We start from the raw sequence: 228944 nt of genomic DNA on the forward strand, positions 1-228944 counted from the left end.
CTCGGGCAGGCCGCTGTCACGGCAGGAACTCGCGGAGCTGATCAACCAGGAGCTGTCACGGCACGATCCACGGCACACCGTCCTGGACGCCACCTACATCGGCAGGCTGGAACGGGGCGAGATCCGCTGGCCGCAGGCACCGTACCGGGCCGCGTTCCGGACCGTCCTCGCAGCGCATACAGATCGAGACCTCGGATTCTTCGTTGTCCGCGGCACCGGGGTCACGACACAACGCCGCCGGTCTCACCGCACCCTGTCTGCCCAGTAGCCCGCGCCGGTCGGCAGACCGTCCGCATGCTGGGCGCATCGCAAAAGAAACCTGTCGCTGAGGGCTGTTCCGTCAGCCGATATAGGGCTTCGCTCGCCTGGCCAGCGCATGATCGATGCGTAGCCGCATTGACGGGTGGATGTCGAGGTCGTCCAATCTGGCGGGATCGATCCACTCCACACACGGTGACTCGTCGGAGGTCCGCACGGTGCCGCCGATGGGACGCGCGGTGAAAGCGATGCTGAATTGCTGGCGCACCTCACCGTCGTCATAGCCCATCACGTGATGGGGATTGGTATAAAGCCCGACTAGGTCGACGACCGCGACCTCGACACCGGTCTCCTCCTGAACCTCACGCGCCACTGTGTCGGCGATGAACTCGCCGATGTCGTGACCACCGCCGGGCAGAGCCCACAGCCCGTTGTCGCTGCGCTGGATCATCAGTAGCCACCCGCGCTCGTCAACAACCGCAGCGACAACAGACGGCACGACACTATTGACGGCAGGCGCTTCAGGATCATGAAAGTAGTCTCTTCGCGCCACCGCCAGCTCCCTTCTCCTGTGTGCTCCGGTACCACCGCGGCGCTACTCGAATCGCATCGCCAGATTCCCAGCCAGAACCTGTCGCAGCCTGACTTTCAATGCTCGCAAGTCGCCGGCGTCGCTATGTCTCCTATCAAGTCTCCCAGTATGTCGGTGTTCTCACCGATTAGGACAGTCCGGGAGGCTGGACATCAATCTGACCGGCGGGTTCGGGCGGCACTTTGCCACCTTAACGCCCCGCGCTCCTCGCGGGTCGCTCGTTGTGTCGATGACCGTCAAGGCGAAGGAGGACCGGCATGCGTTCCCGCCCACGCGTGACCAGCCACCGTCACAGCGACGACGCAGACCGGGTCGACGTCCCTTGCGTCGACATTCCCGGAATGGACAGCAGGCCAGCCCTGCGCCCCTTCCTGTCAGCGGCCTACCTCCACCGCTGACTCGGACAGGGAATCCATCCACCGGTGGGCGGACCGGATGTCGCCCCGCAGGCCAACCGGTCCGCCCACCACCGCCCATTCGATCGAGTTCGAAGGAGTGCCAGCGATGACGACCACCTACGGCTCTCAGGACACTGAACTGGTCGGCAGCCAGCTGGCCTATCTGCAGGCGTGCCTGGACGACAACACCCGCCACCAACTCGATAGCGCCGGGCTGCAGCCCGGCTGGCGTTGCTTGGAGATCGGGGCCGGCACTGGTTCGATCGCCGACCACCTTCACCGCACGGTCGGACTCAGCGGCTATGTGCTTGCCACCGATCTGCGCCCCGACCGGATACGCGCTGACTGCGACATCATTTGCCACGATGTGATCGGCGACCCGGTGCCGCATGCGGGAACCTGGAATCTGATCCACGCCCGGCTCGTGGAGATGCAACTGCCACCACGGCGCAAGATCGTCGCCAAGCTCGCTGATGCGCTGGCCCCGGGTGGCACGCTGCTGCTGGAAAGCCTCGACTGCCGCACCCCGCCGGCACTGCTGCAGGTGCCCGACGGCGCCGACGCCACGGTGTGGCCGCGGGTCATCGCCGCGATGCTGCTCCAGCAGGAGCGAGCAGGGACAGACCTTTCCTGGGCGCACAGCTGCCGGCAGGCGATGCGCGAGGCCGGGCTGTTCGACGTGGTCGCCGAGTGCTTCAACCGCACCTGGTCCGGAGGAACACCAGGAACGCTGCTGCACACCATCAACCTGCACCAACTGCAGGACGACCTCGACGGCGTGCCTGAGCATGACCGCAATCGGTTCCGCGTCATCGCCACGCACCCCGACACCGTCGCCTGGTTCTACCCGGTCATCAGCACCCGGGGGAACCGGGCGTGGACAAATCCATGATCGCCGACCTGGTGTCGTGCCTTGCCCCGCCGCGACCCTCCTGCAGGCAGGTCGCAAGGTCCCTCGCGCTGCGACCACGACACCTCCGCATGACCTGGTCGCCAACCTGGCCCACAGATCACATGCGCTGCTCCGACCACGCCAGCCTTAGCAACCTACCGAAGCCCTCACGACCACCCATCGAGAAAGACCCGACTTCGATGCCTTCAATCCCTATTCGCGCTGCGGTTGCCCCATCGGCCGCAAAGCTCGTCGTCGCCGGCGGCTTCGGAGCCGGCAAGACCACCTTCGTCCGAGCCGTCTCAGAGATTCAGGTCGTCGACACCGACGCGCCGATGACCGCTCCGTCGCAGCCGACCGACGACACGACGCTGATCCCGGCCAAGACCGTCACCACGGTGGCGATGGACTTCGGCCGCCTCACCCTGCAACGAGACCTGACGTTGTACCTGTTCGGTACCCCTGGCCAGGAGCGGTTCTGGTTCATGTGGGACAGCCTGATCCGGGGCGCTTTCGGCGCGATCATCCTCGTGGATGCCCGCCGTCTGGCTGACGCGTTCGGCGCGATCGACTTCTTCGAAGCGCGCGACATCCCGTTCACGGTGGTGGTCAACAAGTTCGACGGCGAACTGCTGTTCTCGGTCGACGAGATCACCGACGCGTTGAGCGTGGCTGCCGACGTGCCGGTGTTGACCTGTGACGCACGGGAGCGTGAGCAGGTCAAGCAGGTCCTGGTAGCGGTGGTTGAGCACAGCCTGAACCGCCGCCGACAGCAGGTTCTTCCGCCCGCCCTGGCCCTGTCCGCCAACGGGGGGCGGTGACCGTGGGGCGGCGTGTTTCAGGGTGGAGCCTGCGCATGCGGGACCTGCCGATCCGGGTCAAGACCGCGTTCATTCTGCTGCCCATGGCGGCCGCCGCGATGACGACCGGAGGCTGGTCACTCAACAACGCCGTGCAGTCGGCGCAGGCAGCCGATCGCACCCAGGCGCTGGTGCAGCTGTCGGGAGCAGCTGCGGACCTTGCGCACGAGCTGCAAACCGAAAGGGCCGGCTTGGCGGCACTGTTGCTGCCCGATGCCGGCCAGCAGGTCGCCGCCGCCTACGGCCAGCAGGTCGAACGGACCCGGCAGCGCACCGACGCGTGGCGCTCACAAGCCGGGAAGATTGTCGACCCGCCGGCGGCGATCACCGCGATCATCGGGCGGGTCGACGGCGGGCTGGCAGACCTCGATGCTCAGCGGTCGCGGCTGGCCGACGGCAAACCAGCCGCATTGTCTGGGGCGATGTTCGCCTACCGGATCATCGTCGCGGACCTGCTGGCCTACCAGGACGCCGCCGCTCAGGCGGGCGTCGACCCGGTCCTCGCGGATCAGATCCGGGCCGCGGCCGCCTTGGCGCGCGCCACCGAAGCCGTCGGCCAGCAGCAGGTGTCGGTGCTGCAGGCGCTCGCCCTCGGCCAGTTGACCCCGTCGCTGTCGCAGGACATCGCCTCCGCACGCAGCGCGTACGACGAGGGAATCAAGACGTTCACCACTCTGGGCACGGTCGGGTGGCGGGTCGAACTCGGGCGGCAGATGACCGGTGCGGCGGTCCTGGACGCAGTGCGCCTGGAGGGCGTGGTCAGCCGGACACCGGTCTACCAGCGGGTCGAGACCAGCGCGAAAGCGTGGACTGCGGCGATGGCCGCCCGCGCGGCCCGGCTGCGTCAGGTCGAGATCGCCGTCCACCAGGACATCACCACGACGGTCGCCGCGGCCCGCGACGCGCAGATCCGCATCGCCGTGACTCAGGGGTCGCTGACCCTCGCCGGCGTTGCGGCCGCGCTACTGATCGGTATCGCGGTCGCCCGAACGACAACGCGGCGTCTACGCGGCCTGGAGACTGAGGCAGGGCTGATCGGCACGGTGCGGCTGCCAGAGCTCAAAGACGCGTTGAGCACGGTCGCCACGCGCGACGGCGCCGCCGGGGTCATCCAGCGGCTCGCTGGACGGCGCGCAGTCACGGTGACCGGCCGTGATGAGATCGGTCGGGTCGCGGCGGCCCTCGGCGGGCTGCTCGGCGCGGCGGAGACGGCACTAGCCGGTGAGGCCGGTAACCGGGCCGCCGCAGGTGAGGCGACGGCCACGATCGCCCGCCGGGGTGCGGGGCTGGTCGAGGACATCATTCATCGCCTCGACGAGGTCGAACGTGACGCCGACAGTGAACTGCTCGCCAAGCTTTTCGCTGTCGATCACGGGATTACCCGGATGCGCCGGTTCCTGGACAATCTGCGGGTTCTCGCCGAACGAGGGCTCAGCAAGATCCACTCCGGTGATGAGGACACCCTGGAGGTGCTGACCGCAGCGGGTCAGGAGATCGAGCAATACCAGCGGATCCGGTTCGGGGCGGTCGCCCCGAGTCAGATCCGGACTGCTGCAGTCCCTGCCGTGCTGGTGGTGTTGCGCGAGTTGCTGGACAACGCCATCCAGTACAGCCCGGGTGACAGCCCCGTCGAGGTGTCCGCCCAGTGGGCCGACCGGGGTCTGCACATCACGGTCCGTGACACCGGGATCGGCCTCCCCGTGGACACGCTGACGCAGGTCAACCTGCTGCTGGCCGGCCAGGTGGCCTACCCCGAGCAACCAGGTCATCTCGGGCTGACCGTGTCCGGGATCGTGGCCGGCCAGTATGGGCTGCCCGTCTGGCTGGAAGCTGCCCAGCCGGGCATCGCCGCCAGCGTGCTGGTGCCCAACGGCTTCGTCGTACGCATGATCGCCGACCGGCGTCCATCGGTGATTCCCGGTCCACGGGCAGCGCTGGCCAGAACTGCCGACCACACGGCGACGCTGCCGACGGTCGGCCCACCGGCCTGGCCCACCCCTGCACCTCAGCATGCGAGATCGAGCTGGTTGGACACCGACGTGGCACTACCTGTCATCGAAGCCGAGGAGCCGTGGCAGGCAGCAGCCGAGTCACCAGCGGTCACGGGGACGACCAGGTCGGGCCTGCCGCGCCGTGATCCCGCCGAAGTTGCACGGCGTGTGCCGCCACCCGCGCCGCCGGCTAATCCCCGCGCGTTGCGGGTCGACCCCGAGCGGCAAAGCCACCAGGTCGCAGCCGTCGCCCGTGCCCTGTCCGCAGCGCACCACCGCCATTCGACACGAGGAGATACCTGATGAGTCCGCAAGATCCCGGCCGTCTGGCCATGTTCAGCGACGTGCTGACCCAGCTGACCGCCAAGGTGCCGAAGATCGCCCACGCCGTCGCGATGTCGTCCGACGGCCTGGTCTTGGCCCGCACACCCCGCCTGAGCCAGGACCGGGCCGAGACGCTGTGCGCGGCCGTGTCCGGGGAGGTGTCCCTCGCCAGGTCCACCGCCAAGTTCCTGGAGGCCGGGGACCACGTCTACTCGATGCTGGTCATGGACCTCGGGGTTCTGGTCGTACAACCGACCCCCGACGGCAGCGCACTGGCCGCGCTCGCTCCGGAACTGGCCGACGCCGCCGACCTCGCATATGCCCTGGCCGACCTCGCCCAGCGCATCGGCCAGCAGCTTTCACCTGGCCTGCGCGGCGCCGCCCGCTAGCCCCTTTCCGTGTTTCCCAGCCGCACTCAACCGGGTGCGGCAACCCCTCTCCACTCCTTGAGAAGAAAGGATTCTGATGTTTCGCAGACGCCTCCCGTGGGCGCTCGCGGCGGCGCTCGCCGTCGCCGTGTCCGGGTGCAGCGGTTCCGCGCTCAACCCGGACAACACCCAGACCTCGTCGGACACGGTGCGGGTCGGGCTGATCCTGCCCCAGTCGGGCCCGTACAAGACCGCCGGTGACGACATCAAAGCCGGTTGGCAGCTGTATCTGGATCAGCACGGCAGCAAACTCGGAGGGCACAAGGTGCAGGTCGTCGAGGCCGACGAAGGTGACGGCAAAGACGCCGTCCGCGCCGCTGGGAAGAAGCTGCTCGATCAGGACAAGGTCGATGTGATCGTCGGCAACGCCTCCGCTGAGACCGTGCTGTCGTTGGATCCGCTGTTGCGCCAGCACGGCGTGCCGATGATCGGCACCGGCGGCCGGCCGTCCACGATCACCGACCCCACCTACATCTGGCACACCTCCTGGCTGAGCCAGGAAACCGGCGCCGCGATCGCCGACTACCTGCGCACCACCGTCAACGGACCGGTGTATGCGATCGGCCCGGACTACATCGGCGGCCACGACCAGATCACCGGGTTCACCAAGGCCTTCACCGCCAAGGGCGGCAAACTCGCCAACCCCGGCGGCGAGCCGGAATGGACCCCGTGGGCGCCGACGCCCACGACCAACTTCGAACCCTACCTGGCAAAGATCAAATCCTCGGGCGCCAAAGCCGTCTACACGTTCTACGCCGGGTCCAGCGCGGTGGAGTTCGTCAAGCAATACCGCCAGTTCGGTGTCGACGTGCCGCTGTACGCCGCAGGGTTCTTAACCGACGGCGCGGTCCTCGCGGCCGAGGGTCAGGCCGCCGACGGCATCTCCACCGTCCTGAACTACGCAGCCAACATCGACACCGACGCCAACAGGCGGTTCGTCGCCGCGTTCACCGCCCAGCACGCCGGCGCGACCCCGAACATCTACCACGTGTGCGGCTGGGACGCAGCCATGGTCCTGGACATGGCTCTCACCCAGGCCACCGCCACCGGCTCCGCGGCCTCAACGACGACTCCGGCGGCCACCGGCAGCGCCACCGCGAACGGCACACCCACGACGGCCGCGGCCAGCCCCCCGCCGGGTCGCAGCACCATCACAACGGCGATCATGGCCGGCCTGCCGCACCTCGGCGAAGTGAACTCCCCGCGCGGCGGATGGCAATTCGGGCCGGTCAACCACACCCCCGTGCAGAAGTGGTACCTGCGCCGCGTCACCGCCGACGGCGGTGTCCTGGCCAACGTCAAGATCGCCGAACTGGCGACCCTGGGCTCATAAGGAGACACACGACCATGACCGACACCGACGTCGAGCAGCGATACGGCTTCGACAACACCAGTTCCGAGGGCGGCCACCAACTGCAGCACCTCGCCGAGATTCTCGACCCGCACAGCATCAGCGTCCTTTCCACGACCGGGATCAAACCGGGTATGCGCTGCCTGGACGTCGGTCCCGGTGCGGGCACGATCACCCGTTGGCTCGCCGAGCAGGTCGGCCCGGACGGGCAGGTCACCGCGATCGACATCGCACCCTCGCTACCCGGCGGCCCGAACATCGAAATCCTGGCCGAAGACATCCGCACCTCCGACTTCGACCCGGGCAGCTTCGACCTGATCCACGCCCGTCTGGTGCTCATGCACATCCCCGAACGCGTCAAGGTGCTGCAGCGGCTGGCCGACTGGCTGCGGCCGGGCGGGGCGATCGTGCTGTCCGAATGGGACTGCACCTACCTCAATCTGGTCCGGTACTGCCCCGGAGGCTTCGACGCGAGCCTGCACGACCTGTTCCAAACCACCCTGGTCGGGCTGCTCACCCCACGCGGCATGAGCACCACCTGGGCCACCGAAGCCCACGGGGCGATGCTGCACTCCGGGCTAACCAACGTCACGACCGTCGTCGACGCCCGCACCTACCACGGCGGCACCGGCATCTGCCAGCTGCACTACAGCAACAGCCACCAGCTCAACGACGCGCTGCTGGCCGCCGGCATGACCGAACAGCAGTTGTCCGATCTGCGGCGCATGTTGCAGGACCCGCGGCTGACGCTGTCGGGCTACCTGATGCACACCACGACCGGCCGCCGCGCGGCCGCAAACTAGCCGGAGCCGTGCCGTGGACGGGATATTCGCCTACGCGATCACCGGCCTTGACGGGCTCGCGTACGGGCTGCTGCTGTTCTGCGTGGCATCCGGCCTGACCCTGATCTGGGGTGTGGCCGACATACTGCAACTCGGCCACGGCACGCTCTACCTCGCCGGCGCCTACCTGGGCTGGTGGCTGGCCGACGGCGGCTGGGGCGGCCTGGCCGCCGCGACCGCCGTCGGCGCCCTCGCCGGCGCCGCCGTCGGCGGTCTGCTCGCGATCTGCCTGCGGCCCCTGACGGGCCGGCACCTCGACCAAGGCCTCGCCACCCTCGGCGGGGCGTTCGTGACCGCCGACCTGCTCACCACCGCCACCGGCGGACAGCCGCTGCGGGCCGAAGCTCCCCTGCCTGGCTCAGTGCCGTTGTTCGGACACCTGTATCCGACCTGGCGGTTGGTGTTCATCGGAGTCGCCGCCGGCCTCGCCACCATCCTGGTCCTGATCGTCGACCGGTCGACTGTCGGCGCCACGGTCCGGGCTGTGGTCGACGACGAGCAGATGGCCGCCGCCACCGGCATCCGCACCCGCCTCGTCCAAGCCGGCGTCCTGGCCGCTGGCTGCGCTCTGGCGGTCACGGTCGGAGTGATCGGTGCACCAGTGCTCGGCCCGGCCCCCGGAGTCGACACGACCGTGCTCACACTGTCGTTGATCATCGTGGTCGTCGGCGGCCTCGGATCCATCCGCGGCGCCCTGCTCGCCGCGGTCGGCGTCGGACTGCTGCAAACCCTCGGCGTCCTGCTCGCCCCCGCCGCGCTCGTGCCGTTCCTGCTCGCCGCCGCGATGCTGATCGTCCTGGTCGCCCGGCCCACCCTGCACGGCAGGCCCGCATGACAGCCTCCGGTCGTCTGCGTACGCTCACCCCAGCTGTCGGGCTGCTCGTCGCTGTACCGCTGCCGTGGCTCGCCAACGCCTACATCGTGTCCATCGCCACCACCGGCCTGATCATGGCCCTGCTCGCGATCAGCGCACAGATCGTCGGCACGACCGGGCAGGCCGCGCTCGGCCAGGCCGGCTACCTCGGCGTCGGCGCCTACACCGCAGCGCTACTCGCCGGCACGTCCGCCGGCTACGGCATGGTCCAGCTGGCCGCAGCCGCCCTCACTGGCGCGGCCGCGGCCGCGCTGACCGGCCTGGTTGCGGTCCGGGCGCGTGGCGTCACCTTTCTGATGATCACGTTCGCGTGCGGGGAGCTGATCCACGTCGCCGCGCTGGCAGCGGTGCCGGTCACCGGTGGCAGCGACGGCATCCTCGTACCCGCGCGCCCGCCGCTACCCGGCACGGCGACGCTGGCCGCCGACGGATGGGTCTTCCTATACGTCCTGGCCGTCACCGGCCTGGTGTGCGCCGCAATATGGGGCTGGCGTCGCAGCCGCTGGGACCTGCGGCTCCGGGCGATCGCCGACCACGAGCGGCGCCTGCGGGCTAGCGGCCATCCCACCGGCCGCTACCTGTGGACCGCCTACACCCTCGCCGGGGCGATAGCCGGGATCGCGGGCGCGTTGCTGGTCACCGCCACCCACCACGTCTCCCCCGCCGACCTCGGGTTCGCCGTGTCCGTCGTCGCCCTCGCGGCGGCGATCCTCGGGATCGGCACCATGCCCGGCGCGGTCCTAGCCGCTCTCGTTCTGGTCGCCGCCCGGGACTGGGTCGGCGGGTACACCGGCCACGGTGTCGCGATCCTCGGCGCCCTGCTCATCGTCGCCGCCGCCTTACCCCGTGACCGGCTGCTCTCGTGGAGGATCCGATGACCCTGCGCCTGGACGGTCTCGAACGCCGCTACGGCGGACTGCACGCCCTCAAACCCGTCAGTCTGACCATCGGCGACGGTGCGCGGCACGCGGTCATCGGCCCCAACGGGGCCGGGAAGACCACCCTTCTGCATCTGATCGCCGGCAGCCTCAAACCGACCAGCGGACGGCTGCTGCTCGATGGCACCGATATCACCGACCTTACGGTGCCCCGCCGGGTCACGGTCGGGATCAGCCGCACCCACCAGCATCCGGCCGTCTATCCGAAGCTGACCGTGGCCGAACACCTCACCCTGGCCATCCCACCGCGACGGGTACGCGGCGACCACGGCACTGTGGTCCTGGAGATGGTCGGTCTCGACCGCAGCGCTGCCACGCCGGCTGGCAAACTCTCGTACGGGCAGCAGCGGCTCCTCGAACTCGCCGTCGCTGTCGCCGCCGGGCCCCAGCTGCTGCTGCTCGACGAACCCTCGTCCGGCCTGTCCGACCACGACCTACGGCGGCTGTCGACTGTCCTTGCCGCATTGGGCAACGACGTGACCGTGTTGCTCGTTGACCACAACCTCGCCCTCGTTCGCGACGTCGCCGACCACGTCACCGTCCTGCACCACGGCCAGCACCTGACCACCGGCACCATCGACCAGGTCCGAGCCGACAGTGCTGTCCGTCAGGCGTACCTCGGCACCCCCACCGCCACCACGGCCAAGACCAGGTCGGCGACCGCAGCGACCCTGCTGACAGCGCGGTTGCCGCAGCTCGGCCACGGCATGGCAGCACCCGAGCTGACCGATGTCGACTTGACCCTCGCGGTCGGGCACGGCCAGGTCGTGGTCGGTCCGAACGGCGCCGGCAAGACGACACTCCTGCACGCCCTGGCCGGGCTGCATCCCGCGCCCGGCGCGCAGCGGCTCGTCGACGGCAAACCCCTCACCGTGCGGCATCCTGCCGACGCCCTACGCGCCGGCATCTCCCTCGTTCCGCAGGGCCGCCGACTATTCCACCGGCTCACCGTCGCCGAACACCTCGCCGTCGCCCGCGCCCACAGCCCCACCCGCGGCGCACCCACCAACATCCTCGACGCGATGCCAGAACTAGCCGCACGGCTACGCCACCGCGCCGACCGGCTGTCCGGCGGCGAACAGCAAATGCTCGCCCTCGCCCGCGCCCTGCTGGCTAACCCACGCCTAATGCTGCTCGACGAACCCGGCGAAGGCCTCGCCCCCATTGCCGTCGGCCGCCTCGGCCACCTACTCGCCGACCGGGTCGACAACGGCCTCGCCGCGCTCGTCGCCGAACCCCACCTGCTCCTCGGCCCGCTGATCGCCGACACCGTCCGCACCATCACCGACCGCACACTCACCCCCGCACGGCCCATCGACCACACCACACCGGCTCCCGCCGAAGACCCGTTCGCCGCACCCTCCCACAAGGCCACCACATGAACGGTTATCTGACCAGGTCCGCAACTACGCACGCGGCACCCAGGTCCGGTTCGGTCTCCACACGCCCCACGGAACACGACCCACGGAAGATGGTCGCCTGCCGGGTGTCTGCCAACGCCAGCCGCTGCACGGCCACGCTTCGCCGTTTGCGAGGTGACCGGGCGTGCTGACCCTCGACCAGGTGACCTTCGGCCACACCACCAAGCAGCTGCGGCAGGTGACCTTCACCCTGCCCGACGGCACGATGGCGTTGCTGAACGGCCCGGCCGGTGCCGGCAAATCGTTGCTGCTGTCCACGATCGCCGGCCACACCACCGTCGACGCGGGGACGATCACCATCGCCGGACGCGACGTCACCAGCTGGCAGACGGTGCGCCGAACCCAATTCGTCGCCTACGCACCGCAGCGACATCGGGTGTGGCCGACCATGACGGTCGCCGATCATCTGCATCTGGCCTGGCCGATGTCACGGGCTCGCCGCACGACCCGCGCCCACGTTCTAGATCTGTTCCCGCCGCTGGCCGATCGGCTACGACAGCCCGCCGAACTCCTGTCGACCACCGAGGCCCGAATGCTGACCCTGGCGGTCACCCTGCTACGCAACAAGCGTCTGCTGCTGCTCGACGAACCCTGCCACGGCCTCCCGCACGACATCGGCCAACGCCTCGCCGGGCACCTCCTGCGGCTGAAAGACCTCGGCACGACGATTCTGACCGTCGACTCCACCTGCACGCTGGACCGACCGACCGTCGTCCTCACCGCGGACAGCCAGACGATCACCATCGGCGAGCCTGCCACGGTCAGGGCCCGGCGATGACAAGCCCTCCGGCAGCTGAGCTGTCTGACGCGCAGGTGATCCGCCGGGCGGCCGACCTGATCCGCCACTGGCACATCGGACAAGCCCACGTGCTGCTCGCCGCGACCATCCGCGACTGCGGCCCGCAGCTGCGACCGCTGCACCGTGCCACGATCGTGCGCCTGTTCGCCGACACCTGCCGCGAACTCGGCGACCTCAAACTCGCCGTACCACTATTGCAGCAATGCCAGGGCCAGTTCGGCCCCAGCCATCCCGTAACCGTCCGGGCCGCCGTTACCGTCGCCGCCCTGCACTACGAGGTCGGCGACGACCATCACGCCGACCTCGCCCTCATACGCGTGCTGTCTGAGCCGGACGTCAGTCTGGTCGGGCCCCTCGCACGTGAAGCGATCCTCGCCGCCACCTACCGCACCCTGATCGGCATCCGCCGCGGTGCCGACACCGTCACCCAACTCCAGCAGCGCCTCGACGAGTGCCGCATCGTGCTTGGCCCCCAAGACCCGCTCACGATCCGGCTGACCATCCACCTTGCCCACCTGTACGCCACATCCGGCCGAGCCGACAACGGGGCACGGCTCCTGCAGGACGTCCGCACCGAGGTCGTCACAGGGCACGGCGACGACCATCCACTCGTCGTCCACCTCACACAGGCCATCGACTCCTGGACGCCACAGCCCGCCCCGGCGTCTGCCGCCGCCACACCTCGGGCGAGTCGGCGGCCAAGGAGTCCGATCATCGCTGCGGTACTCGCCGGCCTGCTTGCCCTGAGCGTGTGCGGCGTTGTGGCCGCCACCCACGGCACGCCCGGCACAGCGCCGGTCGCCACCTGGAACAGCCCCACACCGACGGTGCCACCTGCGGTCGTCCACGTCGCCGTGCACGACCGCACCGTCACGATCACCTTCACCTATCCCGCCAGCGAAGCAACCGCGACGTTGATCGTCACCGTCGGCGGGATCATCCGTCGCACCATCACACTCCCACCGACCGTCGACCGGCAGACCCTCACCGGCATCGGACCCGGACAGGTCTGCGCCGCCGTCACCTGGAACTGCGGCGACACCATGCTCGCAACCGCCGCGGCCTGCTCCCGAGAGGCATCATGACCAGCAATACCTCACCCTTCGACGATCTGGACAGCCGGCTGGCACGGCTGGCCGCCGAACGCGACATCGCCCTCGCCCGGCTCATCGAAGCTGCCTGCGACAACGGAATCGGCGCACTGCTACAGATTGGCTCGCTCGGCCGCGGCCACGGCGACGCCTTCTCCGACCTCGACCTCGTCGCCACACCTACCGCCGCCTACACCGGCCGTGACGTGTGCGCCGCCGCGTTCGGCGACCGGATCCTCACCACGATCACCGTCCCCCGAAACACGCCCATCGGCGGCGACTACCAAGCCGTCTGCCTCGAAACAGTCGACGGCGTCCTCTGGATCGACTTCTACACGTTTCCACCAGCAGCGATGTCGATCCCTGCGGATACGAGCGTGGTGTTCGACCACCTCGGCCTGCGGCACGCCGGGCGGACCTGGGAACAACTACTGGCCGCGCACTCCGACGCGACCCAGCCCGCCCATCCGACGGCCGGCACGACCACATTGCTGCGCGTCGCGGTCGCCGCCAAATACTTCGCCCGCGGCGACCACGCCCGGATGGCTGACAAGCTTCCGCCCGCCGGACCTGGGGCGGCAGGCCAGGCGCCCGCACGTCTATATGAGGCCCTCGCGTCAGTCGACGAACCACGGCTTGCGGCCGCGGTCACCGCGACCCGCCGGCTGGTAGACTCGCCGCGGCACACGCGTTGCGGAACACGCTCCCGCCGAGGAGCCAGCAATGACCCCGGCAAGCCGGCGCAGGCCGGCGATCGTCAGTGCACCATGGCACTACCGGCATATTCGGCGCACGATCGCCCGCCGCACCGCCGCATCGTTGGCACTGGGTGTACTGCTGTCCACGCTCGTCAGCGGCTCAGCCACACCGCATTCAGCCGACCGGCCGGAGACCTACGCCGTCCCCGCAACCGGGGCGGTTCAATATCCGAAGCCGACCGTGACGCACCTGCACTACCGGCACTGGCAACTCGATATGAAACACCCCCACGGCCTGGTCATGTCCGACGTGCAACTGTGGTGGAACATCGACGGCACCGCGCTCATCCAACGCTGCGACGTGGTCGAGGATCCCAAAAGCACCCGCATCAGCCAACCATTGACCGTTCGCGGCCCCTGCGCCGACACCTGGCACCTGACCGCCGGCATGTATCGGCCACGAATGCCGCATCCGCTACCGGATTCCATCGCCGCGCTGCGCACCTGGCTGACCGAGATCGGCGACGGCAACAGCGACCACGCGACAATCGCCGCGATCATGGCGATGCTCCGCGAGCACCACCTCAACCAGCAGCAACAAGCCGCGGTGCTGACCATCCTGGCCGACATGCCCGGCATCAAATACCGAGGCACCACCACTGACCGCGCCGGCCGCACCGGTATGGCGTTCAGCCTCGACAGCACCCTGACCGACGGCAGCACGATCACCGACCTGCTGATCGTCGACCCGGACGACGGCAGCATTCTCGGCTACGACAAGGTCCTGACCACCCCGGCTCCCGGCAGCCGGCTCGATCCGATCACCGTCATCGAAACCCTCGTCATCGTCGAATCAGCCATGACGTCCGTCATCCCCGGCCACCGAAGCGATGTCGTGCATCCAGCAGTCATGCACCGCCGCCAGCTCACCCTAGTCGGCCACAACCGCACAATCATCGACGCCAATCAGTGTTGACGTGTCCGCATGACCGACCTCGGACAGCACAGGAGGAACCCGGTGAATGATGCTATGAACATGGTCCGCGTCCAGGTCGGGCTGCTGTTCTTGTTTCTCGGCAGTATGCCGATCCTCATGCACGTCGTCCGGATCGCACAGGACGGCTTGCCTGCATCGCTTCCCACAACGATCTTCATCGCGGCCACCGTCCTTGGGGTGGCAGGGGCGGCCGTCACCGCGCTCGGCATGCTGCCGGCCGTCAGCGCGGCGGGTTGGCGGCGGGTCTGGCTCGGCGGCGGCATGCAGATCCTGGCCTGCATCGCCCTTCTAGTTCTATACGCAAACATCGCATGAGGGCAGGACGGACTTCCGTGTGCACACGTCGGCCCGGGAAAGTTCGGTAGGCGGCTCGACCGGAGGGCCAGCGATGCGCACACCTGCCGGAGCTACCTCGCCGCTTAGGTGCCGGAGGAGGCGGCAGATGGGACTTTGCGGCTGCCCATTCAGGTCACCCCATAGATCGCGTCTAGTACGTGTCGCACCACCTTTGCGATGCGCATCGGATGGGTCGGCGCCGGTACTGCTTGGTTCAACGCGGAGTTGATTCGTGCCCAGAAGGCATCGTCATCGAGGTCGGACGGGAGCCTCAGGAACCAGCGGTAGCCGCGTGGCCGCGGCGGCGCAACGGCATCGTGCAGATAGCTGTCGACGTCTTCATCGAGGGCGTCTTGCTCGGTCTGGCTTCGCCGCTCGCGCCATTGCGATTCATCTGTCGCGGCAACGGTCCGCACCTTAGTGTGGTGCTCTTGATTGTCGGGAAAGCGTAACACCTGGTCCGGTGGCGCCAGCCATGCGATCAGCGCTCCCCATCCTGATTCTGGAAGCTCGATGATGTGAGGCCGGCCGGTGGGGTCGGTGTCACACCGGCCGATCTGTTCCCAATGTGAGGACGGTTCGGAGGTCGCCATCGTGCGCTACTTCCATGAGACCGGCTGCGGCAGGTCCCCCGGCTACTGCCGGTGGCATAACGATGCAAAGAGGCCGGCTCCCCCACAGTGGAGCCGAGCCCTTTGCGTTTCAGGCCGGCTCTGTGCGAACCGGCATCGCGACCGTGGAGAAGATCTCTACGTCGTCTACCTCGATGCGGACGGTGAGTACGTCCGGCGACTCCGGCGGGTCCTGGAACTGGCCCACATAGATGCTGTCGGACTTTCCGCCGGACCGGGAACCGCTATGGAACTCCAGTGGCCGCCCCGCTGCGGGCGTGACGGTCATCGCCCACAGACCAGACGAGGCTTCGGCCAGGCCGCCAGGACCGGCAATGAGGACGTAGAGCCTGGCGCCACGCGGAACGCACACAAGCAGCTTGTACTGATCGGACGTATCCGCCTCGGCGATCCACATCATGCGTCAAACCATATCTGAGCAGCCAAGCGTCTTCACGGGTCCGTACGCGGGGTACGGAGGTAGCTCGCCGCCCAGGAGGACCGCCGTCGCCCAGACCTTCACGTACCACCGACCGGAGGTCTTCACCAGGCATTTTCCGCTTCCGGAGGCGATGAGATTCGTGGCTACACCGGAGTTGTACGCCTGGCCCTGGTATTCCTCGGTCTGGTGGTCGCCGACGCCGACGATGGTCCAGATCTCGATCCTGATCGACAGCGTATCGGTGTGGTTGCAGATGGTCTTGGCACCGTACTGGACCGAGTTGTTGCTCGCCGAGTACAGCGGGTCCGGAGCAGCCTCGCCCTCGCACCAGAGGCTTTCCGTAGATGCGCCGCCCTTGGCGGAAGTCGTCCCGTATTGCAACGGCGCCGTCGGGTCGGTCGGAGCCGAAGCGGCACTGGCGGGTGTGCCAATTGCGACCAGAGCCAGAGCTACCGCGATGATCGTGCTGCGTTTCATGGCAATCCTCATTGCCATCCTCCCCTGTGGTTTGGACACGGGGACAGTGCCGCCCTCCGTGGCATTGTCATGCGAGTTGAAACGAGAGAATTACATGTCTCGAACCCTCGCGACAAGGGGAACTCGTAAGTCTCCCAACAAGTCTCCTGGCAAGTCGCCGTTCCGGCTGCTCTGGATCGTCCCGCACTGTAGGCATCAAACGAATACGGGATCAGCGCCGCGCGTCGCCGGCGGCCGTGTGCCGATTCGGTGCCTGTCGACTCGGGGTGGTTCATGCGGCATGTTGAGTACGGCGGCCCGGCCGGTGTCCCGCGGATGGTGTACGTGCACGGCTTGGGCGGCAGCCACGCCGACTGGTCAGACCTGGCTCCGATCTTGCGGCCACTGGTGGGGGGACTCGCCGTCGATCTACCTGGGTTCGGTGGGACTCCCACTGACAGACGTGCTACCGGCGTCGCGGGCAACGCCGACGCCTTGACGCGATTCCTGCAGAACATCGTCGGCGAGCCGAGCATCCTCATCGGAACATCGATGGGCGCCCTGATCGCAGCCTCGACCGCGGCGCAGGCCCCCGACATGGTCATAGGCCTCGCACTCGTCAGCCCGCCGCTGCCCGCATCGGCACCGTGGCGCACCCACACAGACGTACGCAGGGCCGCTTTCGCCGGAGCCGTCCCCGGCATCGGCGAATACCTGCTGCGTCGCCGCCGCGCGAAGCTTTCGGCCCGACAGCGGGTCATGCAGATGCTGCAGCGTAGCTGCGCCGATCCCACACGTATCAACCCGACCACTCTCGCGGCGCTGATCTCGGCCGAGGAGAAGATGAGCCTTCGACCGGCGGCGGACTACCTCAGGGCCGCTCGATCGATCGCGCTCGCCGTCGCCTGCAAGCGCGCCTACTGGGCACGGATGCGCACACTCGCCATGCCGGTGCTGCTCGTCCACGGCATCCACGATCAGCTCGTGCCGATCGCCGACGCCCGATCTGCAGCCCGGCGCCTGCCGACCTGGCGCTATGAGGAACTCGACTGCAGGCACATCGCGCACCTGGAGTTACCGAACAAGCTCGCCGAAATCTTGACGGTCTGGACCACAGCGGTCACGAATCCTGGATCAGACCTGTACCGGGACCATCAAGCGGGCTGATCCGTTGCCGCCGCACCGCTCGAAGCGACTCCGGCAACGACGCCGCATCGGCCATCGAGACCCCGCGTCTCAGCTGGCGCCTCGTGTCAGCATGCGCGACGCCAGTGGCAGCTGCCGACCGTCACACGCTACGGGTGTGCCTGCCTCACCGATGACAGTCGGGCCGGGCGTTGGACCACCAGTACGGGCTCGCTGGAGCGTGAGGAGCCACGCACTCGCACTGGCAGACGTGTGCGCAGACCACATCAACGAACACGGCACTTTCAGACGGCACCGCCGTGACCAGCACAGCCGTCCGGCCTCCACAAGGCTCGACAAGTCTCCCGCTAAGTCGGCGTTCCGCCGTTGCTGGACAGTCCGGCACGGTGGGATGTCGCCGATATTCCCACTGATCGCGGATGTGGGATCTGGAGATCGCTCGACCTTAGTCACATCGGAGAGGAGCGCTGTGACTGCCACTGTGTCCCCGTCGTCCACCGCCAGCGCCTTCACCGTTGCGGAAAAGACGTCGACTCTGACGGGCCAACAGTCAGCCGATAACTGTCATGCCAAGCAGATCTTCGTCACCGACCCCCGTTGGCAGGTCGACCATGGCAGCCACGATCAGCTAACGGCCGCAGGCGACGAGAGGGTGGGCCGAGCCTCATGATCGCTCCTGCCGAACTCCACGCGCTGCTGACGGCGCGCGGGCTGACGGTGGTCCGTGTGCTGCGCGACACCAGCAACGGCCGAACTCTGGCTGTACAGGATTCCGACGGCCTCATCACGGTGCTCAAGGTCCGTTCGGGCGGTGACCCGCAGGCTGCCGCTCGGCACGCCATCGAACTGGTCGTCTACCGGGCGCTGCACACCGTCATCCCCACCGGCTGGCACGTCCCCACGCTCCTTGCCTCCGACGAGACCACGCTCACCGTGCAGTACCTGCCCGGCGCGCCGTTGGGTGAGGATCGCTATCCAGGGCCGATCAGCGACCATCGCATCGAGCAGGCCCTCGGCGCGCTGACCTCGATGCATCAGTGGCAGCCTCCCAGCAATTCGGTGCCGACCTGGCCGTGCACCCGCGTCTACGGACTGCATGCCGGCCCGAACCGCGCCGGTGTCCTCACCGAGACCGACGTGGCGTTGTTCCGGCCGTTGTGGCTGCGGGTGTGGGCTCGCATCGAACACGGTGATCCGCTGCCGGGCAACCTGCTGTGCGCCGACAGCAGTATCGCGGTGATCGACTTCGAGCACACCGGGTGGCAGCCCGCCGGAACCGATTGGGCGCTGATGGACTTGCTGTGGTCGCCTGGTAACCCGTGGCTGCGCCCCCACCTGGCTGGACTGGCTTTGGCCGAAGGCTGTGCGCCCGGGTACGCGCTGTCGCTGCTGCTGTACGCGGCGCATGAGATCCACCTGCACGACACGGTGTTCCCGCCCGCCGACGAGCAGCGGCGGACCGTGTTGGCGAGCAATCTCGCTTACGCCCGCGGCATGGCCACTGTCGCTGTTGGGGAGCTGTCGTGAAGCCGATCAACGCCAACCGGGTCTTGGCCACAGCCGCCGCTTCCGTCGTGCCCCGTCTGGAAGGTCGCTGGTTGTCGTGGTCGGCGTCTGCGCGTCGCGTCGTCGCCCATCGGTGGGTCGACTCGTCGGAGGCGCCCGCGGTGCTGCCGGTGCCCTGTCCCGCTGCGACCCCGCGTCCGGGGTGGGAGTGGCTGCCTGCGTCGGTCCAGGCGGAGATCGACGGGTGGTCGCATCAGCGGGTCGTCGCCGCGTCACCGGCATGTGGCGGCCTGTCGGCGGTGTTCGCTGCCACCGTGACTCACGCTGACGGCAGCAGTTCGTTCGTCAAGGCCGCCCCGTGCACGTCGCCGGCCGCTGCTGCGTATCTGCGGGAGGCGCAGATTGCCCGGCTGTTGCCGCTGGGTGTGCCGTCGGCGCGGCTGCGTTGGCACAGCGAACATGATGGCTGGGTCATTGTCGGGTTCGACGCCGTCGACGGGCGGATGCCTGAGCCCGGCTGGGTCCCTCGGGACGGGCAGAGGCTGGTTGCCGCCTGGCAGCAGACGGCCGCCGCGCTCACCGGCGCAAGTCCCGCTTTGCGGTCGGCGGCCGGTCGGCCGCAGCCGCTGCCGTCCGGGTGGGCCGACATTGTCGCGGGCCGTCGGCGCCTGCCTGCGCACGCCGCGCACCTGGCCACTTTCGCGCCGTCGATGCAGGATCTGGAGGCCGGGTTCCTGGCCACCTGCGACCAGGCAACGACGCTGGCGCATTTCGACCTGCGGCCGGACAACCTGCTTCTCGGCCCTGACCGGGTGTGGCTGGTCGACTGGGCGACCCTGCAGCCCGGCCCGGCCTGGATCGACCTGGTGACCCTCGCGGTCGCCGCCAGCGACGACGGTCACGACCCGCAGACCTTCCTCGACACCGCGATACCGGACCTCGACGGGGCGCGTCTGGATCAGGCGCTGGCGTGGATGGCCGGAGCATGGCTCACCTACGCCGCCGGCGCGCCCCGACCCGACGCCCCGCACCTTCGCGCCTTCCAGCTGCGCAACGGCCTGCTGACCTGGCGGTGGCTCGCCTCCCGCCGCGACCTCCCCGGTACTCCCACGCTGGCCCGCCGGGGTGGCCACAACCTGCGCGGGAAGGCATAGCCGATGCGAAAGCGCCATGGGGATCTGGCGAGCACCGACAGGGAGTCGACGTGGGCAGCTTTCGTGCGCGCGTGGCGGATGAGCACAGTGCGCGCCAACGGCAGGTTCCTGCTCAGCGACCCGCTGTGGACGGCATGGATGCGCACCTTCGCCCACATCGACACCACGGTCGCCGACCAGCCTGGGGTGCGCTGCCCGAGCTGCGGCAGCCTCGGGCTGCGGCTGGCATGGTCAGGTGTTGCCGGTCGTCCCAGGGTGGGATCGCTGTGGTGCCTGCGCTGCCGCACCGGTGTCGTCATGCGCCAGTCCGACGCACCACCTTGCATCGCGTCGCTACCGGGTCCAGCAGTCGACGGTGCCGATCCGTCCGTCGAGGACTTTCGGCTGGTGGTACGTCGTCATGACGAGCCGGTAGTCCGACGCTGGGCCAGGAACACAGCGGCCGGCTTGATGGCCGCGATGGGGTTGGTGCTGATCGCCGGGGTGGCAGCCTTCGTCACCGGCCACGCACAGGTGGCAGATGTGCTGCTCGGCTCGGTGCTGCGGATCGTGTTCGCCGGATACGCGGCCGCCAGTGTTCCTACCGTCGTCGGCTGGTTCCGCGGCCGCCGTGCCCAGCCATCCGACCTGCCAGCGTCGCCGGTTCGCGGCGAACCACCCGCCGCCTGAGCCGCCTTGTCACCGCTCGATCCACCTGCCGACCGTCAACCATCAGAGAGGTTCCCGTGGCCACCAAACTGAACAGACCGAACTTCAACACTGTGCTCACCCCAGCACAGCCCGACCGACGGCGGCTCGCCTTCATGCTGGCCGCCGTTGTCCTGATCGGCCCCATAGCTGCAGGGACGATCGCCTTTTATCTTGACAGCGGCAGTCTCTCAGCGGGTTCGGCGGGGATCATCCACAACGAAGACCTCATGACCGGCGATTACCTACTCGCCGCCGTCGCCGAACAGATCGGCGACGCTCCCGCCGACCACCGCACCGGCGCCTACACCGAACTCCGCACCATCGTCTGGGACCAGGCGATCCAAGGCCCGGTCGAGGCCGCCGAACAACGCAGCTGGCACACACCCGACGGCACCCAGTATCTTTCCCTGACCCGCAGCATCGACGACATCGGCGTACCGGCGAAAGACTTCGATCCCATCGTCGCCTACCGCAACACCCGCTTCGACACCATCACCCCGCATGCGGTCGACAGCCGCGAAGGCGGAAAGTTTCGGCCCGACCTGACACTGCCCGGCGGCAGCCCCGCCACGGAACTGACCTGGATGCTCGACACCATCCGCAACGCCGGCCAGTCGTCGTACTTCGTCGAACCGGGCACTCGGGTGCGCATCGACGAACTGGTCGACCTGTACTACCAGCAGGCGGTCCCGAGGAAGATGCGCCAGGCGATCCTGTACGCGTTGGCGAACCTGACCCAGGTCACGTTCACCCACACCCGGATGCGGGACGCCGCCGAACGTGAAGGCATCGGTTTCAGTGCCACCGCCGACCACACCGCCTTCACGATCATCATCGACCCGGCCACCGGGGAACTGCTGGCCGTGCAACAGGAAACCGCTGGCAAGTCTGCCTCCTACACACTGTTCTTCCCCGCGCGGTGGACCGACCAGTTCGGCCCCGCCCTGACGGCCACCCCCGTGTCCACGATCATCCCCACGCAGACCGCCTGGCCGACGATGCCGCCGGTGAACCGGTGAGCCCTCGCAGCAGCGACAACCACGCCCTGGACTGCGCACCGGTCGGGCCCGAACTACCGCCCGCGCTGTCGGGACGCCGGGCTCGTCGGGTTCGTCACCCGCCGACCTTTACACCTCGTTGCACCCACAAAGAACGACCAGCAACGAAGGAAGTGCTCATGACGAACGCGAACACCGGCAGCCCGCCAGTATTGGTGTCCGGGGAAGTCCCGCCGGGCCGAATGTGCGCGCCTGCCCAGGTCGTTGTCGGCATCCTGCGCGTCGACGACCGGCTCCTCCTGGTGCGTAGGCAACGTGATCGACCCAACGCGTGGACGCCGCCCGGCGGCGTCGTCCACGCTGGAGAGTTGGTCACAGAAGCTCTCACCCGCCAGATCCGGGAGAAGACCGGGCTGCGCCTAGCAGGCATGCCACAGTTGGCGTTCACCGTGAACACGGCGACCTCAACGGGCACGCCCACGTCGATGCTCGCCATGTACTTCGACTGCTACCCATGTGCGGGGGTCCTGAACCACGTGCACGATCCGGGCGGCGGCATCGCTGAAGCCCGACTGGCCACCACCAGTGAGGCCATCGGCCTGCTGGCTGGATCGTCCGCCGACCGGGCCGAAACCGAACCCGTACTGGCCTACCTGTCGGGCAACCTGCGTCCGCTGTGGTGTTACCGCAACGACGAACCCGCCACACCACCCGAACACGATCTCGCCGACGTCATCGCCACCCGGGGAGCAGACCAGTGAGCCGGCATCGCAGCATCGTCGACGTCCACATGATCCTGCGCCGCGACGACGGCAAGATCCTTCTAGCAAGACGATCCCAAACCAGCTACGGGGACGGGATGCTCGCGTTGCCGTCGGGGCATCTCGAAGCCGGCGAGACCACAGCTGAGGCGGTCCTGCGGGAAACGGCCGAGGAGACCGGGGTCGTCGTCGACCTTGCCGATCTGCGGCTGGTACACGTTCTGCACCGCGCCGGTGACGGCGGCGCCGACCGGATCGGTTTGTTCTATCTCGCCGACCGGTGGTCGGGCCGGCCGGTCAACGCCGAACCCGACCGGTGCAGCGAACTGGTCTGGGCCGACCCCGCCGATCTACCACCCGATGTGATCGCCTACCCGGCGCAAGGCATCCATGCCGGCCTGGCCGGACAAGCGTACGGCGAGTTCGGCTGGCTCCCTGGCGCCCGGATGGTTGGCCTGACCTACGGGACGGTGCAGGTCGTCGACCACGACGCGGCATGGTTCGCGCACGCCGCCGCCCACATCCGAAGCCTACGATCCGCCTTGCACAGCCACGCGGACGCCGTGGAGCACATCGGATCCACCGCGGTGCAAGACCTGCCCGCGAAACCGATCATCGACGTGGCGGTCCGGCTGCGGCCCGACGCCGACGTGCCCAAAGTCATCGCCGCGCTGCACGAGGAGAAGTACCTGTTCCGCGGCGACAAACACGAGCAAGGCGGTCTGCTGTTCGTCGCCGAACCCACGCTGGGCGTCCGGGTCGCTCACATCCACGTCCTGACCGCCGACGACCCGCAGTGGGACCGCTACCTGCGAGTGCGGGACCGGCTGCGCACCGACCCAGCGATATGCGCTGAATATGACCACCTCAAGCGGCGGCTCGCCGCGACGCACCACGGCGACCGGGCCGCCTACACCAAGGGCAAAGCCGAGTTCCTGCAGCAGCTCGCCGACGGCGATCAGCGCGTGGCCACGGTGCGGCGACAAGTCCAGCGGGTTCGCGCGCTGCTGATCACCCCCGACCATCGGATGCTCGTCATCCGGCGCGCCAAACCCGGCGAGCAGCCGTTCTGGATGCTGCCCGGCGGGGGCATCGAACCCCGCGACGCCAGCCTCGAAGACGCCTGCCTACGTGAAGTCGCCGAGGAAACCGGTGGCATCCCGGACCTGCACCGGCTGATCGAGATGTCCACGGTCGGCGGGCAAACCCATGCGATCTTCCTCGCCCGTATCCCCGCCTGGGACCCGAACCTACGTACGGGGCCGGAGCTGGCGGCAGACGGCGAGTTCGATCTAGAGGAACTCCCGCTCGACCCCGGCGTGCTCTCCACAGGCCGGGTCTGGCCAGTCCCGGCACTAGAGTCGATCGCGCAGCACCTGCGCGATGGCCGGGACCTGTTCACCCTGCCCGATCTGCGCGACGGCGGCCGTCAGCTGGAATGGTGCTCAGTGCGGCGGCCAGCGCCCTGGCGTGGGCAGATCGTCATGGTCACCGGCAGCACGGCCAAACACGCGATCGCCGCCGAGCTCATCACCCCGTACGGCATCGACCTCGCCCACGTAGACCTGGTCTTGCCGGAACTTCAGTCGACCGACGTGGAAGTAATCGCCGCTGGGAAGGCCAAACACGCCTACGCCGAACTCGGCCGGCCGGTGATCGTCGAAGCCTCCGGGTTCGGCCTCGACGACCTCAACGGCTACCCCGGTGCCCTGGTCAAACAACTCATCACCGCCGGCGGAGCCGCCGCGGTCGCACTCCTGGCCGATCTGACGACCACCCGGGCGTGCACGTCGACGGCCGCCCTCGCGTACGCCGACGCCTACGGGGTGATCACCTTCACCCAACAGCGCACGGGCCACGTCGCTCCGGCCCCGGTCGGGGAGTCGGATCGGCTGCCGCTATGGACCGTCTACATCCCCACCGGCGCCCAGCAGCCCCTCGCCGCGCTTCCCACATCCGAGCAGCGCGCCTTCCACCAGACGTGGATGAACACGAGTGTATTCGCGCAGTTCGCCCGCTGGTACAGCCGTCACCGCGGCGGATGGGGGCACGGCTGATGAGGTCGATCCTGCCGGACATCCGCCGAGCCCTGGAAACCTGCTACCAGCTGGAGGTCCTGTCCATCGACCGGGTGTGGTCGGGCACGACCGGTGTGCATGCCCGCGCGGACACCGCCCGTGGGCCGATGTTCGTCAAGACCCTTCCGCTGCGCGGCGACGACGGCTACGAACTGCTCAACATCACCGTCCAAGGCCAGTGGCGTAAGGCCGGCATTCCCACGATCGCACCCGTCCCAGCCCCGGACGGCACCTTGCTGTATCGCCGGTCGGGCCTGGCGATGTCGGTCTGGGAATGGAGCGACGCCGAACCCGTAGGTCCGCTCACCGTCGCCCACGCACCGGCCGTCGGGCAAGCCCTGGCCCGGCTGCACCGGTGCCTCGACCGGCTGCCGGTCGCCGGGCTGCCGTTCGACCCGGAAGCCACCAGAAACGCCGCCCGGCCCAGCCTCGTCGCCCGGTTCGAATCACTCGAACAACAGCTCGCCAACCAGCCTGTGCCCGGTGACACTGCCCTGCAATTGCAGATCCGGCAGCGGATCCGCCTACTCGAGCAAGTGCCCCAGCTACGCGCCGGTCTGCCCCGGCTCCGGCTCGACCGCGTCCACGGCGACCTGACCGCACCCAACCTCCTGTGGACCGGCACGAAACTCACCGCTGTCATCGACCCACGCATCCAGCTCGCCGATCGGGCCCGCGAACTCGGCCGCATCGCGTTCGACCCCGCCACCGTCGCCGCCACCCACCTGTGGCAAGACATCGGCCTGGCAGTCGTGGCCGAATACCGAACCGCCGACGGGCCCCTCGCACCCGCCGAACTCGTCTCCTGCGCCCGGCTGGCTCTGCTCCACAGCCTCACCAGCACCTACCCCCTGGGTGACCTGATCAGCCAGCAGCTGCCCGCCCGCGTCCACGAACAACGCCACACCTACTGGAACCAACGCCACATCAGCATCGACCGGATGATCGACGCCCTGCCCGACGTCGAAAACCAGCTACGGAAGCTGACGCGTGTGACCATCCCCGCAGGGTCGCGATGAGCAGTCTCCCCTTCGGCAACGATGCACGCCGGCCCGCCACCTTTGCCCGGCCTGTGTCCGGCCTGTGTCCGGCGCCGGTCAGCGGATTCGCTGGCCTGGCCATTGCGATCGTCGGGAACCGCGACGGCGACACACACGCCCTATCCCCCGCCCTTCTGGGAGTCTCGGTGATGAATCAACGCCAGCGGCAAGTCCTCTACACCGGCCTTCTCATACTCGCAGTCGTCACCACGGTCCTTCGCAGTGTTCAGCAGCTATGGGACAACGCCGTCATCGCCGCCGCGATCGCGGGCGGGCTGGCATGGTTCGAGCGGCGCTGGCTTCGGCCGGGCCTGCGGTCCTGGCTCAACGGCACCGGCTGGCACTGGATCGATGAGCCCACGCATAGCCGTGACAATCCCGCCGACCGCTGAACGGCAGCAAACCCACTCGTGCCAGAGAGGCAACATCATGACTTTCCCGACGGCATGCGGCATCGGCCGGATGGATCGCCCTCCAGCCACACAGTCCCACCCACCGCTTCGCCCCGCGTCACGAGCGCACCACCCCGCGCCGGCCGGCGACTACTTCAGCAGCAAGTGTGGTGGTTTCTGGTGACGCGGCCTGTACTCATCACGGGTGTGTCCGGCAGCGGCAAGTCCGCCCTGACCCGCGCGTTGATCGGCAGCGGCCAGCGAGCCATCAGCCTGGACGCCTACCCGGGCCTGGCCTACTGGGCCGACCACACCCACACCCCGGTCACCCGCCCGCACCATCCCGACATCCAGTGGCTCACCGCCCACCACTGGATCCTGGACCCGCAGGTACTCGACCAGCTCATCACTACCGATAAGCTCGCCGGCCAGACGCCGCCGCTGGTCCTGTGCGGCGTCGCGGCCAACCTCGCCGACCTGCGCGACCGATTCAGCACCGTGATCATGCTCGACATCGACCGGGCCACCCAGGCCGACCGGCTCACCAATGCCAGCCGCGGCAACGACTTCGGACGCGCCGGTGACAGCGCCCGCTGGCTCACCACCACGTTCGACACCGAACGCACCCGCCTCATGGCATTGGCCGACACCATCGTCGACGCCACCGGCGACCTGCACCACGTCACCGGGACGGTCATCGCCGTGATCGGAGCCGGCGATGCGTCACGCTGACCACCACGGCACCTGCCCATCGGCAGACCCGCCGCCTATGCACGGACAGGACCCGCAAACATGCATCTTCTGCCGCGTCATCGCCGGGGACATCGATCACGACGTCTGCGTTGCTGTCAGCGGCGGTTTCGTGGCGTTCCCGGCCAAACAACAACGGCCCCGCAACCACGGGCACATGCTGCTAGTCCCAGCCGTCCACGTGACCACCCTCCAGGATCTTCCCACCGACCTGGCCACCGGATGGCTCACCGCGACGACCGCGCTGAGCAACGCCGTCCGCTCCGCGTTCCACGCCACCGGCGTCACCATCCGCATGAACCTCGGCCCACCCGGTCAAGACATCGCCCACCTGCACACCCACGTGATTCCCCGCCATCCAGGCGACGAGTTGCCCACCACCCGATCCCAGAACGTCCCACTGGCCGACCGGATCGCCATCACCCATCGACTGCGCCCACACCTCGACGCCCACCGCGCCACCGGCGATCCCGGCGCGCTGCCATGACCGCGGACAACACGTCCACCAAACCCCAGCACGGCGCACCCAAGCCAGGTGGCCGCCACGGCCGGGCTACACGACCGGTGATCCCGGACCCATCGCCCGCCACTGCCCGAGAGGAGACCGCATGTATGACCCAGACCTCGCAGAAATCTACGACGACCTCTATCAACATGGCATGGGCAAGGACTACGGGGCCGAAGCCGGCGAACTGGCAGCGCTCCTGCGGGCGCATCACGCCCGCATCGGAGACGTGCTCGACGTCGGCTGCGGAACCGGCCTGCACCTCGCCGCGATCCGACACCAGTTCCCTCATGTCGAGGGCGTCGAACCAGCCGCGGCGATGCGCGCCGCAGCGCAGACACGGCTGCCCGACGTGCTGATCCACGACGGTGACATGACCAGCTTCGACCTCAGCCGGACGTTCTCCGCCGTGCTCTGCCTGTTCTCCACGATCGGATACGCCACGACCGAGGACCGGCTACACACCACCGTGGTCCGGCTCGCCGCGCACACCGAACCCGGCGGTGTAGTGGTCATCGAACCGTGGTTCACCCCAGAGCAATGGCGCGACAACCGTGTCAGCCACACGATCGCGGCCACCGATGCCCGCACGATCATCCGCATGACCCGCTCCACCCGCGACACGGAAGCCCTGTCCCGCATGGACATGCACTATCTGGTCGCCGACCACCGGACCGCCGATCCGATCCGCCACTTCCACGACACCCATGTCATGGGTCTGTCCACCGAGGAGCAGTACCAGCAGGCGATGACCGCGGCCGGGCTCACCCGCATCACCACCTTCGCCGGGTGGCAACCCGGCCGGCCTCGCCTGCTCGGCATCCGTCCGCAAGCCGAGTCCCGATGAAACCCCGGATCACCTCCCATGAGCAGTACCTGGCCACCCTGCCCGGCAAGCCGATGGCCGCCGCCGTGCTGTTCACCGACGACCACGATCGGCAACTACTCGTCGAGATCACCGACAAATCCCCTCACGCGTGGGAACTGCCCGGCGGGGCGGTCGAGAAAGGCGAGTCGCCCTACGACGCGGCCGTCCGCGAGGTCGCCGAGAAACTCGGCCTGACCGTCGTCCCCGGACGGATCCTGGTCATCGACTGGGTGCCGCCAGACACCCGCACCGACCGGCTAATGATCGTCTTCGACGGCGGACCGTTGACCAGCACACAGACCGCGGCGATCACCCTTGCCCCAGACGAGTTACGCGACTGGGCCTGGAGCACCCCAGAGCAGGAAGCCATCCGCCTGTCGCCGCTGCTCGCCCGCCGGGCTGCGGCGGCCCGCCACGCCCGCCATGACGGCGTCACCGCCTACCTCGAAGCCGGTGCCGGCAGGACCTGACCTGCGAAAGGCGACCTGCCGCAAACGGCCACCAGCGTTAAACGCACACGACCTGCAACCGTTGATGGAGTGAAAGATTCGGGGAGGCACCTGATGTACCACGGCGGAGACATCCAGCACGCCAGGCTTCACAGCGACAACGGCCAGGTTGCTGCCTATCGCAGGAGGGCATCAGGGTGCCGGCGCGTCCTCGGCTCGGCAGCCGGTGTCAGGTTCCCTCCCGCCGCCCCCGCAGCCGAGCACATCGAGTCTCCCCGACATTCACGGGTAACGGGGCCGGCAGGTCCTACGATGCGGACCCGTCGGCGGGTGATGGCATGACGGCCACCTCAACCTGTCCAACGCCCGATCCGGCGCCCAGCGGCGACGACGCGAAGCCGCGACCGGTTCCGGCGCAGCCTGGCAAGCCCGCACCGGAACTGGCGGCCAGCCCCTGGCACAAACACCTCGAGGATCTGGCCAAGACCGGGTTCTGGACGATCGCCCGCCGCATCCCGGCACTGGTCGGCTACGCATTGCGGCTAGGCTGGCAGGCATCACGCCGCGACACCGCGGCCGCGGTCGCCTTGACCCTGGCCGCCGGGCTAATGACCACCCTCGGCCTGCTCGCCGGCACCGCCGCCCTGCGTACCTTGTTCAACGCCGGGTTCAGCACCGACGCCGTACGCGCCGCCGGCCCGTCACTGATCATCGGCGGCCTCGCGGTCGCAGCCCGCGGCGGCCTCACCGTCGCGGCCGGCCACGCCCAGACCCGCCTCACCCCGCTGATCAACTACCGGGTGGAACTCGACCTGTTCCGCGCCACCACAGCCGTACCAATGTCCGCATTCGACCAGGCCGGATTCGCCGAGGACATGCACCGCGCCCGCGACCGCGGCACCTTCGAGGCAGCCGGGCTCGTCGACTCCACCGTCAACCTGGTGACCGGCATGGTCGGGGTCGCGGCCACAGCGGTCGCGGTGGCGATCATCGAACCCTTGCTGCTGCCGTGCCTGCTGCTGTCCGCGCTGCCCACAGCGATCACCGCGACACGCATGGCCCGCCGCGAGTACGCGGCGCTGCTCGCCCGTATCACCCGCCGGCGCCGGATGTGGACGCTGGGATTCCTGATGGCGTCCAAACACACCGCCGCGGAACTGCGCACCTATCAGATGCGCGACCAGTTGCTGACCCAGTATGAGCAGGCCATGTCGGACGAAACCAGCGCACACATGCGGCTGGCCCGCCAGCAGACCCTGTCCCGGCTGTCTGGCATGATCGCCGGCGGCACAGCAATGTTCGGCCTGTATATGGTGCTAGCGTGGATGCTGACCAGCGGCGACATCCCCCTCGCCGCCGCGGCCGCCACCTACGTCGCGGTCGTGCAGGCACGCACCAGCCTCAGCACCGCCGTGTTCGGCCTAAACCAGGTCTACGAACGCACCCTGTACGTGGGTGACATGCGCGATTTCGTCGACCGCTGCCACGCGGTCACCCCCACCGCCGACACGCAGCCCGTGCCCGCCGAGACACCAGCACAGATCGTGTTCGACGACGTATCGCTGTCCTACCCCGACACCGATCAGCCAGCGGTCGACTCGGTCAGCTTCACCATCGAAGCCGGCCAGGTCGTCGCCCTCGTCGGCGAAAACGGCTCAGGCAAAAGCTCCATCTCCAAACTCCTCGCCGGTCTCTACCAGCCCACCAGCGGCCGCATCCTATGGAACGGCACCGACACCGTCGCCCTCGACCCGAACAGCCGGGCCGCGCACACGGCGGTCATGAGCCAGGACTGGTGGAATTCCCGTTCACCGCCGGCGCCAACATCACCATCGGCCGACAGCAGGACACCCACGATCATCGCGAGGTCGAAGCCGCCGCCGTGGCAGCCGTCGCCCACGACATGATCACCGAACTCCCGGACGGCTACGACACCTGCTCGACCGCGAATACAAAGGCGGCCAGGAACTGTCCTCTGGACAGTGGCAGCGACTCATCGCAGCGAGGCTCATCTACCGCAACGGCAGCCTTCTCATCTGCGACGAGCCGTCGGCGTCCATGGACCCCCGCGCCGAATACGCCCTATTCCAGCAGCTCACCGCACGCCCCGGGCGTATCGTCGTACTCGTCACCCACTGGCTGGCCAACGTCCGCGACGCCGACCTGATCCTGGTCATGGTCAAAGGCCACCTCGTCGCGGCCGGCACCCACGACCAGCTCATGCGGCACACCGACAGCACCTACCGAACCCTATGGACCATGCAAGCATCCGGGTACATCGGCGCAACATAGCCACATGGATGCAGCATCGTGTGGCCGTCACGCCAGCACTGATCGCCCTTCGGTGCAGCAGACCCGTACGACCAGAGCGTCGGTCGGCGGCATCCCAGTCAACCGTCGGCGACCACCGAGGCACAGCGTCGTGCGCGCCACTGGGAGGGTTTGCAGCGCTGAACCTCTTTGTGGCGCCGAGACGCCATCGGAAAATCGCCACAACCCCGGCCGGCGGGGTACTTCCGCAGCGCCGGCCCTGTACACCCTTCACGGCTGGTTCATGGAAGGAACCATGGTGCTTCAGATCGACTCGGCCGACGACCCCCACTACCGCATCGTCACGATCACCTACCAGCAGCCAGCCGGCGAGCCCGACCCGCATGACGTGTTCCTACGGTTCGTGACCCTGGACGAGAACGCCCGCCGCGCACGCGACCTCACCCCGTATCTGATGAGCCCCGAACCTGGCGGCCTGTGGCGCTGGACAGCACGCCTACGCGCCGATTTTCGCGCCTCCTACCAGATATGCCCCTCCCCGACACCGTTGCCGACCGGGACGCTGGACGACCAGGCATGGACTGAATTGCTGGCCACCGGCGTCGCAGACGCGTCGAATCCGGCCACGTTCCCGACGATCTCCGGCAACCCCGGCCCCGCGTCGATCGTGGAACTGCCGCAGGCATCCGCACAGCCGTGGCGCCAACCGCGGCCAGGCACCGCCGCCGGCGCCCTGGTCTCCGGCGATATCGACAGTGACGTGCTGGCCAACACCCGACGGGTCTGGACCTACCTGCCACCCGGCGGCGTCCACGCTGACAGCCCAGCCGACGTGGTGGTCCTGCTCGACGGCGGCGACTGGATGCGCATCGACGTGACAACCACGCTGGACAACCTGATCGCAGACCAGGCGATCGGCCCCACCGTGGTGGTGATGGTCGACACCGAGCACACCCGATGGCAGGAACTACCGGACCATCCGCGGTTCCTCCGCTTTCTGGTCGAGGAGCTCATGCCGTGGATCACCAGCCAATGGCCGGTCACCGCCGACCCCACGCGGACGGTGATCGCCGGGCAAAGCCTCGGCGGACTGATGCCCGCTTACACCGGACTACACGCATCGCACCGGTTCGGGCTCGTACTGACCCAGTCCGGATCATTCCAATGGCCAAAGGGCAGCGAGTTCGACACCGCAGCCGGCGCGGTCATCCGCCAGTACGCCGCCGCGCCGCGCGTGCCCATCCGCATCTTTCAGGAAGCCGGCCTTGTCGAAGTCCTGCTCCTAGACAAGAACCGGCACATGCGCGACGTGCTGACTGCCAAGGGCTACCCGCTGACCTATCGGGAGTACTACGGCGGCCACGACTACGCCAGTTGGCGCGGTGGCCTGGCCGACGGACTCGCAGCGCTTCTGGGCGCCAGCCGCACCGCCGTGGGCGGCGATCCGGCCCCCACCCAGGGTCGCGACCAGGCGACCTGACACGTCCATCGAAGACGGCCGCCCTTCGAGGACCGTTGACACCTGAGGCGTCACCCACCAACCAGCGCCGCAGGCTCAGAAGTTCTGCGGCGTTCCACGAGATCGCGGGCGGTCGACCGGCGCGCAAATGCTGTCGCTGGGCCAACCACGTCGAAACAAAGAGGCGCGGCGATGCAGCCGTTCGCGGACATCCGATGCAGCACAGGCACCTCACGACCAGCCGACAATGGGCCGCCGGCGGCCGCCGCTCGTCAGCAACGCCCGCTCAGTGACGGTGTGCCTCGATGTCGAAGACTCTGGCCTTGGTCGTCTGGTCGACCAGAACCAGCCCAAACTCGCGTGGTGTTCGCGCACGCCGCGCAACCATGATCACCAGCAGAGCCACATCCGGCTCCTGGCGACTGCCCAGCCTTGCCGGGAAAACCCGGTCCGGCAAGGGCTGCTGCTCCTCGTCGTCGAAGAACAGCGTGTAGGTCAGATCACCGGCCGGCTCGCCCGCAGACCGCCGATCGGTAGAAGCTGGGGCCGGCGCTTCGCAGAAAATGTAGAACACATCCTGGCCCTCGCCTGCGCCCAGTAGTCGATAGCCGTCGGACGCGGACGCATGACGGGGCTGCCACAGATCGCTGCCCGGCAGCGGTCGGCTGTGACGACCGAACTCGGTCGCGAACAGCTTCCGCTTCTCGTCACGGACCTGGCCTTGCCCGGCGTCGCCGGTGCCGGACCCGATTACTTCGAGCGACAGTCGTTCGACCTCGTCGGGCGGAAGCGGGAAGAAGCCGCTGAACAGCGTCCGGTCGAAGCTTCGCCCGGCGATATTGGCCCGGCCGAGGCTGAACCGCCCGTGCGGCCGCCAACTCTCACCTTCGACGATCACATCGGGAAAATGCGGGCCGGACTGCTCGTCGGCCATGTCGGCCGTCAGCGGCGGCCCTTCGAGCGCGACATGAAGATAGGTGCTGCCCTGCGCGCACAGCAGCATGCGGTAATCGCCGCCCAGATGACCGACCGAGGCGACCCACGTCGAACCCATATTCGTACTTCCTCCCCAAGGACACCGTCGATGTTCCTCCACGCCTAGTCGTCGGCATAGGGCCCGTTCGGTGAACGACTAAACGATCGACAGCGGCACCGGAAACCCGAAATAGCGACAAACACCGCCTATCCGGAGTAGCCGACCATGTCCCATTCGGGGGACCCGGCGGTACCGAACGCCTCGATGCAGTGGACGGCCCTGCTGCGCTTCGACCTACTGCTCGCCTGGCAGTTCCGCATCCCACCCGACCCCGCTGACCAGCCCCGGCCTCCCCGCCAAGAAGGGGCGGATCTGCTGGCCGCAGGCATGCCGGATCCCACCAACCCGGTCACCTTCGACCTACAACGACAACCCGGACCCGGTTCTCTGCTAGATCTGCCGGGCGCGCTCCCCAGCCGGATCGCCGAGCTTCCCGTTGAACACGGAAATTCGTCAGCCCGGCTCGGCCAACACGCCGGCGTCAGCCGATCTGCGGGAGGCTGGTCCGCTGGCTCGGCAGCCTACGTACGATCGTCCGCGCAGAACGGGTATCCCCAACGCAGCGCCGCCTCTGCGATCACCCCGACGCAGGTCTTCGCTTGAGCGGCCAGATCGACCGACCAAGTCGGCCAGGCGGCGTTACTCCGCGGGGAAAATCGAGGCAAATACGTGTTGCAGGACCTGCTTGACGTCGCCGGGGTGAACCGGCGTCGGCTGGGCCTCGTCCATTGCGGAGTGGACCCGCGCCCAGAAGGCATTCCCGTCCAGGTCGGGGGGAAGCCGAAGGAACCAGCGATAGCCTCGCGGTCGCGGAGGCACGCTGGCATCTGCCAGGTAGCCGTCTACGTCGTGGTCCAGCGCGTCTTGCTCCGCCTGGCTTCGCCTCTCGTGGAACTGCGATGGTCCGGCGTTGGATTCGATCCGCACCCATGTCGTGTGGACTCGATCATCAAGCAATCGCGCGACTCGATCCCGTGGAGACAACCAAGCGATGATCGCTCCCCAGCCAGAGTCCGGCAGTTCGATCACGTCGGACTGGCCGATCGGTTCCGAGGCCAACTGGTTGAGGTTGTCCCAGCTCGAAAGCGGTGCAGCGGTTGCCATGCGGTGCCACTCCCACGGCATCGGACCAGCGGACACAATCCCTTCCAGTGCCTCTATTCAGTGTAGGCTGATGACGTCTCGCACACGCGCGTTGCCGGTGCCGCGGCAGCGGTGAAGCAAAGGAATCGCGGTACCTACGAGTGCGAGCAATGGACCGCACACGGGTCCGACCGGTCGAAGCGGCGCGCCGTAGTCCAGTCGGTCCCGTCATCCGCCAACCGATGAAAAGTGACGCAACCGTGGCGTCACAGACGGCGAATGACCACCGGCACCTTGCCCAGGGTCTCCTCTGGGGTGACGAGCGCTCCGGCGGAAGCGAGAAGTTCGTTGATGGCGGAGGTTGTGGCTACCCACTGCCCTGTCCACTCACGCAGGACGGCTGTTCCTGGATGCCCGGATCTGACGTACGTTCGCGATACGACGGCACGCACCGTCGTCGCCCGTTCAACGCCCGCGCCATCCTCCATACGCGCGGGCCTTCGGCTGGCTCGGACCGTGGCTACCTGCGCCGACAAAACACTATTGCTGGGTACGGCTAGCGACGATCAGCGCGTAGTCGGCGGACGCATACGTCTGTTCACCGATGGTGACGCTGGCCGGCCCTCGCCGGCCTGGTCCAACTCCTCCCCGCCGCTGACCACCCGCGCACCCGCGTTGGTCTTGGAGGAGCCAACGAAATACATCTCGCCGGCTCCATCGAGGTCGAGTTCGCCGCGGGCCTCAGCGAACGCACGGCCCTGGCTGATCCACGCGGACACGAGGATGTCGTAGCCGCCGTCCTGGCGGTCGCCGAACGCGGCGAAGACCGACAGCGTCTGGTCGGCTCCCGGGCCGGGTGAAGAGATGGACGCGGCGACCGGCTGGGCAGTGGCGGGCTGCGGGTCCAGTTGTGAAGCGGCACGACGGCCTCACCCAGCACGAGACACGCTGCGACCACCACACCTACGGCCGGCCATCGGCGACTGTGGGCAATGGTCACACCAGCACCGCGCACACTTGGTCGGTGTCCTTCTGGCTGGTGTAGGAGCTGTAATGGGCTTCGGCGTTGATGCACATGTACCGCGGAGCGGCGAGGTAGTACCACGGCCCAAGGTTGGCCGAGCCGCCGCCGAAGGAGCCGCTCTTGTGTGACAGCAGCCCACCGCCGCAGTAGTCGCGCACGTGTCCCTGCCTGGTGTCGGGATTCTCTTGGTCGACTCCGTAACGAGGCCACACACGTGCGCGTCGCCATCGCTTTCTGCCTGTAATCCAATCAGTTGACCTGTCACCCAGACGGCGTCAACGACAGACCCTCCAGTGACCCATCGAACCCCGGGTATTGGCACATGCGTGCTAACTTTACCCTCGGGGCCGCGGTCGTGCTGGAACGAACTTGTCAACTCCAGGGGCGACGGCGAGTGGTCGCGGGAGGGGAAGGAGTGATTGTGGCAGTGACAGGCACGCTGGTCGCCGAAAGCCTGGCACCTGGAATGCCGGTCGAATGCGGGCTGACGCTGCGCAAGGTGCAGCGGATCTCGGTGTCGAGCCCGGCGGACGATCAGCCAGCCGAGTGGACGCTGCTCGAATTCTCGTGCCCTGAGGATGTCGTCGGGCAGTTCGCGCAGCAGCTCGCGGACGCGATGCGCGCCGGCAGCTGGTATTGCGATTTCGCCTCGGCGCGAACGAAGTACGTCGTCTTCAGCGGCCGTGTATTCGCATTCGACCGGCACGATGCCGTCGCCAACGCCGAAGCCGTCGAGCACGCGCGCAGCGTCGGCGTCCCGGAGGCTCAACTCGACTGGCCGCTGTAGCGTCGCGTGTGCCACGCCTGCTGTCTGGGTCCATCCCCGGCCACAGCACTGGGCACATCTTGAGGGTCGTTAGAGCAGCGGCTGGTCGAGTGTGCGCTGCGGGCACCTGGCGACGATCATCGCGAGTTCGGGCGTCTCGGCGAACGCTTCCCAGTTGTCGAACACCACCCCGTGCGCGCGGGTGCACCGCATCAAGATCTGTTCCCGGTTGAATACCAGCACGGCGTCGCCCAGCCGCCACGCCGCAAGATCGATCGCTAGTTCCAGGACCTGTGCCCACGCGTGATCCGATTCCTCCAGGCTCGCCACGCCGCGTAGCTGGAAATAGACAGAGCTGCGAGTACGAAAGCCGAAGCTGGCGGCGGTTGACTGTTCGAGATATTCGCGCTCACGATTGCGGACACGTCGTGGCAGGGCTGCGCAGAAGACTCCCATTCCCGCTGTGTGCGCGTAGCGTGGGCTGCCGTCGCGTGGCTTGCGGATTTGCGCGCCCAGTCGGGATGCCACGAAAGTCAGCAGGCGTCGGTGCCTGATTACTTGATCTGTGAAGTAATGGAGTTCTGTCGGCATGACCGCTGCTCCGTTGATGTCAATAGTTACCCGCACCTCGGACGAGCGTCGTCGATACGCTGGCCCGGCGACGATTTCGGTAACGAGTTGTTCGCCCGACCGCCGGGTCACGCCTAGACTTCGGTGGGCGGGGGCGATGCCGCGTCCCATTCAAACGCTCCGTCTTCGACCGGCCGAGCATGGAGGGCGCGGCTCCCGCCTCGGCCAGTCCCGATCGTGGTGGCCTCACGCGGCGACGTCGACGGTCCACATGCGACCTGGGGATGCAAGTTCGCGGTCATCGCGGTCGAGAACGAGGGTTGTCTGGCCCGTGCGCAGTGTCCGCGGAGTCGCGAACTCGACCCCGAGGATGTGCAGCGCTTGACCGGTCGTCGCGTCGCGCATCGCCGGGACGCCGACCGGCTGCTCGCCCTGGAAAGTCCCTACCACCAGCAGCCCACCGCGACTGACGATGTCGAAGACTTCGTCGACACGGAACTGGTTCGCGCTCATGACAGGATCCTCCTCAACAGTTCTAATGCTGATGATTCCACCGCATAGGCCTCGTCCTCGAGTTCTTTGAGATTCCGCACCAGGTGTTCGCCGGCTTGCTGCTGCGCTACGTGTTGATATTCGTGGGCGATGGTCGCCGCGAGCGTCTCCTCGTCAACGAAGCTGGCCGGTCCGAACCGGACTTCGGTGCCGGCCAGTTCGCTTGGGGTGTAGGCGCACGCGTCCATGAAGTCGAGGTAGCGCAGTTCTTCAGGATCGTCGATGATCTTTATCTTGATATTGTCGAGGTCAACGCCGATCCGCTGCGCGATGGCTTTGATGTTGTCCAGCGTCATCGGCGTGCCCGGTCCCCGTGCGAGCACCTCGGCGTTGCTGAGAGCAGGCGCTTTGCTGAAGTAGTTTTCGCCGGCGCGAGCTGTCGGGGTATGGGTATGGAGCCGGCCAAGGATCTTCTTGAGCTCGGTGGTCAGTTCGGCGAGCCGGCCGACGATCGGGCCGAGGCGGCGCAGGCTGGCGATGAGGGCCTTGAGCCATCGGGCGATCTTGGCAGCCCACGACGCGACCAGGGTGGTGACCTGCTCGACGACGAGGGGCGTGGCGGCACCCCAGGAGGCGATCAGTTCGGCGGCGTACACGACCAGACGGGACACCGCGGTGGCGATCGCGTCACGAACCAGGATGCGCACGGCGGCGATGAGCGCGCCAGCCCCTTCGGTGATCGAGGCCATCGCGTCGGCGGATTTGGCGATGCCAAGGATCGCGTCGTGCTGCTGTCGTGCCCAGCCGCGGTAGGCGTCACCGGCGGGGCCACGCCAGGTTGCGACGGTCCTCGACGCCTCGGCCCGCAGGTCTTCGGCGTCACCTTGAAGGCTCTTGGCGATGTTGCGCCAGGTCTGGGCATGCCCGGCGATCTGGCCCGGATCCCCGGCCAGCCAATCAAGGGCCTCCGTCAGGGGTTTGACGTGTTCGATGAGCCAGGAGATGCCGTACTGCAGTAGCGCGCCGATCGGGTCGGACACAAGGGCGAGCCCGTCGAGGCCGACACCGACGACACCGAGGGTGCCGTCGATCCAGGAACCGTTCTTGACGCCCTGGGCGATCAGCTCGATGTCTTCGGCGATCCAAATTCCGGACCAAGCGCTGGTCGGCTGTTCCAGGGAGCCAGCGACGAGCGGGTTGATCGTCATCCGCTGGCGCCGATCCGGCGAACGTCCCGTTCACTGGTGCCATCAGTGGTGACATAGGCGTGTGCCGCTGCGCGCAGCCGGGCTGCGGTGTCGGTCAGCGACGTGTCGGCTGCCGTGATCGCGTCGAGCACCATGTCCTGCAAAAAATTGATCATCGGCGGGAGAAGTGTGCAGAGCCGGCCGTAGGCGGCGTTGTCGACACGTGCCGTTTCCCCCGCTCGCTTGGCCGTGGTCACTCCGGCGGCGATACCGTCGACGGCCCCGGCGTGCTGGACGATGGCCGCCGGCGTCGCGGTCACCTCACCGGGTTGCATCGCCGGGATCCGACGTCAGACGGCGGGTGTAGGAGGACACGATCGCGTCGGCCGTCGGATTGTTCGTGCCGATGGTGTCTGCGACGACGAGCGCGGCTTTGCGAGCGAGATCGGCTTGGGCGGCTTGGGCGGCTTGCAGGATCTGCTGTCGGGTCAGATCCGCCGACTGGCGCCGGATCTGCTCTGGCAGCTTGATATCCGCCAAGACGCCGGAGGGGGCGACGGTAACTTGGACGATCCTGTCAGGGTCTAAACCGATCCCGGTCACCGCGTCGAGGCGTTCGCGTACCTGCCGGGCCGCGTCGGCCCGCTCCTGCAACGATGCCTGCCAGCGGTCCACGACCTCCTCTGCGCCGTCCAGATCATCACCGAACACGAGCACCAACCTCCCCCTCGGTTAAGGCGCCATCACCCTAAGCCACTGAAGTGCCATTGAGAAAGGGAGAATCGTTGACCGCTCGGCTGAACCTCGCATGGAGGATCGGTGGAGTAAGGGCAGCGTAGGACCACAGAGCCTACGGCCTCCCCATCCCTTGCCCTTCCCGTTCGACTCACGAGTGGCGCTGATGCCGCCTGCGCCCCTAGATCAGACTCGTCGTCAGGTCGACGCTCAGGACGACAACCACGGTGCAGAGCAGCGCGAGCCGAGTGTTGGGGCGTCATAGTCCGGCGATCGCAACGGCCCCCGCGCATGGCAGCGACGGCGACAGCAGTGCGGCGCCTATCGCTGTCGCCGTGAACGTCACACCGTGGACAACGACCACACCGATGGGGCTGCCGACTGCGACGATTGCGGCCGGAAGCCACAGAGGCGAGCGCCTCTGGACCGCCCGCGCGGCAGGCCAGACAACCACCATGACGGCAGCGACAGCCACCGTCGCCGCGACGCCGGACGCAGCGGCAAGCGTGACCACGTCGGCCAGGCTGGACAGTTGACACCGGCCGCTCCGGCCACGTTGACCCAGTCCCTCACCCCCACCAATGACTCGCCGGCAATGAGCGCGGCCAGCAGACTACTGGCCGAGATCACCGCGACCGGCACCTGGCGAGGCACGATCAGCGCCACCGCCCACACGGTGAAGATGGCGAGGTACCGCCAACGGTCCAGTACACCAGCAGCGGAGTTCAACGTGCCGGGAACCTGCGCCGAATCCAGTCCCACCGCGCCACACAACAGCACGGCACCTGCGCACATCCGATGTCGGGCGGCAAGCGGCAATGACGTGTGGGCAACGGGTGGGTGGGGCGGCAGTTCGATCACAGGAACGGGCACGCGAGGTGCAACCGCCGGTCGACATCCCGGTGACGGCACACCAATCCACATCGGCCAGCGCCCTCGCACACACGCTCCGGAACCCGCTTGCGGGAGATCTCTGCGACCTCAACGCGTCGCTGGCGCGCACTCAAGCCGCTACTCACACCCAACCAATCACATAACGACATGCATCGACGTATCGTATGGTGACTGTGCGGTTACCCAGGGAGGGATGTCATGGGTCTGCCGGCACAGGTCTCCGTCGTCCCCGCTGAACTCGTCCAGCACGCGGGACGCCTGGACAATGCCTCGGACGAGATCGCGACTGGGAAAGCAGCCGGGGACACGGTCCGGTTGGGAACCGATGCCTACGGTCGGCTGTGCGTGATGGTGCCCGTGCTCGTCGACGGGCTGCAGCGGATGCTCGTGGACGCGCTGGCCGCCGGATCGGACTCGCTGCATGACACGGCCGAGCGGCTGCGGGCGGCGGCCGCCGGTTATCGGCAGGCCGATGAACGGCGTGGTCAGGCGATAGCGGCCGTCGGCGGCCGGCAATGACGATCAACCCCCTGATCGCCGCTCGTGTCGAGGGACCACGGGGCGCGTGGTCAGGCGTGTGGCTGGCCGAGGACATCCAGTTGATCAAGCAAGGGGTCGACGACAAGTCCTGGATCGACGGCACGCTCGGCGTGGTCGGCGCCGGTCTTGATGCGCTCGCGCTGGTGTCCGATCCGGCTGGGGTGCTACTGCAATACGGCATCGCCTGGCTCATCGAGCACGTCGCGCCGTTGACCGAGGCGCTCGATTGGCTCGCCGGCGACCCGGCGCAGATCGCCGCCCACGCTCAGACCTGGCGTAATGTCGCCAAGAACGTTAGGGGAACCGCGGCCGCGCTGCGGGATGCCACCGCCAGGGATGTTTCGTCGTGGCGAGGTCCTGCCGCTGACGCCTATCGCGGGTGGGCAAGCGAGCAGCACGGGGCTTTGACCGCACTGTCGGACGCGTCCGACACGATGGCGTCGATCACTGAAGGCGCCGGCATGCTCGTCGCCGCCGTGCGGCTGCTGGTGCGTGACGCGATCGCCGCCTGCGTGTCGCGGATCGTCGTCTACGCCGCGGAGGAACTGTTCAGCCTCGGCACCGCGACGGGTCTGGTGGTGGAGCAGGTCACCACGCTGGTCGCGTCCTGGGCGGGCAAGATCGCCCGCTGGGTGCGGGCACTGCTGGCGAGCCTGCGCCGCCTGGAACCGGTTATCCGCCGGTTGGGGTCGATCATCGAGGAACTCCGGCGGATCTTGCAGCGGCTGCGCGGGCGCGGCCCGGTCCTTGCCCGTGAGGGCGGCAGGGTGGTGCGCAACGGCAAGCGTCTGCTGATGACGAAGGACAACGTGCGCGAGATCGCCGCGAGGTACGGCATCGACCTGCGCGGCGTTGGTTTCATCCTCGACAAGGTGCGCTGCGGTCCTCCCGGCGAGCCGTTGTATGCCATCACCAGGGAGGACGGTAAGATCATCTTGACGCGTGACGCGTTTATCGACGAAGAGCAGCTGGCCAGGACTCTCGCACACGAGAAGTTCCACCTCGACGAACTCCGGCAGGGCCTGCCCTATCCGAAGACCAAACCCGAGGCCAAGCTCTGGGAGGACCGGGCGGAAGCGTTCGAGGCAGCCTGGTGGGAGACGCATAAGCATCTGTTGGGCGGGCTGGGGTGATGGCCATGGAAATGACACCGTCGCAGCAGCGGTGGGAGGCATGGATGACCGCGCTCACCGACGTGCTGGCCGCATTCCCCGCCGATGTCACGGTCACGTGCCCCAGCCACGCCGACGGCACGGTACAGGTCGCGTTCACCGGTGACCCGGCCTCGCGGATCGGCTACTACACCGCCTGGTGCGACACGTGCCACGAGGGCATCAGCAGCGGGCGCGCGGGCGCTCCGGAAGGCATGCCCATCATCGCACTGCGGGACTCGATCGAGGGCGACCCGGACATCATTCCCGACGACGTGCGGCTGTTGCCCCCGGATCCTTACCTGGGAGACGACGCCGAGGAGCACACGTTTTGACCTGTGCGGACAGTGCGGCAGGATGCGCGCGCCGCCGAGGAGCCCCTCGAGCCACCGGCAGCAGGGCTCGCAACCGCTGACAGCATGGCTCCCCCGGCACCCGACAGCTTCCGGCTCGGCAGCCACCGGCGCACCGACGAACACTGCGGCATCGTGTCTGCTGGCAGACATTTGCCCCTGCGCAAGCTGCAGGATGAACAGCGCCGTCGCCACGGCCTGGCCTGCGAAATGACCGCGCCCTCCGCCGACCTGGGTGTTTCGGTCCTGGTGGAAAGTCATGCCGGATGTCTGGCCGTGACCCCTACCGGACATCTACGATGTCCCGAAATGGTATTGCAATCTGATGAGTAGCGGGTTGAGTAACCGAGGCAAGGTCGGGTTTCGCAGTGGCAGACACATCTCGACGGCGTACCAACTACCGGAAGGTAAAACTCACCGCACTGAACCCGAGCGAGGCGGCCGGGGTGATCGTTCCGCCGTTGCCGGGTGGGCCGCTACCGGGTGAGGACGGCCCGCTGACGTTTGAGCCGGACCGCGTGTCGCCGACCGTGAGCGACGAGGAGGCCCTCGGAGTCCTGCGACGCCGGGACGCGATGCAGCTGGCAGCTTTGTACGCCGAGTCCGAACCGCGGGCCCTCGCAGATGCCGGGCTGCCACCGACTCTCGATGAGGCGCTGGCCACACGGCTGCCGACCACGTTGCCGAAGTGGGACTCGAAGGCAAAGCCGACCAGCTATCGGCTACCCGAGCGGCTGCTGGCGCACTTGGCGGCGCGCGCGGAACTCGAAGGCGTGAAGGTCAACGCGTTGATCGAGCTGCTGCTGTGGGAGCTGACGCAGCAGCCGGTGCGCGACCCAGCCGAGGTGGCGCAGCTGTATGAGCTGATGAAACGGCGGACCGTCGTGGCGGAGCGGGTGGGCTTGTTCGAATGAGTGGTCACCGTGGACTGCGGCGGGTTCGGGTGGTGGCCCGGACGTCGATCTCGGCGACCAGAGCTACGCCGGCGTCGAGCGACTGAAGGAATCGATCCGCGGGCGACGATCCCCGGGCGCGCTGGTCGATGTCGGGCAGCCGCGTGTCATCGCCCGGATGGTCCTGCCAGACCCGTAGCGCGGGTTCGCGCGGCGGCTGGGGCAGCACCGCCAGGATGGTGGTGTCGAGGTGCGCCCAGGATGACGGCAGCCGCACCGCGGCGACTGCCTGCTGACGCAGCACGAGAGTGCCGCGTCCGTCCCCGACGTGCAGGATCGCGTGTGGATGGTGGGGTATCACCAGCATGTCGGCGGTCAGGTCGCGAACGAATCCTGGACGCAGCCGGGGAATGGTCGATGAGCTGACGTCGAGCACCAGGAGCGGATCCCCAGTTCCTGGCCAGGCAGTAACTGTGAGCCGGGCAGGATGTATCGCGGGGCTGCGGCGGGCGGCAGGTGCGGTGCGGGTCTGGGCCGGCGGTCCTTGACGGAGCGCGGCCCCGCGTCGTGGTTGCGCTGTGTGTGCTGGCACCCCCGGTGGCCTCCTGTAGCGGTGTGCTGCGACTTCGGCGACCCGGTCTAGCCTGCACCGTGGGAGCGCGCTTCGCCACGAACTGCCAGTTCATGGCGAAGCGGTCATCGGCCGTGCCACCCTCTTTGCGCATCAATATGTGCGTGACGGGGAGGTCTGTTGTGGAACACGGTGAGAACATCGCCTTCATCACGGTCGCGGTCGTGACGTGGCTGGTGGTGGCACGGATGGCGATCTCCCAGATCAAGGACCCGACACCGCAGCGGGCGTTCATCATCGTCGCCGGCACGCTGCCCTCGTTCTCGTTTCTGGCTGCCGCACCGGCGGTGTACCACCGGCTCAACGACCTGGTCGGGATCCCGAATGTCGCGATCTTGATCGTGTACGGCGGGGTGCTGGCCTACCCGACGGCCATGGCCGCGTTCTTGATGATCGTCGTGCGGGGAGCGCGGTTCTTCTTCAGCCGCCGGGCCTGGATGTGGGCGACCGGCTATCTGAGCACCATCGTCGCGATGTGTGTTCTGTTCGCCCTGGCTGACGTCGGCGTCGACGCTGTCGACCCGACCGGGTTCGACAAGATGTACGCCACCGAACCGTATGCGAGCTGGATGCTGATCGTCTACCAGCTGTATCTGGCGGTCGGGCTGGCGGTGACCGCACCCTACTGGTGGCAGTTGAGCCGTCAGACGGCCGAGCCGTGGTTCCGCCGGGGAATGCCGTCCATCGCGATCGGCTCGTGGCTGCTGCTGGGCTACTGCATCCCGAAGATCGCCTACATGGCGCTACGTCAGGCCGATGTGGAGGTCGACGCCCTCAACACGTGGGCGCCGCTGGCGGCGGTGGCCGCGGCGGCGTTCAACACTGTCGGCTACTCGTTGTGCGCGCTGGCGCCGGTGTCGAACTATCTAGCCCGCTGGCAGGCCTATCAGCTCATCGCACCGCTGTGGCGGCTCGTCGTCACCCCGTTCCCGGAGGTCGTGCTCCACGGGTGGCAAGGCCCGGCCAACCCGCGGCTCGCGGTGCGCCCTGGCCGGCTGCCGACGCTGCTGTATCGGCGGGTCGTGGAGATCAACGACGCGCGGCTGCAACTGAAGCCCTATTACGACGCCGATGTCGCCGCCGCGGCACGGGCGCAGGCAGGTGCCCTTACGCTGGAAGGCATCGATGCCGACGCGACGGTGGAGGCGGCGATGCTGCATGCCGCGCTGGCCGCCCACGCCGCTGGCACGCTGCCGGTGCGGCCGGCCACCCGCGAGGACCTGAAGCTGGCCGAGGCGTGGGACGACCCGGACGGCAGCCAGGCCGCCGAGGTGCGCTGGTGGACAGCCGTCGCCCAGTTCTCCCAGTACCCTCCACCGGCTCGGCCTGTGCTCGGCCAGACAGCGGCGAGCACCTCGTGACGCCGAGCCAGGCGCATTCGATCTATCGCGATCTGGTGTTGTCGCGGCTGCCGGCTGATATGAGGGTCGGGTTCTTCCTGGCGTTCTGTCGCACCTTCGGGGTGGCGTCGATCGGCGGGCTACTGGCCTCGACCGGGCAGACGATCGAGCACGCCCGCCGGCGTGCCGCAGGCACCCGCGACACGATGTACGCCTTGTTCCGGCATGGCTTCGACGAACCGGAAGGAGCCGCCGCCGTGCAGCGGCTCAATCGGGTGCACAGCCGGTTCGCTATATCCAACGACGACCACCGGTATGTACTGGGTTGTCTGGCGGTTGTGCCGACCCGGTTCGCCGGCAGGTTCGGCCTGCGCGCGCTGACAGGTGAGGAGATCACCGCCACGCACGTGTTCTATCGGCATCTGGCCGGGTTGATGGGCATCGAGTCGGTCCCCGACACCTACGAGGGATTCGAAGCGTGGTTCGACGCGTATGACCGCGATCATCTGGTTGCTCACCCGGCGGCCGGGCCACTGGTGTCGGTCAGTCGTCGGCTTCTGGTGCATCGGGTGCCGTCCCCGCTGCGGCCGCTGGCGGTGCGTTTTATCGACGCGGTCCTCGGTGAACGTCTTCGTGCCGCCGCCAGCATCGACCGGCCCGGCTGGCCGGTCCGGGCATCGTTGCAGGGAATGGTCCGGCTGCGGCGGTTGCTGCCGCCCGCCACGACTGCCGCCGTGATCTCGCCCAGATAGCGCCGGCCTCCGATAAGACCGAGTCTCGCTGACGGCAGCGTCGCGCCGATGGCGTGCGCGGGGTGGGCTACCAGTGTTTGGGGCGGGCCTCGGCCAGGCCCTCAGCTAGCCGGGTCAACGACTGCGCCATGTCGGCCGGCACCTCGAAGGTTCCGCGCACGGATTCGGTGATGGCGCCGACCTTGCCGACGAACGTGGCGAAGTACTCGGCTTCCTGTTCCTGGTCGGCGGTGAACGCGCTGCGGCCCAGGACGCGTTGCAGCGCGCCTGGATCGAGGTTCGGCATCGCCGCGCGCAGGAACTCCTCCCCGAACGGGCCCACGCCCTGGTGGTCACAGAGCATGTGGCCGAGCTCGTGCAGGACGATGTGGTTGCGGTGCAGCCGTGAGGTGCCGCTTTCGTAGAACACGTAGTCGGTGTCGGTGGTGCCGATCCACAGCCCGCATGGGCTGCGGGACTCCGTTTCGACCGGCACCAGCAGGATGCGCCGACCGCGCTGCTCCTGCAGGCTGGCGCAGAAGGTGTCCATGTCGAACGGCTTGGGGACCTCGTAGCGGCGGACGAGGTCCTGGAATCGCTTGCGCATCGGCGACCGGCCGCGGCGGGAGCCGCTAACCGACGCCCACCATGGGCTTTGCCACGGCCACCAGGCGCGCAGGCACAGGTCCGCGCCGTCGAGCAGCACCCGTGCGTCTTGCGGCTGGCTGGTCATGTCGCGGTGTCCTGGTTGCCACGACGGTGCAGTTCGGCGGAGATGAAATCGGCGAACACCGACAGCTCCGCTGTGGACAAGTCCTTCATCCGGGCTGCCATGACGGTCACATTGGCCTCGCGCATCTTGCGCAGCAGTTCCAGCCGGTCCAGATCCGCTTCGACGCCAGCCACCACCGGCGACCAGTCGGGCTCGGTGAAGTAGCCGGCGGTCACCCCGAATGCCTTGGCGAGCTGGTCGGCGACCTTAAGGCTCGGCTGCCGCTGGCCGCTGGTCAGGTACTTGACGTGCGTCTCCGATATCCGTGTGCCGGTCACCTGCGCGACCAGGTCACACACCTCCTTGGCCGTCATCGCCGCGTCTCGCTGCAGCGGCCTGAACCGTTGCCGTAACCGGTTGAGCCGTTGCGCGAACCGGTCAGGATCAGCGGTCGGGATATCCATGAACATGAGCCTTCCTGACCGGTGTGGAACGTTCCGAGCAAGCTCTGAGCTTGGCAGATGTTGTTGCATTCGTAGGTGCGAGTCTATAGTGTTCCCCTTGTGGCGTCACTATTGTGACGCGTTCCACCTTCGATAGTCACCATCGTGATGGATGTGAGTGGCGCGGTTGTCGCGGTGTTGCGATCCTCGCGATTGCCCGCTCCTCCCGGTGTCCCGGCTGGTGGCCGTGGGTGCGGTTCAGAAGAACTGGCGGCGCCGGCGCCGCGGTGTGACCGTTGCCGGCACGGGGGTGAAGGAGATCGCGATGGCCGCTTCGCAGAGCGAGCTGGAACCGGACGTTGATCGACAGACACAAGTGCGCAAGTTGCTGCAGAAGTGGCGGCGCAGGCTGCTGCGCAGCGAGTTCCCGCAGCTGCCACCCATCGGCCGCGCGCGGCCGTATGAGCATGTCAGCCAGGAGGACATGGCGCTGCTCACCGGTGTTACCGCCCGCTACTACAGCGATCTGGAACGCGGTGAGCGACGCAACTTCAGCAGCGGCTTTCTCGAGCGGGTCGCGACGATTCTGCGGCTAGACCGCGGCGAGCGGGACACGATCTTCTGGCTGGTCAAGTCTCAAGACCCACCGCCGATCCCGGGCCGTCATCTGCACCGGCCGACCCAGCCTCCGCTGACGCCTGGCATCCGCGCGCTGGTCGTCAGCCAGCCGTGGCCGGCGTTCGTCGTCGACGCAGCGTGGGAGATCCTGCTGGCCAACGAGGCGACCGCGATGTGGTTCGACGGTCTGGCGATCGAGGGCAACTACATGCGGTGGATGTTCCTCAACCCCGCGGCGCAGTGGCAGATCGGCGAGTGGCAGGAGATCGCCCGGCTGATGCTGCGGCAGCTGACAGCGCAGCACGCCCGGCTGCCCCACCACGAATGTATCCAGAGCCTTATCCAGGAAATCCTGGACGGCTCGGAGGTCGCCCGCCGCTGGTGGAGGTCCGATCCCGGAGTGTGGCTGCACGAGGATGGCAACGAGCGGACCCTGTTCCTACCGACCGAGGTCGAGCCGGCGAAGCCGACCATCGCTGAGATCGTGTCGATGGAGCCATTGCGCGACAGCCAGCTGCGCGCGTTCTGGGTCGTGCCGCTGGACGGATATGTGCCCGCCGACTGCGCCGAACTTGTCGCGGTCGCCCGAGCCGACCGGTAAACCTCGGCCCACCTTTCGCCGGACATGGCCGAACCAGGCACACCCCGTCCCGCCGGTAGCTACGATCCGGCCCGAACAGGATCGCGGCGACTCAGCCGACCTGCTGCCCGCACACCGTCATGACCTGGTGCCGGTTCGATCGCAGCCGGCCGTGCCTGGCTGCGATCGAGCCTTGCCGCAGCGGATTGCGTCACATCTAACTGAGGTGCAGGCAGATAGCCGGTATGTGCGACGCCCATCGTAGGGTGGCATGCATCAGGATCACGGTGCTGCCGGTCAACCGTGATCGCCGCTGCCAGCGGCACGGAGCAGGTCGCGGACAGCAGTGCCAGCGATCGTGGTCACCGTAAGGTCGTGATGCGCGGCGAGCACGGCACGGATGGCACGAACGCTAAGCTGCAGCCCGTAGATGCTTACAGCCGAGCCGATAGCCGCGACGGCTGACGCCGCCACCGGATGGTCGAGTTGGCAGATGACTGCTGCGGCCCCGCAGCTGAGCACGCCGGCAAGCGCAAGCCGCAGGCCAGCTATACACAACCGGTACTGCGGCAAACGGCGGGCCTGGGCAACCATGCGGGACACCGTAGGTCGCTGCCGGTCAAGACCACAGTCACCGGACCGAGTGAACGACATGACCCGATGTCTATACCGGCCGCCGGCAACCAATCACCGGGCCGTCGCGGTCTTACGCGCGTTGCGGATCCAGGCGTAGGCGGTGTGCCGGGGCACACCGTAGTGGTCGCTGATGATGCCGGCGTTCTCCCCGGCTTGCCGCAGTACCTCGCCGAAGTCCTCGGGCATCCGCCGGTACGCCCTGCCCGCCGACGCGGTGGCGGCACCGCCCTTCCGCGCTGCGGACTGGGCGACCGATGTGGCTGCTGGCTTGGCAAGCGGCGCCCGGTCCGGTGTTGGAGACATCCGCGTGCCGGCCTGGTTCGTCGCCACCGCTGCGACGTTGGAGGACGTGGACTCGCGCCGATTCGCGCGACGACGGCTTTCCTCTGCCCGGCCGGACCGGCCGTCCGGCGGCGGCGTGCGTGCGATGCGGCTCGCGGGTTCTGGATTCGGCGCTATCGCCGCGGTCACCGCGGCGACGATCTGGTTCAGGTCGAGGACCGGCAGCCGGGTGGGGTTCAGGCCGCCCGTGTCTCCTGGTGTCAGCCGGAGCTCACGTACCGCCGCGACCTCACCATCGATGTCGAGCCGCATCGCTGTGGTGGGCAGATGCGGATCATCAGGGGTGAGGGTCACCGTGTACACCGTCATGAGCCTTGCCTTTCTCCGAGCGGCGGGTTTCGAAGCGCCCGCCGACGTGTGTCTCTGGTGCGGGGTGGAGGTTCTGTGCACGGCCGCTGGCGGCGGGGATAGTTAGCCGACGTTGAGCAGGAGGTGGGCCTCGTTGAGGTGTGCGGCGGCGAGCTGTCCCCGGTCCGCGGCGGCGATGAGCATGTCCGCTAGCAGTTCGGTGGTCGCCGCGGGCATGAGGCTGCTGGCGGGGTGTGCCCGGTGGCGGATGTGACGGGCGATGTGCTCGGCGCTTTGCACGATGTGTCCTTGGACGAGGTTGAGCCCGGTCAGCAACTCGCTCAACAGGTTCGGAGTGAGTGGGCAGTCCCCGGAGCTCAGCCTGGCGGTGAGGTGGTTCACGCAGGCGGCCGCCAGCCGAATCGCCGCCGTTGCCGCGTCTTCGCCGGCAACGGCTGCGGAGCCGAAAACGCTGTCTGCCAGGCCCTGCAGATCCTCGCCTGACGGGTTGTCGCCGGCGGCGGAGTCGGGCAGGTACCACGCCCGGCGCAAACCCAGCTCTGCGGGTGCGTGAATGGATGGTGGCTGGCCGGTCGCCGGATGTGCGGTGCTGCGGATGCGGGCCTTACGGGCATTCCTCATCGGCTGACCTCCTCGGGTTGTGTGAGGCCGGGTAGGTGGCGGGTGGCGTCGAGGTAGGCGACACCCTCGGTGGCGCCGGTTCCGGGGGTGGCCGGGCCGAGCGTGCGGCGGGCGAGCGCGATATGGGTGGTGCGCCACCGGTGGACCCCGTCAACGAAGCCCGCGAGGGCATGCCATAGCCGCTGCGCGTGTTGGGCGTCGCCGATGCCGGCGATGGCGTGTGGCAGGGTTCGCTGCCCGTTGTGGGTAGCCAGATGCCGTATCTGGGGCATGCCGTCGTAGGCAGCCGACGTGAGGCGGGCAGACGGCGGCGGGCCGCCGGCGAGGACTTCGACGAGTTTGAAGGCGGCTGATTGGATGGCGCTGGCGCCGTCGGTGTAGACGCGGAAACTCGCCGAACGCTTGCCGTTGCATGGTGGCGATCAGGGAAAACAGCGGGCGGGTCTCACCGAGGAGCGCGGTCGCCTCACCGATCGCGGCGATCGCCTGGTCGTTCCGTCCAGTGTTGATCTCGTCGACGGCATGGGCCAGCAGGACTGCGAGCTGCGCGAAGGTGACCTCGAAGGATTGCAGGACCCGGATGAAAAGCCACTCGTCGTGAGCGCGATAGACCGGCATCATGGTCAGCGGCCACCAATGCCGCTGGGCGGTCGTGGAGCGGTCTGTCACCGCCTGTGTGAGCAGTCCGGCGGCCGTGTGCGGATCGCCCGGCGGGTCCAGGCAGACGCCCAAGAGCCGTTGGGCCGGTGCCGCTACCGCTCGCAGGGCCAGATGTGCTCGTTTGGTGCGCAGCTCAGGGTTTGGCCGCAGCAACGGCAGCCGGCGGTCATCGGCGTCGTTGTCCAGGCGCAGTTCGAAGTCGAGGATGTCGGTCAGCAGCCAGCACACGAGCAGGTCGCGGTTGGCCGCGGCAGGACGCGGATCGACGCACCGGACGGCTGGATTAGGCAGGTCGAACACTGGTAGGGCGAGGTAGGTGTTGTAGTCGTAGCGGCCGTCGAACTTGTCCAGGGCGCTGTCGAGCCACCGTTGCCGTAGCTCGCCGTCGAGCCGACTGGAGGGCGGGTCGCCGCGTTGCCGGTCGAGGTGACGCAATAGCCCTGAGGGCAGGAAGTGCTTGCCGACGCGGTGGCAGATGGCCACCGTCGATTCGGCGGAGAACACGCCTGCCATGGGGTCGCCGCTCGTGATGGGTTCGCTGATGGTCATGCGACTCTCCCCACACCGGCGGCTGCTGCTGTGCGGGTGCTGCGGTGGGCTTCGATCGCGTCGCACAGGGTGTTGACGTCGTCGTGGTTGTTGAACGCGTGGAACGCGATGCGCAGGATCCCGGCCCGGGGTGCGGTGAGGATGTTGTGCCGTTCCAGCCAGTGGGCCAGGGTCTGCGGGCTCGCGTCGTGCAGGACCAAGTGCGCGCCGCGGTGTTCGGGGTTGGGCAGGGTGAGCCGTTCGCCGCGGGAGCGCAGGCGTTGCGCGGCGTGGTTGACCAGACCGGTGACGTGCTGGTGGACGGCTGAGAGGTCGAGGCGTCCGATCATCTGCAGGCCGGCGACGGCGCCATAGATCGCGGCGACGGCGGGGGTGCCGGTTTCCAGCCGGCGGGCCGACGGCGGCCAGTCGAGGGTGAGCGGGTCGAAGTCGAACGGCTGCTGGCGGGCCTGCCAGCCAGTCAGGGTGGGTTTGGGTCCGGCAGCTGGGCGCCGCACATACAGAAGCGCCAAGCCCGGCAGGCCGAGCAGGTATTTCGACGTTGCGGTGACCAGGTAGTCGCAGTCGAGGCTCGCGACGTCGACGGGCATGACACCGACGGCTTGGCTGGCGTCGACGAGGAGCTTGGCGCCGACGGCGTGGGCGTGGCGGGCGAGGTCGGCGATCGGCAGCCGCAGCCCGTCGCGGTAGGTGACCAGGGGGGCGCACACGATCGCGGTGCGTTCGTCGAGCACAGCCCGGTAGGCGTCAACGGGGTTCGTGCCGGGTGGGGTGTCGACGAACACCACTTCGCAGCCGCGGACCTGCTGCGCCAGCCACACGTGCGCGATGCCGGGGAAGTCGGACGCGCAGACGAGGACCCGGCGTCGGGCGCCGCGCCAGCGTTGGGTGGAGGCGACCTGGTAGGCGCCGATCGACACGTTCGGCACGAGGGCGATTTGCTCGGTGGCTGCACCCAGCAGGGTCGCGGCGTGTTCGCGGACGTAGTCGGCGGTGTTTTCGAACTCGGTCCAGGCCGGGCGTAGCAGGGCGGCGAGCACGGCGTGCATGGCGGCGGTCATCGGTGTCGACGGCGGTGCGATCGAGCAGGTCGCCAAGTGGACCCGGTATTGCAGGTTCGGGTGCAGTTCGCGCATTTGGTCGAGGGTGAGGTCGGGTTCGTTCACGGCCGCCCACCCCGCTGTGTGGCGCCGGCCGTGGTGCCGTTGTGGGTCATCAGGAGCCGGACTTGCCACAGCATCGCGAAGGCCCGCGTGCCGATCGCGGTGGCGAGTACGTCGACGGGCATGCCGCCGGTGCCGGTGCCTCCGGACCCGATGAGGCGGGCGGCGACCAGATGGTGGTGGAAGCGCCACAGGGCGATGCCGCTGTCGAGGTCGATCATGGTTTCAGCGAGGCGGTGCACCGGGTCTGGTTCGCCACTGCGGTAGACGTCGACTATGTCGACGTCGGCACGGACGAGGTAGGCGCCGAAGACTTCATCGAGGCGGGTCAACGCTCGCCGGATGTGCTGCCACGCCGGCGATGCCGCCGCTGTGCTGGTGCCTAGGTGTGGGCGCAGCACGTGGTAGTCGTGCAGGGTCAGGCGGCCGAGCAGCCGCAGCACGCCGGTGGTGGCGTCGACGGTGGCGACAGCGCGGGCCAGCAGCCGCTCGGCTGCTGACGGCTGGTCGCGGCCGAGGTGAGCGATGGCACGGGTGATGTCCTCGACGGCGACAGACAGCAGCAGTTCGTTGACCTGGTGCACGGTCTGGAACAGGCCTTCGTCGGGGTGCACGCGCTGATCCTGGGGTCGTCGCAGCGACAGCAGTTCCGGCAGCCGCATGTAGTCGGCATAGGCTGCGGAAGGTGGTACGGATGGCACGACCGTTCTCCTTTCTCGATGGTGATGCCCGGGTTGGGCGATGGCAGTGCTGCCGGGCGGTGGTGTCCGCCCGGCAGCCGGGCGGGTTTAGCCGTTGAGGGTGTGGCAGTAGGTGCTGATCGACAGGCCGTCGTTGTCGATCTCGCCCTTGAACCGCATGTTGGTGGCGGTCTGCGAGCCGTAGATGCCGTCGGCGGTGATGCCGTGGTAGCGCTGGACCTTGGTCAGGGCGGCTTTGGTCTTGGAGCCGTAGACGCCGTCGACGGTCAGCTGCGCGAAGCCGAGGTTGTGGCCGCCGACCCAGTGGATGCTGTAGGTGCTGTAGCAGGCGTTGAGGGCGCGTTGCAGTGCCTTGACGGGTTCACCGGTCGCTCCCGTGCTCATCAGGCATGACCAGCGCGGTGTCCCGTCGCTGTAGCGGGCAATCGGTGTGGTGATCCAGTAGTGGAACGGGGTCCAGGTCCGGATCCATGGGCTGTACGCGGCGGCCAAAGCGGCGTCGCCGTTGTAGTCGTACTTGGCCCACAGATAGGACGTGGTGCAGCGTGGTGTGCTCGCCGCGGCGGCCGGTGTCGCGGTGACGACGAGGGCTCCGGCGGCGGTGGCGAGCGCGAGGAGCAGGCCGGCGATGCGCCGGCGGCTGCGCCCGTGTGTTCGCCGTCCGTCGTCACCGTCGTGACCCGGTCGCGGCGGCCGCGGCGCATGTTGCATCGGCTGCGCCTGCGGGGTGAGCTGGGTTGTGCCGTGGTTCTGGTTCATGACGGGGCCTCCTTGGGACAGGGGGCTTTGCGGGCACGGCGGATCGCGGCCGTGCACCGCGCGGCCGAACAACGTGGGATCGAAATTGCGCCTAGCGCGCGGCTCCGGCGCGCTGGCGGGAGCGGCGACTGCGCGGGTTGTGCCGCAGGAACGCCGCTGCGGCGGGCAGGCCGAAGCCCAGCCGCGCCGCGTACCGCTTCCTGATCTGGCCCATCTGCGATCAGCTCCCCGGATTGAGGTGGCGAACACCGCCACCCTCCAGAATGTATAGCGCATCTAGAAGAGAAGCGCTATACAATCTTGGCTAGATTGCAATACAATCTTGCGCTTCCGGGTGTGTCCACACCGGAAAGCCCCACGCCTTCATCGGGCCGTGTCCGCACCGCCGTGCGCGATTCCACCGTGAACCCCTCGCCGCGCCGCGCCCTGCGACGCCAGTGGAAGGAACACCTCGCCATGACCGTGCTCGTGCTGTCCAACCAGACCGACACCCTCGAACGCGCCCTCAACCACGCCGGACACGACGTCCTCGTCTGCCTCACCGAGGCCAACGCCGCCCTGCGCGCCGCCATCGACCCGCCGTATCAGGTCGTCACGGTCGACCGGTGGACCGCCTACGACCAGATAGCCGACCTCGCCCGCACCCTGCGCGGCCATGTCGACCAGGTGGCCACCACATGGGAAGGCGCGATCGTCGCCGCCGGCCTCCTGCGGGATCTGCTGGACCTGCCGGGCCAGCGCACCGGCGACGCGGTCGCCGCCACCGACAAAGCCGTCATGAAAGCCCGGCTCGCCGACGCCGGCGTGCCGGTGGCCCGGCACCGCATCGTCACCACCATCGACGACATCGCCGTCGCCGCCCGCGACCTCGGCTGGCCCCTGGTGGTCAAACCCCTGGCCGGATTCGGCTCGACCAACACCCACGTCGTCTACACCCTGTCCGACCTGGACTCCATGCGCCCGGTCCTCGACAAGCCGGTCGCCGCGTCGGCGTTCTTCGCGACCGAACCGGCCTTCACCCCGCTGACCGAGCAACGCGGCATCCTCGTCGAGCAGTACGTCGACATCCACCGCGAATACCACGTCGACGCCTGCTGGACCGGCGGCGAACCCGTCTACCAGATCCCTGGCCGCTACAACGTGCCGCCACTGGCCGGCATGGGCGGCGCCCTCGGCTCGGTGCTGCTACCCGCCGACGGGCCTGAAGCCGGCCCGGTCGTGCGGCTGGCCGAACACGCCGCCCGGACCCTGGGCATCCGCGACGGATTCACCCACACCGAGATCTACCTCGACTACGCCGGACGCCACATCGTCGGCGAGGTCGCCGCCCGCCCCGGCGGCGGCGGCATCCAGCGCAGCCTGCACCACGCCTACGGCCTGGACATCGCAACCCTGCTCGCCCACAGCGCCGCCGGACAACCGATCAAAGCCGACCTACGCCCCCGGCCCGGCGTCTACGGCTGGGTGGGCCCCTACGTGCCCGACGGCACCATCACCACCATCGGCGCCCCCGAAGCCATCGAACGCCAGCCCGGCGTCATCGAAGCCACCGTCAAAGCCAAGACCGGCGGGGTCGGTGGCATGACCGGCACCGGCCTGTGGGCCGGCGCCGCAGGGTACGCGTTCCTGCGCGGCTCGACCGTCGAGCACGTGCTGCAACTGATGCCCCGCGCCGTCGAAGCGTTCGCCATCCGCGTCACACCCACTCGACCGGAGCTGCTGCGATGAGCACCACCACCGTCATCGCCCAGGTCGTGTCCACCCCCGACGCAGCCTTGGAAACCGCCGGCTGGTGGGCCCGCCGCTTCGGCGGACTACCCACCACGTTCTGGCGGCTGATGGCCGGAGTCGGCGCGGCCCGGCTCGGGTTCGTCGTCGTGCCGTTCCTGGCCTTCTGGCTCACCAGCGACCAGCACTACACGCCGGTCCAGGTCGGCTGGGTGATGACCGCGTTCGGCACCGGCTGGATGATCGCCATGCCTCTCGGCGGGTGGCTGGCCGACCAGATCGGCCGCCGAGCGACCATCACCACCACCGCGGCGTGCGCCGCGGGCAGCTACCTGCTCCTCGGCGGCGTGCACGGCCTACCGGCCACCATCGCCGCCGCGCTTCTGGTCGGAGTCGGTTTCGACGCCTACCGGCCCGCCGTCCAGTCCACCATCACCGACACCCTTCCCAACACAGATCGCGGCCGCGGGCTCGCTCTGCTGTATCTGGTGATGAACCTTTCCCGGCTGGCCGCTTGCGCTCTCGGCGGACTATTGGCCAGCGGCGCGGGGTTCCGGTGGCTGTTCACGGCCAACGCCGCCGCCAACCTTGGCCTGGCCGCCGTCGCCTGGCGGGTCGTCCCGGCCCGCGAACCCCGCCCCACCCGGCCGGTACGAGCACGATCGGCAGGCTACGGCTGCGTGTTCGTGGGGTTCACCGCGATCACACTCGTCTTCTACACCGTGCACATGCAGAGCATGGTCGCCCTGCCGGTGATGCTCGGCCACGCCGGGGCCACCCCAGCGCTCTACGGACTTCTGCTGGCCCTCGACCCGCTCGTGGTCGTGGTCGTGCAACTCGTCGCGCAGCAGTGGCTCACCCGCACACCCACGCTTCTGGTCAGCGGACTCGGCGTCGCCGTCGTCGGAACCGGACTCGCCCTCACCGGACTGAGCCCCAGCCTCGGCTGGGCTGCGGCCACCATCCCAATCTGGGTCGCCGGCGAGGTCGCGTTCCTCACCGCCGCACCCGCCGTCATCGCCACGCTCGCCCCAGCCGACCAACGGGGCCGCTACTTCGGCATCTGGGGCGCCACCCAAGGCACCGCAGCCGTCGCCGCACCCCTGCTCGCCGCCGCAGCCGCCGGATCAGACCTGCTCTGGATCGCCGGCGGCATCAGCGGACTCGCCGCGGCGATCGGCTGCCTCGCACTGCACCACGCAACCACCCACCGCGGCGCCGCACCGGCTTGCCTGGAAGGACCCACAGCATGACCAACTATCCCCGCCAGTCGATCTTGACTCTGCCGTACGCGGCAGCGGCCCAGATCCCGGCAAACCCGCTGTCGGTGCCGGACCCTCCGTCGACCGCAGACGCCGCCACAGATCCGGTCCGCCTCACCGACCACGGGTTAGCGCACGGCGCGGCCTGGCCAGCGGCCGGCACACGATCTGCGGCAGCGCGGCTGGCAGTCGACGTCGGCGCCGACAACACGACCGCGCTGCTGGAGATCGACCAGCGCCGCATCCCGCTGCTGTTCGATGGGCAGCTCGCCCTACCGACTCCGCGCGCGGACGTACTCGGACGCCTGATCGATGTCAAAGGCGCGCTGCGGCCGTCCGGCGACGCCCACCATCACAGCTCCGAGCAGGCCGTCTACCAAGCTCTGCTGCAACGAGTGGTCGCCGCGGCCGACACCCCAATCGCGCAACTGGTACTCACCGTGCCCCCGACCTGGGGACCACGACGCCGCGACCTGATCCGCCAACGCGCCGCCGACGCCGGACTGCCCACACCGGTCATCGTCAGCGAAGCCGCCGCCGCAGCACAGGCCACCATGCCGCACACCGCCGAAGCCGACACGGTCCTGGTGTGTGACCTCGGCACCACCGGACACCTCACACTGCTACGCCGAACCGACCGCGGCTGGAACCAGCTGGCCACCAACAGCTCCGACACCTACGGCGGCCGAGGCCTCGACCAGGCCATGGCCCACACACTGTCCCCCGACGACGCCGACGAACCCGCGCTGCTGACCCGCTGCGCATCCGCCCGGCTAGACCTGCAAACCCAGGCAGCAGTGCTGGACGATCCCGGGCCGACCGCGATCCGCATCCCCGGCCACGACCTGGCCGCCCTCTACCACCTCGACGACCTCGTCCAGGTCACCACCACCGCCTGCGAGCAGCTCGTCAACGCAGCCCGCGACACCCTGGCCGCCGCCGACACCACACCCAACGCCCTGTCCGGGATCGTCGTACGCGGCGGCGCCGCAGCCGCGATCATCCCCGGCGCCGAACTCCGCGCGGACCTCGGCGTCACCCCCGTCGAACCCATCGACCCGCACCTGCTGTGCCACGGCGCCCTCTCCCTCGCACCCGCCCCTACCGCGCAAGCCGTCACACAGCCTGCGGAGTCGGCGGGCCGGCGATGGCTCAAACCCGCGCACTTGGCCGCGATCGTGCTCCCCTCGATCCTCGGCGCGCACCTGGCCACCCAAGAGATCGACGAAACGTTCACCTACACCGACAAGCTGCGCTCCTACCGCGACATGTACGACTACGAAAAGATCCAAGTGCTGTTCGACCGGCCATCGTTCGCCGTCGCCGGCTGGTGCCTCATGCTGTCCGCGATCGCAGCCGGCACCCTGATGACCAGCCTGCTGCACCGCCACGACATCGAGGAAGGCATCCCCGGCCGGCATGCGCGCCTCGGCGGGCAGGTACAGATCTACTCGGTGGTGATCGGGCTGGCTATCGTGCTGATGCAAGGAGTGCTCGGCTACGCGATCATCGGCAGCCCGCCCTTGGACGTACCCCGCTTCCCGGTGATCGCCCTCACCGGAGCCGTCGTCCCCGCGGCGATCGTCTTACTCGTCGGGCTGCTCGCACCGCTGTCCAGACGGCTACGCATCCACGGCTGGGCCGAACGGCTGCACCATCCGATCAGCGGGCCACTGCTGGCCGCCTGTGGCTCGATCGCCGGCAACCTCTACTTCGACACTCCACGCGTGCTCGACTGGGTGTCGCTACCACCGGGCGGCGGGCAACGCATCAGAGCCGTCCTGATCGGCGTCGCGATCGTCATCACCCTGGTCAACCACCGCATCGCCCGCGCCATCCTCGCGATCGTCCTCGCCCTCGGCGCATTCCTGGCAACCGGCGACTACTACACCGTGTTCGCCGCCGGCGACCAGCTCACCACCGCCTACCTCGCCGTCGTCGCATTCTGGTGGATCCGTCAAACCGCCCACATCGCCCTCGACGCCCATCCCCACGGGTTACGCCGCATGTGGGACTCGATCAACCAGCAGCCCGGACCCGCATCGCCGCCCACCCACGAGGCGACCGCCGGCAGCACCCCAGCCCCTACCAATACCCCGACCTCGCCGACATCGGCCGCTTCCGGCCTTCTGGCATCCGGGCCGGCCGGGGCAGATCCCGCACCCGCCGGCCACGACACCAGCACCACGGTGTGACCCCGGCCGACTCCGTCCACACCCGCACAGGTCCCGGGAACGCCGACTATCCACTGTGGTTATCCACATCCCTGTGGATAACCACAGGGCGGGTCGGAACACCGCCCGCGACCAGCGGCACCGCACATCAGAGGATCTCTTCAGGGGTGATCGACAGTGGCAGCCAACACCTCGCCATGGACACGACTGGCCCGCGGTGTGCGCGCCGTGGTCAACACGATCTGCAGCCTGACGGTCATGGCCGGGTTCGCCTGGTTCCTGGTACGGCTGTCCGGCTGGCCGCTACCCGACCATTGGCCCACCCGCGCGGAGTGGATCGCGCTGCTCGACGATCCGCTGCAGGGCAGCTTTCTGCGCGATCTCGGGGCCTGCACAGGGTGGCTGCTGTTGCTGCTCATCGTCACCGCCCTCGCCGTCGAGATCATCGCCCGGCTGGCCCACCGCCGCTGGCCGCGGCTGCGGCTGCCCGCTCCGTTGCGGGCGTTGGCGGCCGGCATCGTCGGCGCCAGCATCATCGGCCTGATCACCGGCCCCGCCCACGCCAAAACCACCAGCGGACCAGCCCAGAAACCACCAGCAGCGACCGCCGTCGTGGCCACCCCGGCCACCATGCATCCGTCCATCGTCAAGACGACGAACACGACCGGCAAGGTCACATTCGTGGTCAAAGGCCAGCGATATCACGTCACCGTCCGCCGCGGCGACACCATGTCCACGATCGCCCGGCAGTGGCTCGGCAACGCCGACAGGTGGCCAGAAATCTGCCGGCTCAACAAGCATCGCCATTTCGCCGCAGGTGGAACCCTGCGCGACTGCGACCTCATCTATCCCCGCTGGGACCTCAAACTCCCCGCCGACGCCGTCCCGCCAACCGGCGCGATACCAGCACACAAGCCGACACCGAATCCACCCACGACCACACCACCGGCCACCGATCCGGAACTGCCGCCCCGCCAGCCACCCGTCACACCGACGATCCCGACGCCATCGCCGAGCATCACCACTCCCGCCACCGTCGACCCCGACGGCGTCGTCAACCTCGAAACCACTGCGCCATCGAATCAGGCCCCCACACCTGATCGCAGCGCCAGCAGCAAGGCCACTGCCGCCCGCTCCGCACACACCGCAGCCGACAGTTGGCTGACCTATACGCTCGCCGCCGCGCTGCTGGCTGCTGCGACTCTGGTCATCCGACGCCGAAGGCTGGCCCGCCAGAGCTCCCGCGACCGTGCTACCAGAACCGGCCAACCACGGCCGCTGCCCTACATCGCCACCCTCGCCCGGCACCTACTCCGGCTGCCAGACTCCTCCACCCGGGCAGCACACCGAAACCAGCCTGACGACGAGACCATCGCCCTGCCTGCCGAACTCGGCCCACCCGACACTCGGACATCGGAGCCGGCCGCAGTCGGCGCCGTCGGGATGGTCGGGCCCGAAGCAGTGGCCGCCACCCGCGCGGCCGTCATCGCCGCGCTGTCGCCCGACGGCGACAACCCGCCAGGGCACGTCATCACTACCACCGAAACCATGCAGGCACTGCTCGACGACCGTGCCGTCGACACGACCGGCTGGCCCCATCTGCACATCTGCGACTCGGTCGACGACGCTCTCGACGAGATGCACGCCCAACTCCTGGCTACCCGCCGCACCCTCGACGATCCAGTCTCCACCCACCCGACCGTCCACCGGACGCTGCTGGTCCTCGTCCCGCCGCTGGACCACCACCAAACCGATCGAATGCAATCGCTACTCGAGGCGGCCAGCACCTCGGCGGCTGTCCGCATCGTCGGCGACTGGCCCACATCACAATGGATCGCCGTCGACGGAACCACCGACGGCAACGGCCCAGGACAAGCGCAGCTCACCGCCGCGGACACCGTCGACGCCCTGCACCTGATCCGCGAAGCCACCGCTGGACCCGCCACCGCGCCACCACCCGACCTCAGCGCAGGCGTCACCCGGGGCGCTGGGGACGGGGAACCTATCAAGCTACCGCGCGAGAATGGCTACACAGCGGCCGCCGTCGGCGCTGTGCCTGGCCCCGACGGCGACGACAAGGCAACCCTGCAGGTCCTCGGACAGATCGCCTTCGGACCTGACCGACCTGGCACCCGCCCACACCTGCGCGGCAAAGCAAAGGAACTCGCCGTCTACCTCGCGTGCCGGCCCAACGGCGGCGACGTCAGCATCATCTGCGAGATCCTCTACCCCGACTCCACCGTCGCCAAGTCGCTGACCAGCGTCCAGCAAGCCGTCACCAGCCTGCGCAGAGTCCTCACCTACCACACCACCCTGCGCGGCAACCCGATCTTGCTGTCCGGCGACCGGTACCGGCTCAACCCCGACCTCGTCGACGTCGACCTATGGCAACTCCACCGACACACCAGAGCCGCAGCCGCAGCCACCGACCCACACCAGCGGCAAACACACCTCGAACACGCCACCAGCCTCGGCGCCACAACCCTGGCCCCCGAACTCGACGCCGACTGGATCGAGGCATACCGCGTCACCACCACCGTCACCATCGTCGAAGCCCACACCGCCCTCGCCGACCTCACCACCCCCCATGACCCCGAACGCGCCACGGAGCTACTGGCCACGGCCATCTGCGCCGACCCCGGCAACGAAGCGCTTTACCGCCGCCACATGCGCCTGCTGGCCAGCCTCGGCATGACCGACGCCGTCCACGCCACCATCCGCAACCTCACGCAGGTCCTGGCCGACCTCGACACCGCACCCGAGCAAGCGACGCTGGACCTGGCCCGCGAACTCCTCGACGCAAAGCCGAACCTCGCGGCCTTGGCTCCAACCGGCGCAGCATGAACACCCACATCGATCGGCACCACTCCCCCAGCAAGGACACGAGCGACTCGAAGGTGGTATGCGAAAGGGCACGGCCACTCCCACAGGGGGCCGGCTACTCGGCCCGGCGAGGTTCATGAACCGAAACCGCAGGCGGGGTGGTGGTGCGCTCGATCACAAGATCAGGTCGAACCTGGATTGATTAGGGCATTGCTGGCTAGCCCATGACGTGCTCTGCCCTCTGATCGCGCGAGGCGGATCGACCACGGTAGAAGCCGGTGCACCCTTGGCACGCTGCCTGCACCGAGTATGCACTCGGTGCAGGCAGGGCCGCTTTCCTACGGTGTCACCTGTAACGACGGTGGAGACGGCCGTGACGGCCCGGCTCGGGTCTATCAGCCGCTGGCGGGTAGGAGTTCGAACTCGTCGCCGATGGCCAGTCCGAGGGTGGATCCGTTGTCCCAGCGCATGTGCAGGGTGCCGAGGTCGTCGATGAAGGTGATAGTGCCGCACGTGCCGTTCGGGACGAGGTGATTGTCGTCGAGGCCGTCGCCGGTGGTGGCGAATCGGATCAGGCGGACCCGCATCCCGCGCCGGTATTCGGCTTTACGGTGGGCGGCGTGCTCATGTGCATGCTGGCTGTTCATGACGGTTCCGGCTGACTGATGGTGGGCTGTGCGGCGGGGTGCATGGTGTAGCCGGGTTCCCAGGGGAACCGGCCGTCCGGGTCGGGCCAAACACATTGCTGCAGCCGCACGGCACCAGGCCCGTACAGGTACAGGGCCGCCGATGGGCGCAGCAGTCCGTCGGCGGGTCCCTCGAGGATGAGCACGTCGAGGCCGGTGATCAGGTCGTCGAGGCGTTGCCCGTGCAGGAGCGGGCCGCTACTGTTGGCTCGGCGGGCCAGGTCGTTGAGCAGGCTGATCGCGGTGTCGTGCCGCACTCCGACGATGAGTAGTTCCGGCAGGTCGCGTTCGGTGAGCCCGACGGTGTAGGCGAAGGGTACATCGACGCTGACGGCCTGCAGGGCTGTGGTGATGACCGCCCAGCCGACGGTTTCGATGGTGTGCTGGAGCCACTGCTGCTGTTCTGGTGTCAGCGGGCCTGGAGCGGGTCGGTGGTGGTTCATGGGATCACCGGGTTGTCGACGAGACGCGGATCGATCCAGCCGGTGGGGCCGATGGCCATGCCCTCGGAGGGGTCGGCCAGTGGATCGTCGGCGACGTGAACGCCGAACAAGCGGGCCACCAGGTCGCGGGGGTTGACACCGGGTGGGGTCGTCCATTCCTCGGCCCACTGGCCGTCGCTGCCGATGGCGAACACCTCCGGTGCCAGCAGATGTGCGCGCAGCAGGATGGCGGTCACCGCCAGGTCGTACGGGCGGCGTGCTGTTTTGACGAACCGCCAGACGCGGCAGTCCGCCGGTGCGCCGGGAGTGTGGTGCGGGGCGGGCAGGTCGAAGCCGTCGAAGCTGAGCCCGGCCGCGTCGTCGCCGTTGAGCATGATGCCGTCGGACAGGTCGGCGATCGGGTCGCCGGTGCCCATCGGGCCGCATACGGCGATGCCGATTTCGGCGACCGCGGCGATGATCGTTTGGACGTCGCCGACGATGGCCGGCCAGGCCGCCGCGAACGGGTCGCTGCCGGGTTGATAGCCGTATGTGTGCACGTATCCCATGTCGAGGTCCTTCCGCTGTGGCGCGCATGGGGGCGCGGGTAGAGGGGAAGCGCGTGTGCCAGCGCCGAACCACCCTGAACGGGTGTCGGGACAGCCGAGGCGCGAAGTAGGTGTCGGATTCACCGCCGTCGGTGAGATCGACAATAGTCGGTGACGGTCCGCGCCGGTGGTACCAGCGCGGGCCGTCGTGACTGCGGCCCACGTCCAGGGTCCGGACGGGGTCGGGGCGGGTTAGCTGTCGGGCCACCGCACAGGTGGCGCGGGCGACGAGCCCGACGGTATTGGGCAGGTGGACCACCCGCGGTCATCGCTTGGTCGCCCAGGATCCGGGCGGTGGCCTGCCAGGGGCCGGATCCTGGGCGGTCGGTGGCGTGCCGGTGTCAGACGGCGTCTGATGCGTGATGCAAGGCGGCGGTCAGGCGCTGCACCGTGGGGGCAAGGTCGGCCAATAATGGCCAACTAGCTGCGGTGCTGTGATCAGGAAAGGGGCCGATTGCGCAGATCAGGGGCTGTTGCCGATAGACCAGGACGAGGATCGCGGTGGGTCCGTCGGCGTCTGCGGGATGAATGGTCTCCGCGATGTCGTCGGGCGTGTTCGTCCAGAGGTCGAGGGGCGGGATCTTGTCGGGGAGGTATAGAGGCAGTGCCCGGGTGGCGGCCACGTCGGGACGGGACAAGGCCGCGGTCGCCGCGTAGCTGTTGGCTGCGGTGTTGCCAGTGAATGGCCCGTATGCGGTGATGCCGCCGCTGAGGTCGATCGCCGCGAGGATGTGGGGTGCGGTGTCCTCATCGCTGTCCATCAAGCCGATGGTGAACATGTCGCCGCTGTGTAGGTCGGTCATCGTCACCATGACCGGTTGCTGGTCACTGTCGCGAAACCATTGTCCGACGTCGAAGTGTTCGCCGATGACGGTGAGGAATCGGCGGTAGGCCCGATTGTCGGGATTGAAGGGTGAGCTCACATCGTGCTCCTCGTGGGGGATTGTCCGCCCGCAATGCGGCCGGGGTTGTTGGGCTGGCATCGCATCGACCCGTGCTGTGTGCGATCGGTCAAGTCGCGTGGGCGATGCCTGGACTTGGCCGGCTTTTGCCGCACGGCTGCGCTGGGAACGGCCAGTCCAGGGCGGTGTCGATTCCCGGGGCGCTGCCAGGCCCGGCGCGGCCAGCGAGTCTTGGGGGGCAGCGGCGGGCGTCGCGTTGTGGTCTGTCCGGGTCAGTCGAGGTCGCCGTCGAGGATTCGGTCGACGCGGTGCCCGACCGGCACCGTCTTCAGCGGCGGTCCAGTAACGAGTTGCGGGTCGTATGCGGCCAGTTGCTGGCGGATGGCGGCTTCGGCGAGGATTCGGCTGTCGATGCCGCGGAGGCACACTAGGTAGGTGACGGTCTGCGGGGCGGACCACTGCCCTGGCGCGGTTTCGGTCGGCTCGTGGTGGGTGACCGGTCCGGTGGTGTAGGTGATGGGCAGCATGTATTGGGGCCGGGTCGGGTAGATGTCGGCGATGGCGCGGCTGGCAGCCGACGCGGCGTCGGCGGCGCTGGCGGCGTGCACGGTCACCGGGATTGTGGCGGTGATCTCGTATTGCCAGGAGCGCGGCAGGGGCTGCAGGCCCATGGCGGTCAGGATCTGGTCGGCGTAGTCGTATCCGAGGTCGCCGGTGGTGCCGAGGCCGTTGCCGATGTCGTCGATGACCTGTCTGCGCAATGCCCGGGTCAGCGTGTTCAGCGCCCCTGTGAGCTGCGTCAGGGTCATCGGATGGACCGGGCCGTCGGGCGCCGGCGGCACGGTGAGGTCGTCGCTGGGCGGGTCGAGGTCGGGGACGTCGAGGTCCCAGACGTCGAGGTCCTCGGGCAACTGGTAGTTTTCGCCGCCGGTCAGGGTCAGCGTGTCCTGGGCTGCCAGCATGGTGCGCACACGCTGTCGTGCGGCGGCGGGCGCGTCGTCGTGGCCGCATGCTTCGACGTCTATTTGCATGGTCGCGGTGACCGACACGGTGTAGCCGAGGTTGTCTGCGCCGGGTTGCTGTGGGTTGACCGCGTGGAAGGTCAGTTCGGCGACCGTGCCTTTCTCGTCGAGCATTCGGGTGAGGGTCGCTGGGATCTCGCGTTGTGCCTGTGTCAGGGCGGTGTCGGCGGTCAGGGCGGCGACGTGCCAGTCCAGCCGCAGATTCGCCTGTACGGGCCAGATTGTCGGCAGACCGTGCAGGCCGGCGTTGGTCAGTGCCTGGTGGGCGTGACTGTGCGGCCACCAGCCGGCCCGGACGGCGGCGATGGCGGCGGTGCGGGCACGGTGAATCAGCAGAGCGAACTGCAGGCGCGCGGCGTGGAGGGCGGCGCTGGTCTCGGCCGGGGCCAACGGCATGTCCAGCCCAGCCGGTGGCGGCCCGGGTGCAGCGGTCGGTGTAGTCATCGAATGCCTTTCAGCTGAGATGTTGATGCGCGGTCGGATAGTGCGAGGCTTGGCCGCTTGCCGGCGGCTGCCGCTGTATGGCATGAGGTGAGTGCGTGCCGCCATGGCGGGACGGGATGTGGGCGGCTGGCGGGCAGATCAGGCGCTGGGGTCCGGCGAGGGCTCGGCTGCGGGTAGGTGGGCCAGCCCGGCGGCGACGGCGGCGAAGATCTCCGGCGAACTGCCAGTCGGAAGCGTCAGCAACAACTGTTGGCGGGTGTCGTCGTAGGACTCCGCGGAGATGCGAGTCTCGGTGCGGGTGAGGATGACGGTGACGTCGTAGCGGGGCCCGAACCGGTGGGCGATCCAATGGTCGAGGCCGGGCGGGCCGTTGACGAAGCTGAACTGCCACTGGGCCAGGGCTCCCAGCACCGGGTGGTGCGGGGTGCGGGCGTGGGCGCTCAGCAGCTTCTTGGGGGTGCTCTGGCGGCGGCTGCGGGCGAGATACCAGGAGATCTGCCGGTCGTCGATGTCGGCGGCGAGCAGGGTCCATCCATCGGCGAGTCCAGCTTGGAGGGCGGTGTGTTGTTCGCCGTCGCCGGCCAATGGCAACAGTTCGTAGGTGAAGTGTGGGTGCAGGCGTGGGTCGGCGAGCGCCTCGCTGGCTGTCATGTGCGGCCAGCGGCTGGTCAGCCAGCGTTCGTCGAGCACCATGACCGGTGCGGCGTCGGGGTCGGCGGGGTGAGCGGACAGGGTGGGAAGCCCGATGAGCTGCCATGACAGTGCCGCATGGTTGTTGTCACGGTGCAGGGCGTCGGTGGCCAGGTCGATGGTGCTACGTAAGTCGAAGAAGGTCAGCATGGGCTACCTCGGGATTCGTGGTGTGGGATCACCGTGCTGGTCGTGCGGGATGGCTGTATGCCGGGCCGCGGCCCTGGTCACGTCCCGCCGCGCAACGGCGTGCGTGACCTTTGTGCTGTCTGTGACGGGCTTCGGGTTGGGCGCTGGTTCAGGAGGCGATCAGTTCGTTGATCGCGGCTGCGATGGCGTGGGTCAACTCGGCAACGAGGCGGGGCCGGCCGGTGGCATGGTCGGACAGCCATGTGGAGATCTCGGTCAATTCGCCGACGAGGTCGGCGAGGTTGCTGGGCTGAGGGCCGGTGATCGTTTCGGTGATGTCCTGGACTTCGACGCCGACGAGTTGCACCAGTTCGAGTGCGGGTTTGTCGAGTTCGTCTTGGTGGCCTTCGATCTCGGTGATGGCATCGGCGAGGCCCGTGAGGACCCGCTGGGCATGGTCGACGAAAGTCGGGGGTGGCGGCATGGCGGTATTTGTCCTTCGTGGATGGTGTGCAATCGCGGTGCGGGTCTTGCCGTAAAGGGGGTTCACGGCAGGTCCCGCACGGCGGAGCGTCAGCGGCTGTGCTGCGATGGGCCGTCTGGCGGGGTTGGGGTGTCGGGTCGCAGGTCGGTCCATGCCAGTCCCGGTGTGTCGGCGGGATGGGTGGGCTTGCCGGTACGGGCACACACGACGTGGATGTTGGGCAGCCCGTCGTCGTCGATCGCGATCAGCGCGCCGATGTCGAGCAGTTCGCCGGCAGCAGCGGCGCGGGCGGCGAGCACGATCGCGTCGGTGAGGGTTGGCGCGTTGAGGACGTACTCGTCGGGCGGGGCGGCGTCGTTGTGACGGCGGTCGGTGTAGATCGCGACGGTGTAGGTCTGCCAGTTCGGTGCTTCGGCGGTCAGTTGTTGATCGACGGTGACGACCCACGGCTCGGGCAGCGGCTCGTCTTTGCCGACGAGGGCTTGGTCGTCGTCGAGGATCGCCAGGGTGGTGACCCAGGACGCGGACAGCAGCGGGCAGGCCGGGCAGAGCACCGCGACCGGGTAGAAGCCGATGACGCCGGTGCGGACGCTGTGGCCGCAGGCCAAGCTGGCGTGGCAGGTCAGGACGCGGACGGTACGCACGCGGGTCATCGCCGCGGCCCTTGGCTGTGGCTGCGGCACCGGCGCTGGTTCGGCGTGTCGCCGTTTGATGATGTGCTCACGTGGGTGTTGCTCCTCGTCTCGTGACATGGCGATCAGGACGGCCGGCGGTCCGCGGACGTCCTGCTGGGTTCTGTATGGACCCGTGGATCGCGCTGTAGATCAAGTGGTCGAAGCCGCTGCCCCTGCTGCGGCAGCAACTTCGACCAGCGACTGGCGTACAGCGGACGGCTGGTCAGCGTTCACGTAGGGCGTCGACGGCGGCGCTGGTGATCAGGTCGGCGATGGTGGCGGTGTCGTCGGCCAGCACGATGCGCCCGCCGCGCAGGGGGAGGCTGTTTTCCGGTCCGATCCACAGCAGGCCGCAGCCTGCGCGGGCGAGCCGGTCCAGGCGGCCTTGGCACAACGCGAGCTCTTGCGAGTCGAGCCAACCATCGCTGACGATGACGAGCAGGCGAGCGCTGTGCCCGGCGGCCGACAGACCGAGTTGGTCGTCGAGTGCGTCGATGGCGGTGAGCAATCCTTCGGTGGCACCGTCCTGAGGCAGGATCGGCACACCGGCCAAGGGTTGCCCGGGGCGGGTGATGGCGCGCGTCTGGTCGCCGAAGATCACCGTTGCGGTGGCCGATCCGGGTAGCCGGCTGGTGGCGTTGGCCAGGAGCCAGGTGGTGACGGCGGCCGGGTCGAGGAAGCCTGCCATGCTGCCAGAGACATCGACGGCGATGCCGGCGCGCAGCGGTGGACGCGGGTTGGGTTGGCGGGTTTTGCGCCGCCACGGTTCACTCGTCGGGGTCTGGCCCATGCGGGTCTGGATCTGGTTGCTCATCGCGGCCCGCACGCGCAGCCGGCCGGGTGGAACCGGTGCGGCGCCGATGGTCACGGTCGGCTCGCGCAGTGCCGCGTCGCGCAGCGCGCGGGTCAGTTTCCCGCATGCGGCGCGTTCGGCGTCGGCCGGTGGCCGGGTCGCCACCGTGGCGGGCCGGCGGAACAGTTGCTCGGCGGCCCGTTTCGCCGCCGCACGAATGGCCTGTTCGGTGGCGTTCTGTGCGGCACGTTGGCGGCGGGCCAGTTCGTTGAGCGCGTCAATCGCGTCGGAGTGCACCTGGGCGGCGATGACCGCGACGACCGCCTCGATCGCCTGCCGGAGGCGGCCGGCGGCCTCGGGCGCCAACTGGTGTGCGACGTGGCCCAGGGCACGAACCCACTGGTCAGCCCATTCGATCATGGCCGAATGGTCGTCGTCGCGGGTCCGTAACGCCCGGCGCCAGATCTTCTCGAGTTTGGTGAGCAGTTTGCCGCCGAGGATGGCGCGGATGGCCTGCCGGGCGTCGGCGGCCACGTCGACGGTCAGGATGCCGGCGTCGACGCGGGCCAGCAGCAGCGCGGCAGCCGTGGCGGCGTCGGCTCGGCTGAACAGGGGCGGGATGTCGAGGAGGAGTTCGGTGGTGGCCGCGGTCAGCCATTGCCGGTCGCGGGGCCGCCGGGCAAGGTGGCGGTGTTCGCTGCGGGCTTCCTCCAGCAGCATGGCCGCGTCGAGGACACGCCGGTCGCAGGTGTCGTCGACGGCTTCGGGCCATCGGGTGTGGTCGGCGTGTGCGGCTTCGTGGACCAGCAGACCCCAGCCTGTGGCGTAAAGGGGCCGCATCGTCAGGTCCGTGGGATCCGCAACCGTGGGGTCGACGGTGACGTGGTCGGCGTTGACTTCAATGGTGGCGTCGGGGACGGTCATGCACGCCGGTGATCCTTGGCCGGCGCCGGGGGTGACGATGACCGTCAGATCCCGGCGCGGGCTGAGCCGTTGAACGAGCTGGGTCCAGGTGTCCGACCAGGGTTTCCAGTCGGCGGCGATCGGCGGATGTGTGATCGCCGCACCGGCTGGGGTGACATGTGAGGCCAACGAAGGTCTCCTGTCTAGTGGTGGTGTGGTTCAGATCTGGTTGCCGACCGACAGCGGCGACAGCGGCGGTTTACGGAACGCCTTCGTCAAGGTGGCGACGACTTCGTCGCGGTCTTCGGGCGGCGCGGCGCCGATCAGGTTGGCTACGGCGTGGTCGAGGCCGATCTGCGCGGCCAGGCGCTGGGCGCCGAGCAGTTCGCGCATCTGCGGCGCCCAGCCGGCCTCGCCTGTCTTGGTTTTGCCGGACAGGACCCGGGCGGCGGCGACGAGCCTTTTGTCGACGCCCAGTTGCTGTGCCAGGTCGTAGTCGGTGGACACTTCGATCTGCGCGGTGAACCGCGACGCGAGGGCTTCGGTGAGGATCGCCCCGTGGGCGCCGGGGTTGTGCCCGGCCACGACGTAGAATCCGGGGACAGCGTGGACGGTGCGTGCGCCGTGGGCTTTCACTGTGATCTCGCCGCGGCCGTCCATCGCCGGATACAGGGCGGCCAGTACTTTGGGGCTGATCAGGGTGGCGTCGTCGGCGAGCAGAACGGCGCCGGTGGTCATCGCGACGGTGAGTGGCCCGTCGACCCACCGGTAGCCGCCGGCCCCGTCTGGCACGTAGTCGCCGACCAGGTCCCCGACGGTGGTGTCCTCGTCACCGGCGAGGGTGATCAGGTCGGGGAACGCGGCTTCCAGCAGTGAGGTCTTGCCGGTGCCGGGCGGCCCGTAGAGCAGCGCCGGGATGCCCGCCGTCCGCAGCCGGCGCAGGACCTCGATGTCTGTGCCGTCGGCCAGGCGTCGGGGATAGTACTGCTGCCCGTTCGGGCGCAGGATCGACGTGGGCTTGCCCGCCACCACTGCCACCGGTGGGGCCGCGGATGCTGGGGGTGTCGCGGTGCCGGCGGCGAACTGGAAGGTGTTGCCGACGTTCACGGCCTGCCCGAGTTCGACCAGGCGCTTGGCGGCCAGGGGCACCGCACCGTTCGTGCGGCCGATCCCGGCGCAGATCTCGGCGATCGTGAAGGCCTTGTCGGGATGGGCGGCCAGGAAAGCAAGGACGTCCTTGCGCAGCTCGTTCGGGCCGAGTTTGACCGTGCCGGAGCGGTTGAGCTTGGGTGGGGTCGGCGTCGTCATCGCATCTGCCCACCATGTGGGGGGTGCGGTCGGTCTCGCACAGCGTTGCCTTCCTAGAAAAGTGGAAGGGGTCGCGCCGGGGCCGTTGCCCTGGCGCGACCCCTTGGGTATGTGGAACTGGGGTCGCTGCCTAGGGCCGGGGCCGGGCAGCAGTGCAGCAGTGCAGCAGTGCAGCAGTCGTATGGCGCGGTCACCAGTGAGGCAAGCGCACCGGTATCTGGTGGGTGCTCGGCACGGAAGGCCGATCGGGTGCCGCCGCCGCGCCCCTTGGTGTGTCGGGTGCCGGCGGGGGCAGCGCGCTGCGGGTATTGGCTGATCTGGATCGGATAGTCGTGGTGGGCAGTTGGTCAGGCGATCGGCACCATCCTGGCGGTGTTCTGGTCGGCAAGGTCGATCAGGATCATCGGGCCGCCGTCGGCCGGCATGGCCAGTGCATAGGTCGTGCCGCCGTGCAGCACCCGGATCGGGGCGTCATCGGCGCTGGCGCCGAGCGCATGGCGGAGATCGGCGACGGTGTGCAGGGGTGCCGCTTGCCGCGTCGGCTCGCGGTGGATCTGGCCGGCGGGAGAGACGGTGTTGTTGGCGTGGCCGTTGCCGGGATCCGCGGCGGTTGCGGGCGGGGTGGGTTGCATTGCATCGCCGGGCGCGCCTGGCTCTGATGCAACGTCTGGATGGTCGCCGGTGCTCGCCGGCTCTCCGGCTTGCTTGCCGCCGCGATCGGCGGGTGTGCTGTGGTGCGACACCGAGTCGGCGGAAGCGTCGTCGTGGTCGACGGTGGGTCGTTCACTGTCTGCGAGCGCCTGCATCGGGCGATCTTCGGCTACCACGTCGGCGTCGGTGTTCTCGCGGTGGTCGATGTGTTCGGTGCGTTCGGTGTGGTCGGCGGCCCATCCGGCGAACACCTCGTGCAGGTCGTGGATGGTGGACACGACGGCCGACAGGCGTTCGAGCACGGGTTCGGCGACCTCGGCCAGTTGCTGCGGGTCCAGGCTTGTCAGGTGTCGGATGAGGCTGGTCATGCGCTGGCCGATGACGTCGGCGGTCGCGACTGCTTTGGCCGCCTTGTCAGGGTTGTCGATGGCCGGGCTGTGGCTCTTGCGGGAGCGGTGTGTGCGGGTGGCCGATGTTGGGCTGGTCATGAGGATGTCCTTTCCGGTTCTGGGCATGGCGAAGCCGCCGTCGTGGCACGACGGAGGGTTGTGACTGTTGGATGCGGCGGGCCGCGCCGACGTGCCGCGATCGGGTCACGGCTGGCACCGCGCGTGGGCCGTGCGTGCCTGCGGCGGCGGGCGACGTCGCCGGTTTGCTGCCGCCGGTGGTCGGCGGCTGGTGTCGCTACGCGACGTCTGGACGTGTGCTGGGTCGTCCGGTGTCGGGTGCCGGTGGTGTGGGGATCTCGTCGAAGCCTCGGCTGGCGGCGATCTGCAGGGCCGGTGTGTCGTAGCTGTTGGCGAAGCCGCGGCAGATCGCCGCTGGCAGTTGCGGCTCGCTCATACCGGGCAGCGTCTGATGGCAGATGACGAACGAGCCACCGGCGCGGGCCTGCGCCAGGAACTCGCGCAGATAGTCCGGGCCGAGATGCATCAGATCTCCAGGCCTGAGAATGCAGGTGCTGCACAGGTCTCGCATGAGCCGCGCCCGGCCGCTGACCGGGTCGTGGACGTCGAGGTCAGCCTCGGAATCCTCCGCGGTGTCGGTCAGGTCGGCCAGGCTCTCGGCGGTGTGGGCCTCGGCGAGTTCTTCCAGATTCGCGTAGCAGGCTGGCCAGCCGGGTTGGGGCTTGAGCGCGGCGGCGGGGATCTTGCCGGTCGCGGCGAGGAACCGGACACCGAGGTGCTCGACCCCGTGGGCGGCCAGCCACCCCGCGCAAGGCCGCTGCTGCTCACCCATGACACAGGCGACCATCGGCGCGGACAGGCCGGCCTCGTCGCCGCGGGCGCCGCAGCTGTCGCGCAAGGCAAGGACTTGCCGACCGGTCAGGGTCGGACGATTGTCGCGCCGCCACGGGCAGGATGCGCACGGAACAGATTCAGGTTGCAACATCAGGATTCCTTTCTAGACATTCGGGCACCATCTGTCTGCTGCCCGCGGTCACGGGCAGAGATGTGCGATCAGCCTGGTGCCCGCGACGGGGTTGCCGAACGGCCCTGATCTGTGTGACCAGGGACGTTCCGCCTTGACGTGTGGTTCGCGATTACAGTTCGCCGGCGATGGTGGCCAGAGCCTCCGGGATGGTGGAGTGCTCGACAGCGACCGCCAGGCGGTGCAAGTCGGCGTCGTCGAGCCGGCGGCCGATGACCAGCTTCAAACACGCGCGGGGCAGCGCCAAACAGGTCTGTTGACGACTGAGCGCGTTGGCGACGTCGGTGAGAATCGACTTCGCCTCGACTTCCGCCTCCTCCAGGTCGCGGGCGTTGTTCTCGGCGATGGCTGCGGCGTATCGGGCGTACCAGCCGGTGAGATCGGCGGCGACGTCAGCGGCAAGGACATGCGCGACGACGACCAGGGATAAGGACATCGAGGTGCCTCCTTGAGCGTGAAAGCTCCCGGCTCCAGCCGGCATGCCACGGAAGAGGCAGCTGCGGTGGGAGTCGGTGCGCGGTTGAGTCGTGGGCGGCTGCGCCCCTACCCAGACCCACGTAACAGCGGTGGGCAGGCGTGCCACGGCGGCATGCGGCATGCCTGCCCACCGGTGGATGGGTGTTCGGCTCAGCTCGCGTGTGCGGTGGTGTCGTCTGGGTCGTAGACGAACATCGCCTTCGTGGTCTCGACGCGCTGGATCTTGGCCTCGTGGGCGAGTTTGTTGCAGGCGTTGATGACCGCGCCGTCGGCGGCGTCGATGGCCTTGCCGATCGTGTGCGGAGTGACCTGCTGCCCAGGGTGAGCGGTCAGGTAGGCCAGCACTTCGGCTTGCAGCTGGTGCTTCTTGCGGATTGGCTTACCTGAGCGGGTGTACGGTCGGCGAGGCTTGTCCGCTGGCGCGTCGGCGTCCGGCGGCCCGCCGCCATCCGGAGTAGCCGTGTCATCGACGCTGCTGTCACCGTCGGCCTCATCGGGACCGATGGGGCCAGTCCTCTCAGACTGTTCAGGCTCCTCATCCACTTCTGGCCGCTCCGGCTCCTCCGGTTGCTCGTCTTCCTCGCGCTGCGAGAGGGCCGCTGCCGTGGTCCGGTCATCCGGTTCGTGAGCGGCTGCTGCGGGATCGGAGGTCTCCGGCTGTGGTTCGGTGTCTTCGTCTGCCCGTTCGTCGGCAGGCGCGCTAGGGCTGGCTGGTTCGGTCGAGTCGGTGCCGTCGGCGATGGTAGCGGCGGCGGTAGCGGTGGCTGACGGGGTCGGTTCGGTCGACTCTGTGGGCTCGGCGGCGGTCCAGATGCTGGCGTCGTCGCGGTGCACGTGTCCGGCAGCGGCGATCTTTCGCAGGCTGGCTGTGACGGTGGAGTAGCCGAGGCCGGTGCGTTCGGCGATCACGGCGGGGGTTGCCGGGCCGTGCGTCTGCAGATCGGTCAGAATCGTTTGCTGTGCGGAGGTCATCGCAGCTCCTCAAAGGGAATTGATTGCCAGAGACGGCGTAGGTGTTAGTCGGCGGCTCGTCGCTGTCCCGAGCAGCGGCACTCTGGCCTGGTGCTGGCCCGGGAAGTCACGTGTTGCCGTTCGGTCGAGGTGTCGACGTTGATGGACGCTCCACGGCGGCTGATGTACAAGTCACAACAGGAGGGCCGTCGTCGTCGCCCGTGGGCGGGTGGCAGCCGGATAGCAGCGCGGGCTGGGGTGACAGGGGCTGGCAGAAGCGGCGGCTCGTGCCGACTCCAGCCAGGCGCCTGCGGATCGGGTGGCGGCCCCGCGAGGCAGTGAGCACAAGCCGGCCGCCTGGGAGTCGAGCTGTCGGTGGGTCAGGATGTTCGGTGCCACCGCCAGCCGTCGACGGGCACCTGGCGCAGCCCGAAACCGTCTGGCCGCAGGACTTCGGCAGCGGCGGGTCCGGTCCCGGGGGTGTGCAGGTGCACGACGTGGCCTTCGACGGTGAGCCGTGCGCGGGTCTGCTGCTGACCGGCGGTGTAGAGGGCGGTTGCGAGCTGTGTGATGCCGGAACTGGTCAGCATGGGGTTGACCGGCTGGCCGATGGGGCTTTCACGGGGCACGAACGCGTCGACCTCGATGCTGGTGCCGGCGAGGGTGACGGTGGCGACGGTCAGCGGTGGTTCGGCGGTCGGCTGGGCGGTCCACGCGATGCGGGTGCGGCCGGTGGGATACAGGCCGAGCCGGTTGGGTCGCAGGATCGCCACCGGTCCGGCGTTGCGCTGGTTGTGGTCGACGCGGAACAGCACGGCGTCGGGATCGGTGAACACGATCTGGTCCCCTCCCTCGCCGTCGTACTGCGCGTTGGTGTCGTGCAGGTCGTACGCGAGCTGGAGCAGGGTGTCTCGGGACAGCCAGGGCACCACCCTGCGGTACTCGGGCTGGATCAGCAACGCCGGGTATCCGTCGGCCAGATCAGGCCGCCGCACGAAGGCGCGGCGAAATGTCAGCCCGTGATAGTTCAGGCGGGTACGGATCGGCCTCACCGTTTCGGCCCAGCCGTGCGGTAGCCGGTAGAGGCCGTCGTCGTCACGGTCGAGCAGCAACTTGCTCGGGGTGCCTTCGGCGGTGCTGGTGATGACGATCGCGGTGCCGTCTTCGGCCAGCAGCAGCTGACCGCGACCCGCGGTGTTCAGGTCTTCGCCGATGCGCTGCAGTCCGCTGCGGCTGATCGCGGCCGGTGGCGTGCTGCCGGGCTCGTGGTAGCCGATGATCGTGGCCCGGTACGGTCCCATTCCTCCGCGCAGGGTCACGTCGACCAGGGTGTGGCGGGCCACAGGCGGCTGTGGCGCTGGGCAGGGTCCTTGGTGCGGCAGTAGCGGGCAGCCCGCTGACCGACGCGGGCAGAACAGGTCCACGCCGGCGTACGGTGCGGCATCGGTGTCGGCGTCGGCGTCGGCGTCGGCGTCGTACACCAGCTGGCCGGCCAGGATGCCGCGTCCGAGCGGGGCCAGGGCGTGCCGGACGACAGCGGCGACCACAGTCGGGTCGGCGGATCCGCGCAACTGCGCCTCGACGGGACCGTCCCCGGCGGGCGGGTAGGTGAACGTGAGTAGCTCGGTGCGGATGTCGGACAGTAGCCGGCCGACCGTCTGAGGTATCGGGCCGTCGGTGGTCAGGACAAGGGTGTAGTTACGAAAGTTCATGGCAGGTGCCTCTTCAGAAGGGTGGGGCCAGGCACACCGGTCCCACATGGGCCGGTGGTGTGCCTGGCCAGGCTGGAAAGGGGCTATCGGTGGCGGGGGCGGTCGCGGTCGCGTAGCGCCGGCCGGGCGGGGATGTGGTCGATGTCGTTGCCGCTGGGCCGGTGGGCGACGACTTTGGTGGTGTCGTCTTTGGCTTCGTACATGGCCCGGTCGGCGTGTTTAAACAGCAGCGGAGCGTTCAGCCCGACCCGATACGCGGCGACACCGATCGACACGCGGACGTCCAGGGTTGGGCAGCCGGGAAGCGTGAAGGGCCTGTGGCCGATGGCGTTGCGGATCGCGATGGCGGCGCTCATGCCCGTGTCGAGGTCGCCGGGGCCGCATCCCGCGAACTCGTCGCCATGCAGGTGGCCGATCTGCCAACCGTGGCGGGCGATCGTGCGCATCCTTCGGGCGACCTCGATGATCACCTGGTCGCCGGCGTCGTGGCCGTAGGTGTCGTTGACCTGTTTGAACTGGTCGAGGTCGGCCAGCCACACCCACACCGGCCGGTCCGCGGCCAGCAGCTGGTGCAGCTGTGCCAGGAGGCCTTCGCGGTTGAGCAGGCCGGTCAGCGGGTCGTGGGCGGCGGTGTGCTCCGCTCGGCGCAGCTGTGCGCGCAGGTCGGTGACCAGTCGCTGCCGGGTAAGCCCGGCGACGGTGGCGGCGGCCACGCCGACGCCGATGGTCACCAGAGTGGTTCGCGTGAACAATGGACAGTGCTCCTCCCTTGCAGGAGCACCGGGGGCGGCGAGGGTTCCAAGCTGCGCCGTCCCCGGGCTATGCGGAAATGGGTCGGGGCCGTGCCCTCCCGGTGCTATCCCCGGGGAGACAGCGGGTGAGCGGAGGCCCCTGGTGGAGATCCACGCCGCAGTGGCGCGGAAGATCAAGTCATCGGATCCCAGATCGGCGCAGCCCCTGTGGGCCGCTTTCGGGATCGGTGTCGTCAGCGGTTGGGGGCCATGCCGATCACGCACTGGTCGGAGTTCGGCAGGTCGAGGGTCAGCCACTGGTAGCCCAGTGCGGCGGTTTCGCGCAGAGCTTCGAGGAAGGTCTTGTCTGTGCTGAACGGCGCGTCGAGGGGAAAGTCTTCGATGAAGTCGTCGCGGCCGATCTCTTCGATGTGGCCGAGGTCTTGGCGGCTTCCAGGCCCGTAGCCGTCGGCGTAGACGACCACGTTTGACTCGGGATTGGCCGGGTCGTGCAGTGGTCCGGGGATGCCGCTGCTCATCATGTAGGTGCCGTCGTCTTTGACCCACATCAGCCGTGGCCGAGGCGGCTGAGCGGCCAAGTCGGGGTTGTACGAGGGCGCGTGCTCGGGTGCGGTGACGGCGTGTTCGGCCAGCTTGAGCACCTCGTAGAGCGGGAATCTGAGCGTGATCATCGTTGCCTCCGATGGGTTGTCGATATCGCCGTCGGCGGGTGCCGACGGCTGGAAGAAGCCACAACGCCCCGCTGGTGCCAGCCAAAAGGCAGGGACTGGCGGGGCGCAGCGAGATGCGTGGCGGGCTCAGGTGGTGACGGCCTGGACGAGGCCGTGGTGGCGCAGTTCGGCCAGGGTGTGGCGCAGGGCGGCGGTGCTGGTGCGGCAGCGGCGGGCGATCGCGGTGACGGTGGCCGACGGGAACCAGTAGAGGGTGTCGAGGACGTCGGCGAGCCGGGCTGGCATTTGTGCGGTGGGGGGCGTCTGGTGTCCTGGGCGGGTGATCGCCCAGCGGGTAGCCGGTGCGGCGGGCTGCCGGCCTCGCGCGAGGGCGGCGGCGCGTCGGGCGGTGGCAGCAGGGATGCAGGGCCACAGCTGTCCGTGGCAGTGCAGTTGGTCGCAGCGGCCGGTCGGGCCGGGCCGGTGCGTGGCCAGGACCTGCTGGGCGTCATTGAGCAGGAGAACATCAACACGGCTGCGGGTGAGCGTGGTCATCGAGAACCCCTTTCCATAGGATCACGTCGATCCAGCGATGGGGCGGGCGAAAGATCAAGTCACATCGCTGCAGGCAGCGGACAGGCTGCCGAGGCGGGGGTGCGCCTGCTCGCCTCGGCAGTCCGCCGGCGCTAGTCGCGGGTCAGGGACGGCAACGTCGCGGCGAGGGCGGCAGTTTTGCCGCTGGTGCGAAACATCGACACCGCGTTGCCGGGGAGGTCGGCCACACCGTCTTGGCGTTCCTGGTAGTTGAACGGCAACCGGGCGTGCGGGCCGACTCGGAATACGGGCTGGACGGGGTGTTTGCGGGCAACTCTGGTGCCGTCGTCGAGGGCGTATTCGTCGAACGCTTTGAGGTCGAGACCGTCGATGAGCGTTTCGGTGTTACCGACACACATGACGACCAGGTCATACATGCGCCCGTCGACGATGGCGCCGTCGGGGACCGCGATCGGGTTCGCCTGGCGGGCGATCACGGTCAGCCGTTGGCCGCCGCCGTTGCGCGGGCGCAGGAACTGGCCGATGGCCTGGTATCGGCCACGCATCTGGTTCTGCCACTGTTCACACGTGGTGGGCAGGTCGGCGGCGTACCAGTCGATGCGGGTCACGTGATCCAGAGCGGCCGCGGCCACGAACGGCTGTGGCCCCAGTTCGACAAGTGCTTCGACGGCGCATTTGCCGGAGTCGCCGCCGCCGATCACCGCCGCCCGGCGGATTCCTCGTAGCGGCCAGATCGTGGCCATGCGGGTCATGAACTGGTCGAAGGTGAGGATCGTGGTGCCGTTGGCGACGGTGGCGGCGATGGGGTCGCCGAGGCCTCGGGCGTCGATGACCCGCCGTGCCACCAGCGACAGGCCGCCGTCGGTCTCGACGAGGACCCCGTCGTCGTCACCGCCCACCGACGCGACGCGGGCGCTGGTCACGACGTCGGCGTACTGCGCGAGCGCGAGCCGGATCACCAGCGCCATGTCGGTGTTGGTCTGATACTCGCCGCCGCTGGGCAGGTGGTCGGTTTGGATCGGCGCGCCGGGCAGATAGTTCAGGTTCGCGTCGGCGTCGCCGGCAGGTCCGGAAAGGCCCGGCCGGGTGTGGGAGTTGAGGTAGAAGACGGGCCGTTCGGTCATGGCGAATGTGCCGCCGGCACGGCTGGACGCCTCGAGGACAACGGGTTTGGGATGGCCGGCCTGGACCCGCACGGCGGCGTAGACGGCGGCGTGGAAGCCGCCGCCGATGATGACTTCGCCGAAGTCGACACTGTCCAGGGTCCGTTGCTGGCGTCGCGGGTCGGACCACCAGGCGTCGATGGCCTGGTCGGCGACCGTGCGGGCGGCCGGGTCCTGGGCGAGGCCTGCCAGACGGGCCTGCGTGGGGCTGGCGAACTCGGCCACGCGGCGAGTGACCGCACGCATGCGGGCGGACTCCCCGCAGCGGCGGGCGACGTCGTCCAGCATCGAGTCGATCAACGGGGATGGCTCGAACATGATGCCCCTCCAATGGGGTTGTCCGAGCACCGCAGCGGGCACTCTGCCGCCCCAGCCCGGGGCGGCAAGACAAGGGTGTCTCGCTGCGGCGCCCGGGGATGGACGTGCAGGAATGGGTTTCGGTAATCGGTGCCTCGTACAGGGCGGGCCGGCACCGATGGGTGCGTGGTGTGCTGTAGGTGCCGCCGGTGGATGGCGGCGGCTGGGCAAAAGGGGTCAGCGGGCAGGCTGAGGAGGTTCGATCGCCAGGGCGGTGATGAACGCGGTCAGTCGTGTGGCGTCGGCTGTGGTCAACAGCGCGGGCAAGGTCAGCTCGGCCCGCTTTCCGTCACGCAACGGGAACGGATAGATGATCATCGACTGGGCGGCCGGTGATACTGGGGCGGCCGGTTGCTCAGGTGCCGGTGCGGGCCGTTGCCTGCCGGCGTTTGCCGATGTGGATGGTGAGGGCTTGCCGGTGGCGGGTTTCGCCCTGGCGGCGGGCTTGCCGGTGGCGGCCGGTCCGCGGCTGGCCGCCGTTGTGCGGCGACCGGTGGCTTGCTGTGCGGGTTTGCGCTGGCGGGCGGTCAGCGCCCACAGCGGATCGTCGGCTGCGCGGGCGGTGACCATGGCGATCGCCCGAGTGAGTTGACTGAGGTAGGTGCCACGGGTGGTCCGGGTCAGACCCGGACGGGCCTGCGAGTACAGGTCGAGCAGGTCCGGTACCGACAGGTCGGCCAGGACGTCGGTGTCGAGGACGCCGACATCGTCGAGCAGGCGGCGCACGTTGCCGGCCAATGCGCGGGCCCGCGGCGCGGGCATGATCTCCAGATCGGCGAATTCGTCGAGGAACGCCCGCAGATCCGCCACGTTCACACGCTGCAGGCTGGAAGGGTCTTGTGTCATCGTTTCCGCTCCCCCGGGTTACCGGGATGTCAGCTGATGGGGCGCCGACGTCTGCGGCGCGGCTAGGCATCGGACTGCGGACAGTGCCCGCCGCGCAGAGCGGCGCAGGCGATCACCGGCCACGGTGCTGTCACATGGGGCAGGTGCAGCCGATGCCGGGGTTGTGGTCGCCGACCGCGACCGCCACGAGCAGCACGTCACCGTCGAGCGTGTATAGGTACCCGCAGACCCGGTCGCGGTGGGCCATGACCTCGCGCAGCGTGACCGGCCGCTGGGGCCGGTCCAACGCTGTGGCGATGACCTGCCGGCCGGTGGTGATTAGCGCGTCGGGACACAGATGGGTGCCGACGATGTAGTCGACGTAGGTGGCGAGGCTTGCGGTGATGGCTTCCAGCCGCACTCCGCTGTAATGCAACGCCTGTTGCTGGTCCTGCTCGCGCATGGCGGCGATCAGGGGCTGTTCGGCCCACCGTCGGACGCCGCGGTGTTCGTCGATGCGGCTGAACTGCGGTGCGGTGAACGGCAGGAAGCAGCGGGCCGGCAGCGCGGGCGCTAGGTGGCCGTACTGCTGGTGCCACTGGGTGTAGTCGTTCGTGGCGGCCGTGGCCAGAGCGCGGATCATGGGGCCGGGCAGCCAGTAGCGCACGGGAAGCGCGCAGCAGGCTAGCGTCCGGTTGGGTAACGGGCGGGCGCCGTGGGTGACGGCGTGGTGCTCGGCGTTGGTGTACAGGTGCGGGATCGGGGTGAACCGGCTGCCTGTGATCAGCCCGTCGAGGTGAGCGGCGATCTGGTCGGCCAGTGGAAGGCTGCTGCCGGCGGGAATGCACAGCAGCAGTTCGGCGCGGTCTGGCAAGCGCATCACAGGCTCCTTTCTGATGTTGAGGGTCGACGGCACGAAACCCCTGCCGGGATGCCCGGCGCAGGAGTGTTCGCGACGGCGGTGGGTGTGCACAATTTCGGCGGGCACCTGGTGAGTGCCCGCCGGGTCGGTGACGCCTTGTGGGTGTCAGGGTTTGCGGCGCAGCCGATGGTTGGCGGCTACGCCTGCCAGTTCGAGTTCCTGCGCTTCGGTGCGCAGGTCGGGGGCTGACAGTTCGGCGTTGTCGCACATGAGGTTGCAGCGGGTGGCTGTGGCGATCATGGCGTCGACGGCGTCGGTGATGCTGGCGTGCCCACTGGTGGTCAGCAGCCCTTCGGAGCCGCCGGTGGGGTCACTGGTGTGGAAGTCACCGACCGCGACGAAGCCCGGTTCAGCGCCGGTCACGGTGATTCCGGTCAGGGTGGGCAGGCCTCGCGCGCTTATCGGGTGGGCGGCACACAGGTCCCGCAGATCCACCAGTTGCTGGGCTGCCACGCGCATCAGGTCGCGGATCGAGTCGGCGTTCTGCTCGGCGTGGCCAAGGTGATCGCCGCAGTACGGGCCGAGTTCAGCCAGGCAGTCGCCGACGGAGGTGACCAGGTCGGACAACCCTGGCAGCAGAATCCGCAGATCGGTTTCGGCGTCGAACAGCAAAGCGATCGGCACGTTACGTGCGGCGTCGACCGCCCTGATGACGGCGTGGTGGGCCACAGCAGGCTGGTCATCGGTCAGCCACGTCAGCGGGGCGCGGCAGGTGACGAACTTCTGAGCGAGCATCGCTTCGATCTGCGCGGTGCGGACCTGCCGGAACAGGGCGGTCCCGTGCTCGTTGGTTGCCACCGGGTCGGCGACGGTCAGCACGAATGCCGGGGTCACCAGGTAGGCGGTGTCGTTGTGGACGAGCAGCGGGGTGAGGGTCAGCTCGTCGACGACAGCGTCCAGGCAACCGTGGATGGTTTCCAGGGGATGGTGGGCCAGTTGCGGCACAGCGTCGGCGAAGCCGAGCGGGTCGAGGATCGTGAAGGGCGACGGTTGCACACGTGCCTCCTGACAGGTGGTCGGACGATCACGACCACACCGCCGAACCCACCACACATCAAGCCACATCGACCGAAGTTCGCTGGCGGCGAAGCCGCCTGAGCCGAACCGCCGGTGAAGCCGAGCTGATTCCGGCGAGCCCCGGACGAGCTCCGTGTACCCGCTGGTGTGCCGGTTAGGCCAGTCGCCTGGCCAGGCGCTGCATCTTCCGGTGACATCGCACCGTCTGCACGAGCGTGCTCGACGCGTCCGGCCAGACCAGCACCAAGTCGGTGCACAGTGCGGCAGCCGCGAACCTGACGTCTTCGGTGAGCCTGGGGGCAAGGATCGTGACGTCGGCTCGCGGATGGAGTTGGGCTGCGACGACCTCGGCGAGCGCGTCGTGGTGAATGAAGACGTGCGCCGCAGAGGCCCACACGCCGGTGGCCTGTGATGGGGTCATCACACGTAGCGCTGTCGCACCCGGCAGCTCGCCGAGCGTCTCGAGAACGCCTGCCGGGTCAGCGGTGATCAGGACAGAGTCGGCAAGACTGCCGCGGCCCGGCCGGCCCAGTGCCGTCCCGATGAGGCCACGCAATTCCGTGGCGACAGAAGCCCGCTCCCGCTCCGGGATCTGTACGGCTGATGCGCCAAGTGGGATCACGTGGCAGCTCATCGTCGCGTCGACGACCATCACCGTGTGGTAGTCCGGCAGCCAGACCCCGGCGGCGATCGTGTCGGGCTCCAGCCAGGTCCACCGGTAGGACAAGACCATCAGGCAGGTGGCCACACCGCGGTCCCATTCGCTGATGAACGGCGGCACACGCCAGCCGTTCGCGTCGTTACGTGCCCAGATCAGCGTCGGCTGCGGCCGAGCGGTGAGGCCGAGTTCCTCGAGTGCCGCCTGGATCAGGGCGGGATCAAGCATCACGTCTTCAGGCATGTCCATTGTCCTTTCACGAGCAGGTGGGGGTTGGAAGGTGGTGAGCGGCAACCGGTGCCAGGGCAGGGTGCACCCGCACGGGTGCGATGGCAGGCTGGTGAGCGATGTGCCGTGCCCGGGTGGTGGCGCCTCGGAATCCTCCAGGGGGCATCGTCGGCCGCCCAGGGCCGCTGCGGATGACGAGGCGGCATACGCGGGCGCGGGATCAGCACATTGAGACGGTGTCAGGGCGAGGATGGGGGTCATGACCGTCGACAGCCGCAGTCCGCACAACGATCCCCGCATGCCACGGCCGACGCGAGCCGACGAACGCACGACCATGACCGCGTTCCTGCGCTGGCATCGGCTGACGTTCGAGGTCAAATGTGCAGGCCTGTCAGCGGCCGAGTTAGCACGGCGCAGCGCCGGCCGGTCGACGCTGTCGCTGCTGGGCCTGATCCGTCATCACGCCGAAGGCGAACGTTTCTGGTTCCGGCAGGTCATGGCCGCAGAGAATCCTCCACCGTTGTTCGCGGGGGATGGTGATGTGGCGTTCGCTGTCACCGGCGATCCTCACCTGGTGGCGCAGGCGTGGCAGATGTGGCGCGAGGAGGTCGCGTTCGCCGAGCGGTTCGTCGCCACCGCATCCGACCTGGACGTCGTCGGTGACGAACCCGGCGCTGGACCGGTGAGCTTGCGCTGGGTGCTGTTGCACATGATCGAGGAATACGCACGCCACAACGGCCACGCCGATCTGCTGCGTGAGCATATCGACGGCCGGACAGGACTCTGACCGGCGCCCGGCTACGCGACGCAGCCGGTGTGGTTGCTGCGGCGGGTCATTGTGACCTCGGCTGCCGTCGTGGCATCGTTCGTCGCGTGACCGCCGAGCAGCACCTCGCCGACTCCCTCGCCGGGCTGGCCAAAGCCATGCGGACCTGGCCGGCGACACCTGCTACCGCAGGTTGGAAGTACCGGTCGTTTCCCGAACTCGTGCTGGCCGAAGGGCGGCTGTTCACCCCGTCGCCCACGCAGGCGGTCCCTGTCGAGTGGCGCGCCGCCCCGTCGACGTGCTACGTGTCGGCCACCCTGTGGGCAACCCAGTCCGAGATTGCCTACGTGGAAGGCTGGGCGTCAACGGATCTGCTGTACTTCGGCACCGAGCACGCCTGGTGCGCGAAGCCAGGCGAGTCTGCCGCACTCGATCCCACGTGGGACGAGCCTGGCCAGGCCTACCTCGGTGTCGCGTTCCACCCGACCTGGCGGCGCCGATATGCCGTGCCGAGCCTGTTCACCGTCGAACATGAAGTCGGCCGCAACCTGCTGCAGCACGGGCTGCCCGATGAGGCACGCATAGACGTCGGCCAGCCGTTACCGGACCACGGTTGACGGCCATGGACCTCACTGTCGAACCTGGCGCCGACCGCACAACTCATCTGATCGCCGAACGAGCCGCCTCGCGGGTGGTGCGTCACCTTCGGCATGCCGGCGATACCGCCGCGGCCGCCGGACGGCTGCGCGTGCGTCTTGAAGACGGCCCCGAGCACGAGCGTATCCTTGCCGCCCAGGCACCCGTCGATCTGGTCGTGCTCGACGGGCACGGATATCCCGATGACCGCCGGGTCGGCCGGATGAGACTGTCCTCGCTACGCTCCCACACCGGGGGCATCGAAGCCCCTGCTGTCATGCTGGGCTACTGCTGGGGCGCCGAACCTCCGCTGATCGACGCCCTGGCCGAGTGCCTGTGCGGCCCGACCGCGGTCCTGGCGTGCGCCGGCTCCGCACCGTATGAGCGCGGCGAAATCCTGCTGACCGAACTTCTCCTGCGCCTGGCCCGCTGTGACGGGCCGATCGTGGCCGACAGCATGTACACGATCATGAGCGCGACGGTCGACGCGGCACGGGCACAGCACGCGCGTCGGCATTGGCAGCGTTGGCGTGCGCTGCTCCTCCCAAGACATTTGTAGGTTCACGTCAGAAATATCGGAGGCGGTGCTGTTGACCTGGCGTTAGCTCAGGCTTTCTCGTCGATTCGTCGGCGGACTCTTCTCACCGATCTGTCGTTTTCTTGAGGATCTTGTTTTGGTGGGGCGAGTCCAGGGTCCGATTTGGCGAGGCGGGAGAAGTCGCATTTAGTGGCAAGCTGGCCGCGTGCGTTGCCTGGATCTTTGATTTGGCGGTCTTGTCGTAGCGGGCTCCTACGATGTACCGGTGACGCGATTCGTGCAGCAGCCTGACTACGAGGGTGCGGAGTTCATCGACCTGTCGATGGCCAGCGCGACCTTCCGCGAGGTGGATCTCAGCGGCGCCCGGATGCATGGCGTCCTGCTGCTCAACGCCGACATCGACGGGGCGATCGACGGGCTGCGCATTAATGGCGTGGAGATCATGCCGTTGATCGAAGCCGAGCTGGATCGCCTGCACCCCGAACGGCTGCGACTGCGACCGACCACACCCGAGACAATGCGCGACGCGGTGGATGTCATCGAGGAGCTGTGGCACGCGACGGTCCGACGCGCAAGCGCGCTGCCGGAGGAAGCCGTCTACAGATCAGTGAACGACGAATGGTCACTGGCCCAAACCCTGCGCCACACGATCTTCGTCGTGGACGCATGGTACGGCCACGCGGCGGCCCTTCGCCCGAACCCGTTCCATCCGATCGGCGTACCCGCATCGTTCACCACCAACGGCGCCGAGTTCGGCATCGACGAGTCAGCCGCGCCCACCCTCGGCGAAATCCTCGCCGTGCGCGCCGAGCGGATCGCCGATCTGCGCTCGTATCTGGCGGAGGTCACGCAGGAGGAGCTGGACCGGGTGCGGGGGCCGAATACCGCGATCGGCTGCCCGTCGCCCGCCGAACGTACGGCGGCCAAGTGCCTGCAAGTCATCTTCAGCGACGAGTGGGCGCACGTGCAGTTCGCCAACCGTGACCTGGCCACCTTGGAACAGGAGTATGCGTGATGCTCCGCGGGGTCCGAACCCACCCGACGGCCATGCGGGCATGCGAGACAGCGCCGTCTGCGATGAGACACGGCGACGAACGTCTCACCGATTTGTCGGAAGCGACAAGTACGCCGACAGATCGATGAGAAACCGAAAGATCTACTGAGAACCTACAATCATTCTGACGTGCCCAGTGGGACGCCGCGCGCTGCCATGAAGGGCACCGGATCCACGCCGCCGGCAAACGATCGGTCGCCACCTAGATGGGTTTCGAAATGCAGGTGCGGACCGGAGGAATGCCCAGATGTTCCGACCAGGCCGATGACCTGCCCGGCCTGTACCCGGTCACCGACGGCCGCGAAAGGCCGTTGGACCATGTGGCAGTAGCGGGTGATGATGCGGTCAGCATGCAGGATGTCGACGAACCAGCCGCAGCCGGGTGTGCTCGGTGACCCGTCGTGGTCGCAGTTGCCGACGTCGCATTTGCTGACGATGACCGTGCCGGCGGCTGCGGCGTGGATCTGGGTGTTGCGGGCGGCGCCGAGGTCGACACCGTTGTGGGTTGGGCGGCTGCTGGTGCGGAACCCGGACACGATCGGCGCATGGACCGGTTGGGTCCATCCCCCGGCACTGATCGGGTCGCAACCGTCGAGCGCGATGCCAAGTTGCGCTGACGCCACTGCCACCAGTGTCTGGGCTGCCGTCGTGTGTTTGGCGTAGGCGTCGGGGTAGGCCGAGCGTTGCACCGCCTGCGCTGCCTCGGTCAAAGCCATGGTGCGCCAGTTCGGGAGTTTCAGCAGCTTGGTGTAGAACAGTTTGGTTGCGATCGCCGGGTTCATCAGGTCGGCGGGTGTACCCCAGCCGGCCGATGGGCGTTGCTGGAACAGGCCGAGGCTGTCGTGGTCGGTGCCGATGCCGTCGTGCGGGATCGCCAGCGATGCGGGTACCGCCGGGTTGGCGAGGTTACGCAGCCCCGATTCCTGCAGCGCGACTGCGACTGCGATCGTCGCCCCGTACGAGCCGGCACCGGCCTCGTGTCCGGCCCGCACGATGACGCCCGCATACTCCAGCTGCGCTGGGGTGACCGAGGTGCCCGAGCCGGCGGTGGTGGCAGGCTGGGCACAGCCGCTCGCGGCCGACCCGAACCCGCCGAGTACGGTCACCGCGCCGAGCAGTACCACTGTGAGGACGCCGGCGACCAGGCTGGCGAGGAGCTTTCCGATTCCGAACATTGAGGTCCCCTCTCCGAGGCGGGCTGACGTTGCCGGTCCGCGGTGGACGTTGCGGGCTGGCGGTGGCGCTCTATCGGGCGCCTGGGATGGACGGCGGGACCGGCACACGTTCCAGCGGTCCGTCGAGCGTCCGATATAGATCTCTGCCGGGTGAGCAGGGATGTGGGCACGCCGGTGGCGGCGTACGCTCGATGGAGCGGCCCGGATCGGCGTTCCCCCGTGATGCCGAACCGGGCCTTCACCATGTCGACCGGCGGAGGTCGGTAGCCGTCACCGCAGGAACATCGCGGCGGGCAGATCACCCGAGGACGCCGTGGCCTATGTGTTGTTCAGGCCTGGCGTCGGCCGAGCCTGTCCCGCGCTATCGACAGTCGTCGAGGGTGAGGATGTGTGCGTCTTCCTCTTCTGGATGAAAGACGTCGCCGACACGCGACCAGTGCCGGTTGCAGGCGCCGCATCGCCACGCTTGACCGACACCCGGAGGTCCATATATCCCGTCGAATCGCAGCCTGGCGGACGCCAGACAGTCGTGATCGTTCTCGCCGGCCGGCCTGCGCCCCGGCGGCGGGGTCTGCGCCGGACTGGGTTGCTGGTAGCGCAGCAGGCCGGTCGAGGCCAGGGCGTCGCAGGTGGCGGCGAGCCGGGTGGCGGTAGTGGTGATGTAGCGGTCGTCGGCGCCAGGGCTGCTGATCAGACCTGCGTCGTAGAGCAGATCGGGGTGGCTGGGGGCGTTGTCGCGCAGGTCGTTGAGGGCGAGTGCGACGGCGTGCCGTGTTCCGGCGGTGATCCATGCTGCGACGTCGGCTGGGGCGACGGTGATGGCGTGGGCGAGCCGGTCGGTGTAGGTGGTGTAGCCGAGCCGTTCGGCGTGGCGGGCGACCAGGAACAGCATCGCGGCGGTTTGCTCGTCCCGGACCGGCGGTTGTAGGACGGGCCAGGCGGCGCTGGCCGGCGCGCTCATCGCAGGTCCAGGTAGTAGTCCAGCAGCGCGACGAGAGCCTGCTCGCGGCTGTCGTGGATGTTCAGGTTCGTCCGTTGGCCGCGGCGGTTGTCGGCCGGGTTCTGGTATGCGGCCGTCTCGACCCGGGTGCCCGCGACCCTCACATGGCCGAGGATCGTGCCGGTCCTTGTGTGCTGGCGCAGCCGGTTCGCCGTCACCGGCGGGCAGACGATCAGGTCGGTGGGGTCGCTGGCTTCGGGCACCGATACCGCCAGCAGGCTCGTCTGGCCGAGGAACGGGTGCTCGATCGTGATGGTGTGCCGGTGTACGGGCCGCGACCGGAAGCGGGCCTCGACCGCGGTGACGATAGCCGTTGACCCGGCGTTGTGTAGCGCGGCCCGCGCCGCCTGGTGGTAGGCGATGCGTTCGGCGTAGGTGTGCCAGACCCGTGGCAGGATCGGCAGTCCGAGCGGTTCGTCGGCGCCGGTCGGTGCGAGCAGTTGCCCGTCGACGGTGACCAGGGCGTCGCCGAACAGGGCGCTGTCGATCGTGTACGGCACGTAGACGGCTACGCCGGCTTGCAGAGCGGTCAGGCCGGGTCCGTAGTCGGCGCGCGGGAACTGGGCGTCGCCGTTGTGTTCGGCGACCCGCATGGCTCGGATCCTCGGCTGGGCGTGGAACCGGTCGATGCGCTCGGCGGCGTCGCCGCCATGGTTGGGGTCGACGTAGGCGCGCAGCGGTGCGGCTTCCTCGGTGCCGTAGATGGCGGTGAGCCATGCGTCGTATTGGGAGATGGCCGCGTCGGCGGCGGCTCCGCCGGCGGTCGTGGTGCCGAGCAGCCCGAGGGGTCCGGCGGTGTCGGCTTTGCCGGCGAACGGGTCGAACTCGGCGGCGTTGCCGGTGAACAGCCATTGATGGGCAAGGCACGCCCGCACGGTGTAGGGGGCGAGGGCGGCGATCAGCTGATGCCGCAACTGCGATCGGGAGTGGTCGGCGGCGGGCAGGCAGACGAGCACCTTGACCGACACCGAGTCGATGCCGAACAGAGAGAACATGTGGATGTGCTCCTTTTCGGAGGGTGGGCATGCGAAAATGGCCGCCCGGCAGGTGTCGGGCGGCCGCATCGGCTAGCAAATGGGGGAAGAGGAAAAGGTCCGTGTCACGCACGGACGGTCAGTGGTGGTGCCGCCGGCGGCGGCTACCTCACATCGAAGGGGCTACACGTATGGGTGCGCCGCCGGGCACCATGCTCCCGGCGGCGCGCACCCCAACAGGGATTGATGTTGGGGGTTTAGTGAAGACGCAGGGCGATCAGCCGCTGCCGGGTCGGCAGGGTGGACAGGATCTGCCACGCGTTCTTCAAATAGTCCAGGCGGGCGGTGACGCTGGTGTCCGCAGGCCGAACGACCTTGGCCCGGTCGGTGACCAGAGCGTCCCCGCACACCTCACGCAGAGCGCAGAACCGGCCATACGCCTCGGGTCCGGCCTGATACAGGCCGATCTCGAGGGGATCGAGGTCGATGGGCCCGCCGCACGCGTTATGCACCAGCATCGCGACGATGCGTGGCTGGCCGCGGAAGTCCTCCCACGCCTGTTTGCGGGAGTACTTCTCCGGCTTGGCCTCATGCGCGGCGAGGAAGCTAGCCCACTCCCGGGCAACCCGGGTGCCGTCCACTGCCTGCTGCCACGTCTGATGCCGCAGCATCGCCTGATACCAGGCGTCGTGCTTGGTCAGCGTCAGGTCGAGACGACCCAGACTGCCACCGGCAGCGGCCACGATCTGGCCATGCTGCTTGCGTACGCCGGTCAGCCCCCGACTGGTCCAGCTACGGATCCAGCTGATAAGGCCCTTGCGGGTGACAGCGAACCGTGTCACCGGCGTCGGCGTCGTGTGCCCGATCAAGCCTTCAACGGCGACCGGCAGCCAGCAGCCGCCGTCTGCGGGCAGGCACACGACCAGCGTGCGAGTGATGGTGGACCCGTCGGGGGTCGTCTCCTGGAACATAGCGCTGCTCCTGTCTCGCCCTTGCGGGCGTTGTCGGGGTGGGATCCCGGCCGCAGGGACGAGCGGAGGTGTCACGGGCGAAGGTCACCGAGTCGACCAACCCCGGAAGGGGCGGGTGGGCCTGGTGGGCGCCGCGTGTCTCCGAACATCCGGGGACGGGGTGGTGCCAGCTGTTCGTCGATACGAACGGCATGGACCGTAGCCACCACCGCTGACAGGCCCGAAGAGGCGAAACCGGTCTGACCTGCACTGTCAGCCACAGCGCGTGTAACAGCCGGCTGCTGTCAGCCGCTGTCAGCGAACATCGGGCGACGGCAGCGCAGGCAGATCGGACAGCCGCATCCGCACCCCCTGCCTGCCGATCTGGAGCAGCCCGGCTTCGGCGGGCTCGTCGGGGTGCAGGCCGGTCACCACGAGCAGGTCACCGATGTGCGGGGCCAGGGTCTGGTGCACGGCGTGTTCGTGGCTGGCAGTGGACACCCAGATCAGGATCGGCAGACAGGTGCCGGATTCTGTCGCCGACCGGTAGTCGTCCAAGCGGGCGATCAGCGCCGTAGGGTGCTGGCTGCCGGTCTCGAACTCGAGGAAGAACCCGACCCGCCGCCCACCTGCCGACCATTGGCCGTAGGCGTCGGGATGCACATCCGGATACCCGGCAGCGGTCTGCTGCTCCGACCACCATTCGGCCAGTTCGCAGCCGGCGTGGTGGCGGGCGTAGGCGTGCAGGCGGATGAAGAACTCGTTCACCCCGATCTGATGGCCCAGCCGGGGGCTGGCGGCGATCGCGGCGTTGCGTTGGGCCAGCACAGCCGATCGCGGCGACGCGAGTCCGAGGACCGCGTGGGTGTAGCGGGCACCGTTGAGCCCGAGGGTCCAGCCGACCCGGGCGGCCGGACCGCCGAGGTAGCGGGCGACCCGGGCCACGAACCCCAGGTCCCGCAGGGTCGACAGGCGCAGCTGCGCCGCGCGTTGGGAGCCGAACAGCGCGCGCAGTATCTGGTTTCCGGTCAGCAGCTGGTGATGGTGTAGCCACATCAGTAGCTGCTCATCGCGGGGGGTGAGCCGGTGGATGACGTTGACAAGGTCACGTACGGGTACAGCGGACATAGAGGTGTCTCCTATTGATGACGAGGTTCGCGGCCGAGGCCGCACAGGCGGCAGACCGACAGGGGGTGAGGTTGAGGAGGGTGAGGTGACGACGGGGCGTCGGCCCCATGAGAGGAATCCCGTAGGGAGTTCCAGTCGGCGGCAGTTCGGTTCGGGCAGGTCACAGCGGCTGTCAGCTTTCGCTGTGGGTTTCGCGTAGCTGACGGCACTTGTCGAAACCCGGTGCGCAGGAGTGTGCGAAACCCTTGCCGCATCAGGGTTGTGACGGCTATGACTGTGGCGGCGTTGGCGTGGTGGGCTGCTGGCGGGCGTCGCGGGCGGCCCGTTTGGCCTGGTCGGCTTTCATGGCCCGTTTGGCGCTCTTACGCAGCGCCGAGTCCGGCTGCGGCGGGTGGGCGGCTGCGACGTGTTGCCGGATCGCGAGGGTCTCCCCCACCACAGGTGGCATCGGCAGGGTGGTCATGGTGAACGCCCGGGTTTCCTGCCCGCTGATCAGCAGCCTTGCGGCGACGTGCCGGACGTCGAGGTGCGACAGGTCGTGCGCGTCCAGTTCAGGTTCGGTGTGCTCGGCCAGAACCTTCGCATCCCGTGGGGACACGGTGAAGAACAGTTTCGAACGGGCGTTCGCGGCGATCGCTGACAGCACGTCGGGTGGCAACTGGTCCAGGTGTTGATGGGCGAGGACCATCGACAGACGGTAGCCGCGGGCTTCGGCCAGCATGTCAGCGACCGAGTTGTTCAGGTTGAGGAAGTTTTGGGCCTCGTCGAGGTAGAGGGTCGCGTCGCGGCGGGTGTGTTCGGGATGGGCGGCGCGGGCAGTAGCGGCCTGCCACACCCGGCCCACCAGGAGGCTGCCCAGCACGCGGGTGGTGTCTTCGCCGAGTTGGCCCTTGGGTAGCCGGCATAGCAGCAGCCCGCCGTCGAGGATCTGGCCCATGTCGAAGGTGGATTTCGGGCTGCCAATGGTTTGCATCACGAACGGGCGCAACAGGAACTGGCGCAACCTTGACAAGACCGGGCCGATGACCTGCGCGCGGGCGGCGGGGTTCATGCCGTCGTACCAGGCCCAGAAGCCGTGCAGCCCGGCCGGGTCGTCGAGGTCGGCGGTGAACCGGGCCCGGAACGCGTCGCTGTTGAGCAGCGGCGGGACTTCCGACAGGGTGGCGTTGGCGTGCCCGCGCAGGGTCAAAAGCGACACCCGCAAGGTGTCGTCGATCCGTGGTCCCCAGAACTTGGAGAAGATCCGGGCGAACACGCTGGTGATGTTGTCGACGGCCAAATGTTCGTCGTCGCCCTCCAGGGGGTTCCAGGCGACGTGGCCGGGCTGATCGGGGTCGATGATGACCACCCGGTCCGCAGCCGAAGCGGGCAGCCGGTCGAGGATGTCGAGGATCAGGTCCCCGCGTGGGTCGATGACGACCGCGCCGCGGCGGGCTTTGACGTCGGCCAGGACCATGTTCGCCAGCAGTGTCGACTTGCCTGCGCCGGTCTTGCCGGCGATGTGCAGGTGCTGGCGGGCGTCGTCGACGGGCAGGGCGACCTTGTGGCCGCCGACCTGAGCCAGACCCAGCACGCGGGTGCCACGTCCGCCGGTCGGTACCGCGACCGGCACGGGGACGGCTTTGGCGCGGGCCCGGTCCAACCCTGGCACGGCCAGATCGTCGGGCAACTTCGCCAGGGCAGCCAGTTCCGGCAGGGAGGCCATGAACCCGCGGCGCAGCCGACGGGCGGAAAGGACCAGCGCCGGGTGGTGCAGGCGGCGCCGGCGCAGACTGTTGCGGCCAGTGTGCGCGGCGAACGCCGCCGCGATCTGATGCCCCCTACCTCGCAGCCGCGGTGTCACCTGCGCTGTGTCGGCGGATTCGTGGGCGGTGACGGTCACCGCGTAGCGGATCGCGACCTCGAACAGCGGGTCGGTGGCGGCCTTGTCGGTGACCGCGCGGATGTCGCGTTCGGTCAGCGGATCCCGCACTGGCGGCCGCCGCAGCCCCGCTGTGCTGGTGCGGGCGGGGGTGAATAGTTCGAGCAGCAGGGTGATGGGTAGCAGCGTCAGGGTGACGGCCAGCCGCAGCGCCCGATCGGCGGCAGAACCGGTGCCCGCGCCGCGCATGGCGCGGGGAACCTGGCGCAGGCGGCGGGCACGGCGGGCGGTGGCCGGGCGCGCGAGGATCTGCACGACGGTGCTTTCATCGCCGCGGGTCTGCGCCCCGGCCGACAGCAGCGGCCGTAGCGGATCGGTGTCGTAATCGAGGCGCATCGGCAACGCGTCCGGATAGCGGGGCGTCAGCTGCCCTCCGGCCACCTGAGCCTCGGCGGGAATCGGATCCGCGGCGTTCTGACGGGTGGTGACGGTGGCGCTGGGCCACGCGGCACGCACGGCGGCTTCGGCCGCGCCGGGCGGCACCGTGCCCGGCACCCACAGGGCGATGGTCAACTGCCGCCCCAGCCACGTGTATTCGAGGCCGATGTGGGCGGTGCCCCACAGGCGGCGGCGCCAGGTCGCAGGGATCAACAGTCCGGTCAGCGCCCGCCACAGATCAGCGGCACCGGCCGGGTCAACCTGTGGTGGTGGCGCGATGACGATCGTGCGCGCGCCGGTGGCATGGTGCTGGTGCCGCCATCGAGCGATCAGATTCGGGATCGTGATCCAGCCCGCGACCGCCATCACGACGGCGACGGCGATGAGAAATCTGTAGTAGATGACCTGTGCCCAGATCGTGGTCAGCTGATTGGAGAGGGGGTTGGCAGACATGGCATGAAGCCCTCCTGCGAAACACGCGCCGCAGGCCACCATCGACGGATGATGGCCTGCGGCGCGTATAACTGAAGGCACGTGCCGCGAGGGTTCGCGGCCGGACGAGTGGTCAGCGGGATAGGGCGCTCAGACCGGTGCGTGCAACGGAGTCCTCGGTGGTCGAGGCGACGACCTGGAACAAGGTCCGGCTGACGCCGCAGACCAGAAGCGCGGTTCCCCGGTCTGCCGTGAGTAGGGCGCGTGCTTCGCCGGCTGTCAGCGCGAACCGGTCAGCGACGATGTCGATGGCTTGGGCCGATTGCTGCAGCAGGATCTGGGTGGCGCTGTTGTTCACCACCGCCATGCCGAGCTCGGATGCGAGGAGGTCGGCGGTGTCCTGCGTGACCACGGTCAGGCCCGCGCCGCGTTTGCGGGCGGTCTTGGCCATCTTGAGCAGGAACTTGGCACCCTCGCCGTCGCGCATGAGCACCCATGCCTCGTCGACGATCACCAGCCGCCGGTGCAACATGCCGTCGCCGCTGGCAGTGTCGATGAGGGTGTCGATAGCGTCGAGGGCGAGGAGCATGCCGACCGGGCGGACCTCGTCGGCTAGATGGCGCAACGACCACACGGTCAACTGCCCGTCAGGGCGGGTGGTGGTGGGTCCGGCGAACAGGGCACTGTGGCTGCCGTGTGTCCAGGGGTGGAGCCGGTCAGCCAGACGCTTGCCGGTGTCGCTGCTGGCGCGCAGCACGTCGGCCAGGTCGGCCAGTAGAGGTGCCGACCGGTCCCAGGTGGCCGGGTCGGCGGTGATCCCCGCCTTGCGATAGCAGGCGATCGCCGCTTTGTCGACGACGGTGTGCTCGTCAGCGGTCAGCCCGGTGCCGGTGCGGCCGGCCAGCATCACGTCGAGAAGCGTGTGCAGGAATTCGATCCGCCGGTCGAGTTCGTCGGGGCGGCGGATCTTGGCTGGCAGGTCGAGGGGGTTGAACCGGACCTCGGGTGCGCCGAGGGCGATGGTGGTGCCGCCGACCTGGGCGGCGAGAGCGGCGTATTCGTCGTCGGGGTCGACGACCGATACGCCGATGTCCTGGGGCAGGGCGCGCAGGATCTCCAGTTTGGTCAGGTAGGACTTGCCGGCTCCGGATCGGGCGAGGACGACTTGGTTGTGGTTGGCGGCCGACCATCGGTCCCACCAGGTGATCCCGGTGCCGCCGGCGGTGAGCCCGTACAGCTGCCCGCCGATGGTGGGTGGGTCCCCGGGTAGCGGTGCGGGCAGGTCCGAGGCGGCGAGCGGGAATGCCGCAGCGAGGCTGTCAGTGTCAAAGACCCGCCGCATCCCGATCGGGTCCACACCGAGGGGCAGGGTGGCGGTCCAGCCCTGCAGCTGCCGCCAGGTCACCGGCCGCAGGTCAAGGAGCATGCTCGACGCGGTGGACAGCAGTTGGGTGGTGGCCTCGGCGAGCTGTGTTTCGGTGTGGGCGTGGACGGTGAGGTAGATGCCGGTCCGGGTCAGGCGGCTGGCGCCGCGGGCGACCCGGTCGGCCAGCCCGGCCGCATCGGCGGCGACCGCATCGACCTGCGGGTCGCCGAGTTTGCCGCTGTCGGCGTCCAGGCGGCGCGACGACTCGAGACGGGCGCGTTGCCGGCGCAGGAAGTCCGCGGCGACCGGTGCCGGGATCGGTTCGATGTGCACCGCGACGTCCAGCCACTGCGGCAGGGTGAACAGCGCCGCCAGCCACCCGGGGCCGACCTCGGGCGGATAGCCGGTGATCGCGAACGTCGCCGCATGGTCGTCGCCGATCATCACCGCCGACGGGCTGACTTTGACCGCCGACGGGCCGCACGCGATGGTCACCTCAGCGCCGTCCACCGCGGTGTCCGAGGTGTTCCGGCCGGGCCGGATGGTGCTGCCGATCGGCTGGCCGGCGACCGCCCGATGCGGGCCGGCCGGGGGCTGGTAGGGGTTACACGCGGCTGCCAGAACGCTGGTGACGGTGGGTCCGTCCAGGATGCGGGTCGTCGCGCCGAGCCCGCGCAGGCTCGCTGCGGTGCCCGACAGCGCCCGGGACACGGCGGCTGGGTCGCGGCCGGTGTGCACGATCAGGATCTGCCGGCGCAGCGGGTCGGCCTGCTCGGCGACGTCGTACAAGAACGCGGCATGATCGAGGGCCGTGTCCCGTAGCGGCCCGTCGGGCATCGCCGAGGCCCGGTCGACGATCGCGTCGGCTGCTGGGGACAGGTCCCAGCGGCGGGTGGAGACCACGATCTGCGTCGGGGTGGTCAGGGTGTTGAGCCAGCGGCCGAACCCGGCCAGCAGCGCCGCTTGTTCGGCGGGCACCCGCAGGTCCAGGTTGATCGTGGAGACGGCGACGACGCCGGCGACCTGGTTGCCGTGGCGGATCAACCCCGCGGGGTCGATCGCGTCGGCGGGCAGCCGTAGTGGTCCGAGCTTCGCAACCGTCGCGTCGGTGCGCACGGGCACGCGCTGGCCGCCCGCGCCTGGGGCCAGGAGTTTGCGTGCGCGCACGAATCTGGCAGCGTGGCCGAGCCAGCGGTCCAGGCCGAGTCCGTCCCGGCGGCCGACCGCGACCGCGAACAGCACCGCAGCGTACGGGATCGCTAAAGCCAGCCACACCGGCGGTGGCAGCGTGCCGCCCACCGTCCGGTAGGCGATCCAGGCGACACCGCCGCCGGTGGCGAGGATGGCAACCTGCCGGAAGGTCAAACCCCAGGCGACCTTGTCCGGGGTGTCCAGGTCGGCGGGCATCGGTGTGGACAGGTCCACAGGTTCATCGCTACGCATCACAGTGCTCCGTTTCAGAGGTCTCGTGGGGGTGGCGGCAGCAATGCCTTCTGCCGGGCGGTCACCCGGTCACGGCCGTTGCCTTCGGTGAAAGGCGGCCGGGCGCCACCGGCCGGTGTGCCGCTGCCGGTGTTGCGGGCGCCGCCGGTGATCGTGCCGGCGGCGGTGTCGGCGACCTTGTCCGTGCGGCGGCGCGTGCCGCCCACGCGGCGGGTGAAGCCTTTGGTCATCCGATGCAGCACCAGGACCTTCGCGACCTGGCTGAAGAAGCTGCCCTTCGGCGTGCCGCTGGAGGAGATGTATCGCGAGACCAGGGTGGGGATCTTCGCGGTGAACAGCATCACCGCCAGGACCGCGAACAAGGTGATCGGCCGGCTCGACGCGTCATCGGGTTTGATTCCGGCGGGCAGACCGGCGGCGGGGTCGAGCAGGATCCACATGCCGGTCGAGAAGGTGGTGGCCTGCGCGGCGGGGATCGCCATGCAGCCGATCACGGTTCGCCACCACAGCCTCGCTGCGCCCTCCAACTGCGGGAGGCTGTAGCAGGCCATCGCAAGGGGTGACAGGCCGACCAGGACGATCAGCAGCGCGTAGCGGATGATCCAGGTCAGCACCAGCCACGCGGCGAGGATCACCACCAGGACGGTGATGATCGTGCCGAGAAGGCCGACCTTGATCGGGTCGTCGAATTCGCCGGTCGGGTCGGCGCCGAGGCTGAGCGCGAGCAGCGACTTCAGCCGCTCGAACGAGGTGGCCTCGTCCGGCATCGGGGTGGTCAAGGCTTGGATGAACGCGTCGGCGAACCGCAGTAGCAGATCGCACATCGGGATCGACCAGTTCGCGCCGACCCAGCCCACCACGAGCCGCGGCAGCAGGTCTTTGACCTGGTACTGGATCTGGGCCGAGTTGTAGGTCATGCCGATCACGCCCGCGGCGACGATGATCAGCGGGAAGACGATGTTGACGATGGTGCGGGCTCGGCCGGCCAAGGCCTGGGTGGGCTGCAGGCCGGTGACGTTGGGGATGCTGAACGCATATTTGTCCAGGACGCCGCTGATCCACAGCAGGGTGTGCATCGCCGCGGAGGCGAGCCAACTGGTGAGGCCGTCGAGCATGGAAGTGACGAATCCGCCCATGATCGCCCGCCCTAGGGCAGCAGTCCGATGAGGATCTGCATCACGATCGGGGCGAGCGCGGCCAGGGCGTAGCCCTTGAGCGCGTTTTTGAACGCGTCCTTGGCCTTTTCCACCTCGGCTGGATCGCCGCCGGCGGTGACATGCCGCAGACCGGCGATGACCAGGAACAGGGTGGCGACGGCGGCGATGATGCCGACCACCCAGCCGCGGGCGTTTTCGATGATGGCTGACAGCGCTTTGGTTCCCGCGTCGGGATCCGCCGCGGACAGCAGAAGGTTGAGGGTGTGCACGGCCGGCTCCTTTCACCCCCGTGCGGGGGGTGATCAGGTCACGGCCGTGGCGGCGGGCTCGGCAACACCATGTGCCGGTGAGGGCGCTCTCCTTCGCTACGCGAAATGGATGAGGTGTCAGCGCATCCAAGAACTCCAGCTCTGCCGACACTGGCGGGCATCGGCTCGCCGCCACGGGCGCCAACGCCGGCCGGTTGCCGGTCCATGATGTTCGCGCACTCTCTAATGGCATCGTTGTCATCGGCAGCGAACGGTCTGTCAGCCTGACACTGGCCCTCTGTCAGCCTGACGCACAGCAGCGGACGCGATCTGAGCTCGGGTGGCCTGCGCAAACAGGTGTGGAAGATCGAGAACTCGCCCCAGGGCCGCGCACAGCCCAGCGATCCGGTGATGGGCCTGTGTCAGCGGGCTCGGGGCCGATCCGGGACCGCGACGCACGCACGACATCGAAGGCGTGCTGGCTGTGTCGCGATCGCCAACGGACCGTAGTCCTCTAACATCGCCAGCGCGGCGGCTCCTGGCACGAGCTCCTGTGCGGCCTGCGACAGGTGGCCTGACTCAAGATCGGGACGGGCATCCCGGCCCGCTGTCCACGCCCCCGGCTCGGTGCTGGGAGCGGGATCTGAATCGGACCGCGCCGGTGTCTGATGCCGGTACCTATTGGGGTTCCGGGGTCACCATCAGGTAGGCGATCGGGGTACAGCAGGCACCGCAGAAGTACATATATACCGGCCGCTGGCCGATTCCAAGGTCAGATATCGGTCGCGGTGGCCGGCATGCTGTTCCCGGTCGGCGAGCCGGTTCAGATGAGCGATCAGGACCTTCGTGCCGAACACGTCCTGGCCGGACTCATGAGCTCCCGCTCATGAGTCCGGCCAGGCGTGATCACATCGCCACCGTATCGCCGTCGCCCGGCAGGCTGGGCACCGCGCGCAGAGTGCGCCCGGTCGTGGCGCGTGGTGCCGGCGTGCGGCCGCTCCACCGCTCCCAGCGGTCCTGCGCACCCAGCGGCAGGGAGATGGTGCACCGGCGCGGACGCATCGCGCTACCCCGGCCACGCGCCACATAGTCCGCTTCCATCCACCGCAGCCGGCCATGACCCATCCCGAGACCGTGCCAGCGGGCCGTGGCGCGTTCGATCATCAGGTCGGCGCCGGGCCAGCCAGGTCCGAACGGCACGATCACCGCACCCCGCTGCCGTGCCCGTGCCGCCAGAGTGCGGGCTTGCGTGTCAGCGATCCCGCCCGCCGGTGTCGGCGCGACGACGATCTGCGTCCCATCGATCATGATCCCCATGACCTCGGCCCATTTCGCGCCCGGGTGGGGTACGAGGATGACTCTTTCCAGGACGATGCCCGCCTCATCGGCGGCGGCGATGCTCAGCTGAGGAAAACCGACGAAACTGATCCACGCCCCGTTCTTACTGGCCTCACCGAGAAGCGCCAGCAACGCCAGCGCCGAGCTGTGCACGGCGACCACCGCGCCGCGGCGCAGACCCGCCCACGGCAACAGGTCCCGCAGTTGGCCGGCGACCGGCAGCTCCGGCTCTGGCCGCAACTCGTCGAGCTGCCCGGCTCGGCCGAGACCCCGGGCCATCTGCGCGGTGTTCGCACGTTCACCGGCCTGCTCGCGCACGACCGACAACGCACGCGCGACATCGGCCGCGCTAATGATCCGCGCACCTTTCCCGGGTGCAGGCACCGCCGCCGATGACGTCATCGCCCGCTCCCTTCGCTCGCCGACCACCCACACGCTTCAAGCGTACGTATGTTCGAAGATAGCAAGGGCCGGGCTTGCGACGTCAAGCTTCGCCCGATCGTGACGGCCCGCGACAGTCGTCACTGCCGCGGCAGGTGTTCATACCGGACTCCGACGGGCGTTGTCGTGTCCAGCCATGCACGCCGACCAAGACGGGCACGGACCACGCCGGGACGTGCTCCGACGATCGTGCCCGGTGTCAGGCTGACACTCGGCGCGAGCGGGGGGCGGCAGATGTGCCTGGTACCTGTCAGCAAGCTGGCCGGCCCGGCCGAGTCCGGCTGACAGCCGCATATCGGCGCACGTCAGACACCCCCCAGTCATCGAGGGCCGTGTGCGTCAATGATTGTCAGCGCAGCCAGGTGCCATGGGGTTCGAACCGAAACCCTATGGAGGTCGATCATGAGTAGTGAGATCTGGCCGGCGTCGGCTCTCGAAGCTGCCGAGCGAACGTTCCGTGCCTTGGTGAGCCGCCCGTCGCCGCTGGCGTTGGATTGCCGCGGCCTGCATCCGCAGTTGCCGAGCCGGCACCTGCCGCTGGACGAACTACGCAAACGGTTGCTCGACCGTGCCGTCGCACCGCAGGCCCGGGACGCCGCGTGGTCGCTGCTCGTGGGCCATGCACAAACCGGGGGCCCGGCCTGGGTGATCGGAGCCGTCGCCATGGCCCGGCCCGCGCTGGTCGCCATCGCTCAAGGGCTGGCGCGAGGCTTCAGCGGCGACTCCGCTGACATCGACTCAGCCGTGCTGGAAGGATTTCTGACCGCGCTGCGCTGCGCCGATCCGGCGACCGATCGCCTGCCGATGCCGCTGCTGCGGGCAGCACGCCGAGCCGGTATCCGTGCCCGGCATTGGGAGGCGGAACATCAACGCATCAGCCGGCCCCTGGACGCGGGCGCGGTGATGCCGCCGCCACCCTACGGGCACGAGGATCTGATCCTCGGCCGGGCGGTGGCCACCGGAGTCCTGACCCGGGAGCAGGCTGAGCTGATCTCGGTCACCCGGCTGGACAAGGTGCCGTCACAGATCGCTGCCCGGCAGCGTGGCCTGAGCCTGGACATGTTGCGCATGCGCCGCCTGCGAGCCGAGACCAAGCTGGTGCGGGCGATCCAGGACGGTCGTCTGACCACACGGGCGTGAACGGCCGGGCCGACCACCGGCTGCTTCGGCATGCGACGTAGCGGGTGATGGTTTGTACCGCCGACGGAGTCAGGCCCGGCGGAGCCTGCGGGGGCGTTGGCTCGCGCTGGTGCCGCTGAACGCCGACGCGGGCATCGCGGACCGATCCCGCCACAGCCAGGCAGTGACGAGACAGGCGGCCACCGTGACCCATGTCCACCACGACCACAACGCGGCGTACAGGGTCCGGGCGGCGCCGGTGAACACGGTTACCGGCTGGTCGCAGCGCAACTCCCCGAAGAACTCGACCGTCCGGCCGGCCTCAGCGTTGTCGACCCGCCACGCCTGCGCGCTGTTGCGGCAGGTGGTGTCAGTGCCGCTGTGGATCAGAACGCGCTCGCCGTGGCCCTGGTATCCCGTGCCGGTAGCCAAGTCGACGCCGACGGCGCCTTGGACGACGATCATCGTTAGCCGCACGAGCGCGAACGTCAGGCCGAGCATCGCGAATCGCGTCCACCACCGGCGGCGCGTGATCGGATAGTGCGAACCGACGGCGCCGACAACCGCCCGCCAGGGCGCGTGCTCAGCCACGGGGATGTGACCTTTCCCTGAGTCCACATCGCAGGGTGCCCTGCGCGACCGACGCATTGTCCGCCTCGCCGGGCAGCCCGTGTGGGGCGGGTGCCGACAATCGCTCCGCGTGGCTGCGGCCATTGGATACCGCCTGGACAGCGTGCCGCTCCACGGCAGGCCGCCCAGGGTGCGCTGCCAGAGGTGGCGATGGTCCGCGCGAGCCGGCTTCCGGTGATCGCAGAGCCCGACGTTGCCGCAGGCGTGCCCGCTCATCGGCGCAGCGGCCGGGTCGCCTGTACTCGGTTGGAGACCGTTCGCAGCTACCCGCACCTCGGCCCGCAGGTCGTCGGTGATGCCACGAGACGCGCCGGTCAGGGCATTCGTGTGCTGGGTGTGCCAGGGCCGGTGATGCCTGGCCTCGGGTTGGCCGACGGATGCATGCTCGGGTCGAGGATCAGGCGAACTTCACGGGGGACTTCTTCCAGGCGATCGAGCAGGCCCTTGCGTTTCAGGAACTCCTCGGCGTCGTCGAAGTGGCGGAATTCGCGTTCGACGTAGCCGTGGTGCTGCACCCGCAGCAGCGACTCCGGGCGTGCTGGTGGCCGGTGGAGGATGATCGCCTCCACCTCCCACTGCTGACAGCATGTGCATCGCAGCATGCAGTCGTCCGGCACAGGACTATCTTGCCCACGTTTGCACTGCTCAGCAAGGGTGCGTGGGGTGAGAGACGACGATGCCGGTCACACCAGTTGCTCGATGGGTTCGATCAGCTGCGGCCCGTTGTTACGGGCGTTGTTGACGGCGGTGGGCACCTTGAAGATGTTGAGCGCGCCCTCGCCCGGCGGCGCCATCAGCGCCTGTGCGGTGTCGGCGTCGGTCATGGCCGGGTCGAGCCACGCCGACCAGTTCGACGGCCGGATGATCATCGGCATCCGGTCGTGGATGAGCCCGACGTCGTCGGTCGCTTCAGTGGTGATGATCGTGTACGTCATGATGTGCTCGTCGGGATTGCGGGGGTCCTTGGCCCAGCGCATCAGCCCTGCCAGCGCCAGAACCTCACCGTCCTTGGGCGTGAAATAGTACGGCTGTTTGTACGACTTACCGGACTCATCCTGTTCCTCCCACCATTCGAAGAACCCGTCCATCGGAACCAGGATCCGGCTCTCGCGCAGCGGTTTGGCGAAGCTGCGTTTCTCCGCCAGCCCCTCGACGCGGGCGTTGGCGAAACCGCGCTGCTCGGGCTTGAGGAACCCAGGCCGTAGCCCCCACAACGCCAGCCGGACCTGACGGATCGCATCCGCCGACCGATCCCCCGGCGGCGCGGCCGTCAGCACGATCGGCGCCCGCTTCTGCGGCGTGACGTTGTAGTCGGGCACATCCTTGACCTCGACGTACTCCTCGGCGACCTGAAAATCGAGAGCGATCTGCGTCTTGGTCCGGGCATTGGCGTAACGGCCACACATAGATCACAGCCTGCCACGCCGGCCGCCCGCCTGCACGGACCCGACCCGAGCCGCCACACAGGCGGGCGCGACCGTGCACACCGTGCCGCTCGCGTCGTAGCCCCGCAGGTTGATGCGGGGCTACGAGGAGTTCGGGACTGTCGGACCCGCCCCTAGGATCGGCGCGTGGCCGGACACTCCCCGACCGAATCCAGCCCCGATGACGGCCTGTGCTGCGGCGCGAACGCCGGCACGTCCTTCGGCCCCAACAGGGCGCACCCCGCAACCTGTGGTGCACCAAAGGCTGCCGGCACAGTCCGTTCTACTGGAACAAGGACAACGACGCGGAGCTTCGGCCGCTCGGCGAACGCTGACCATCGAAATCCATCGCTCACCGCAGTACACGCCAGTCCCACACAGGATCGAACTCACGTTCGAGTACCATGTGCGGTCGTGGGACGGCAGCCTTCTCGGCACGACGTGGCAGCGGCACGGCGGGCGTACACGGCGGCGGTCGGACGAGTGCAGCGCGCCATGACCGGTTACCACGCTGCTGGGATCCCGCTGAGCACCGATCTCGCACTGATGGCTATGCCGTGGTCGCGTGAGCAGATCGGCGCCGTCGTGGAGTTACGGGACGCGTGGATCGAGCTGACTCACCCCCGTCGAGGCTACGAGCGGATACTGCGCGAGGACGCCGGTTGAACACGATTCCTCATCTGGGTGTTCCTGCCTCGCTGGGGTGCCCCGCGGACGCGGGCTCCAGGCCGCCGGCGGTGTGCGCCGCGCCTTTGCCGGAGCGTGCGTGTTAGAGGATCTGCAGGTCGTGGGTGACGGCGTTGACGGGCAGTCCACCCGTCGTCGTGCAGATGACGATGTCTTCGATGCGGGCGCCGTGCCGGCCGGGTAGGTAGATGCCCGGTTCGATGGAAAACGCCATGCCAGGTTCGATGACGAGGTCAGACCCGGCCATGATGTACGGCGGCTCGTGCACGTCAAGGCCAATGCCGTGCCCGGTGCGGTGGACGAAGTTCGGGCCGTAGCCCGCGGCGGAGATGATGTCGCAGCCGACGGCGTCCAAGTCACCGGCGGTGATCCCCGGCCGGACCGCGTTCACCTGCGCGGTCTGTGCCGCGTGGAGAACCGCGAAGTAGGCGGCGTGATCGGCGGGTGGCTCACCGATGCTGTAGGTGCGGGTGCAGTCGGAGCGGTAGCCGTCGGGCATCGTGCCGCTGATGTCGACCACGATCGGCTCGCCTGCGCTGATGACCCGGTCTGATGCCTCGTGGTGCGGGCTGGCGCTGTTGGGGCCGGAGCCGATGATGACGAAATCGGCGCGGGTGTGACCGGCCGACGCGATGGCATCGGCGACATCGCGGGCGACCTCACGTTCGGTGCGCCCAGCACGCAGCCACAGACCCATCTGCCGGTGCACGGAGTCGATCGCCGCGCCCGCTGCCCGCAAAGCGTCAACTTCGCGGCTGGTCTTACGCATCCGCAGCTCGGTCATCACAGGCCCGGCGGCGATAAGGCGAACGTCGGCCAGTAGCCGGGCGAAGGTCAGCACCCGGTCAGCCCACATATGGTCGTCCACGGCGATCCGCGCCAGCCCGGACGGCAACCGGCGGCAGATGACGTCGAACGGATCGGCTGTCTCCTTCCAGACGACCAATTCGACATCCGGGGCGAGGGCAATACCGGCCCGCGCCGCCGGCTCCTCCAGCTCAGGCACGACCAGGAACGGCTCAGCCCCGACCGGGATGACCAAGCAGGTCAACCGCTCCAGCGGCAGGGCGTCGTAGCCGGTCAGATAGCGAAGATCAGCACCGGGCGAGATCAGCAACGCGTCGATCCCACGGTTGGCCGCAGCCGCCTGTGCTCGCAAAATCTGCTCCACCGTCATCGCCTCCATTGACGTCAGCGCGCCGATTCTCCTGACCGCCCGCACAAACTGCCATCGTCACAGCATCCGCGGTGTGCGGGCCGCACCGCGGCAACGCCTGACAGCGCCCGGTGGTTGGGTGAAAACCGCCCCATACCTCGGATCGGCGCCCGCGGACACTCGCCTCGTCGCGGCGCCACCGCCGTGGTGGAGCGCTTCGGCCGATGCAGCAAGTTCGCCACTCGCCGACAATGCGGCAAAGCGGGAAAGGCACAGGTCAACGGCCGTTCGATGTCGCCTCGCTGCCCGTGCTGACAACCCAGCAGAGTCGATTGTCAGCGGGAGTATCCGTTCGCTGGCGCTGACAGAAATGCCATTAGAGAACGTCAGCGCGTTCAAGGCCAGCCCGCGAGGGCCACACCATTATGACCACACCCTTGCCCCTCGGTGGCGACTTCGACGTCACCGCCGGCGATCCGCCCGTGCCCCTGGCCACATGGCGCACGCCCCGCGACCCCGCCGCGGGACCGCACCAGGTTCCCGCGGCCCTGGCCGCCCGCCTGTGCGCGGCCTACAGCCGCCCCGGCGAGCCGATCGTCGACGCGATCGGCGAACCGGCCGTAGCAGCCGCCGCGGCCGCCTACGGCCGCCACCACATCCCCGCCACCATCTACGACCTTGCCCACCTCCTCGCAGTCGCACAGCCGATCACCGCACTGGTGCTGCTGCGCTGGCCACCCGCCAACCCCACGCCCGCCACCGCGACCGTCGACCGGGTGACCAGCGGCGCGGCGCTGCTGCTGCGCCCCGGCGGCTGCCTCGCGGTGCTCGCCGACCCGCAAGCCGGCCCGGCCAACCTCGCCACGATCATCGGCGCCGCCACCGCCACCGGGGTGCGTTACCTGCAGCACGTCATCGCCATCGACGCCGACATCATCGGCGACCACCTCCAGACCGACACCGCTGAGGTCGTTGCACCGGCCCGTCACGCCCGCGCACACCGCGACGTGCTCGTGTTCGTCCGCGACGGCGACAGCCGGGGTATGCGATGAGCGTCCCCACCCCGCAACTGCCACTGTCGGTGTGGCTGACCGCCCAGAAGACATCACGCTGGCAGCGCCACGGCCGCTACCTGCCCGCCTCCGTACGCCACCCCGCCCGGATGCTGCCCGCCATCGCCGCCCATGCCATCGCCGCCTACACCCAGCCAGGCGAACTCGTCCTCGATCCGATGTGCGGCATCGGCACCACCCTCGTCGAAGCCACACACCTAGGCCGCGACGCCATCGGCGTCGAATACGAACCCGCCTGGGCCGAGCTAGCCACCCGCAACATCGCTCACGCCGCCGGCCAGGGAGCCACCGGCACAGCTGTCGTCCACACCGGCGACGCCACCACCCTCACCAGCCTCGTCCCCCCCGCCGCAGTCGGGAAGGTGGCGCTGGTGCTGACCTCCCCACCCTATGGGCCGGCCACCCACGGGCAGGTGCGGCCCGAACACGGACACGGCATCGCCAAAACCCATCACGCCTACGGCGACCCCCACGACCGGGTCAACCTCGCCCACGCCGGCCGTGACCTCATCGACGGGTTCACCCAGATCCTGTCCGAATGCGCCACGGTGCTGCGGCCCGGCGGGATCGTCGCGGTCACCGCCCGCCCGTTCCGCCGCAACGGCACCCTCATCGACCTTCCCTCCCAGGTCCTGCAAGCCGGCATCGCCGCCGGCCTGCAACCGGTGGAACGCTGCGTCGCGCTGCTGGCAGCCGTTCGTAGCGGCCGTCTGATCAGCCGGGCCAGCTTCTTCCAAACCCACCTCGTGCGCAAAGCCCGCGCAGCCGGCACCCCGATGCAGCTGCTGGTGCACGAAGACGTCATCGTCCTAAGTGCCTTGACCAGCAACAATGCGGCCGACAGCGCGGCGGTGCCGCAACTGCGGGGCCGCCGATGACCGCCCGACGTTCGCCGCGGACCGCGTACCGCGGTCGTGCTTCTGGCGACAGGCGGGGAGCGTGAATGCCGCAACCCCGCCACGCCATCGGCTCACCATCGGCAGCCTGTGCACCGGATACGGCGGTCTCGACCTCGCGGTCGAGCAGGTCCTCGACGCCCGGCTCGTCTGGTACGCCGACAACGACCCCGCCGCCAGCCGGGTCCTCACCCACCGATACCCCGACCTGCCCAACCTCGGCGACATCACCGGAGTCGACTGGACGAAGGTCACGCCGGTCGACGTCATCACCGCAGGATTTCCCTGCCAGGACATCTCCAACGCCGGACGCCGCGCCGGCATCACCGGCAGCCGCTCCAGCCTGTGGAACGCCGTCGCCCACGCCATTCGCACGCTACAACCGGCGCTCGCGTACGTGGAAAACGTGGCCGCGCTCCGCAGCCGCGGACTCGACACCGTCATCGGTGACCTGGCCACGATCGGGTACGACACACGCTGGCTATGCCTACGCGCATCCGACATCGGCGCGCCCCACCACCGCGACCGCCTGTTCCTGCTGGCCCACCTCCGACAGTGACCCAGCCACCCCACTCATACCCACCCCGTGTGCCCGCGACGGCAAAGGCGTCGGCCACCAGACCGCCAGCCTGCCCAACCTCGTGCACACCACACCCAACCTGGACCACCTCCCACCGGCACCCGGGGCCGGAGACAGCCCCGGCACCAGCCAGCACGACATCACCATCCCGATCGGGCCCCAGGGCCGATCCCAGCCGCTGTTGCCGACACCACGCGCCAGCGACACCGGCACCGGCGGCCGCGCCGCCGGACCCGGGTTCCGGCCGCCACTCTCCCAAGTCCTCATACCCCTAACTGCGCAAACCTTGCTACCCACACCCAAGGCCACCGACGGCACGAAAGGCTCACCGGCACAACGCGGCTCCGCCGGCGACCTGACCCTGCCCTCCGCAGCCGTGCAACTGCTGCCCACCCCGACCGCCGCCCGATACGGCCGCAACAAATCCACCTCAGCCGGCGCCGCCATCCGACCAGGGCTGGACTCGATCAGCCACCTCGTCCCCACCCCCACCGACAACCCCGAACACACAGACCCCACATCCGCTCTTGCGACCTGGGGCCTCTACAGCACGGCGATCCTGCGCTGGGAAACAATCCTCGACCAGCCCGCGCCCGCCCCAACCGAACCCGGGCGTTCCGGCTCACCAGTGCTCGCACCGCCGTTCGTGCAATGGCTCATGGGCCTGCCCGCAGGCTGGGTCACCGACCCCCAGATCGGCCTGGCCCGCACCGCCGCACTGCGGGTCCTCGGCAACGGCGTCGTACCACACCAAGCCGCCATGGCACTGCGGCTGCTGCTGTGCCTACACCGCTGGCCGGCCCGGCCATGACCAGCCTCGATACCTACCTCTGTCACCAGTGCGACCGGGTCACTCTGTACCTCGGCGACGCGCGGCAGGTCCTCGCGGCGATGCCTGCCGCCAGCGTCGACTGCATGGTCACCTCACCGCCCTACTGGGCGCTGCGCGACTACGGCACGGCACCTGGACCGGCGGTGACTCCACCTGTCCACACACCACCCCACCGGCCTGCACCCAATGCGCCGCCCGCTGGCACGACCCACAGCAGGGCCTCGAACCCACCCACGACACCTACCTCGTCCGGCTCCTGTCGGTGTTCGACGAGATCGCCCGCGTCCTCACACCGCAGGGAACGGTCTGGCTCAACCTCGCCGACGCCTATACCTCCCGCCGCCGGCAGCTACTCACCACCGCTACACCCGCCGGCAAACAGCCGCTCGGCGTGCCGTGGCGGGCAGCGCTGCGGCTGCAAGAACGCGGATGGATCCTGCGCAACGCCATCGTCTGGGCCAAACCCAACCCCATGCCCTCATCGGTCAAAGACCGGTTCACCACCACCTACGAACACCTCTTCCTGCTCACCCGGGCGGCAAAGTACTGGTTCGACCTCGACTCGATCCGCGTACCGCTCACCCGCCCAGAGGCTCTCGACGGCACCCGCGTCATCGGCGGCTCGCATAAGGGCCGCACGGGCGGCATCGACGCGACCACCCGTACCCGCGGCGCCAGTGTCTACGGCGCCAGCAAGCACGACCACCCGCACCTTCACGCGGCTGCGACCGCCGCCAACCTGCGTCCCACCGGAACCCGGCATAACGCCAGCCACCCACTCGGGCGCAACCCCGGCGACGTGTGGACCTTGCCAACCCGTCCCTACCACGGCGCACACGTCGCCCCGTTCCCCATCGACCTGCCGCTGCGGGCCATCGCCGCCGGCTGCCCACCAGCTGGAGTCGTCTGCGACCCCTACTCCGGCACCGCCACCACCGGCCTGGCCGCCGCGTAACTCGGCCGCACCTACATCGGCATCGACATCCACCCCGACCACCACCGCCAAGCCCTGCAACGGCTCGGCCTCCCACCCGGCAATCCCCCGAGGAGGACACCATGACAACACCATGGACACCTAGCGGTGAAGTCTCCGTGGATGCAACCGAACCGACGTTGGAACCTGTGCCTGGCCTTCCGTTGGATGCGCTGATGTCGTCGCCGACTGATGAATTGTCGCGGCCTCGGCTTAGCGAGATCACGGCAACGTTGCCGATTGCGGACGTAGCTCCGCGAGCTGACGACAACCCCATCTGGATGTCTACGGCGACGGTCGATAACGATGGCCGGATCGCTGTGCGTTCCGCGCTGCGAGTGCTCGGCTGGCCCATTGGCCCCGTCACTTTGACGGCAAATCCTCGAGCTGGATCCCTGCTTGTGACTGCTGGCGGCCGGCACGTCGTCACTGCAAAGGCGATGTTGCGGCTACCGGTGGCGATGCGGCGCGCCTGCGACCTTGCCGCGGGCGCGCACGTGCTCCTGATCGTCTCACCGGACTGCGATGGTCTTCTACTCTTCACGTCCTACGCGGTTCGCCGGCGGATATGCGGCGCCAATGTGCAAGATGACGGCGGCACCTGATGGCGAACAGCAGCGGAAGGGCGCCCTCTGATCTCGAAGCGATACAAGCCCTTCTAGAACGCCTGAATCTCCGCCCCGAGCAGCTTCTGTCGAAGCGGGCAACGCCCACAATGCCGACCTTCGCCGAGTACGTGGACCGTGTCTCTGCTGCCGTGCCGGCAAGCACCCTGCGGGTCTACGGAACATATTGGCGCAAGCTCAAGGCAGCATGGGGCCACAGGACTATCGACGAGCCATCTCCCACCGAAGTCAAGCAGTTCGTCCTCGACATCAAGGGTCAGGTCGTTGTGCGCCGCAACGCCCGGGGAGGACGGACGGCCATGGAACACATGGTCGCGGCCTTCCGGTGCCTATACAGCTTCGCCATCGAGGATGGCTACATCGTCATGGGCGACAACCCGGCGGCAACCGTCGAAAAGCCGCGGCGTCTGCCTAGCAACAGATATGCGCTCACGCCGGTTCAGCTCGGCGAGATCAATCGAACAGCGGCCCACTCGGGCGACGACCCACACTTGGACAGCCTCCTGCTCCGGCTGCACGAGGAGACCGCCTGCCGACGCGGTGGCGCCCTGGCGCTGCGTCCAGTCGATCTGAACCGGCAACTCTGCTTGATCAGATTGCGAGAGAAAGGCGAAACGGAACGGGATCAACCTGTGTCGCCCACGCTCATGGCGGCTCTTCTTCGCCATGTCGAACAGCGCGGAGACGGCGATGAACAGGGTCAGGTTCTGCGTACACGCAAGGGCACACCCATCACGCGCCGGCGATACGACTATCTCTGGAGCCGGCTCGGTAAGGAGGTCCCTTGGGTGCGGGCGCTGGGCGTCAGCTCCCACTGGTTGAGAACAACTACGTTGACCTGGGTCGAGCGCAACTTCGGCTACGCGGTGGCACGGGCGTACGCCGGACACAATGACCGTCGCAGCAACGCCGGTACCACCACCACCTATGTTCGTGCCGACATCTATGAAGTCGCCGCCGCGCTCTCGGCCATCACGAAGGAGCGTCATCCGCTCCTGGAGGCCAACGCGCCCGATCCATGGTTATGGCGATCGTCGAGACCCGAAACGACGTGATCGATCTACAGCCGATCGACGCTGGTTGACACGCACGTGCGGCGGCCGCGAGGCCGCCGCACGTCGCTCTACGCTGCTGCGGGGCGCTGATCCCCTCCCCGATGCCGATCAAGCAGCCGACGATCAGCCAGTGGATGATCTTCACCCGTGAGGACCGACAGGGCTACGGCGACCTCCTCCAGCGTCGCTTTCACGTACACGATTGTGCTGCCGACGCTCGATCGATCGCTGCTTGTGCGCCGATCGTGGCCCCCATACCGGCGGGCGATGGCGTAACCGAAGTTGCGCTCCACCCACTGCAGGATCGTATGGCGGATCCAGTGCGCGCTGACATTCTCGCGAAGCACCCAAGGAAGGTGCTTGCCGAGTCGCACGAACAAACCATCCCACCGGCGGTGAGTGATCGCCGTTCCGTCCTTGTACCGCAGTAAACGCCCGTTCATGGGCGCGTGCCGTGTTGCCGCATGATGCACCAGTCCGTCCATCAGCGACCTGGAGACCGGCTGCCATCGATCAGACTTGCCCTTCTCCCGCAACAGAACGAGACCCTGCTCGGCGTCCAGATCCATTGGCCGCAACGCAAGAGCGCCACCACGCCGGCATGCGGTCTCGCTGTGCAGTCGGATGATCAGGACGTCCAGTTCGGGGTCATCGCCGGTCGAGCCGGCGAACTCGCCCAATGCCGTGAGTCGCTCGTGCACCAACGGGCGCCGCAGAGACGCGGGGCGATCAGGCTTGCGAAGCGCCGATGAAGGGTCACGCCTCTCATCGATGTGACCCGCGGCGCGAGCGAGGCTGTACAGCCTGCGTACCGCTCCGACGAAATTCTCGACTGTCCCGTCTCCCCCGCGGTCGGTCCGCCGCACCGTGCGGTTGGCCTTAAGCCACTCGCCCAGCTGAATGAACTCCATGGTCGACGGCTCGTTCAGCCTTCGATTCGGCCACCTTTCCACCAGCCGTTTCCAATAGGTGTCGTACGCCTTGAGCGATCCCGCACTGGTCGCCGCCCTCGCCTCGGGGACGAACTCGGCGAAGGTAGGCACTGGCTTCAGATCGATTGAATCGGCCATGTGACCTGTCTGAAGGTCCTCCAGACTGACGTTCAGCCGCTCCAAAAGCAGGAGAGCCGCGGCGATGTCCGAAGCGCTAGGTGTAGTCACGAGACATCACCGGGCTTGGTCGTTCTGCAGGAGGTGATCATGGCATCGAGCGCGGTCGCGGAGTAGATGATTAGCTCGCCGGTGGTGGTGTCGGCGACGAGAAGGGCCGACGCTCCGACGGTCAGTCCGCTTCTCCGGCGTAGGGCGATCGGTAGTCGGAGCCGCATCCCGGCGCATAGTCTGAGGCGTCCCGTGAGGCTGGCCGCTACGACAATGCCAAGGTCGCGGGGCGATGCCAACAGTGGGGTTTCGGCTGGCCAGCCCAGCGCGGCGGCCGCTGTCCGGATTGCCAGGCGTCCGTCTCGGTCACAGTGCGCGAGGTCGTAGCGAGCCACGCTCGTTCGAGTGCGAATCAGCTGGACCATCGCAGGTGCTGTTCCCGCCACACGCTCGGGCTGTTCACAGCTCCGTGAGCTGGTCTCGCTGCGGGCATTGCCCAGCGGTAGACGCGGCGGCGCAAGCAAGGGAGTTGGACGGCTCATGGGAGCCATCCGATAGTGGCTTTCGCTCCGCAAATGCGGTGCCAGACACTGGTCTTGCGTGTCCGAGTACGCTCGGACACGCGGTTCTTAAAACCGGCGTGCATCCCGTTTGTTGGTGTCCGAGGGGGGACTTGAACCCCCACGCCCTATACGGGCACTAGCACCTCAAGCTAGCGCGTCTGCCATTCCGCCACCCGGACAGGTGGTCCGACTTCGCCCGCACCGTAGGCACCAGGCCCTTGGTGTCCGGCTTAGCCGCACGAGCCACAACTCTACACGGCCCTCCATGATCATGCACAGGGGGTATCCCTTGGCGCGTCGAGACTGCTCAGCGGCGCTCGTGGGGTTGAATCCTCGGGCTGTGGTGCCGGCGGAGGAAACCGGCTCATCGCCCTGGGCGAGACTCGATCGACGCACGAGTCTCCGCTCGACCTTCACGGAAGTCAGAAGTAAGTGTCCTCATCCGTTTTGCGATAGTCGTTGATCTCGCCGAGGCGTCCCGCCGCGGCCAGTGTGGCCCAAGCTGGGTTGCCGAGCAGGATGCGTCCGAGCGCGACGAGGTCGAACTCGCCAGCTTCATGGCGGGCGATCAGTTCGTTCTGGCGGCCGGAGTTGAGGAAGTCGCGGGTCAGTCCGATCGAGCCGACGGTGATCGCGGGCAGGCCCGTGAGGTGCTTGGCCCAGCCGGCAAGGTTGCGCGGTGAGCCGGGGAAGACGGGGTCGGCGAAGCGGCGCTGTGAGGCGTGCAGGACGTCTGCGCCGGCTGCTGTGAAGGCTTCGAGGATCATTCCCAGCTCGGCGGGCGACTCGGCGATCCGAGCCGTGTAGTCGCGTTCTTTGAACTGGGAGAACCGCACGATGAGTGGCATATGCGACGGGATAGCGGCGCGGACGGCGGCGACCACCGCGGCCGGGAATGCGGCGCGGGCGGCGGGTGATCCGCCGAAGCGGTCGGTGCGGCGGTTGGTGTGCGGCCAGAGGAACTCGTCCAGCAGGTAGCCGTGGGCGGCGTGGATCTCCACGGCGTCGAAGCCGGCTCGGACTGCCACCGTGGCCGCGTCGGCGTACGCGGAAAGCAGGCTGTCGATGTCCGAGAGGGTGATGGCGTGGCTGTCTGCAGGGACGCCCGACGGGGTCCACGCGGCGACGCCGTCTACGGGTTCGCGTGCGCTGCCGAGGTGCCACAGTTGCGCGGCGATCCGGCCTCCGACGGCGTGCACGGCGCCGGTGACCTGCCGCCAGCCGTGCTCTGCCGAGCCTGCGGTCATCCGAGGCACGGTCGTCTCGTGGCCGGCGCTGGGATGGTCGACAAGCACCCCTTCGGTGATGATCAAACCGATGCCGTTCTCAGCACGGCGCCGGTAATAGGCCGCGACCTCGGGGGTCGGCACGCCGTTGGGTGCGCGGAATCGGGTCATCGGCGCCATCGCCAGGCGGCTGCTCAGCGGGAGTCCGGCCAGTGTCGTCGGCTGAAGCAGGGGGCCCAGCAGATTCGTCATCGTCTCCATGGCCGGTACGCTAAAACCTGACATTGACGTCAGGGGCAAGTGTTGTGACGGGAGCGACAGGATGCGTATCGGCGACCTGGCCGCCGCGACCGGGGCGAGCGCCCGATCGTTGCGCTACTACGAGGAGCAGGGGTTGCTGTCCAGCGAACGTAGCCCGAGTGGGCAGCGGCATTATCCCGACCATGCGGTCGAGCGGGTGGCACTGATTCAGTCGTTGCTGGGGGCTGGGCTGTCCAGCGCCACAATTTATGACGTGCTGCCGTGCATCACGGAGCAGGCGATCAGGACGCCGTGGCTGGCCAAGCGGCTGCGTACCGAGCTGGACCGGGTCGACGGGCAGCTCAGCTCCCTGCAGCGCACTCGCGACATCCTGGCCGGCCTGGTCGACCGCTACGCCGTCTAGACGCGCGTTGACCCGCTACGCCGTCCGAGAAACGCACCAACCAAGTAAGTCGTCGTTGTAGGGACTGGCCAGAGCTGTACGAGAGATGAGAGTCACTGCCGCGCGCCGTCGCGATCAGTCGCGGGATGAGGCGGAACGGGGCCCGCACGCGATCTTCCGTCCGCGTGGAGCCCCGTTCCGGTCTCGTCGGGAGCCGGATCTGTGAGCCGTCAGCTCGCGGGGGCCACCGCGAAGCCGACCGAGTTGATTCCACCGTCTGCCTCGCTGGGGAACCACAGGGCCAGGCCGCTGTACTGGTCGGTTCCGGTCGGCGTCGCGGCCAGTGGGTCGTCGATCTGGGCCACGTAGCTGGTGTCGCCGTAGTCGCTGAGGTAGACGCTGAGCACGGAGGCTGGGACCTCCTGCTGCGGCCGCTGCGTGTCGCCGCCGACCGGCGTCGGGACCTCGGCCGCGCCCCAGTTGTGGCCGACCTGGTAGACGCGAGAGTTGTCAGCTGGTACGCGTACCGCTGCGAAGCCGGCGTCGCCGTAGTAGGTCGACAGCGCGTGGACCTCGGTGATCTGCGACGCCGCACCGGTGAAGGAGAGGATGTGGACCATGCCGTCGAAGGCGTAGTCGAGATCTCCGGAGACCTGGCAGTCAGTGACCGTCGAGGTGGCGTACGCGCTGAAGACGGCCGCGATGCCGGGATAGTCGTTGGCAGTGCCCACTTCGGTCCAGGTCAGGCCGCAGCCGGTCACGCCGGAGACGACCTGGGTTCCGTTGCCGCTGCTGGGACCGTCGGCGGAGAACATCGCGACGAGCAACTCGTTGGGCGACTGGGTGGAGAACTGATCGCTGGTCAGCACGTCGGCGGCGTCCTCGTGGATGGTGACGAGGTCGACGTCTACGACGGGCGCGGCAGTGGCCAACGCTGGTGCGGCGGGCAGGGCTGTCATGGCCGCGACGGCGACGCAGATGAGGGCCGCTCGGCGGGTGAAACGAAAACTCATTGAGATACTTAACAATATCTCCGCGTAGCGGTCAACCAACGCCCGCCGACATTCACGAAACGAGCAGTCCGCCGAACTGTTGATCATGGACTTTGCCCCTTCGACACGCCGTCGAGACAACGGTTAACTCCATGATCAACGGGGCGGGGTGAGGACAGGTGTTCGAGGAGGGTGAGCGACGCCACACCCCGAAAATGTGCCACGTTGGCGGGGAAATAGGAGGCCGAGAGTCCGCGCAGGTCACGGGCTGAGCCGCGAGTGACGACCAGGTAGCGGACAGTGGTACATGTCGGTGGTCCGGTTTAGAATGTGTGTACGAAACAGGGTCGCTGACCTGCTGCGCTGAGATGCGCCGAACACGAGGGAGCCGACATGCCCACCCCTTCCGCTACCCGTTCGCTGCCTTACGCCACGTTGCTCGCGTTCACCCGCTATGTCGATCAGACCGGCCCGACGAAGGCGGCGTACGTCGGTGGACTTCGCCGGCGCCGTGAGACGGGTGGCGGCTTCAATCCGCACGGCCAGTTTCTCAAGGCGCTCAAGGCCGACATCCAGTTTCGGACCGGCGGGTTGCACCTGGCCGACATCGCGCAGTCGGTCGCGCCCCGGTGGCGTCGGCTCTACACGGCGCTGACGACTGGTGCCGCGGAGTACCTGGAGACGCTCGGCGAGCCCGGCGAGTTCGGGCTGACGCCGACGCGGGAGGCGCTGGGCATGCTCGGCGATCTGCCGGTGAAGGTGAGCGCGCATTTCGGCCTGCGGTACGACGACGGCCGCAAGGAGGCTGTCCGGCTGCACTTCGACGAGCAGCCGCCGACGGCGGAGACGGTCACGGCGTCACTGCACCTCATGCGGCGCTACATGGATCAGATCCTGCCGAACGGCGTACCGGTGCTCGTCGACGTCCGGCGCGGGGTGCCGCATCGGCTCGACGAGGTCCAGGGCGCGTTCGACGACGTCGACAGCTGGCTGACCGGCGAGGCCGCAGGGTTCACCGCGATGTGGGGCCCGTTGCCCAAGGCCGCCTGACGCCCCGACTCCAGCGAACGGCCGGACCTGACGCCCGCACCTCAGCGCACGGGCCCAAGGCCGCCTGACGCGCCGACTCCCGCGAACGGGCCGGAGCCGCCTGACGCCCGCACCTCAGCGCACGGGCCCAAGGCCGCCTGACGCGCCGACTCCCGCGAACGGGCCGGAGCCGCCTGACGCCCGCACCTCAGCGCACGGGCCCAAGGCCGCCTGACGCCCGACTCCAGCGAACGGGCCGGAGCGCCTGGCCCAGCCGAACCGGCGGCTCGGGCGAACCAGGCGCCGGGAAGTTGATCAGGCCGCAAGGGACACGACACACCGCGCGACGACGACCATAAGTTCATGATCGCGCGGAAAAATCGCGCCGAAAGATCGCGCGGAAAAATCGCGCCGAAAGATCGTGCGGAGAAAGCGGTCGCGCGGGGAGGCACGAAAAGGGGGGCCGGACCGCCCTGACCTGCGGTCCGGCCCCCGTGTGTCGTCGTCACGAAACCGTGACGACGACCTCCTGGGTGATGCCGTTGACGGTGACCGCGAGGGTCGCCGTGCCCGCACGCAGCCCGGTCAGTTGCCCGGTCGCGGGGTCGAAGGCCGCGATGTCGCCGCGGTTCGCGGTGCGTCGCGGTCCGATGTGGAGTCCGTCGCCGCCCGTCCAGGCGAAGCTCACCGGGTACGCGACGGGCACGATCCGTCCACCCGGCTGCACCAGACTGGCCGCCACGTCGACCGTCGAGCCGACCGGAACGGCGGGCACGTTCACCGCAAGCGAGTCGACGTGCGGGTTCACCTGGGCGGTGAGCCAGTTACCCGGTCCGCAGGGGATCAGCGGCAGGCCGGTGTAGGGGCGCGGGTGGGTGACCTTGTCGACGCCCCACATCGTCCAGCCGGTGAATCCGCCGTCGGCGGCGGGGGTGGCCGGGTTCTTGCCGGAGTTGCCGTTGATGAAGTACGGCACTCCGTCCACTCGGGACGCGTGGAAGGTGCCGACGTGGCCGCCGAGGAAGGCCGCGCCCTTGCCGGTCTTGGTCTGGAAGTCGGCCAGCCACTTCTCGATCAGGCCGGCTTCCTTGCGGTCGTTGAGCTGGCTGCCCTTGCCCGGGGTCGGGTCCTGCGGCGGGACGTGCTCGACGAGGACCACCGAGCCGATGGCCGGGTCGGTCGCGGCGGTGTCCAATGCCGACCGGAGCATCGCGTACTGGTCGTAGCCGGAGCCGCGGATGGACAGGGCCGAGGTGTCGAGGGTGACGAACCGGGTGCCGTTGTGGTCGAACACTCGGTGGGTGTCGCCGAACACCGCCTGGAAGTTGGCGATCGGGCCGCCCATGACCTCGTGGTTGCCCGGGACGTAGTAGTAGGGCAGTTCGCCGCCGAGTTCTTCGTCCAGGATCTGCTTGGCGAACGCGATGTCGGCTGGGGACGCCTCGTCGACGAAGTCGCCGTCGATGATCAGGAAGTCCGGCTTGGCCGCCTTGATCTCCTGCAGCGTACGCCGGGCGTTGCGGACGATGTCGCTGTCGGGCGACCGGGCGACGAACTGGGAGTCGGACATGACGGCGAAGCGCCAGTCCTTGGAGTTCACCGCGCCGTAGGAGCCGACGATCGGGTCGACCACCTTGGGGACGGCGGGTGAGACGACGGTCGGGGGCACCTTCGCCACCAGGTCGTCGATGATCACTTCACCCTTGTACTGGGCGGCCGCCTTGGTCTCCACGACGTAGAAGCGCCGCAGCTTCAGCGGGTACGCGACGCCGACCGGGACCTTGAACTCGACGTACTTCCAGCCGGTCCACGTGATGTAGTCGCTGCGCAGGATCTGCGCCTGGCCGAGGCCGTCGTAGAACTCGAGGGCGGGCCACTCCCCCTTGCCGTTGCCGTAGATCCACAGCCCGAAGCCCTGTGGCTGGCCGTCGATCGTGAACTGCGTCGGCGGGTTCACGTACGCCGCCCGGGTGGCGGTCGACTGGGTGAAGTCGTAGCTGAGCTTGATGCCCTGCCCGGTGTGGCCGTCGGCCGTAGGCGCGATGGTGGCCGCCGCCCGGGCCGTGGATACCGTCCACTTAGCTGCGTCGTCGAACGTGGCGGCCGAGACGTCGGTGAGGCCGACGGTGATGGCGACGCTGGCCGTGTGGCCCTGCACCGTCGCGGTGATCAGGCCGGCGCCGGTCGCCACCAGCGGCTTGACGGTGAAGGTGCCGTTGGGGGTCGCGGTCACCTCGAACAGGTCGTGGTCGTAGTCGAGCTTGGCGTCGCCGGGCTCGATCGGCGCGGTGGCTCCGGCGTCGTCGTAGCCGACGAGGCCGAACGCTCCGGTGGAGCCGGACGACAGGCCGAGCCGTTCGACGGTGGGCCGGATGCGGTCGAGCGCGCCGAGCACGGTCAGCGTGGCCGAGCCGGTGGCCTTGCCACGGAACGCGGTCACCGTCGTCTGGCCGGGGAACCCGGCGTGGAAGACGTTGTCGGAGGTCACCCAGCCGACCGGCACCATGCTGGACCGCCACAGTGGCGTACCCGTGGCCGGGCCGTAGGTCTCGTCGTAGCCGTTGGCGGTCAGCTTGCGGGTCAGCCCCGGGAACACGCGGTCCGGCCGGGCCAGGGTGACCTGGTCGGAGCCGGGCGCGGCGGCCGGGTCGGCGGTCGGCGCGACCCAGTAGCCGGTGAGCTTGCCGCTGCCGACCGGGGCGTACAGGCCGAGGCCGTTGGCCACCGCTCGCTCGCTGCCGTCGGACGGGCTGTTCTCCAGGGTGAGGTCGGCCTCGCCGGGCTTGCGGGCGAGCAGCGTCGAGGAGCCGCCGCCGTCGATGTTGAGCGCGTTGTACGCCCCGAAGTCGGCGACGATCTGGGCCCACTTGCCCAGCGTGACGCCGGCACTGTTGGCCTGCTTGCCGTCGATGGTGAGCAGGTACATCTTGGTGCCCTCGCGGTTGAAGCCGACCGCGCTGCGGGCCGCCAGGGCGACGTCGTCGAAGTCCTGCGGTACGCCGTCCTTGACGAGCAGGTAGTTGCCGCCGACCGCGGCGTACAGGGGGCTGCCGTCGGACGTCTTGGGCTGGTACGCCACGGTCACGTGGGTTCCGACGGCCAGGTTGCGCAGCGCGACCGCGCCGGCTTCGCGGCCGAGCAGGATGGTCGTCCCGGCTGGGATGGTCCCGGTGCCGGCGGCTGAGCCGATGGCGGTGACGACGCCGTCGACGAGGGTGACCTCGGTGACGTCGGACGCCCCGTCGACCGCGCGCTGGCGGGTGTAGCTGCCCCACAGCGGCGTGATCAGGCCGATGCCGCCGTTCTGCACGCGGTTGTTGAACTGGGTCAGCGCGACTGACTGCGCTCCTGACGGCTCGCCGTCCCAGGTGGCGCTGCCGTCGAAGCCGACCTGCAGGATGCGGCCGATGCCTTCGGCGCTGAAGCCGACGGCGTTCGACCAGCCGGCGGTCGGCGACTGCACGAGCTGTCCGCCGTGGACACCGATGCCGAGGGCGGCGCCGGAGTTGTTGATGTCGAAGAAGTCGCCGTTGACCGCCGCGACCGGCCGGGTCGCCTTGCCGTCGTGAGTGGTCATCTGGCGTACGGTCTCGTCAGCGGCGACCGTCCCGGGGCTCAGGTAGTCGACGGTGATGCCGCCGCCGAGGTCGGTGGTCAGCGCGTCGGCTCGCAGCCAGCCGCCGGCGTCGACGGTGTCGAAGGAGGTCAAGGTCACACCGGGCGCCACGGGCCGGGTGGTCCGCGCGGTCTCGATCGCGGGCGTGGCCTGCGTCTCTGCAGCCTGGGCGACCGCCACGCCGCCGAACGCGAACGCGGTCGTCACCGCGAGCGAAAGGGCGAGAAGCCGTCTCGGGGGGAAACGTCGAGGGGGGAACATGCCATGCAGTAGAACCCCGGTTGGCAAATCTTTTCAAGACTTAACGTGTACTCGTTAAGAATTTTCTGGTCGGCGGTCGCCGGTATCCTGGTGAGCGTCATGAGCGAAACGATCTCCACACCCCACCGCATCCGCAGCTTCCACCCGCGCCGTGGCCGGGTCAGCCCGCAGCGCGAGGCCGACTTCCAGGACCTGTGGCCGGCTTTCGGCGTACAAGTCGAAGAGCGAAGCACGGATCCGGCGGCGATCTTCGGGCGCCGCGCACCCCTGGTCGTCGAGATCGGGTCCGGGATGGGTGAGGCGACCGCGATCATGGCCGCCGCGGACCCGGAGCGCGACTATCTCGCGGTCGAGGTGCATTACGCGGGCATCGCGCACCTGCTCGGCCTGATCGGCTCCGCGGGACTCGGCAACGTCCGCGTCGCCCGCGGCGACGCGATCACCCTGCTCACGCGCATGCTCGAACCGGGCAGCGTCGATGCGATCCACATCTTCTTCCCGGACCCGTGGCCCAAGGCCCGGCACCACAAGCGCCGCCTCATCCGCCCGGAGAACGTCGCGGTCCTGCGGGCCGCGCTGCGCGTCGGCGGCACCCTCCACTGTGCTACCGACTGGCCCGAATACGCGGAGGTCATGCTGGAGGTCCTGACCGCGGACCGCGGCCTGGTCAATACGACCCAGGGATACGCACAACGCCCCGACCGGCGTCCGGTGACCAAGTTCGAGCAGCGCGGGATCGACGCCGGCCGACCGATCGCGGACCTGGTGTTCCAGCGAGTCTGAGGGGCATCGCGGGGCGGTTCGATCGCGTATCGTGCCGCGCCATGTACAGCGGCACCGCATTGCATCGGCTCTCCGTCGTCGCGGCGACCGGCATCGTCGCCACGTGTCTGGTCAGCGCCTGGGCGACCATGCTGCCCGCCCTGGCCGAACTGCTCTGGCTGCGGCACATGCTGGGTCTCGCGGACGCCACCGCGCTCCACGACGCCGCAGGCCCGTCAACCGCCGCGTCGGCGGCGCTGCTCGTCAGCGGGGTGCTGTTCATGCTGTGGCTGGGACGGGCCCGGCGGCATCTGGCGGAGTTCGACGCCCGTCCCACCTACTCGCCGGGGTGGACGGTCGGGGCGTGGCTGATCCCGATCGCGAACCTCATCATGCCTGGACTGGTCGTGGCCGACGTCGCGCGCTGGAGCACCGCGGACGAGACCGTACGCAGGCAGCTGCGGCGGCTCGTCTGGGTGTGGTGGGCCTGTTACGGCACGCAGTCGTTGGGCAGCTCCCTCTTGTCGATCATGCGGAGGCAGGCGACCATCACGGTCGACCGGCTGGCCTGGGTCGTCCTCGGTCAGCTGCTGTGCTGGTGCCTGTTCATCGCGGCCGGTGCGCTGGCGATCCAGATGATGCGAGCGATCGGCCGCGCGCAGGCGATGCGGGCGGCCGCGCGCACGGCCGAACCCGATCCGAGCGACTTCCCCGCGTTCACGATGGACGACGTCCGGCCCACCTGACCTGGGGCCAGACGTCGGCTCATTCGTCCATTGTGATCAGTCGTAGTAGTGGGCGACCTGGACGTGCTCCAATACGCCGAGCGCGTCGGGGGTGAGGATCGCGGCGGAGTAGTACGCGCTCACCAGGTAGGACATCACGGCCTGTTCGTTGATGCCCATGAAGCGCACGTTGAGCCCGTCGGCGTACTGGTCCGGCAGCGCCGTGGGGCGTAGGCCGATCACGCCCTGCTCCTCCTCCCCCGTACGCATGGCGATGATGGCGGTGGTGTGGCTGTCGCTGACGGGGATCTTGCCGCAGGCGTAGATCGGCACGCCGCGCCAGGCGAGCACCTTGTGCCCGTCGACGATGGGGGTGTCGGGGTAGATGCCGCGGTGGGTGCACTCGCGGAAGAACGCGGAGATCGCCTTGGGGTGGGCGAAGATCAGGTTGGTGCCGCGCCGCATCGACAGCAGCTCGTCGAGGTCGTCCGGGGTCGGCGGGCCGGTGCGGGTGTGGATGCGCTGCTTGAGGTCGGCGTTGTGCAGCAGGCCGAAGTCCCGGTTGTTGACGAGTTCGAATTCCTGCCGCTCGCGCAGCGCTTCGACGGTGAGCCGGAGCTGCTGCTCGGTCTGGTTCATCGGCTCGTTGTAGAGGTCGGCCACGCGTGTGTGCACCCGGAGCACGGTCTGGGCGACGCTGAGCTGGTACTCGCGGGGGCTCAGCTCGTAGTCGACGTACGTGCCGGGCAGGGTCTGCTCGCCGATGTGCCCGGCGGCCAACGCGATCTCGGCCTCGCCGTACTTGTTCTGGGGTCGCCGGCCGGCGGTACGCGCCTGCTCGAGGTGGGCCCGCAGCGGCTCGGCCAGGTCGAGGAACCGGCCGAACTCCGCCGCGGACAGCGCGAGCACGGTCACGGGCGTGATCGCGCGGGCGGTGTGGTCCCAGATCCCGTCCGGTCCGGCGAGAGCCTGCTCGCCGAGGAACTGGCCGTCGGCGAGTACGCCGAGGCGTACCGCGGCGTCGTACGCCCCGACGCCGACCTTGTCGATCTTGCCGTGCGCCACGAGCAGCACCTCGTCGACGACGGAGCCGAACTCGGCGATCACCTCGCCCGCCCGGTATTCGCGCTGGACGAACCGGTCGGCCAGTGCGGTGAGGACCTCCTCGTCGCCGAAGCCGCGCAGGACCGGCAGCTCGGTCAGCTCGGCCGGGACGACCCGCATCGCCGCACCCACGTTGGTGAAGGTCAGCAGGCCGTCGCCGAGGGTGTAGCTGAGCCGCCGGTTCACCCGATAGGTGCCACCGTCGATGGACACCCAGGGGAGTCTGCGTAGCAGCCAGCGGGAGGAGATCTCCTGCATCTGCGGGACGGACTTCGTCGTCGTCGCGAGGTTGCGGGCCGCCGCGGTGCTCAGACTCAGCTGCGCCGGCGGGGAGTCGTCGGTCTGAGGCTCCACTGTGCTCGTCATCGCGCATCCACCTATCAGTGCCCTAAGCCTGCATTGCGCGCAACTATACCTAGATCTGGTGGAACTACTCAATAATGGACAAAGCACATGAGGTCCCTCATACTCGGCGATGACGGTTGACCGGATCCGTCGCCACCCCGACCTCCCCGACCTTCCCGACCTTCCCGGAGCGAGTCATGACGTATTGGTCACCGCCGAATCCGACCGGGCTGGGCACCTCCGCGTTCCGGGCGCTGCTCGCCGCCGAACCGCTCGCCGCTCCGATCACCGCACAGTCAGCATCACCGTCCCGGGCGACGGACCCGTTCCCGGGCCTGCACTGCCCCGAACCGGTACGCATCGACGAGCCGCTCGGCGAGCAGGTCAACAACAGGGTCCTCGGCTGGGCCGAGGCGCTCGGGTTCCCGCCGTCGGTGATGACGATGCTGCGGGTGGCCGACTTCGGCCGGTTCGCGATGCTCGCCCACCCCGACAGCGACGACGTCGACCGGTTGTTCGCCACCGCGTCGTGGACGGCGGCGCTGACCGTGATGGACGACTACTACTGCGACGACGAGGCGTTGGGCGCCGAACCGGCACTGCTGGGCTCCCGGCTCACCCTGGCCCTGGCCGCGATCGACCGCGGTCAGCTCGTCGGCGGCTATCAGGCCCAGCTCGACGCCGCCATCGCGGCCGACCCGATCCTGGCCGCGCTGCAGTCCAGTGTGGAGGAACTGAGCCGGTTCGGCACGCCGGCCCAGCTCGGCCGGGCGATCCTGGAGAACGACCACTTCTTCATCGGCACCACCGGCGAGATGAGCTGGCGTGTCACGGGCGAGATGCCGCCGGTGTGGCGATATCTGGCGGCCCGCCAGGTCAACAGCTTCCTGCCCTGCATCACCACCACCGATCTGGTCACCGGGTACCAACTGCCGGCCGAGCTGTACTTCGAACCCCGGCTGCGGCGGGCCACCAAACTGCTCGGCCTGACGACGGTGATCGTCAACGACCTGTACTCGATGGCCAAGGAGAGCGCCCAGGACAGCCCCGACGGCGGTCTGCCGCTCGTGGTGTCCGCCGAACGCGGCTGCAGCCTGGCGGAGGCCGCCGCGATCAGCGTCGACATCCACAACGAGGTGATGGCCGCCTTCGACGACGAGTGCCGCGAGCTGACCAAGATCGGCTCCGTGGAGCTCCACTTCTTCCTGGCCGGCATCCGCAACTGGGCGGCCGGCAGCCGGGAATGGCACCGCAGCAGCGTCCGGTTCCGCGACGCCGACCACCGCACCGAGTAAGGAGTACCGCGATGGCCCCCATCACTCAAGAACTGGCGCTCAGCGACTATCAGAAGGGCGTGGCCGCGTACTGGCGGGTGCACACCACCGACCCGGTCAACGAGGAACTGGGCAAGGTCGACGGCCTCTACCATCACCACTACGGCATCGGCACGCCCGATCCGGCGGTGTCCAGGGCGCCCTGGGCGATCCGGAACCAGGAGATCATCAACGAGCTGCACCGGCTGGAGACGGCCCAGGCCGATCTGCTCCTGGATCAGTTCGGCCCGATCAAGCCCGAAGACCGGCTCTTCGACGGCGGCTGCGGCCGGGGCGGCACGAGCATCATGGCGCACGCCCGTTTCGGCTGCCACGTCGACGGCATGACGATCTCCGAGGTGCAGGCCGACTTCGCCAACCAGCAGGCCGTCGAACGCGGCATCGACAGCCACGTCCGGTTCCACCTGCACGACATGCTGCACACCGGGATCGACGACGGCTCGATCAGTGCGGTGTGGACGAACGAGACCACCATGTACGTCGACGTGTTCGACCTGTACCGCGAATTCGCCCGGATCCTGCGCCCCGGCGGCCGCTACGTCAACATCACCGGCTGCTACAACGACGTGCTGGGCGACAAGTCCGCCGCCGTACGCACCATCGACAGCCACTATCTGTGCAACGTGCACGCCCGCAGCACCTACTTCAAGGCGCTCGCGGCCAACGGACTGGTGCCGGTCAAGGTGGTCGACCTGACCCCGTTGACCATCCCGTACTGGGAACTGCGCATGCAGTCCTCCGTCCGCAGCGGCATCGAGCAGCCGTTCCTGTCCGCCTACCGCGACGGCTCGTTCCAGTACCTCATGATCGTCGCCGAACGGGTCTGAGCCGGCTGGACGTCCGGCTCGGCTCGACCGCGCGTCCGGCTCGGTCGCGGCCGGGCCGGACGCCGCCTCGTCACCGGTCGATCACCCGGCGATCACCGTCGAATCCGCCGATTGTCCACGCCGGACACTGTCGTTACCGTGATCGGGTGTTCGGGGAGGCAGCACGGGAACATCGGCGGCGCAGCGCGCTGACCCAAGAGGATCTGGCCGCCAAGACGGGGCTGTCGGTCCGGCACATCCGGGATCTGGAGGCGGGCCGCATCGCGCGGCCCCGGCCGGCGACGATGCTGCTACTGGCCGACGCCTTCGGCCTGTACGGTGCCGAGCGCGACCGGTTCCTCACCGGGGCGCCGGCTCCGGTTCCCTCGTCGGGCGTACCGGCGCAACTGCCGGCCGACGGCTACGGTTTCGTCGGCCGTGCCGACTCGCTGGCCCGGCTGGACGAGATCCTGGCGCGGTCGGCGGATCAGCCCACCGCGATGGTCCTCGCGACCGTGTCCGGCACCGCTGGCGTGGGCAAGACCACGCTTGCGGTGCACTGGGCGCATCGAGTCGCCCGGCACTTCCCCGACGGTCAGCTCTACGTCAATCTGCGCGGCTTCGACCCGACCGGTACGCCGGTGAGCCCGAGCACGGCGCTGGCCGGGTTCGTCAACGCGCTCACCGGCCCGGGCGACCGGATGCCGACCACTATGGACGAGCAGATCGCCCGCTACCGGAGCCTGCTGAACGGGCGACGGGTGCTGGTGCTGCTGGACAACGCCGGAGACGCCGGCCAGGTACGCCCGCTCCTGCCGGGCGCGCCGGGGTGCGTCGTCCTCGTCACCAGCCGCGATCAGCTCCCCGGACTGGTCAGCGTGGACGGCGCGCATCCGATCACGCTCAATCTCCTGACGCCGGACGAGTCCCGCGAACTGCTGACGCGACGGCTCGGCGCGGACCGGGTGACCGCCGAGCCGGCCGCGGTCGACGCCATCGTCGGCGCTTCGGCCGGGTTGCCGCTGGCGCTGTCCGTGGTCGCCGCGCGGGCGGCCATCCATAGTGGATTCGCACTGACGGAGCTGGCGGCCGACCTGCGTCCGGCGGCCGACCACCTGGATTCTGCTCGGCTGGACGCTTTCGACGGCGGCGAGCCGGTCACCGACCTGCGGCTGGTCATGTCGTGGTCGTATCGGACCCTCGACGAGCCGACCGCCCGGCTGTTCCGGCTGCTGAGCGTACATCCGGGACCGGACTTCTCGGTCGCCGCGGCGGCCAGCCTCGCCGGCATCGCCCCTTCGCAGGCGCGCCGCCGGCTGACCGAGTTGACCAGGGCGCATCTGCTCACCGAGCACCGGCCCGGCCGGTACACGTGCCACGATCTGCTGCGGGCGTACGCCGCCGAGCTGGCGTCGGAACTGGACACCGCGGCCGATCAGCACGCCGCCCGTTCCCGGGTGTTCGATCACTACCTGGCTGCCGCGTACGCCGCCGACAAGCTGCTGTATCCGCAACGCGACCGGCTGCCGATCGATCCGCCCGGACCCGGGGTCGCCACGGTGACCCTGGCTGACCGTGATCACGCGATCGGCTGGTTCGGCGACGAGCACCCGGTGCTGCTGTCAGTGCTGCAAGGGACGGCCGATCACGGGTTCGACCAGCACACGTGTCATCTGGCCTGGGCCGTCACGACGTACCTGCTTCGACGTGGCTACTGGCAGGACTGGACCAGCAGCCTTCAGGCGGCGTTGGCGGCGACCGTCCGGCTCGGCGATCACCGGGCCGAGGCGTACGCCCACAATGTGCTCGCCTTCGCCGACATCTCGCTCAGCCGGTACGCCGACGCGCAGCGCCACCTCGAGCAGGCGTTCGATCGGTATCGGCTGCTCGGCGACCTGGCCGGGCAGGCCCGGGTAGAACTGAACCTCGGCTGGATCTGCGACCAGAACAACCAGCCCGAGGGCGCCCTCGGCCACGCCCAGGAGGCGTTGCGACTGCATCGGGCGGCCGGGCACGTGACCGGCCAGGCCTTCGCGCTCAACGCCATCGGCTGGTCCCACGCTCAACTGGGCGATCACCAAGCCGCGCTCGCCAGCTGCGAACAGGCACTGGCCCTGTTCGTCTCCGCCGACAATCTGCTGGGGCAGGCGATCACCTGGGGCAGCACCGGTCACGCCCACCTCGAACTCGGGGCCACGACGGAAGCCGTCCGCTCCTACGAACACGCCGTACGCCTCCGCCGGGAGATCGGTGACCGGCAGCTGGAGGCGGAGGCCCTCGGGCTGCTCGGCGACGCCCACGCGGCCGCCGGTGATCCCGCGTCGGCCCAGGCCGCCTGGCGGCAGGCGCTGGACATCCTGGTGTCCCTCGGTGCCGACACCGGCAAGATCCAGGCGAAGCTCGCCGCCGCGAACTGAGCCTCCCCGAAGAGGACCAGCTCGCCCTGAACCGGGCGAACCCAGGCGGCCGGTGGAAAGTGCCGGTCAATCTCCGGTCGACCTCCTGTCCACGATGATCTATGGACGAAACGATGGTGAGGCAAGCCCGCGCCGCAGCGTCGCGCGCGCACTCCGCACCGACCCCTGGGGGTTCTCCTTGCTGCAACGTCTCCTCCGCCTGACCGTCGCCGGTCTGATCGCCGCCACCGGCACGGTCGCGGTCGCCCAGCCGGCCGAGGCCGCCCTGCCGCACTGCAACGGCGCGGGCGTCTACACCTCGACCTGGTCCGGCGCTCCCGGCGCGACGGCCTGGATTCCGGCGTACGTCACCAGCACGTTCAACTTCAACTGCCTGCTCATCCGGGGCGACCACAACTCGGGAGTCGGCGAGCTGCAGCGCACGCTGTCGGGCATCTACGGGCAGAACCTCGGCCCGAACGGAGTCGACAACGACTTCGGCGGCTACACGCAGACGGCGCTGCGCAACGTCCAGTCGGCTCTCGGCATCGGGGTCGACGGCGAGTACGGGCCGCAGAGCCGCGACCACATCTGCTGGCGGTGGACCGGCAGTAACAACTCGTGCATCTGGCTCAACAACAACCACTGATCGGGGGGTGTCCGGCTCGGCCGCGGCCGAGCCGGACGCTATCCATGCGAGGGCGGGCGCCGCGTCAGGTGGACGGCGAAGCCGACGAGCCACACCACGCAGGCGACCAGCCCCAGCCGTTCCAGCACACCGGTCATCGCCCCGCGCCCGACCGCGACGATTCCGATGGCGGTCGCGGCGAGCAGCGGCCAGGTCACGAAGACGGCGATCCTGGAGAAGCGGCTGCCCCGCCAAGCTGCGGCGAGCATGGCCAACGCGCAGAGTCCGACGCCGAGGATGCTGGTCGTGGCGTGCAGGAGGTCTTGTGCCGTGCTCTGCTCGTAGGGCGGTAGCGGGCAGCCGGGCGTACAGGTGACCGAGCCGGACAGCGCGATCATCGGCACGGCGACGGCCAGCGGCAGCGCAACGATCGACCTGGTCACCCAGGCGAGCAGCCCGGCGGTCAGGGCCAGGCCGTAGATGCCCAGCCGATACGACGCCGGGTGCGGCTGCCCCGGGACGCCCGAAGCGCTCACATAGTCGTCCAAGGCTCCGGGTGCTACCGCCCGGACGAGCAGCAGTCCGCTGATCGCCCCGAGCACGGCGGCCGTGGCGGCCACGGCACGCGATGCCATGATCCGACGATATCGCCACCGGCCGACACCCCTGGCCTGCACGGCAACAGTACACGTTCTGATGTACCGTTGGTGTCGTGACGAACCGGCACGACCACGATACGGACGGCCACAGCCACAGCCACGGTGTCTCCGTCGACGCCGACCGACGCTGGCTGACGATCGCGCTCGCCCTCATCGGCGGTTTCATGGCCGTCGAGGTCGTCATCGGCGTCATCGCCCAGTCCCTGGCGTTGATCTCCGACGCCGCGCACATGCTGACCGACGCGGTGTCGATCGTCCTCGCGCTGATCGCGATCCGCCTCGCCGCACGCCCGGCCAAAGGCCACTACACGTACGGCCTCAAGCGCGCCGAGATCCTGTCCGCGCAAGCCAACGGGCTCACCCTGCTACTGCTGGCCGCGTGGCTGGCCTACGAGGCCATCCGGCGACTGATCAACCCGCCCGAGGTCCACGGCTGGCTCGTCGTGGTCACCGCACTGGCCGGGGTCGCGATCAACATCGCGGCCTCGTGGGCCATCAGCAAGGCCAACCGCTCCAGCCTCAACGTCGAGGGCGCGTTCCAGCACATCCTCAACGACTTGTACGCCTTCATCGCGACCGCCATCGCCGGTCTGATCATGGTGTTCACCGGGTTCGACCGCGCCGACGCCATCGCCTCCCTCATCGTGGTCGCCCTGATGCTCAAGGCCGGCGTCGGCCTGCTACGTGACTCGGGTCGCATCCTGCTCGAAGCCGCACCGGCCGGCCTGCACCCCGATCAGATCGGCGACCTGCTGGCGAACCAGAACGGCGTCACCGAGGTCCACGACCTGCACGTGTGGACCATCACCTCCGGCCAGCCGGCGCTGTCGGCGCACGTGCTCGTCGACCGCGAACTCGACTGCCACCAGGTACGCCTGGACCTCGAAGGGCTCCTGCGCGACCGCTATGACCTGACGCACACGACGTTGCAGGTCGACCACGTCACGGACGCGCTGTTGCAGATCGAACCGCGTACCGATCACTGTGAGGACGCGCACGGTCCGGCGCACACCCGCACCGAACACCCACACTGACGGGCGGGCTCAGGCGCGGGCGGTGGCGATCGCCCGGCTGAGCGCCTCGACGATGCGTGGCCCGCGCCGGGTGAAGCCCAGCCGCACCATGGCCTCGTTGAGCACGTCGTCCTCGGTACGCAGCCGCCCGTCGCTCTCGATCCACCGCATGAGGCCCACCAGCGTGGTCTGGGTGTACTCGGTGATGGGCAGGCCCGGGGTGACCTCTGGCGGCTCCCCCGCCCGGGTCGGGACGGCGATCGGCTGCACCAGCGGGGCCAGCGACGGGTCCTCGATGCCGGCCAGCGCGTCCCGGTACGCCTCGACGGCGCGGGCGATCTCGGCGTCGCGCCGGTGGAACCAGTCGGTCGACCAGATCCGGTGGAACCGCCAGCCGAGCCGTTCCAGGTGGTCCGACCGCAGCCGGTCGCGGTCGCGGGCGGTCGGCGACGAGTGGTAGGTCGCGCCGTCGGCCTCGATCGCCAGCACCATGCGGTTCGGGTCGTCGGGGTGGGTGGCGGCGAAGTCGATCCGGTGCCCGCCCACGCCGTACTGGGGGACGAGCGGGATGCCGGCCTCGGTCAGCCGGGCCAGGACGTCGGCCTCGAACGGATTCGCCGGTACGCCACCGGTCACGCCCGGCGCCGCGCCGATGCCTTCGGCGTACTGGAGGTAGGCGCGCAGGAGACGAGCCCCGTCGGCGCGCAGCCGCTGCGGATCCAGGTCGTGCGCCGAGAACGAGGAGACCACCGTCATGCGCCGCTTCGCCCGGGTGATGGCGACGTTGAGCCGCCGCTGCCCGCCCTGCATGTTCAGCGGGCCGAACCGGTAGAGCATGCGCCCGTCGGGGCCGGGGCCGTAGCCGACGGACAGGATGACGGCGTCACGCTCGTCGCCCTGCACCCGTTCGATGTTCTTGATGAAGAACGGCTCGGCGCCCTTCTCGGTGAAGAACCGGTGCAGGTACGAGCGGCTGGCCAGGGCGCGCCGCAACGCCGCGTCGATGCGGTCGGCGTGCTTGATGCCCATCGTAATGACGCCGAGGGACTCCTCGGGCCGGGTCTCGAAGTGCTCGAGGATCAGCTCGACGACTCTGTCCACCTCGGCCGACGCGCTCTCCAGCGCGACTTCGGAGGTCCGGCTGGTGTGCACGGGCGGCACGAGGATGTGGCGCAGCGTCGGCCCCGCCACCCCGCCGGGGAAGGTCACCAGCTCGTTGCCGTGCGGGGCGTAGATCTGGGCGTTGGAGAAGGCGATCAGGCGCTCGTCGCGACTGCGGTAGTGCCACGCCAGGTGGGTCACCTGCGGCAGCGGCAGCACGCTGGAGAACGCCTGCAGCAACGACTCCACGTCGTCGGTGTACGCCTCCTCGTCCTGATCGGACAGCTCGGTCTCGCTGTCCACCTTGTCGAAGAAGGCGGTCGGCGGCAGCTGGTGCTCGTCGCCGGCGACGACGAGCTGCCGCCCCCGCATGACGGCGGTGATCCCGTCGACCGGCAGCACCTGGCTCGCCTCGTCGAAGATCACCACGTCGAACAGCCGCTGAGCCGGCAGGACCTGGCTGACCAGCAGCGGGCTCATCGCCCAGACCGGTTTGATCGCCAGCAACGCGTGCGGCGCCTTCTCGAACAGGTGCCGGATCGGCAGGTGCCGCGCCTTCTTCACCGCCTCGCGACGGACCAGGTCTTGCTCGTCCTTGTGTCCGTCCAGGACGGCGACCAGGTGCGCGGCGGCGGCGCGGCGTACGCGGGCCGGGGTGGTGGTGATGTGCTCGGCGTCGGCCGCCTGGAACTGCTCGGCCGCGGCGTGCAGCTGATCGCCGTCGAACCCCCGCAGCCGGGGATCACCGGCCCGGATGTGGTCCAGGACGCTGGTCAGCCAGGCGTGATCGAAGGCGCGCACGGCCAGCTCCGGCCCCGCCTGCCGGGCCGTCAGCTCGTCGAGCAGCCGATCGGCGCGCCACTGCCGCAGCTCCGCGGCCAGGCCGTTACGGCGTACCGCCCGGTCGAGGCCGTGGGAGTCGGCCGCGAGCGCGTCGGCCTGCCAGTGCAGCTGGTCAAGCGGGGTGTCCGGGCGCATCACCGGCACCGCGGCCACATCCCGCGCCGTGTCCTCCAAGGCGGACAGCGCGGCCTGGGTCACGGTGGACCCGCGCGGCGCGCGTCCGTCCACACTCGCCTCACGCCAGCGCCGGCTCACCTCGATCACGTCGGCCATCGCCTGGTGCAGGTCACGCTTGGAAGGCTTGCCCCGCAGCCACAGCGCGCTCGCGTCCTTGCGGGCGGCGCGGCGTTGCGACCAGCTCAAGCTCACCTCATGAGTACGCCGGAAGGCGCGGTCGCCGCTGGCTGCCCACCAGGTGTCGACCGGCCCGGAGAACACCTCGGGACGCAGCCGGGCGAGCACCGACTCGGTGTCGGCGAGCGTGCCCAGCATCGTCCGCGCCTCGTCGAGAGTGGATGGTGGACGCAGCCCGCACTCGGCGGCCGCCTGCGCGACCAGGCGACGCAGTTCGGGCAGCCGCCGCTGGGCCAGTTCGGTCACCGCGTGCATCGCCGCCCGGGCCTGCGTGGGATCCGTCGTCGTGACGGCATCCCAGGCGCCGGTCCGCAGCGCCGGGTCGAACAACCCCAAGCGCGCCGCCTCGGCGACGCCGTCGCGCAACCGGTCGGCTTGTTGCCGGTCCAAGGCCAGCAACCCTTCTGCGTACCACCTGGTGGGAGTGACCGCCTCCGGACCGAGACCGAGCAGCCGGGCCTGGGCCTCGAAGACCGAGACGTCCCACGGAGCGTGCCGGCGGTGCATCGCGGTGTTGTGCGCGACCATCTGATCGCGCCGCGCGACGAGCGTGGCGCCGAGGTCGGCGAGCTGGGGCTGGTGCTCCTCGGTGAGCCGCAGCAGCCGCGCGTGCAGCGACTCGGCCAGGTCCCGACGGCTCGTCGTGCCGCCGTGCAGGTTCTGCACCAGATCGTCGAGGCCGACAGCCCGCAGACGGTCGACCACGGCGTCGATCGCGGCCCGTTTCTCGGCGACGAACAGCGCGGTCTGGCCGCGCGCGGCGAGCGTGGCGATGAGGTTGGCGATGGTCTGGGACTTGCCGGTGCCCGGCGGGCCTTTGACCACCAGATGCTGCCCGGCCACCACGGCATTGATCGCGCGGCTCTGCGACGAGTCGGCGTCGAGCACGAGGAACTCGTCGCGCAGCGGCATGGTGTCCGGCGCGGTGACCTCGACCCGGTCGCCGCCGGCCAGCTCCCGCGCGGCCGAGGTGTCCCCCGCCAGCGCGGCGACCACGTCGCTGACGGCGAGCAGCCCGGCCGACTGCTGGATGTCCTGCACCATCGGCAGCTTCTCGTAGACGAAGGTGCCGACGACGCGATCGGGCGAGACCGCGAACCCCGGTACGCGCGAAGCCAGTTTCGCCAGCGTTTCGAGGGCCTGCTCGGCTTCCTGCTCCGGCGACGCGCCTTCGGCGCCGATCAGCACCTCGTCCGCGGACACCTGTACGCCGAAGTCGTGCCCGAGCCGGTGCAGCAACACCGGATTGACCTCGGCCTCGCCGGTCACGCGGAGGGTGAAGTCGGCCTCGATCGCCGAGGTCGCGGTGACCCGCAGCGGGTACAGCAGCACCGGCGAACGCGGCGCGCGGTCGGCCTCGCGCCAGGTGGCCATCCCGACTGCGAGGTATCCGGCGTCCAGACCCCGCTCTTCCGACAATTCACGCATCTTCGTGCGGATGGTGCGTACGCGACGCATCGCGTCGGCCCGCGCATCCGGTTCCCGGAACAGGTCCCCGACCGTCCGCCCCTGCCCGCTGAGCAGGGCGGTCACCGCCGCCGAGTCGGCCTGCGCCAGGTTGAGCGTGCCGGACTTGAGATCGCGGTAATAGATCAGCCGGTTCGCACCGGACATGTCGATCAGCGAATCCGCCCAGCGGCGGGCGGTCAACCGGATCCGCCGGGCACGAGGCGACTCCCCCGGCTGATCTGTCGAGGTCAGCGGGTCGAGTGGATCAAGCGGCGCGTCCGGCGGCACCTGTCGATTCTGCCACGGCTCGTCCAGCACGCCCCGGCCCTTACCCGCGAGACGGCCGCCGCGAATCACCCCTCCGCGACGATGGCACCTTCGCTCTCGTCGGCCCGCGCAGTCCCATCGGGGCGCGCAGTCTCTTCGGCACGCACCGTCTCTTCGGCACGCACCGTCTCTTCGGCACGCACCGTCTCTTCGGAGCGCGTCGTTCGGGGGCGGGGCGGGGTCGCCTCGAAGTCGATGTGCTCCACACGCACCCGCAGCCGGCGGTAGGGCGTAGCCGCGCCCAGCTCCTCCATGCGGCACGCCGAACACAGCTTCGGCGCGGGCGGCTTCTCCTCGACCCGACGCCGCTGCGCCACCTTGCCGCGCACCTTCTTGTACGCCTTGCGCGCGATCTCCACCATGTGCTCCGGCCCGGTCAGCTGATGCCGCTGAAGCTGCAGGTCGAGCTTGCTCAGCGTGGTGTCCCGGGAGAGCAGGATCTTCTCCAGCCAGGCCGCGTTCTCGCGCGCGTGCTGCAACAGGTAGTTCTGCCGCCACAGGACGTCGACCAACGCCCGGTATCCGGCCACGTCAGGCATCGGCCGCAGGTCCGCGCCCAGCTCCTGCCGGGTGCGTACGGAGTCGGGGTCGCCGTGCGCGGCGCGGATCGCGACCTCCAACTCGACGGCGGCGTCCAGGTCGCCCGGACCGGGAACGGCGTCGACGGCCGCGCCGAGCACCTCGGTCAACTCGGCGGCGTCGAAGGTGACCGGGTACGGATGCGGCCGGTTGCGGGTGATCAGCGTCGCCGCGAAATCCCACAGTGCCCGATGCAGGGCGACCCTCACCGTCACCGGTGCGATCGGCTCCCAGCGGACCAGATCGGGCCGCAACTGTTCGCCGTCATCGCAGACACCGCCGAAGGTGGCCAACGCGATCGGGCCGGTCAGAAGGCCGTTGTCGGCGTTGTCCTTCAGCCATTGGGCGTACCGGCGCAACTGTGCGCGCAGACCGGGCAGGTCGGCGGCAGCGCACAGCCGCAGCAGCCGCTCCTCCAACGTCGGCCCGGACGGCAACCGCCACTGCGTCACCTCCCGGAGAACGCCGACCGTGCGGGGCTCTCCGCGTACGCCGTCGAGGGTGGACACCAGCCGACCGCCGTCGCTGGAGACGACCAGCTCATGCTGCGTCACCGCGACCTCGGCCTCATCGTCCCGCGCCGCCGGGACCTCGGCCTGATCGTCCTGCGTGATCGCGGCGTGGGCGCGGCTGGTGATCAGCAGCCAGCCTGCGGCGAGAGTCTCCTCGGCGGCGGCGTACGCCATCCGCGTGACGAGGTCACGGGGATCGTCGAGCACCTCCCGCCCCCGGTACGCCTCGGTGAACGCCTGCGTCAGCAGGGGACGCAACGCGGCGCGCACTTCGGACGCGGGGTCAGCGAGGACGGGACTGCCGACCAGGACGTGCGGCCTTTTCGGGGTCGGGAAGACGGCGTACCCGGCGTGGGTGGTCATTCCGTGCCCTTCGAACGCGGCAGTGAGCGCGCTCATCGACGCGGGCAGCCGAGGCTCGTACGCCTCTGCCAGGTACCACGCTTCGTCGGCCGTGTACTCCCGCCCCGGCGCGAGTTCCACCGTGCGATGCAAACCGAGCGGGTTCTCGTGCAGCACCACCAGTACGCCGCCGTCCGCGACCAACGCCGTGAGCAGCGCGACGGGATCGCGTCCGGCGTCGTCGTCCTCGGCCGAAGTCAGCCGCCCGAGCCCGTCCAGCGCGATCACCAGGTCGAACCGATCGGCCAGGGCGTCCAGCGATCCGCACACGACCTCGACCTCGGGCAGCTCATGGGTGAGCCGGCCGGCGTCGTCGACCGATCGGATCAGCCAGGTGACCGCTGCGCCGGTCTCCTGCGTGGCCTTGACCAGATCGGCGTCGTGCGGTCCGGCGAACAACACGTGGCTGTCCGCGACGACCAGCTCTGCCACGATCGCCGACACCGAGCCGCTCGCGACGATCGACGCCGGATCCCGCCAATCGGTCCACGACCACATGCCGGTGCCCTTCCCGGGTTTCTGCGTGGCAGCCACCTCAGACATGAACGGCTCCTCTCGTGTCCCCGTCGGCGACCCCGGCACCCCTGCCCCCACTGGCGGCCCCGGCTTGCTTGTCCTCGGCGGCGGCCCCAGCGCTCGCATCCTCACTGGCGGCCCCAGCGCTCGTGTCTTCGACGGCGGCGCGGGCGCGGGCCACGGCGGCTCGGGCGTCGGTCCAGGTCTCCTGCCAGCCGAACAGCACCCGCAGCTCGGCCGGACCGGCCAGCAGGTCCGCACCCAGCTCCGCCCGGGCCAGCGACCGGCACTCGGCCAGATCGGTCTCGCGGCCGTGCAGCGCCGCCCATTGATCACGGATACGCGGGTAGCCGCCGAAGGTCGGGTCGGCGTTCTCCAGGACCATGGGGTCGCCGTAGACGGCCGCCTCGCACCCGGCGAGCAGCCCGTACCAGATCGCGCTGGTCAACCGGTTGGACGCGACCCGGCGATGCCGTCGCAGCTCGGCGAGTTGGCGTACGAGGAACTCACGGTCCTGGCCGCGCCACCAGAAGCCCCGCCTGCCGTGGCAGATGACCCGGAACCCGGCCTGCTCGTAGACCGCGCGGATCTCCGGCTGATGGTGCTCGTTCCAATACAGGCAGACCGTGACCGGGCCGGACTCGGTCTCGGCGATCTCGCGCGCGAGGCGCTGATGATCGCCCAGGATCTGCTGACCCTCCCAGCCGTGGAACGGGTAGAAGATCGTCCCGGCCCGCGGCTCGGGCGTCGGGCGCTCCATCTGCAGGAGGTACGCGAACGGCGCGCCGATCACCACGACATCGCGGCGGCCCTGCGACCACGCTCGGCGGCGCGTCCGCTCCGACCACACGAACAGCGTGCTGCCGTGCACGAACGGTACGCCGGGAGCCAGCCCGTCGCCGATGTTCCAGCCGTGCTGGAGATAGCCGTCGACGCGCTGTGGATGGTCCGGGTCCGGCATGTCGCAGTACCGAGCCAGCACATACGTATGGCCATAAAACTGGTTGGCGTGGTGCATCTCGTCTTGCGGTTCCCTACGCGCTGGTCAGATTCGTCCCGCCGGGCACAGTCGAAGGCCGCCAACAGCGGCGCACCCCTGGACTCTAAATCCGACAGAACGCCCTTTTGCGATGAAACGCCGATAGCGCCCCGCGCGTCGTGAAAGCGTTCCTCCGTCGTAGTACGCAGCGCTCGACGTTCCGCCAGGGCCGCCTGTGCGACGGCTGCGTCCGAATCCGATCGTCACCGCACTCGATCTTGAGCAGAGCCGTCGTCAGAGCGATGTCTTCTACTCAAGATCGAGAAGTCCACTGGCAGCGCGCGCCAGACGCAACTGTTGTGCTGGCCGCAGACCACGTAGAAAGACACGGTAGGGCCTTCGGGGACGGCATGGCTTCGACAACCACAGCCGTACCTGAAGGCCCTACCTCGTGTCCGCGCGACACACCGACGCAGCTCGGATTCCGTCGCCATCAACCAGATCCGACCACACCAACCCGGTTCCTCAACGGGCACTCAGACCGTTCCGGCGTACTGGCTCATGTGATAGGCGGTCGTCTGGCCGTTGGCGTTGCGCTTCCAGGTCGACACCATCAGGTGCAGCCCGCCCGACTGGGTCGTCGACCACGGATGGATGAACCCGCCGTAGAGGTTCGACTCCTGCAGCCAGGACACCTGAACCTTCTCGGCAGTCCAAACCCGGTCGGGCCCGGTGGCCCGGCGGGTGACGATGTTGCCGGTGGCCGCGTTCAGGTAGGCCATGACCCAGGTGCCGTCGGCGAGGCGGCGCACCGACGGCTCACCGAACCGGCCGGTGAGAATCGGCGTCGGCGGGCGGCCCCAGTCCCAGTTGCTGCCGTTCCAGCCCCAGCCCTCGTACTCTCCGGGCCAGAACATCCGGTCCCAGCGCACCCGGCGCAGCATCATCCCGCCGTCCTGCCGCCCCGCCGGGACGGAGAACACATAGACGTAGTCACCGTCGCGCTGCATAGTCCACATCTGGAACGGGTCGGAGTTGTCGCCGTTGTTCCACCAGCGCAGATCCGTACGGATGAAGTCGTTGCCGTTGTCGGAGTACGCGAGCCCGGCGTACCGCGACTTCCACATCGAGTTGCGCGGCCCGGCGTTCCAGTTCTCGATGCTCATGTAGGAGATGAGCTGGCGGCCGGTCTCCGGGAAACCGATTCCGTCGTTGGGGATCACGCTCACCTCGAACGAGCCGAACGGGTCGGAGCCGTTGTGCCCGTTGTACATCAGGTCGGGCGCGCGTCCGTCGCCGGCCACCCGGGCCGCGCTGTCGAACACGACGCCCCCAGCCGCACCCGGATGGATGTTGGACCGCAGCATCACCGGGGAACGCCAGTCCTGCCCGGTCTCGGGCCAGGGGGTGCTGAAGGTGTCGCCGAACAGGTAGCCGATGGAGCCGTTCTCGAGGACGTACGGGATGCCCAGGTCGGTGCCGGCCACCTGCCAGCGCCAGGCGGTGTCCAGATCACCGCCGGTGAGCCGTTTGCGAAACGTCGCGGCCTGTGCGGCTCGCGGCGCGACGACCTCGGGAATCACCAGGGCCGCGAGGCCGGCGCCGGCGGCCGCGCCGATCATCGTTCTGCGTTTCATGGTCCGTCCAATCTCCGTAGAGCGCAGGCGTTGGTGGCTTGGAGCATAGAGCAATCGATTTCTCATGTCCATTGCCATCTATCCCTGTCGGCATCGCGCGTTCGCCAACTTTGCGCTGCGCCACTAGCTTGGCGGCGGCAATCGATTTCGCACCACGCGCGATCTCCTCGCGGTAGACGACGTTGTCGCGGCGGATCGCATTCCCGAATCGAGTATCAGCTCGGCAGGGCGACGACTGCTTCGACCTCGACAAGGAACTCCGGCCGGAACAACCCCGCGACCTGCACCAGCGAGCTGGCGGGGTTGGGCCGGTCGCCCAGCGAGGGACGGATGATCCGATCCCGGACGTCCCGGACGACCTGGATCTCCGACACGTCGACGAGGAACCAGGTGAGCTTGACGACGTCCGGCCAGTCCGCGCCCAGCGACGCCAGGAGGCGGCCGAGGTTGGCCAGCGACTGCTCGGTCTGGGCCGCGAGATCCCCTGGTCCGACGAGCTGACCGGCGGCGTCGAGGGCGATCTGGCCGGAGACGAAGGCGAGCTGGCCGGTGGTCGTGACGGCGTGGGCGAACCCGAAGCCAGGCGAGTTACCGGGGACGTCAGTGAGACGGTCGACGATGGGCATGATCCCCAGCCTAGCCAGGCTCACGGGGATGAGATGCTGGCATCATGGCCGGTACGCTGATCGTCCAACCCGGCGTCGAGATCCCCGAGGCCGAGCTGAGCTGGCGCTTCTCCCGTTCGAGCGGGCCGGGTGGGCAGGGCGTGAACACCGCCGACTCCCGGGTCGAGCTGTCGTGGGACCTCGCCACCTCGGACGCGCTGCCCGACGCACTCAAGGCGCGGGCGCTTAATCGGCTCGCCGGCCGCCTCGTCGACGGCGTACTGACCGTCGCGGCCTCCGAACATCGCGCTCAACTGCGCAATCGCATGGCCGCACAGACCCGCCTCGCCGCACTCATCCGCGAGGCGATCGCGCCCCCGCCGAAGGCCCGGCGCGCGACCCGGCCGACTAAGGGCTCGGTGGAACGCCGCATCTCGGCCAAGAAGCGCCGCTCGAACATCAAGCAGAACCGCCGCCCCGACCACGACTAGGCGTCACCGCTCCATCAGTTCGTCGAGCAGGCGACGCAAGGGCTCGTTGTTACCGCGCAGCGCGGCCCTCGACGCCTCGATATTCTCCTGCGGATCGAGGCGCGACCAGTCGATCAACCAACCTGCATCGCGGCTGAGCTGTCGGAAGAAGGCCCGCTGCGTCCGCCCATTGCCTTCGCGGAACGGATGCAATGCATTCACCTCGGCCAGATAGTGGGTAACCCGGTCAAGGAAGGTCGTCCGATCCGCACCGCGCAGGAAGCGTTCCTTGGCGAGTCCGCCAAACACTTCTTCGGCGTATGCCTCGATGTGCTGAGGCAGGCAGAACGGCTCCGTGCGTGCGATTCCAACGGTCCGGATCTGCCCAGCCCAGGGGTAGATGTCACCGAAGATCTCACGGTGAAACGCCTGAAGATGCGTTAGGTCGTAGGCTCCGGCCAGTGGCCGAATGCCGAGATCGGCCAATGCAGCAATACTCAGGCCGGCCTCAGCTTCCTGAAGCAATGATTCCTGGACGATGCCAAGCCGATTACGAAGAACGCCACTCTCAGGGTCGATGTACGGATCGACCGTCACGACGCACCGTAGAGACGACGAATTTCGGCCCGCATCTCCACCGTGCTGATCTCGCCGCGTGTCCACCGCTCTGTAATGGCCTCCACCGCCGCGCTCACGGTCAGGCCCTCGGCGCGGAGCGATCCAGCGGCCTGTGCCAGAGATCGCGAACGCTCGGCGGTCAATTCGTCGAACACTTCTACCGGCACCATGACCGCTTCCGTCTTGCGGTGGGAACCGACCCCGACCGGCGTCCTGTCGCCGCGCCGGAAGCGCTCCAGTACCGAGGGCAGCAGGTCGCGCGCCTCGCGCACGGAGAGAGTCTCAATCAGCACCTCAAAAGTGTACCCGATTGTGTACACATTTTGCCCTCGCGACTTAGTCCATCCGGCTTGCGCGCCGAAGCACGCCGATGGCCGATCCCGGTCCCAGACCGACCGTTTCACGCCCTGGTGAGGCGGTTCAGCCAGGGGTGGCCGTCGTGGACGAGACGGAGCCAGCCGATCAGCTGGGCTCGGGCCGCGTCGTCCAATCTGGGCGCGGCGACGGCGAAGTCCGCCTCATCCTTCGGCCGTGGCCGCCTGGCCTTATAGAACAAGGCCAGCTCCGGGCGCAGGAACGGGATGCCGTCCGGCGTCCGCGCGTACACGTGCTCGATCGGCAGGGTCACGCGCGGATCGCGATGGCTGCGCCACAGCGGACCGTCCACATTCTCCAGGAAGATGTCGGTACGCCAGGAGTCGGGCCCGGGTTCGTAGACCCAGATCTGCCGGAACCTCTCGGGTGGCGTCGACCCGGGCGGCAGCGGGTGGACCGCGCCGTCGGCGCCGCAGCACGTGAGTCCGTCGAGCAGGGCCCAGAGTTGCGGGAAATGCTGCCGGGCGACGCCGAATTCGATGTCGCCGTGTTCGCGGGTCTGTTCGCCGAGGAACAGGTCGATCGCCCAGCCGCCGGCGATCCACCAGGGCGATGGGAACGGTCGCAGGCGTTGGGCGAGTTCGCCGGGCTGCCAAGGCGCCCAGGCGTCGAGCGGTGGCGGTGTGGTCATCGGCCGACTCTATCGACGCCCCGGGGTGCGCGACCCGGGGCGCACGCGTCACGCGGGGACGGTGATCGTCAGGTTGGCGACGAAGCCGCTGGTGACGCTGCCGGTGACGGTGGCCGTCTCCCGGGCGGCGAGGTCGTCGCGGAAGACCATGTCGGTGGCGAGGCTGATCCGGCTCAGGTTCGTCACGCTCTGGCTGTAGCCGGTGGTGGCGTACACGGCCTGCGAGACGCTCTGGGGCAGGGCGATCTGCGAGGTCTTGACGATCTGCCCGGAGGCGGTGGTCGCGGCGGCCAGCGACCGGTAGACCTCGAAGTGGATGTGCGGCCAGCGCCCCGCGTAGCAGCCGGGGTAGATGCTGGTGAAGGTCACCGTGCCGGACGAGTCGGTGGCCTGGATGCCGCGCAGGTAGTTCTGGTTGGTGACGCCGCTGGAGTAGAGCGAGTAGCGGCCTTCCCGGTCGCAGTGCCAGGCGTAGACGGCCGCGCCGACCAACGGTACGCAGCTGAGGTTCTGCACGGTGAGCGAGAACCTCAGCGGGATGCCGGCGGCGTTGCCGGACGCGGTGCCGAAGGACGAGCGGATGTCGTTGCGGACCACGCCGGACAGGACCCGGACGTTCGGGCCGTTGCTGCCGTCGGCCGGGTAGGGCCCGGCAGTCTCCGACTCGACCTCGGCCACGCAGGCAGCGGTGGCCTCGTCGCCGGGCACGACGAGCGAGCCGCCGACGGCCGCGGTCAGCCCGACGCCGCCGATCGTGGCGAGCATTCGGCGGCGGGACATCGTGGCCAGGTCGAACTGCAGACCCTTGTCGTGCACGGCGCGCACGTACGCGTCGTTGTCCTCGTACATGAGGTCTCCTCCTTCACTGCGGCCCCGGTCCGGGCGACCGGAACCCACGAAAGGGAGAGCCAACCATCGATGTCTTGAGGTTCCATAGGCGCATCCTCAAATTTCTATATCGCATTGGTTACGACAGCCCTAGATCCACCTACGCCGTGGTAAGAATTCGTCCACGTGGCCACGTGTGAAATTTTCACAACATCGACTCGTATCGTGAAGGAGTCACCATGCTCCGGGTCCTCCGCCGGGCAGTCACCCTGCTCGGCGCCCTCGCCACGGCCACGGTCCTCTCACTCGCGCTCGCCCAACCGGCGCACGCCGCGACCTTCCTCACGCACTCCCAGGCCACCGCGCAGCTCAGCGCGGCCGGAATCACCTGGTCCTCCAGCGGCAACTGCTCCAACCGCAACGTCGCGACGTGCACGTCGTTCGACCAGATCCGCCAGTCGACCATCAGCGGCGTGGTGACCTTGCGCAACTACACCGGCTGCGCCATCAACGTCACGGCCGGCACCGAAACCGGGCACTCGTCCGGCACCTACAGCCACTGGAACGGCTACAAGGTCGACATCAGCAAGTACAGCTGCATCAACAACTACATCACGTCGACCTACACGTACGTCGGCTACATCTCCGGCTGGGGCTACCAGTACCGCGCCCCGTCCGGAAACCTCTACACCGACGAGGGCAACCACTGGGACATCCTCTACTACACCTGCGGTTGCTGACAGCGGCGTCGGCGCGTCGGAATCCCCCCTCCGGCGCGCCGACGTCTCATCCGCGCAAAGCCTTCCCGGGCAGATCGAAGGAGCGCGGGACCCGGCTGCTCGGCGGAAGCATTACGCCGGGTCCCGCGCGTCTACACCCCAGCCGTCGCCAGCCGGGAAGCCGTGTCCGCGCCGCGATCCTCCAGCACCCGGCGCAGTTTGCGCAGCGCGTGGTGCGCCCGCGACTTCACCGTCCCGAGCGGGATGCCCAGCGCGCGGGCGGTCTCCACCGCGGTGAACCCGCGAAGGTAGAGGTGGACGATCACGGCCCGCTGATCGCGGCTCAATTCCCGGACGGCGGCGCGAACGGCCATCGCGGTGACCATCTCCTCGGTGGTGTCGACGCCTTCGGTCGCCAGCCCGGTCGCCCCGACCTCCGTCGGCCTGGCCGACTGCGCCCGCCGGGCGTCGATGACCAGATTGCGCGCCACCCGGAACAGCCAGCCCCGGGCGAGTCCGCGTTCCAGGTCCAGCTGGCCGGCGTGACGCCAGGCCCGCAGCAGCGTCTCCTGTGCGATGTCCTCGGCCTTGCCGCGGTCGCCGCCGAGCTGGCCGACGAGGTAGCCGATCAGCACGGTGCCGTGCGCGTCATACAGGTGGTCGAGGATCGTGGCAGCCCGTGTCTCCTCCATGCCCGAAATCCTGCGACAGTCCGGATGAGGATTTCATGAAGCGACAAGCATCACTACCTAGGGATCTTCCTGCACCATCTGATCAGGGACGATGCGGCCGTCGACCACCCGGTACGCCCAGATGGCGACCGACGCCGAGGAGATCTCGCCCCGGTTGTCGAACTTGAACGACTTCGTGACGCCGGTGCCGACGTAGGAGTCCACATAAGCCAATAGCGAGGGCCGGGTGTGGTTGCCCGCGTTGATGCCGGCCAGCAGGATGTTGGCCGCGTCGTACGCCTCGGCGGCGTACGTGCCGGGTTCCCGGTGGAACTTGGCCCGGAAGTCGGTCAGGAAGCTGCCCTTGATCCGGTCGGGCGGCACGCAGGGGCAGGTGAGGATCGCCCCCTCGGCAGCGGCCACGCCCGCCCCCTCGACCAGCCCCGGATCCTTGACCCCGTCGGCGGCCACGAACGCCGCGCGTACGCCGCCCTGGCGCAGCTGCCGAAGCAACGGCGCGGCCTCGGCGTAGTAGCCGCCGTAGAACACCGCGTCGGCCTGATTGGCCGCGACGTCGGCCACCTCGTGACTGAAGTCGGTCTGCTTCACGCGTACCGACAGGCTCTTCACGATCACCCCGGCGAGCACCCGGCGCACCTCGTCGGCCAGCCCCTTCCCGTACGCCGACGAATCGTCGATGACGATCACCCGGCGCGAGTTGAGCACTCGTTTGATGTACCGCCCGGCCGCCGGACCCTGTTCGGCGTCGCTGCCCACCGCCCGGTGGAACACCTTCCAGCCCTGCTCGGCCAGCGCCGGACGGGTCGCGCTGGCGGTGATCGCGGTGACGCCGTACTGGTCGAGGATCGGCACCGCCGCCTCCGACTCCCCGGAGAACTGGGGTCCGACGACACCCAGGATCCGGGGATCGTCGACGACCCGCTGCGCCACCTCGGGCGCGAGCTTCTCGTCACCCTGTGAGTCGAATTCGGACAGTTCGACGGGACACGCCGCGTTGGCCGCGTTGTACTGATCCACCGCCATGCGTACGCCGTCATAGGGGTGGCGGCCGAGATTGGCGTTGCCCCCCGACAGCGCGCCGAAGAAGGCGATCTTGTAACCGCAGCCGCCGGCGTCCTCGACCAGGCGCGACGGCGGCTGCGTACACCCGCCGGAGCCCAGCAACCCCATCGCCAGCAGTGCCGCCACGGCGGTACGCCGCGCTGCCCTCATCGATCCTCCCGGGCCGGTTACGAATGCCTCAACGAATACGGATCTGGCACACCCGCAGTTCTATCGGAATACTTCAGCCTCATGCGCGTACTCGTCGTCGAGGATGATCGCGACCTTCGCGAGGCGGCCGTGGCCGCCCTGCGCGCCGGTGGCCTCGCCGTGGACCACGCCGGCGACTGGCCACAGGCGGACTTGGCGCTCAGCGTCAACGCATACGACTGTGTGGTGCTGGACAGAATGTTGCCAGACGGCGACTCCGCCCGGCACCTGCACCGCCTGCGCGAGCGCGGCATCCGGGTGCCCGCGCTGATGCTCACCGCGCTGAGCGAGATCGAGGAACGGGTACGCGGCTTCGAGGCCGGGGCCGACGACTACCTGGCCAAACCGTTCGCCGCCGCCGAACTCGTGATGCGGGTGCGGGCGCTGTGCCGGCGCAGCACCGCGATGCTGCCGCCCGTGCTGCGTGTGTCCGATCTGGAGCTGGACTGCGCCCGCCATGAAGTACGCCGAGCCGGCGTGCTGCAACTGCTCACGCCGAAGGAGTTCGCGGTCCTGGAGCAGTTGATGAGCCGCGCGCCCGCCACCGTCACCCGAGCCGACCTTCGCGAGCACTGCTGGGACGAGCTGGCCGATCCGCTGTCCAATGTGGTGGACGTGGTGATCACTCAGCTCCGGCGCAAGCTCGGTCCACCCATCCTCATCCACACGGTGCGCGGGTCCGGATATCGGATCGGCGATGAATAGCCGCCGTCATCGGCTGACCACAGCCGACCGGCTGCGCTCCCTTCGTATCCGGCTGATCGCCGTGTTCACCGCGATCACCCTGACCGGGGTCACCGGCATGGCGTTCGCCGGCATCCAGGTCGACGGCCACCAGCGTGAGCAGGCGTTGCTGGCCGATCTGCGGATCACGAGCAGCGCCGTGCTCTCCCTGATCTACCGCGAGGCCGGAACACTGCGGCTGACCGGCGTGGCCGACGCCATCGGCGACCGGGCCACCGGCGTCTACGTCTTCGAACGCCGCGGCGACGCGCTCGGCCCGGCGCTGGCCCGGCCCGGCCGCACCCAGCTCGTGCCGCTGCGCCGCCTCGAACCGGCCGCGTGGTCGAGCATCTCCGGCAACCAGAGCGTGGTCGCCAAGGCGACCGCGACCGACGGCACCACCCAGCAGCTGCTCGCGGTGGCCTTCGCCGTCGAGAGCGCGGGCCGGCCGACCGGATCGGTCGTCGTCACCATCGACGCGCAGGACTCCGAGGCCGCCCACGCCCGGCTCGCGCTGACCCTCATCGGCGGCGGCATCGGCTTCGTGCTGCTCGCCAGCGCCGGCGCGTACCTGCTGGCGCGGCGCAGCACCCGCATCGCCGGAGCCGCCCTCGACCAGCAGGAACGCTTCCTCGCCGACGCCGCCCACGAACTGCGTACACCGCTGACGACGATCCGGGTCACCGCCGAGGCCGCCCTCGTCGACGCCGACCATCAATCCGGGGCGCTGCGCAAGGTCATCCGCTCCGCCGACCGCATGACCAACTCGGTCGAGACCCTGCTCACCCGGGCCCGCATGATCGCCGGAACGCGCGAGCTGCGCCTGGAGAAGTTCCGGCTCGACCAGCTCGTCGCCGAGGTCGTCGAGGACACCGCCGCCGGCGCGCGGTCCGTCGATCTCGACGTGGAGGCCGTCGTCAGCCACGGCGACCCGGCCATCCTGCGCATGGCGGTGCGCAATCTCGTCGAGAACGCGGTACGCCACGGCGCCGTCGACGGGCACGGCGCGGACGTGCTGGTCCGCGTACGCGAAGGCGAGGTCGTCATCCGCGATCACGGCCCGGGCCTGACCTCCGGCGCACCCGCGTTCGACCGGTTCACCAGCACCGCCCCCGGCAGCTCCGGGCTGGGCCTGAGCATCGCCGACTGGGCGGTACGCCTGCACCGGGGCCGGCTGAGCGTGGCCACCGATCCCGAGGGCGGAGCCGTCGCCCGCATTGATCTTCCCGAGTGATCCGGCGGCGACTTGGCATGAACCTGCCGTGACCCGAGGGAGCCGTCGGTACGTATTCCCGCATGAGTCCACTGCCGTCCATCCCGACCGGAGGCTTGATCGGCCATGCATCCCACGACTGAGGCGCCCCGCGTCCTGATCGCCGAACGCAATCGGCGGCTGCTGGTCACGCTGCGCCGGATCCTGCGCAACGCCGGCTACGAGACGATCTCCACGAGCAACCCCGCGAAGCTGCGCAGCATGCTGTCCACCCAGCCGGACGTGCTCGTCGCCGAGGCCGACCTGATCCCCGGCCAGGAGGCGGCGATCCGGCGGCTGCTGCCCAAGTCCTCGATGACGATCGTCATCGCGCCGATGCCCGACGCGGCCGACGCCGTCACCGAGCAGCTGTCCGGCGCGGTCACCATGCTGCGGCCGCTGAGCCTGGCCGGCCTCATGGCGACCATCGAGGAACACGTCCAGCACCAGCGCGAATCGGCCGCCGTCGGCTGAGCCCGCCGGGGCTAGTTGATCTTCAGCCGGGTGCCGACCCACGCGTCGGTCGTGTTGAGTTCACCGGTGGCCACCGGACCCATGTCTGCCAGTACGCGGTCGGCGTCGAGCATCTCCATGATCCGGCCGTCGGCTTCCGCAGCCGTCTCCACCAGTTCGAGCACCGGCGCGTCGGCGTCGCCGATGTTCGCGGCCGCGGCGGCCGCCTCGGCGATGTACGCCGCGGCTGCGGCTCCCGCCCTGCCGACCTCGGCGGTGAAGGCCGCCACTGCGGCGTCCGCGCCCAGCTCCTTGGCGGTGGTCGAAACAGTCATCAGGCACTCCCCATATCCACAGATTCACTCGGCCAGGAAGGGCATCCGCTGCCGGAAACGCCGCATCGCGGCGTCGAAATCGCCGGACGCGTAGTCGTCGAGCGTCTCACCATCCACATACGGAGCACAGATCTCCTTGACCCGCTCGCGCGCCTCCCGGGACGCCACCTCAGTCGTCTCGACGATGGTCCGGGCCAGCCGTGCCGAATCCGCGGTGTGATAGATCCGCGCGTCCAGCACCAGGTCACGCAGGTGACCGTCGCTGCCGACGGTAGCTCGGACCAGCCCGTCGCGGGACTCCGCGGTCACCTCGACCGCCTGGATTCGCTCCTGTAGCCCGTCCAGCGCCCCCGACATCTGCGAGAGCCGGTCGTCGAGCCGCCGGGCCTGAGCCCGCATGGACTCCAGCATCTCCTCGCTGATGCTCATGGCTGTGTATTCTACAGTGGATGACGACGGCTCAGGCACTGCTGCTGCTGCCGATCGGGCAATTCTGCGGCGTCTCAGGCCCGCCAGGCGACCCGGCCACCCGCTACCCGATCCGGATCGCCGATCGGATGATCGAAGTGGACGCCGACCTCTTCACGCTGTGGGCTCGGGCGCACGGCGTATCAGGGGACGAAAGCTGGACCGGCGCGGAGCTGGACGCGCTGCTGAGCGAGGGTCTGGCGGCGAGGATCGAGCCGGACGACGAGATCGGCTTCGCACACCGGCACCGCCTCGAACCGCTGCTCATGGGCCTGGGTGTCGACGGCGATCAGTTCGTGCTGGGCCTGCCTGGTACGCCGGTGGTCTCGGTGTCCGGTCCGATGTTCACGGCGTGGGCCGCGGCCGCCGCCGAGCCGGACCTCTGGTCGGTCTGCCTGCGGCTGGCCGCCGAAACCGCGGCCGAGCCCGCCGCCCTCCTGCCGGGACTGCTCGACGGCCTGGGCCCGCTGCTGGCGGCCGGCGCGGCCTACCTCGACAAGGCGAGCCGATGACGACGACTGTCTGGCCGATCGGTCACTACCTGGGCGAATACCCGGCGGACGGGACCATGGACGGCGGCCACCACGTGCGGCTCGGCTCTCGGACGATCGTGCTGAGTACGGCGGAGATCGCCGCCTGGTCGGCTGCCGCGGGCACCGAGCACGACCCGGCCGATCCGCTCCTCAAAGCCCGCGGCCTGATCGCCGTCGTCGCCATCGAGTCCAGTGTGGCCTTCGCCGATCGGCACCGGCTGCGCCCACAGTTGAGCGCGATCGGCCACCCGCTCGGCGACGCCGAACCTCGCTTCGCCATCGGCGTCGGAGCCACCGCGACCGCACTGGTCGACCCGGTCCTGCGGGAGATCTGGCGGTGGTGCGGCGCGACAAGAACACTGTGGACGCTATGCCGCAAGCTGCACCCGGACGCGCCGGAACGCGTCCTGGCCCACTTCCTCCTCCACGGACGCGAACTGATCCAGGGCGGCGCCGCCTACCTCGACGTCGCTTGAACCTCGCCGAAGCAGCTCACCACAGACCCGGCCCGGCATCGTGTAGCCGCTCCAACGCCTCCTTCTCAGCGACATCGGCAAGCTTCCGTGGCTTGCCCGCCAGGAGTCTATGATGCTCCGCCAGCTTCTCCCGGGTCGCCTCCGGCAGATGGACCTCGACGGAGTACGCCGGATTCTCCGGGCTCAGCATCGGGGTGAGGCCCGCCAGATCGAGATGGTCGCCGACGCTCTCCTGGGTCAGCCAACTGGTGAACGCCGTCTTTCGCAGCCGGCGGCCGTCGGCGGCCTTCCGGCCGGTCACCAGGCGCCGCAGCGGTTTGAGGCTGAAGGCGCCGACCGACACCGACGCGTTGGGATTGGTCTGGAGCCCGACATGGTCATTGGCCTGGGTGAACGGACTGTGTAGGGGTGCGTCCCACCCGGCGCGGTCCGGTCCGTCGAACGCCGGTATGTAACGGTGGGAGTAGCCGACCTCGAACATGATCGGCTGGAACTCCCAGTCGGCCGCGTCCTTGAAGCCCTTCAAGTAGGCCGATATGGACTTCCGAAGCTCCTGGATTGCTCGGACCGGATGTCCCTCCGCCGCGCGCTTCCGCGCATCGTCGACGATCTGCTGGAGCCGTTCCACCATCTCCTGATAATCCTGGCTGCCCGACACCGGGGACCCCTGACCGCCGATCCAGATGTAGAAGCCGGTCGCGGGTCCGATCTGGACGTCGATGAAGGTGCCGGTGAAGGTGTAGAACGTGAGGGAGTGCCGTCGGGTCGCGGCGTACGCGGGATCCGTCTGCCCGGACAACACGCCGTCTTGGAAGCTGTACGCGCGAACAGTGGCGCGCCCGGCTTCGGCGTCGGTGTTGCCGAACGGGATCGGCGTGCCGATGCCGCTGCCGTCCTTCACCGACAACCGCATGAGCGGAATGTGGGCGAGGAACGCGGCGACCGTCTGGAGCACGTCCAACCCGACCCGGCCACTGAGCGGGAACAGCCACAACGGCGGCGTTCCCGGCGGCCCGACCGCCGTCGTGTTGTTGTCCTGCCACGTCGTGAAGGTCGAGAACCGGATCGCGCCGAGTCGGTTCACCGAGCGTTTGGTGGACGTCGTCACATAGGTCAGGAACCGATGACTGCCGTCCGGCAACCGGACAAGGCTGACGCCGGGCTTGACGGACATCGCGGCCACCCGCCACATGCGCTGATAGCGAAGCTTGCCGGTGAGCAACGCCAATGGTCGCTTAGCGACGAACTTCGGAGCCCACAGCAGAGTCCGCAGGGCCGCCGCCAACGCCCGACTCCGCGTACGCGCGCCGGCGTCGGAGCCGAAGCGGTCGATCCGGAACCGCGTGGAGGCGATCTTGCGCTCCAGCCAGTCGGCCCGCCGGCCAGCCAATGAACGTACGCCCGGATGTAGTGGCTGATGCGGCGGCGCGGTCAGCGAACCCGCGGATTCGAGGCCGATCGGCAGCTGAACCGTCAGCCGCCGGCGACCCCGGGCAACCGTAAGCCGCGGGCCTTCAGCGGATATCGACCGCACGGTCGCCTCAATCAGCGGAGCGAATCGCAGTAGGTCGTCGACCCGGCCCGGAACCAGCTTCTCGAGGATCTGCCGCCGAAGCTCCGCCTGGGGACGGCTGCCCCAAGCGCCCGCCCGGTCGAGCAGGACCTGCAGGTTTCTCAGCGACAGCCCCCGATCCCGAGGCCGGAGGTGATCGGCCTGCCACTGGATCTGTGCGGCCAGCCCGACGTCAGCCGGACTCGGTCCGTCCAGTTCCGGTCGCATCCGACGAGTCAGCGCATGCTGTCCGAGCAAGTCGGCCGGCCGGGTCGACCGACCACGGTCGGCCCGGCTGACCGTCTCCAGACCCTGCACGAGCGCCCCCACGACGGCCAGCGCGGCGTCCCCCGACCGAATCGTGCTCGGCACGGTGATCGAGACGACCCGGTCGGCCAGGTCGATCCCCAGACGTGCCGCTGTTTCGGCCGAAAGCTCACCGGTCCGCACCCGAACCGTCACCGGCACCCCCAGCCCCCGATGGGCGGCGGTCGCGGTGACCGTGTCGGCCGTATGGCGTACCGCGGTGGCGGTGAGCCCGCGCGCCGCAAGCATGTCCGGCAGGATCCGGGCGATGTGCCGCGACAGCGCCGAGCCGGTCAGAGTCGATCCGAACGAGGTGAGGTCGGAGATCACCGGAAGGTCAGCCGCCAGGCCCGGAAGGTGTTGACCGAGCAGGATGTCGGTTGCTGCGTTCGCCAGCGCCCGCTTCGCCTCGGCCTGCCGGGCGTGCTCGGCCTGCGAGCGCTGAGCAGGCTCGGTGATCGCTGCGACGGGCTCCCCGAGGCGCGCCGTCACCGTTTCGAAGGCAGTCTTGGCAGCAGGTCCCAGCGTACGTTCAAGCGCCTGTCCGATCTCGTCCACGCGCTCCTCGTAGGCGGACAGGTCACGCCGCAATCCCAGTTCCTCGATCAAGGCGTGAGCCTCGGCGATCCACCGCGACGGAACTGGCCGCGAGCCGCCTACACCCGCCGGCTGAGCGGCTGTCGCGACGCCGATCGCCGCCAGCCGAGCTGCCCTCGCCAACCGGTCCGCCCCTAGGCCGATGCGTTCACCGGTCTGCGCGAGGATGGTCGCCCGCACCGCTGCCACCGCCTCGGCCAGATCGAGCCGCAGGCTCAGCCGATCCATCCGGCGCGGATCGAGCCTGATCTCCCACACCGCGTGGCCGGTCCGGGGCGGCCGGACCTCCGCAGCCGCCCCGCCGCGCGTACGGGCCACTTGGATTCGCAGCTCGAACGGCTCCGACGCCGTCTTCAGGGTGACGAGGTCGGTACCGCGCGACGTACGCGTCCTAGCGGCCTCGAAATCGTTCGCAACCCCTTGCAGGGCAGCCACAATGGACGCCGTCCGCTGCCGCGGAGGGACGGGGACGGCCGGGCCCGGCAGTGCCTTCCTGGTGCGGTGGCCGACGACGGTGACATGACGGGGCGGGGGGCCGGCCATCGGACGGCCGAAGCCGGTCCGTGGATCGGATCGGAGCGCCACATCGGCCACGTACGCCATCCGCAAGTCGCCGTACCGGAACACGTGGACGACGGCCTCGACGACTCGCTCCCGTCCGCGAGCATCCGTGAATCGCCGCTGGAACAGCACATCTGCGTCGCCGCCGCCGTTGTCGCGCAGGTACGCCGCGTCCGGTCCGCTGATCGTCCGCCCGATCAGGTCCCGGGCTGCGCCAAGCTGATCATCGATCGTCCCCTGTGGGCGTCGGCCGCTGCCGATGGCGAGAAGATCGCCGCCCCATCTGGCCACCACCGCGGCCTCCTGGGTGGCGGTGAGCAGTCGCAGCCGCCCAGCCGCGGTCTGCAACGCCGACCGCAGCGAAGCGTCCAGCCGTTCGGCTGAGCCGCTGAGCGGCGGCAACGCGATCTCTCGCGTCTTCCCGACGTTGTCGGGCGCGGCCGTACGCTGTGCCGGTCGCTTCGCCGCGGTCGGCGCCGGTGGAGGGTCCCGACGCTGGATCTCGGCCTCGACCTCGGCCTGCTGCCGCCGGACCGCCCTGACGAAGCTCGGCGCGAATCGGTGCGTACGGCTGTCGACGAGGCCCTGCCGGTTCACGATCGACGCACGCTCGGCCGCCGCCCGCATCACCCTGGCGCGATCCACCGCGTCGAGCAGAATCGTGGGCTGCTCGGACGGATCCGAGACGGCCGGCTGCCCCCTCAGGTCACGTGCCGCCGCCATGAGCACCGCCGCGGTGAGAGCTGGCGAACCATGCGAGATCAACCCGCCGAGGCGCTCCCCCGGCTGGTAGTCGGCCTCGGCCTCGGCCGCGTACAGGCGGATCAGGGCGCCCGCAGCGGCGGGAACCACGGAGACGGCCTCCGCCAACGCCCGCCGCACCCGCTCGGCGTCCGCCAGACCCCGCTGCACCAGGCTCGCCGCCGCGTCTCGGTCGCTGCGGAACCCGGTCCCGCCTGGCTCACGATTCATCCGCAAGGTCTGCGCCACATCCGAAACGCCGAAATTGCTGTACGCCTGAAGCACCTCCAGGTAACTGTCATGCGTACCGGGGTTGTCGGGGCGGAATCGCTCGCTGCCGAGCCGGACCCGAGCCAACTCCCGCGCCAAGGCGACCCTGGTGACCGCCTCGGTGGGATCGGCATCGTGCCGGACCGCGATCCGGAATCCTCCCTTGATCTGCTCCAGACGCACCATTTCGCCGGGCGGGAGGACGGCGTACTCGACGATGGTCCGGGATGCGCCCGGGTCGGAGCGGATCACGATCCGCGACCTGTCCGCCGTGCCTGTCGCGCCGAACCACTTTTCCGCGAGCTCATGACCAACGTCCATCACGCCGGTGCCGCTCCGGTGTGGCCACCTAGGCGCCGGGGTCTCAGCGAACACCTCGGCCAGCGCGATTGTTCGCGCTACCGATGCCGTCTGCTGCGTGAACTCGCGCGCCACGTCATCAGAGGCGGCCAGTGCCCGCTCGTACGCGCTCCGCCACCCCGGCCGCCGAAGCAGCCGCCGGAAGGCGCCGGCCATAGGCGACGAGGCCGGCGTACGCAGCAGCCGGGCCCACCTGATCGCCGTGCTCTCGGGGGTCAGACCCATTCCGGCCAGGACCGCCTCGACCTCGTCCAACGCCGCTGCCGTCGCGGTTGGGTCCGGGCCGGGCAGTGCCAGGAGCTGTTCGATCCGAAGGTCGAGATCGGATGCCCCGAAGGAGCGGCCCGCAACGAGGACGTAGTCAAGCGCCTGGCGGGGCGCGGCCGATGACTCGACGGCCACCGCGGCCGCGGGCTGACCCAGATGGTCGAGCACGATCGCATGGATCTCCGCGCCGGGCGGGATCGCTGGGCGCTCCGCCGTTCCGGTCGCCGCGTTCTGATGGTCGGCGTAGTACGCCCGACCCTCGTGCAGGTAGACGTTGTAACGGTGGGCCACCGCACTGCCGTCGGGGCGGATGAGGACTGCGGCGGCCGGTCCGGTGACGACCCCGTTCTCGTCGGCGACCGCCGCCAACCGGGCTTCGACCTCGGCCAGTCCCGTCATCGGCGCGTACGCCGACCCCGCCCACGCCTCGGTCCGTCCCACCGGGACGCCGACCCGGCCAGTGTTCACGGCCGCGACCACCGGGCGTCCATACCATGTAGACAGTCCCGAGTTGCCAGCGTCATCGCAGTTCAGCGACCGGCCGGTGACCGTCGGGCCGCCGTCGTTGACATATCCGACCCAGACGCCGAGCGGATCCGGGTACCGCTGCGACCGCCCGGCGTCGTCCCGAGGCAGCGCCTGCCGCAGATACTGCTCGTCGGCGGGGCTCGCCGCGACCTCGTCCACTGTCCGCACGTCTTGCACCGGTACGCCGTCCCCCAACCGCAGCGCCGCACCTGAATCATGCGGCGTGCCAGGCTCCGCACGCACCTCCATCTGCACCGGCGTCGAACCCAGGTTCGGACTCGTGGCCGGGTTCGGACTCGTGGCCGGGTCCGGGTCCGGAGTCGGAGTCGGAGCCGGAGCCGGAGTCGGAGCCGAGTTCGGAGTCGGAGTCGGAGTCAGAGTCAGAGTCAGAGTCGAGCTTGGGTTTGCGCCTTGCGCCGTGGTCGGAGTCGAGTTCGGATCCGCGGTCGGGCTCGCGGTCGCGCTCGGGCTCGCGGCCGTGGTCGGGCTCGCCGCGTTTTCCGGGGTGACACGGGGTTCCTGCCCCTGAGAGGGGGCGTTCTCCCGGGTAACGCGATCGGCACTGGGCCCCTGCTCGCGAAGCCCGCGAGCCACAGCGCTCGCTGACACGTCCGGTCCCGGCGCGGCCGTCGTCCGTCCTGTGCCCGTCCAACCCGTCTTCATCGCGGCGCTCGTGCCTGCCGGGCTTACGCCCACAGCGCTCGGGCCGGTTGCCGCCGCTGGAACCGACGAACCCCGCGTTGCCGCGCCCAGCCCGGCCGCACGCGACCCGGCCGGGCCCAGTCCCGCCGCGTCCGGTCCCGCAGCACGCGGCGCGGCCGGGGCCAGTTCCGCCGCGTCCGGTCCCGCAGAACGTGGCCCGGCCGGGCCAGTGGCTGCCGCGCTCGACCCCGCAGCCGAGCTGGCTCCCGAAATCGCGCTTGGACCGCCCGAATGTGCAGCCGCCGTCGAACCCGGGTTTGCCGCAGCCGATGGACTAGCCGCCGGTTGCGTCGCAGCCGCTGCCGCCGATGCCGGGCCAGCCGGCGTCGACGCGGGGCTGGTCGTCGTGGAACCCGAGGCCGTCGAGGCTGGGCCACCCGCTGTCAAACCCGGGCCAGCCGCCGAGCTGGGGCCTGCCGCATTAGCGTCCACCGAGGAACCGGTCCCCGGGGCGGTCGTACTCGAACCGGTCGTACCCAGCGTCGCCGACGTCCCCGGTGTCGTCGTACCCAGCGGTGTCGTCGTACCCAGCGGCGTCGCGCCCCGCCCGGCCGACGTCCCAGCACCCGCCGTTCCTGACGGAACGGCTCCGGGCGCCGGAACACCGGTGCTCGTCGTGGTCGGCGCGGCCGTCGGCGACCCGGCCGAGACGGGCCCGGACGCAACCGGCGCCGACGCTGCGGGCACGGCCGGGGCAGCGGCAACAGGCGCGGAAGGCGCAGGCGCAACGGGTGCGGACGCCAGCGGAACAGATTCGGCGAGCCGCCCGTACACCCCGTGCGCGGCGTTCCCGATGAGCATCCGTGGCCCGCCGGTCAGGGCCCCGACGCCGAACCGGGTCAGCCCGGACAGCGAGAGGTCCACCGACCAGTCGCCGTTGACCGCCCCGTTGACGGCGTAGTTCGTGACCTGGTTGACGGTCTGGAAGTGCAGTCCGCGTACGCCGCTTTCGGCGACCCAGCGTGAGACGCTCCAGTCGCGCATCCGATCGGCGACCGGGCCTCGGGTGGCCGCCCAGTGGAACAGCGGGCTGAACGGCCGGTTCAGGCCGCGTCCGACGAGTCCGCCCACGCCGCCGCCGAGGGCCGAGACGCCGAGGCTGCGCCAGTCGAAGCCTTGCCGAGTGCCGTTGACGTTCTGGATGCCCTGGGCGAGGAAGTCGGGGATGACCTCCTGGACCGCCTCTTCCAGGATCTCCTTCACGATGCCCCGGATGCCGGCGAGGTCGCGCATGAGCGTCTCGAACAGGCGGGCGCCGATGGCTCGCGCCACGGCGATCGGCCCGGCGCTGGCCAGTGAGCTGACGCCGCCGGTGAAGATCGCCGAGATCAGGATGATCATCAATTCGACCGCGCACCACAGGACACAGAGGAGCAGCGACAGCTTCTCCGCGCCGACCGCCTGCGCGGCCTTGTCCATCTGCTCGGCGACGGACCGGTGCCGCTGGACGATGTCGGGGACCACGACGTCGAGCTTGTAGCGCCACCGCCGGACGAACTCCTCGCCGGACGCGCCGCGCCACAGCGCCTCGATGTCGCTGACCGAGCCGGAGAACTGGTGTCCGGACCGCTCCAGCAGGTCGGCCAGGTCTTGCCGAGCCTTCCCGTAGGCGCGTAGCGCGTCCTCATTGGTCCGTGGCCAGGTGGATCCGCCGCCGACCAGGCAGACCAGGTCCCAGACCCAGCGCAGGAATCCGTCTGACGGCGGCTCAACGGCCACGGCGGGTCCCTCCCCGGCGCACCCGGAAGTCTATTGTAGATAGATGGTTTTGCGGCGACTGCTCGTTCCGGCTGTTCTGCTGGCGATTCCGGTCTTCGCCGCCGATCCCGCAACCGGCGCGGGACCGTGCGGCTACCAGGCGCCGCCGAGCCCCGGCCCGGTCGTCAGCGCCCCGTCCTGGGAGCAGCGCTGGCTCGATCTCGGCCGCGCGCACGCGTTCTCCACCGGCGGCGGCGTGCGCGTCGCGATCGTCGGCACCGGCATCGACGCCAGCCATCCCCAACTCGGCGCTGCGGTCGCCACCGGCTGGGACGTCACCACGAACAAGCCCGGCGCGCGCTTCGACTGCAACGGTCACGGCACCGCCCTCGCGAGCATCGTGGCCGCGCGGGCCAAGGGCGGCTCCAGTCTCGTCGGTGTCGCGCCGGCCGCGACCCTCGTCCCCGTCCGGGTCGCCGACGCGCCCCCCAGCGCCGAGCGCCAGGTGACCCCGGCCCGGCTCGCCGCCGGAATCCGCCAGGCGGTGACGCTCAAGGCCCGCGTGATCATCATCGGGTACGCCTTGGGCAGCGACGACGCCGGCGTACGAACCGCCGTGGCCGACGCCGTCCGCAAGGACGTCCTGGTCGTGGCGGCGGTCGGCGACAACCTGCCGAAGCTGACGTTCCCGGCGGCGTACGACGGAGTCGTGGGCGTGGGCGCGATCGGCACGGGCGGGCTGCTCCTGTCCGGTTCGGCGGTCGATTCCAAAGTCGATCTCGTTGCTCCGGCCGAGAACGTCGTCGCGGCGGCGCGCCGGTCCGGGCACCTCACCCTGTCCGGTACGCCGGTCGCCGCAGCCGTCGTGGGCGGCGCGGCCGCACTGCTGCGGGCGTACCGTCCGACCTGGACGGCCGCGCAGGTCGCCCAGCGGTTGACGGCGACGGCCGACGGCGGTTTCGGTGGCGGCCACAGCGCCGCGTACGGCTTCGGCACGGTCAATCCCTATCGGGCGTTGACCGAACAGGCCGCCACCACCGGCGCGAGTCCGTATTGGACGCCTGCCCCGGCGGCCCTGGGCCACGCCCCGCCGCAGCCCCAGTGGCCGGACGGGTGGCGCCGGGCGCTCGCCTGGGCCGCCGGCGTCGGCGTGCTCCTCGTCGTGTTCGCGGTGCTCGGCGCGGCGGCGCCGGTCATGCGCCGGCGCCGCCCGGACCGGCTCAGCTGAACGAGCTGCGCGTACGCGCGATGGCCTCCAGGTTGCGTTCCTCGGCCTGGGTGAACTTCTGCCCGGAGTGCAGGATCGCCCCGGCGAAGTCCTGACCGACCCCGTGCAGCTGCTGCGCACCGGCCTGCCACTCGGTTTGGAGCTGCGCGTACGCGGTCTTCGACGCACCGTCCCAGGTCTTGATCCGGTCGGCCATGTAGTCCTCCAGCCCGGACAGCCGGCCGCGCATCTCGTCGAGCATCGCCTGGAACTGGTTCGACGCCGCGATCAGCTCCGCGATGGGCACGTTGAGCACGTTGTTCGTCATGGTCGTCTCCTTACTGGTTGGTGAGGCCGGCGCTGACGTAGCTGAACGACGAGCCGGCCATGCCCGACGGCACGGAGGCGACGCCGTCGAGGACGCCGACGGTGCTGCCGTCGGTGCCCTTGAGGTCGCTGGAGATCTGGTTGTTGATCAGATCGGCCAGGCCGCCGAGCGCGGCGTCGATGTGGTGCATCGCGTTGATGAACTTGGTGCGCTCGTTGGCGAAGGTGTCGCCGGACAGGCCCTGCCAGTCGATGGTCAGCCGCTTGAGGATCTGCGCTGCCAGGTCGTCGAGTTCCTGCTTGGTCTTGGCCGCGAACTGGGCGGCGTCCTGCATGTCGTTGAAATGAACTTTGACGATGTCACCAGACATCTGCCGCTGCCTTTCTCTTGGGTGGCTTGCTTACCTTGCGGGTGCCGCCTCAGCCGGCGGCGAGTCGTTGGGCCAGGGTCGGCGGTGTCGGGCCGCGTTCCGGTTCGGTTTCCGGGGTGGCGGCCAGTGCCGTCGATCGGGGCGACGCGGGCTCGGCTCGGGGTACGCCAACGACCCGTCGCCGTGCGCCGAGCGGGATCGGTCCGGCCCGGGCCGCCGCGGCGACCACGGGCGCTGACGCCGGCACGCCCCGGCCGGTCAGCGTCTGCTGGGCACTCATGGCTGCCTGCGGGGTCATCGCCGGGGCCGGGGTGGACACCGCCGCCGCTGGTCCGGCGGTGAGCACCTGTTCCAGGCCGCCCCGGGCCGACAGGGCCGCGACGTCCACCGTCGCCGGTGGCGTCAACGCAGCCGGGGCGAACCGTCCTTCCAGCACGGCCAGCTTGCGTTCCAGGGCCTCCGTGGCGGCCCGCCGCGCGATCACCGGGCGGGCGAGCTGCGGCGGCGTCCGCCGGCTGCTGAGCGCGGGCACCTGCGGTGGGGCGGCCAGGATCGGCCCGGCCGGAAGCCGTCCCAGCAGCGTCTGCTGCGGACCGTACGCGGACGGCAGCCCCGTCAGCGTCGGCTGGTACGCGGTCGGCAGCAGGCTGGTCTGATCGGCCGGGGCCCAGCCCGTCGGCAGCCCGTTCAGCCCCCGGAAGTCGGCCGCGGACAACAGGTCGGGCGCCGGATCGAGGACCGGGCCTTGCGGCAGTTCGGCGAGCGGCTCGATCAGCCCTGGGGGTTGGGAGTCGGTCGGCGATCGGCTGCCGAGCTGCTCCGGCGAGTACGCCCGCCACGGCTTGGCCGCGTCCGCGCCCCGATAGCGGGGCGGCACCGTGCCGGGGTCGCCCAGCCATCGGGATCCGCTGATCAGATCGGCCGACAGTTTCTTGCCGACCGGCCGGATCTTCTTGGCGTACTTCTTGTTGAGCCGGGCGTAGATCTCGGCGGCCTGCTGCTCGTATTCCGCCTTGGTGTCGGCCTTGATCTTCTGGAGCGCTTCCTTCAGCTCCTTGCGGAACGCGGCGAGCAGTTCCTCTGCCCGGTCCCGTGCCTCCTGGACGTCGTCGGCCAGCTTCTCCAGGACCTCGATCCGCATCTGCAGCCCGTCGATCCAGGTGTCGAGGGCGAACGAGTGCGCCCCGGCGAACCAGAAGTAGCGCTCCTGGGCCAGGCCGGAGTTCCAGGCCACGCGGACGTATCGAGCCCGGCCGTCGACGATCTCCACGTGCCGCGAGAACTGGCTCAGCACCCGCCCGTACGCGTCGGCCAGTCGCCGGGGGCCGTTCGGGTCTTCGCTGAGGATCATGTCGACCATGACCTCGAAGCTTTCGATGCCGTCCCAGTCCGTCGTCTGCTGGTCCGGCACTTCGAGCTGCTGCGCAGCGGCCGTCTCGTCGAACCCGAAGTAGTCCCGCCCCCCATTGGGCTGGCTCACGGAAAGAGCCCGTCCCGGGCCGTGGTCGTCAGGGACGTCTCGACGCCGTCCATGGTGTGGTCGGCGCCCCGGTCCGCCTCGTCGTAGGTATCGGCCGACACGCCGACCGAGTTCCCGAGCGCGTACACGCCGTGCAGGACGTCGTCGGCCAGCGCGGACAGTGCCGCGGTCTGCGTCTTGGCGGACTGGCCGAAGAACAGGCTCTCCAGGATCTTCGGATTCCCGGCCGGCACGTTCGCCGAGGCGTCGGCCACCGCGCCGTTCACGGCGTCGGACTCGAAGACGGCGAACTCGCCGCCCATCCCGCCGTATGCTCCCGGCTCGCCGACCAGGGTCTGGGCAGCGTCAGTCATCACCTCTTTCGAGGTGGCGATGGTCGTCTCCGCGATCTGTGCCGCAGACGCGTTCTCGTGAGGGATCATGACGATCCTCCATTGTGGCCAGCTCCGCCGGGAACCAGTTGGGCCCGATCATAGCCGTCACGGAGCGGCGATCGCCAGTTCCATCCTGGACAACACCGGCCCCTGCGGCAGCCGGTCGACCAGCGTGCTCGGCCGCCGCACCACTCCGGCGCCGGCGTACCCGAGCAGGGTCAGCGCGTCGGCCGAGTCCACCGCGTAGCGGCGGCCCGTCTCGGTGACCAGGTAGACCGGCCCGGCGGTCGCCTGCGGGCTGGCCAATGCCATCACCAGCACGCCTCGGCCAGGTTCCATCGCGACCTCGTCGGCGAGCAACGTCCCCGAGACTGCCACGCCGTCGCCCACCGTGGCCACCCCCGAGTCCGGCACCTCGGCGCCCACCACGATCGCCCGCGCGTCGGTGGCGTCGGCGACGATCTGGCAGACCACGCCGCCGGACCGGGCTGCCGGGATCATCGGCGGCACCGAACCGTCCCCGAGATTCGGCAGGTCCATCGCCGCCACCTTCGGCACGCCCGCCAGCTGCACCTGATCGATCGGGCGCGACGGCGTGGTGTCCCCGGCAGTGGCCCGGATCAGCGTCTCCTGCACCGCGCTGATCGGCTGCAACCCGCCGCGCCGAGCCACGAAGCGCTGCGACGCCGTGCCGTCGGTCGCGACGAACAGCTGCCCGACCTTCACGCCGGCCAGGCTCGCGACCGCTCCGCCCCGCCCATCGATCACGATCTTCGTCAGCGCCGGCCCCGCCGGCAGCGTCGCCAGCCAGGCCGCGTCTACCCGCACCACATCCGTGGCGTCGACCGCCAGCGCGCTGCGGACCACGTCGGGGTCACGCAACTCGTGCCGCTGCCCGCCGAAGATCAAGTGGTACGCCGTGCCGTCGGTCACCACCACCGCGCTGTCGCCGAGATCGTCCCCGGCGACCGCCGTCCCCGGCAGCAGAACCGATCTCGTCGCGGCCCCGTCGGCGGCGGCGCAGAACGACCAGGCCCCGCCGAGCAGGTCGGCCGCGGCGGGCAGGGTCGGCGGGGCGTCGATGATTCCGACCGCTGCCCCACGTGGCCAGGTCAGCGAGGCGCGGGCGACCCGGACCGGGTCCTGCACACCGCGCAGCAGAGCCGCGGAGGTGAAGTTGGCCGTGGGATAGAGCTTCACCCCGTCACACACGTACGCCGCCCCGGTCTCCTTCTCGACGATGATCCGGTCGCAACTCGTCCAGCTCTTCGCCCCGAGCGGGTTGAGCAGTCCGAAGACGCCGACGGCCGCGACGCAGATGACCAGGATCATGACCGCCGCCAAGGTCACCCCGGGCAGCCGTGTCCCCGACCACTCCAGCGGATCCGGCTTCTGCGCGGTCAGCGCGGTGTGCAGGCGCTTGCGCAGGAACTGCCGGGCGTGGATCTGATCGCGGCGGGTCAGCATGCCGGCCCCCGCTCAGCCTGGACGTTCACCGGACGGTCCGGGGTGCGGTCAGCCACCGATGCCTCGCGCGAATCCGAAGACCCCGGCCACCGCGGCGGCGAGCACCGCACCGGCGATGATCAGCACGGTCTCGGCGATGTCGCCCAGCCGGCTCACCCCCGGCGGGGCGGGTTTCCGGGCGACCGTCCGGGCGAGCCCGACCGCCCCGGCCGCCCCCAGCAGCATCCCGATCAACACCGGCGCCACGATGCGCGTACGCGTCTCGGCGAGCACGCCGTGCCACAGCAGCCAGGCCAGGACGGCCGTCCCCGTCGCCGCGCCCAGCAGCAGAGGCAGCCGATGGCGTACGGCGGCGAACGCCCGCGCCCGCAGCGCGATCACCACGACGGCCGCCCCGGCGAGCAGCCGCGCCGACAGGTCGTCCCGAGTCGCCAGGATCGCCGCGCCGCCGATCACCGCCGCCGCGAACCCCCACAGCAGCCCGGTCAGCAGCCGGTCGCTGCGCCGGACCAGCCGGGCGATCTCGGCCGGGTTCGGCAGCGGCTCGTCGACCGGCGTCTCTGTGGACGGCCGGGGCACCATCGGGCCGGGCAGACCCGCCTGCCCGGCCGCGAGCCGGGGCAGCCACGGCGACACGAGCAACCCGACCGCGGTCACGACGGCCGCACCCGTCGCGGGGGTGCTCGCCATCGCGAGCAGGGCTCCGGCCGCTCCGGCGAGCCCGGCGGTCAGCAGCGCCACGTGCACCGTCTGCAGGTTCCGCAGCAGGAGCAGGCCCAGGACGGCCGTCAGCGCCACCGTCGACGACGCGACGAGCAACTGCGCTCGCCCGGGGGTCGTCGAGTCGGTCACCAGCACCGTCGAGCCGCTCACGGCGTACACATAGGCGGACAGCACGAGCACCATGGACGGTGAGCGGCCGGCGGAGACCCGGTTCGCGAGGATCGCGCCGCCGAGCAGCAGGACCGCGGACCCGAGCAGGCACGCGCCGGGCGTGGGCCAAGGCGGGCCGGACCGCAGCACGCCGATCAGCGCCAGTCCGATCAGCAGGCCCATCGCGGCCGTGCCGGTGGCCGTCGTATGCCGGGCCGACCAGCTCGCGCCGAGCGACCGCGCCTCGTGCGCCGCGGCGTCGGCGAGGTCGTCGAACTCCGGCTCCGGCCACTGCTGATCCTGCGGCGAAAGCAGCAGCGTGTCACCATCCACAATGCTCTGCGCGGCCAGCGACTTGGCCGGGTCGAGCAAAGTTCCGTCCATTTTGCGCAACACCCAGCCGTGATGCGCGATACCCTCGTCGGCCAGGTCGAGGCCGCCGTGTCGCAGCAACGTGGCCTGCAAACCGACCAGGGGAAGGTAATCCGGGATCGCGAGATCTACCCGGCGCTGCGGGCTCAGAAGTACGATCCGCGTCAGCCCGAGACTCGCCGCCTGCACCATGGCGAATCATCGTAGGGCAAGCTTCGCCACGGGGAGGTCCTATGACGACGGTTGTACGACGGCGCCCGGCGCGTCGGCCCGCGCCGGCGTATCCGAGCGGGGAGATCGTGCTGGAGGAGGTGCCGGCGGTTCCGGCGCCGACCGGCGGCGGCTGGACGCGCGCGCTGATGGTGCTGCCGATGCTCGCCGGGTCGGCGGCGGTCGCGCTGATCTTCGCCGGTCAGAGCAACCGCCCGCTGGCCTACCTGACCGGCGGATTGTTCGGCGTCTCGGCGCTCGGCATGGTGCTGATGCAGGTGTCGCTGTACGGCAGCGGGCAGACCAAGCAACAGATGCACGCCGCCCGGCGCGAGTATCTGTGGAATCTGGACGCCTGCCGCCGCTCGGTGCGGGTCACCGCGCGCAGACAGCGATCGGCCGAGTACTACCGGCATCCGGCACCCGGTGGACTGTGGACGCTCGCGGACTCCGCCCGGCTCTGGGAACGCCGCCGGGTCGACCTGGACTACTGCCTGGTCCGCATCGGACTCGGGCCGCGCGAGCTGGCGACCAAGCTGATCCCCAGCCCGGAGACGCCGCCGGAGAAGGCCGAGCCGGTGGCCGCCGCCGCGCTGCGCCGCTTCCTGCGCACCTACACCGAGCTGCCCGATCTGCCGGTCGTGCTGGCGCTGAACGGGTTCGGCCGGGTCTACGTGCGCGGCGACGCCGCCCGGGGCCGGGCGATGGTAAGGGCGATGCTGGCCCAGGCGGTCACCTTCCACTCCCCCGACGACCTGCTCGTAAGCGTGTGCGTCGGCGGCTCGGCGCGGCCGCAGTGGGAGTGGGCGAAGTGGCTGCCGCACGCCCAGCATCCGACCTCCGTGGACGCGCTGGGTTCGCTCCGTCTCATGGCGCCCAGCATCGTCGCGCTGGAGGCGATGCTGGAGGAGCACCTGACCGGTCGCCCGCGCTTCGACCCCAACGCCGGTGACTCGCAGCACGACGGCCCGCACCTGCTCTTCGTGGTGGACGGCGGCGACACGGCCGGGTCGGACCACCTGACCGCCGAGGCCGGCGTCGAGGGCGTCACGGTGCTCGACCTGTCCACCGAGCCGCCGCGCAACCTCGACCGCGCCACCCTGGTCGTCCAGATCGACGAGGACGGCGCGCTGTCCGCGCGCACCTTCGACGGCGAGCGCCCGCTCGGCCAGGTCGACGAGCTGGGCCTGATGGCGGCTGAGGCGCTGGCCCAGCAGCTGTCGGCGATGCGCCCGGCGACCTCGGCGGCGTCGGATCGGGCCATGAACGCCGAGCACGGCCTGGCCGACCTGCTCGGGATCGGCGACCCGGCGGCGTTCGATCCGCAGGTCACCTGGGCGCCCCGGCCCACCCGGGAGCGGCTGCGGGTGCCGATCGGCATCGGCCCGGACGGCGAACGGCTGGAGCTGGACCTCAAGGAGTCGGCGCAGGACGGCATGGGACCGCACGGGCTGCTCATCGGCGCGACCGGTTCCGGCAAGTCCGAGCTGCTGCGTACGCTGGTCCTCGCGCTCGCCGTCATGCACCCGCCGGAGATCCTGAACTTCGTCCTGGTGGACTACAAGGGCGGCGCGACCTTCACCAAGCTCGATCTCCTGCCGCACACCAGCGCCGTGATCACGAACCTGGCCGACGAGCTTCCGCTGGTCGACCGGATGACCGACGCGATCAACGGTGAACTCGTACGCCGCCAGGAGCTGCTGCGGGCCGCCGGGAACTACGTCTCCCAGCGCGACTACGAACGCGCCCGGCTCGCGGGCGCGCCGCTCGATCCCCTGCCGAGCCTGTTCGTCGTCTGCGACGAGTTCTCCGAGCTGCTGTCGGCCAAGCCCGACTTCATCGACATGTTCGTCCAGATCGGACGCGTCGGCCGGTCGCTCGGCATCCACCTGCTGCTGGCCAGCCAACGGCTCGAAGAAGGCCGGCTGCGTGGCCTCGACACGCATCTGTCCTACCGGGTCGGGCTGCGGACCTTCTCCCCGGCCGAAAGCCGGGCGGTCCTCGGCGTCACCGACGCTTACGAGCTGCCCCGGGCGCCCGGGCACGGCTATCTCAAGTACGGCACCGATCCGCTGAGCCGCTTCCGCGCGGCGTACGTGTCCGGGCAGTATCGCTCGGCCGACCAGCTCACCGCGGTCGAAGGCGACGCCCGGGTGCACGTGTTCAGCTCGATGTACGTGGCTCCGGCCGACGCCGCCGACGACACGGAGACCAGGCCGGAAGCCTCACCGGCCGACGAGTTCGACGCCGCGCCCACCGGCCCGACCCTGCTCGACGTGCTCACCCAACGCCTGCACGGCCGGGGCTCGCCCGCCCATCAGGTGTGGCTGCCGCCGCTGGACGAGTCACCGTCGCTGGATCAGCTGCTCGGCGATCTGCGTACGGATCCCGAACGGGGGCTCACGGTCGCCGATCCCGGGCTGCACGGCAACCTCGTGATTCCACTGTCGCTCGTGGACAAACCGTTCGAGCAGCGCCGGGATCTGCTGCAGCTGGACCTGTCCGGCGGCTACGGCCACGTGATCGTCATCGGCGGTCCCCAGTCGGGCAAGAGCACCCTGCTGCGTACGCTGATCGCCGCGATCGCGCTCACCCACACGCCCCGCGAGGCGCAGCTCTACTGCCTCGACTTCGGCGGCGGCACACTCGCCGCGATCCGACGACTGCCGCACGTGGGCGGGGTCGCCCCGCGCCAGGACGTCAACCAGGTACGCCGGACGGTCGCCGAGGTGCTCGGCGTGCTCAACCAGCGGGAGAAGTACTTCCTGGAGCACGAGATCGACTCGATGGCGACCTTCCGCCGCCGCCGTGCCGCCGGGGACTTCGCCGACCAGGAGCACGGCGACGTCTTCCTCGTCGTCGACGGCTGGCTGACCCTGCGCAACGAGTTCGAGGACGTGGAGCAGCAGGTCGTCGACATCGCCAACCGCGGCCTGTCGTACGGCGTGCACGTCGTCGCGTCGGCGGCCCGCTGGTTCGACGTGCGCGGCGGCGTACGCGACAGCTTCGGGACCAAGCTCGAACTGCGGCTCGCCGATCCCGGCGACTCCGGGGTGAACCGGCGCTCGGCGGCCAACGTCCCCGAACGGTCACCGGGCCGGGGCATCACGCCGGACGCGTACCAGTGCCTGACGGCGTTGCCCCGCATCGACGGCCGGCCGACCGCCGACGACCTCGCCGACGGCACCCAGAACCTCGTCGACGCGGTACGCCAAGCCTGGACCGGCCCGGCCGCGCCCCCGGTACGCCTGCTGCCCGACCGGTTCCCCGCGACCGACCTCGCCCAGGGCCCCGAACTGCCAGGCATCGCGCTCGGCGTGGCCGAACGGGACCTGCTCCCCGCGTACGTGGACCTCACCGGCGGCGACTCGCACATGCTGATCTTCGGCGACACCGAGTCCGGCAAGTCCAACCTGCTGGTGACCATCGCACACGCCATCGCCCGACGGCACCGGCCCGACGAGGCGAAGATCATCGCCGTCGACTACCGGCGTTCGCTGCTCGGCCGGCTGCCCGAGAGCCACCTTCTCGCGTACGGGACCTCGGCGGACCTCACCCGCGGCATCCTGGCCGACGCCGCCGGGGTGATGAAGGAGCGGCTGCCCGGTCCCGATGTCACCCCGGAGCAGCTACGCGCCCGCGACTGGTGGCGCGGCAGCGACCTCTACCTGCTGATCGACGACTACGACCTGGTCGCCACCGACCGCAACCCGGTCCATGTCCTGCACGAGTACCTCAGCCAGGCGCGCGAGGTCGGCCTGCACGTCATCGTCGCCCGGCGCAGCGGCGGCGCCCAGCGCGCGTTCTACGATCCGGTGCTCAGCCGGATACGCGACCTGGCCTCGCCCGGCGTGGTGCTGTCGGGCAACCGGGACGACGGCCCGCTGCTGGGCAACGTCAAACTCGGCCCGCTGCCGCCCGGCCGAGGCTGGCTGGTCACGCGGCGCGAAGGCGCCCGGTTGATCCAATGTGCTCTGTCGGAGGTGGAGTGACGCTCGACCGTCCATTCGCTACTCTGGGTGTCGTCCGCAGCGGGGAGGAGCGGTCATGACCGATCATTGGGGTCTCACCCACAAAGACATCCGGGTCGAGAACATGGCCGGCTTCGGCGAGTTCCAGAAGAAGCTGACGTCGAGCCGGGCCACGACGATGCTGCCGGCCAGCGCCAACGAACTGGCCAAGGCCGTCGCCGCGTTCGCGAGCGCCAAGGCGGCCCCGGCCAAGGACGGAGTGGCCTTCAGCGAGCTGGAGTTCTTCCGGAGTCGCGTTCGCATCCAAAGCGGCGACCTCGGAAAGTTCGCTGGTGAGGCCGCGAGCGGACTGACCGGATTCGGCGAGACCGCCATCAAGGTGTACGCCGAGTACCGGACAGCGGACGCCACCTCGTCGAAGATCCTCCAAGCACCCAAGGATGTCCGGGCGGCCGACCACGACGCCGCCAAGGCGATGGCCACCACCGCCTCCGGCCTGCCGTACGACACCCGGGGCTGGGATTTGAAGCGCAGCGGCACCGACGACACCGACTACTACAGCATCCCGCCGACCGACGGCGTCACGCCGACTCAGTGGACCCACGACGGCGACGAGCCCGGCGATGTATTCCAGCGCGTTTACACCATCCTGAACGCCGAGAGCCCGGACTATCTTCACCAGGTCGCTCGGCTCTGGCACCACATCCGGGACCTGCTCATCACCGCCAGCCACGATCTGCGCAACGGCACGGAGAAGAACCTCGGCGGCTGGACCGGACCGGCCAGCAAAGGCTTCCACACCCGGGTGCTGGAGTCGATGCGATCGATCAATACCTGGCACATCTCCGCGCTGCATCGGGCCGAACAGATCGCGCAGAAGGCCGACCAGCTGGAGACAGCTCAAGGAGCCATCCGGCTGTCGTACCCGGACTACCTCAAGGCCAAGGCACTGCCGGAGACCGTCGATCTGGAAGCCGACAGCGAGAACGGGCACATGGTGGTCCCCTGGATCCAGGTCGACAATCTCCAGCGAGCAGCACTCCTCCTGGAGTTCGACACTCGCGCGCTCAACGTGGTCCTGCCGCTGGCGGTCAGCCTCGTCCAGGCCGCCAACTGGCAGGCCCCGACGATGTACCCGGGTATCCCCGCGACTGGAGCGAAAGTCGAGACGCCGTTCGTCGAGACCAAGACCGACGTACCCGTACGGCGCACCGGCGGCGGCGTACCGACCAGCACCGGGGTGAAGACCGGCGGCGGGGACCCACGCAAGCAGTACGAGGCGGCCATCAAGCAGCTTCAGCAGCAGAACCAGGATCTGCGGGATGCGTACGACAAGCAGATCAAGAAGCTGCAGGAGCAGGCGCAACGCCAGATCGACACATTGCAGAAACAGATGCAGGATCAGCAGAAGCAGGCCCAGGACGCCCTGCAGCAGACCCAGCAGCAGGCTCAGGATCAGCTCGACAAGGCTCAGGAGTCGATCAGCCAGAGCCAACAGGATGCCCAGCAGCAGATCGAGGCGATGCAGAAACAACTCCAGGACGCTGCCGCAGCTGGGTCGGCCGCAGTCGCAGGGCTGGGGTCCATTCCGTCCGTGATCGGTTCGCTGGGCAACGTCGGCTCGCTGGGCAGCCTCGGCGGCGGAAGCGGTGGCGGCTCCGGCGCGTTCGGCAGCAGCGGCACAGGATCCGCACTGTCCACTGGGGGTTCCGTCGACATGCTCGGCCGCAGCGGCGTGAGCGGGACGGCCACCACAGGACTCGGCACCTCCGCCCTGTCCGGCCGGTCGGCGGCTGCCGCGAACCCCGGCGGGACCCCGATCATGCCGCCCATGGGCGGTGGAGCACCGGCGACCGGCGGCGGTGGCGGAGCGCTCGCCGGCCGCAAGGGACGCCCGGTGCTGCCCGAGGAGAAGAAGAAGCCACAAGCCAAGCCGCGCATCGTCGACCCCGACGGCGACGGCACCACCGAGGTGCGCCCGTCCGGCGGCGCGCGCGCCCACTCCCGCAGCACCGACGACCGGGCCGCGACCGTCGCGCGTACGCGCAAGGCGCCGGAGACCGAGTCGGGGCAGGCGCTTGGGCGGACCGCCTGACGTCGCGGAGTCACGCGTACTGAGAGGGTGCACATGATCGTCTGTGAAGCCTGCGGGATGCCGGACCCGACAGGCGGCTCCTACTGCGTCAACCCGTCCTGCGGAGCCCTACTGCCCCAACCCGCCCGGCCCGCGCCGCCGGTGGCCCCCGAGCCGCCGCCCGCACCGGCCGCGCCCCGGCTCACGCCGATGGAGACCTTCGGCCGGTGGATGGCCGGGCTCTTCACCGGAGCAGGCCGCAAGATCGCCGCTGCTCGCCGCAACCGCGCCACGGCCGACGCCGCAGCAGTCAACCCGGCGGCCGCCGAACCCGCCGCAGCCGATTCTGCACCGGACGACGCGGCGCCCGTGAAGGCCGCGGCGCCGTCCGCCGAGCCGCCGCCCAGCGCGCCATCGGAGCCCAGCGCCAAGCCGGCGGAGACTGCCGCGCCCCAAGCGCCCGCCGTAGCCGCCGGGCCCATCGTCGGGCGGCAGCCCGCTGCGTCGGCCGACCCTACGGCCAAGCCGCGCCAGAAGCCGACGTCGCCTGCCAAGCCACCAGGCGCAGCCGATACCGGACGGCACGCCGCAGCCGAGCCCAGCGCAAAGCCGACGGAGACTGCCGCCGAGACGCCGGTCGCCGCCGAGGATGCGGCTTCCGACGGGAAACCCCGTCGGGCCGTGGCAGCGACCGCCGCCCTCGCCACTGCCGCCGGCCAGCGCCTGAGCGCCGTGCCGCAAAAGCTCAGTGCGGTCCCGCGAAAGATCGGCGCCGTCCCGCAGAAGCTCACTGGCGTCCCGCGAAAAATCGGTGCCGTTCCGCGGCGGATCGCCGGCTCGTGGTCGCCGCCGGAGCGCCGCCGCTGGATGCCGGCCGTCGGGATCGCCCTCCTGGCGACCGCGGTCGCCGCCGGGGTCCTGGCCGCGTCGCAGGACAAGACCACGCGCAACACGGAGCCGCCGATCGAGCCGGTGCCGGTCGCGAGCCCGTCGACGACGCCCAGCCAAGCGTCGCCGTCGCCGACGGCCGTGGCGACGTCCGCGAGCCCCATTCCGTCGCCCACGGTCCGACCTTCCTCGACCCGCAAGCCGACGCCGCCGACCAGCCCTCGGCCCACGAAAGCCAGCACGAAGCCCACGACCACGACGCCCAAGCCGAGCATCAGCGTGTATGCCCGGGGCAAGTGCGTCTGGCAGGAGGGACATGGCTGGACGATCGCCGTCTCCGTGACCGTGGCCAACGGCAGCGGCACCTCCGCCACCGGCACGCACGGCTACGACTCCCACGTCGGCGGTAGCGGCAGCTATTCGCTGTCGGGCAGCGGCACGTCCTTCTCCGGCGAGTTGCCGCCCAACCTCGGTGACAATCCTGAGCTGACCGATTCGGTCGTGTCCTGGTCCGTGACCGTACGCCTCAGCGGCGGCGGAACGCTGACCAAGTCGGGCTCCGTCAGCAACCCCTGCTGAGCACGGAGCACACGCGACTGTCGGGCTCATAACAGTCTTGCCGCCAGATGTAGCATAAGTGCTATCTTCGGTCGCAGACATCAGATGGGGAGGCGGAACTGTGACCGATTCGCAGTACGCCCTGGAGGTCACCGACCTCCGGATGCGTTACGGGACGACCGACGTCCTGCGGGGGGTGACCTTCACCGCCCAGCCCGGCGAGGTCATCGCCCTGCTCGGGCCGAACGGCGCGGGCAAGACCACCACGATCGAGATCCTCGAAGGCTTCCGGATGCGGTCCGCCGGCGACGTCAGCATCCTCGGCGTCGACCCGGCCCGGGGCGACGAGGACTGGCGCGCCCGGCTCGGCATCGTGCTGCAAAGCTGGCGCGATCACGGCAAGTGGAAGGTGCGAGAACTCCTTGCGCACCTGCGGATGTACTACACCGCGTACGCGACGGCGAATCGCCGGGCCTGGGACACCGACGAGCTGATCGCGACCGTCGGCCTGACCGAGCACGCGCACAAGAAGGTCTCGCAGCTGTCCGGCGGGCAGCGCCGCCGCCTCGACGTGGCGATCGGCATCGTCGGCCGGCCCGAGTTGCTGTTCCTCGACGAGCCGACGGCCGGTTTCGACCCGCAGGCGCGCCGCGAGTTCCACGAGCTGGTGCACCGGCTGGCCGACATCGATCAGACCACGATCCTACTGACCACCCACGACCTGGACGAAGCCGAGAAGCTCGCCGACCGGATCCTGATCCTGGCGGGCGGCACGATCATCGCCGACGGATCGGCTGACGAGCTGGCCCGCCGCATCCCGAGCGCCGCCGAGATCCGCTGGAGCGTCGACGGCGAGCGGTTCGTCCACTCGGCCGAGGACGCGACCGCGTTCGTGCACAAGCTGCTGGACCAGCACGGCGCGGCCGTCACCCACCTCGAGGTACGCCGGGCCAGCCTGGAAGACACCTACATGGCACTGGTCCTGGCGCAAGAGTCGGGGCAGGCCGTCACCGTCCCCTCCGCCTTCGAGAAGGTCGCCGCATGAACACCACGTTGTTGAGCGCCGTGAAGGCCGGGGTGGCCCGCGGCCGGATCGAGCTGAAGCACACCTTCATGACTCCGCAGGATCTGTGGACCTACTTCTTCCCGGCGTTCGCGCTGCTCATCACGATGTTCTTCATGCGTGACGCGACCGTGCCCGGCACGAGTTTCTCGCTCGGCTCGCGTACGCTGCCCAGCGCGCTCGGCATGGGCATCGCGTTCGGCGGTCTGGTGACGATCGCCGCGGCGCTGACGATCGAACGTGAGGACGGCACGCTGCTGCGGGCGAAGGCGGTGCCGAACGGCATGTTCGGCTACCTGGTCGGCAAGATCGTCACGGTCACCGGCATCACCCTGCTGAGCCTGGCGATCCAGCTGATCCCGGCGGCGTTCCTGCTCGACGGGCTGTCCCTGTCGGGCTGGCACACCTGGTTCACCCTGCTCTGGGTGGTGCTCCTGGGCCTGGTGGCGACGATGCCCATCGGCGCGATCTTCGGCTCGATGTTGTCCAACCCGCAGAACATGGGACTGATCATGCTGCCGATCATGGGGCTGATCGCGACCTCCGGGATCTTCTACCCGATCACCAACTTCCCGACGTGGCTGCAGTGGATCGCGCAGGTCTTCCCGATCTATTGGCTGGGCCTGGGCATGCGCTCGGCACTGCTGCCCGACAGCATGGCGGCGGTGGAGTTCGGCGGTTCGTGGCGGCATCTGGAGACGGTCGGCGTACTCGGCGCCTGGGCGGCGTTCGGGCTGATCGTGGCCCCGATCGTGCTGCGCCGCATGGCCCGCCGCGAATCCGGCTCGGCCGTCGAGGCCCGCCGGACCCGGGCGATGCAGCGTACGCGGTGAGTTCATGACCAATGCAGACAAGCCGAGCGAGGTCGTCTACGACCGCATCGCGATGCTGCGCGCCGAGCGGGGCATCACGCGGCGGGAACTGGCCGACGCGCTCGGCATCCACTATCAGACGGTCGGCTACCTGGAACGCGGCGAGTTCCGGCCCAGCCTGCACCTGGCACTGCGGATCGCGCAGTACTTCGAGGTGCCGGTCGAGGTCGTGTTCTCCCTGGAGCCGTTCCCACGCCTCGGCAGCGCCGCATGACCCGGCACGCGCGTCTGGGAGCATGATCCGATGAACACCCGCCGCAGCTACGACATCGTCGCGGACCGGTACGCCGCCGAGATCGACGACGAGTTGCTGGCCAAGCCGTGGGATCGGGCGCTCCTGGGCGCGTTCGCCGAGCAGGCCGCCGGCGGGCCGGTGCTCGACGTCGGCTGCGGGCCGGGGCACGTGACGGCGTACTTGGCCGGGTGGGGGCTCGACGTCTTCGGGCTGGACCTGTCGACCGGCATGGGCGCGGTCGCTCGGCGGACCACGTCGCTCCCCTTCGCGACGGCCGACATGACGGCGCTGCCGATCCGCTCCGGCGCGATCGCCGGCGTCGTCTGCCTCTACGCCGTCATCCATCTCGACCCGGCGGCCCGCGCCGCGGCGTACGCCGAGTTCGCCCGGGTGCTGCAGCCCGGTGGGCTGGCGATGGTCGCCTTCCACGTCGAGGACGCGAGCACCCGGATGGGCGGCCGCAAGACCGTCACCGACTGGTGGGACCACGAGGTCGAGCTGACCTTCCACTATCTCGACCCGGCCGCGGAGACGGCCGCGCTGACGCAGGCCGGGTTCGAGCTGGTCGGCCGGTTCGACCGGGCCCCGCACCCGGGCACCGAGCACCAGAGCCACCGCTCCTGCCTCCTGGCCCGTCGCCCCTGATCACCGCGACGTGATCACGTGCCGCGTCCGGCTCGGCAAGGTGATCAGTCCCGGCGGGAAACGATCAGGGTGCCGTGGACACGACACGCCGGTCGATCACGACCACTAGTTCATGATCGCGCGGAAAGGGACGGGAAAGGGACGGGCAGGGTGGGGCGAAGGCGGCAGTAGACTGCCGGCATGCCCCGGTATGAATTCCGCTGCCGCGCCTGCGGCGACACGTTCGAGGTCGAGCGCCCGATGAGCGAGGCGTCGCAACCCGCCGCCTGCCCGGAGGGGCACGAGGACACGGTCAAGCTGCTCACCACCGCCAACGTGGTCAAGGTCGGCTCGCCCCAGCGGGCTGGCGGCGGCGGGGGTTGCTGTGGCGGAGGCTGCTGCGGCTAGTTCCGCGCGCAGCGGGCACCGATGACGCGTACGTCCTCGGTGAACCCCAGCCTGGTGTAGCAACGGATCGCCGGGGTGTTGTCGACGTCCACGGTCAGCCCGACGACGTCGACCGCCCCGCTGAGTCGCGCGCACAGGGCTGCGGTGACGGCGCCGGCCAGGCCCCGCCGCCGGTGCGCCGGGTGCGTGGCGATGTTGCCCAGCACCGCGACCTTCTCCGCGGCCGACCAGGTGTGCGTACCGGCCATCGCGACCAGCTCGCCGTCACGCCGGATCCCCAGGTAGGGTCCGGCGTGCAGCATCTGCGGCTCGAAGAACCCGCCGTCGGGGTTCGCGGCCTGCTGCAAGGCTTGGATCTCCGCCAGGTCCGCGGTCCCGATCGTCACGATCGGCTCTCGCGGTTCGGGCACCGTCGCCGGTTTCACCGACATGTACGCGAGGACGCCGTGCACGTCGAGAGTGAAGTGCGGACGCAGCGCCTCGGCGGCCTCCTCGGACAGATGGCCGTAGAACCGGTCGGGCAGTTCCCTCAGGAACGACGTGACGAGCGACCCCATCGATTCCGTCGGCGGATCGGCGACGGCGAGCACGACCGGGGTCTGCAATCCGCTGTAGAGCAACAGCGTCTGGCCCCACCCGTGGATGAACCGCGTGTGCGGCCAGAACGCGTCGTCGAGGTCACCGATCGCCAGCAGGTGCCGGCCCGGATGCCGGGTCAGCAGTTCGCGTACCTCGCCGCGGTCGATGACGACCCGCATCGTCAGCGGGACTCGGCCGCGACCAGCTCGGCGATCTGCACGGCGTTGAGCGCCGCGCCCTTGCGCAGGTTGTCGCTGGAGCAGAAGAGGGCCAGCCCGTGCGGGACGGTCTCGTCGGCGCGGATCCGGCCGACGAAGGTCGGGTCCTGGCCGGCGGCCTGCAACGGGGTCGGCACGTCGGTGAGCACCACGCCGGGGGCGTCGGCCAGCAGCTCCTGCGCCCGCTGGGGCGACAGCGGCCGGGCGAACCGGGCGTGCACCTGCAGCGAGTGCCCGGTGAACACCGGCACGCGTACGCAGGTGCCGGAGACCAACAGGTCCGGGATCTCCAGGATCTTGCGGCTCTCGTTGCGCAGCTTCTGTTCCTCGTCGGTCTCGTTCAGCCCGTCGTCGACGAGCGCGCCGGCGTAGGGCAGCACGTTGAAGGCGATCGGCCGCACATACTTCTGCGGCGCCGGGAACTGCACGGCCGCGCCGTCGTGGGCCAGTTCCGTCGCGCGTTCGGCCACTGCGCGTACCTGTTGGTCGAGCTCGGCGACCCCCTCCAAGCCGGAGCCGGACACGGCCTGGTAGGTCGCGGTGACCAGGCTGATCAGCCCGGCCTCGACGTGGAGCGGCTTGAGCACGGGCATGGCGGCCATGGTGGTGCAGTTGGGGTTGGCGATGATGCCCTTGGGCCGGTCGAGGGCCGCGTGCGGGTTGACCTCGGAGACGACCAGCGGGACCTGCGGGTCCATGCGCCAGCCGGACGAGTTGTCGATGACTACGGCGCCGACCTCGGCGACCTTGGGCGCCAGCGCGAGCGAGGTGGTCTTGCCGGCCGAGAACAGGACGATGTCCAGACCGGTGTAGTCGGCGGTCGCGGCGTCCTCGACGACGATCTCGCCGTCGGCCCAGGGCAGCTTCTTGCCGGCCGAGCGGGCGGAGGCGAAGAGCCGGAGCTGGTCGACGGGGAACTTGCGCTCCGCGAGGATGCGGCGCATGACGCCGCCCACCTGGCCGGTCGCGCCCACGATGCCGATCTTCATGGCAGACAGCCTACCGAGGTCGTCCCGAAGATCGGCAGTCGCTGTCTCACCAGTTGGATCAGCCCACCAGGTGGGCGTCGCCCGCGTCACGTCATTGCGCCAGCGTCAGCATGTACGCCACCTGCGCGCGCCGGGAGTCGGTGACCCTTTGGGCGAGTGCTTTCACCTCCGTGTTGACCCCGCCGGCGGTCTCCGCCCGCGCGGCTTCGACGACGCCGTGCTGCTGGCCGATCAGCATCGTGAGGAACTCCTTGTCGAACTTGTCGGCCGGCGCCTTCGTCAGCGTCGCCACCTCGGTCTTGCCGTCGCCGGGCAGCCCGCCGTGGTCGGCGTGCAGGACCTTGTCGGTGGCCGGTTCGGTGGGCTGGTTCCACTCCTGCAGCCAGGCCATGACCTTCTTCTGCTCATCCGCCTCGGTGACCGAGATCGCCGCGGCGAGCTGCTTGACCTCCGACCGGCTCGCCCGCTGGGCGGCCAGCGCGGTCAGCTTCTCGGCGGGCGTGTGGTAAGCGACCATCATCTGCAGGAACATCACGTCGGCGTCGTTGAACGAGGTGTTCGCGGCCGGGGCCGACGGGGCGCTGCCACAGCCGGACAGCGCCAGGACGAGGGCGGTCGCAGCCCCGGCAAGCATGCCGAGACTGCGACCGAGGGTGCGTGCGTTCACTACACCTTGCTCCAGAGGGCGGGGGTGCTCGGGGGTTCCCAGCCGACGAGGGCGGTGTGGGCCTGGATGCAGCGGTAGCTGACGCCGTTGTAGGTCACGACGTCACCGATCTTGTACGCCTTCCCGGCCGCCCACGTGGTGCTGCCCGACGTGGCGGTCGGGCTCGGCGAGGCGGTGGTGGGCGACGGCGACGGCGACGACGTGCGCGTCACGCTCGGCGACGGGGACGGGCTGGACGTGCCGCCACCGCCGACCTGAAGGTCCACACAGGAGTAGAACGCGTTGATCGTGTCGGCGATGTTCCACCGGGCGAGCACGGTGACCCGTCCGGTACGCCCACCGAGGCTGAACGAGTGGGTCAGCCCCTGCGGAGGTGCGGAGTTGTTGCCGCTGAACACCGCGATCCGGGTGTTGCCCACGAAGTACTCGAAGTCGGTGGTGCGGTGGAACGCGGTGAACGTCCAGGTGAACGTCACCGTGCCGCCGACCGACGTGGTGGGCCAGTTGACGCTGTTGTCGTTCAGGACGGCGAACCGGGTGCCGCCGCCGTTGCACTGGAGCGAGCCCTTGGGAGCCTCGACGCTCTGCGGCTCGTAGATGATGTCGCCACAGGTGGACGCCGAAACCCGGCCCTGCGCGCACATCGCCTGGCGGCTCAGCGGCGACGAGACGTAACCGTGGGCGTTGGCCGGGCTCACCGCCACGACCAGGGAGCCGATGAGAGCCCCCACCGCCAGGAGCGGGAGGACGATGAGTCTTCGCACGTTGCTCTCCTCGCTGTCCAGGAGGCCCGCCGGGCCTCCGCTTGCGTGGCACTTTAAAGTATGTTGACAGATTGGTAAATAGAGTTAATCAAATCTGGCACGCCTCGATGGATCGACGCCGTCTGCGCTGGGTAAGGTCGGTCGGGTGATCAACGCAGTGGCTGTCGCGACCGTCCCGACCCCGCTCGGCGACGCGCCCTTTGTGCGGGATCGGTGGCTGGTCGAGCGCGGGGACACCGAGGTCGGCGTACGCGATCTCCGGTCCGGCCTGGAGACCCGGTTCCCCGCGCCGTGGCCCCGGGACTTCGGCACTCTGACCCTGTCCCCCGACGGCGACGTCGTGGTCTTCTCGGGCGTGCACGCGCTGCGGGCGGTGGACGCGACCGGCGCGGTGCGCTGGGAACTGCGGCACGGGTGCTGGTCGGCCGCCGAGTGCGCGCAGAACCACACCTCATATTCCGAGTACGCCGACGACCACGATCACCGCCATGCCGACAAAGGCTCCGCCGCGTACGCCGCCGACGGGTCGACGCTGTGGGCGCACATCCGCAACCATCCCGGCGACGAGGCGCAGGAGGAGTGGCTCGTCCTCGACCCCGCCGACGGCGCCGTCCTCGCCCGATACGCCACCGACACCGTCGGCTCCTCGTTCCACACTCCTCCGCCGGACCCGGCGTACATGGGCTTGACCGTCGGCGAGGGCGACGAGGAATCGCCCGCGTTCTGGGGCCACTGGGACGGCCGCCACCTCACCGTCGTCCGGCTCGACGAGGAAGTCCTGCTCTCGGCCAGCCCGGCCGGCGACCGGCTGCTCGCCACCGATCCCGGGCAGTGGTCGCTCTACCTTCGCCGCACCGCCGACACGGCCGAACTCGGCCGGCTGGCCGCCGACGACGCCGTACGCAGCGTCGACGGCGACCGCGTCCGCTGGGACTACGACGGCGCATTCCCCTTCGACGACACCGCGATCGTCGGCACCGAGGCGGAATCGCCCGAGCCCCGGCACTGGCTCATCGACCCCGCCACGATGTCCGTACGCGATCAGGTCGCGTACCCGGTCCCGATCGCCGGCCCGCCCCGCCCGGCGGGGGCAGGCCAATGGCTCACCTCGACCCCCGACGGCACCGAGATCCAGCTCTGGACCCTGACATGATCGCGCCGGCCATGCTGCCTCCCGCTGCGAATTGTCCGTCGAAACAGCATCGCCGGCGCGATGATCACGCGCGCACTGCGAGGCGGTAGCCGATTCCGCGCACCGTCTCGACCTCCAGACCGTCCGCCGTCGCGCGAAGCTTGCCCCGCAGCCGTTTCATCGCCGAGTGCAGAATGGCGCTGTCTCCTAAATAGACGCTGTCCCACACCGCGGTGAACAGCGCCTGATAGGTCCACACCTCCTGCGAGCGCTCCGCGAGGCAGCCCAGCATCCGCAGTTCGAGCCGCGTCAGCGGCAGCGTCCGGCCGCGCCATGTCGCTTTGAAGCCGACCTGGTCGACCAGGAGCCCGTCCGGCGGCCCGCCGGACAGCATCAGGTCGTTCACCGGGAACAGGATCTCCCGCAACTCGTCCAAGTCCGCGCACAGCAGCACGACGCCGCCCGGATCGAGCTGCCTCATCAGGCGCTCCCGGACCGCGACGTCCGCGGAAACGCAGACGATCAATGCCCTATCCCCGACGACCATGTGATTCCTCCCCAGGCGGCAGTCGAGAAGCTTTCAGGCAAGTCCAATGTGGCGATGATGTCAACCCCAACCCGACGGTAAGTCCGCCTTTCGCCGGAAAGCCGCCAGAGAGTTGACCGACAGAAGGCATTGATGGCCGCCATCGTCCACAAAGATCATTAGACCCATGCGCGCGCCCGCCGGGCTCGAGCCCGACCGGCGGCCGGAGAACCCGGCCTGCGCTTGATCGGGGAGGATTCATGTCATCACCCAGAAGGTTCCGGCCTAAGGCGCTGCTCGCGGCGCTGGCTGGAACCCTTTTAACGGTCGGGCTGATACCGGTCCTGGCCACTCCCGCGGCCGCCGCACCCAGTGCGTCGATCAGCGGCGAGATCACCTCGGAGTCCACCGACTTCCTCGTCTACCTGCGTGACAAGGCCGACCTGAGCCCGGCCAAGTCGCTGCCCCGCACCCAGCGGGCCGAGCAGGTCTACACCGAGTTGAAGGCGACCGCCGACGACTCGCAGAAGGACGTCCGGGCACTGCTCGACGAGCGGAAGATCGCCTACAAGCCGTACTGGATCGTCAACGCGATCTACGTCCACGGCGACAAGGCGCTCGCCGAGGAACTCGCGAAGGTCGACGGCGTCGCGTCGATCGAACCCAACCGCGCCCACACGCTGGAGAAGCCGACCGCCGGACAGGTCGAAGCCACCGTGGACGCCGTCGAATGGAACATCGCCAACATCCGGGCCAACGAGGTCTGGAGCGCGTACGCCGACCGCGGTGCGGGCATCGTCGTGGCCAACATCGACAGCGGCGTGCAGTACACCCACCCGGCGCTGGTCGACAAGTACCGCGGCAACCTGGGCGGCGGCACGTTCGACCACAACTACAACTGGTTCGACCCGGCGGGCATCTGCTCCACCCCGGCCCCCTGCGACAACAACAACCACGGCACGCACACCATGGGCACCATGGTGGGCGGCGAGGGCGCCAACATCATCGGCGTCGCCCCCGACGCCAAGTGGATCGCCGCCAAGGGCTGCGAGGTCAACACCTGCTCCGACTCGTCGCTGCTGGCGGCCGGTCAGTGGGTGCTCGCCCCGACCGACCTCAACGGCGCCAACCCCCGGCCCGACCTCCACCCGGACGTCGTCAACAACTCGTGGGGCGGCGACCCGGGCGACCCGTGGTACGGGCCGACCGTCGACGCGTGGATCGCAGCCGGCATCTTCCCGGCGTTCTCCAACGGCAACGACGGCCCCTCCTGCGGCAGCGCCGGCTCCCCCGGCGACAACCCGCAGGTCTACTCGGCCGGCGCGTACGACAGCAGCGGCACCATCGCCTCGTTCTCCGGCCGCGGCGCGTCCGCGATCGACGGCGGGGTCAAGCCCAACATCGCCGCTCCCGGCGTGAACGTCCGCTCCTCGGTACCCGGCGGCTACGGCTCCGGCAGCGGCACGTCCATGGCCTCACCGCACGTCTCGGGCACGGTGGCCCTCATGTGGTCCGCCTCCCCCGCCCTACGCGGTGACGTCGCAGCCACCCGGACGCTGCTCGACCAGTCCGGCCGGGACGTCAACGACACCAGTTGCGGCGGCACCACCGCCGACAACAACGTCTACGGCGAAGGCCGGCTCGACGCGTACCAGGCGGTCACCCTGGCTCCGCGCGGACCGTCCGGCGTCGTGAAGGGCGTCGTCCGCGACGATTCTGGTACGCCCCTCGCAGCGGCCACGGTCTCGTCGGGCGGCCGGTCCGCCACCACGGTGGCCGACGGCTCCTACTCGCTGACCCTGGCGGCCGGCGACCAGTCGGTGACGGCCGCCAAGTACGGCTACCACGACAGCACGGTCACCGTGGCCGTGCCCGAGAACGGCACGGCGACGCAGGACTTCGCCCTCGTCTCCGCGCCGATGGTGACCGTCAGCGGCAAGGTGACCGACGGTTCGGGCCACGGCTGGCCGCTGTACGCCCGGATCGACATCCCCGGCCGCGACCCGGTCTTCACCAACCCGGCGACGGGCGCGTACTCGGTGACCCTGCCGGGCAACACCACCCACTCGCTGACCACCACGTCGAAGATCCCGGGCTACCAGGCGACCACCACCGCGGTGACGCTGGGAGCCGCCGGGAAGACCGTCAACCTCGCGCTGCCGGTCGCCCGCGACTGCACCGCACCCGGATACAAGGTCAACTTCAGCGACCCGATCCTGGGCGAGTCCTTCGACAACTTCACCACCCCGGACGGCTGGACCGTGGTGAACCACCAGGGCACCAACCCGGTCTGGGCGTTCGACGACCCGGGCAAGCGCGGCAACCTGACCGGTGGCACCGGCGGTTTCGCGATCATGGACAGCGACAAGGCGGGCTCGGGCAAGACCGAGGACACCTCGCTGGTGACCCCGCTGCTGGACCTGTCCGGCACCAACCTGCCCTACCTGCGGTTCAACAACGACTACCGGGCGTTCAGCAACTCGTTCGGCGACGTCGACATCAGCACCGACGGCGGGGCCACCTGGACCACCGTCCTGCACCAGTCCACCACCGCGGCCCGCGGACCGCGCGTGGAGCAGCTGGCCCTGGCCGGCCTGGCCGGATCGGCCACCGCGCAGATCCGGTTCCACTACAAGGGCACCTTCGCCTGGTGGTGGGCGGTCGACAACGTGCAGCTGGTCGACCGTGGCTGCGCCGCGGCCGACGGTGGCCTGATCTCGGGCTTCGTCAGCGACGCCAACACCACGGCCGGACTGGTCGGGGCGAAGGTCGTCTCCGACGACGTTCCCGGTGAGACCGCGACCTCGGTGGCCACGGCGGACGACCCGGCCGTCGGCGACGGCTACTACTGGCTGTTCTCCAGCGTCACCGGAGCGCACACGTTCACCGCCTCGAAGAGCCCGTACAACACGCTCAACAAGTCGGTGACCGTGGTGGCCAACGCCAACAAGAAGGCCGACTTCGCCCTGAAGTCGCCGAGGCTGGCCGTCACGCCGACCACGATCCAGGCGTTCCAGCCGTACGGCACGGTCCGCAAGACCAGCGTGACGGTGACCAACACCGGATCGGCGACGGCCACGGTCGACCTCGTCGAACGGTCGGGAACCTTCCAGATCCTCAGCAAGCAGGGTGCCGCCCTGCAGACGATCAAGCTGACCGAGAAGGCGAGCACCTCGCTCCGCGGCGTCAAGTCGACCGCCACCCCGGCCCGCGCGAGCGCGCCGAACGCGGCCTGGTCGACCATCGCCGACTACCCGGACGAGGTCTTCGACAACTCGGCGGCCACGCTGAACGGCAAGGTCTACTCGATCGGCGGCGGCGTCGACTCGGGCCTGGAGAACAAGGCCTTCGTCTACGACCCGGACGCCAACGCGTGGACGGCACTGCCGAACATGCCGACCGGCCGGACCAAGCCGCAGGTCGCCGCGACCGGCGGGAAGATCTACGTCCTCGGCGGCTGGACGGCTGACGGCGACCCGGTGAGCACCGTGGACGTCTTCGACCCGGCGACGGGGGCCTGGTCCACCGTCTCTGGCGCCGTCAACCCGGCGGCGCGGGCCACGGCCGGCGTCGGCGTCGCCAACGGCAAGATCTACGTCGTCGGCGGCTGCGGCGACAGCTCCTGCACCGCGACCGACAACGTGGTGGTCTTCGACCCCGCGGCGGGCACCTTCAGCGCCGGTCCGGCGTACCCGCAGGACGCCTCGTGGCTCTCCTGCGGCGGCATCAGCGGGAAGATCTACTGCGCCGGTGGTTCCGGTGACTCGGACTGGTCCAACGGCTTCGCCCTCGACCCGGCTACCGGATGGTCGCCGATCGCGGACGCTCCGCTGGACCTGTGGGGCTCGGCCGGGTCCGCCGCTGGCGGCCTGTTCGTGCTCGCCGGTGGTGTGACGGCCGGTTCGACCGCCATCACCAACCGGACGGTCACCTACGACCCGGCCACCAACACCTGGTCGGACGGCCCGAACACCCAGTTCACCGTCTACCGTGGCGCCGGCGCCTGCGGCTTCTACAAGATCGGCGGCTCGCCGTCGTCCTTCGTGGGCTCCAAGACCTCGGAGACCCTGCCGGGTCTCGGCGACTGTGACGAGGCCTCGGACGTTCCGTGGCTGAGCGAGACGCCGAGCACCTTCACGCTGGCCGCGGGTAAGTCCCGCGTCATCACCGTCACCCTGACGGCGACCGCTGCGGCGGGCGTGGACCAGCCGGGCAAGTACACCGCGCAGTTCGGGCTGCGGGCGGAGACGCCCTACCCGATCTCGCCGGTGGACGTCGAGATGAACGTCTCGCCGTTGGCGTCCTGGGGCAAGGTCACGGGCACCGTCGCCGGCCTGTCGTGCTCCGGCGCGCACGTCGGCGTGAAGGCGGTCATCCGGCTCAACCTCAACAGCGACCCGACCGTCGGCTACACGTTGCACGCCGACGCCTCGGGCGCATACGCGTGGTGGCTGCCGAAGGGCACCTACCAGGTGATCGTCGCCAAGGACGGCTGGATCCCGCAGGCGATCACGGTGAAGGTCGAGGCCGGCATCGTGCGTACGCAGGACTTCCTGCTGCAGTCCGACCCGCCGTGCCCCAGCGGCGTCTGACCCCGTCCGAGCTCTACCCAACTGAATAAGTGCGGTGCCCGCGGCCTTCGGGTCGCGGGCGCCGCCGCGTTCGCGCCGTCGGCTTGGCTAGTGCCGGAGCGACCTCCATCGCTAAGGCTTCCTAGGAGGATAGGCTCCGATCAGCCATCGGTTGTGGACGCCGCGTCCCCGGCGGATCGTGGCACATTCTCGTGACCTTGACCCCTGGAAGGTGTCGTACCTTCGTTCTAACGTTGATCCCATGGGCGGGGTGTTGGCGCAGGTCGAGGCGGATGTCGCCGAGCTGGTCGCCGGTCCCCTGTGGACACTTTCGGACGCCGAGGTCACCGACGAAGTCCGCCGGGTTCACGTGCTGATCCAGCAGTTGTCGGCCCGGCTGCTGACGTTGATCGGCGCGGCGGACAGTCGCGAGATCCCGTACACCGCAGGGGCGACCGGCACCGCGAACTGGCTGACCTATCTGCTGGCGATGCGGCATCGGGACGCCGTCGCCTGGACCAAACTCGCGCAGTTGCTGCCTGAGACGCCTGCCGTGGAGGAGGCGCTTGCTGCGGGGCGGGTCAACGTCGAGCAGGCCCGGGTGATCGCCAAGACCGTGCACGACCTGCCGTCCGCTGTGGGCGAGGTGGGCAAGGCGAAAGCCGACCAGGCGCTGACCCAGCTGGCGGTTGAGGATCGGTTGCGGCCGGAGACGTTGGAGAACCATCGGTCGCAGATCCTGGAGCTGGTCGCGCCGGAGATCGCCGAAGAACGCCTGCGCAAAGACTTGGAACGCGCTGAGCGGTCGGCTTACGACCGGCGCGACTTCACCCTCATCCCCTATGGCGAAGGCGAATACCGGGTGCGCGGCGTCCTCGATACCGAGATGGCCGCGATCGTGCGAACCGCGTTGGATCCGTTGTCCGGGCCACGCAAGCCTGCGCCCACGGCTGCGGCTGCCGCACTGCCCGACGCCTCGGGCGGCTGTGTCGCATGCTGCCCTAACGATTGCCCAGCCGCTGGCGGCAGTGCCGGCTGCGCTGGCGGCTGTGCGGGCTGCGCTAGTGGCGGCGCGGGCTGCGCCGGTGGCGGTGTTGCGGGCTGCGCGGGCGGAGGCTGCGTGCATGCGGGCGGAGCGGATGCGGTCGAGGGCGATCACATCGCAGCTCGGGTGCTGGCGGGTGAGCCGGATCTGCGTTCGGCCGGCGCCCGACGAGCCGACGCGCTGGTCGAGGTGTGCCAGCGGATCATGAACGCCGGGGAGCTGCCGGACAACGGCGGCGAGAAACCCCACCTGACGATCACCCTGCCCTGGGACGCCCTCCAGGCGAAGGTCGGCGCAGGCTTGCTGGACACCGGTGACCTGCTCACCCCGGAGACGGTGCGGCGGCTGGCCTGCGACGCGATGATCATCCCCGCCGTCCTCGGCGGCGACGGACAGGTCCTCGACGTCGGCCGTGCCCGGCGGCTCATCGACGGGCCACTGCGCCGTGCACTTGTGCTGCGGGACAAGGGATGCGCATTCCCGGGATGTGACCGGCCACCCCAGTGGTGCCACGGCCACCACATCCGAGCCTGGGCCGACGGCGGAACCACCTGCCTGGCCAACTCCGTCATGCTCTGCGGTTTTCATCACCGCGAAATCCACCACGGGTACTGGGAAGTCCGCATGCGACCGGACGGATTCCCCGAATTCCTCCCGCCCGCCTTCGTCGACCCACAACGAAGACCAGTCCGGAACACCCTTCACCGACGCTGCTGAACTCCCCCGTTCGGCAGGATTTCACAAACCGCCGCATTCCGGACTAATCGGGTGGAAGGATCGAGGCGACTCATCGACCACCGATCAGGAGGAAACCGCATGCGACGCTTGCGGAGGACCGCCGCCATCGCCGCGACCGCCGTTCTGTCCGCCGCTGGGCTGCTGGCGTACGCCCATCCCGCCGCGGCGGGCTACGGCTGCACGGGCCGGCTCGTTCACTCGTTCAGCCACTACGACACCCGCGACGGGGAGTTGGCCGCACGCTCCTACGTGTACTGGGATGGCACCGACACCTGCGCGCGGCTGGTCAAGGTCAAGTATCGCGGGTTGCCGACGACGCTGCACCTGGACATCTGCACTGCCGCCGGTGAGTGCGGCAACGACTGGGACCAGTATCGCTATCAGGCCGTCGCCGCTGTCAACGGCGATCGCTGCCTCAGCCTGGCGGTCGCCGGGTTCACCGCCGACGAGCAGGAGATCTACCGCGATCGCCTCCCCAGCAGTGGGTACGCCCACTGCGACTGACACGTCGTCAGGCGACGCCCGCGGCCAGCAGTGTGTCGGCTGCGGGCGTACGCATGTTCAGGACGGCGTGACCGGCACGGTGGGCGGTGATGAGCCCGGCCGCTCGCAGCGCGCTGAGATGCTGGGAGACACCGCCGGCGGACATGCCCGTCCGCCGCGCTAAGTCGGTTGTGGACAGTGGCGCGGCCAGTTCCACGAGCAGTTGCGCGCGACTGCGGCCGATGACGGCGGCGAGCGCGGCCGGGGCCGGGGCGGCGCTCTCCCACAGCGTCGCGATCCCCCGCGCCGGGTACGCCAACTGCGGGCTCTCGGACGGCGTGACGGTACGCACGGCGGGCCAGACGAAGACGGCCGGGACGATGAGCAGACCGTTGCCGGTCAGCGGTAGTTCGCCGCCGCACAGCTTGTGGGCGACCGACAGCGTGTCGTCCTGCCAGCCGACCGCCTCGTGCAGTCCGTTGAGCAGCCCGGCTGCGCCCTCCTCGACCAGCAGCCGGGCCCGGTAGAAGACCTCCGCCTCCAGGAGCGCCTTCATCCGGGGCCAGTGCTCCGCCAGAGCGATGTCCCAGTACACCGTCAGCTCGGCGGCCAGCCGGGGCAGCCCGGACGCCGGGTCGTCATACAGGGCTTGGGCCGCTGCGTTGCGGGGCCAGTCGACCAGGTCCAGCTCTGCGCGTACGACTTCATGGGGAGTGGCGAGCAGGATCTGCAGCTCGTCGGCGAGGCTGGGGGCGAGCGAGTCCGAGGGCGGGGTCAGGAAGTCGGGCATGTAGCGCGTGCCTGGCGGGATGAGCGCGGACAGCAGGCTGCCGCGGCCGAGACCCGCCGCCTCGACGCGGGCCTGGACCCGGTCGACCCAGGGCCGTTGGATGACGTGGCGCTCCGGCGCCTGGAGCACGTGGTAGCTGGAGGCGGCCTCCCAGAGACAGGACAACGCGAACCGGATCCGGGCGACGTCCCCGGCCGTGAACTCGAGCGTCAGCACGATGCCTCCTCAACATTCAGCTCCGACTAAAACAGTACTCCGGGCTCGGCGGAGACCTGAGGCTACGATCATGGCCACCAGCACAATCGCCGCACCCCGCACCGGGCTGTTCAGCGACCTGCCCCGCACCTTCTGGATCGTCGCCGCCGGTACGCTCGCCAACCGAATCGGCACCATGGTGGTGCCGTTCCTCGTCTTCTTCCTCGGCGCCCAGGGCGTCTCGACCTCCGCCACCGGCACGATCGTGGTGGCGCTCGGCTTCGGCGGCGCCGCCGGATCGGTCGCGGGCGGGTGGCTCGCCGACCGGATCGGACCCCGATCGGCCCTGATCGTGGGCCTGGTCGCCGCCCCGGCGGCGCTCGGCGCGCTCTACGTCGCGCCCACGATCGCGCTCATGACGGTGGCCGCCGTCCTGGTCGGGCTCACCGGCAAGCTGTATCCGCCCGCCGCCAACGCCCTCGTCGCCGCTTCGGTGACCGGCGAACGGCGTACGCGGGCCTTCAGTCTCATGCACTGGGCGTTCAACATCGGCGCCGCCGGCGCGGCCGCGATGGCCGGGTTCCTGGCCGCCCACGGGTACGCCCTGCTCTTCGCGATCGACGGGATCACCTGCCTCATCTTCGCGGTGATCGCGGCCATGTTCCTGCCCCGGGTCGCCACCGCCCGGCGCGCGAACGAACGCGGCGGCTACGGCGTCCTGTTCGCCGACCGGCTCATGCTGGCCTTCATCGGACTCGACCTGGCCCAGGAGATCGTCTACAGCCTCACCGAGTACGCCATCCCGCTGTCGATCCGCCTCGACAACCTCAGCCCGGCAGTCTTCGGCGCGGTCGCCGTCGTCAACGCCGTCCTGGTCGTCCTGCTCCAGCCGGTGCTGTATCCGCGGCTCGCCCGATTCGGCCGGCTGCAGGTGCTCGCCGGGGCCTGGATCGTCGTGGGCGTCGGCATCGGGACGACCGGCCTCGTCCACACCCCCGTCGGCTATGCCCTCAGCGCGGCGATCTGGTCCGTCGGCGAAGTCGCCGCCGGCATCGTCGCCGGTGGCATCGCCGCCGACCTGGCCCCGGCCCACGCCCAAGGTCGCTACCAGGGCGCGATGATCTGGGCCGGGTCGCTCGCCCGGCTCGCCGGACCCGCCCTCACGACGTTCCTCTTCGCGTACGCGGGACCGGGGGCGGTGTGGTGGACCGCAGCGCTCACCGGGGTCATCGGGGCTCTGCTGCTCGCCCGCCTCATGCCCGCCCTACGGACACGCCTCGCCACCCCGGCGTGACCCTGCCTTTACCTGCGGATCACGGTTACCCATGCCACCTCGGTCGCGGGAGGCATGCGTAACCGTGATCCGCAGAGAGCTTCTCAGTCCTTGAGGTCGGCGCAGCTCGCCTCGTCGGGCAGCAGCGGCCGGAACGTCACCGACCAGCGCTTGCCACCCGAGGTCCACGGCGTGGCCGTGTTCGCCTTCTTCGCCGCGTCCAGCGTCGCCGTCAACTGGTCGCCGGTGACCGTCACGCAGCCCAGCTCGAAGCCGGTCCGGACGGGCTCACCCGGCAGGGCCGGACCCGGCCAGGCGATCTCGGGCTGCTGACCGACTCCGCTGGAGTCGGCGTTCCAGGTCCGGGAGACCGCGGCGAGCCCCTTCGCCTCGTACGGCTTCGAGGCCGAGACCGCGTCCTGGCCGAGCGTCTTCGGCAGATCGGTCAGCTGAGCCAGGTACGCCTTGAGCTTCGCCCGCGCCTGCACCTGAGCATCGGTCAAGCCACTGCCGTTGGCCTCGCCGAGGGCGTAGACCTGGCTGGTCTTCAGTCCTGACGTGGTGAGCACCGCGAACTTCGTGTCCGGCGCGTCGGTGACGCCCGGCTGCCCGTAGTCGGTGCTCGCCCCGACCCCGGCGTCCACGCCGAGCTTGACGAGCTTGTCCACATCGGCCACCGAGATCTGCTGCACCTGGACGTTCGGCAACGCCGGACCGGGATAGATCGCGATCACCGGCCCCTCCGTCACCACCCGGCCGTCGCCGTACACGCTGATCAACGGCAGCCGTGTGACGAGCATGTCGGGCGAGACGAACCCGCCGACATAAGAGACTTGGACGACGGCCGCGTCAGCGGCGTAGGACCCCGTGGAGCCGGTGTCGCCGGGCGTACCGGAGTCGGCCTTCGCGCAGGCGGCGCCCGTCAGGAGCACCGCCGCGAGCAGCGGAAGGAGCAAGCGAGTTCCGTTCATGAGCCTGGGACGGTCAAGACCCGGCGGCGGTTCCCGCCTGACAGCGCGGACACCAATAAGAGTTGCGCGCGGCGAGCGTCCCGCGCCGGATCTCCGTGCCGCACAGCAGACAGGGCTGACCGGCCCGACGATAAACGTAGACCTCGCCGCCATGCCGGTCGACACGCGGCGCCCGGCCCATCACCTCGGGCGTATGACTGGCATGAACTGTGTCGATCCGGCCCCGGCGGACGCCCTCGCGCATCAGCTCCTGAAGATCCTTCCAGAGCAACGCCCACTCGTCCGGCGTGATTCGCGTACCGGGGCGGGTCGGCTCGATGCCCGCACGGAACAGCACCTCACACGCGTACACCAGACCACAGCCGGCCACGATCTTCTGGTCCATCAGCAACGTGGCCACCGCCAGCGAGCTGCGGTGGATCCGCTTGTACGCCATGTCGGGGTCGCCGTCGTCGCGAAGCGGATCGGCGCCCAGCCGGCCCTTGAGCGCCTCGACCTCGGGCGGATCCAGGAGCTCGCACGCGGCCGGTCCCCGCAGATCCAGCCAGTACGCCGACGACTCCAGCCGAAGGCGTACCTGCCCGATCGGTTCCGGCGCAGCGCCCTCGCCGTCGCTGAAGACGCCGTACAAGCCGAGATGCACGTGCAAGCTGTGTCCGTCATAGTGATGCAGCAGATGCTTGCCGTACGCCTCCGTCCGGCGCAGCACGCTCCCCGAGATCAGCTCGGCGCCCGCTTCGAACCGCCCCTGCGGGCTGCTCACGCGTACCGGCCGCCCACCGAACAGCTCCGCGTGACGGGCGGCGAGCCGGTGAATCGTATGACCTTCAGGCACCCCGCGACGCTACTACAGCGCCGAAGTCGCGGGCATTCGTAGGAACGGTTCGGTCAGGTGCGGGGTGGCGAGGATTCCGTCGCCGCCGAGCGCGCCCAAGGCGGCCAGCCGGGACGTACGCGCCAGCGCCGGGTCCACCTCATGCGCGTACTCGATGGTCGGATGGAGCAGTTGGAGCGCGTGGACCAGCAGGTCCCCGGTGACCAGGAGCCGGTCGTGAACAAGGACGGACTGGTGGCCGGGCGTGTGCCCGGGCGTCGCGAGGATCTCGATGCCGGGCGCGAGCCGGGCGTCGCCGTCGAGCAGGTCGAGCTGGCCGGTGGCGGTGAGTGGGCCGGTGAACGCGAAGGTCGGCAGGTCGGCTGATTGCAGCAGGTAGCGCGCGTTGCGGAAGTAGGGCGTGCCGCCGGTGACCGCCCACCCGATGTGGTCGGTGTGCACGTGCGTCAGCACGACGGTCTCGACGTCGTCCCGCTCGATGCCGGCGTCCGCCAGTTCCTCGGGGAGTCGTCCGGGGACCGGGGCCCAGGACGCCGACGGCGCGTCGGCCGGGCCGATTCCGGCGTCGACGAGGACCACCCGGCCGTTCGGGCGGCGCAGGGCGAAGCACCGGAAGCGCAGCAGCCACTCCCCGTCCTCGGTACGCGCCCCCGGGTCGAAGGCGTCGGCGTCGGCCCACTGCTCGGGCGTCGCCGGGAACACCTCCTCGCGCGGCGAGAAGAACGGGCCGGACCCGTCTTCGAGCATGATGATCTCGATGTCGTCCAGGATCATGGTCGGCCGCATCGGACGATGATGCCATTCCGGCGCGGAACGCCGCGCGGCCGTGGGACCGTGAGGGCATGACCGTCGAACAGATCGGCCAGTTGCATCGCGCCCGCGAGGCCGCGAAGGAGTCGGCCAAGGCCGCCCGCCGGCTCGCGGAGTTCCTGGAGACCGCGCCCGCCGGGCCGGACGACGCTCAGCTCACCGAGTTCATCACGCTGCTCGCGCGGGAGGAGGCGACCCGGGCCGAACGCGACGAGGCCTGTGCGTCGGCCGGCTACCAGGCGCCGAGCGTCGAATAACCATGGACTAGGCCGGATGGCGTAACGGCCCGATGCGCTCGTCGCGCTTCGGGCCGTCAGTCCGGTGTGGGTCGACCGCGCGCATTCGTCGCGCGGGACCGGCTCAGTGGTGGATCAGCGGGGTGGTGCGTCCGCGAGCGTCATTGCTCCAGCGGTGGTGCTGCTTCGGTGGTGCTTCGGTGCTGCGGTGGTCGCCGGCTCGGTGCCCGCTGGGTCAGCGGGAGACCGGGTACCAGCGCGCGCCGTCCCGGCTGTCGGCCGTCCAGCCGGCGAGCCCGGCGATGGTGACGACGACCGTCGTGATCAGGACGAACAACATGGCGAAAACCGTCCGTTCGGTGAGGTGGGAACCCTTGTAGGAACAATTCTCGCGCGTAGATGCTTCCGCAGAAAGTGGCCGGATTGACCGTCGACCTCGAAATCCTGCCAGTATCGCGGTAGCCTGGGTCACATGCCCCTCCAGAAGGTCGCCGTGCTGGCCCTCGACCAGATCGCCCCCTTCGAACTCGGCACCCTGTGCGAGGTCTTCGGCACCGATCGGACCGACGACGGCTTCCCGCCGTACGAGTTCCAGGTGTGCAGCGTGGACGGCGGACCGGTGCGTACACGGTCGGGATTCGACCTGACGCCGCACGCTGATCTGGCCCCGCTCGCGTACGCCGATCTCGTCGCCGTCCCGGCCCACCCCATCGACTCCGTCGTCCCCGAAGCCGCCGCCGTAGCTCTGCGCGACGCCCACGAACGGGGCGCGATCGTCCTGTCCGTGTGCTCGGGTGCCTTCCTGCTCGGCGAAGCCGGCCTGCTCGACGGACGCGAATGCACCACCCACTGGAAGTTCGCCGACGAACTGCAACGCCGCTTCCCGCTGGCCGAAGTGGACCCCCGAGTCCTCTACGTCGACGACGGCAACCTGCTGACGAGCGCCGGAACCGCGGCCGGCATCGACCTCTGCCTCCACCTGGTACGCCGAGAGCAAGGCGCGGCGCTGGCCACCAAACTCGCCCGCCGCATGGTCGTCCCGCCGCACCGCGACGGCTGCCAAGCCCAGTTCGTCGACATCCCCCTGCCCGAGGAACCGGACGCGCCGACGCTCAGCCCGCTGCTCCTCTGGATCTCCGAGAACCTCGACCGCCCGCACAGCGTGGACTCGCTGGCCGCCAGCGTCTACATGGCGCCGCGTACGTTCGCCCGCCGCTTCAAGGCGGAGACCGGGGCGACCCCGCACGACTGGCTCACGACCCAGCGGGTCCTGCTCGCCCGTCAGGTCCTCGAGGAGACCGACCTCGGGATCGATGTGGTCGCAGTCCGCTGCGGCTTCGGCGACGCCGCCGCGATGCGCCACCACTTCAGCAAGCGGCTGGGGACTACGCCTCAGGCGTACCGGGCGACTTTCCGCACCGTCGCGGCCTAGTCGCCGCGCGGACGACGTGTCAAACGCGGCGGGCGAGGATCAGCGTGTTGCCGATCGTCATGTCGAGCCGGTCGGCGTACGCCGTCGTAACCTCGCGCATCGCCGTCAGTTTGGCCGTCTGCTCCTCGGGCGGCAGCATCCGGTACCACGAAGTCGTCTGGTGCAGCGCGATGAACTGCTCGGGCTCGTACGGGAGAACACGGTCGAGGAGGCGCACCTCGATGTCGGTCAGAGCGGTGTGGTCGCGAAGTTCGGCGACGCCCCAGTCGGCGATCGGCGGGCGGGGCTTGTCGGGGCCGAAAAGGGGCTCCATCGCGGCTTTGACCTCGGGGTCGGCGTAGGACGAACGCGCGCTGACGAGCGCGAGCGTGCCACCGGGAGCGAGGGCACGTTCGGCGTGCTGCGCGCGGGCGACCGGGGTCACCCAGTGCCAGGAGAGCGCGGCGTAGATCAGCGTGACTCCGCCGGCCGGGGGCGTCCAGTCTTCGAACTTCGACACTTCGATCGCGACGTCCGGCACGCGCTGGCGCAGCACGGCGGCCATCCGCGGATCGGGCTCGACGCAGGTGATCGGGAAGCCATGGCCGGCGAACAGGATCGTCGCTTTGCCGGTCCCGGCGCCCACCTCGACGGCGCTGGTCACGGGTCCGATGTGGGCGGCGTAGCCGAGGATCTGGTCGGCCAGTTCGGCCGGGAGATCCGGGCGTACTTCGTCGTAGAGGTCGGCGACCTCGCCGAACTGTGTGCTCACGCGCGCCTCCAGGTTCCGGCGATCAGGAAGATCTCGATCAAGGTTACGAGCGACAGCCCGAGGATCCACCAGGCGGAGAAGTCGGCGAAGACGGAGGCGACCGTCAGCCCGAGGCCGAGGCCGAAGCCCGCGCCTAACCCGAAGAGCGCTCCGCTGGGCAATCGTACGGCCGCGAGCCGGCTGAAGATCACGTACAGGAGCCAGAGGCCGCCGGGTGTCACCAGGGCGATGCCGACAAGGTCCAGCAGGGACGGGCCGTGCCCGGGTCCGAAGCGGATCACTCGTGGGCCTTCGAGCCCGGCCGGCAGCGCCAGAATCCCGATACCGCAGAGAACGAGAGCAAGTGCGACGACGATCTGACGGCGTACCGGCATGGTGGAGATTATGAGTCAAGGTCGACACGCCGTGTTACCGCACTAGAACTGACCGGAATGTCCATACGAACGGACGACCCGATGGATCTCTAATGTCGGTACTCTGCACCGGTGGGCGAACCGTGGCAATTTGTCGGTCGTCACGCTGAGCGTGACTCGGTACTGAAATCGGTTACCGCATCGACTCCGCGTGGCGTGGTCCTGAGTGGAGCCGCCGGTGTCGGCAAGAGCCGGCTACTGCGCGAGGTGCTGACCAAACTGGACCGTACCCGCTTCCCCTACCTGGCGGCAGCGGCGACGGCCGCGACGGCGAACCTGCCGCTGGGCGCGTTCGCGGAGATCCTGCCACCGACCCCGCCGATGGGCGCGAACCCCACTTTGCTGCTGCGCTGGGCGCTCGACGCCATCCGCGCGCACGGCGGCGAGCTTCCGACGATCCTCGTGGTCGACGACATCCATCTGCTCGACCCGCTCGGCGCCACCGTCGTGCTGTACGCGTGCCGCAGCGGTGCGGCGACGCTGATCGCCACGCACCGCTCCGAGACGCCGGTACCCGACGCGATCAGCACCCTCTGGAAGGACGACCTCGTCGAACGGACCGAGGTCAAGGCGCTCGACGAACAGCAGACGACCGAGCTGCTCGGCAAGGTGCTGCAGGCGCCGGTCCAGCAGGCGAGCGCGACCCGGCTGTGGCAGATCACCGAGGGCAACGCGCTGTTGCTGCGCGAGGTGCTGACCAGCCTGGAGGGCACCCCCGAGCTGACGCTGGAGCACGGCAGCTGGACGTGGAGCGGCAAGCTGCCCACCGACCCGGCGCTGAACCAGCTCGTGGACGAGCGCATCGGCCGCCTCGAAGACCCCGTCCGCAAGGTGCTGGAACTGGTGGCGCTCGGCGAGCCGATCGGCCTGAACCTGATTCAGCGCGAGTGCGGCGAGGGCCCGGTCGCGCAGGCCGAGGACTCGCTGTTGATCCGCGTCGTGGAGGACGGCAAGCGGCAGAACGTCCGCCTCACCCATCCGATCTACGGCGAAGTGCTGCGGCACAGCATCAGCGTCACCCGGGCGCACAAGCGGCGGGCGCAGCTCGCCGAGCTGATCGAGTCCACCGGCGCCCGCCGGCGGCAGGATCTGCTGCGGGTGGCCGTCCTGCGGCTCGACAGCCGGACCGCGACCGACCCGAGTCAGCTACTGCGCGCGGCGGGGCTCGCCTTCGCCGATCTGGATACGCGGCTCGCCGCCCGGCTGGCCGAGGCGGCCAACAACGCCGGGGCCGGCTTCCCGGCGCAGGAGCTGTTCGCCACCGCCGTCGGGCTCAACGGCGATCCGCAGAAGGCGCTCGAACTGCTCGACGAGGCCGCGCGCGAGCACACCAGCGACTGGGAGGTGGCCCGGATCGCGGTCGCCCGCAGCGTCCAGCAGATGACCGCGATCGACGACTCCGATCCGCTCGCGGTGCTCGACGACGCCATCGGGCGGGTCACCGATCCGACCACGCGGGCGTGGATCCGGGCGCACATCGCGCCCGAGCGGATGTTCTACGCCTTCTACGAAGACCTCGACAAGCTGCTCGCCGACATCAACGCCGACCCGTACTCGTCGGAGGCGGCCAAGCAGTTCGCGGTGACCCTCCAGCTCGCGATGCGTGCGTGGCGCGGTGAGCCGATGGCGGCGCTGCGCGCGATCGTGCCGATGGAACGCAGCAGCCTCTCCCTGATCCCGGAGATGCCGTACCTGAGCAACTCGATCCACTACACGCTGGGCCAGGCCTCACTGCTCGCCGGCGACGTCATCCACATCCAGGGCGCGCCGGACCAGCCGGAGTTCTTCCCGGTGCTCGAAGGCCAGCAGGTGCTCAACCGCGCACAGGCGCTGCGTATGCTCGGCAGCACCCGCCAGGCGCAGCGGCTCGCCCAGGGCGCGCTCGGTCATCTCCACACGGGTGGCCGGATCTTCCTGCCGGCCGTCTACGCCGAACTGGCGCAGTGCGCGGCGGTCAACGGCGACGGCGCGGCCGAGGACTACCTCGTGGAGGCCGAGCGGACGTTGACCCGGGCGCGGCAGAACCACCTGCCGTGGGTGGGTCTGGCCCGCATCCAGGTCGACGCGAGCGCCGGTCGGATGGAGGCGGCCCGGGCGGCCGCCGACGATCTGATCGGAATTCTGCGCCGTAACGGGTTCTCCGCGCTGGAAGTGCTCGCGCACCACACCCTCACTCGCGCCGGGCTCGCCGACGCCGAGACCGGCGACCGGATGGCCGAGCTGGCGTCCAAGGTGGAAGGACCGTTGGCTCAGGCCGCCGCGCGCCACACCCACGCCCTGCTCACCGGCGACGTCACCGAGCTCAAGTCGATCGTGGAGGAATACGGCCGGCTGCGCCTCACGCTCTTCGCCACCGAGGCGGCCGCGCAGGCGTACCAGATCAAGCCGAGCGACGCGATCGCCTTCCGCCTCGCGGACCTGCTGGGGCAGATCGAAGGCGTCCAGACACCCGCGCTGAATCTGGGCATGACTGCACTCACCGAGCGCGAGCTGGAGATCGCGGACATGGCGGCCACGGGAATGTCCAGCCGCGCGATCGCCGACCAGCTCGTGGTCTCGCACCGCACTCCGGACAATCATTTGTTCAAGGTGTACGCGAAACTCGGCATCGCCGGCCGCACCGAGCTACCAGCGCGGCTGCGGCTCTACAAGGCCCTGCATACTCAGCGGCCGAGCTGACCCTACGCGACCGCGTTCCGACGATCACTCAGTCCACTATTGGTGATCGCACGGCTCTGCAATTTGCACGTTGGCAATGGCATGCTTCTCGTGCCGGCCGTCCGGTGCCCTCACCGGCCTTGACGGCCGGTCCACAATCTCCCTCCCCGAGAAGAGGACCGGCATGTCTTTGCGCCTCCAGCGGTGCTTCGCCCAGACTCTCGGGGTCGGCGCTCTCTTCTGGCAGGCTGCTTCGGGGACGAGTTCGGCGGCGATCTGGATGATGATCATGACGCTGGACGAGTACGGGGTCGAGCAACAGGCAGACTACTGGCGGCGCATCCTCGCCCAGGACCCGGCGACCACGTTCGACTTGGCGGCCGAGCTGGCCGCGGTCGGGGCGTACCGGCCCGCGTTGCACTGGGCGGCGCAGGCGCGCACCGTCGGCCACCCGGAGGCGGCCGCGCTGTGCTCCGAGATCAAGCGGCGGCTCGCCGGGGACCGGCCGCTGCCGAGCGCCGTTCCCCTGTCGTAGCAGGAGGCCAGGGCCCGGCGCTCAGGTCAGGACGGCGGACGCAGCTCGTTCGGGGCGAGCCGGCGTACCACGTAGAGCAGCTGCGGCGGTTCGAGCCGGCCGCTCAGCGACCCCAGCTCCGACCAGTGCACCCAAGCCTGCTCGACGAGCGAGGTCTGCTCGTTCGGCGTCAGCTTGACGGGCTTCACCGGGGGTTGCGAACCCGGGAATCGGGCCAGGTAGAAGGGTTCGACGCCGACCCAGCGGCGGCCTTTCCACTGGGTGTCCCGGTGGACCGCGACGTTGTCGGGGCGGATCAGCTCCGGGTCGAGTCCGGTCTCCTCGACGAGTTCGCGTCGGGCCGCGGCGTACGGCTCCTCGCCCTCCTCGACTCCGCCGCCGGGCGGCTCCCACAGGTGGTCGCCGGTGACCGGGTCACGCCAGTGCTGCAACAGGATGCGGCCGCCGTCGTCGAGGCAGATGATCCGGACCGCCTCACGGTGCGCCAGTTCCTCTACGCGTACGGACTCGCGGAAGCGTTCGTAGGACGGCTCGTCGAAGTGGCCGGCGACCGGTGAAGCCACGGCTGCGGCGGAGACGGCGACCGCGTCCGAGATCAGTTCGCGCCAACCGGTTCCGAGCGCCAGACCACGGGCCAACGCGGCCACACAGGAGTCGCCGGCTCCGGTCGGGTTGCCGAACACCCGTTCCGGCGGCATCGCCCGCCAAGTGCCGTGCGGGGTCACGGCCTCCATGCCCTCCTCGCCTCGCGAGGCCACGACAGCCTTCGCTCCCTGCGCGAGCAGTTCCCGGGGCGTGTTGTCGCCGAGTTCGTCGCGGTTGGGCTTGACGACATCCGGTCCGGCTGCGATGCCCAAGGTCAGCGCCTCCCCGTCGGCGTCGAGGAGGCTGATCACTCCGGCCTCGCGGGCGAGCGCGATGAGCTGCGCGTACGCGTCGGCAGGAACACCCTGCGGCAGCGAGCCGGACAGCGTGACGACCTTGACCCCGGGCAGCAACGTGGCGAAGTGCGTACGGAACTGCTCCCATTCGGCTGGGCGTACCTCGGGACCGGGTTCCCAAAAGCCCGTGGCGTCCTGGCCGTCGACGATCGCCACCGTCCGCCGGGTCTCCCCCGCGACCGGCCAGAACGAGTGCTCCACCCCGTCGAGCAGTTCGGTGATCCGGGCGCCGGTCGCCCCGCCGAGCAGCCCGGTGGCGAGCACCGGCTGGCCCAGCTGCGCCAGGACGCGGGCGACGTTGAGACCCTTGCCGCCGGGGCGTTCGGCGACCTCGGTTACGCGGTGCGAGGTGTGCGGCCGCATCGCCTCCACGCGGTAGGTGATGTCGAGCGCCGGGTTGAGGGTCACCGCCAGGATCATGGGGTCATCCTGCCGGATCGATACGCGTGAAGACAGACCCACCACCGTTGATCATGGAGTTGTCACCCTCGACACACCGGCGAGACCACGGTCGACTCCATGCTCAACGAGGAGAGGGGTCAGCGCGCCAGGGGGAGGGTGTAGATCTGGCCGGTGAGGTGGTGGCCGAACGAGTCGTGCTCCTCGGATTCGATCAGCTTGAATCCCTCGGCGAGGTAGATCTTGCGGGCGGAAGCCAGCGGGTCGTTGGTCCACAACATCATCCGCGCGTACCCGACGTCGCGGGCGAACTCCAGGCAGGTGCGGACCAGCCGCTGCCCCACGCCGCGCCCGCGTGCGATCGGGTCGACCAGCAGGATGCGCAGCTGCGCGGTCTGCTCGTCCTTGCGTACGCAGAACACGCATCCCACGCGCTGCCCGTCGACCTCGGCGATCCACGCGTGTTCCCGCGCGGGATCGCGCTTCTCGGCGTAGTCGGCCACGATGCGCGCGACCAGCGCCTCGAAGCTGGTGTCCCAGCCGAACTCGGCGGCGTAGATCTCGCCGTGACGCTGCACGACCCAGCCCAGGTCGCCGGGCTGGTCCAGACCGCGGATCACTTCACTCATACTTCGAGTGAAACACTCGTTTCAGTCGGCTGTCAACGCTGTCCCGTCCAGGCCGCGCAGAAACATCTCCAGCGCCATATCGGTACGCCGAGAGTCGGCCGTCGCCAGCCGATCCAGCAGCAGCCCGCGTACCGTCGCCAGCAGCAGGGTCGCCGCGACGTCCGGATCGGCGCCGGGCATCAGGCGTTCGGCGACCGGGCGCAGCTGCGGCAGCCATTCGGCCACACTGGCCGCGCCGTAGCCCTCCCACGGCCCGGGTTCGGCCCGCAACGACAACGCGTAGCTCTCGAAGAACAGCCGCTCGACATGGGCGTTGTCCGGATCGGTCAGCCACTGCCAGAGCCGATCGACCGCCGACTCCCCCACCGGATCCCCCGACGAGGGATCGGTCAGCTCCGCCTGAACCAGGTCGACCTGTTCACGGCGACTGTGCGCCACCACTTCGCGTACAAGTTGCTCTTTGCTGGTGAAGAAGTAGAGCAGGACCCGCGGACTGGAGCCGACCGCGGCGGCCAGGGGGCGCAGCGACATGTCGGCCAGGCCGTGGGCACGCGAGTAGTCCACCAGCTTGGCCAGCAGTTCCGCGCGGCGCGCGCTGTCGTCGCTCGTCATGCGACGACGGTAGCGGAACGGCTCAGGACTCCGGCGTCATCTTGGACCAGGCGACGTCCCAGACGGCGCCCGCGCTGTCCCCGATGAGCTGGGGCCGGCCGGTGCCCTTGACGATGACCGGGTCGCCGAGCCGGAAGTTGTCGTAGAACCACTGGGCGTTGCTCGTGGCGATGTTGATGCAGCCGTGCGAGACGTTCTGCTTGCCCTGCGCCCAGACACTCCACGGCGCGGCGTGCACGAACTCGCCGCTGTAGGAGATGCGGCAGCAGAGCTTGATCAAGTCGTCGTAGTAGTTGGGATTCTTGGGATCGGTGACGCCGTAGCTGGCCGACGTCATCCGGTGCTCCAGCTCGCGCGACATCACCACGTGCGTGCCTGACCGGGTCGGGAACAGCACCCGGCCGCCGTCGGCCGTGGTCACGTAGCCGTTCTTGCCCATGCTGATCGGGATGTTCTTGACCTGTACGCCGTCGACGGTCACCCGCATGTAGTGCGTGGCGTTGTCGGCGATCGCGATCCGAGCCGGCCCGATGGTGAAGGAGATCGACTCGTTCTCCGCGCCGTAGACGTTCTTCCCCAGGTGCACGCCGTGCAGCTTGGCCGCGACCGAGACCTTGGTGCCCTTGGCCCAGAACTTCTCCGGCCGGTAGTGCACCGTGCGGTTGTCGACCCAGTACCACCGGCCCTCGACCTGCGGCTCGCTGGTGACCTTGATCGCCGCGAGCGCCGCCTTCTTGTCGGTCGGGGTCTTGCTGAACTTCACGATGACGACCTGGCCGACACCGTAGGTGCCGCCGTTCTTCAGGCCGGTCATCGCGTTGGCCTGGAAGGTGATGCTCGCCGTGCCGGACGGCTTCAACGTCGTGAACGTCGCCGTCTGCTCCAGCGGCTTGCCGGCCGAGTCCACGCCGGACGCCTTCACCTGGTAGGTCTTGCCGAACTGCAACGACGACGTGCTGCGCCAGGTGGTCTTCTCGGCGTCCAGCTCACCGGCGACCGTCTTGCCCCCGGTCGTCACCGTCACCGTCTGCAGAGTCGCGTTGACGGCGGTCACCACGACCGGCTCGTTCGGGGCGACACTGGCCCCAGGCGCGGGCGCGATCGTCAGCGTCGGCGCGTTCGGGTCGTCGTCAGCAGGCGACGTGCTCGTGCTCGGCGAACCGCTGGGGCCGCTCCACGCGACCTCCTTGGGGTCGTCCTTGCAGGCAGCAAGCAAGGTGCCCGCCGCGGCAGTCGCGGCGGTGGCGAAAATCGTGCGACGGCGCATGTCGGTTCGTTCCTCCCGCGGTGAGGGTACTCAAGGAAAGACGCTTCGCGACACCCCGGGGATGCCTTCGTGACGGGTTGCGGATCTTACTGGCCGGACGGCGGATAGTCGCCTGACCGAATCGGTGGTCATATCCAGCCCGCTCACAGCCTTCCTTCGGGCGCTCCCACACCCGGCATCGGGCGCTCCCACACCCGGCATCGGGCTGGATCAGGGATCTCGGTCGAATCTTGGGCGTGATTCGACCCGGATCCCTGATCCAGCAGGGATCACCGGCGTCCCGTGAGCCCGCGGGCGGTCAGCCGGGGGTGGGGGCGGCCGCCGGGCTTCGGTGTCCGGCCTGGTCGACGGCGCGTACGCCGAACTGCACGTTGTCCTTCGACAGATCGATGGTCGCCGTCGTCACATCGCCGACCTCGACGACATGTGTCCAGTCCGGAGCCGACGACTCCCGCCACACGATCTCGTAGCCGGCGAGGTCCGGTTCGGAGCCCCGGGTCCACCGCAGCGTCGACTTGTTCGTCAGGGCGGACGTGTCGATCTTGACGGCTTTGGGCGTACCGGGGGCTTGGGCGAGCGACCAGAACAGGGCGGCGTTGACCTTCGCGACCCGTGCGATGTACCGGAAGTCGCAGAACTCGGGCAGGTCCCCATACTGCACGCCGTTCTCCACGCGTACGTCCTGGTGCTGGTGGGCGAAGTCCTCCCGGGGCTCGGAGAACCGGCAGCCTGGGTAGCCCAGGTTGAGGAACGAGATGTGGTCGCTGCCGCGCAGGTACCGGTCGCGACGGTAGACGAGACGGATGTTCATGCCGGTGTGCTCGTTCTGGGCGGTCGCCAGGGCGTATCGGGCGAGCTGACGGGAGACCGAATCGTTCTCACCCCCGATGGATCGGCGGGTCGCCGCCTCGGCCGCGGTCTCGGCGGTGGGCACGCCCTCGGCGAACATCCGGACGAGCCGGTCGTGGCGTACGCCGTCGTCGCCGACCGGGCTGCCGACGATGTCGTTGCTGACCATGCCCTGGACGTCGGCGCCGTTCGCCTTCAACTGCTGGGCCAGGTACGCCGACCCGTACAAACCCTGTTCCTCACCGGCGACGGCGGCGAGGACGATCGTCGCCGCGCTCGGCCGGGTCGCCATCACCCGGGCCAGTTCCAGGACGACGGCGACCCCGGACGCGTCGTCGTCCGCGCCGGGCGCGTCGCCGGTGGCGTTCATGACGTCGGTGACGCGGGAGTCGTAGTGCCCGGTGATCACGTAGACCCGGTCCGGGCTGATCTGCCCGTGCACCGTGGCCACGATATTGCTGATCACGGTCGGCACCGGGATCCGGGAGGCGACCGGCTGGAGGTAGGACTGCACCTCCACGGTCATCCGGCCGCCCGACTCGGCGGCGTACGCCGACAGTTGCGCGAAGATCCAGTCGCGGGCGGCGCCGATCCCGCGGACCGGATCATCCTGAGTGGACAAGGTATGCCGGGTGCCGAACGCGGCGAGCCGGCGGACGGTGGCCTCCACCCGCGCCGGGTCGATGTCCCGCAGCAGGCTGCGGAGCTGGGCGTCGGGCCGCTGCGGAGTGATCGGCCGGCCCGGGCCGCCCAGGTCGGCCGGTTCGCCGGCCAGTTCGATTCCGGCCGGGCCGGCCGAGGCAGCGGCGGCGGGCAGGACGGCGGCCGCCGCGGTGGCGGCAGCGGATACGGACAGGAACGTACGCCGAGTCGGCGCGCTGTCATTGAGTCCCATAGATGGATCGTCGTCCCGATGACGCGCGCTGTCGACCGCAGTGACCAGGCGCCGCCCATGACGGGGGCCGGGCGCCACCCATGACGGGGCCGGGCGCCACTCCAACCCCGCCCCTTTTGACAGCGTTATCCCGAATAAAGAATATGGCCGTACCGCAATTCACTACCGCATCCCCTTGCGTGCGCGCGCGCACAATTCGAAAAGGCGCGCTCGAATAGCGTCCACTACCGCATTGAAGGCACCCCGATGTCCCACCATTGCACGAAGATCAACAAGGCATCGAACCAGGTAGGGTGCACGAAAATATGCGTTGTGCTGGTTCGGATCCATGCGTTTTGAACCTCGATGGAGTTTTTGTTGCCGTGCCCGATTGCTCGTTGATATAACCGCGTGGTGGAATTGAACGGATCGCGGGGAGGACCCATGCGAAACGAACGGCTGCGCGAAGCCATCCGCGCCAGTGGACTGGCGATAACGGAGCTCGGCGGCGCCGTCGGAGTCAACGGCAAGACGGCACAGCGGTGGGTCTACGAAGGACGCACACCCCGCCGCAAGACTGCCGACCGGGTCTCGCGGCGGCTGGGCGTACCGGTCGACTGGCTGTGGCCGACCATCACCGGACCCGACGCGGGTCCCGACAACCAACCGCGCGACTTCGTGCGGCTCTACGCGCACCGTGGCGAAGCGCCTCGGCAGCTCTGGCACGAGCTGATGCGCGGGGCGAAGTCGAGCATCGACATACTGTGCGTCACGGGGCTCTTCCTGGCGGAGGACAACCCCAGCGTCGACGACCTGTTGGCCCGCAAAGCCGAGGACGGGGTGCCGATACGGCTCGCGATGGCGCATCCGGCCAGCCCGGCCCTGCGTCGTCGCGCCGCCGAACAACGGCTCGTCGGAGCACTCGCCGCCCGCGCACGGGCGGCGATCTCCTACTTCGAGCCGATCGGCGCGATACCCGGGGCGCAACTGCGGACGCACAGCCTCACGGCGTACTCGTCGATCTTCCGGTTCGACGACGACCTCCTGCTTAATCAGCATCTCTTCGGTGTGCAGAACTTCCTCAGCCCGCTGATGCACCTGCGGCGGGAGACCGAGGGCGGCCTGTTCGACCTGGTGACCGACGCGTTCGACCGGTTCTGGGTGGCCACGATGCCGATCGGGCCCGACTAGCCTGTGCTGAAAAGGAGCGCCACTCCATGACCGACCTCGCCTCTCTCGCCCGCCGGCAATACGCGACCCTCGACCCGCTCGGGGTGCGCATCCGGACGCATCGGCTCTACAGCGCCCAACCGGACGACGTCGACGCGGCGGTCCGGGCGGCGGTCGGGCTCAGCGCCGCTGACGACCTCCTCGACGTCGGCTGCGGCACGGGCGCCTTCCTCCAGACGCTGGCCGGGGAGGGACACCTCGGCCAGCTCACCGGGCTCGACATGTCGCCCGCCGCGGTGACCACGCTCGCGGCGACGCCGGGCCTCACCGCGATCGAGGGCGACGCCCAGCGCCTGCCCTTCGACGACGCCGCGTTCGATGTGGTCACCGCGCGTCACATGCTCTACCACGTACCCGATCCACTGCTCGCCGTGCGCGAGGCCCGCCGTGTGTTGCGCCCCGGCGGGCGCTTCGCGGCGGTGGTCAACGTCGAGACCACGATGCCCATCCTGATGGGGCTGCTCGCCACCTCGGCCGGCACGCACGGCTTCGCCCGCCTGCGGCCCCACGGCGAGGTCGGCCGGGGTCCGCGCATGGCCAGCGTTCACGACGGCAATCTTCCCGCGCTGGTCGAGCAGATCTTCGGGTACGCACAAACGCACCGCCACGACAACGCGCTGGTCTTCCCAGCACCCGCGCCGATGATCGACTACGCGGTCTCGTGTCTGGTCGGCTGGGGTGTGGCCGACGACGACCCGCGGCGCGACGACGTGATCGCGACACTCAGCGAGAACGCGGCCACCCTGTTCGCCGACGGCGGCCCCGTACGCGACCCGAAGGGCTACGTGATCGTCACCGCGACCGCCTGACAGCCCATCGGTCTACCGGCTGACGTCGGCGACCGCCGTCGTCGCGAGCGCAGCGACCTCGGCCAGCGTCGCCATCGAGGTGTCGCCTGGGGTGGTCATCGCCAACGCCCCGTGGGCCACGCCGTACTCCACGGCGAGGCTCAGGTCGAGTCCGGTCAGCAGTCCGTAGATGAGGCCGGAGGCGAAGCCGTCGCCGCCGCCGATCCGGTCGAGCACCGCCAGTCCTTCCCGCATCCGGGATTCGGCGATCTCACCGTCGCGCCAGACGATCGCACCCCAGTCGTGCACATTGGTGGAGTGCACTCGGCGCAGCGTCGTGGCGACGACGCGGAGTCGCGGGAACTCCTTGACCAGGTCGTCCACGTGCCCGGCGAAGGTCGCCGCCGAGACCGGCGCCTCGGTGGGCACCCCGAAGAGCACGTCCACTCCGGACAGCAGCCGGCGGTTGACCTCCTGGGCCCGTTCGCGGCCGCCCCGGCCGTGCCAGAGGCTGGCCCGATAGTTGAGGTCGTATGAGACGGTCGCACCGTGCCGATGGGCCGCGTCGATCGCCGCCTCGATCAGGTCGGGCGTGGTGTCGGACAGCCCGGCGAGGATGCCGCCGGTGTGCAGCCAGCGTACGCCGCCGCCGAAGAGCGCATCCCAATCCACATCGGACGGACGGAGCTGGGCGATCGCGGTGTTCCCGCGGTCGGACACCCCCAGCGGCGCGCGTACGCCGAAGCCACGTTCGACGAAGTTGAGCCCGTTGCGCACCTCGCGCCCGATGCCGTCGTAGGGCAGCCACGTGACGTGCGACGTGTCGACGCCGCCGGCGAGCATGAGGTCCTCGACCAGGCGGCCCACCTCGTTGTCGGCCAGCGCCGTGACGATCGCCGTACGCAGCCCGAAACACCGTCGAAGCGCCCGCGAGACGTTGTACTCGCCGCCGCCTTCCCAGACGGAGAAGCTGCGCGCCGTGCGTACGCGTCCCTCGCCGGGGTCGAGCCGCAGCATCACCTCGCCGAGCGCGACCAGGTCGACCGCGGTCATCGCGCGGCCACCTCGACGGCCGCGGTCGACCGTCGGGTGATCTCGGCGAAGTCGCCGCTCGCCAGCAGGTCCGGGGCGGCCAGCCAGGAAGCGCCGACCGCGAGCACGGCGGGCTCGGCGAGGTAGCCGGCGAGGTTCGCCAGCGAGACGCCGCCCGTCGGCACGAACTTGACCTGGCCGAACGGACCGGACAGCGCGCGGATGCCGGCCGGGCCGCCGAGCTGTTCGGCCGGGAAGAACTTGACGGTCGTGACCCCGGCTTCCAGGGCGGCCTGCAGTTCCGTCGCGGTAGCGATCCCCGGGATCACCGGTACGCCCACCTCCTGGCAGCGCCGCACCACGGTCGAGGAGAACCCTGGGCTGAGGATGTATTTCGCGCCGGCCTCGACGGCCAGCTCCACCTGCTCGGCGGTGAGCACGGTGCCGGCCCCGACGAGCAGGTCGCTCTGCTCCGCCAGCGTCGCGATGGCCGCCAGGGCAGCCGGCGTACGCAGGGTGATCTCGATGGTCCGGATGCCGCCCGCCCACAGCGCCTGCCCGAGGTCGAGCGCGAGCCCGGCGTCGGGCAGTGCCACGACGGGGATGATCCGTGTTCCGCCCAGCTGAACGTCGTTCACGTCAGCGAAACTACTACACCCGGTTCCGGGCCCGATAGGCCGCGACCGTCGTCCGGCTGGCGCAGGTGTTGGAACAGAACCGTCGAGTGCGGTTCTTGGACTGGTCGACGAAGAAGTCTTCGCAGCCGTCGGCCGCACAGCGCCCCAGGGTCAGGCCGGGGTCACCGGTGGCGACGTGTGCGAGGGCCGCGCCGACGGTCTGCCCGATCCAGCGGACCGGCTCCTCGCCGTTGCGCGCGAAGTGGATGTGCGGATGGTCCTCCCCGTCGTGATCGGACAGGTGCATCCGCGGTGGATATCGCCGCAGCAACGTGTCGACCGCGTCCACCGGTACGCCGTCGACGATCTGGCCGAGCGCCGCCCGGATCACTTTCAGCAGCGGTGCCAGCTCGGCCGGGCCGGGCGGGGTGACCTCGTGTTCGGTGAACATCTGGTGCCCGTCGGACGCGGACGCGGGCGAGTTCACCAGCTCGACCGCGAACCGCGTGACGTTGCCCAAGTAGTCGACGTATTCCACTTGACCACCTACATTCGCGATCCATATCGTAGGCCCCATGCTAGCAAAAGACCCCTACACAGCAGCACTGCACCGGCTCGGCCACTTCCAGTCGGCGCTCGACCGGGCGGATACCCCCGAGATCCGGGCCGAGCTGCTCATCGACCGGTTCTTCTGGCAGGGCGAGGACCACGACGCGGCGCAGTACGCGGTCGACGCCCTCGACCCGGCGTCGACCACCGGCCGATACCTGGCCGCCCGGCACGCGTACAGCCGCTTGTTGTTCGAGCACGAGGTCCGGCCGGACGACCAGGCCGTGGTGCGCGTGGGCTACGAGGCGGCCGCCGCGGATCCGCAGCTGGCCGGCTGGGGCGAGTTCCACCTGGGCGTCTTCGCCGACAACATCCTGGAAGACCCGAGCGCGGCGAAGGCCCACTTCGACCAGGCGGCCAAGGACGGCGACCCGCTGTTGCAGTCCTATGTGGTGCGTCATCTGTCGGTGCACGAACCCGAGCGGGCCCTCGACCACCTGCGCCACTCGCTCTACCTGCGGGCCACGCTCGGCTACCGGCCGCAGACCGCAGCCGCGATGGTAGCGCTGGCCGACGCGCTCCCCGATGGGGATGAGCGGCGGCATCTGCGGGCGGCGGCGCTGGTCACCGCGCAGGAGCTTCAGCTGTCCTGGCTGCTCGGCGCGCTTTCCTGAGCAGCGGGCCCTGACCCGGCGGAGACGCCGGTGATCAGCAGGCCCACCTCGGCTCCGCCGACGGACGGCGGCGGCGTGCCGAGCTGGCGCGACAACGGGACATCCGGCAGCCCGACGGGTGGAGTCGGCGGAAGCGGGGTCGGCGACGACCACCACCGCGACACCGGCGGCTCCTCCCCGGGCTCGCCGAGCGCCGCCGCCGTGCCCACGACCGGCGTGACGACGCCGGAACCCCGCTGCACCTGCAACGCGTCGAGCAGATCAGACCGCGTACGCCCGCGCCAGAGCAGCAGCGTGAACGGATCCTCGTCGAACCGCTCGGCCAGCAGGTAGCACGCGGCGGCGATGTGCTTGCACGGCCAGCCCCAGTCCGGGCAGGAACAGTCCAGCGACACGTCGGTGGCACGCGTCGGGAACAGCGGCACACCCTCGGCGGCGAACAGGTCGACGAGTTCGTGCGGCACCTGACCGGCCAGCAGATGCGCCGCGAACAGGGCCTGCGCGGCGAGCTGCCGCTCCAGCCCCGCCCAGGTCGCCTCGCCGAGCGGCGGGAACCCGAGCCGCACCGCGTACGGAGTGGCCCGCGACCCCTGCACGGCCGCGCTGACCTGACCGGGCTGGATGTCCAGCGAGAGCACCTGCCCGGCTCGGGCGTACGACCTCCCCCGAGTCAACCTTCCCTTGTCCGCGAACGATTCCAGCGCGCCGATGAACGCCTTCGACCACCAGGTGTCGCCGATCGAACCCCGCGCCGACCGGGCCTTGATACCGCCCGCCACCTTGCGGGGACGGCCGAACTCACGCCACTGCGGGGTCGTCACTCGACCACCGCCGATCGGTCGAGAGTGAACAGGTCACGCAGGTCGTCGGTGCTCAACTCGGTGATCCAGCCCTCGCCCGTGCCGACGATCCGATCGGCCAGCTCCCGCTTCTCGGCCAGCATCGCCGAGATGCGCTCCTCGACCGTGCCCGCGCAGACGAACTTGCGCACCTGCACGTCGCGCTTCTGCCCGATGCGGAACGCGCGGTCGGTCGCCTGGTCCTCGACCGCCGGATTCCACCAGCGGTCCACGTGGATGACATGGTTGGCCGCCGTCAGCGTCAGACCGGTGCCGCCCGCCTTCAACGACAGCACGAAGATCGGCGGGCCGTCGTCCGACTGAAAGCGTTGAACCATCTCGTCGCGGCCGGACTTCGCCACGCCGCCGTGCAGGAACAGCACCTCACGCCCGAACCGCCCGGTCAGGTACGCCTGCAACGCGCCGCCGAACTCGGCGTACTGGGAGAACAGGAGCGCCTTCTCCCCCGCTTCGAGGACCTCTTCGAGGATCTCCTCCAGCCGCGCCAGCTTCCCGGACCGCCCGGCCAGCCGCGAACCGTCGCGCAGCAACTGCGCCGGGTGGTTGCACACCTGCTTGAGCTTGGTCATCGTGGCCAGCACCAGACCCTTGCGCTCGATGCCCTCGGCGCCCTCGATCGCCGCCAACGCATCGTCCACAATGGCCTGATATAGGGTGGCCTGCTCCGCCGTCAGGTTGCAGACCACCTCCATCTCCAGCTTCTCCGGCAGATCCGAGATGATCGACTTGTCGGTCTTCAACCGCCGCAGCACGAACGGCTGGGTCAACCGCCGCAACCGCTCGGCCGCCGCCTGATCGCCCTGCCGCTGAATCGGCTCGGCATAGGCTCGCTTGAACTCCGAGGCCGGCCCGAGCAGCCCCGGATTCGCGAACTCCATGATCGCCCACAGGTCCGCGAGCCGGTTCTCCACCGGCGTACCGGTGACCGCGATCTTGTGCCGCGCGGGCAGCGACCGGATCGCCACCGCCTGCCGCGTCGCCGCGTTCTTGATCGCCTGCGCCTCGTCGACCACCACGCGATGCCACTGGATCTTGCTCAGCGCCTCCGCGTCCCGGGCCGCGAGGGCATAGGTCGTCACGACCAGGTCCGCACCCCGCACAGCCTCCAGGAAGCTCTCGCCCTGCGCCCGTTCAGCCCCGTGATGCACGTGTACGCGCAGAGCAGGGGCGAATTTGGCGGCTTCCCGTTCCCAGTTCCCGACCAGCGACATCGGACACACCAACAACGTAGGGCCGACGTTTTCTCTGCTCAGAAGCGCTAGAAGCTGCACCGTATTGTGGCAGAGCATGCCACCGGCCACGAAGTTGTGATGCTCTTCGACCTCGAAGTCGTAGACCCAGCCGGTGTACTCCACCTCCTCGATCTCCACGACGCGCGCGTAATGCACTTCACTCGCCGCCCGGTGCGCCAGCACATCCCGAATCCGACGCACTGTCTGACGATCGAGGTGGTCGTAGGCCCCAAGCACTGCAGTGGTCCATTTGGTTCGCGGCTGGTGGCAGTACTCATCTGCTGCTTCACCGGACAGCATGCGGTCCATCGCTCGAACCGCTACGAGAGCGGTAGTCCGGGAAAGCTCTTGCGTCCCTGCGAAATACACCGCGCCGAGGCCGAAGTGCCGCTGCGGCAGGCGGGTCACCTCCAACGCCGCTTGGAGCAGGTCGGTCCCAGGCACGCCCTCGACATTGGTGTTGGCCGCGACGCCGCACAACCATTCCGCCTTGCTGGACTTCACCGAGTCGGAGAACCCGACAAGCTCGACGAACCGACGTAACGACGGCCCACCGACAAGCCCGACCTGATACGGCCGAAGAATGCCGCTTCCATTTGTCGCGCGTTTCATCTTCGTACGAACGCGTAGCCAGATGCCGAGGCGCCTGAGCATCATGGACAGCTGTTGCATGAGGATAGGAGACGCCGAAGCGATCTCCACCACCCCGGTTCTCAGAACCGAGCCCTCAGCGGTGAAGTACTCGCGCAGAAACAACCGGATGGTCTCGTCGTCCGCCGAGACGACGAAGTCGGGGATTGTTTTCGCCGCCGACCGCCGACCCCACTCATAGCCCATGAGCGCGAGCATTCTGGCGTACTCGACGCTGTTGATCCTGAGCACGTTCACGTTCCGTTGGGCGACGATGGAGGGCTTGTTGAACTGGATGTCCAATCGGGTGCCGAGTCCGGGCACCGCTTCGAGGAGCTTGTCCAGAACAGACCTGTCCTTCTGCGTAATGCGGAGCAGTCCTGGACCCCGTTCGTGGCCTTCGGCGATCTGCCACGCCAGCAGACGTACGAGGTCCGGATCGACGGGCGCGCCCTTCCAGACGATCCGACTCGGTACGCATAGCCGGTCGCCGACCTTGACGTCAGTCGTCCAGTCGTCGACCTTCAAGAGCTTGTGGCGCTTGGTGATGAGAACTTCGCTACCGTCGTCCAGCCGGACCCGCCGCATGTGCTCACTGACATGCTGCCGGTAGAGCCGCCGGATCGGTGCCTCGACGATCACGCCGTCGGAGTCGATCGAATTGACCATCAGGCTCTCGGTCGGCTCCGCCCACTCCCCTTCGCCATCATGCAATCGATCCACGCCCGCGTAGCGGTGCCAGATGTCGTCCGCGCGAACCAGCGCGCCATTGACCATGACCCTCATATCGGCGCTCAGACATTTGCCCAAGCCCATCGAATCCGCGAGGACTGCGCCGAGGCCGAGCCGTTCCAGGAAGGCCAGCCAGGACAGGCCCCGTTGCTGGTAGGGCCGCAGTACGCCGGTGAACTGCCCGGACGGCTCGACGGCCGCTATCTTCTCGCCGTCCAGCAGTCCGCGTACCCATCCGGAGGCCTGGACGTCGACCACCGGCAGCCCGGCTGCCGCCGCCGGAGCGCCCGTGAGCAGGTCGAGCACGCTCATCTGGCCCTTGGTCGCCATGAGCGCGAGGCCGGCGGCGAGCCGTTTGGCGTCGAGTTCGACCCATTGCCCTCGTACGCGCACCAGCGGAGCCTTGACCTTGGCCAGCCGTTTGAGTTCGGCCTCGGTGAGGGTGTGGTCGCCGAGGGCGAGTTGCCATTCGTAGTCGATCATCGCGTCGAGACCGAGGCTCGTACTGTTGGCGACGGTCGCGGGCGCGGTCGGAGATTTCGCGGTGAGCCTCGCCCCGATGCGGGCCGCGGTCTTGCCCCACCAACTGGGCAGCAGTACGCCGAACCCAGCCCCGGCGAGCAGGGGCGCGGCGTCGCGGAGGAACGCGTGCGCCTCGGCGGTGTCGAGCGGAAGGTCGGCGGGTCGGGCGGCGGCGAGCGCTCGGTCGAGGTACGGCCAGAGGCGGGCGGCCCGGCCGAGTTCGGCGAGAAAGGTCTCTTGTGGAGCGTCGAGGTAGCGGGCGAGGGCGGTGTGGCCGCGCTGGGACTCCCAGATGTCGCCGGCCGGGACCACAAGGCTGGGTTCGTCGGCGGCTTGCAGGGACAGTTCGACGCGCCACGGGTCGTCGGACTCCGGGTCGAGCGGCTCGACCAGCCGGAAGAAGGCGCGGACCGATCCGGCGGCCGCGTCGCGTGCCCATTGGTCGAGGTCGTGGCGAAGCTTGGCGAGCTGTTCGGGGGTGGCGGTGAACGCGCGACGGGTCCCGGCGAGCGCGCCCGGCCAGGTGTCGGCGTCCTCGGCCGGCAGGGCCGTCCGGGCGGCCGCGTCGACCAGCGCGTCCAGGGCTTGGGCGAAGACTTCTTCGGCGTGCCGCAGTTCCCCGGTCTCCGACGTACGCCCGACGGGTGGCATCGCGTGGAGCAACGTCTGCACCCACGGGCGGTCCTCGCCGGTGAGCACCGGCCGCCACAGGGCGAGTGGGACGTCGTCGGTGCCGCCGACGGTGGGCACGACGCGACCGCGCGCGACCAGGTCGACGGCGTAGCGGGCGACCTCGGCCAGGTGGCGGATCGTCCCGCCGGCTCCGTCGGGCGGGGTCAGCAGGAACTCCAGCGCTTCGTCGGCGTCCAGCTCGACGGTGGAGACCTGCCAGGGGGCGAGCTTCGGCACCCGATGCTTCGGCGCGTCCTCCCGGAAGAGTTCCGGCGACTCCAGCGGTCGTCCACCGGCGCTGGGCAGCAGAAACGTGGCCTCGCCGGGCTTGCCGTACACGTCGGGGGCGACGGCGTACGGGTGGATTCGGCGGCTCTTGCCGACGGCGGGCAGCGTCGAGTCCTCAGCCCAGAGGGCGAGTCCGCCGGAGGCGCGCCACACCCCGTGCACCACGAGCATCCTGACAACCCCCCAACGCGCCGCTGCCAGGAGATTCTATGAGCCGGGTCCGACAGGCGAACCCACCGGACCCGGCCGACGGTCACGGTTCGGTCTGGCCGTTGAGGAGCCAAGGCAGGTTGACCTTGCGGAACACGATCGAGCGGTGCGACGTGCTGTTGGCGTCGGCGTTCTCGTTGACCTCGATCAGCGCGCCCACGTAGTAGTCGGCGGTCTTGGCCATGCTGCTGTAGCCGCCCTCCTGCACGTTCGCCGTGCCCAGCTCCGACCAGGCGGGCAGCGGGGCGTCGCTGGTCTTGCGCCAGATCGGCCAGGTCACCCCTTCGTCGTAGCTGATCCGGAACTCCATGTCGGTACGCGTGACGGTGCTGGGCGGGTTCAGGAACACGATCCGGGTCGGGTCGTCGAGGTTGTACCGGATGATCGAACCTTCGCAGCGCGGGTCGAGCAGCGTCGAGTCGGCGGCGTACGCGCCGAAGCCGCCTTCGATGGTGCCCCGGGTGACCCAGCGTCGCTTGGCGATGTTCCACAGTCCGTCGGAGGCCCGGTCGTTGCGGTAGAGGCGGCCGTCGGTCAGCTCCAGGATGGTGCCTTCGTTGGTGCCGTCCTGGACGGTGCCGTCGGCGGGATCGGTGATCAGGGCGTACTTCCAGGTCGCGCCGTGGTCGTCGCTGTAGATGTTGCGGTGCAGCGCGGGGATGACCAGGCGTCCGGCGTGCGCGCCGACGGTCAGCTGTACGCCGGCGCCCGGGCCCATCGCGTCCCAGACCCAGGTCTTGCCGTTGAGGGTCTTCGGCTTCAGCGACTCGGTGAGGTCCTGCGGCGTCGTCCAGGTCAGCCCGTCGTCAGTGCTCTTGGAGAGGTAGACCTTGCGGTGCTCCCAGGCGTTCATCTTGGTGGTGCCGGTGGCGCCGTTCTCGCTGACGCCTTCGGGGTTCCAGCTCAGGAACAGGAAGATCGTGCCGGTGGTGCGGTCGACCACGGCGGTGGGGTTGCCCCAGGTGCCCTGGCCCGCGCCGACCACTTCGCGCAGCGACGACCAGGTGGCGCCGTTGTCGGTGGAGCGCTTGTAGACGAGGTTGATGTTGCCGTAGTCGACGTTGGCTGAGGCGCGGCCTTCGACGAAGGCGAGAAGCGTGTTCTGCGTGGTGCGGATCAGCGACGGGATCCGGAACGAGTGGTAGGTGATCCCGTTGAGGACCTCGCTGCCACCGCCGTCGAAGAGAAGCTTCTCGGTGTGGATCGCGGTCGCGGCCTGAACCGGGGCGGCGGTCGTCAGGCAGGCGGCGGCCGCGATCAAGACCGCGACCAGCCCGGACATAGGACGTGGGATGTTGGGTCTGTGCACTGCGTTCCTCCTTGGAGACGCGTGGGCGGTGAGAGCATCATCCGCGCTTCGCCGTCGATGTCAAGAGGGCCAGTCACGTCTTCACAAAGTGATGCGCGCTGTGGTAAATCATTCACACCACATCGACGACCGCACCAGCATCGATCGAGAGGATCCCCCCTATGCGCCGTCTCACGGTCTCGGTCCTGCTGGCCGCGGTGGTCGCTCTGGTGACGTCCGCACTGCCCGCCACCGCCAATCCCGCGCAGCCTCGGGTCGGCGGCGGGCAGTCGGACGGCGTCACGGCCGCCGTCGCGTGCACCCCCAACCCCGCGACCCCGTTGCGCCAGCTGCGCGCGATGTGGATCGCCAGCGTCACCAACATCGACTGGCCCAGCGCGACGGGGCTGAGCGCGGCCACGCAGCAGGCCCAGTTCAAGTCGTGGCTCGATCTGGCCGTGCAGCACAACATGAACGCCGTCGTCGTGCAGATCCGCCCGACGGCCGACGCGTTCTGGCCCTCGGCCTACGAGCCCTGGTCCCGCTACCTCACCGGTACGCAGGGCGTCAGCCCCGGCTATGACCCGCTGGCCTTCATGGTGAGCGAGGCGCACGCCCGCAACCTGGAGTTCCACGCCTGGTTCAACCCGTATCGGGTCGCGTTGACCACCGACCTGACGACGCTCACGGCGACCCACCCGGCGCGTACGCATCCTGACTGGACCTTCGCCTACGACGGCCGGCGCTACTACAACCCGGGCATTCCGGCGGTGCGGACGTTCGTCGAGGACGCGATGATGGACGCGGTCACCAAGTACGACGTCGACGGCGTCCATTGGGACGACTACTTCTACCCGTACCCCGTCTCCGGGGTGGCCCTCCCGGACGCGGCGACCTACGCGCAGTACGGCGGCGGCTTCGCCGACATCGCCGACTGGCGGCGCAACAACGTCGACCTGCTCGTGCAGGAGATGTCCCAGCGCATCCACGCCGCCAAGCCCTGGGTCAAGTTCGGGGTCAGCCCGTTCGGCATCTGGCGCAACGCGAGCACCGACGCCCTCGGTTCGCAGACCAGCGGGCTCCAGTCGTACGACGCGATCTACGCCGACTCCCGCAAGTGGGTGAAGTCCGGCTGGCTGGACTACATCGCCCCGCAGATCTACTGGCACATCGGCTTCACCACGGCCGACTACGCCGTCCTGATGCCCTGGTGGGCCGACGTGGTGGCGGGCACGAACACGCAGCTCTACATCGGCCAGGCGACGTACCGGGTCGGGGCGTCCGGCCAGTCCGCGCAGTGGCAGACGACGACCGAGCTGACCAACCACCTCATGCTCAACCGCAATTACCCCGAAGTGGACGGCGACATCCACTTCAGTGCCAACGACATCCTCGCCGACCGGCTCGGCGGCGTCACCCGGCTCACGGCCGACCACTACACCCGGCCCGCGCTCCTGCCTCTGTCGGTCACCGGCACGCCGCCGGCCGCACCCGCGACTCCGACCGGTACGCGAGTGAGCACCGGCGTCCAGCTGAACTGGACCGGATCGGGCACGTCGTACGCCGTCTACCGGATCGCCGGGGCCGGACCGGCCGACGCCTGCGCCTTCACCGACGCGACGAACCTGCTGACCACCGTACGCGGAACGGCGTACCTGGATAAGTCGGCGGTCGCCGGGCAGACCTACACCTACTACGTGACCGCCTTGGACCGCCTGCAGACCCAGAGCGCGCCGAGCACCGGGCGTACGGTGAGCGGCGGCCCGTTCAGCGTCATCGTGGACAACACCGACAGCGGCCGGTTCACCGCCAGCGCCAACTGGGGCAGCTCGGCGTACTCGACGCAGCGGTACGGCGCCGACTACCGGTTCGCCAATCCGCAGTCGGTCTCCGACGCCGCCTGGTGGAAGGCGGACATCCCGGCGGCCGGCAGCTACAAGGTCGCGGTCTGGTATCCCGCCAACAGCGGATACAACAGCGCCACCCCGTTCGTCGTCGCCACCACCACCGGCAACGTGACGGTCTCGGTCGATCAACGGTCGACCGGCGGGACCTGGGTGAACCTCGGTACGTTCACACTGGCGGCGGGCGACCACAACGTGGTCGGCGTCAGCCGGTGGACGACCGGGACCGGCTACGTCATCGCGGACGCCGTACGCATCACCGCTGCCTGACTCCCCCTCACGGCAGCACGGAGCCGCCCCGGCCGATCGCCGGGGCGGCTTCGTCTCACACTGCCAGCGGCTCGCCGGTCTCCAGCAGCGACTTGAGGCTGGACAGCAGCGGCGGCCAGCCGCCGCGGATGCCTTCGAGCACCTGGCTGCCCGGCTGGAAGCCGTCCTGGATCACGGTCAGCTTGACGACGTCGCCCTGCGGTTCCAGCTCGAACGTCAACCGCGACCGCGGCTCGGCGGCCATCTCCGGCGGCATGCCGCCCACCATCTCCTGGAACTCGGGCGTGAAGGTGTGCCACGTGTACGACAGCCGCCGATACGGCTGCGACTCCAGGATCACCTGCTCCGGATCGGCCATCCGCAGCCCCTTGTAGATCCAGGTGATCGTCGAGCCCTTCTGCCAATCGGTCTCGAACTCGGTTCCCCAGTAGCGGCTGGTGAACGCCGGATCGGTCAGCGCCTGCCACAGCTTCTCCGGCGTGGTCCGGATGTACGTCGTGTACACGAACTCGGTGTCGCTCATGGGTTCTCCCTCCAATGCCCGCTTCAGGTCGGCCAGGGCCTGCGCACGCGCCCGGCCGTACTGCCCGATCCACCGGTCGGCGATCGAGTTGATCGGTTCGGCGTTGAGGTAGTGGTACTTCTCCCGGCCCCGCCACACGGTCGTGACCAGGTTGGCCGCCTCCAGCACGGCCAGGTGCTTGCTCACCGACTGCCGCGCCATCCGCAGCCCGGCGCACAGCTCCCGCAAGGTCTGCCCGTTGCGCTCGTTGAGACTGTCGAGCAGTTGCCGCCGGCTCGGATCGGCCAGCGCCCGGAAGACGTCGTCCATACCCACCTCAGATATGCAGCCTCTTGGCTGCCTTTAACGATAGGCAGCCTATCGGCTGCATGTCAATCGGAACGCGCCGAATCCCCAGCTCAATCCGCCGAGGCCGTCAATCCACCGAGACCGCGATGAGTCCCCCGATCGCGATCACGAACCCCAGCACCGCGAAGGCGATCCCACCGAGCCGCTCCTCCCGGCGGGACGGGTTCCCCGCCCGCCGAGACCGCCAGAGCAGCCAGCCGCCGATCGCGAGAAGAACCAGGCCCAGCACCGGATAGCCGCCGGTGGACAGCGGGTTGATCGCCACCGGACGCGCGACGAGAGAGATCATCGGCCGAGGCTACAAGGCCGCGGCCTCAGCGCTCTACGGTGATGCCGAGCGCGCCGGCGAGCAGCTCGGTCAGCACGACCAGATCGTCCGCGCGAACGGTCGCCCCGGCCAGGCTCGCCACCCCGCCGAGCCCGCTCAAGTCGCAGTCGACGAACCGGGCGCCCTCAAGCTTGGCGTTGCTGAACTGAGCGGCGGTCAGATCGCAGCGCTCGAAGAGCACCCCACGCAGATCCGCCCCGACGAAATCGGCCCGCCGCAGATCGCAGCCGACGAACGCCGACTTGGTGAAGGTCGTCGCGCGCCACGTCGTCAGATCGAGCCGGCAGTCGCGCAGGGTGACATCCCGCAGCGCACCACCGATGTAGACCATCCCGGTGCCCCGGCACTCGACCAGCTCCACCCGCCGCAGGCCACACCGGTCGGCGTTCAGGTTCGCCAGGTCGCAGTGATGCAGCGCGCAGTCGACGAAGGTGGCCCTCTCCAGGCGTACGCCCCCGAGCCGGACGCGGGTGAGCCGGCTCTGCTCCACCTCCAGCCCGGCGGCCTCCCCCTCGAACGTCTCACCGGCGAGGTCGAGCTGCCACCACTCCTCCTCGTCGTCGAGGACCGGCGTCCCGGTCGACCACTCGGCAGGCAGGTTCGGCGGCGCAGGCTGCGAAGCTTTCGTCACGCCGCCGAACGTAGTCGACCGCACCGACAAGATCGAAGAATCTTTCTTCGAAATGCCGTCGTAATGCGGTAACGCCTTGCGATCGAATGGATGCATGACAACCCTCGCTCCACCCCGGCTGGTCGCCGCGCCGAGTGCATACACGACGTATGCTCGTCCGATGGCGTACACGTCCATCCGCGTCACCACCGAGGTCAGGGACCGGCTCGCACTGATCGCCGACCAGCGCGGCATCAGCCTCGGCAAGCTCTTGATGGAGTTCGCCGAGAAGACCTTGACCCCCGACGAGCTGAAGGCTCGCGGACATGTCGTCCACGAGTACTTCCGTGACACCTTCGGCATCGTCACGACCGACGAGGGCGTCGCCGCCGCCCACAAGTGGCTGGACGAGCTGTGACCATGACTCCGAAGACCCTCCTCCTCGACACCTCAAGCCTGCTCGCGCTCGGTCGCAGCGTGTGGCTCGCCGATTTCCTCCAGGCCACGGAGGAACGGCTCGACCGGGTCGTCCTCACTCCGGCCGCCTGCCTCGCCACAGCCGGACGGCACCAGCCACACCTCGTCAAGCACGTCGGGATGCTGCCGGCCATCTCCGTCGTCGCGCTGCGCTACCACCACGTGTTGGCGAGCGACGCCTGGGAGTGGTCCGAACTCGATGTAGCACACACCGCTGCCGTCGCACTGCCGAGCCCAGATGCGCCCGAGGGCGCACACGTCGTCACCGCCAACCCTGAGCTCTACAAGCAGTGGCCGTTCGTTCGGACGATCCAGCTGCCGCCGCAGTGAGGAGGCCGGGAGGTTGACAGGGAACGCGAAAGCCTTTCGAATACTCCGGTGATCGAGATCCGCATCGCGATTCCCGCCGACCTTCCGGCTCTGGCGGCGACGATGGCCGACGCGTTTGACGGCGACCCCGTGTGGTCGTGGATGCTGCACCACGACTCCGACAGCCCGGCCAGGCGACGGCAGCGGCTCGCGTTGCTGTTCGGCGCGCTGCTGCGGCATTCCGTGCCGAAGGAACGGGTGTTCACCACCGGCGACCGGCAGGCGCTGACGATCTGGTCGCCGCCCGGCGACTGGAAGCTGCCGACCCCGGCCATGGTGCGGGCCGCTCCCTCGATCGCCCGGGCGGCGGGCGTACGCCTGCCGAGGTTGCTCGGCCGGCTCGGGGACGTCGAGAAGCATCACGACAAGCAGCCGCCGGGGCACTGGTATCTGGAGTTCATCGCGACCGCGTCGGCGGCGCAGGGCAGCGGGCTGGGATCGGCGCTGCTGCAGGCCGGGCTCGACCGGTTCGACGCGGACGGCGTACCGGTGTATCTGGAGTCGTCGAATCCGCGGAACCTGCCGTTCTACGAGCGACACGGGTTCGAGGTGACCGGGAACCTGCCCGTGTCGGCCGGACCGGAACAATGGACGCTATGGCGCAAACCCCAGTGACACCAGGGTACGAAGTCGACGACGACCCGGCTCGGATCGACGTCGACACGGCGTACGCGTTCCTGTCGACGGAGGCCTATTGGGGCCGATGGCGTACCCGTGAAGACTTCGCGGAGCAGGTGCGGACCGCGTGGCGGGTCGTCGGAGCCTTCGACTCCGACGGCAAGCTGGTGGGGTTCGCGCGGGCCGTGTCCGACGGGCTGGCCATCGCGTATCTGGCGGATGTCTATGTGGACGACGCTCACCGCGGGCACGGGCTGGGCGTGGCGCTGGTGCACAAGATGATCGAGGATGGGCCGGGCCGCGAGTTCCGGTGGATGCTGCACACCAGCGACGCGCACGGTCTGTACGAGAAGTTCGGGTTCGGGTCGACCACAGCGATGGAGCGGCCCGCGGGGCCGAGCCGGCGGCCGATCAGCTGAGCCATTCCTCGACGGTGAGGGTGCCCGGCGGGCGGCGCTCGGCGGCGAAACGGGTCGCCCACCGCTGTGTGCGTTCGTTGAGCGGGGCGGGGCGGCCGAGCTGCCGCGCCAGCTGCACGATCTCGCCGTTGAGGTAGTCGGTCTCGATGCTGCCGGTGCCGCGCTCGAGGCTCTGCCAGGACGAGCTGCCCGAGCGGGAACCCTTGAGCTGGAGGATGTCGCCGCGACGGCGGCGGTCCTCCGCCTCGGACACGTACGCGATCCCGGCGGCGTCGAGGACGGCGGCCGCCTCGGCACGCGCCTCGGCGACCAGCTCCTCGACCCGCTCGGCGGGTACGCACACCGCCCGGATGCCGTTGCCGAGGTTGACCAGGAGTTTGCAGTACTTCCACGGCATGATGTGCTCGCGGAGTTCGCTGACGAACCCGGCGCTGCGCAGGTCAGCGGAGATCCGAGCGGCTCGGTCGTCCAGGCCCGACGGGATTCGTCCGATGTCGAGGATGCCGGGCACCGGCGCGCAGTCCGCCCGGACGACCCCGGGTTCCAGATGGGTCGCGGGCAGCATCACGCAGATGCCGTAGACGTCGGCGAAGTAGCGCAGCGCCAGGCGCTCGTTGGCGACGCCGTTCTGCAGGCAGACCACGGTGAGGCCGCGTACGCCGGTCCGGGTGACGCTCTGCAACGCGGCCTCGGTGTCGTTGCCCTTGACCGCCAGCAGCACCACATCGCCGTCGCGCAGCCCCAACTCCGCAGGATCGACGGCGGCGTCCAGTTTGAGCTGGTGCACTGCGCCGGGCGTCTGGACCTGCAGCCCGTCCCGGCGGATCGCCGCCAGATGGTCGCCCCGAGCCAGCAGCGCGACCTCATGGCCGGCTACCGCGAGCAGCCCGCCGACCACACCGCCGACCGCGCCCGCACCCAGGACCACATAGCGGACCGGGTACGGGCGCGGGTGCGACATCAGATCAGCCGGCGCGGCGGTTGGACCAGATCCGCTGGGCCTGGCCCTGCGAGTTCTTCGGGACGAAGTGCGGCTTGCCGTGCGCCTGCTGCGCCTGGCCGCCCTTCTTGCCCTTCGCCCGGCGTTCCGCCCGCGTCAAGCCGGCGTCCGGGTCCTGGTCCGGCTCGGTGGCCTCGTTCTCGGGAAGTTCTTCTCGCATGACGTGTCTCCTCGCATTGGATCGGGCGCGCAGCTCGGCGCCCGGAACGGACCGATGACTGCTGGCGGTGCCGCAGGCCGCGAACTCCGGGTTCGGCGAACCCAGGCTCCCAACGGCGGCGGCGAGACCTCACGCGATGTACATGTCAGCGAGCGTAACAGCCCCTCGCCGATCTTGTGCAACTCATTTTCGGGCGTGCTGCCGGTCATTTTCCGGCATCCTGCCGGAACGGGCTGCGTACGCAGGGCGAACCGGCGAGACCTCGGCCGGCTGATCGCGGACGATCAGGGGTGCCGCGCGGGGATCCCAGGAGGAGAATGGCAGGGTGAACGCGTTCCGGGATCGTGCCGACGCCGGTCGCCGGCTGGCCGCCCGGCTCGTCGAAGCCGGGAGTGTTCCAGCTCGCGCCGAACGCGGTGAGGTGGTCGTCCTCGGGCTGCCGCGGGGCGGCGTACCGGTGGCCGCCGAGATCGCCGCCGTCCTGGGCGCCCCGCTCGACGTCATTGTCGTCCGCAAACTCGGCCATCCCGAGCAGCCCGAATTCGCCGTCGGCGCGATCGGTGAGGAGAACGCCCGAATCCTGACCGCCGGCGCGCGGGGTCTGCCCGAATCCGCCGTCGCCCACATCAGCGCGGTCGAATCCGCCGAGCTGGACCGCCGGGTCCGGCGGCTGCGCGGCGATCGTCCGCCGGTGCCGCTCCAGGGCCGGACCGCGCTCATCGTCGACGACGGCATCGCCACCGGCGCGACCGCCGCAGTGGCCTGCCAAGTCGCCCGCGCACGCGGCGCGACCAGCGTGATCGTCGCGGCCCCGGTCGCGCCGCCGGGCGCGATCGCCGACCTGGCGCCGCTGGCCGACGAGGTGATCGCCGTCGTCACACCGGACGTGTTCCACGCCGTCGGCGCCTGGTACGACGACTTCTCCGCGACGACCGACGACGAGGTCGCCGCGATCCTGACCCAACCCGCCTGACCCGCCCACGGGCCGGTCCGCGGCCAAGATCGGTGGAATGATCGCTGCATGGCGACCTACGAAGTAGCAGCGGTCCTGCTGGTGGACGCGGACGGCGCGCTCTTGATGCAGTTGCGGGACGAGTACGCCCCCGTCTCGCCCAACCAATGGGCGCTGCCCGGCGGCCGCATCGAACCCGGTGAGTCCCCGATCGAAGCGGCACACCGCGAACTGCTCGAGGAGACCGGTCTGGTCGCCGACATCGAGCATTTCTGGTCCGGGCCGCGCCCCTACGAGGAAGGTTTCCCGCACCAGGTGACCTTCCATTTCTTCGCCGGCCACACCGACGCCAAGCAGGAGGACGTGGTGCTCGGCGAGGGCCTCGCGATGGTCTTCATCCCCCGCGAGCAGGCGCTCGACCGGGATCTCTCCGCTTCGGCGGCGATGCTCGTGCCGATGTTCCTGGAGTCCGAGCGCTACACCGAACTCACGCGGCCGACCACCCCACCGCGTTTTCCGCCAGATCACGGATAAGCATGCGATCTTGGGCGGCCTTGACATGCGTAACCGTGATCTGGCGGAAAACGAAACGGGCCCCGACTCGGGTGAGTCGGGGCCCGTTCACGTTGGCGGTGCCGCCGGTCGCCTCTCGGCGCGTGGCGCAGTACGGCTCCAGCCGGACGGTATTCCGTAATGGCGTTAGGTGAGGCCCGGGGACACTGTCGCGGCACCAGCATCCACAACCATAGGGACCCGGATCGGATTCCCCCAGTGGCGTGGATCACTCCGGGGGCTGGATTACTCCGGCGCTGGGTCGACGACGTGGACGGGGACGGCGCGGGCGAGCGGGATGGTGTCAAGGAGTACGACGTGGCGCGGTTCGGCGACGTCGAGTAGCCGGCCTTGGCGGAGGTCGGCGAGCACGGTCAGACGCTTGTCGGCGAGGATCGCCTCCACCGTCGGGCGGTCGCCGCCGCAGACCAGGGCGGCCATCTTCCCGGCATACGGGAGGAGGATGCGGGCGGCGACGTCGGCGGCCTCGCGTACGCCGGCCGCCGCCTGGTTGCCGCGCCGCCGCGCGTAGCGCTGCTGCGACCAGCCGCCAGCGGCGGTACGCGCTTGGACGTAGAACGTCTCGACCTTCGAGGCGACCAGGTCGGGGCCGTCCGCGACGCCGATCGCGGCCGCGTTGCGCCGGGCCAGGAGCAGGCCGAGGACGCGGGGCTCCTGGGCGGCGGCGACGAACCGGTCCAGGTCGAGCAGGCTGGGCGCCTCGACCACCGGCAGCGTCATCCCAGGTGCGAGATGGAACGTCGCGGTCGAGCCGTCCGCGCCGGCGAGGCGGATCCAGCCCTGATCGGCGGAGGCGACGGGGGCCACGGTGACCGAGCCGTGGCGCGTACGGAAGCCGGAGATCCACTTCGAGAGCCGCTCCGGGTCGACGTCGACCCAGCGGCCACCGCCGGCAGCGGGACGGGAACTCATCCGAGCAGGGCCGCGACCGCCGCGTCCACGTCGGCGTCGGTGCTGTAGACGTGGAACGACGCCCGCACGCCGCCCGCACGGACGGCGGCGCGGATGCCGGCTCGTTCCAATTTCTGCTGGGCGTCGGGCACGTCCACAGTGACGATCGCCGAGTCGCCCGGCTCCTGGCCCAGCTCTCGCAAGAACCGGTTCGCCAGACGCAGGTTGTGCGCGTGGATGCGCTCGACGCCGATGTCCTCGATCACCTCCAGCGCCGGGGCGGTCCCGACCCACGGGAACCACGCCGGGGACAGGTCGAACGCCCGCGCGTCCTTGGCCAGCCGCAACGGCATGCCGTAGTAGGACCCGTGCGGGTCGTCTCCCGCGTACCAGCCGGCCAGGATCGGCCGCACCCGCTCGCGCACGCGCGGCGCCAGATAGGCGAAGCCACTCCCTCTCGGGGACATCAACCACTTGTACGCACCGACGGCGACGACGTCGGCGAGCGAGCCGTCATAGGGCAGCCACCCGGTGGCCTGCGTGGCGTCGACCACCACGAGCGCGCCGACCGCCCGGGCGGCGGCCGAGATCGCGGCGAGGTCGGCGACCCGGCCGTTCGCCGACTGGACCAGCGCGAACGCGACGACGTCGACGCCCGGGACGATGGCGTCCAGGTAGCCGTCCAGCGATGCCGTACGCACGGTGACGCCACGGTCGGCGTGCACGGCCCACGGGAAGACGTTGGAGGTGAACTCGATGTCCGGGACGAGCACCGTCGCGCCGTCGGGCAGCGCGGCCGCGACCGGCGCGAGCAGCTGCGACACCTGCGCGCCGACGGCCACGTCCGCCGCGTCGACACCGATGAGCCGGGCGAAGACCTCCCGCGCTCGCTGGGTGGCGGCGTCCCAGCCCTCCCATGAGGTACGCCCGGTGCGCCAGTCGGCCTGGGCCGCCTGCATCGCCTGCCAAGCCGGTTCCGGCGGAAGCCCGTAGCTGGCGGTGTTGAGCCACCCGGGCTCGGGTTGCCACAGCGCCGGCGGAGTCCAAGTCGCAGTGTCCACGACCTGAGTATGGCAGTCTGAACGCAGCGTGATCACGGCCAATTCGGGAAGGGTGGCATGAGGTCGGCATGGCGGAACTCGCGACCACCTTCCTGACGCGGTTGCGGGAGACGCTGCCCCGCCACGCGGATCCCGAACGGGCCGCCGCGATGGGGAAGTACATGCGCGACCAGTTCCCGTTCCTCGGCATCCCCAGCACACCGCTGGCCGCCCTCCAGCGGGAGGTGGCCACGGGTCTGCCCCGGCCGGAGTCGGCCGACGCCGCCGAGATCGCCCTCGGGTGCTGGTCGTTCGACGAACGCGAGTACCAATACGTCGCCTGCGGTTACCTGCGCAAGTACGCCAAAGTGCTGGACGAGGACTTCATCGGGATCGCCCGCGAGCTGATCGTCGTCAAACCGTGGTGGGACACCGTGGACGCCCTTGCGGCGCACGTCGTCGGGCCACTCGTCTCGGCGTACCCGTCGCTGGAAAGCGTGATGGACCAGTGGGCGGCGCCAGGGAGCGAGATGTGGCTGACCCGCACGGCGATCCTGCATCAATTGCGCTACCAGGGGGAGACCGACGCCGACCGGTTGTTCCGCTACTGCGCGGCGCAGGCCGGACACCCGGACTTCTTCATTCGCAAAGCCATCGGGTGGGCCTTGCGCGAGTACGCGAAGACCGACCCGGGCGCGGTCCGCGAGTTCGTGACCGCGACCGAGCTGTCGGGGTTGTCACGACGCGAAGCCTTGAAGAACCTATGAGTAGCGGGCACGCTTCTGCGATGGAGTTCACCCTGCCCGCGGTGCCGCTCGAGTTCGAGTGGATCGTCCCCCCGACCGAGTGCGGCCTGAACGACGGCGTGCTGAGCGCGTCCGCCCCCGCCACCACCGACCTGTTCATCGACCCTTCCAGCGGCGAGACCAAGCTGACGGCGCCTCGCGCGCTGGCCGCCGCGCCGGACGGCGACTGGCGACTGTCCGCCCGAGTACGCGTGACGTTCCGCGACGCGTTCGACGCCGGAACCCTGCTGGTGTGGATCGACGACACGCACTGGGCCAAGCTCTGCTTCGAGGTCTCCCCGAGCGGCGTGCCCGGCGTCGTGAGCGTGGTCTGCGACGGCGTGGCCGACGACGCGAATGCCTGGCCGGTAGCCGATCCGCACGAGGGCGTCTGGCTGCGGATCGCCCGGCACGGTGGGGCGTACGCGTTCCACGCCGGCGTCGACGGGCAGCGCTGGGAGTTCGTGCGCAACTTCGCCATCGGCTCCGGACCCGCGCAGGTGGGCTTCGTCGCGCAGGCCCCGACCGGGTCGGGCTGCAACGTCGTCTTCGACCACATCGAGTACGCCCCGTCCGCGCCGAGCGATCTGCGCGATGGCAGCTGAGCAGTCGCCCTCCTCGCGCGCTGCCGCCGCCTCCCCACGAGGCGGCGGCGGGGAATCGCAGCCGGCCGCCCGGCTCGACGCGGTCATGCCGGGCGTACGGGCGGATCTGGAGCGGCTGGTCCGCATCCCGAGCGTCTCCGCGCCCGGCTTCGACTTCTCCCCCATCGACCGGTCCGCCGACCTGGTGGCGTCGCTGCTGACCGAGTGCGGACTCGCGACCCGCCTCGTGGCCGCGGGCGGCCGACCGGCCGTCCTCGCCACCCGGCGGCTGCCGGGCCGTCCGACCGTCCTGCTGTACGCCCACCACGACGTCCAGCCCGCCGGCGATCCGGCGCTCTGGACCAGCGACCCGTTCGAGCCGGTGGAGCGCGACGGCCGCCTCTACGGTCGCGGCGCGGCCGACGACAAGGCCGGGATCATGGTGCACGTCGCGGCCCTGCGCGCACTCGGCGACGACCTCGGCGTCGGCGTGGTCGTCTTCGTCGAAGGCGAGGAGGAGTACGGCACCGGTGCGACCCCGCGTCTCCTCCACCAGTTGCGGTCCGACCTTCAGGCCGACGTCGCGTTGGTGACCGACGTCGGGAACTGGGCGGTCGGCGTACCGGCTGTGACGACGTCCTTGCGGGGCCATGTGACGGCGACTCTGGAGGTCCGCACCCTGTCCCATGCCGTCCATAGTGGAATGTACGGCGGAGCCGTGCCGGACGCGGTGATCGCGCTGTCGCGCCTGATCGCGACGTTCCACGACGACGCCGGAGACCTCGCGATCGCCGGGCTCGCCACCACACCCGACCCGGCGATCGACTACCCGGCCGACCGCCTGTACGCCGAGGCCGGCGGTACGCCGTTCGGCACCGGCAGCGCCACCGCGCGCATGTGGAGCCGCCCGTCGGTGAGCATCCTCGGCATGGAGGTGCCGCCCATCGAAGGCGCGACCAGCACCCTGACACCGGTCGCCCGAGCCCTGGTCAGCCTCCGCATCGCGCCGACGGAGGATCCGTCCCGGGCCTTCGCCTTGCTGGAGGCGCATGTACGCCGCAACATTCCGTGGGGCGCAACGGTCACGCTGACCCGTCGCGGAGCGGCACCAGGCTTGGCGGTCGACTCGACCGGCCCGGTCTACGACCAGGTCCGCGCCGCGCTACGGGACGCGTGGGACGGCGTCGACCCGGTCGAGATCGGCTCCGGCGGATCGATCCCGCTGCTGCTCGACCTGGCCGAGGTCCTCCCCGACACGACGATCGTCCTCAACGGCGTCGAGGACCCCGACAGCCGGGCACACGGGATCGACGAGAGCCTGCACCTGGGCGAGTTCCGGCGGGCCTGCCTGGCCGAAACCCTGCTCCTGCACCGCCTCGCCCCGCCCCGCTGATCGCTCGGAGTTCCCGCAGATCAGGGCACTTCGGCGGCACGCCGCTGGCGGAGCACGCCATAGCCCAGCGCAGCAGCTCCGGCACAGACCCAGGCCAGGTTGCCGATGACGCCACGCGCCATCACCGACTGGTCGGCCAGCCCGGAACGGTAGGACACAGCGAGGTTGATCAGAGTCGCAGCGAAGAGGGGAAGCATGACTGCCCATACGGCGAACGGCAGCGCGCGGAGGACCGGTTTGACCTTGCTCCAGGGGACCCGGCCCCATTTCCGGTCGTTGATCGTGTAGAGGACCACACCCAGGCTCACGACGGCGAACGGCACCGGAAGCAGCTGCTCGACCTGGCCGTTCAAGAGCGGCCCACCCGGGCGGAGAGTGTCCAGCCATACCGCCACGCCGAGAAGGAAACCGGTGATGCCCGCCGCCATGACTCCACGCATGCGCTGAGGGTAAAGGCGGCGGGCAACCAGTCTCTAGATCACTTCCAGGTGTCGCTCACCGCGTACCCGGTCGACGAGCCGGTGGTGTAGGTGCGGTTCGCGCCGCTCTCCCACGTCACGTTCCCGGCGGCGTCCTTCTTGATGTACTTGTACTCGAAGGACGTGTTCTTCGGCAGGATCACCAGCCGCCGCCACGTCGGGTACGCCGCGGACGACAGCGGGATCGCGTTGACGGGATCCCACGACCCCAGGGCGGCGATCGAGCCGACGACGTAGACGTTGGTGCCGGACGTCGTGGTCGCGTACTCGGCGAACGTCAGGTCGGTGGCGTCCGCGTCGGCCACACTCCAGGCGTTGTTGAGCGCCTGCGCCGCCGTCCCGGTGGTGAACGTGCGGTTGGCGTTGCTCTCCCAGGTGACGTTCCCGGCGGCGTCCTTCTTGATGTACTTGTACTCGACCGCGGTGCCGACCGGCAACGCGATCGATCCCATCCACACTGGATATCCGGTGCTCGACAACTTGACGGCCGACGCCGTATTCCACGATCCCAAGGCGGGGATGCTGCCGACGACGTAGACGTCCGTCCCGGTCGTCGTGGTCGCGTACACGTTGAACGTGTCGGAGACGGTCGTGCCCGTCGGCGAAGCGGTGGGTGACGCGCTTGCCGACGCACTCGGCGAGACACTCGGGGAGGCACTCGGGGAGGCACTCGGGGAGGGGGAAGCCGAGGCCGAGGTGCTGGGCGAGGCCGTCCCACCGCCGGACCGGGCGTTGACGTGGATCGCGACCGCGCCGTTCGCCGGGATCGTCACCGACGCGGTGCCGCCCGACACTGTGACAGCCGTGCCGGCGCAACCGCTGGTGGTCGCACCGCCCGTGATCACGT

Annotated in this window: 219 protein-coding genes, 1 tRNA gene and 3 pseudogenes (2 of these 223 running past the window's edge); 102 read left to right on the plus strand and 121 right to left on the minus strand. The window is 69.3% G+C overall.

Translation table 11 applies throughout. The features are described 5' to 3' along the window. Window positions 1–268 carry the 3' portion of a hypothetical protein gene (locus tag HDA40_RS10180; RefSeq protein WP_253754315.1) on the plus strand. 71 nt of this gene lie to the left of the window's left edge, so the window shows 268 of its 339 coding nt (coding positions 72–339); the start codon falls outside the window, past its left edge; it ends in the stop codon at window positions 266–268. Between the two features lie 72 nt (window positions 269–340). Here HDA40_RS10180 and HDA40_RS10185 read toward each other — a convergent pair whose 3' ends face one another. After that, window positions 341–811: an NUDIX domain-containing protein gene (locus HDA40_RS10185; protein ID WP_253754317.1), complete on the minus strand. Its 471-nt coding sequence runs from the start codon at window positions 809–811 to the stop codon at window positions 341–343. 543 nt (window positions 812–1354) lie between these two features. Here HDA40_RS10185 and HDA40_RS10190 point away from each other — a divergent pair. The 11 genes from HDA40_RS10190 to HDA40_RS10240 all read left to right on the plus strand — a co-directional run bounded on the left by HDA40_RS10190 (window position 1355) and on the right by HDA40_RS10240 (window position 13053). Then, the gene (locus HDA40_RS10190) at window positions 1355–2140 is read left to right on the plus strand and encodes a class I SAM-dependent methyltransferase (protein ID WP_253754319.1); all 786 of its coding nucleotides are present in this window, start codon (window positions 1355–1357) and stop codon (window positions 2138–2140) included. Between the two features lie 200 nt (window positions 2141–2340). Then, window positions 2341–2961, plus strand: coding sequence for a GTP-binding protein (locus tag HDA40_RS10195; protein WP_253763602.1), 621 nt, complete (start codon window positions 2341–2343; stop codon window positions 2959–2961). Between the two features lie 35 nt (window positions 2962–2996). Beyond that, a complete protein-coding gene (locus HDA40_RS10200; RefSeq protein ID WP_253754321.1) occupies window positions 2997–5294 on the plus strand; it encodes a sensor histidine kinase in 2298 nt (765 codons plus the stop codon). Further along, a complete protein-coding gene (locus tag HDA40_RS10205; protein ID WP_253754324.1) occupies window positions 5294–5704 on the plus strand; it encodes a roadblock/LC7 domain-containing protein in 411 nt (136 codons plus the stop codon). The genes HDA40_RS10200 and HDA40_RS10205 overlap by 1 nt, the downstream gene beginning before the upstream one ends. A 76-nt stretch (window positions 5705–5780) precedes the next feature. After that, window positions 5781–7076, plus strand: a complete 1296-nt coding sequence (locus HDA40_RS10210) for an ABC transporter substrate-binding protein (protein WP_253754326.1) — start codon at window positions 5781–5783, stop codon at window positions 7074–7076. 14 nt (window positions 7077–7090) lie between these two features. After that, window positions 7091–7897 carry a class I SAM-dependent methyltransferase gene (locus tag HDA40_RS10215; protein WP_253754328.1) on the plus strand — a complete coding sequence of 269 codons (807 nt, stop codon included), beginning with the start codon at window positions 7091–7093 and terminating at the stop codon, window positions 7895–7897. Between the two features lie 13 nt (window positions 7898–7910). Further along, on the plus strand, window positions 7911–8771 hold the full coding sequence (locus HDA40_RS10220) for a branched-chain amino acid ABC transporter permease (protein WP_253754330.1): 861 nt from the start codon (window positions 7911–7913) through the stop codon (window positions 8769–8771). Next, entirely contained in the window at window positions 8768–9688 is a 921-nt protein-coding gene (locus tag HDA40_RS10225; RefSeq protein WP_253754332.1) for a branched-chain amino acid ABC transporter permease, read from the plus strand. Before HDA40_RS10220 ends, HDA40_RS10225 begins: the two co-directional genes overlap by 4 nt. Then, on the plus strand, window positions 9685–11130 hold the full coding sequence (locus HDA40_RS10230; protein ID WP_253754334.1) for an ATP-binding cassette domain-containing protein: 1446 nt from the start codon (window positions 9685–9687) through the stop codon (window positions 11128–11130). The genes HDA40_RS10225 and HDA40_RS10230 overlap by 4 nt, the downstream gene beginning before the upstream one ends. A 163-nt stretch (window positions 11131–11293) precedes the next feature. Continuing rightward, entirely contained in the window at window positions 11294–11947 is a 654-nt protein-coding gene (locus tag HDA40_RS10235) for an ATP-binding cassette domain-containing protein (RefSeq protein ID WP_253754336.1), read from the plus strand. Beyond that, entirely contained in the window at window positions 11944–13053 is a 1110-nt protein-coding gene (locus HDA40_RS10240; RefSeq protein ID WP_253754338.1) for a tetratricopeptide repeat-containing protein, read from the plus strand. Before HDA40_RS10235 ends, HDA40_RS10240 begins: the two co-directional genes overlap by 4 nt. Before the next feature lie 119 nt (window positions 13054–13172). On the opposite strand, the gene HDA40_RS10245 is transcribed toward HDA40_RS10240, so the two are convergent. After that, window positions 13173–13466, minus strand: coding sequence for a hypothetical protein (locus HDA40_RS10245; RefSeq protein WP_253754340.1), 294 nt, complete (start codon window positions 13464–13466; stop codon window positions 13173–13175). Between the two features lie 316 nt (window positions 13467–13782). Between HDA40_RS10245 and HDA40_RS10250 the strand changes: the two genes are divergently transcribed. Together HDA40_RS10250 and HDA40_RS10255 are read left to right on the plus strand one after the other, a co-directional pair. Further along, window positions 13783–14733, plus strand: coding sequence for a hypothetical protein (locus HDA40_RS10250; protein WP_253754342.1), 951 nt, complete (start codon window positions 13783–13785; stop codon window positions 14731–14733). A 9-nt stretch (window positions 14734–14742) separates the two neighbouring features. After that, a complete protein-coding gene (locus tag HDA40_RS10255) occupies window positions 14743–15069 on the plus strand; it encodes a hypothetical protein (protein ID WP_253754344.1) in 327 nt (108 codons plus the stop codon). 149 nt (window positions 15070–15218) lie between these two features. Here HDA40_RS10255 and HDA40_RS10260 read toward each other — a convergent pair whose 3' ends face one another. The 3 genes from HDA40_RS10260 to HDA40_RS10270 form a co-directional block, all read right to left on the minus strand. Next, complete coding sequence (locus tag HDA40_RS10260) at window positions 15219–15683, minus strand: DUF5956 family protein (RefSeq protein ID WP_253754346.1); 465 nt, start codon at window positions 15681–15683, stop codon at window positions 15219–15221. 109 nt (window positions 15684–15792) lie between these two features. Beyond that, on the minus strand, window positions 15793–16122 hold the full coding sequence (locus HDA40_RS10265) for a hypothetical protein (RefSeq protein ID WP_253754348.1): 330 nt from the start codon (window positions 16120–16122) through the stop codon (window positions 15793–15795). 3 nt (window positions 16123–16125) lie between these two features. Further along, on the minus strand, window positions 16126–16620 hold the full coding sequence (locus HDA40_RS10270) for a hypothetical protein (protein ID WP_253754351.1): 495 nt from the start codon (window positions 16618–16620) through the stop codon (window positions 16126–16128). Window positions 16621–16935: 315 nt separating this feature from the next. Here HDA40_RS10270 and HDA40_RS10275 point away from each other — a divergent pair, with 315 nt between their 5' ends. The 16 genes from HDA40_RS10275 (at window position 16936) to fes (ending at window position 32687) form a co-directional block, all read left to right on the plus strand. Beyond that, on the plus strand, window positions 16936–17766 hold the full coding sequence (locus HDA40_RS10275; protein WP_275978787.1) for an alpha/beta fold hydrolase: 831 nt from the start codon (window positions 16936–16938) through the stop codon (window positions 17764–17766). A 645-nt stretch (window positions 17767–18411) separates the two neighbouring features. Continuing rightward, complete coding sequence (locus tag HDA40_RS10280) at window positions 18412–19272, plus strand: phosphotransferase (RefSeq protein ID WP_253754355.1); 861 nt, start codon at window positions 18412–18414, stop codon at window positions 19270–19272. Continuing rightward, on the plus strand, window positions 19269–20405 hold the full coding sequence (locus HDA40_RS10285) for a phosphotransferase family protein (protein WP_253754357.1): 1137 nt from the start codon (window positions 19269–19271) through the stop codon (window positions 20403–20405). The genes HDA40_RS10280 and HDA40_RS10285 overlap by 4 nt, the downstream gene beginning before the upstream one ends. An 87-nt stretch (window positions 20406–20492) precedes the next feature. Beyond that, window positions 20493–21074, plus strand: coding sequence for a hypothetical protein (locus tag HDA40_RS10290; protein ID WP_253754359.1), 582 nt, complete (start codon window positions 20493–20495; stop codon window positions 21072–21074). A gap of 56 nt (window positions 21075–21130) precedes the next feature. Next, window positions 21131–22114: a hypothetical protein gene (locus tag HDA40_RS10295; protein ID WP_253754361.1), complete on the plus strand. Its 984-nt coding sequence runs from the start codon at window positions 21131–21133 to the stop codon at window positions 22112–22114. A 158-nt stretch (window positions 22115–22272) separates the two neighbouring features. Beyond that, window positions 22273–22854: an NUDIX domain-containing protein gene (locus HDA40_RS10300; RefSeq protein WP_253754363.1), complete on the plus strand. Its 582-nt coding sequence runs from the start codon at window positions 22273–22275 to the stop codon at window positions 22852–22854. Next, window positions 22851–24911: a non-canonical purine NTP pyrophosphatase gene (locus HDA40_RS10305; RefSeq protein ID WP_253754365.1), complete on the plus strand. Its 2061-nt coding sequence runs from the start codon at window positions 22851–22853 to the stop codon at window positions 24909–24911. Before HDA40_RS10300 ends, HDA40_RS10305 begins: the two co-directional genes overlap by 4 nt. Then, the gene (locus tag HDA40_RS10310) at window positions 24911–25951 is read left to right on the plus strand and encodes a phosphotransferase enzyme family protein (protein WP_253754367.1); all 1041 of its coding nucleotides are present in this window, start codon (window positions 24911–24913) and stop codon (window positions 25949–25951) included. The genes HDA40_RS10305 and HDA40_RS10310 overlap by 1 nt, the downstream gene beginning before the upstream one ends. Further along, window positions 25948–26364 carry a hypothetical protein gene (locus HDA40_RS10315; protein ID WP_253754368.1) on the plus strand — a complete coding sequence of 139 codons (417 nt, stop codon included), beginning with the start codon at window positions 25948–25950 and terminating at the stop codon, window positions 26362–26364. The genes HDA40_RS10310 and HDA40_RS10315 overlap by 4 nt, the downstream gene beginning before the upstream one ends. Window positions 26365–26544: 180 nt before the next feature. Beyond that, window positions 26545–27096: a hypothetical protein gene (locus HDA40_RS10320; protein ID WP_253754370.1), complete on the plus strand. Its 552-nt coding sequence runs from the start codon at window positions 26545–26547 to the stop codon at window positions 27094–27096. A gap of 37 nt (window positions 27097–27133) precedes the next feature. After that, complete coding sequence (locus tag HDA40_RS10325) at window positions 27134–27601, plus strand: HIT family protein (RefSeq protein ID WP_253754371.1); 468 nt, start codon at window positions 27134–27136, stop codon at window positions 27599–27601. 121 nt (window positions 27602–27722) lie between these two features. After that, window positions 27723–28466 (plus strand): class I SAM-dependent methyltransferase, encoded by a 744-nt coding sequence (locus HDA40_RS10330; RefSeq protein ID WP_253754373.1) that lies wholly within the window; start codon window positions 27723–27725, stop codon window positions 28464–28466. Further along, window positions 28463–28957: an NUDIX domain-containing protein gene (locus tag HDA40_RS10335; RefSeq protein ID WP_253754375.1), complete on the plus strand. Its 495-nt coding sequence runs from the start codon at window positions 28463–28465 to the stop codon at window positions 28955–28957. The genes HDA40_RS10330 and HDA40_RS10335 overlap by 4 nt, the downstream gene beginning before the upstream one ends. Before the next feature lie 317 nt (window positions 28958–29274). Then, window positions 29275–30843, plus strand: a complete 1569-nt coding sequence (locus HDA40_RS10340) for an ATP-binding cassette domain-containing protein (RefSeq protein WP_253754377.1) — start codon at window positions 29275–29277, stop codon at window positions 30841–30843. A 151-nt stretch (window positions 30844–30994) separates the two neighbouring features. Then, window positions 30995–31228 (plus strand): hypothetical protein, encoded by a 234-nt coding sequence (locus tag HDA40_RS10345; RefSeq protein ID WP_253754380.1) that lies wholly within the window; start codon window positions 30995–30997, stop codon window positions 31226–31228. Window positions 31229–31358: 130 nt separating this feature from the next. Beyond that, a complete protein-coding gene (gene fes / locus HDA40_RS10350) occupies window positions 31359–32687 on the plus strand; it encodes an enterochelin esterase (RefSeq protein ID WP_253754382.1) in 1329 nt (442 codons plus the stop codon). 265 nt (window positions 32688–32952) lie between these two features. On the opposite strand, the gene HDA40_RS10355 is transcribed toward fes, so the two are convergent. The 3 genes from HDA40_RS10355 to HDA40_RS10365 all read right to left on the minus strand — a co-directional run bounded on the left by HDA40_RS10355 (window position 32953) and on the right by HDA40_RS10365 (window position 35967). Then, window positions 32953–33720, minus strand: coding sequence for a hypothetical protein (locus HDA40_RS10355; RefSeq protein ID WP_253754384.1), 768 nt, complete (start codon window positions 33718–33720; stop codon window positions 32953–32955). Between the two features lie 621 nt (window positions 33721–34341). Continuing rightward, window positions 34342–34806, minus strand: coding sequence for a DUF5956 family protein (locus tag HDA40_RS10360; protein WP_253754386.1), 465 nt, complete (start codon window positions 34804–34806; stop codon window positions 34342–34344). A gap of 975 nt (window positions 34807–35781) precedes the next feature. Next, window positions 35782–35967 (minus strand): hypothetical protein, encoded by a 186-nt coding sequence (locus HDA40_RS10365; protein ID WP_253754388.1) that lies wholly within the window; start codon window positions 35965–35967, stop codon window positions 35782–35784. A gap of 263 nt (window positions 35968–36230) precedes the next feature. Here HDA40_RS10365 and HDA40_RS10370 point away from each other — a divergent pair, with 263 nt between their 5' ends. Continuing rightward, complete coding sequence (locus HDA40_RS10370) at window positions 36231–36596, plus strand: PIN domain-containing protein (RefSeq protein WP_253754390.1); 366 nt, start codon at window positions 36231–36233, stop codon at window positions 36594–36596. Between the two features lie 69 nt (window positions 36597–36665). On the opposite strand, the gene HDA40_RS10375 is transcribed toward HDA40_RS10370, so the two are convergent. The 5 genes from HDA40_RS10375 to HDA40_RS10395 form a co-directional block, all read right to left on the minus strand. Continuing rightward, entirely contained in the window at window positions 36666–37316 is a 651-nt protein-coding gene (locus HDA40_RS10375) for a hypothetical protein (RefSeq protein ID WP_253754392.1), read from the minus strand. A gap of 75 nt (window positions 37317–37391) precedes the next feature. Then, on the minus strand, window positions 37392–37658 hold the full coding sequence (locus tag HDA40_RS10380; RefSeq protein WP_253754394.1) for a hypothetical protein: 267 nt from the start codon (window positions 37656–37658) through the stop codon (window positions 37392–37394). Beyond that, on the minus strand, window positions 37655–38845 hold the full coding sequence (locus HDA40_RS10385; RefSeq protein WP_253754396.1) for a WXG100-like domain-containing protein: 1191 nt from the start codon (window positions 38843–38845) through the stop codon (window positions 37655–37657). The genes HDA40_RS10380 and HDA40_RS10385 overlap by 4 nt, the downstream gene beginning before the upstream one ends. Then, the gene (locus tag HDA40_RS10390) at window positions 38842–39159 is read right to left on the minus strand and encodes a type VII secretion target (RefSeq protein WP_253754398.1); all 318 of its coding nucleotides are present in this window, start codon (window positions 39157–39159) and stop codon (window positions 38842–38844) included. Before HDA40_RS10390 ends, HDA40_RS10385 begins: the two co-directional genes overlap by 4 nt. Beyond that, window positions 39146–39541 (minus strand): YbaB/EbfC family nucleoid-associated protein, encoded by a 396-nt coding sequence (locus HDA40_RS10395; RefSeq protein ID WP_253754400.1) that lies wholly within the window; start codon window positions 39539–39541, stop codon window positions 39146–39148. The genes HDA40_RS10390 and HDA40_RS10395 overlap by 14 nt, the downstream gene beginning before the upstream one ends. A 1110-nt stretch (window positions 39542–40651) precedes the next feature. Here HDA40_RS10395 and HDA40_RS10400 point away from each other — a divergent pair. From HDA40_RS10400 to HDA40_RS10415, 4 genes are all read left to right on the plus strand, one after another. Further along, a complete protein-coding gene (locus tag HDA40_RS10400) occupies window positions 40652–40972 on the plus strand; it encodes a type VII secretion target (RefSeq protein WP_253754402.1) in 321 nt (106 codons plus the stop codon). After that, a complete protein-coding gene (locus tag HDA40_RS10405; RefSeq protein WP_253754404.1) occupies window positions 40969–42126 on the plus strand; it encodes a WXG100 family type VII secretion target in 1158 nt (385 codons plus the stop codon). Before HDA40_RS10400 ends, HDA40_RS10405 begins: the two co-directional genes overlap by 4 nt. A 44-nt stretch (window positions 42127–42170) precedes the next feature. Beyond that, on the plus strand, window positions 42171–42479 hold the full coding sequence (locus HDA40_RS10410; RefSeq protein WP_253754406.1) for a hypothetical protein: 309 nt from the start codon (window positions 42171–42173) through the stop codon (window positions 42477–42479). A gap of 386 nt (window positions 42480–42865) precedes the next feature. Then, window positions 42866–43411 (plus strand): hypothetical protein, encoded by a 546-nt coding sequence (locus HDA40_RS10415; protein ID WP_253754408.1) that lies wholly within the window; start codon window positions 42866–42868, stop codon window positions 43409–43411. 4 nt (window positions 43412–43415) lie between these two features. Here HDA40_RS10415 and HDA40_RS10420 read toward each other — a convergent pair whose 3' ends face one another. Further along, window positions 43416–43826: a hypothetical protein gene (locus tag HDA40_RS10420; protein ID WP_253754410.1), complete on the minus strand. Its 411-nt coding sequence runs from the start codon at window positions 43824–43826 to the stop codon at window positions 43416–43418. Window positions 43827–44143: 317 nt separating this feature from the next. Here HDA40_RS10420 and HDA40_RS10425 point away from each other — a divergent pair, with 317 nt between their 5' ends. Then, on the plus strand, window positions 44144–45382 hold the full coding sequence (locus HDA40_RS10425; protein ID WP_253754412.1) for an MAB_1171c family putative transporter: 1239 nt from the start codon (window positions 44144–44146) through the stop codon (window positions 45380–45382). Further along, a complete protein-coding gene (locus HDA40_RS10430) occupies window positions 45379–46113 on the plus strand; it encodes an oxygenase MpaB family protein (RefSeq protein ID WP_253754414.1) in 735 nt (244 codons plus the stop codon). Before HDA40_RS10425 ends, HDA40_RS10430 begins: the two co-directional genes overlap by 4 nt. Before the next feature lie 67 nt (window positions 46114–46180). On the opposite strand, the gene HDA40_RS10435 is transcribed toward HDA40_RS10430, so the two are convergent. Beyond that, window positions 46181–46825 (minus strand): hypothetical protein, encoded by a 645-nt coding sequence (locus HDA40_RS10435; protein ID WP_253754417.1) that lies wholly within the window; start codon window positions 46823–46825, stop codon window positions 46181–46183. Further along, window positions 46822–47268, minus strand: coding sequence for a helix-turn-helix domain-containing protein (locus HDA40_RS10440; RefSeq protein WP_253754419.1), 447 nt, complete (start codon window positions 47266–47268; stop codon window positions 46822–46824). The genes HDA40_RS10435 and HDA40_RS10440 overlap by 4 nt, the downstream gene beginning before the upstream one ends. Before the next feature lie 304 nt (window positions 47269–47572). On the opposite strand from HDA40_RS10440, the gene HDA40_RS10445 reads away from it, so the two are divergent. Beyond that, complete coding sequence (locus tag HDA40_RS10445) at window positions 47573–48466, plus strand: helix-turn-helix domain-containing protein (RefSeq protein ID WP_253754421.1); 894 nt, start codon at window positions 47573–47575, stop codon at window positions 48464–48466. Window positions 48467–48742: 276 nt separating this feature from the next. On the opposite strand, the gene HDA40_RS10450 is transcribed toward HDA40_RS10445, so the two are convergent. The 8 genes from HDA40_RS10450 to HDA40_RS41410 form a co-directional block, all read right to left on the minus strand. Next, window positions 48743–49039: a hypothetical protein gene (locus HDA40_RS10450; RefSeq protein WP_253754423.1), complete on the minus strand. Its 297-nt coding sequence runs from the start codon at window positions 49037–49039 to the stop codon at window positions 48743–48745. A 93-nt stretch (window positions 49040–49132) separates the two neighbouring features. Continuing rightward, the gene (locus HDA40_RS10455; protein ID WP_253754424.1) at window positions 49133–49732 is read right to left on the minus strand and encodes a hypothetical protein; all 600 of its coding nucleotides are present in this window, start codon (window positions 49730–49732) and stop codon (window positions 49133–49135) included. Window positions 49733–49834: 102 nt separating this feature from the next. Continuing rightward, complete coding sequence (locus HDA40_RS10460) at window positions 49835–50353, minus strand: hypothetical protein (protein WP_253754426.1); 519 nt, start codon at window positions 50351–50353, stop codon at window positions 49835–49837. A 150-nt stretch (window positions 50354–50503) separates the two neighbouring features. Further along, window positions 50504–51562 carry a hypothetical protein gene (locus tag HDA40_RS10465; RefSeq protein ID WP_253754429.1) on the minus strand — a complete coding sequence of 353 codons (1059 nt, stop codon included), beginning with the start codon at window positions 51560–51562 and terminating at the stop codon, window positions 50504–50506. Continuing rightward, on the minus strand, window positions 51559–52728 hold the full coding sequence (locus tag HDA40_RS10470) for an aminotransferase class V-fold PLP-dependent enzyme (RefSeq protein ID WP_253754431.1): 1170 nt from the start codon (window positions 52726–52728) through the stop codon (window positions 51559–51561). Before HDA40_RS10470 ends, HDA40_RS10465 begins: the two co-directional genes overlap by 4 nt. Next, entirely contained in the window at window positions 52725–53426 is a 702-nt protein-coding gene (locus tag HDA40_RS10475) for a tryptophan 2,3-dioxygenase (protein ID WP_253754433.1), read from the minus strand. Before HDA40_RS10475 ends, HDA40_RS10470 begins: the two co-directional genes overlap by 4 nt. Before the next feature lie 87 nt (window positions 53427–53513). Beyond that, window positions 53514–54185, minus strand: coding sequence for a peptidoglycan-binding domain-containing protein (locus HDA40_RS10480; RefSeq protein WP_253754435.1), 672 nt, complete (start codon window positions 54183–54185; stop codon window positions 53514–53516). 91 nt (window positions 54186–54276) lie between these two features. Then, window positions 54277–54399 (minus strand): hypothetical protein, encoded by a 123-nt coding sequence (locus HDA40_RS41410; RefSeq protein WP_275978217.1) that lies wholly within the window; start codon window positions 54397–54399, stop codon window positions 54277–54279. Window positions 54400–54587: 188 nt separating this feature from the next. Here HDA40_RS41410 and HDA40_RS10485 point away from each other — a divergent pair, with 188 nt between their 5' ends. From HDA40_RS10485 to HDA40_RS10500, 4 genes are all read left to right on the plus strand, one after another. Continuing rightward, window positions 54588–55913 (plus strand): ATP-grasp domain-containing protein, encoded by a 1326-nt coding sequence (locus HDA40_RS10485; protein WP_253754437.1) that lies wholly within the window; start codon window positions 54588–54590, stop codon window positions 55911–55913. Beyond that, entirely contained in the window at window positions 55910–57166 is a 1257-nt protein-coding gene (locus HDA40_RS10490) for an MFS transporter (protein WP_253754439.1), read from the plus strand. The genes HDA40_RS10485 and HDA40_RS10490 overlap by 4 nt, the downstream gene beginning before the upstream one ends. Next, window positions 57163–59370, plus strand: coding sequence for an Hsp70 family protein (locus HDA40_RS10495; RefSeq protein WP_253754441.1), 2208 nt, complete (start codon window positions 57163–57165; stop codon window positions 59368–59370). Before HDA40_RS10490 ends, HDA40_RS10495 begins: the two co-directional genes overlap by 4 nt. A 156-nt stretch (window positions 59371–59526) precedes the next feature. Then, window positions 59527–62193, plus strand: coding sequence for an AfsR/SARP family transcriptional regulator (locus tag HDA40_RS10500; protein WP_253754443.1), 2667 nt, complete (start codon window positions 59527–59529; stop codon window positions 62191–62193). 374 nt (window positions 62194–62567) lie between these two features. Here the strand turns inward: HDA40_RS10500 and HDA40_RS10505 are convergent, their stop codons facing one another. From HDA40_RS10505 to HDA40_RS10615, 23 genes are all read right to left on the minus strand, one after another. Then, the gene (locus HDA40_RS10505; RefSeq protein WP_253754445.1) at window positions 62568–62819 is read right to left on the minus strand and encodes a DUF4314 domain-containing protein; all 252 of its coding nucleotides are present in this window, start codon (window positions 62817–62819) and stop codon (window positions 62568–62570) included. Continuing rightward, window positions 62816–63301, minus strand: a complete 486-nt coding sequence (locus tag HDA40_RS10510; RefSeq protein WP_253754447.1) for a DUF4262 domain-containing protein — start codon at window positions 63299–63301, stop codon at window positions 62816–62818. The genes HDA40_RS10505 and HDA40_RS10510 overlap by 4 nt, the downstream gene beginning before the upstream one ends. Next, window positions 63298–63849 (minus strand): hypothetical protein, encoded by a 552-nt coding sequence (locus tag HDA40_RS10515; protein WP_253754449.1) that lies wholly within the window; start codon window positions 63847–63849, stop codon window positions 63298–63300. The genes HDA40_RS10510 and HDA40_RS10515 overlap by 4 nt, the downstream gene beginning before the upstream one ends. A 380-nt stretch (window positions 63850–64229) precedes the next feature. Then, a complete protein-coding gene (locus tag HDA40_RS10520; protein ID WP_253754450.1) occupies window positions 64230–64871 on the minus strand; it encodes a hypothetical protein in 642 nt (213 codons plus the stop codon). A 191-nt stretch (window positions 64872–65062) separates the two neighbouring features. Continuing rightward, entirely contained in the window at window positions 65063–66256 is a 1194-nt protein-coding gene (locus HDA40_RS10525) for a hypothetical protein (protein ID WP_253754452.1), read from the minus strand. 138 nt (window positions 66257–66394) lie between these two features. Beyond that, window positions 66395–67096: a hypothetical protein gene (locus HDA40_RS10530; RefSeq protein WP_253754454.1), complete on the minus strand. Its 702-nt coding sequence runs from the start codon at window positions 67094–67096 to the stop codon at window positions 66395–66397. A gap of 148 nt (window positions 67097–67244) precedes the next feature. Next, window positions 67245–67625, minus strand: a complete 381-nt coding sequence (locus HDA40_RS10535; protein WP_253754456.1) for a hypothetical protein — start codon at window positions 67623–67625, stop codon at window positions 67245–67247. 23 nt (window positions 67626–67648) lie between these two features. Next, the gene (locus HDA40_RS10540) at window positions 67649–68212 is read right to left on the minus strand and encodes a hypothetical protein (RefSeq protein ID WP_253754458.1); all 564 of its coding nucleotides are present in this window, start codon (window positions 68210–68212) and stop codon (window positions 67649–67651) included. Between the two features lie 244 nt (window positions 68213–68456). Further along, a complete protein-coding gene (locus HDA40_RS10545) occupies window positions 68457–70118 on the minus strand; it encodes a vWA domain-containing protein (protein ID WP_253754460.1) in 1662 nt (553 codons plus the stop codon). Between the two features lie 30 nt (window positions 70119–70148). Beyond that, entirely contained in the window at window positions 70149–71237 is a 1089-nt protein-coding gene (locus HDA40_RS10550) for an AAA family ATPase (RefSeq protein ID WP_253754462.1), read from the minus strand. Window positions 71238–71584: 347 nt separating this feature from the next. Continuing rightward, the gene (locus tag HDA40_RS10555; RefSeq protein WP_253754464.1) at window positions 71585–72376 is read right to left on the minus strand and encodes a hypothetical protein; all 792 of its coding nucleotides are present in this window, start codon (window positions 72374–72376) and stop codon (window positions 71585–71587) included. A 196-nt stretch (window positions 72377–72572) separates the two neighbouring features. Beyond that, window positions 72573–73280, minus strand: coding sequence for a DUF6283 family protein (locus HDA40_RS10560; protein WP_253754466.1), 708 nt, complete (start codon window positions 73278–73280; stop codon window positions 72573–72575). A gap of 151 nt (window positions 73281–73431) precedes the next feature. Continuing rightward, a complete protein-coding gene (locus tag HDA40_RS10565; RefSeq protein WP_253754468.1) occupies window positions 73432–73755 on the minus strand; it encodes a hypothetical protein in 324 nt (107 codons plus the stop codon). 191 nt (window positions 73756–73946) lie between these two features. Then, window positions 73947–74768 carry a winged helix DNA-binding protein gene (locus HDA40_RS10570; RefSeq protein WP_253754471.1) on the minus strand — a complete coding sequence of 274 codons (822 nt, stop codon included), beginning with the start codon at window positions 74766–74768 and terminating at the stop codon, window positions 73947–73949. Between the two features lie 359 nt (window positions 74769–75127). Then, entirely contained in the window at window positions 75128–76459 is a 1332-nt protein-coding gene (locus HDA40_RS10575) for a hypothetical protein (RefSeq protein ID WP_253754473.1), read from the minus strand. Window positions 76460–76542: 83 nt separating this feature from the next. Further along, entirely contained in the window at window positions 76543–77211 is a 669-nt protein-coding gene (locus HDA40_RS10580; RefSeq protein ID WP_253754475.1) for a GGDEF domain-containing protein, read from the minus strand. A gap of 233 nt (window positions 77212–77444) precedes the next feature. After that, window positions 77445–77882 carry a DUF3085 domain-containing protein gene (locus HDA40_RS10585; RefSeq protein WP_253754477.1) on the minus strand — a complete coding sequence of 146 codons (438 nt, stop codon included), beginning with the start codon at window positions 77880–77882 and terminating at the stop codon, window positions 77445–77447. Window positions 77883–78008: 126 nt separating this feature from the next. Next, complete coding sequence (locus tag HDA40_RS10590; protein ID WP_253754479.1) at window positions 78009–78416, minus strand: helix-turn-helix domain-containing protein; 408 nt, start codon at window positions 78414–78416, stop codon at window positions 78009–78011. Window positions 78417–78547: 131 nt separating this feature from the next. Beyond that, window positions 78548–79897: an NAD(P)/FAD-dependent oxidoreductase gene (locus HDA40_RS10595; RefSeq protein ID WP_253754481.1), complete on the minus strand. Its 1350-nt coding sequence runs from the start codon at window positions 79895–79897 to the stop codon at window positions 78548–78550. Between the two features lie 216 nt (window positions 79898–80113). Then, window positions 80114–80752 carry a hypothetical protein gene (locus HDA40_RS10600; protein ID WP_253754483.1) on the minus strand — a complete coding sequence of 213 codons (639 nt, stop codon included), beginning with the start codon at window positions 80750–80752 and terminating at the stop codon, window positions 80114–80116. Between the two features lie 160 nt (window positions 80753–80912). Beyond that, window positions 80913–81641: a hypothetical protein gene (locus HDA40_RS10605; protein WP_253754485.1), complete on the minus strand. Its 729-nt coding sequence runs from the start codon at window positions 81639–81641 to the stop codon at window positions 80913–80915. 147 nt (window positions 81642–81788) lie between these two features. Then, window positions 81789–82679, minus strand: a complete 891-nt coding sequence (locus HDA40_RS10610) for a hypothetical protein (RefSeq protein WP_253754487.1) — start codon at window positions 82677–82679, stop codon at window positions 81789–81791. A gap of 175 nt (window positions 82680–82854) precedes the next feature. Next, the gene (locus HDA40_RS10615; RefSeq protein WP_253754490.1) at window positions 82855–83652 is read right to left on the minus strand and encodes a hypothetical protein; all 798 of its coding nucleotides are present in this window, start codon (window positions 83650–83652) and stop codon (window positions 82855–82857) included. A gap of 193 nt (window positions 83653–83845) precedes the next feature. Here HDA40_RS10615 and HDA40_RS10620 point away from each other — a divergent pair, with 193 nt between their 5' ends. The 4 genes from HDA40_RS10620 to HDA40_RS10635 all read left to right on the plus strand — a co-directional run bounded on the left by HDA40_RS10620 (window position 83846) and on the right by HDA40_RS10635 (window position 86541). Continuing rightward, window positions 83846–84373, plus strand: a complete 528-nt coding sequence (locus HDA40_RS10620) for a DinB family protein (RefSeq protein ID WP_253754492.1) — start codon at window positions 83846–83848, stop codon at window positions 84371–84373. Window positions 84374–84459: 86 nt separating this feature from the next. Next, window positions 84460–84969, plus strand: coding sequence for a hypothetical protein (locus tag HDA40_RS10625; RefSeq protein WP_253754494.1), 510 nt, complete (start codon window positions 84460–84462; stop codon window positions 84967–84969). Between the two features lie 5 nt (window positions 84970–84974). After that, window positions 84975–85547, plus strand: coding sequence for a hypothetical protein (locus HDA40_RS10630; protein WP_253754496.1), 573 nt, complete (start codon window positions 84975–84977; stop codon window positions 85545–85547). 244 nt (window positions 85548–85791) lie between these two features. Then, window positions 85792–86541 (plus strand): DinB family protein, encoded by a 750-nt coding sequence (locus tag HDA40_RS10635; RefSeq protein WP_253754498.1) that lies wholly within the window; start codon window positions 85792–85794, stop codon window positions 86539–86541. Between the two features lie 158 nt (window positions 86542–86699). Here the strand turns inward: HDA40_RS10635 and HDA40_RS10640 are convergent, their stop codons facing one another. The 11 genes and pseudogenes from HDA40_RS10640 to imuA' form a co-directional block, all read right to left on the minus strand. Continuing rightward, complete coding sequence (locus tag HDA40_RS10640) at window positions 86700–87755, minus strand: M23 family metallopeptidase (protein ID WP_253754499.1); 1056 nt, start codon at window positions 87753–87755, stop codon at window positions 86700–86702. 361 nt (window positions 87756–88116) lie between these two features. Further along, the gene (locus HDA40_RS10645; RefSeq protein WP_253754501.1) at window positions 88117–88716 is read right to left on the minus strand and encodes a hypothetical protein; all 600 of its coding nucleotides are present in this window, start codon (window positions 88714–88716) and stop codon (window positions 88117–88119) included. Further along, window positions 88713–89750 carry a hypothetical protein gene (locus tag HDA40_RS10650; protein ID WP_253763965.1) on the minus strand — a complete coding sequence of 346 codons (1038 nt, stop codon included), beginning with the start codon at window positions 89748–89750 and terminating at the stop codon, window positions 88713–88715. Before HDA40_RS10650 ends, HDA40_RS10645 begins: the two co-directional genes overlap by 4 nt. A 236-nt stretch (window positions 89751–89986) precedes the next feature. Next, a complete protein-coding gene (locus tag HDA40_RS10655; RefSeq protein ID WP_253754503.1) occupies window positions 89987–90700 on the minus strand; it encodes a hypothetical protein in 714 nt (237 codons plus the stop codon). 294 nt (window positions 90701–90994) lie between these two features. Next, entirely contained in the window at window positions 90995–91807 is an 813-nt protein-coding gene (locus HDA40_RS10660) for a replication-relaxation family protein (protein ID WP_253754505.1), read from the minus strand. A gap of 268 nt (window positions 91808–92075) precedes the next feature. Further along, window positions 92076–94559 (minus strand): type IV secretion system DNA-binding domain-containing protein, encoded by a 2484-nt coding sequence (locus tag HDA40_RS10665; RefSeq protein ID WP_253754507.1) that lies wholly within the window; start codon window positions 94557–94559, stop codon window positions 92076–92078. Window positions 94560–94671: 112 nt separating this feature from the next. Then, window positions 94672–96348 (minus strand): VirB4 family type IV secretion system protein, encoded by a 1677-nt coding sequence (locus tag HDA40_RS42520; RefSeq protein WP_372503159.1) that lies wholly within the window; start codon window positions 96346–96348, stop codon window positions 94672–94674. 723 nt (window positions 96349–97071) lie between these two features. Further along, window positions 97072–97347 (minus strand): annotated as a pseudogene (locus HDA40_RS42525) (PrgI family protein); the annotation flags it as partial. A gap of 14 nt (window positions 97348–97361) precedes the next feature. Then, window positions 97362–98483: a TrbL/VirB6 family protein gene (locus HDA40_RS10675; protein WP_253754511.1), complete on the minus strand. Its 1122-nt coding sequence runs from the start codon at window positions 98481–98483 to the stop codon at window positions 97362–97364. An 11-nt stretch (window positions 98484–98494) separates the two neighbouring features. Continuing rightward, window positions 98495–98773, minus strand: coding sequence for a pilin (locus tag HDA40_RS10680; RefSeq protein ID WP_253754513.1), 279 nt, complete (start codon window positions 98771–98773; stop codon window positions 98495–98497). A gap of 885 nt (window positions 98774–99658) precedes the next feature. Then, window positions 99659–100525 carry a DnaE2-dependent mutagenesis accessory factor ImuA' gene (gene imuA', locus HDA40_RS10685; protein ID WP_253754515.1) on the minus strand — a complete coding sequence of 289 codons (867 nt, stop codon included), beginning with the start codon at window positions 100523–100525 and terminating at the stop codon, window positions 99659–99661. 408 nt (window positions 100526–100933) lie between these two features. Between imuA' and HDA40_RS10690 the strand changes: the two genes are divergently transcribed. Continuing rightward, entirely contained in the window at window positions 100934–101671 is a 738-nt protein-coding gene (locus tag HDA40_RS10690) for a hypothetical protein (RefSeq protein ID WP_253754518.1), read from the plus strand. 69 nt (window positions 101672–101740) lie between these two features. Here the strand turns inward: HDA40_RS10690 and HDA40_RS10695 are convergent, their stop codons facing one another. The 3 genes from HDA40_RS10695 to HDA40_RS10705 form a co-directional block, all read right to left on the minus strand. Continuing rightward, complete coding sequence (locus tag HDA40_RS10695) at window positions 101741–102241, minus strand: hypothetical protein (RefSeq protein WP_253754520.1); 501 nt, start codon at window positions 102239–102241, stop codon at window positions 101741–101743. A 353-nt stretch (window positions 102242–102594) separates the two neighbouring features. Next, window positions 102595–102849 (minus strand): hypothetical protein, encoded by a 255-nt coding sequence (locus tag HDA40_RS10700; protein WP_253754522.1) that lies wholly within the window; start codon window positions 102847–102849, stop codon window positions 102595–102597. Window positions 102850–102963: 114 nt separating this feature from the next. Then, a complete protein-coding gene (locus HDA40_RS10705; RefSeq protein ID WP_253754524.1) occupies window positions 102964–103686 on the minus strand; it encodes an SOS response-associated peptidase in 723 nt (240 codons plus the stop codon). Window positions 103687–104118: 432 nt separating this feature from the next. On the opposite strand from HDA40_RS10705, the gene HDA40_RS10710 reads away from it, so the two are divergent. Continuing rightward, window positions 104119–104370 (plus strand): hypothetical protein, encoded by a 252-nt coding sequence (locus HDA40_RS10710; protein WP_253754526.1) that lies wholly within the window; start codon window positions 104119–104121, stop codon window positions 104368–104370. A 103-nt stretch (window positions 104371–104473) separates the two neighbouring features. Here HDA40_RS10710 and HDA40_RS10715 read toward each other — a convergent pair whose 3' ends face one another. Then, entirely contained in the window at window positions 104474–105568 is a 1095-nt protein-coding gene (locus HDA40_RS10715; RefSeq protein WP_372502853.1) for a M24 family metallopeptidase, read from the minus strand. A 404-nt stretch (window positions 105569–105972) separates the two neighbouring features. On the opposite strand from HDA40_RS10715, the gene HDA40_RS10720 reads away from it, so the two are divergent. From HDA40_RS10720 to HDA40_RS10750, 7 genes are all read left to right on the plus strand, one after another. Beyond that, window positions 105973–106599 carry a hypothetical protein gene (locus HDA40_RS10720; RefSeq protein ID WP_253754530.1) on the plus strand — a complete coding sequence of 209 codons (627 nt, stop codon included), beginning with the start codon at window positions 105973–105975 and terminating at the stop codon, window positions 106597–106599. Continuing rightward, window positions 106596–107498 (plus strand): TRM11 family SAM-dependent methyltransferase, encoded by a 903-nt coding sequence (locus HDA40_RS10725; protein WP_253754532.1) that lies wholly within the window; start codon window positions 106596–106598, stop codon window positions 107496–107498. The genes HDA40_RS10720 and HDA40_RS10725 overlap by 4 nt, the downstream gene beginning before the upstream one ends. Window positions 107499–107559: 61 nt before the next feature. Then, window positions 107560–108075 (plus strand): DNA cytosine methyltransferase, encoded by a 516-nt coding sequence (locus tag HDA40_RS10730; protein ID WP_253754534.1) that lies wholly within the window; start codon window positions 107560–107562, stop codon window positions 108073–108075. Between the two features lie 82 nt (window positions 108076–108157). Further along, window positions 108158–108907, plus strand: a complete 750-nt coding sequence (locus tag HDA40_RS10735) for a hypothetical protein (protein ID WP_253754536.1) — start codon at window positions 108158–108160, stop codon at window positions 108905–108907. Between the two features lie 28 nt (window positions 108908–108935). Beyond that, window positions 108936–109883 (plus strand): DNA-methyltransferase, encoded by a 948-nt coding sequence (locus tag HDA40_RS10740; RefSeq protein WP_308197686.1) that lies wholly within the window; start codon window positions 108936–108938, stop codon window positions 109881–109883. Window positions 109884–109984: 101 nt separating this feature from the next. Then, a complete protein-coding gene (locus HDA40_RS10745; RefSeq protein WP_253754540.1) occupies window positions 109985–110506 on the plus strand; it encodes a hypothetical protein in 522 nt (173 codons plus the stop codon). Continuing rightward, window positions 110506–111582: a tyrosine-type recombinase/integrase gene (locus HDA40_RS10750; protein ID WP_253754542.1), complete on the plus strand. Its 1077-nt coding sequence runs from the start codon at window positions 110506–110508 to the stop codon at window positions 111580–111582. The genes HDA40_RS10745 and HDA40_RS10750 overlap by 1 nt, the downstream gene beginning before the upstream one ends. Window positions 111583–111650: 68 nt before the next feature. Here the strand turns inward: HDA40_RS10750 and HDA40_RS10755 are convergent, their stop codons facing one another. From HDA40_RS10755 to HDA40_RS10765, 3 genes are all read right to left on the minus strand, one after another. Continuing rightward, on the minus strand, window positions 111651–112742 hold the full coding sequence (locus HDA40_RS10755; protein ID WP_253754544.1) for a tyrosine-type recombinase/integrase: 1092 nt from the start codon (window positions 112740–112742) through the stop codon (window positions 111651–111653). A gap of 595 nt (window positions 112743–113337) precedes the next feature. Further along, window positions 113338–113424, minus strand: a tRNA-Leu gene (locus HDA40_RS10760). A 243-nt stretch (window positions 113425–113667) separates the two neighbouring features. Then, the gene (locus HDA40_RS10765; RefSeq protein WP_253754546.1) at window positions 113668–114732 is read right to left on the minus strand and encodes an oxidoreductase; all 1065 of its coding nucleotides are present in this window, start codon (window positions 114730–114732) and stop codon (window positions 113668–113670) included. Window positions 114733–114793: 61 nt separating this feature from the next. On the opposite strand from HDA40_RS10765, the gene HDA40_RS10770 reads away from it, so the two are divergent. Continuing rightward, window positions 114794–115135, plus strand: coding sequence for a MerR family transcriptional regulator (locus tag HDA40_RS10770; protein WP_253754548.1), 342 nt, complete (start codon window positions 114794–114796; stop codon window positions 115133–115135). Window positions 115136–115344: 209 nt separating this feature from the next. Here the strand turns inward: HDA40_RS10770 and HDA40_RS10775 are convergent, their stop codons facing one another. Further along, the gene (locus tag HDA40_RS10775; RefSeq protein ID WP_253754550.1) at window positions 115345–116127 is read right to left on the minus strand and encodes a hypothetical protein; all 783 of its coding nucleotides are present in this window, start codon (window positions 116125–116127) and stop codon (window positions 115345–115347) included. A 372-nt stretch (window positions 116128–116499) separates the two neighbouring features. Here HDA40_RS10775 and HDA40_RS10780 point away from each other — a divergent pair, with 372 nt between their 5' ends. Next, window positions 116500–117156, plus strand: coding sequence for a hypothetical protein (locus HDA40_RS10780; protein ID WP_253754553.1), 657 nt, complete (start codon window positions 116500–116502; stop codon window positions 117154–117156). Window positions 117157–117640: 484 nt separating this feature from the next. On the opposite strand, the gene HDA40_RS10785 is transcribed toward HDA40_RS10780, so the two are convergent. Continuing rightward, window positions 117641–120958: a phosphodiester glycosidase family protein gene (locus HDA40_RS10785; protein WP_253754554.1), complete on the minus strand. Its 3318-nt coding sequence runs from the start codon at window positions 120956–120958 to the stop codon at window positions 117641–117643. A gap of 153 nt (window positions 120959–121111) precedes the next feature. Between HDA40_RS10785 and trmB the strand changes: the two genes are divergently transcribed. Both trmB and HDA40_RS10795 read left to right on the plus strand, forming a co-directional pair. Continuing rightward, a complete protein-coding gene (trmB, locus tag HDA40_RS10790; protein ID WP_253754556.1) occupies window positions 121112–121795 on the plus strand; it encodes a tRNA (guanosine(46)-N7)-methyltransferase TrmB in 684 nt (227 codons plus the stop codon). A 41-nt stretch (window positions 121796–121836) separates the two neighbouring features. Then, entirely contained in the window at window positions 121837–122520 is a 684-nt protein-coding gene (locus HDA40_RS10795) for a DUF4328 domain-containing protein (protein ID WP_253754558.1), read from the plus strand. A 36-nt stretch (window positions 122521–122556) separates the two neighbouring features. Here HDA40_RS10795 and HDA40_RS10800 read toward each other — a convergent pair whose 3' ends face one another. Continuing rightward, complete coding sequence (locus HDA40_RS10800) at window positions 122557–123969, minus strand: family 2B encapsulin nanocompartment shell protein (RefSeq protein WP_253754560.1); 1413 nt, start codon at window positions 123967–123969, stop codon at window positions 122557–122559. A 176-nt stretch (window positions 123970–124145) separates the two neighbouring features. Here HDA40_RS10800 and HDA40_RS10805 point away from each other — a divergent pair, with 176 nt between their 5' ends. The 4 genes from HDA40_RS10805 to HDA40_RS10820 all read left to right on the plus strand — a co-directional run bounded on the left by HDA40_RS10805 (window position 124146) and on the right by HDA40_RS10820 (window position 129133). Next, window positions 124146–125243, plus strand: coding sequence for a terpene synthase family protein (locus tag HDA40_RS10805; protein ID WP_253754562.1), 1098 nt, complete (start codon window positions 124146–124148; stop codon window positions 125241–125243). A gap of 11 nt (window positions 125244–125254) precedes the next feature. After that, window positions 125255–126109, plus strand: a complete 855-nt coding sequence (locus HDA40_RS10810) for a geranyl diphosphate 2-C-methyltransferase (protein ID WP_253754564.1) — start codon at window positions 125255–125257, stop codon at window positions 126107–126109. A gap of 146 nt (window positions 126110–126255) precedes the next feature. Then, complete coding sequence (locus HDA40_RS10815; RefSeq protein ID WP_253754566.1) at window positions 126256–128505, plus strand: ATP-binding protein; 2250 nt, start codon at window positions 126256–126258, stop codon at window positions 128503–128505. 178 nt (window positions 128506–128683) lie between these two features. After that, window positions 128684–129133: a peptidoglycan-binding domain-containing protein gene (locus tag HDA40_RS10820; protein ID WP_253754568.1), complete on the plus strand. Its 450-nt coding sequence runs from the start codon at window positions 128684–128686 to the stop codon at window positions 129131–129133. A 38-nt stretch (window positions 129134–129171) separates the two neighbouring features. On the opposite strand, the gene HDA40_RS10825 is transcribed toward HDA40_RS10820, so the two are convergent. Further along, window positions 129172–129747 carry a DUF998 domain-containing protein gene (locus HDA40_RS10825; protein WP_253754570.1) on the minus strand — a complete coding sequence of 192 codons (576 nt, stop codon included), beginning with the start codon at window positions 129745–129747 and terminating at the stop codon, window positions 129172–129174. 77 nt (window positions 129748–129824) lie between these two features. Here HDA40_RS10825 and HDA40_RS10830 point away from each other — a divergent pair, with 77 nt between their 5' ends. After that, a complete protein-coding gene (locus HDA40_RS10830) occupies window positions 129825–130805 on the plus strand; it encodes a cation diffusion facilitator family transporter (RefSeq protein ID WP_253754572.1) in 981 nt (326 codons plus the stop codon). Window positions 130806–130814: 9 nt separating this feature from the next. Here HDA40_RS10830 and HDA40_RS10835 read toward each other — a convergent pair whose 3' ends face one another. The 5 genes and pseudogenes from HDA40_RS10835 to HDA40_RS10855 all read right to left on the minus strand — a co-directional run bounded on the left by HDA40_RS10835 (window position 130815) and on the right by HDA40_RS10855 (window position 140109). Further along, the gene (locus tag HDA40_RS10835) at window positions 130815–134849 is read right to left on the minus strand and encodes a PDDEXK-like endonuclease domain-containing protein (RefSeq protein ID WP_253754574.1); all 4035 of its coding nucleotides are present in this window, start codon (window positions 134847–134849) and stop codon (window positions 130815–130817) included. A 35-nt stretch (window positions 134850–134884) separates the two neighbouring features. Next, complete coding sequence (locus HDA40_RS10840; protein WP_253754577.1) at window positions 134885–136894, minus strand: hypothetical protein; 2010 nt, start codon at window positions 136892–136894, stop codon at window positions 134885–134887. Window positions 136895–137078: 184 nt separating this feature from the next. Continuing rightward, a pseudogene (locus HDA40_RS10845) lies at window positions 137079–137885 on the minus strand (hypothetical protein); the annotation flags it as partial. 497 nt (window positions 137886–138382) lie between these two features. Then, a complete protein-coding gene (locus HDA40_RS10850) occupies window positions 138383–139483 on the minus strand; it encodes a glycoside hydrolase family 183 protein (protein ID WP_253754579.1) in 1101 nt (366 codons plus the stop codon). 215 nt (window positions 139484–139698) lie between these two features. Next, complete coding sequence (locus HDA40_RS10855) at window positions 139699–140109, minus strand: RidA family protein (RefSeq protein WP_253754581.1); 411 nt, start codon at window positions 140107–140109, stop codon at window positions 139699–139701. A 44-nt stretch (window positions 140110–140153) separates the two neighbouring features. Between HDA40_RS10855 and arfB the strand changes: the two genes are divergently transcribed. Further along, window positions 140154–140579: an alternative ribosome rescue aminoacyl-tRNA hydrolase ArfB gene (gene arfB / locus HDA40_RS10860; RefSeq protein WP_253754583.1), complete on the plus strand. Its 426-nt coding sequence runs from the start codon at window positions 140154–140156 to the stop codon at window positions 140577–140579. 3 nt (window positions 140580–140582) lie between these two features. On the opposite strand, the gene HDA40_RS10865 is transcribed toward arfB, so the two are convergent. The 4 genes from HDA40_RS10865 to HDA40_RS10880 all read right to left on the minus strand — a co-directional run bounded on the left by HDA40_RS10865 (window position 140583) and on the right by HDA40_RS10880 (window position 143031). Further along, window positions 140583–141155, minus strand: a complete 573-nt coding sequence (locus tag HDA40_RS10865) for a Fic/DOC family protein (RefSeq protein WP_253754585.1) — start codon at window positions 141153–141155, stop codon at window positions 140583–140585. Continuing rightward, window positions 141152–141469, minus strand: coding sequence for an antitoxin VbhA family protein (locus HDA40_RS10870; RefSeq protein WP_253754587.1), 318 nt, complete (start codon window positions 141467–141469; stop codon window positions 141152–141154). Before HDA40_RS10870 ends, HDA40_RS10865 begins: the two co-directional genes overlap by 4 nt. 107 nt (window positions 141470–141576) lie before the next feature. Further along, the gene (locus HDA40_RS10875) at window positions 141577–142182 is read right to left on the minus strand and encodes a nucleotidyltransferase domain-containing protein (protein ID WP_253754590.1); all 606 of its coding nucleotides are present in this window, start codon (window positions 142180–142182) and stop codon (window positions 141577–141579) included. Window positions 142183–142230: 48 nt separating this feature from the next. Beyond that, on the minus strand, window positions 142231–143031 hold the full coding sequence (locus HDA40_RS10880) for an intradiol ring-cleavage dioxygenase (RefSeq protein ID WP_253754592.1): 801 nt from the start codon (window positions 143029–143031) through the stop codon (window positions 142231–142233). 218 nt (window positions 143032–143249) lie between these two features. Between HDA40_RS10880 and HDA40_RS10885 the strand changes: the two genes are divergently transcribed. After that, entirely contained in the window at window positions 143250–143750 is a 501-nt protein-coding gene (locus HDA40_RS10885) for a hypothetical protein (RefSeq protein ID WP_253754594.1), read from the plus strand. Window positions 143751–143881: 131 nt separating this feature from the next. Here the strand turns inward: HDA40_RS10885 and HDA40_RS10890 are convergent, their stop codons facing one another. Beyond that, a complete protein-coding gene (locus tag HDA40_RS10890) occupies window positions 143882–144421 on the minus strand; it encodes a sigma-70 family RNA polymerase sigma factor (protein WP_253754596.1) in 540 nt (179 codons plus the stop codon). 57 nt (window positions 144422–144478) lie between these two features. Next, entirely contained in the window at window positions 144479–145633 is a 1155-nt protein-coding gene (locus tag HDA40_RS10895; RefSeq protein ID WP_253754598.1) for a branched-chain amino acid ABC transporter substrate-binding protein, read from the minus strand. Between the two features lie 81 nt (window positions 145634–145714). Here HDA40_RS10895 and HDA40_RS10900 point away from each other — a divergent pair, with 81 nt between their 5' ends. The 3 genes from HDA40_RS10900 (at window position 145715) to HDA40_RS10910 (ending at window position 148121) form a co-directional block, all read left to right on the plus strand. Then, on the plus strand, window positions 145715–146377 hold the full coding sequence (locus tag HDA40_RS10900) for a response regulator transcription factor (RefSeq protein WP_253754600.1): 663 nt from the start codon (window positions 145715–145717) through the stop codon (window positions 146375–146377). Beyond that, a complete protein-coding gene (locus tag HDA40_RS10905; RefSeq protein ID WP_253754602.1) occupies window positions 146370–147629 on the plus strand; it encodes a sensor histidine kinase in 1260 nt (419 codons plus the stop codon). The genes HDA40_RS10900 and HDA40_RS10905 overlap by 8 nt, the downstream gene beginning before the upstream one ends. Before the next feature lie 105 nt (window positions 147630–147734). Next, window positions 147735–148121: a DNA-binding transcriptional response regulator gene (locus tag HDA40_RS10910; RefSeq protein WP_253754604.1), complete on the plus strand. Its 387-nt coding sequence runs from the start codon at window positions 147735–147737 to the stop codon at window positions 148119–148121. A gap of 11 nt (window positions 148122–148132) precedes the next feature. Here the strand turns inward: HDA40_RS10910 and HDA40_RS10915 are convergent, their stop codons facing one another. Continuing rightward, complete coding sequence (locus tag HDA40_RS10915; RefSeq protein WP_253754606.1) at window positions 148133–148435, minus strand: hypothetical protein; 303 nt, start codon at window positions 148433–148435, stop codon at window positions 148133–148135. A gap of 24 nt (window positions 148436–148459) precedes the next feature. Next, window positions 148460–148864 carry a YbaB/EbfC family nucleoid-associated protein gene (locus tag HDA40_RS10920; RefSeq protein WP_253754608.1) on the minus strand — a complete coding sequence of 135 codons (405 nt, stop codon included), beginning with the start codon at window positions 148862–148864 and terminating at the stop codon, window positions 148460–148462. Window positions 148865–148884: 20 nt separating this feature from the next. Between HDA40_RS10920 and HDA40_RS10925 the strand changes: the two genes are divergently transcribed. Both HDA40_RS10925 and HDA40_RS10930 read left to right on the plus strand, forming a co-directional pair. Then, window positions 148885–149415 carry a hypothetical protein gene (locus HDA40_RS10925; RefSeq protein ID WP_253754609.1) on the plus strand — a complete coding sequence of 177 codons (531 nt, stop codon included), beginning with the start codon at window positions 148885–148887 and terminating at the stop codon, window positions 149413–149415. After that, window positions 149412–149912 carry a hypothetical protein gene (locus HDA40_RS10930; RefSeq protein WP_253754611.1) on the plus strand — a complete coding sequence of 167 codons (501 nt, stop codon included), beginning with the start codon at window positions 149412–149414 and terminating at the stop codon, window positions 149910–149912. The genes HDA40_RS10925 and HDA40_RS10930 overlap by 4 nt, the downstream gene beginning before the upstream one ends. A 16-nt stretch (window positions 149913–149928) precedes the next feature. On the opposite strand, the gene HDA40_RS10935 is transcribed toward HDA40_RS10930, so the two are convergent. Next, window positions 149929–157515 carry a WXG100-like domain-containing protein gene (locus HDA40_RS10935; RefSeq protein WP_253754613.1) on the minus strand — a complete coding sequence of 2529 codons (7587 nt, stop codon included), beginning with the start codon at window positions 157513–157515 and terminating at the stop codon, window positions 149929–149931. Between the two features lie 43 nt (window positions 157516–157558). Here HDA40_RS10935 and HDA40_RS10940 point away from each other — a divergent pair, with 43 nt between their 5' ends. Beyond that, on the plus strand, window positions 157559–158722 hold the full coding sequence (locus HDA40_RS10940; protein WP_253754615.1) for a S8 family serine peptidase: 1164 nt from the start codon (window positions 157559–157561) through the stop codon (window positions 158720–158722). On the opposite strand, the gene HDA40_RS10945 is transcribed toward HDA40_RS10940, so the two are convergent. The 6 genes from HDA40_RS10945 to eccD are packed head-to-tail and all read right to left on the minus strand — an operon-like array spanning window position 158715 to window position 164157. Then, on the minus strand, window positions 158715–159029 hold the full coding sequence (locus HDA40_RS10945; RefSeq protein ID WP_253754617.1) for a WXG100 family type VII secretion target: 315 nt from the start codon (window positions 159027–159029) through the stop codon (window positions 158715–158717). The genes HDA40_RS10940 and HDA40_RS10945 overlap by 8 nt on opposite strands. A gap of 10 nt (window positions 159030–159039) precedes the next feature. Then, complete coding sequence (locus HDA40_RS10950) at window positions 159040–159399, minus strand: WXG100 family type VII secretion target (RefSeq protein ID WP_253754619.1); 360 nt, start codon at window positions 159397–159399, stop codon at window positions 159040–159042. A 49-nt stretch (window positions 159400–159448) separates the two neighbouring features. Continuing rightward, the gene (locus HDA40_RS10955) at window positions 159449–160879 is read right to left on the minus strand and encodes a hypothetical protein (protein ID WP_253754621.1); all 1431 of its coding nucleotides are present in this window, start codon (window positions 160877–160879) and stop codon (window positions 159449–159451) included. Beyond that, complete coding sequence (locus HDA40_RS10960; protein WP_253754623.1) at window positions 160876–161301, minus strand: hypothetical protein; 426 nt, start codon at window positions 161299–161301, stop codon at window positions 160876–160878. Before HDA40_RS10960 ends, HDA40_RS10955 begins: the two co-directional genes overlap by 4 nt. 57 nt (window positions 161302–161358) lie before the next feature. After that, window positions 161359–162720 (minus strand): type VII secretion protein EccB, encoded by a 1362-nt coding sequence (eccB, locus tag HDA40_RS10965; RefSeq protein ID WP_253754625.1) that lies wholly within the window; start codon window positions 162718–162720, stop codon window positions 161359–161361. 48 nt (window positions 162721–162768) lie between these two features. Next, entirely contained in the window at window positions 162769–164157 is a 1389-nt protein-coding gene (eccD, locus tag HDA40_RS10970) for a type VII secretion integral membrane protein EccD (RefSeq protein ID WP_253754627.1), read from the minus strand. 41 nt (window positions 164158–164198) lie between these two features. Between eccD and eccCa the strand changes: the two genes are divergently transcribed. The 8 genes from eccCa to HDA40_RS11010 all read left to right on the plus strand — a co-directional run bounded on the left by eccCa (window position 164199) and on the right by HDA40_RS11010 (window position 174868). Continuing rightward, window positions 164199–168167, plus strand: a complete 3969-nt coding sequence (gene eccCa, locus HDA40_RS10975; protein WP_253754630.1) for a type VII secretion protein EccCa — start codon at window positions 164199–164201, stop codon at window positions 168165–168167. A 55-nt stretch (window positions 168168–168222) separates the two neighbouring features. Next, complete coding sequence (locus HDA40_RS10980) at window positions 168223–170241, plus strand: hypothetical protein (RefSeq protein ID WP_253754632.1); 2019 nt, start codon at window positions 168223–168225, stop codon at window positions 170239–170241. A gap of 57 nt (window positions 170242–170298) precedes the next feature. Next, window positions 170299–171687 carry a hypothetical protein gene (locus HDA40_RS10985; protein WP_253754634.1) on the plus strand — a complete coding sequence of 463 codons (1389 nt, stop codon included), beginning with the start codon at window positions 170299–170301 and terminating at the stop codon, window positions 171685–171687. 142 nt (window positions 171688–171829) lie between these two features. Continuing rightward, window positions 171830–172711 (plus strand): ABC transporter ATP-binding protein, encoded by an 882-nt coding sequence (locus tag HDA40_RS10990; protein ID WP_253763603.1) that lies wholly within the window; start codon window positions 171830–171832, stop codon window positions 172709–172711. Further along, complete coding sequence (locus HDA40_RS10995) at window positions 172708–173562, plus strand: ABC transporter permease (protein ID WP_253754636.1); 855 nt, start codon at window positions 172708–172710, stop codon at window positions 173560–173562. Before HDA40_RS10990 ends, HDA40_RS10995 begins: the two co-directional genes overlap by 4 nt. A gap of 4 nt (window positions 173563–173566) precedes the next feature. After that, window positions 173567–173815, plus strand: a complete 249-nt coding sequence (locus tag HDA40_RS11000) for a helix-turn-helix transcriptional regulator (protein ID WP_253754638.1) — start codon at window positions 173567–173569, stop codon at window positions 173813–173815. 30 nt (window positions 173816–173845) lie between these two features. Next, a complete protein-coding gene (locus tag HDA40_RS11005) occupies window positions 173846–174481 on the plus strand; it encodes a class I SAM-dependent methyltransferase (protein ID WP_253754640.1) in 636 nt (211 codons plus the stop codon). Between the two features lie 180 nt (window positions 174482–174661). Further along, window positions 174662–174868, plus strand: coding sequence for an FmdB family zinc ribbon protein (locus tag HDA40_RS11010; RefSeq protein ID WP_253754642.1), 207 nt, complete (start codon window positions 174662–174664; stop codon window positions 174866–174868). Here the strand turns inward: HDA40_RS11010 and HDA40_RS11015 are convergent. The 4 genes from HDA40_RS11015 to HDA40_RS11030 form a co-directional block, all read right to left on the minus strand. Continuing rightward, window positions 174865–175626, minus strand: coding sequence for a GNAT family N-acetyltransferase (locus HDA40_RS11015; protein ID WP_253754644.1), 762 nt, complete (start codon window positions 175624–175626; stop codon window positions 174865–174867). The genes HDA40_RS11010 and HDA40_RS11015 overlap by 4 nt on opposite strands. A gap of 2 nt (window positions 175627–175628) precedes the next feature. After that, on the minus strand, window positions 175629–176654 hold the full coding sequence (locus tag HDA40_RS11020; protein ID WP_253754646.1) for an aspartate-semialdehyde dehydrogenase: 1026 nt from the start codon (window positions 176652–176654) through the stop codon (window positions 175629–175631). A 91-nt stretch (window positions 176655–176745) separates the two neighbouring features. After that, window positions 176746–177321 (minus strand): DUF305 domain-containing protein, encoded by a 576-nt coding sequence (locus HDA40_RS11025; protein WP_253754648.1) that lies wholly within the window; start codon window positions 177319–177321, stop codon window positions 176746–176748. After that, window positions 177321–178085, minus strand: a complete 765-nt coding sequence (locus tag HDA40_RS11030; protein WP_253754651.1) for a lytic polysaccharide monooxygenase — start codon at window positions 178083–178085, stop codon at window positions 177321–177323. Before HDA40_RS11030 ends, HDA40_RS11025 begins: the two co-directional genes overlap by 1 nt. A 145-nt stretch (window positions 178086–178230) precedes the next feature. Here HDA40_RS11030 and HDA40_RS11035 point away from each other — a divergent pair, with 145 nt between their 5' ends. Next, window positions 178231–179238 carry a hypothetical protein gene (locus HDA40_RS11035; RefSeq protein ID WP_253754653.1) on the plus strand — a complete coding sequence of 336 codons (1008 nt, stop codon included), beginning with the start codon at window positions 178231–178233 and terminating at the stop codon, window positions 179236–179238. Window positions 179239–179302: 64 nt separating this feature from the next. Here HDA40_RS11035 and HDA40_RS11040 read toward each other — a convergent pair whose 3' ends face one another. Next, window positions 179303–179764: a winged helix-turn-helix domain-containing protein gene (locus tag HDA40_RS11040; protein WP_372502854.1), complete on the minus strand. Its 462-nt coding sequence runs from the start codon at window positions 179762–179764 to the stop codon at window positions 179303–179305. 239 nt (window positions 179765–180003) lie between these two features. On the opposite strand from HDA40_RS11040, the gene HDA40_RS11045 reads away from it, so the two are divergent. The 3 genes from HDA40_RS11045 (at window position 180004) to HDA40_RS11055 (ending at window position 186601) form a co-directional block, all read left to right on the plus strand. Next, on the plus strand, window positions 180004–184335 hold the full coding sequence (locus HDA40_RS11045) for a S8 family serine peptidase (RefSeq protein ID WP_253754657.1): 4332 nt from the start codon (window positions 180004–180006) through the stop codon (window positions 184333–184335). A 241-nt stretch (window positions 184336–184576) separates the two neighbouring features. Then, on the plus strand, window positions 184577–186076 hold the full coding sequence (locus HDA40_RS11050; protein WP_253754659.1) for an HNH endonuclease signature motif containing protein: 1500 nt from the start codon (window positions 184577–184579) through the stop codon (window positions 186074–186076). Between the two features lie 99 nt (window positions 186077–186175). Next, window positions 186176–186601 (plus strand): hypothetical protein, encoded by a 426-nt coding sequence (locus HDA40_RS11055; RefSeq protein ID WP_253754661.1) that lies wholly within the window; start codon window positions 186176–186178, stop codon window positions 186599–186601. A gap of 7 nt (window positions 186602–186608) precedes the next feature. Here HDA40_RS11055 and HDA40_RS11060 read toward each other — a convergent pair whose 3' ends face one another. Then, on the minus strand, window positions 186609–187586 hold the full coding sequence (locus HDA40_RS11060) for an ArsR/SmtB family transcription factor (protein WP_253754663.1): 978 nt from the start codon (window positions 187584–187586) through the stop codon (window positions 186609–186611). 70 nt (window positions 187587–187656) lie between these two features. Between HDA40_RS11060 and HDA40_RS11065 the strand changes: the two genes are divergently transcribed. Further along, window positions 187657–188859: an MFS transporter gene (locus HDA40_RS11065; RefSeq protein ID WP_253754665.1), complete on the plus strand. Its 1203-nt coding sequence runs from the start codon at window positions 187657–187659 to the stop codon at window positions 188857–188859. Between the two features lie 83 nt (window positions 188860–188942). On the opposite strand, the gene HDA40_RS11070 is transcribed toward HDA40_RS11065, so the two are convergent. From HDA40_RS11070 to HDA40_RS11080, 3 genes are read right to left on the minus strand one after another with little or no spacing between them, the layout of a single operon-like run. After that, window positions 188943–189809 (minus strand): hypothetical protein, encoded by an 867-nt coding sequence (locus HDA40_RS11070; protein ID WP_253754667.1) that lies wholly within the window; start codon window positions 189807–189809, stop codon window positions 188943–188945. Between the two features lie 13 nt (window positions 189810–189822). Further along, window positions 189823–190644, minus strand: coding sequence for an Fpg/Nei family DNA glycosylase (locus tag HDA40_RS11075; RefSeq protein WP_253754669.1), 822 nt, complete (start codon window positions 190642–190644; stop codon window positions 189823–189825). Window positions 190645–190656: 12 nt separating this feature from the next. After that, window positions 190657–191430 carry an MBL fold metallo-hydrolase gene (locus tag HDA40_RS11080; protein WP_253754671.1) on the minus strand — a complete coding sequence of 258 codons (774 nt, stop codon included), beginning with the start codon at window positions 191428–191430 and terminating at the stop codon, window positions 190657–190659. Window positions 191431–191486: 56 nt separating this feature from the next. Here HDA40_RS11080 and HDA40_RS11085 point away from each other — a divergent pair, with 56 nt between their 5' ends. Continuing rightward, on the plus strand, window positions 191487–191711 hold the full coding sequence (locus HDA40_RS11085; protein WP_253754674.1) for a hypothetical protein: 225 nt from the start codon (window positions 191487–191489) through the stop codon (window positions 191709–191711). Window positions 191712–192162: 451 nt separating this feature from the next. Continuing rightward, entirely contained in the window at window positions 192163–193122 is a 960-nt protein-coding gene (locus HDA40_RS11090) for a GlxA family transcriptional regulator (RefSeq protein WP_253754676.1), read from the plus strand. A 19-nt stretch (window positions 193123–193141) separates the two neighbouring features. On the opposite strand, the gene HDA40_RS11095 is transcribed toward HDA40_RS11090, so the two are convergent. Together HDA40_RS11095 and HDA40_RS11100 are read right to left on the minus strand one after the other, a co-directional pair. Further along, window positions 193142–193873, minus strand: coding sequence for a class I SAM-dependent methyltransferase (locus tag HDA40_RS11095; protein WP_253754678.1), 732 nt, complete (start codon window positions 193871–193873; stop codon window positions 193142–193144). Continuing rightward, window positions 193870–194247, minus strand: a complete 378-nt coding sequence (locus tag HDA40_RS11100; protein WP_253754680.1) for a hypothetical protein — start codon at window positions 194245–194247, stop codon at window positions 193870–193872. The genes HDA40_RS11095 and HDA40_RS11100 overlap by 4 nt, the downstream gene beginning before the upstream one ends. 111 nt (window positions 194248–194358) lie before the next feature. Here HDA40_RS11100 and HDA40_RS42065 point away from each other — a divergent pair, with 111 nt between their 5' ends. Together HDA40_RS42065 and HDA40_RS11110 are read left to right on the plus strand one after the other, a co-directional pair. After that, complete coding sequence (locus tag HDA40_RS42065; protein WP_253754682.1) at window positions 194359–196965, plus strand: LuxR C-terminal-related transcriptional regulator; 2607 nt, start codon at window positions 194359–194361, stop codon at window positions 196963–196965. A 163-nt stretch (window positions 196966–197128) separates the two neighbouring features. Continuing rightward, window positions 197129–197479, plus strand: a complete 351-nt coding sequence (locus tag HDA40_RS11110) for a hypothetical protein (RefSeq protein ID WP_253754684.1) — start codon at window positions 197129–197131, stop codon at window positions 197477–197479. A gap of 26 nt (window positions 197480–197505) precedes the next feature. Here the strand turns inward: HDA40_RS11110 and HDA40_RS11115 are convergent, their stop codons facing one another. From HDA40_RS11115 to HDA40_RS11140, 6 genes and pseudogenes are all read right to left on the minus strand, one after another. Further along, a complete protein-coding gene (locus tag HDA40_RS11115; protein WP_253763604.1) occupies window positions 197506–197967 on the minus strand; it encodes an NUDIX domain-containing protein in 462 nt (153 codons plus the stop codon). A gap of 15 nt (window positions 197968–197982) precedes the next feature. After that, a pseudogene (locus tag HDA40_RS11120) lies at window positions 197983–198840 on the minus strand (1-phosphofructokinase family hexose kinase); the annotation flags it as partial. 119 nt (window positions 198841–198959) lie between these two features. Continuing rightward, window positions 198960–199448, minus strand: coding sequence for a GNAT family N-acetyltransferase (locus HDA40_RS11125; protein ID WP_253754687.1), 489 nt, complete (start codon window positions 199446–199448; stop codon window positions 198960–198962). Window positions 199449–199469: 21 nt separating this feature from the next. Next, on the minus strand, window positions 199470–200060 hold the full coding sequence (locus tag HDA40_RS11130; RefSeq protein WP_253754689.1) for a TetR/AcrR family transcriptional regulator: 591 nt from the start codon (window positions 200058–200060) through the stop codon (window positions 199470–199472). Between the two features lie 22 nt (window positions 200061–200082). After that, window positions 200083–201327, minus strand: coding sequence for a L,D-transpeptidase (locus HDA40_RS11135; protein ID WP_253754691.1), 1245 nt, complete (start codon window positions 201325–201327; stop codon window positions 200083–200085). 298 nt (window positions 201328–201625) lie between these two features. Then, the gene (locus tag HDA40_RS11140) at window positions 201626–203071 is read right to left on the minus strand and encodes a M28 family metallopeptidase (protein WP_253754693.1); all 1446 of its coding nucleotides are present in this window, start codon (window positions 203069–203071) and stop codon (window positions 201626–201628) included. 423 nt (window positions 203072–203494) lie between these two features. On the opposite strand from HDA40_RS11140, the gene HDA40_RS11145 reads away from it, so the two are divergent. Together HDA40_RS11145 and HDA40_RS11150 are read left to right on the plus strand one after the other, a co-directional pair. Then, a complete protein-coding gene (locus tag HDA40_RS11145; RefSeq protein WP_253754695.1) occupies window positions 203495–204241 on the plus strand; it encodes a helix-turn-helix domain-containing protein in 747 nt (248 codons plus the stop codon). Between the two features lie 26 nt (window positions 204242–204267). Continuing rightward, window positions 204268–205089, plus strand: coding sequence for a class I SAM-dependent methyltransferase (locus HDA40_RS11150; protein ID WP_253754697.1), 822 nt, complete (start codon window positions 204268–204270; stop codon window positions 205087–205089). A gap of 12 nt (window positions 205090–205101) precedes the next feature. Here the strand turns inward: HDA40_RS11150 and HDA40_RS11155 are convergent, their stop codons facing one another. From HDA40_RS11155 to HDA40_RS11165, 3 genes are read right to left on the minus strand one after another with little or no spacing between them, the layout of a single operon-like run. After that, a complete protein-coding gene (locus HDA40_RS11155) occupies window positions 205102–206121 on the minus strand; it encodes a sugar kinase (protein ID WP_253754699.1) in 1020 nt (339 codons plus the stop codon). Next, on the minus strand, window positions 206118–206738 hold the full coding sequence (locus HDA40_RS11160) for a bifunctional 4-hydroxy-2-oxoglutarate aldolase/2-dehydro-3-deoxy-phosphogluconate aldolase (protein ID WP_253754701.1): 621 nt from the start codon (window positions 206736–206738) through the stop codon (window positions 206118–206120). Before HDA40_RS11160 ends, HDA40_RS11155 begins: the two co-directional genes overlap by 4 nt. Before the next feature lie 13 nt (window positions 206739–206751). After that, the gene (locus HDA40_RS11165; protein WP_253754703.1) at window positions 206752–207255 is read right to left on the minus strand and encodes a CGNR zinc finger domain-containing protein; all 504 of its coding nucleotides are present in this window, start codon (window positions 207253–207255) and stop codon (window positions 206752–206754) included. Window positions 207256–207292: 37 nt separating this feature from the next. On the opposite strand from HDA40_RS11165, the gene HDA40_RS11170 reads away from it, so the two are divergent. Then, window positions 207293–207940, plus strand: coding sequence for a hypothetical protein (locus HDA40_RS11170; protein ID WP_253754705.1), 648 nt, complete (start codon window positions 207293–207295; stop codon window positions 207938–207940). Here the strand turns inward: HDA40_RS11170 and HDA40_RS11175 are convergent. The 3 genes from HDA40_RS11175 to HDA40_RS11190 all read right to left on the minus strand — a co-directional run bounded on the left by HDA40_RS11175 (window position 207907) and on the right by HDA40_RS11190 (window position 214395). Continuing rightward, window positions 207907–208761 (minus strand): SWIM zinc finger family protein, encoded by an 855-nt coding sequence (locus HDA40_RS11175; RefSeq protein WP_253754708.1) that lies wholly within the window; start codon window positions 208759–208761, stop codon window positions 207907–207909. The two genes, HDA40_RS11170 and HDA40_RS11175, sit on opposite strands and share 34 nt — an antisense overlap. Next, a complete protein-coding gene (locus HDA40_RS42070; protein ID WP_308197688.1) occupies window positions 208758–213047 on the minus strand; it encodes an SNF2-related protein in 4290 nt (1429 codons plus the stop codon). The genes HDA40_RS11175 and HDA40_RS42070 overlap by 4 nt, the downstream gene beginning before the upstream one ends. Window positions 213048–213129: 82 nt before the next feature. Continuing rightward, window positions 213130–214395: a sialidase family protein gene (locus tag HDA40_RS11190; protein ID WP_253754710.1), complete on the minus strand. Its 1266-nt coding sequence runs from the start codon at window positions 214393–214395 to the stop codon at window positions 213130–213132. A gap of 161 nt (window positions 214396–214556) precedes the next feature. Between HDA40_RS11190 and HDA40_RS11195 the strand changes: the two genes are divergently transcribed. Beyond that, the gene (locus HDA40_RS11195) at window positions 214557–216548 is read left to right on the plus strand and encodes a family 10 glycosylhydrolase (RefSeq protein WP_253754712.1); all 1992 of its coding nucleotides are present in this window, start codon (window positions 214557–214559) and stop codon (window positions 216546–216548) included. Between the two features lie 55 nt (window positions 216549–216603). Here the strand turns inward: HDA40_RS11195 and HDA40_RS11200 are convergent, their stop codons facing one another. The 3 genes from HDA40_RS11200 to HDA40_RS11210 all read right to left on the minus strand — a co-directional run bounded on the left by HDA40_RS11200 (window position 216604) and on the right by HDA40_RS11210 (window position 218378). Then, window positions 216604–217380, minus strand: a complete 777-nt coding sequence (locus tag HDA40_RS11200; RefSeq protein ID WP_253754714.1) for an ArsR/SmtB family transcription factor — start codon at window positions 217378–217380, stop codon at window positions 216604–216606. A gap of 106 nt (window positions 217381–217486) precedes the next feature. Further along, window positions 217487–217708 carry an LPXTG cell wall anchor domain-containing protein gene (locus HDA40_RS11205; RefSeq protein ID WP_253754716.1) on the minus strand — a complete coding sequence of 74 codons (222 nt, stop codon included), beginning with the start codon at window positions 217706–217708 and terminating at the stop codon, window positions 217487–217489. 25 nt (window positions 217709–217733) lie between these two features. Continuing rightward, window positions 217734–218378 (minus strand): pentapeptide repeat-containing protein, encoded by a 645-nt coding sequence (locus HDA40_RS11210; RefSeq protein ID WP_253754718.1) that lies wholly within the window; start codon window positions 218376–218378, stop codon window positions 217734–217736. A 160-nt stretch (window positions 218379–218538) separates the two neighbouring features. Between HDA40_RS11210 and HDA40_RS11215 the strand changes: the two genes are divergently transcribed. The 4 genes from HDA40_RS11215 to HDA40_RS11230 are packed head-to-tail and all read left to right on the plus strand — an operon-like array spanning window position 218539 to window position 220240. Beyond that, on the plus strand, window positions 218539–218775 hold the full coding sequence (locus HDA40_RS11215; RefSeq protein ID WP_253754721.1) for a hypothetical protein: 237 nt from the start codon (window positions 218539–218541) through the stop codon (window positions 218773–218775). 2 nt (window positions 218776–218777) lie between these two features. Continuing rightward, entirely contained in the window at window positions 218778–219164 is a 387-nt protein-coding gene (locus tag HDA40_RS11220) for a PIN domain-containing protein (protein ID WP_253754722.1), read from the plus strand. A 48-nt stretch (window positions 219165–219212) separates the two neighbouring features. After that, window positions 219213–219818: a GNAT family N-acetyltransferase gene (locus HDA40_RS42075; protein WP_253754724.1), complete on the plus strand. Its 606-nt coding sequence runs from the start codon at window positions 219213–219215 to the stop codon at window positions 219816–219818. Next, window positions 219800–220240, plus strand: a complete 441-nt coding sequence (locus HDA40_RS11230; RefSeq protein ID WP_253754726.1) for a GNAT family N-acetyltransferase — start codon at window positions 219800–219802, stop codon at window positions 220238–220240. Before HDA40_RS42075 ends, HDA40_RS11230 begins: the two co-directional genes overlap by 19 nt. On the opposite strand, the gene HDA40_RS11235 is transcribed toward HDA40_RS11230, so the two are convergent. Together HDA40_RS11235 and HDA40_RS11240 are read right to left on the minus strand one after the other, a co-directional pair. Further along, window positions 220233–221201 (minus strand): ketopantoate reductase family protein, encoded by a 969-nt coding sequence (locus HDA40_RS11235; RefSeq protein WP_253754728.1) that lies wholly within the window; start codon window positions 221199–221201, stop codon window positions 220233–220235. The genes HDA40_RS11230 and HDA40_RS11235 overlap by 8 nt on opposite strands. Window positions 221202–221205: 4 nt before the next feature. Further along, window positions 221206–221400, minus strand: a complete 195-nt coding sequence (locus HDA40_RS11240; protein WP_253754730.1) for a hypothetical protein — start codon at window positions 221398–221400, stop codon at window positions 221206–221208. A gap of 325 nt (window positions 221401–221725) precedes the next feature. On the opposite strand from HDA40_RS11240, the gene HDA40_RS11245 reads away from it, so the two are divergent. Together HDA40_RS11245 and HDA40_RS11250 are read left to right on the plus strand one after the other, a co-directional pair. After that, complete coding sequence (locus HDA40_RS11245; protein WP_253754732.1) at window positions 221726–222373, plus strand: phosphoribosyltransferase; 648 nt, start codon at window positions 221726–221728, stop codon at window positions 222371–222373. A 48-nt stretch (window positions 222374–222421) separates the two neighbouring features. Then, a complete protein-coding gene (locus tag HDA40_RS11250) occupies window positions 222422–222886 on the plus strand; it encodes an NUDIX hydrolase (protein ID WP_253754734.1) in 465 nt (154 codons plus the stop codon). A gap of 264 nt (window positions 222887–223150) precedes the next feature. Here the strand turns inward: HDA40_RS11250 and HDA40_RS11255 are convergent, their stop codons facing one another. Both HDA40_RS11255 and HDA40_RS11260 read right to left on the minus strand, forming a co-directional pair. Then, window positions 223151–223837: an acVLRF1 family peptidyl-tRNA hydrolase gene (locus HDA40_RS11255; RefSeq protein ID WP_253754736.1), complete on the minus strand. Its 687-nt coding sequence runs from the start codon at window positions 223835–223837 to the stop codon at window positions 223151–223153. After that, window positions 223834–224877, minus strand: a complete 1044-nt coding sequence (locus HDA40_RS11260; protein ID WP_253754738.1) for an aminotransferase class V-fold PLP-dependent enzyme — start codon at window positions 224875–224877, stop codon at window positions 223834–223836. The genes HDA40_RS11255 and HDA40_RS11260 overlap by 4 nt, the downstream gene beginning before the upstream one ends. Window positions 224878–224945: 68 nt before the next feature. Between HDA40_RS11260 and HDA40_RS11265 the strand changes: the two genes are divergently transcribed. From HDA40_RS11265 to HDA40_RS11275, 3 genes are read left to right on the plus strand one after another with little or no spacing between them, the layout of a single operon-like run. Continuing rightward, window positions 224946–225623, plus strand: coding sequence for a DNA alkylation repair protein (locus tag HDA40_RS11265; RefSeq protein WP_253754740.1), 678 nt, complete (start codon window positions 224946–224948; stop codon window positions 225621–225623). A gap of 20 nt (window positions 225624–225643) precedes the next feature. Further along, window positions 225644–226246, plus strand: coding sequence for a DUF1349 domain-containing protein (locus tag HDA40_RS11270; RefSeq protein WP_253754742.1), 603 nt, complete (start codon window positions 225644–225646; stop codon window positions 226244–226246). Beyond that, window positions 226236–227618 carry a M20/M25/M40 family metallo-hydrolase gene (locus HDA40_RS11275; RefSeq protein WP_275978219.1) on the plus strand — a complete coding sequence of 461 codons (1383 nt, stop codon included), beginning with the start codon at window positions 226236–226238 and terminating at the stop codon, window positions 227616–227618. Before HDA40_RS11270 ends, HDA40_RS11275 begins: the two co-directional genes overlap by 11 nt. A gap of 20 nt (window positions 227619–227638) precedes the next feature. Here HDA40_RS11275 and HDA40_RS11280 read toward each other — a convergent pair whose 3' ends face one another. Continuing rightward, on the minus strand, window positions 227639–228058 hold the full coding sequence (locus HDA40_RS11280; protein ID WP_253754744.1) for a hypothetical protein: 420 nt from the start codon (window positions 228056–228058) through the stop codon (window positions 227639–227641). A 38-nt stretch (window positions 228059–228096) separates the two neighbouring features. Continuing rightward, window positions 228097–228944, minus strand: the 3' end of a protein-coding gene (locus tag HDA40_RS11285) for a carbohydrate-binding module family 20 domain-containing protein (RefSeq protein ID WP_253754746.1). Its footprint extends 1378 nt past the window's final position; only the last 848 of its 2226 coding nucleotides appear in the window; its start codon lies beyond the right edge, outside the window — the gene reads right to left on this strand; it ends in the stop codon at window positions 228097–228099.

The organism is Hamadaea flava, from assembly GCF_024172085.1.
GTDB classification, from domain to species: domain Bacteria; phylum Actinomycetota; class Actinomycetes; order Mycobacteriales; family Micromonosporaceae; genus Hamadaea; species Hamadaea flava.

Coding starts and splice junctions, on each gene's coding strand:
- HDA40_RS10190 (WP_253754319.1), top strand. CDS start 1,355: ATGACGACCACCTACGGCTCTCAGGACACTGAACTGGTCGGCAGCCAG.
- HDA40_RS10195 (WP_253763602.1), top strand. CDS start 2,341: ATGCCTTCAATCCCTATTCGCGCTGCGGTTGCCCCATCGGCCGCAAAG.
- HDA40_RS10200 (WP_253754321.1), top strand. CDS start 2,997: ATGCGGGACCTGCCGATCCGGGTCAAGACCGCGTTCATTCTGCTGCCC.
- HDA40_RS10205 (WP_253754324.1), top strand. CDS start 5,294: ATGAGTCCGCAAGATCCCGGCCGTCTGGCCATGTTCAGCGACGTGCTG.
- HDA40_RS10210 (WP_253754326.1), top strand. CDS start 5,781: ATGTTTCGCAGACGCCTCCCGTGGGCGCTCGCGGCGGCGCTCGCCGTC.
- HDA40_RS10215 (WP_253754328.1), top strand. CDS start 7,091: ATGACCGACACCGACGTCGAGCAGCGATACGGCTTCGACAACACCAGT.
- HDA40_RS10225 (WP_253754332.1), top strand. CDS start 8,768: ATGACAGCCTCCGGTCGTCTGCGTACGCTCACCCCAGCTGTCGGGCTG.
- HDA40_RS10230 (WP_253754334.1), top strand. CDS start 9,685: ATGACCCTGCGCCTGGACGGTCTCGAACGCCGCTACGGCGGACTGCAC.
- HDA40_RS10240 (WP_253754338.1), top strand. CDS start 11,944: ATGACAAGCCCTCCGGCAGCTGAGCTGTCTGACGCGCAGGTGATCCGC.
- HDA40_RS10250 (WP_253754342.1), top strand. CDS start 13,783: ATGACCCCGGCAAGCCGGCGCAGGCCGGCGATCGTCAGTGCACCATGG.
- HDA40_RS10255 (WP_253754344.1), top strand. CDS start 14,743: ATGACCGACCTCGGACAGCACAGGAGGAACCCGGTGAATGATGCTATG.
- HDA40_RS10260 (WP_253754346.1), bottom strand. CDS start 15,683: ATGGCGACCTCCGAACCGTCCTCACATTGGGAACAGATCGGCCGGTGT.
- HDA40_RS10265 (WP_253754348.1), bottom strand. CDS start 16,122: ATGATGTGGATCGCCGAGGCGGATACGTCCGATCAGTACAAGCTGCTT.
- HDA40_RS10270 (WP_253754351.1), bottom strand. CDS start 16,620: ATGAAACGCAGCACGATCATCGCGGTAGCTCTGGCTCTGGTCGCAATT.
- HDA40_RS10275 (WP_275978787.1), top strand. CDS start 16,936: ATGGTGTACGTGCACGGCTTGGGCGGCAGCCACGCCGACTGGTCAGAC.
- HDA40_RS10280 (WP_253754355.1), top strand. CDS start 18,412: ATGATCGCTCCTGCCGAACTCCACGCGCTGCTGACGGCGCGCGGGCTG.
- HDA40_RS10300 (WP_253754363.1), top strand. CDS start 22,273: ATGACGAACGCGAACACCGGCAGCCCGCCAGTATTGGTGTCCGGGGAA.
- HDA40_RS10310 (WP_253754367.1), top strand. CDS start 24,911: ATGAGGTCGATCCTGCCGGACATCCGCCGAGCCCTGGAAACCTGCTAC.
- HDA40_RS10315 (WP_253754368.1), top strand. CDS start 25,948: ATGAGCAGTCTCCCCTTCGGCAACGATGCACGCCGGCCCGCCACCTTT.
- HDA40_RS10325 (WP_253754371.1), top strand. CDS start 27,134: ATGCACGGACAGGACCCGCAAACATGCATCTTCTGCCGCGTCATCGCC.
- HDA40_RS10330 (WP_253754373.1), top strand. CDS start 27,723: ATGTATGACCCAGACCTCGCAGAAATCTACGACGACCTCTATCAACAT.
- HDA40_RS10335 (WP_253754375.1), top strand. CDS start 28,463: ATGAAACCCCGGATCACCTCCCATGAGCAGTACCTGGCCACCCTGCCC.
- HDA40_RS10340 (WP_253754377.1), top strand. CDS start 29,275: ATGACGGCCACCTCAACCTGTCCAACGCCCGATCCGGCGCCCAGCGGC.
- HDA40_RS10345 (WP_253754380.1), top strand. CDS start 30,995: ATGGACCCCCGCGCCGAATACGCCCTATTCCAGCAGCTCACCGCACGC.
- HDA40_RS10355 (WP_253754384.1), bottom strand. CDS start 33,720: ATGGGTTCGACGTGGGTCGCCTCGGTCGGTCATCTGGGCGGCGATTAC.
- HDA40_RS10360 (WP_253754386.1), bottom strand. CDS start 34,806: ATGGCAACCGCTGCACCGCTTTCGAGCTGGGACAACCTCAACCAGTTG.
- HDA40_RS10375 (WP_253754392.1), bottom strand. CDS start 37,316: ATGGGACGCGGCATCGCCCCCGCCCACCGAAGTCTAGGCGTGACCCGG.
- HDA40_RS10380 (WP_253754394.1), bottom strand. CDS start 37,658: ATGAGCGCGAACCAGTTCCGTGTCGACGAAGTCTTCGACATCGTCAGT.
- HDA40_RS10385 (WP_253754396.1), bottom strand. CDS start 38,845: ATGACGATCAACCCGCTCGTCGCTGGCTCCCTGGAACAGCCGACCAGC.
- HDA40_RS10390 (WP_253754398.1), bottom strand. CDS start 39,159: ATGCAACCCGGTGAGGTGACCGCGACGCCGGCGGCCATCGTCCAGCAC.
- HDA40_RS10400 (WP_253754402.1), top strand. CDS start 40,652: ATGGGTCTGCCGGCACAGGTCTCCGTCGTCCCCGCTGAACTCGTCCAG.
- HDA40_RS10405 (WP_253754404.1), top strand. CDS start 40,969: ATGACGATCAACCCCCTGATCGCCGCTCGTGTCGAGGGACCACGGGGC.
- HDA40_RS10410 (WP_253754406.1), top strand. CDS start 42,171: ATGACCGCGCTCACCGACGTGCTGGCCGCATTCCCCGCCGATGTCACG.
- HDA40_RS10435 (WP_253754417.1), bottom strand. CDS start 46,825: ATGACCAGCCAGCCGCAAGACGCACGGGTGCTGCTCGACGGCGCGGAC.
- HDA40_RS10440 (WP_253754419.1), bottom strand. CDS start 47,268: ATGGATATCCCGACCGCTGATCCTGACCGGTTCGCGCAACGGCTCAAC.
- HDA40_RS10445 (WP_253754421.1), top strand. CDS start 47,573: ATGGCCGCTTCGCAGAGCGAGCTGGAACCGGACGTTGATCGACAGACA.
- HDA40_RS10450 (WP_253754423.1), bottom strand. CDS start 49,039: ATGGTTGCCCAGGCCCGCCGTTTGCCGCAGTACCGGTTGTGTATAGCT.
- HDA40_RS10455 (WP_253754424.1), bottom strand. CDS start 49,732: ATGACGGTGTACACGGTGACCCTCACCCCTGATGATCCGCATCTGCCC.
- HDA40_RS10460 (WP_253754426.1), bottom strand. CDS start 50,353: ATGAGGAATGCCCGTAAGGCCCGCATCCGCAGCACCGCACATCCGGCG.
- HDA40_RS10465 (WP_253754429.1), bottom strand. CDS start 51,562: ATGACCATCAGCGAACCCATCACGAGCGGCGACCCCATGGCAGGCGTG.
- HDA40_RS10480 (WP_253754435.1), bottom strand. CDS start 54,185: ATGAACCAGAACCACGGCACAACCCAGCTCACCCCGCAGGCGCAGCCG.
- HDA40_RS41410 (WP_275978217.1), bottom strand. CDS start 54,399: ATGGGCCAGATCAGGAAGCGGTACGCGGCGCGGCTGGGCTTCGGCCTG.
- HDA40_RS10490 (WP_253754439.1), top strand. CDS start 55,910: ATGAGCACCACCACCGTCATCGCCCAGGTCGTGTCCACCCCCGACGCA.
- HDA40_RS10495 (WP_253754441.1), top strand. CDS start 57,163: ATGACCAACTATCCCCGCCAGTCGATCTTGACTCTGCCGTACGCGGCA.
- HDA40_RS10505 (WP_253754445.1), bottom strand. CDS start 62,819: ATGAACAGCCAGCATGCACATGAGCACGCCGCCCACCGTAAAGCCGAA.
- HDA40_RS10510 (WP_253754447.1), bottom strand. CDS start 63,301: ATGAACCACCACCGACCCGCTCCAGGCCCGCTGACACCAGAACAGCAG.
- HDA40_RS10515 (WP_253754449.1), bottom strand. CDS start 63,849: ATGGGATACGTGCACACATACGGCTATCAACCCGGCAGCGACCCGTTC.
- HDA40_RS10520 (WP_253754450.1), bottom strand. CDS start 64,871: ATGCCAGCCCAACAACCCCGGCCGCATTGCGGGCGGACAATCCCCCAC.
- HDA40_RS10525 (WP_253754452.1), bottom strand. CDS start 66,256: ATGACTACACCGACCGCTGCACCCGGGCCGCCACCGGCTGGGCTGGAC.
- HDA40_RS10530 (WP_253754454.1), bottom strand. CDS start 67,096: ATGCTGACCTTCTTCGACTTACGTAGCACCATCGACCTGGCCACCGAC.
- HDA40_RS10540 (WP_253754458.1), bottom strand. CDS start 68,212: ATGACCCGCGTGCGTACCGTCCGCGTCCTGACCTGCCACGCCAGCTTG.
- HDA40_RS10550 (WP_253754462.1), bottom strand. CDS start 71,237: ATGACGACGCCGACCCCACCCAAGCTCAACCGCTCCGGCACGGTCAAA.
- HDA40_RS10555 (WP_253754464.1), bottom strand. CDS start 72,376: ATGACCAGCCCAACATCGGCCACCCGCACACACCGCTCCCGCAAGAGC.
- HDA40_RS10560 (WP_253754466.1), bottom strand. CDS start 73,280: ATGTTGCAACCTGAATCTGTTCCGTGCGCATCCTGCCCGTGGCGGCGC.
- HDA40_RS10565 (WP_253754468.1), bottom strand. CDS start 73,755: ATGTCCTTATCCCTGGTCGTCGTCGCGCATGTCCTTGCCGCTGACGTC.
- HDA40_RS10570 (WP_253754471.1), bottom strand. CDS start 74,768: ATGACCTCCGCACAGCAAACGATTCTGACCGATCTGCAGACGCACGGC.
- HDA40_RS10575 (WP_253754473.1), bottom strand. CDS start 76,459: ATGAACTTTCGTAACTACACCCTTGTCCTGACCACCGACGGCCCGATA.
- HDA40_RS10585 (WP_253754477.1), bottom strand. CDS start 77,882: ATGATCACGCTCAGATTCCCGCTCTACGAGGTGCTCAAGCTGGCCGAA.
- HDA40_RS10590 (WP_253754479.1), bottom strand. CDS start 78,416: ATGACCACGCTCACCCGCAGCCGTGTTGATGTTCTCCTGCTCAATGAC.
- HDA40_RS10595 (WP_253754481.1), bottom strand. CDS start 79,897: ATGTTCGAGCCATCCCCGTTGATCGACTCGATGCTGGACGACGTCGCC.
- HDA40_RS10605 (WP_253754485.1), bottom strand. CDS start 81,641: ATGCGCTTGCCAGACCGCGCCGAACTGCTGCTGTGCATTCCCGCCGGC.
- HDA40_RS10620 (WP_253754492.1), top strand. CDS start 83,846: ATGACCGTCGACAGCCGCAGTCCGCACAACGATCCCCGCATGCCACGG.
- HDA40_RS10630 (WP_253754496.1), top strand. CDS start 84,975: ATGGACCTCACTGTCGAACCTGGCGCCGACCGCACAACTCATCTGATC.
- HDA40_RS10640 (WP_253754499.1), bottom strand. CDS start 87,755: ATGTTCGGAATCGGAAAGCTCCTCGCCAGCCTGGTCGCCGGCGTCCTC.
- HDA40_RS10645 (WP_253754501.1), bottom strand. CDS start 88,716: ATGAGCGCGCCGGCCAGCGCCGCCTGGCCCGTCCTACAACCGCCGGTC.
- HDA40_RS10650 (WP_253763965.1), bottom strand. CDS start 89,750: ATGTTCTCTCTGTTCGGCATCGACTCGGTGTCGGTCAAGGTGCTCGTC.
- HDA40_RS10655 (WP_253754503.1), bottom strand. CDS start 90,700: ATGTTCCAGGAGACGACCCCCGACGGGTCCACCATCACTCGCACGCTG.
- HDA40_RS10660 (WP_253754505.1), bottom strand. CDS start 91,807: ATGTCCGCTGTACCCGTACGTGACCTTGTCAACGTCATCCACCGGCTC.
- HDA40_RS10665 (WP_253754507.1), bottom strand. CDS start 94,559: ATGTCTGCCAACCCCCTCTCCAATCAGCTGACCACGATCTGGGCACAG.
- HDA40_RS42520 (WP_372503159.1), bottom strand. CDS start 96,348: ATGATCGGCGACGACCATGCGGCGACGTTCGCGATCACCGGCTATCCG.
- HDA40_RS10675 (WP_253754511.1), bottom strand. CDS start 98,483: ATGGGCGGATTCGTCACTTCCATGCTCGACGGCCTCACCAGTTGGCTC.
- HDA40_RS10690 (WP_253754518.1), top strand. CDS start 100,934: ATGAGTAGTGAGATCTGGCCGGCGTCGGCTCTCGAAGCTGCCGAGCGA.
- HDA40_RS10705 (WP_253754524.1), bottom strand. CDS start 103,686: ATGTGTGGCCGTTACGCCAATGCCCGGACCAAGACGCAGATCGCTCTC.
- HDA40_RS10715 (WP_372502853.1), bottom strand. CDS start 105,568: ATGACGGTGGAGCAGATTTTGCGAGCACAGGCGGCTGCGGCCAACCGT.
- HDA40_RS10720 (WP_253754530.1), top strand. CDS start 105,973: ATGACCACACCCTTGCCCCTCGGTGGCGACTTCGACGTCACCGCCGGC.
- HDA40_RS10725 (WP_253754532.1), top strand. CDS start 106,596: ATGAGCGTCCCCACCCCGCAACTGCCACTGTCGGTGTGGCTGACCGCC.
- HDA40_RS10745 (WP_253754540.1), top strand. CDS start 109,985: ATGACAACACCATGGACACCTAGCGGTGAAGTCTCCGTGGATGCAACC.
- HDA40_RS10750 (WP_253754542.1), top strand. CDS start 110,506: ATGGCGAACAGCAGCGGAAGGGCGCCCTCTGATCTCGAAGCGATACAA.
- HDA40_RS10765 (WP_253754546.1), bottom strand. CDS start 114,732: ATGGAGACGATGACGAATCTGCTGGGCCCCCTGCTTCAGCCGACGACA.
- HDA40_RS10770 (WP_253754548.1), top strand. CDS start 114,794: ATGCGTATCGGCGACCTGGCCGCCGCGACCGGGGCGAGCGCCCGATCG.
- HDA40_RS10775 (WP_253754550.1), bottom strand. CDS start 116,127: ATGAGTTTTCGTTTCACCCGCCGAGCGGCCCTCATCTGCGTCGCCGTC.
- HDA40_RS10780 (WP_253754553.1), top strand. CDS start 116,500: ATGCCCACCCCTTCCGCTACCCGTTCGCTGCCTTACGCCACGTTGCTC.
- trmB (WP_253754556.1), top strand. CDS start 121,112: ATGAGCGAAACGATCTCCACACCCCACCGCATCCGCAGCTTCCACCCG.
- HDA40_RS10795 (WP_253754558.1), top strand. CDS start 121,837: ATGTACAGCGGCACCGCATTGCATCGGCTCTCCGTCGTCGCGGCGACC.
- HDA40_RS10800 (WP_253754560.1), bottom strand. CDS start 123,969: ATGACGAGCACAGTGGAGCCTCAGACCGACGACTCCCCGCCGGCGCAG.
- HDA40_RS10805 (WP_253754562.1), top strand. CDS start 124,146: ATGACGTATTGGTCACCGCCGAATCCGACCGGGCTGGGCACCTCCGCG.
- HDA40_RS10810 (WP_253754564.1), top strand. CDS start 125,255: ATGGCCCCCATCACTCAAGAACTGGCGCTCAGCGACTATCAGAAGGGC.
- HDA40_RS10825 (WP_253754570.1), bottom strand. CDS start 129,747: ATGGCATCGCGTGCCGTGGCCGCCACGGCCGCCGTGCTCGGGGCGATC.
- HDA40_RS10840 (WP_253754577.1), bottom strand. CDS start 136,894: ATGTCTGAGGTGGCTGCCACGCAGAAACCCGGGAAGGGCACCGGCATG.
- HDA40_RS10850 (WP_253754579.1), bottom strand. CDS start 139,483: ATGAAACGCAGAACGATGATCGGCGCGGCCGCCGGCGCCGGCCTCGCG.
- HDA40_RS10855 (WP_253754581.1), bottom strand. CDS start 140,109: ATGCCCATCGTCGACCGTCTCACTGACGTCCCCGGTAACTCGCCTGGC.
- arfB (WP_253754583.1), top strand. CDS start 140,154: ATGGCCGGTACGCTGATCGTCCAACCCGGCGTCGAGATCCCCGAGGCC.
- HDA40_RS10875 (WP_253754590.1), bottom strand. CDS start 142,182: ATGACCACACCGCCACCGCTCGACGCCTGGGCGCCTTGGCAGCCCGGC.
- HDA40_RS10880 (WP_253754592.1), bottom strand. CDS start 143,031: ATGTACGAGGACAACGACGCGTACGTGCGCGCCGTGCACGACAAGGGT.
- HDA40_RS10885 (WP_253754594.1), top strand. CDS start 143,250: ATGCTCCGGGTCCTCCGCCGGGCAGTCACCCTGCTCGGCGCCCTCGCC.
- HDA40_RS10890 (WP_253754596.1), bottom strand. CDS start 144,421: ATGGAGGAGACACGGGCTGCCACGATCCTCGACCACCTGTATGACGCG.
- HDA40_RS10895 (WP_253754598.1), bottom strand. CDS start 145,633: ATGAGGGCAGCGCGGCGTACCGCCGTGGCGGCACTGCTGGCGATGGGG.
- HDA40_RS10900 (WP_253754600.1), top strand. CDS start 145,715: ATGCGCGTACTCGTCGTCGAGGATGATCGCGACCTTCGCGAGGCGGCC.
- HDA40_RS10905 (WP_253754602.1), top strand. CDS start 146,370: ATGAATAGCCGCCGTCATCGGCTGACCACAGCCGACCGGCTGCGCTCC.
- HDA40_RS10910 (WP_253754604.1), top strand. CDS start 147,735: ATGCATCCCACGACTGAGGCGCCCCGCGTCCTGATCGCCGAACGCAAT.
- HDA40_RS10915 (WP_253754606.1), bottom strand. CDS start 148,435: ATGACTGTTTCGACCACCGCCAAGGAGCTGGGCGCGGACGCCGCAGTG.
- HDA40_RS10920 (WP_253754608.1), bottom strand. CDS start 148,864: ATGAGCATCAGCGAGGAGATGCTGGAGTCCATGCGGGCTCAGGCCCGG.
- HDA40_RS10925 (WP_253754609.1), top strand. CDS start 148,885: ATGACGACGGCTCAGGCACTGCTGCTGCTGCCGATCGGGCAATTCTGC.
- HDA40_RS10930 (WP_253754611.1), top strand. CDS start 149,412: ATGACGACGACTGTCTGGCCGATCGGTCACTACCTGGGCGAATACCCG.
- HDA40_RS10940 (WP_253754615.1), top strand. CDS start 157,559: ATGGTTTTGCGGCGACTGCTCGTTCCGGCTGTTCTGCTGGCGATTCCG.
- HDA40_RS10945 (WP_253754617.1), bottom strand. CDS start 159,029: ATGACGAACAACGTGCTCAACGTGCCCATCGCGGAGCTGATCGCGGCG.
- HDA40_RS10950 (WP_253754619.1), bottom strand. CDS start 159,399: ATGTCTGGTGACATCGTCAAAGTTCATTTCAACGACATGCAGGACGCC.
- HDA40_RS10960 (WP_253754623.1), bottom strand. CDS start 161,301: ATGATCCCTCACGAGAACGCGTCTGCGGCACAGATCGCGGAGACGACC.
- eccB (WP_253754625.1), bottom strand. CDS start 162,720: ATGCTGACCCGCCGCGATCAGATCCACGCCCGGCAGTTCCTGCGCAAG.
- eccD (WP_253754627.1), bottom strand. CDS start 164,157: ATGGTGCAGGCGGCGAGTCTCGGGCTGACGCGGATCGTACTTCTGAGC.
- eccCa (WP_253754630.1), top strand. CDS start 164,199: ATGACGACGGTTGTACGACGGCGCCCGGCGCGTCGGCCCGCGCCGGCG.
- HDA40_RS10980 (WP_253754632.1), top strand. CDS start 168,223: ATGACCGATCATTGGGGTCTCACCCACAAAGACATCCGGGTCGAGAAC.
- HDA40_RS10985 (WP_253754634.1), top strand. CDS start 170,299: ATGCCGGACCCGACAGGCGGCTCCTACTGCGTCAACCCGTCCTGCGGA.
- HDA40_RS10990 (WP_253763603.1), top strand. CDS start 171,830: ATGCGTTACGGGACGACCGACGTCCTGCGGGGGGTGACCTTCACCGCC.
- HDA40_RS10995 (WP_253754636.1), top strand. CDS start 172,708: ATGAACACCACGTTGTTGAGCGCCGTGAAGGCCGGGGTGGCCCGCGGC.
- HDA40_RS11000 (WP_253754638.1), top strand. CDS start 173,567: ATGACCAATGCAGACAAGCCGAGCGAGGTCGTCTACGACCGCATCGCG.
- HDA40_RS11005 (WP_253754640.1), top strand. CDS start 173,846: ATGAACACCCGCCGCAGCTACGACATCGTCGCGGACCGGTACGCCGCC.
- HDA40_RS11010 (WP_253754642.1), top strand. CDS start 174,662: ATGCCCCGGTATGAATTCCGCTGCCGCGCCTGCGGCGACACGTTCGAG.
- HDA40_RS11015 (WP_253754644.1), bottom strand. CDS start 175,626: ATGCGGGTCGTCATCGACCGCGGCGAGGTACGCGAACTGCTGACCCGG.
- HDA40_RS11020 (WP_253754646.1), bottom strand. CDS start 176,654: ATGAAGATCGGCATCGTGGGCGCGACCGGCCAGGTGGGCGGCGTCATG.
- HDA40_RS11040 (WP_372502854.1), bottom strand. CDS start 179,764: ATGGTCGTCGGGGATAGGGCATTGATCGTCTGCGTTTCCGCGGACGTC.
- HDA40_RS11045 (WP_253754657.1), top strand. CDS start 180,004: ATGTCATCACCCAGAAGGTTCCGGCCTAAGGCGCTGCTCGCGGCGCTG.
- HDA40_RS11050 (WP_253754659.1), top strand. CDS start 184,577: ATGGGCGGGGTGTTGGCGCAGGTCGAGGCGGATGTCGCCGAGCTGGTC.
- HDA40_RS11055 (WP_253754661.1), top strand. CDS start 186,176: ATGCGACGCTTGCGGAGGACCGCCGCCATCGCCGCGACCGCCGTTCTG.
- HDA40_RS11065 (WP_253754665.1), top strand. CDS start 187,657: ATGGCCACCAGCACAATCGCCGCACCCCGCACCGGGCTGTTCAGCGAC.
- HDA40_RS11070 (WP_253754667.1), bottom strand. CDS start 189,809: ATGAACGGAACTCGCTTGCTCCTTCCGCTGCTCGCGGCGGTGCTCCTG.
- HDA40_RS11080 (WP_253754671.1), bottom strand. CDS start 191,430: ATGCGGCCGACCATGATCCTGGACGACATCGAGATCATCATGCTCGAA.
- HDA40_RS11085 (WP_253754674.1), top strand. CDS start 191,487: ATGACCGTCGAACAGATCGGCCAGTTGCATCGCGCCCGCGAGGCCGCG.
- HDA40_RS11090 (WP_253754676.1), top strand. CDS start 192,163: ATGCCCCTCCAGAAGGTCGCCGTGCTGGCCCTCGACCAGATCGCCCCC.
- HDA40_RS11100 (WP_253754680.1), bottom strand. CDS start 194,247: ATGCCGGTACGCCGTCAGATCGTCGTCGCACTTGCTCTCGTTCTCTGC.
- HDA40_RS11110 (WP_253754684.1), top strand. CDS start 197,129: ATGTCTTTGCGCCTCCAGCGGTGCTTCGCCCAGACTCTCGGGGTCGGC.
- HDA40_RS11125 (WP_253754687.1), bottom strand. CDS start 199,448: ATGAGTGAAGTGATCCGCGGTCTGGACCAGCCCGGCGACCTGGGCTGG.
- HDA40_RS11130 (WP_253754689.1), bottom strand. CDS start 200,060: ATGACGAGCGACGACAGCGCGCGCCGCGCGGAACTGCTGGCCAAGCTG.
- HDA40_RS11135 (WP_253754691.1), bottom strand. CDS start 201,327: ATGCGCCGTCGCACGATTTTCGCCACCGCCGCGACTGCCGCGGCGGGC.
- HDA40_RS11140 (WP_253754693.1), bottom strand. CDS start 203,071: ATGGGACTCAATGACAGCGCGCCGACTCGGCGTACGTTCCTGTCCGTA.
- HDA40_RS11145 (WP_253754695.1), top strand. CDS start 203,495: ATGCGAAACGAACGGCTGCGCGAAGCCATCCGCGCCAGTGGACTGGCG.
- HDA40_RS11150 (WP_253754697.1), top strand. CDS start 204,268: ATGACCGACCTCGCCTCTCTCGCCCGCCGGCAATACGCGACCCTCGAC.
- HDA40_RS11155 (WP_253754699.1), bottom strand. CDS start 206,121: ATGACCGCGGTCGACCTGGTCGCGCTCGGCGAGGTGATGCTGCGGCTC.
- HDA40_RS11170 (WP_253754705.1), top strand. CDS start 207,293: ATGCTAGCAAAAGACCCCTACACAGCAGCACTGCACCGGCTCGGCCAC.
- HDA40_RS42070 (WP_308197688.1), bottom strand. CDS start 213,047: ATGCTCGTGGTGCACGGGGTGTGGCGCGCCTCCGGCGGACTCGCCCTC.
- HDA40_RS11195 (WP_253754712.1), top strand. CDS start 214,557: ATGCGCCGTCTCACGGTCTCGGTCCTGCTGGCCGCGGTGGTCGCTCTG.
- HDA40_RS11200 (WP_253754714.1), bottom strand. CDS start 217,380: ATGGACGACGTCTTCCGGGCGCTGGCCGATCCGAGCCGGCGGCAACTG.
- HDA40_RS11205 (WP_253754716.1), bottom strand. CDS start 217,708: ATGATCTCTCTCGTCGCGCGTCCGGTGGCGATCAACCCGCTGTCCACC.
- HDA40_RS11215 (WP_253754721.1), top strand. CDS start 218,539: ATGGCGTACACGTCCATCCGCGTCACCACCGAGGTCAGGGACCGGCTC.
- HDA40_RS11220 (WP_253754722.1), top strand. CDS start 218,778: ATGACTCCGAAGACCCTCCTCCTCGACACCTCAAGCCTGCTCGCGCTC.
- HDA40_RS11230 (WP_253754726.1), top strand. CDS start 219,800: ATGGCGCAAACCCCAGTGACACCAGGGTACGAAGTCGACGACGACCCG.
- HDA40_RS11235 (WP_253754728.1), bottom strand. CDS start 221,201: ATGTCGCACCCGCGCCCGTACCCGGTCCGCTATGTGGTCCTGGGTGCG.
- HDA40_RS11240 (WP_253754730.1), bottom strand. CDS start 221,400: ATGCGAGAAGAACTTCCCGAGAACGAGGCCACCGAGCCGGACCAGGAC.
- HDA40_RS11250 (WP_253754734.1), top strand. CDS start 222,422: ATGGCGACCTACGAAGTAGCAGCGGTCCTGCTGGTGGACGCGGACGGC.
- HDA40_RS11255 (WP_253754736.1), bottom strand. CDS start 223,837: ATGAGTTCCCGTCCCGCTGCCGGCGGTGGCCGCTGGGTCGACGTCGAC.
- HDA40_RS11265 (WP_253754740.1), top strand. CDS start 224,946: ATGGCGGAACTCGCGACCACCTTCCTGACGCGGTTGCGGGAGACGCTG.
- HDA40_RS11270 (WP_253754742.1), top strand. CDS start 225,644: ATGGAGTTCACCCTGCCCGCGGTGCCGCTCGAGTTCGAGTGGATCGTC.
- HDA40_RS11275 (WP_275978219.1), top strand. CDS start 226,236: ATGGCAGCTGAGCAGTCGCCCTCCTCGCGCGCTGCCGCCGCCTCCCCA.
- HDA40_RS11280 (WP_253754744.1), bottom strand. CDS start 228,058: ATGCGTGGAGTCATGGCGGCGGGCATCACCGGTTTCCTTCTCGGCGTG.